194 protein-coding genes and 3 tRNA genes (1 of these 197 cut by a window edge) are annotated in these 195,207 nt (G+C 37.1%); 122 read left to right on the top strand and 75 right to left on the bottom strand.

What is annotated here, in order from left to right:
• Positions 1-571: 571 nt before the first annotated feature.
• The 10 genes from rpoB (at position 572) to U9K52_RS09405 (ending at position 14,719) form a co-directional block, all read left to right on the top strand.
• Complete coding sequence (gene rpoB / locus U9K52_RS09450) at positions 572-4,393, top strand: DNA-directed RNA polymerase subunit beta (protein ID WP_263602240.1); 3,822 nt, start codon at positions 572-574, stop codon at positions 4,391-4,393.
• A gap of 84 nt (positions 4,394-4,477) precedes the next feature.
• Positions 4,478-8,743, top strand: coding sequence for a DNA-directed RNA polymerase subunit beta' (gene rpoC, locus U9K52_RS09445; RefSeq protein ID WP_248388421.1), 4,266 nt, complete (start codon positions 4,478-4,480; stop codon positions 8,741-8,743).
• 89 nt (positions 8,744-8,832) lie between these two features.
• Positions 8,833-9,138, top strand: a complete 306-nt coding sequence (locus U9K52_RS09440; RefSeq protein ID WP_029295596.1) for a DUF3467 domain-containing protein — start codon at positions 8,833-8,835, stop codon at positions 9,136-9,138.
• Between the two features lie 227 nt (positions 9,139-9,365).
• Positions 9,366-10,016, top strand: a complete 651-nt coding sequence (locus U9K52_RS09435; RefSeq protein WP_263602241.1) for a Crp/Fnr family transcriptional regulator — start codon at positions 9,366-9,368, stop codon at positions 10,014-10,016.
• A 123-nt stretch (positions 10,017-10,139) separates the two neighbouring features.
• Positions 10,140-10,985, top strand: coding sequence for a DUF5777 family beta-barrel protein (locus U9K52_RS09430; RefSeq protein ID WP_248388417.1), 846 nt, complete (start codon positions 10,140-10,142; stop codon positions 10,983-10,985).
• A 1-nt stretch (position 10,986) separates the two neighbouring features.
• The gene (locus U9K52_RS09425) at positions 10,987-11,325 is read left to right on the top strand and encodes a hypothetical protein (RefSeq protein WP_263602242.1); all 339 of its coding nucleotides are present in this window, start codon (positions 10,987-10,989) and stop codon (positions 11,323-11,325) included.
• Positions 11,326-11,334: 9 nt separating this feature from the next.
• On the top strand, positions 11,335-11,880 hold the full coding sequence (locus tag U9K52_RS09420) for a YceI family protein (protein WP_263602243.1): 546 nt from the start codon (positions 11,335-11,337) through the stop codon (positions 11,878-11,880).
• Entirely contained in the window at positions 11,877-12,404 is a 528-nt protein-coding gene (locus tag U9K52_RS09415; RefSeq protein ID WP_322926118.1) for an ankyrin repeat domain-containing protein, read from the top strand. The genes U9K52_RS09420 and U9K52_RS09415 overlap by 4 nt, the downstream gene beginning before the upstream one ends.
• Positions 12,405-12,407: 3 nt before the next feature.
• On the top strand, positions 12,408-13,157 hold the full coding sequence (locus tag U9K52_RS09410; protein WP_322926117.1) for a T9SS type A sorting domain-containing protein: 750 nt from the start codon (positions 12,408-12,410) through the stop codon (positions 13,155-13,157).
• Positions 13,158-13,426: 269 nt separating this feature from the next.
• Complete coding sequence (locus tag U9K52_RS09405) at positions 13,427-14,719, top strand: MFS transporter (RefSeq protein ID WP_322926116.1); 1,293 nt, start codon at positions 13,427-13,429, stop codon at positions 14,717-14,719.
• Positions 14,720-14,772: 53 nt separating this feature from the next.
• On the opposite strand, the gene U9K52_RS09400 is transcribed toward U9K52_RS09405, so the two are convergent.
• The 3 genes from U9K52_RS09400 to truA all read right to left on the bottom strand — a co-directional run bounded on the left by U9K52_RS09400 (position 14,773) and on the right by truA (position 17,973).
• The gene (locus U9K52_RS09400; protein ID WP_072883545.1) at positions 14,773-14,985 is read right to left on the bottom strand and encodes a hypothetical protein; all 213 of its coding nucleotides are present in this window, start codon (positions 14,983-14,985) and stop codon (positions 14,773-14,775) included.
• A 362-nt stretch (positions 14,986-15,347) separates the two neighbouring features.
• A complete protein-coding gene (locus tag U9K52_RS09395) occupies positions 15,348-17,108 on the bottom strand; it encodes an ABC transporter ATP-binding protein (RefSeq protein ID WP_322926115.1) in 1,761 nt (586 codons plus the stop codon).
• A 130-nt stretch (positions 17,109-17,238) separates the two neighbouring features.
• Entirely contained in the window at positions 17,239-17,973 is a 735-nt protein-coding gene (truA, locus tag U9K52_RS09390; RefSeq protein WP_416232851.1) for a tRNA pseudouridine(38-40) synthase TruA, read from the bottom strand.
• A gap of 339 nt (positions 17,974-18,312) precedes the next feature.
• On the opposite strand from truA, the gene lpxK reads away from it, so the two are divergent.
• The 5 genes from lpxK (at position 18,313) to U9K52_RS09365 (ending at position 23,606) form a co-directional block, all read left to right on the top strand.
• On the top strand, positions 18,313-19,338 hold the full coding sequence (gene lpxK, locus U9K52_RS09385) for a tetraacyldisaccharide 4'-kinase (RefSeq protein WP_322926112.1): 1,026 nt from the start codon (positions 18,313-18,315) through the stop codon (positions 19,336-19,338).
• Positions 19,322-20,146 carry a purine-nucleoside phosphorylase gene (locus U9K52_RS09380; RefSeq protein ID WP_322926111.1) on the top strand — a complete coding sequence of 275 codons (825 nt, stop codon included), beginning with the start codon at positions 19,322-19,324 and terminating at the stop codon, positions 20,144-20,146. The genes lpxK and U9K52_RS09380 overlap by 17 nt, the downstream gene beginning before the upstream one ends.
• A gap of 80 nt (positions 20,147-20,226) precedes the next feature.
• Positions 20,227-20,742 carry a TlpA family protein disulfide reductase gene (locus tag U9K52_RS09375; protein ID WP_322926110.1) on the top strand — a complete coding sequence of 172 codons (516 nt, stop codon included), beginning with the start codon at positions 20,227-20,229 and terminating at the stop codon, positions 20,740-20,742.
• A gap of 247 nt (positions 20,743-20,989) precedes the next feature.
• Positions 20,990-22,087 carry a DNA polymerase IV gene (dinB, locus tag U9K52_RS09370; RefSeq protein WP_263603851.1) on the top strand — a complete coding sequence of 366 codons (1,098 nt, stop codon included), beginning with the start codon at positions 20,990-20,992 and terminating at the stop codon, positions 22,085-22,087.
• 46 nt (positions 22,088-22,133) lie between these two features.
• Positions 22,134-23,606 (top strand): alpha-amylase, encoded by a 1,473-nt coding sequence (locus U9K52_RS09365; RefSeq protein WP_322926108.1) that lies wholly within the window; start codon positions 22,134-22,136, stop codon positions 23,604-23,606.
• A gap of 121 nt (positions 23,607-23,727) precedes the next feature.
• Here the strand turns inward: U9K52_RS09365 and U9K52_RS09360 are convergent, their stop codons facing one another.
• Both U9K52_RS09360 and U9K52_RS09355 read right to left on the bottom strand, forming a co-directional pair.
• Positions 23,728-25,062, bottom strand: a complete 1,335-nt coding sequence (locus U9K52_RS09360; RefSeq protein WP_322926107.1) for a carboxylesterase family protein — start codon at positions 25,060-25,062, stop codon at positions 23,728-23,730.
• An 85-nt stretch (positions 25,063-25,147) separates the two neighbouring features.
• A complete protein-coding gene (locus U9K52_RS09355) occupies positions 25,148-26,047 on the bottom strand; it encodes a helix-turn-helix domain-containing protein (protein WP_263602249.1) in 900 nt (299 codons plus the stop codon).
• 162 nt (positions 26,048-26,209) lie between these two features.
• On the opposite strand from U9K52_RS09355, the gene U9K52_RS09350 reads away from it, so the two are divergent.
• The 7 genes from U9K52_RS09350 to U9K52_RS09320 all read left to right on the top strand — a co-directional run bounded on the left by U9K52_RS09350 (position 26,210) and on the right by U9K52_RS09320 (position 33,493).
• Complete coding sequence (locus U9K52_RS09350; RefSeq protein WP_263602250.1) at positions 26,210-27,265, top strand: NAD(P)-dependent alcohol dehydrogenase; 1,056 nt, start codon at positions 26,210-26,212, stop codon at positions 27,263-27,265.
• Between the two features lie 218 nt (positions 27,266-27,483).
• Entirely contained in the window at positions 27,484-28,047 is a 564-nt protein-coding gene (locus U9K52_RS09345; RefSeq protein ID WP_322926105.1) for a hypothetical protein, read from the top strand.
• 52 nt (positions 28,048-28,099) lie between these two features.
• Positions 28,100-29,605 carry a hypothetical protein gene (locus U9K52_RS09340; protein WP_248388380.1) on the top strand — a complete coding sequence of 502 codons (1,506 nt, stop codon included), beginning with the start codon at positions 28,100-28,102 and terminating at the stop codon, positions 29,603-29,605.
• A gap of 118 nt (positions 29,606-29,723) precedes the next feature.
• Complete coding sequence (locus U9K52_RS09335) at positions 29,724-30,683, top strand: hypothetical protein (protein WP_248394950.1); 960 nt, start codon at positions 29,724-29,726, stop codon at positions 30,681-30,683.
• Between the two features lie 220 nt (positions 30,684-30,903).
• Positions 30,904-31,737: a T9SS type A sorting domain-containing protein gene (locus U9K52_RS09330; RefSeq protein ID WP_322926103.1), complete on the top strand. Its 834-nt coding sequence runs from the start codon at positions 30,904-30,906 to the stop codon at positions 31,735-31,737.
• A 97-nt stretch (positions 31,738-31,834) separates the two neighbouring features.
• Positions 31,835-32,641 carry a T9SS type A sorting domain-containing protein gene (locus tag U9K52_RS09325; protein WP_248394948.1) on the top strand — a complete coding sequence of 269 codons (807 nt, stop codon included), beginning with the start codon at positions 31,835-31,837 and terminating at the stop codon, positions 32,639-32,641.
• A gap of 120 nt (positions 32,642-32,761) precedes the next feature.
• Positions 32,762-33,493 carry a DNA-binding domain-containing protein gene (locus U9K52_RS09320; protein WP_322926102.1) on the top strand — a complete coding sequence of 244 codons (732 nt, stop codon included), beginning with the start codon at positions 32,762-32,764 and terminating at the stop codon, positions 33,491-33,493.
• A 957-nt stretch (positions 33,494-34,450) separates the two neighbouring features.
• Here U9K52_RS09320 and U9K52_RS09315 read toward each other — a convergent pair.
• From U9K52_RS09315 to U9K52_RS09280, 8 genes are all read right to left on the bottom strand, one after another.
• Positions 34,451-35,725, bottom strand: coding sequence for an ectonucleotide pyrophosphatase/phosphodiesterase (locus U9K52_RS09315; RefSeq protein WP_322926101.1), 1,275 nt, complete (start codon positions 35,723-35,725; stop codon positions 34,451-34,453).
• Between the two features lie 705 nt (positions 35,726-36,430).
• Positions 36,431-37,180, bottom strand: coding sequence for a DUF3575 domain-containing protein (locus U9K52_RS09310; protein WP_248394945.1), 750 nt, complete (start codon positions 37,178-37,180; stop codon positions 36,431-36,433).
• A gap of 210 nt (positions 37,181-37,390) precedes the next feature.
• Entirely contained in the window at positions 37,391-38,392 is a 1,002-nt protein-coding gene (locus U9K52_RS09305; RefSeq protein ID WP_248394944.1) for a T9SS type A sorting domain-containing protein, read from the bottom strand.
• 185 nt (positions 38,393-38,577) lie between these two features.
• Positions 38,578-39,129, bottom strand: coding sequence for a dihydrofolate reductase family protein (locus U9K52_RS09300; protein ID WP_322926100.1), 552 nt, complete (start codon positions 39,127-39,129; stop codon positions 38,578-38,580).
• A gap of 24 nt (positions 39,130-39,153) precedes the next feature.
• Positions 39,154-39,576, bottom strand: coding sequence for an NAD(+)--rifampin ADP-ribosyltransferase (arr, locus tag U9K52_RS09295; RefSeq protein ID WP_312172993.1), 423 nt, complete (start codon positions 39,574-39,576; stop codon positions 39,154-39,156).
• A gap of 156 nt (positions 39,577-39,732) precedes the next feature.
• Positions 39,733-40,392: a DUF2461 domain-containing protein gene (locus U9K52_RS09290; protein ID WP_248394940.1), complete on the bottom strand. Its 660-nt coding sequence runs from the start codon at positions 40,390-40,392 to the stop codon at positions 39,733-39,735.
• Between the two features lie 195 nt (positions 40,393-40,587).
• Positions 40,588-40,902, bottom strand: coding sequence for a nuclear transport factor 2 family protein (locus U9K52_RS09285; RefSeq protein WP_322926098.1), 315 nt, complete (start codon positions 40,900-40,902; stop codon positions 40,588-40,590).
• A 21-nt stretch (positions 40,903-40,923) separates the two neighbouring features.
• The gene (locus tag U9K52_RS09280) at positions 40,924-41,718 is read right to left on the bottom strand and encodes an SDR family oxidoreductase (RefSeq protein ID WP_248394938.1); all 795 of its coding nucleotides are present in this window, start codon (positions 41,716-41,718) and stop codon (positions 40,924-40,926) included.
• 127 nt (positions 41,719-41,845) lie between these two features.
• Here U9K52_RS09280 and U9K52_RS09275 point away from each other — a divergent pair, with 127 nt between their 5' ends.
• Positions 41,846-42,214 (top strand): helix-turn-helix domain-containing protein, encoded by a 369-nt coding sequence (locus U9K52_RS09275; protein WP_322926097.1) that lies wholly within the window; start codon positions 41,846-41,848, stop codon positions 42,212-42,214.
• Positions 42,215-42,290: 76 nt separating this feature from the next.
• Here the strand turns inward: U9K52_RS09275 and U9K52_RS09270 are convergent, their stop codons facing one another.
• The 3 genes from U9K52_RS09270 to U9K52_RS09260 all read right to left on the bottom strand — a co-directional run bounded on the left by U9K52_RS09270 (position 42,291) and on the right by U9K52_RS09260 (position 44,806).
• A complete protein-coding gene (locus U9K52_RS09270) occupies positions 42,291-42,800 on the bottom strand; it encodes a hypothetical protein (RefSeq protein WP_322926096.1) in 510 nt (169 codons plus the stop codon).
• A gap of 3 nt (positions 42,801-42,803) precedes the next feature.
• On the bottom strand, positions 42,804-43,592 hold the full coding sequence (locus tag U9K52_RS09265; RefSeq protein ID WP_322926095.1) for a hypothetical protein: 789 nt from the start codon (positions 43,590-43,592) through the stop codon (positions 42,804-42,806).
• Between the two features lie 257 nt (positions 43,593-43,849).
• Positions 43,850-44,806 carry a hypothetical protein gene (locus U9K52_RS09260; RefSeq protein WP_322926094.1) on the bottom strand — a complete coding sequence of 319 codons (957 nt, stop codon included), beginning with the start codon at positions 44,804-44,806 and terminating at the stop codon, positions 43,850-43,852.
• A 231-nt stretch (positions 44,807-45,037) separates the two neighbouring features.
• Between U9K52_RS09260 and U9K52_RS09255 the strand changes: the two genes are divergently transcribed.
• Positions 45,038-45,337, top strand: a complete 300-nt coding sequence (locus tag U9K52_RS09255) for a helix-turn-helix transcriptional regulator (protein ID WP_322926093.1) — start codon at positions 45,038-45,040, stop codon at positions 45,335-45,337.
• 89 nt (positions 45,338-45,426) lie between these two features.
• Here U9K52_RS09255 and U9K52_RS09250 read toward each other — a convergent pair whose 3' ends face one another.
• From U9K52_RS09250 to U9K52_RS09235, 5 genes are all read right to left on the bottom strand, one after another.
• Complete coding sequence (locus tag U9K52_RS09250) at positions 45,427-46,359, bottom strand: hypothetical protein (protein WP_248394930.1); 933 nt, start codon at positions 46,357-46,359, stop codon at positions 45,427-45,429.
• Between the two features lie 111 nt (positions 46,360-46,470).
• Positions 46,471-47,220: an HNH endonuclease gene (locus U9K52_RS09245; RefSeq protein WP_248394929.1), complete on the bottom strand. Its 750-nt coding sequence runs from the start codon at positions 47,218-47,220 to the stop codon at positions 46,471-46,473.
• 204 nt (positions 47,221-47,424) lie between these two features.
• Positions 47,425-49,050, bottom strand: coding sequence for a chaperonin GroEL (gene groL / locus U9K52_RS09240; RefSeq protein WP_248394928.1), 1,626 nt, complete (start codon positions 49,048-49,050; stop codon positions 47,425-47,427).
• Positions 49,051-49,125: 75 nt separating this feature from the next.
• Positions 49,126-49,335, bottom strand: a complete 210-nt coding sequence (locus tag U9K52_RS21280; RefSeq protein WP_248394968.1) for a four helix bundle protein — start codon at positions 49,333-49,335, stop codon at positions 49,126-49,128.
• Between the two features lie 198 nt (positions 49,336-49,533).
• Positions 49,534-49,812 carry a co-chaperone GroES gene (locus U9K52_RS09235; RefSeq protein WP_029295711.1) on the bottom strand — a complete coding sequence of 93 codons (279 nt, stop codon included), beginning with the start codon at positions 49,810-49,812 and terminating at the stop codon, positions 49,534-49,536.
• 165 nt (positions 49,813-49,977) lie between these two features.
• On the opposite strand from U9K52_RS09235, the gene U9K52_RS09230 reads away from it, so the two are divergent.
• A complete protein-coding gene (locus U9K52_RS09230; protein WP_322926092.1) occupies positions 49,978-50,892 on the top strand; it encodes a hypothetical protein in 915 nt (304 codons plus the stop codon).
• A 79-nt stretch (positions 50,893-50,971) separates the two neighbouring features.
• Here U9K52_RS09230 and U9K52_RS09225 read toward each other — a convergent pair whose 3' ends face one another.
• Positions 50,972-53,359 carry a M1 family metallopeptidase gene (locus tag U9K52_RS09225; protein ID WP_322926091.1) on the bottom strand — a complete coding sequence of 796 codons (2,388 nt, stop codon included), beginning with the start codon at positions 53,357-53,359 and terminating at the stop codon, positions 50,972-50,974.
• Positions 53,360-53,427: 68 nt separating this feature from the next.
• A complete protein-coding gene (locus tag U9K52_RS09220; protein WP_263602272.1) occupies positions 53,428-54,006 on the bottom strand; it encodes a HupE/UreJ family protein in 579 nt (192 codons plus the stop codon).
• A gap of 65 nt (positions 54,007-54,071) precedes the next feature.
• Between U9K52_RS09220 and U9K52_RS09215 the strand changes: the two genes are divergently transcribed.
• Genes U9K52_RS09215 through U9K52_RS09205 form a run of 3 tightly spaced genes read left to right on the top strand, consistent with a single transcriptional unit; the run spans position 54,072 to position 55,089 of the window.
• On the top strand, positions 54,072-54,314 hold the full coding sequence (locus tag U9K52_RS09215) for a hypothetical protein (RefSeq protein ID WP_322926090.1): 243 nt from the start codon (positions 54,072-54,074) through the stop codon (positions 54,312-54,314).
• Positions 54,290-54,592 (top strand): hypothetical protein, encoded by a 303-nt coding sequence (locus tag U9K52_RS09210; RefSeq protein WP_263602273.1) that lies wholly within the window; start codon positions 54,290-54,292, stop codon positions 54,590-54,592. Before U9K52_RS09215 ends, U9K52_RS09210 begins: the two co-directional genes overlap by 25 nt.
• Positions 54,589-55,089, top strand: a complete 501-nt coding sequence (locus U9K52_RS09205; RefSeq protein ID WP_322926089.1) for a DUF6702 family protein — start codon at positions 54,589-54,591, stop codon at positions 55,087-55,089. The genes U9K52_RS09210 and U9K52_RS09205 overlap by 4 nt, the downstream gene beginning before the upstream one ends.
• A 1-nt stretch (position 55,090) precedes the next feature.
• Here the strand turns inward: U9K52_RS09205 and U9K52_RS09200 are convergent, their stop codons facing one another.
• From U9K52_RS09200 to radA, 3 genes are read right to left on the bottom strand one after another with little or no spacing between them, the layout of a single operon-like run.
• Entirely contained in the window at positions 55,091-55,822 is a 732-nt protein-coding gene (locus U9K52_RS09200) for an ACP phosphodiesterase (protein WP_322926088.1), read from the bottom strand.
• Positions 55,752-56,306: a transposase gene (locus tag U9K52_RS09195; protein WP_322926087.1), complete on the bottom strand. Its 555-nt coding sequence runs from the start codon at positions 56,304-56,306 to the stop codon at positions 55,752-55,754. Before U9K52_RS09195 ends, U9K52_RS09200 begins: the two co-directional genes overlap by 71 nt.
• A gap of 59 nt (positions 56,307-56,365) precedes the next feature.
• On the bottom strand, positions 56,366-57,715 hold the full coding sequence (gene radA, locus U9K52_RS09190) for a DNA repair protein RadA (protein WP_263602275.1): 1,350 nt from the start codon (positions 57,713-57,715) through the stop codon (positions 56,366-56,368).
• A 538-nt stretch (positions 57,716-58,253) separates the two neighbouring features.
• Here radA and U9K52_RS09185 point away from each other — a divergent pair.
• Positions 58,254-58,823 carry a YceI family protein gene (locus U9K52_RS09185; RefSeq protein ID WP_263602276.1) on the top strand — a complete coding sequence of 190 codons (570 nt, stop codon included), beginning with the start codon at positions 58,254-58,256 and terminating at the stop codon, positions 58,821-58,823.
• 54 nt (positions 58,824-58,877) lie between these two features.
• On the opposite strand, the gene U9K52_RS09180 is transcribed toward U9K52_RS09185, so the two are convergent.
• Positions 58,878-59,306 carry a hypothetical protein gene (locus tag U9K52_RS09180; protein ID WP_322926086.1) on the bottom strand — a complete coding sequence of 143 codons (429 nt, stop codon included), beginning with the start codon at positions 59,304-59,306 and terminating at the stop codon, positions 58,878-58,880.
• 94 nt (positions 59,307-59,400) lie between these two features.
• Between U9K52_RS09180 and U9K52_RS09175 the strand changes: the two genes are divergently transcribed.
• Entirely contained in the window at positions 59,401-61,008 is a 1,608-nt protein-coding gene (locus tag U9K52_RS09175; RefSeq protein ID WP_263602277.1) for a CTP synthase, read from the top strand.
• A 246-nt stretch (positions 61,009-61,254) separates the two neighbouring features.
• The gene (gene yidC, locus U9K52_RS09170) at positions 61,255-63,054 is read left to right on the top strand and encodes a membrane protein insertase YidC (RefSeq protein WP_248394916.1); all 1,800 of its coding nucleotides are present in this window, start codon (positions 61,255-61,257) and stop codon (positions 63,052-63,054) included.
• Between the two features lie 43 nt (positions 63,055-63,097).
• Here yidC and U9K52_RS09165 read toward each other — a convergent pair whose 3' ends face one another.
• Entirely contained in the window at positions 63,098-63,712 is a 615-nt protein-coding gene (locus U9K52_RS09165) for a ribonuclease HII (protein WP_322926085.1), read from the bottom strand.
• A 120-nt stretch (positions 63,713-63,832) separates the two neighbouring features.
• On the opposite strand from U9K52_RS09165, the gene U9K52_RS09160 reads away from it, so the two are divergent.
• The 5 genes from U9K52_RS09160 (at position 63,833) to argS (ending at position 75,255) form a co-directional block, all read left to right on the top strand.
• Positions 63,833-66,820, top strand: a complete 2,988-nt coding sequence (locus U9K52_RS09160) for a SusC/RagA family TonB-linked outer membrane protein (RefSeq protein WP_322926084.1) — start codon at positions 63,833-63,835, stop codon at positions 66,818-66,820.
• Positions 66,821-66,829: 9 nt separating this feature from the next.
• Positions 66,830-68,479: a SusD/RagB family nutrient-binding outer membrane lipoprotein gene (locus U9K52_RS09155; RefSeq protein WP_322926083.1), complete on the top strand. Its 1,650-nt coding sequence runs from the start codon at positions 66,830-66,832 to the stop codon at positions 68,477-68,479.
• A gap of 414 nt (positions 68,480-68,893) precedes the next feature.
• The gene (locus U9K52_RS09150) at positions 68,894-71,926 is read left to right on the top strand and encodes a SusC/RagA family TonB-linked outer membrane protein (protein WP_322926082.1); all 3,033 of its coding nucleotides are present in this window, start codon (positions 68,894-68,896) and stop codon (positions 71,924-71,926) included.
• A 10-nt stretch (positions 71,927-71,936) separates the two neighbouring features.
• Positions 71,937-73,385, top strand: a complete 1,449-nt coding sequence (locus U9K52_RS09145; RefSeq protein ID WP_263602282.1) for a SusD/RagB family nutrient-binding outer membrane lipoprotein — start codon at positions 71,937-71,939, stop codon at positions 73,383-73,385.
• A gap of 109 nt (positions 73,386-73,494) precedes the next feature.
• Positions 73,495-75,255, top strand: a complete 1,761-nt coding sequence (argS, locus tag U9K52_RS09140) for an arginine--tRNA ligase (RefSeq protein WP_322926081.1) — start codon at positions 73,495-73,497, stop codon at positions 75,253-75,255.
• A 198-nt stretch (positions 75,256-75,453) separates the two neighbouring features.
• On the opposite strand, the gene U9K52_RS09135 is transcribed toward argS, so the two are convergent.
• Genes U9K52_RS09135 through U9K52_RS09120 form a run of 4 tightly spaced genes read right to left on the bottom strand, consistent with a single transcriptional unit; the run spans position 75,454 to position 77,954 of the window.
• Positions 75,454-75,993: a DUF6705 family protein gene (locus U9K52_RS09135; RefSeq protein WP_322926080.1), complete on the bottom strand. Its 540-nt coding sequence runs from the start codon at positions 75,991-75,993 to the stop codon at positions 75,454-75,456.
• 1 nt (position 75,994) lies between these two features.
• Positions 75,995-76,534 carry a DUF6705 family protein gene (locus U9K52_RS09130; RefSeq protein WP_322926079.1) on the bottom strand — a complete coding sequence of 180 codons (540 nt, stop codon included), beginning with the start codon at positions 76,532-76,534 and terminating at the stop codon, positions 75,995-75,997.
• Positions 76,535-76,551: 17 nt separating this feature from the next.
• The gene (locus U9K52_RS09125) at positions 76,552-77,238 is read right to left on the bottom strand and encodes a hypothetical protein (RefSeq protein WP_322926077.1); all 687 of its coding nucleotides are present in this window, start codon (positions 77,236-77,238) and stop codon (positions 76,552-76,554) included.
• 11 nt (positions 77,239-77,249) lie between these two features.
• Complete coding sequence (locus tag U9K52_RS09120) at positions 77,250-77,954, bottom strand: hypothetical protein (protein ID WP_322926076.1); 705 nt, start codon at positions 77,952-77,954, stop codon at positions 77,250-77,252.
• Positions 77,955-78,114: 160 nt separating this feature from the next.
• Here U9K52_RS09120 and U9K52_RS09115 point away from each other — a divergent pair, with 160 nt between their 5' ends.
• Together U9K52_RS09115 and U9K52_RS09110 are read left to right on the top strand one after the other, a co-directional pair.
• Positions 78,115-78,441 carry a helix-turn-helix domain-containing protein gene (locus tag U9K52_RS09115; protein ID WP_248394908.1) on the top strand — a complete coding sequence of 109 codons (327 nt, stop codon included), beginning with the start codon at positions 78,115-78,117 and terminating at the stop codon, positions 78,439-78,441.
• A gap of 521 nt (positions 78,442-78,962) precedes the next feature.
• Positions 78,963-79,346 (top strand): HU family DNA-binding protein, encoded by a 384-nt coding sequence (locus U9K52_RS09110; RefSeq protein ID WP_248394907.1) that lies wholly within the window; start codon positions 78,963-78,965, stop codon positions 79,344-79,346.
• A 37-nt stretch (positions 79,347-79,383) separates the two neighbouring features.
• Here the strand turns inward: U9K52_RS09110 and U9K52_RS09105 are convergent, their stop codons facing one another.
• The 5 genes from U9K52_RS09105 to ccoN form a co-directional block, all read right to left on the bottom strand.
• Complete coding sequence (locus tag U9K52_RS09105) at positions 79,384-80,304, bottom strand: YihY/virulence factor BrkB family protein (RefSeq protein ID WP_322926075.1); 921 nt, start codon at positions 80,302-80,304, stop codon at positions 79,384-79,386.
• Positions 80,305-80,314: 10 nt separating this feature from the next.
• Positions 80,315-82,639 (bottom strand): BamA/TamA family outer membrane protein, encoded by a 2,325-nt coding sequence (locus U9K52_RS09100; protein ID WP_322926074.1) that lies wholly within the window; start codon positions 82,637-82,639, stop codon positions 80,315-80,317.
• Positions 82,640-87,676: a translocation/assembly module TamB domain-containing protein gene (locus tag U9K52_RS09095; protein WP_323673785.1), complete on the bottom strand. Its 5,037-nt coding sequence runs from the start codon at positions 87,674-87,676 to the stop codon at positions 82,640-82,642.
• Between the two features lie 299 nt (positions 87,677-87,975).
• Entirely contained in the window at positions 87,976-88,863 is an 888-nt protein-coding gene (locus tag U9K52_RS09090) for a cbb3-type cytochrome c oxidase N-terminal domain-containing protein (protein ID WP_248394903.1), read from the bottom strand.
• A 12-nt stretch (positions 88,864-88,875) separates the two neighbouring features.
• Positions 88,876-91,158, bottom strand: coding sequence for a cytochrome-c oxidase, cbb3-type subunit I (gene ccoN / locus U9K52_RS09085; RefSeq protein ID WP_263602287.1), 2,283 nt, complete (start codon positions 91,156-91,158; stop codon positions 88,876-88,878).
• Positions 91,159-91,353: 195 nt separating this feature from the next.
• Between ccoN and U9K52_RS09080 the strand changes: the two genes are divergently transcribed.
• Positions 91,354-91,644, top strand: a complete 291-nt coding sequence (locus tag U9K52_RS09080; protein WP_322926071.1) for a helix-turn-helix transcriptional regulator — start codon at positions 91,354-91,356, stop codon at positions 91,642-91,644.
• Between the two features lie 25 nt (positions 91,645-91,669).
• Positions 91,670-91,876, top strand: coding sequence for a hypothetical protein (locus tag U9K52_RS09075; RefSeq protein WP_248394900.1), 207 nt, complete (start codon positions 91,670-91,672; stop codon positions 91,874-91,876).
• Positions 91,877-91,978: 102 nt separating this feature from the next.
• On the opposite strand, the gene U9K52_RS09070 is transcribed toward U9K52_RS09075, so the two are convergent.
• Positions 91,979-92,049, bottom strand: a tRNA-Gln gene (locus tag U9K52_RS09070).
• Positions 92,050-92,148: 99 nt separating this feature from the next.
• On the opposite strand from U9K52_RS09070, the gene U9K52_RS09065 reads away from it, so the two are divergent.
• The 4 genes from U9K52_RS09065 to U9K52_RS09050 all read left to right on the top strand — a co-directional run bounded on the left by U9K52_RS09065 (position 92,149) and on the right by U9K52_RS09050 (position 95,329).
• A complete protein-coding gene (locus U9K52_RS09065; RefSeq protein ID WP_322926070.1) occupies positions 92,149-93,168 on the top strand; it encodes an AMP-binding protein in 1,020 nt (339 codons plus the stop codon).
• A 23-nt stretch (positions 93,169-93,191) separates the two neighbouring features.
• Positions 93,192-93,584: an alternative ribosome rescue aminoacyl-tRNA hydrolase ArfB gene (gene arfB, locus U9K52_RS09060; protein ID WP_322926069.1), complete on the top strand. Its 393-nt coding sequence runs from the start codon at positions 93,192-93,194 to the stop codon at positions 93,582-93,584.
• A 102-nt stretch (positions 93,585-93,686) separates the two neighbouring features.
• Positions 93,687-94,328: a hypothetical protein gene (locus U9K52_RS09055; RefSeq protein ID WP_322926068.1), complete on the top strand. Its 642-nt coding sequence runs from the start codon at positions 93,687-93,689 to the stop codon at positions 94,326-94,328.
• Positions 94,329-94,354: 26 nt separating this feature from the next.
• On the top strand, positions 94,355-95,329 hold the full coding sequence (locus tag U9K52_RS09050) for a deoxyhypusine synthase family protein (RefSeq protein WP_169232222.1): 975 nt from the start codon (positions 94,355-94,357) through the stop codon (positions 95,327-95,329).
• Between the two features lie 225 nt (positions 95,330-95,554).
• Here U9K52_RS09050 and U9K52_RS09045 read toward each other — a convergent pair whose 3' ends face one another.
• Complete coding sequence (locus U9K52_RS09045) at positions 95,555-95,701, bottom strand: hypothetical protein (protein WP_263602291.1); 147 nt, start codon at positions 95,699-95,701, stop codon at positions 95,555-95,557.
• 250 nt (positions 95,702-95,951) lie between these two features.
• Between U9K52_RS09045 and U9K52_RS09040 the strand changes: the two genes are divergently transcribed.
• Positions 95,952-96,248 carry an MGMT family protein gene (locus tag U9K52_RS09040; RefSeq protein ID WP_248394895.1) on the top strand — a complete coding sequence of 99 codons (297 nt, stop codon included), beginning with the start codon at positions 95,952-95,954 and terminating at the stop codon, positions 96,246-96,248.
• A gap of 104 nt (positions 96,249-96,352) precedes the next feature.
• On the opposite strand, the gene htpG is transcribed toward U9K52_RS09040, so the two are convergent.
• The 3 genes from htpG to U9K52_RS09025 all read right to left on the bottom strand — a co-directional run bounded on the left by htpG (position 96,353) and on the right by U9K52_RS09025 (position 100,873).
• On the bottom strand, positions 96,353-98,245 hold the full coding sequence (gene htpG, locus U9K52_RS09035; RefSeq protein ID WP_322926067.1) for a molecular chaperone HtpG: 1,893 nt from the start codon (positions 98,243-98,245) through the stop codon (positions 96,353-96,355).
• 238 nt (positions 98,246-98,483) lie between these two features.
• Positions 98,484-99,485 (bottom strand): recombinase RecA, encoded by a 1,002-nt coding sequence (recA, locus tag U9K52_RS09030; RefSeq protein WP_248394893.1) that lies wholly within the window; start codon positions 99,483-99,485, stop codon positions 98,484-98,486.
• 191 nt (positions 99,486-99,676) lie between these two features.
• Positions 99,677-100,873 (bottom strand): oxygenase MpaB family protein, encoded by a 1,197-nt coding sequence (locus U9K52_RS09025; protein ID WP_322926066.1) that lies wholly within the window; start codon positions 100,871-100,873, stop codon positions 99,677-99,679.
• Positions 100,874-101,006: 133 nt separating this feature from the next.
• On the opposite strand from U9K52_RS09025, the gene U9K52_RS09020 reads away from it, so the two are divergent.
• Complete coding sequence (locus tag U9K52_RS09020) at positions 101,007-101,810, top strand: hypothetical protein (RefSeq protein WP_322926065.1); 804 nt, start codon at positions 101,007-101,009, stop codon at positions 101,808-101,810.
• Between the two features lie 59 nt (positions 101,811-101,869).
• Here the strand turns inward: U9K52_RS09020 and gap are convergent, their stop codons facing one another.
• The 6 genes from gap to U9K52_RS08990 all read right to left on the bottom strand — a co-directional run bounded on the left by gap (position 101,870) and on the right by U9K52_RS08990 (position 106,764).
• Positions 101,870-102,874: a type I glyceraldehyde-3-phosphate dehydrogenase gene (gene gap, locus U9K52_RS09015; protein ID WP_248394890.1), complete on the bottom strand. Its 1,005-nt coding sequence runs from the start codon at positions 102,872-102,874 to the stop codon at positions 101,870-101,872.
• A gap of 29 nt (positions 102,875-102,903) precedes the next feature.
• Positions 102,904-103,890 carry a 6-phosphofructokinase gene (gene pfkA, locus U9K52_RS09010; RefSeq protein ID WP_248394889.1) on the bottom strand — a complete coding sequence of 329 codons (987 nt, stop codon included), beginning with the start codon at positions 103,888-103,890 and terminating at the stop codon, positions 102,904-102,906.
• 161 nt (positions 103,891-104,051) lie between these two features.
• Positions 104,052-104,810 carry a TIGR03915 family putative DNA repair protein gene (locus tag U9K52_RS09005; protein ID WP_263602295.1) on the bottom strand — a complete coding sequence of 253 codons (759 nt, stop codon included), beginning with the start codon at positions 104,808-104,810 and terminating at the stop codon, positions 104,052-104,054.
• A gap of 71 nt (positions 104,811-104,881) precedes the next feature.
• A complete protein-coding gene (locus U9K52_RS09000; RefSeq protein ID WP_322926064.1) occupies positions 104,882-105,175 on the bottom strand; it encodes a type II toxin-antitoxin system RelE/ParE family toxin in 294 nt (97 codons plus the stop codon).
• Positions 105,175-105,396, bottom strand: coding sequence for a type II toxin-antitoxin system ParD family antitoxin (locus U9K52_RS08995; protein ID WP_263602297.1), 222 nt, complete (start codon positions 105,394-105,396; stop codon positions 105,175-105,177). Before U9K52_RS08995 ends, U9K52_RS09000 begins: the two co-directional genes overlap by 1 nt.
• Before the next feature lie 108 nt (positions 105,397-105,504).
• Complete coding sequence (locus tag U9K52_RS08990; protein WP_248394887.1) at positions 105,505-106,764, bottom strand: putative DNA modification/repair radical SAM protein; 1,260 nt, start codon at positions 106,762-106,764, stop codon at positions 105,505-105,507.
• Between the two features lie 146 nt (positions 106,765-106,910).
• Between U9K52_RS08990 and U9K52_RS08985 the strand changes: the two genes are divergently transcribed.
• The 4 genes from U9K52_RS08985 to U9K52_RS08970 all read left to right on the top strand — a co-directional run bounded on the left by U9K52_RS08985 (position 106,911) and on the right by U9K52_RS08970 (position 110,291).
• Positions 106,911-108,239 (top strand): hydroxymethylglutaryl-CoA reductase, degradative, encoded by a 1,329-nt coding sequence (locus U9K52_RS08985; protein ID WP_322926063.1) that lies wholly within the window; start codon positions 106,911-106,913, stop codon positions 108,237-108,239.
• Positions 108,239-108,394, top strand: coding sequence for a hypothetical protein (locus tag U9K52_RS08980; protein ID WP_263602299.1), 156 nt, complete (start codon positions 108,239-108,241; stop codon positions 108,392-108,394). Before U9K52_RS08985 ends, U9K52_RS08980 begins: the two co-directional genes overlap by 1 nt.
• Positions 108,391-108,777: a DUF423 domain-containing protein gene (locus U9K52_RS08975; RefSeq protein ID WP_248394885.1), complete on the top strand. Its 387-nt coding sequence runs from the start codon at positions 108,391-108,393 to the stop codon at positions 108,775-108,777. The genes U9K52_RS08980 and U9K52_RS08975 overlap by 4 nt, the downstream gene beginning before the upstream one ends.
• Before the next feature lie 236 nt (positions 108,778-109,013).
• Positions 109,014-110,291, top strand: a complete 1,278-nt coding sequence (locus U9K52_RS08970; RefSeq protein ID WP_322926062.1) for a chloride channel protein — start codon at positions 109,014-109,016, stop codon at positions 110,289-110,291.
• A gap of 18 nt (positions 110,292-110,309) precedes the next feature.
• On the opposite strand, the gene U9K52_RS08965 is transcribed toward U9K52_RS08970, so the two are convergent.
• From U9K52_RS08965 to U9K52_RS08950, 4 genes are read right to left on the bottom strand one after another with little or no spacing between them, the layout of a single operon-like run.
• A complete protein-coding gene (locus tag U9K52_RS08965) occupies positions 110,310-111,716 on the bottom strand; it encodes a TolC family protein (RefSeq protein ID WP_322926061.1) in 1,407 nt (468 codons plus the stop codon).
• On the bottom strand, positions 111,700-113,013 hold the full coding sequence (locus U9K52_RS08960; protein WP_263602303.1) for an HlyD family secretion protein: 1,314 nt from the start codon (positions 113,011-113,013) through the stop codon (positions 111,700-111,702). The genes U9K52_RS08965 and U9K52_RS08960 overlap by 17 nt, the downstream gene beginning before the upstream one ends.
• 10 nt (positions 113,014-113,023) lie before the next feature.
• A complete protein-coding gene (locus U9K52_RS08955) occupies positions 113,024-114,688 on the bottom strand; it encodes a peptidase domain-containing ABC transporter (RefSeq protein ID WP_322926060.1) in 1,665 nt (554 codons plus the stop codon).
• Between the two features lie 10 nt (positions 114,689-114,698).
• The gene (locus U9K52_RS08950; RefSeq protein WP_248394878.1) at positions 114,699-115,376 is read right to left on the bottom strand and encodes a TetR/AcrR family transcriptional regulator; all 678 of its coding nucleotides are present in this window, start codon (positions 115,374-115,376) and stop codon (positions 114,699-114,701) included.
• 174 nt (positions 115,377-115,550) lie between these two features.
• Between U9K52_RS08950 and U9K52_RS08945 the strand changes: the two genes are divergently transcribed.
• From U9K52_RS08945 to U9K52_RS08930, 4 genes are all read left to right on the top strand, one after another.
• Positions 115,551-116,474 (top strand): alpha/beta hydrolase, encoded by a 924-nt coding sequence (locus U9K52_RS08945; RefSeq protein WP_322926059.1) that lies wholly within the window; start codon positions 115,551-115,553, stop codon positions 116,472-116,474.
• 110 nt (positions 116,475-116,584) lie between these two features.
• Positions 116,585-117,775 carry an ADP-forming succinate--CoA ligase subunit beta gene (gene sucC / locus U9K52_RS08940; protein WP_248394875.1) on the top strand — a complete coding sequence of 397 codons (1,191 nt, stop codon included), beginning with the start codon at positions 116,585-116,587 and terminating at the stop codon, positions 117,773-117,775.
• A gap of 135 nt (positions 117,776-117,910) precedes the next feature.
• Entirely contained in the window at positions 117,911-118,357 is a 447-nt protein-coding gene (locus tag U9K52_RS08935) for a hypothetical protein (protein ID WP_322926058.1), read from the top strand.
• Between the two features lie 12 nt (positions 118,358-118,369).
• Entirely contained in the window at positions 118,370-120,568 is a 2,199-nt protein-coding gene (locus tag U9K52_RS08930; protein ID WP_322926057.1) for a reprolysin-like metallopeptidase, read from the top strand.
• Positions 120,569-120,618: 50 nt separating this feature from the next.
• Here the strand turns inward: U9K52_RS08930 and U9K52_RS08925 are convergent, their stop codons facing one another.
• Positions 120,619-121,494, bottom strand: a complete 876-nt coding sequence (locus U9K52_RS08925; RefSeq protein WP_322926056.1) for a mechanosensitive ion channel family protein — start codon at positions 121,492-121,494, stop codon at positions 120,619-120,621.
• A gap of 94 nt (positions 121,495-121,588) precedes the next feature.
• On the opposite strand from U9K52_RS08925, the gene U9K52_RS08920 reads away from it, so the two are divergent.
• Entirely contained in the window at positions 121,589-122,224 is a 636-nt protein-coding gene (locus U9K52_RS08920) for a peroxiredoxin (protein ID WP_248394871.1), read from the top strand.
• 109 nt (positions 122,225-122,333) lie between these two features.
• On the opposite strand, the gene U9K52_RS08915 is transcribed toward U9K52_RS08920, so the two are convergent.
• From U9K52_RS08915 to U9K52_RS08905, 3 genes are all read right to left on the bottom strand, one after another.
• Complete coding sequence (locus U9K52_RS08915) at positions 122,334-122,927, bottom strand: hypothetical protein (RefSeq protein WP_248394870.1); 594 nt, start codon at positions 122,925-122,927, stop codon at positions 122,334-122,336.
• Between the two features lie 143 nt (positions 122,928-123,070).
• Positions 123,071-123,586 carry a hypothetical protein gene (locus tag U9K52_RS08910; protein WP_248394869.1) on the bottom strand — a complete coding sequence of 172 codons (516 nt, stop codon included), beginning with the start codon at positions 123,584-123,586 and terminating at the stop codon, positions 123,071-123,073.
• Positions 123,587-123,671: 85 nt separating this feature from the next.
• Positions 123,672-125,945, bottom strand: a complete 2,274-nt coding sequence (locus U9K52_RS08905; protein WP_322926053.1) for a TonB-dependent receptor — start codon at positions 125,943-125,945, stop codon at positions 123,672-123,674.
• A 164-nt stretch (positions 125,946-126,109) separates the two neighbouring features.
• Between U9K52_RS08905 and U9K52_RS08900 the strand changes: the two genes are divergently transcribed.
• Positions 126,110-127,165 carry a Gfo/Idh/MocA family oxidoreductase gene (locus U9K52_RS08900; RefSeq protein ID WP_322926051.1) on the top strand — a complete coding sequence of 352 codons (1,056 nt, stop codon included), beginning with the start codon at positions 126,110-126,112 and terminating at the stop codon, positions 127,163-127,165.
• Positions 127,166-127,243: 78 nt separating this feature from the next.
• Here U9K52_RS08900 and U9K52_RS08895 read toward each other — a convergent pair whose 3' ends face one another.
• The gene (locus U9K52_RS08895) at positions 127,244-129,142 is read right to left on the bottom strand and encodes an ABC-F family ATP-binding cassette domain-containing protein (RefSeq protein WP_322926050.1); all 1,899 of its coding nucleotides are present in this window, start codon (positions 129,140-129,142) and stop codon (positions 127,244-127,246) included.
• Between the two features lie 266 nt (positions 129,143-129,408).
• Between U9K52_RS08895 and U9K52_RS08890 the strand changes: the two genes are divergently transcribed.
• Positions 129,409-129,924 (top strand): DUF1761 domain-containing protein, encoded by a 516-nt coding sequence (locus U9K52_RS08890; RefSeq protein WP_318173662.1) that lies wholly within the window; start codon positions 129,409-129,411, stop codon positions 129,922-129,924.
• A 45-nt stretch (positions 129,925-129,969) separates the two neighbouring features.
• Positions 129,970-131,100: a hypothetical protein gene (locus U9K52_RS08885; protein ID WP_322926049.1), complete on the top strand. Its 1,131-nt coding sequence runs from the start codon at positions 129,970-129,972 to the stop codon at positions 131,098-131,100.
• Positions 131,101-131,202: 102 nt separating this feature from the next.
• Here U9K52_RS08885 and U9K52_RS08880 read toward each other — a convergent pair whose 3' ends face one another.
• The gene (locus U9K52_RS08880) at positions 131,203-132,066 is read right to left on the bottom strand and encodes a glycoside hydrolase family 25 protein (protein WP_322926048.1); all 864 of its coding nucleotides are present in this window, start codon (positions 132,064-132,066) and stop codon (positions 131,203-131,205) included.
• 66 nt (positions 132,067-132,132) lie between these two features.
• Here U9K52_RS08880 and U9K52_RS08875 point away from each other — a divergent pair, with 66 nt between their 5' ends.
• From U9K52_RS08875 to deoC, 5 genes are all read left to right on the top strand, one after another.
• Entirely contained in the window at positions 132,133-133,395 is a 1,263-nt protein-coding gene (locus U9K52_RS08875; protein ID WP_263602314.1) for an NAD(P)/FAD-dependent oxidoreductase, read from the top strand.
• Complete coding sequence (gene trmD, locus U9K52_RS08870; protein ID WP_263602315.1) at positions 133,392-134,063, top strand: tRNA (guanosine(37)-N1)-methyltransferase TrmD; 672 nt, start codon at positions 133,392-133,394, stop codon at positions 134,061-134,063. Before U9K52_RS08875 ends, trmD begins: the two co-directional genes overlap by 4 nt.
• Positions 134,064-134,440: 377 nt before the next feature.
• A complete protein-coding gene (locus tag U9K52_RS08865; protein ID WP_322926047.1) occupies positions 134,441-135,373 on the top strand; it encodes an endonuclease/exonuclease/phosphatase family protein in 933 nt (310 codons plus the stop codon).
• Positions 135,374-135,405: 32 nt separating this feature from the next.
• The gene (locus tag U9K52_RS08860) at positions 135,406-135,876 is read left to right on the top strand and encodes an Lrp/AsnC ligand binding domain-containing protein (protein WP_029295841.1); all 471 of its coding nucleotides are present in this window, start codon (positions 135,406-135,408) and stop codon (positions 135,874-135,876) included.
• A gap of 2 nt (positions 135,877-135,878) precedes the next feature.
• Positions 135,879-136,625 (top strand): deoxyribose-phosphate aldolase, encoded by a 747-nt coding sequence (gene deoC / locus U9K52_RS08855; RefSeq protein WP_323673787.1) that lies wholly within the window; start codon positions 135,879-135,881, stop codon positions 136,623-136,625.
• Positions 136,626-136,681: 56 nt separating this feature from the next.
• Here the strand turns inward: deoC and dusB are convergent, their stop codons facing one another.
• Positions 136,682-137,680, bottom strand: a complete 999-nt coding sequence (dusB, locus tag U9K52_RS08850) for a tRNA dihydrouridine synthase DusB (protein ID WP_248394854.1) — start codon at positions 137,678-137,680, stop codon at positions 136,682-136,684.
• 108 nt (positions 137,681-137,788) lie between these two features.
• Positions 137,789-141,001, bottom strand: coding sequence for a hypothetical protein (locus U9K52_RS08845; RefSeq protein ID WP_322926043.1), 3,213 nt, complete (start codon positions 140,999-141,001; stop codon positions 137,789-137,791).
• Between the two features lie 186 nt (positions 141,002-141,187).
• Between U9K52_RS08845 and U9K52_RS08840 the strand changes: the two genes are divergently transcribed.
• Together U9K52_RS08840 and U9K52_RS08835 are read left to right on the top strand one after the other, a co-directional pair.
• Complete coding sequence (locus U9K52_RS08840; protein WP_322926041.1) at positions 141,188-142,021, top strand: lamin tail domain-containing protein; 834 nt, start codon at positions 141,188-141,190, stop codon at positions 142,019-142,021.
• 158 nt (positions 142,022-142,179) lie between these two features.
• A complete protein-coding gene (locus tag U9K52_RS08835; RefSeq protein ID WP_248394837.1) occupies positions 142,180-143,037 on the top strand; it encodes a lamin tail domain-containing protein in 858 nt (285 codons plus the stop codon).
• Positions 143,038-143,103: 66 nt separating this feature from the next.
• Here U9K52_RS08835 and U9K52_RS08830 read toward each other — a convergent pair whose 3' ends face one another.
• The 9 genes from U9K52_RS08830 to U9K52_RS08785 all read right to left on the bottom strand — a co-directional run bounded on the left by U9K52_RS08830 (position 143,104) and on the right by U9K52_RS08785 (position 153,173).
• Entirely contained in the window at positions 143,104-145,920 is a 2,817-nt protein-coding gene (locus tag U9K52_RS08830) for a hypothetical protein (protein WP_322926040.1), read from the bottom strand.
• A 58-nt stretch (positions 145,921-145,978) separates the two neighbouring features.
• Positions 145,979-147,358 (bottom strand): orotidine-5'-phosphate decarboxylase, encoded by a 1,380-nt coding sequence (pyrF, locus tag U9K52_RS08825; RefSeq protein WP_248394835.1) that lies wholly within the window; start codon positions 147,356-147,358, stop codon positions 145,979-145,981.
• A gap of 150 nt (positions 147,359-147,508) precedes the next feature.
• Positions 147,509-147,856, bottom strand: coding sequence for a YkvA family protein (locus U9K52_RS08820; RefSeq protein ID WP_248394834.1), 348 nt, complete (start codon positions 147,854-147,856; stop codon positions 147,509-147,511).
• 81 nt (positions 147,857-147,937) lie between these two features.
• A complete protein-coding gene (locus U9K52_RS08815) occupies positions 147,938-148,477 on the bottom strand; it encodes a TlpA family protein disulfide reductase (protein ID WP_248394832.1) in 540 nt (179 codons plus the stop codon).
• 18 nt (positions 148,478-148,495) lie between these two features.
• On the bottom strand, positions 148,496-149,248 hold the full coding sequence (locus tag U9K52_RS08810; protein ID WP_322926039.1) for a hypothetical protein: 753 nt from the start codon (positions 149,246-149,248) through the stop codon (positions 148,496-148,498).
• 1 nt (position 149,249) lies between these two features.
• On the bottom strand, positions 149,250-149,813 hold the full coding sequence (locus tag U9K52_RS08805) for a thioredoxin family protein (RefSeq protein ID WP_322926037.1): 564 nt from the start codon (positions 149,811-149,813) through the stop codon (positions 149,250-149,252).
• Positions 149,814-149,827: 14 nt separating this feature from the next.
• Positions 149,828-150,898 carry a chorismate synthase gene (aroC, locus tag U9K52_RS08800; RefSeq protein ID WP_263602320.1) on the bottom strand — a complete coding sequence of 357 codons (1,071 nt, stop codon included), beginning with the start codon at positions 150,896-150,898 and terminating at the stop codon, positions 149,828-149,830.
• A gap of 41 nt (positions 150,899-150,939) precedes the next feature.
• Positions 150,940-152,538, bottom strand: coding sequence for an LIC_10190 family membrane protein (locus tag U9K52_RS21390; protein WP_416232850.1), 1,599 nt, complete (start codon positions 152,536-152,538; stop codon positions 150,940-150,942).
• Positions 152,539-152,633: 95 nt separating this feature from the next.
• Positions 152,634-153,173, bottom strand: a complete 540-nt coding sequence (locus U9K52_RS08785; protein WP_248394826.1) for a YMGG-like glycine zipper-containing protein — start codon at positions 153,171-153,173, stop codon at positions 152,634-152,636.
• Positions 153,174-153,406: 233 nt separating this feature from the next.
• On the opposite strand from U9K52_RS08785, the gene U9K52_RS08780 reads away from it, so the two are divergent.
• From U9K52_RS08780 to U9K52_RS08770, 3 genes are all read left to right on the top strand, one after another.
• Positions 153,407-153,850 carry a hypothetical protein gene (locus U9K52_RS08780; RefSeq protein WP_322926035.1) on the top strand — a complete coding sequence of 148 codons (444 nt, stop codon included), beginning with the start codon at positions 153,407-153,409 and terminating at the stop codon, positions 153,848-153,850.
• Between the two features lie 135 nt (positions 153,851-153,985).
• The gene (locus U9K52_RS08775; protein WP_322926034.1) at positions 153,986-154,276 is read left to right on the top strand and encodes a hypothetical protein; all 291 of its coding nucleotides are present in this window, start codon (positions 153,986-153,988) and stop codon (positions 154,274-154,276) included.
• Between the two features lie 454 nt (positions 154,277-154,730).
• Positions 154,731-158,507 carry a fibronectin type III domain-containing protein gene (locus U9K52_RS08770; protein ID WP_322926033.1) on the top strand — a complete coding sequence of 1,259 codons (3,777 nt, stop codon included), beginning with the start codon at positions 154,731-154,733 and terminating at the stop codon, positions 158,505-158,507.
• A 338-nt stretch (positions 158,508-158,845) separates the two neighbouring features.
• On the opposite strand, the gene U9K52_RS08765 is transcribed toward U9K52_RS08770, so the two are convergent.
• Entirely contained in the window at positions 158,846-159,022 is a 177-nt protein-coding gene (locus tag U9K52_RS08765; protein ID WP_263602325.1) for a hypothetical protein, read from the bottom strand.
• A 511-nt stretch (positions 159,023-159,533) separates the two neighbouring features.
• Between U9K52_RS08765 and U9K52_RS08760 the strand changes: the two genes are divergently transcribed.
• The 5 genes from U9K52_RS08760 to U9K52_RS08740 all read left to right on the top strand — a co-directional run bounded on the left by U9K52_RS08760 (position 159,534) and on the right by U9K52_RS08740 (position 162,835).
• On the top strand, positions 159,534-159,812 hold the full coding sequence (locus U9K52_RS08760) for a hypothetical protein (RefSeq protein WP_312174788.1): 279 nt from the start codon (positions 159,534-159,536) through the stop codon (positions 159,810-159,812).
• 468 nt (positions 159,813-160,280) lie between these two features.
• Positions 160,281-161,573: a phage integrase SAM-like domain-containing protein gene (locus U9K52_RS08755; protein ID WP_322926032.1), complete on the top strand. Its 1,293-nt coding sequence runs from the start codon at positions 160,281-160,283 to the stop codon at positions 161,571-161,573.
• A gap of 318 nt (positions 161,574-161,891) precedes the next feature.
• Complete coding sequence (locus U9K52_RS08750) at positions 161,892-162,134, top strand: hypothetical protein (RefSeq protein ID WP_322926031.1); 243 nt, start codon at positions 161,892-161,894, stop codon at positions 162,132-162,134.
• Positions 162,094-162,603: a hypothetical protein gene (locus U9K52_RS08745; protein WP_322926030.1), complete on the top strand. Its 510-nt coding sequence runs from the start codon at positions 162,094-162,096 to the stop codon at positions 162,601-162,603. The genes U9K52_RS08750 and U9K52_RS08745 overlap by 41 nt, the downstream gene beginning before the upstream one ends.
• Complete coding sequence (locus U9K52_RS08740) at positions 162,587-162,835, top strand: hypothetical protein (RefSeq protein WP_322926029.1); 249 nt, start codon at positions 162,587-162,589, stop codon at positions 162,833-162,835. The genes U9K52_RS08745 and U9K52_RS08740 overlap by 17 nt, the downstream gene beginning before the upstream one ends.
• Positions 162,836-162,848: 13 nt before the next feature.
• Here the strand turns inward: U9K52_RS08740 and U9K52_RS08735 are convergent, their stop codons facing one another.
• Complete coding sequence (locus tag U9K52_RS08735; RefSeq protein ID WP_322926028.1) at positions 162,849-163,385, bottom strand: hypothetical protein; 537 nt, start codon at positions 163,383-163,385, stop codon at positions 162,849-162,851.
• A 158-nt stretch (positions 163,386-163,543) separates the two neighbouring features.
• Here U9K52_RS08735 and U9K52_RS08730 point away from each other — a divergent pair, with 158 nt between their 5' ends.
• From U9K52_RS08730 to U9K52_RS08560, 35 genes are all read left to right on the top strand, one after another.
• Entirely contained in the window at positions 163,544-163,789 is a 246-nt protein-coding gene (locus U9K52_RS08730; RefSeq protein WP_322926027.1) for a hypothetical protein, read from the top strand.
• A 1-nt stretch (position 163,790) separates the two neighbouring features.
• Entirely contained in the window at positions 163,791-164,063 is a 273-nt protein-coding gene (locus U9K52_RS08725; protein ID WP_322926026.1) for a helix-turn-helix domain-containing protein, read from the top strand.
• Positions 164,064-164,114: 51 nt separating this feature from the next.
• Positions 164,115-164,369, top strand: a complete 255-nt coding sequence (locus U9K52_RS08720; protein ID WP_322926025.1) for a hypothetical protein — start codon at positions 164,115-164,117, stop codon at positions 164,367-164,369.
• A gap of 100 nt (positions 164,370-164,469) precedes the next feature.
• Positions 164,470-164,712, top strand: a complete 243-nt coding sequence (locus U9K52_RS08715) for a hypothetical protein (RefSeq protein WP_322926024.1) — start codon at positions 164,470-164,472, stop codon at positions 164,710-164,712.
• A gap of 116 nt (positions 164,713-164,828) precedes the next feature.
• A complete protein-coding gene (locus U9K52_RS08710) occupies positions 164,829-164,996 on the top strand; it encodes a hypothetical protein (protein ID WP_322926022.1) in 168 nt (55 codons plus the stop codon).
• A 26-nt stretch (positions 164,997-165,022) separates the two neighbouring features.
• Positions 165,023-166,120 carry a hypothetical protein gene (locus tag U9K52_RS08705; protein ID WP_322926021.1) on the top strand — a complete coding sequence of 366 codons (1,098 nt, stop codon included), beginning with the start codon at positions 165,023-165,025 and terminating at the stop codon, positions 166,118-166,120.
• Between the two features lie 19 nt (positions 166,121-166,139).
• Positions 166,140-166,568, top strand: a complete 429-nt coding sequence (locus U9K52_RS08700; RefSeq protein ID WP_322926020.1) for a hypothetical protein — start codon at positions 166,140-166,142, stop codon at positions 166,566-166,568.
• Positions 166,568-167,263, top strand: a complete 696-nt coding sequence (locus tag U9K52_RS08695; RefSeq protein WP_322926019.1) for a YqaJ viral recombinase family protein — start codon at positions 166,568-166,570, stop codon at positions 167,261-167,263. Before U9K52_RS08700 ends, U9K52_RS08695 begins: the two co-directional genes overlap by 1 nt.
• A complete protein-coding gene (locus U9K52_RS08690; protein ID WP_322926018.1) occupies positions 167,263-167,784 on the top strand; it encodes a hypothetical protein in 522 nt (173 codons plus the stop codon). The genes U9K52_RS08695 and U9K52_RS08690 overlap by 1 nt, the downstream gene beginning before the upstream one ends.
• A gap of 19 nt (positions 167,785-167,803) precedes the next feature.
• The gene (locus U9K52_RS08685) at positions 167,804-168,244 is read left to right on the top strand and encodes a hypothetical protein (RefSeq protein WP_322926017.1); all 441 of its coding nucleotides are present in this window, start codon (positions 167,804-167,806) and stop codon (positions 168,242-168,244) included.
• Positions 168,241-168,426 (top strand): hypothetical protein, encoded by a 186-nt coding sequence (locus tag U9K52_RS08680; protein ID WP_322926015.1) that lies wholly within the window; start codon positions 168,241-168,243, stop codon positions 168,424-168,426. The genes U9K52_RS08685 and U9K52_RS08680 overlap by 4 nt, the downstream gene beginning before the upstream one ends.
• Before the next feature lie 3 nt (positions 168,427-168,429).
• The gene (locus U9K52_RS08675) at positions 168,430-168,606 is read left to right on the top strand and encodes a putative quorum-sensing-regulated virulence factor (protein ID WP_322926014.1); all 177 of its coding nucleotides are present in this window, start codon (positions 168,430-168,432) and stop codon (positions 168,604-168,606) included.
• Between the two features lie 9 nt (positions 168,607-168,615).
• Positions 168,616-169,194 (top strand): hypothetical protein, encoded by a 579-nt coding sequence (locus tag U9K52_RS08670; RefSeq protein ID WP_322926012.1) that lies wholly within the window; start codon positions 168,616-168,618, stop codon positions 169,192-169,194.
• Positions 169,166-169,486, top strand: a complete 321-nt coding sequence (locus U9K52_RS08665) for a hypothetical protein (RefSeq protein ID WP_322926011.1) — start codon at positions 169,166-169,168, stop codon at positions 169,484-169,486. Before U9K52_RS08670 ends, U9K52_RS08665 begins: the two co-directional genes overlap by 29 nt.
• Positions 169,458-169,730 carry an HNH endonuclease signature motif containing protein gene (locus U9K52_RS08660; protein WP_322926010.1) on the top strand — a complete coding sequence of 91 codons (273 nt, stop codon included), beginning with the start codon at positions 169,458-169,460 and terminating at the stop codon, positions 169,728-169,730. The genes U9K52_RS08665 and U9K52_RS08660 overlap by 29 nt, the downstream gene beginning before the upstream one ends.
• A gap of 3 nt (positions 169,731-169,733) precedes the next feature.
• Positions 169,734-170,816 (top strand): hypothetical protein, encoded by a 1,083-nt coding sequence (locus U9K52_RS08655; protein ID WP_322926009.1) that lies wholly within the window; start codon positions 169,734-169,736, stop codon positions 170,814-170,816.
• On the top strand, positions 170,800-171,564 hold the full coding sequence (locus U9K52_RS08650) for a hypothetical protein (RefSeq protein ID WP_322926008.1): 765 nt from the start codon (positions 170,800-170,802) through the stop codon (positions 171,562-171,564). The genes U9K52_RS08655 and U9K52_RS08650 overlap by 17 nt, the downstream gene beginning before the upstream one ends.
• 154 nt (positions 171,565-171,718) lie before the next feature.
• Positions 171,719-171,949: a hypothetical protein gene (locus U9K52_RS08645; protein ID WP_322926007.1), complete on the top strand. Its 231-nt coding sequence runs from the start codon at positions 171,719-171,721 to the stop codon at positions 171,947-171,949.
• A gap of 10 nt (positions 171,950-171,959) precedes the next feature.
• Positions 171,960-174,659 (top strand): DNA methyltransferase, encoded by a 2,700-nt coding sequence (locus U9K52_RS08640; protein ID WP_322926006.1) that lies wholly within the window; start codon positions 171,960-171,962, stop codon positions 174,657-174,659.
• The gene (locus tag U9K52_RS08635; protein ID WP_322926005.1) at positions 174,656-174,844 is read left to right on the top strand and encodes a hypothetical protein; all 189 of its coding nucleotides are present in this window, start codon (positions 174,656-174,658) and stop codon (positions 174,842-174,844) included. Before U9K52_RS08640 ends, U9K52_RS08635 begins: the two co-directional genes overlap by 4 nt.
• Positions 174,841-175,530: a hypothetical protein gene (locus tag U9K52_RS08630; RefSeq protein WP_322926004.1), complete on the top strand. Its 690-nt coding sequence runs from the start codon at positions 174,841-174,843 to the stop codon at positions 175,528-175,530. The genes U9K52_RS08635 and U9K52_RS08630 overlap by 4 nt, the downstream gene beginning before the upstream one ends.
• Positions 175,531-176,391 carry a hypothetical protein gene (locus tag U9K52_RS08625; RefSeq protein ID WP_322926003.1) on the top strand — a complete coding sequence of 287 codons (861 nt, stop codon included), beginning with the start codon at positions 175,531-175,533 and terminating at the stop codon, positions 176,389-176,391.
• Between the two features lie 21 nt (positions 176,392-176,412).
• A complete protein-coding gene (locus tag U9K52_RS08620; RefSeq protein WP_322926002.1) occupies positions 176,413-176,646 on the top strand; it encodes a hypothetical protein in 234 nt (77 codons plus the stop codon).
• Positions 176,647-176,711: 65 nt separating this feature from the next.
• The gene (locus tag U9K52_RS08615) at positions 176,712-176,963 is read left to right on the top strand and encodes a hypothetical protein (protein WP_322926001.1); all 252 of its coding nucleotides are present in this window, start codon (positions 176,712-176,714) and stop codon (positions 176,961-176,963) included.
• A 293-nt stretch (positions 176,964-177,256) separates the two neighbouring features.
• Positions 177,257-177,517: a hypothetical protein gene (locus U9K52_RS08610; protein ID WP_322926000.1), complete on the top strand. Its 261-nt coding sequence runs from the start codon at positions 177,257-177,259 to the stop codon at positions 177,515-177,517.
• A gap of 69 nt (positions 177,518-177,586) precedes the next feature.
• Positions 177,587-177,721 (top strand) — tRNA-OTHER (locus U9K52_RS08605).
• A gap of 106 nt (positions 177,722-177,827) precedes the next feature.
• A tRNA-Cys gene (locus U9K52_RS08600) sits at positions 177,828-177,902 on the top strand.
• Between the two features lie 297 nt (positions 177,903-178,199).
• Positions 178,200-178,457: a hypothetical protein gene (locus tag U9K52_RS08595; protein ID WP_322925999.1), complete on the top strand. Its 258-nt coding sequence runs from the start codon at positions 178,200-178,202 to the stop codon at positions 178,455-178,457.
• Positions 178,444-178,773 (top strand): hypothetical protein, encoded by a 330-nt coding sequence (locus tag U9K52_RS08590; protein ID WP_322925998.1) that lies wholly within the window; start codon positions 178,444-178,446, stop codon positions 178,771-178,773. Before U9K52_RS08595 ends, U9K52_RS08590 begins: the two co-directional genes overlap by 14 nt.
• A gap of 13 nt (positions 178,774-178,786) precedes the next feature.
• Positions 178,787-179,272 (top strand): NUMOD4 domain-containing protein, encoded by a 486-nt coding sequence (locus tag U9K52_RS08585; protein ID WP_322925997.1) that lies wholly within the window; start codon positions 178,787-178,789, stop codon positions 179,270-179,272.
• Positions 179,269-180,897 carry a hypothetical protein gene (locus U9K52_RS08580; protein ID WP_322925996.1) on the top strand — a complete coding sequence of 543 codons (1,629 nt, stop codon included), beginning with the start codon at positions 179,269-179,271 and terminating at the stop codon, positions 180,895-180,897. The genes U9K52_RS08585 and U9K52_RS08580 overlap by 4 nt, the downstream gene beginning before the upstream one ends.
• Positions 180,898-180,899: 2 nt before the next feature.
• Positions 180,900-181,100, top strand: a complete 201-nt coding sequence (locus U9K52_RS08575; protein WP_322925994.1) for a hypothetical protein — start codon at positions 180,900-180,902, stop codon at positions 181,098-181,100.
• Positions 181,097-181,588, top strand: a complete 492-nt coding sequence (locus tag U9K52_RS08570) for a hypothetical protein (RefSeq protein WP_322925993.1) — start codon at positions 181,097-181,099, stop codon at positions 181,586-181,588. Before U9K52_RS08575 ends, U9K52_RS08570 begins: the two co-directional genes overlap by 4 nt.
• Complete coding sequence (locus U9K52_RS08565; protein WP_322925991.1) at positions 181,581-181,877, top strand: hypothetical protein; 297 nt, start codon at positions 181,581-181,583, stop codon at positions 181,875-181,877. Before U9K52_RS08570 ends, U9K52_RS08565 begins: the two co-directional genes overlap by 8 nt.
• Positions 181,853-182,158, top strand: coding sequence for a hypothetical protein (locus tag U9K52_RS08560; protein WP_322925989.1), 306 nt, complete (start codon positions 181,853-181,855; stop codon positions 182,156-182,158). Before U9K52_RS08565 ends, U9K52_RS08560 begins: the two co-directional genes overlap by 25 nt.
• Positions 182,159-182,173: 15 nt before the next feature.
• Here U9K52_RS08560 and U9K52_RS08555 read toward each other — a convergent pair whose 3' ends face one another.
• From U9K52_RS08555 to U9K52_RS08540, 4 genes are all read right to left on the bottom strand, one after another.
• Complete coding sequence (locus U9K52_RS08555; protein ID WP_322925988.1) at positions 182,174-182,368, bottom strand: hypothetical protein; 195 nt, start codon at positions 182,366-182,368, stop codon at positions 182,174-182,176.
• A gap of 89 nt (positions 182,369-182,457) precedes the next feature.
• Complete coding sequence (locus U9K52_RS08550) at positions 182,458-182,781, bottom strand: SH3 beta-barrel fold-containing protein (RefSeq protein ID WP_322925987.1); 324 nt, start codon at positions 182,779-182,781, stop codon at positions 182,458-182,460.
• A 12-nt stretch (positions 182,782-182,793) separates the two neighbouring features.
• Entirely contained in the window at positions 182,794-183,012 is a 219-nt protein-coding gene (locus tag U9K52_RS08545) for a hypothetical protein (RefSeq protein ID WP_322925986.1), read from the bottom strand.
• A gap of 51 nt (positions 183,013-183,063) precedes the next feature.
• The gene (locus U9K52_RS08540; protein WP_322925985.1) at positions 183,064-183,294 is read right to left on the bottom strand and encodes a hypothetical protein; all 231 of its coding nucleotides are present in this window, start codon (positions 183,292-183,294) and stop codon (positions 183,064-183,066) included.
• A 170-nt stretch (positions 183,295-183,464) separates the two neighbouring features.
• Between U9K52_RS08540 and U9K52_RS08535 the strand changes: the two genes are divergently transcribed.
• From U9K52_RS08535 to U9K52_RS08470, 14 genes are all read left to right on the top strand, one after another.
• Positions 183,465-183,716, top strand: a complete 252-nt coding sequence (locus tag U9K52_RS08535) for a helix-turn-helix transcriptional regulator (RefSeq protein WP_322925984.1) — start codon at positions 183,465-183,467, stop codon at positions 183,714-183,716.
• A 63-nt stretch (positions 183,717-183,779) separates the two neighbouring features.
• A complete protein-coding gene (locus tag U9K52_RS08530) occupies positions 183,780-184,310 on the top strand; it encodes a hypothetical protein (protein ID WP_322925983.1) in 531 nt (176 codons plus the stop codon).
• Positions 184,311-184,425: 115 nt separating this feature from the next.
• Positions 184,426-185,817: a phage portal protein gene (locus tag U9K52_RS08525; protein WP_322925981.1), complete on the top strand. Its 1,392-nt coding sequence runs from the start codon at positions 184,426-184,428 to the stop codon at positions 185,815-185,817.
• A complete protein-coding gene (locus U9K52_RS08520) occupies positions 185,807-185,944 on the top strand; it encodes a hypothetical protein (protein WP_322925980.1) in 138 nt (45 codons plus the stop codon). Before U9K52_RS08525 ends, U9K52_RS08520 begins: the two co-directional genes overlap by 11 nt.
• On the top strand, positions 185,941-186,864 hold the full coding sequence (locus U9K52_RS08515; protein WP_322925979.1) for a hypothetical protein: 924 nt from the start codon (positions 185,941-185,943) through the stop codon (positions 186,862-186,864). Before U9K52_RS08520 ends, U9K52_RS08515 begins: the two co-directional genes overlap by 4 nt.
• Positions 186,865-186,867: 3 nt before the next feature.
• Positions 186,868-188,235, top strand: a complete 1,368-nt coding sequence (locus tag U9K52_RS08510; RefSeq protein WP_322925978.1) for a hypothetical protein — start codon at positions 186,868-186,870, stop codon at positions 188,233-188,235.
• Between the two features lie 10 nt (positions 188,236-188,245).
• Positions 188,246-188,578 (top strand): hypothetical protein, encoded by a 333-nt coding sequence (locus U9K52_RS08505; protein ID WP_322925977.1) that lies wholly within the window; start codon positions 188,246-188,248, stop codon positions 188,576-188,578.
• Positions 188,578-189,279 carry a hypothetical protein gene (locus U9K52_RS08500; protein WP_322925976.1) on the top strand — a complete coding sequence of 234 codons (702 nt, stop codon included), beginning with the start codon at positions 188,578-188,580 and terminating at the stop codon, positions 189,277-189,279. The genes U9K52_RS08505 and U9K52_RS08500 overlap by 1 nt, the downstream gene beginning before the upstream one ends.
• Before the next feature lies 1 nt (position 189,280).
• Positions 189,281-189,892, top strand: a complete 612-nt coding sequence (locus U9K52_RS08495) for a hypothetical protein (protein ID WP_322925975.1) — start codon at positions 189,281-189,283, stop codon at positions 189,890-189,892.
• A 1-nt stretch (position 189,893) separates the two neighbouring features.
• Complete coding sequence (locus tag U9K52_RS08490) at positions 189,894-190,796, top strand: hypothetical protein (protein ID WP_322925974.1); 903 nt, start codon at positions 189,894-189,896, stop codon at positions 190,794-190,796.
• Positions 190,797-190,895: 99 nt separating this feature from the next.
• The gene (locus U9K52_RS08485; RefSeq protein ID WP_322925973.1) at positions 190,896-191,423 is read left to right on the top strand and encodes a hypothetical protein; all 528 of its coding nucleotides are present in this window, start codon (positions 190,896-190,898) and stop codon (positions 191,421-191,423) included.
• Positions 191,416-191,646 (top strand): hypothetical protein, encoded by a 231-nt coding sequence (locus tag U9K52_RS08480; protein ID WP_322925972.1) that lies wholly within the window; start codon positions 191,416-191,418, stop codon positions 191,644-191,646. The genes U9K52_RS08485 and U9K52_RS08480 overlap by 8 nt, the downstream gene beginning before the upstream one ends.
• Positions 191,647-191,649: 3 nt before the next feature.
• A complete protein-coding gene (locus U9K52_RS08475; protein ID WP_322925971.1) occupies positions 191,650-192,273 on the top strand; it encodes a hypothetical protein in 624 nt (207 codons plus the stop codon).
• A 1-nt stretch (position 192,274) separates the two neighbouring features.
• Positions 192,275-195,207, top strand: the 5' portion of a protein-coding gene (locus tag U9K52_RS08470) for a tape measure protein (protein ID WP_322925969.1). 1,378 nt of this gene lie beyond the right edge of the window; 2,933 of the gene's 4,311 nt are visible here — the first part of the coding sequence; its start codon is at positions 192,275-192,277; its stop codon lies beyond the right edge, outside the window.

The following is a 195,207-nucleotide window of genomic DNA, read 5'->3' as shown; positions in this document are numbered from 1 at the left end:
CGAAACAAAGAAAAATGAGCTCAAAAAATTGCTTCTATCGGGGCTAGTGCTATTTGTGCAATGGTTGAGATTTTAGCCTTTACACAAATAAATCCTTATGATCACTAAAGAAACCCTGTTAGCTCCTCCGATAGGAATGTCAAAATTCAAAGAATTTTTTTTATGGAGTGTAAGAATTTCACATTAGCAAATACTCAACTCATTAAAACTAAATTATTTAATAAAAATTGTAAATGTGGATAAGTTTTTGTAAATTTGCATTCTCTTTTGGCGCGAAAATTTGTTTATAAATCAATAATATACTGTGAATCAACTCTTTCATATTATGAAAGGGCTTTGTTGTATATAGATATTATGGCTTTCCGCTTCAAAAGTAAAAAATATTTTGCATTACGCTGTGAAAAGATATACCAGTGTTGCAGTTAGGATCAGATCTTAAGAATGTAAAAGAGCAAAGACAATTTCTAATAGCGCCAACATTTGAAGTCTTTATCTTTTCATAATTCTCTTTTTCAGCTCCTGATATTTTTTAATAAATCAAAATATTTTTTAACCCTTTCTTAAAAGTTTTATGAGTAAAACAACAGCAACAACTAAGGGAACGCCGAGAATTAATTTCTCGTCAGCAAAAGGAAAAATCATCACTCCTGACTTCCTGGATATCCAGATCGAGTCTTTTAGAGAGTTTTTCCAGCTTGATACGCTTCCTGAAGACAGAACGAATGAAGGTCTTTACAAGACTTTTCAGGAAAACTTCCCGATTACGGATTCCAGAAACCAATTTGTGTTGGAATTCCTGGATTATCTGGTAGATTCTCCGCGTTATTCAATCGATGAGTGTGTGGAAAGAGGATTGACTTATTCAGTTCCTCTTAAAGCAAGGCTTAAATTGTATTGTACAGACCCAGAACACGAGGATTTCCAAACCGTAGTTCAGGATGTATACTTAGGTCCGGTTCCTTATATGACTCCTAGTGGATCTTTCATCATCAATGGTGCTGAGAGAGTTATCGTTACCCAGTTACACCGTTCGCCTGGTGTATTCTTCGGACAGACGTACCACGCAAACGGAACCAAATTATATTATTCAAGAATCATTCCTTTTAAAGGATCTTGGATGGAATTTACAACCGATATCAACAGCGTTATGTACGCGTATATCGACCGTAAGAAAAAGTTACCATTAACAACTTTATTAAGAGCAATCGGATACGAATCTGATAAGGACATCCTTCAGATCTTCGATCTTGCTGAGGAAGTGAAAGTTTCTAAAGCTGCCCTTAAAAAAGTAGAAGGAAGAACATTAGCTGCGAGAGTTTTGAACACTTGGTTTGAAGATTTCGTAGACGAAGATACAGGTGAAGTAGTTTCTATCGAAAGAAACGAGATCATCTTGGACAGAGAAACTATTCTTGAAAAAGAACATTTAGATCTTATTCTTGATGCTGGTGTGAAATCAATCCTGATTCACAAAGAAAACAGCAATGAATTCTCTATCATCCAGAATACATTACAGAAAGACCCTACCAACTCTGAAAAAGAAGCGGTAGAGTACATCTATCGTCAGTTAAGAAATGCAGATCCGCCAGATGAAGAAACAGCAAGAGGAATCATTGAAAAATTATTCTTCTCTGAGCAAAGATATTCATTAGGTGAAGTTGGACGTTACAGACTAAATAAAAAATTAGGTCTTAATATTCCTACGACAACTGAGGTTCTTACCAAAGAAGATATCATCGCGATCGTAAGACACTTGATCGAATTGGTAAATTCTAAAGCTGAAGTTGATGATATCGACCACTTATCAAACAGAAGAATTAAAACGGTTGGTGAGCAGTTGGCAGGACAGTTCGGTGTAGGTCTTTCAAGAATTGCAAGAACAATCAAGGAAAGAATGAATGTTAGAGATAACGAAATCTTTACGCCGCTTGATCTTGTTAATGCTAAAACGTTAACATCAGTAATCAACTCGTTCTTTGGTACCAACCAGCTTTCTCAGTTCATGGACCAGACCAACCCGCTTTCAGAAATCACGCACAAGCGTAGACTTTCTGCACTAGGGCCTGGAGGTTTATCAAGAGAAAGAGCAGGTTTCGAGGTTCGAGACGTTCACCATACGCACTACGGAAGAATTTGTCCGATCGAAACTCCGGAAGGACCAAACATCGGTTTGATTTCATCTTTAGGTATTTATGCTAAAATCAACAGACTTGGTTTCATCGAAACGCCGTATAGAAAAGTAGCAGACAGCAAGATTGATCTTAATGCTGATCCTATCTACTTAAATGCTGAAGATGAAGAAGATAAAGTAATTGCTCAGGCAAACGTTGAATTAAGTGATAATGGTGACTTCTTAACAGACAGAATTATTGCAAGATTGGATGGTGATTATCCGGTAGTTGAACCTTCTCAGGTTAATCTTATTGATGTAGCACCAAACCAGATTTCCGGTATTTCAGCTTCATTGATTCCATTCTTGGAGCATGATGATGCGAACCGTGCATTGATGGGATCCAATATGATGCGTCAGGCAGTTCCTCTATTGAAGCCACAGGCTCCGGTAGTTGGTACAGGGCTTGAGCAGCAGGTTGCAAGAGATTCAAGAATTTTGATTAACGCTGAAGGTACAGGAACTGTAGAGTATGTTGATGCTGACAGAATCGTAATTAAATATGAAAGAAGCGAAGATGAGGATTTAGTACAATTCGAGTCTGCTACTAAAACATATAACTTAACTAAGTTTAGAAAAACCAACCAAAGTACAACCATTACCCTAAGACCAAATGTAAGAGTAGGTGACGTAGTGGAAAAAGGACAGGTACTTTGCGACGGGTATGCTACTGAAAAAGGAGAATTGGCTCTTGGTAGAAACTTAGTGGTTGCGTTCATGCCTTGGAAAGGATACAACTTCGAGGATGCGATCGTAATCAACGAAAAAGTTGTACGTGAAGACTGGTTTACTTCAATCCACGTAGATGAATATTCTCTTGAAGTTCGTGATACCAAATTAGGTATGGAAGAGCTTACAGCAGATATTCCAAACGTTTCTGAAGAAGCTACTAAAGATCTTGACGAGAACGGTATGATCAGAATCGGTGCTGAAGTGAAGCCTGGAGATATCATGATTGGTAAAATCACTCCAAAAGGTGAATCTGACCCGACTCCTGAAGAAAAACTTCTTAGAGCGATTTTCGGTGACAAAGCTGGTGATGTAAAAGATGCTTCATTAAAAGCAGATTCTTCATTAAGAGGTGTTGTGATCGACAAGAAATTGTTCTCAAGAAACATTAAAGATAAAAAGAAAAGAACTGAAGAAAAACTTAAGCTTGAAGAAATTGAAAACACTTACAAAGCTAAGTTTGATGATTTGAGAAACACTTTAATTGAAAAATTAAATACACTCGTAAGCGGTAAAACTTCTCAAGGGGTTAAAAATGACCTTGATGAGGAAATCATCGGTAAAGGAGTGAAGTTTACTCACAAATTATTGACTTCAGTTGAAGATTATGTAAACGTTAGCGGTTCAGACTGGACGGTTGATAACGATAAAAATGAATTAATCAAACAATTAATTCACAACTACAAAATCAAGTACAACGATATTCAAGGGGTTAAAAACCGTGAGAAATTCGCAATTTCAATCGGAGATGAACTTCCTGCAGGTATCATGAAGTTGGCTAAAGTTTACATCGCTAAGAAACGTAAGCTGAACGTAGGAGATAAAATGGCAGGACGTCACGGTAACAAAGGTATCGTTTCAAGAATCGTTCGTGAAGAAGATATGCCATTCCTTGAAGACGGAACACCGGTAGATATCGTATTGAATCCACTTGGAGTACCTTCACGTATGAACATCGGTCAGATCTATGAAACCGTTCTTGGATGGGCTGGTCAGAAATTAGGATTGAAGTTCGCGACACCAATCTTCGACGGAGCAAGTCTTGATCAGATCACTGAATATACTGAGAAAGCAGGTCTTCCTAAATTTGGTCACACCTATCTTTATGATGGTGGTACCGGAGAAAGATTTACACAGGCAGCGACAGTGGGTGTGATCTACATGTTGAAATTAGGACACATGGTTGATGATAAGATGCACGCACGTTCGATCGGTCCATACTCATTGATTACTCAGCAGCCGTTAGGAGGTAAAGCTCAGTTCGGAGGTCAGAGATTCGGAGAGATGGAGGTTTGGGCTCTTGAAGCATTCGGAGCATCAAATATCCTGAGAGAGATCCTTACCGTGAAGTCGGATGACGTAATTGGTAGAGCGAAAACTTACGAAGCCATTGCTAAAGGTGAATCGATGCCTGAACCAGGTATTCCGGAATCATTCAATGTACTACTTCATGAGTTACAAGGTCTTGGATTAGACGTAAGACTAGAGGAATAATTTTAAATTTTAAATTATCAATGCTGAATGGAGACATTCTGAAATTAATCTAAAATCTAAAATCTAAAATTTAAAATCTAACAAATGTCAAATAAAAATAAATCAAGTAGATTTAATAAAATAACCATCGGTTTAGCTTCTCCGGAATCGATTCTTCAGGAATCGAGAGGGGAGGTTCTTAAGCCGGAAACCATTAACTACAGAACGCATAAGCCTGAAAGAGATGGTTTGTTCTGTGAAAAAATCTTCGGTCCCGTAAAAGATTACGAATGTGCTTGTGGTAAATACAAGAGAATTCGTTACAAAGGGATCGTTTGTGACCGTTGTGGAGTAGAGGTTACGGAGAAAAAAGTACGTAGAGAGAGAATCGGACATATCAATTTGGTAGTTCCAATTGCTCACATCTGGTATTTCCGTTCTTTACCGAACAAAATCGGTTACCTTTTAGGAATTCCTTCCAAGAAATTGGATATGATCATCTACTACGAAAGATATGTAGTGATTCAGCAGGGGATTGCTAAAAAATTAGACGGTTCCGATTTCGAGAATATGGAATTCTTGACAGAAGAAGAGTATCTTGATATCATGGAAACTCTTCCAATTGAGAATCAATATCTTGATGATTCCGATCCAAACAAATTCATCGCTAAAATGGGTGCTGAAGCTGTTGAGGAGTTATTAAAAAGAATCGATCTTGATGCATTGTCTTTCGATTTAAGACATAAAGCTCACAATGAAGGTTCAAAACAAAGAAGAACTGAGGCTTTAAAAAGATTGAACGTTGTAGAAGCATTAAGAGGTGCTAATACAAGAATGATCAACAAGCCTGAGTGGATGATTATGCGTGTGCTTCCAGTAATCCCGCCGGAATTAAGACCATTGGTTCCGTTGGATGGTGGACGTTTCGCAACTTCCGATTTGAATGACCTTTACAGAAGAGTTATTATTAGAAACAACCGTTTGAAGAGATTATTGGAGATCAAAGCTCCTGAAGTAATCTTGAGAAACGAGAAGCGTATGCTTCAGGAATCAGTAGATTCATTATTCGATAATACAAGAAAATCTTCAGCTGTAAAATCTGAATCTAACAGACCATTGAAATCACTTTCAGATTCATTGAAAGGTAAACAAGGTCGTTTCCGTCAGAACTTATTAGGGAAAAGGGTAGATTACTCTGCACGTTCGGTAATTGTCGTAGGTCCAAACTTACAGCTTCACGAATGTGGTATTCCTAAAGATATGGCTGCTGAACTTTACAAACCGTTCATTATCAGAAAACTGATTGAAAGGGGAATTGTAAAGACTGTAAAATCTGCAAAGAGAATCATCGACAGAAAAGAACCTGTTGTATATGATATCCTTGAAAACGTGATGAAAGGTCACCCGGTACTATTGAACAGGGCACCTACGCTTCACAGACTGGGTATTCAGGCATTCCAGCCTAAGATGATCGAAGGTAAGGCAATTCAGCTTCACCCATTGGTAACGACAGCATTCAACGCGGATTTCGACGGTGACCAGATGGCGGTACACTTACCGTTAGGCCCAGAAGCAATCCTTGAAGCTCAGTTATTGATGTTAGGTTCTCAGAACATCTTGAACCCAGCAAACGGTTCTCCAATTACGGTACCTTCTCAGGACATGGTTCTTGGTCTTTATTTCATGACCAAAGAATTGAGCTCTACAGAAGATATGAAAGTAAAAGGCGAAGGTCTTGCATTCTATTCTCCTGAAGAAGCGGAAATTGCTTATGCTGAAGGAAGAGTATCTTTAAATGCTAAAGTAAGATGTAGACTTCCGGTTAAAGAAGACGGTGAAATCGTTACAAGACTGATCGAAACTTCTGTAGGTAGAATTTTGTTTAACCAGATTGTACCGAAGCAGGTAGGATATATTAATGAGCTTTTAACGAAGAAATCATTAAGAAACGTTATCGGTAAGATCCTTGCTGATACGGATTTCCCTACCACTGTGAAGTTCCTTGATGCGATGAAAGACTTAGGTTACTCAAACGCATTCAAAGGAGGTCTTTCGTTCTCATTAGGAGACATCGTGGTTCCTGTTGAGAAAAAGCAGATGATTGCACAATCAATCGAAACTGTAGACGAAATTAGAGCCAACTATAACATGGGTCTAATTACCGATACAGAACGTTATAACCAGGTAATCGACGTTTGGACAAACACCAACGCAGGATTAACGGAGATGATCATGAGCAGAATGAAAGTTGATCAGGGTGGTTTCAACTCTGTATACATGATGCTTGACTCCGGGGCGAGGGGTTCTAAGGAACAGATCCGTCAGTTATCAGGGATGAGAGGTTTGATGGCAAAACCGCAGAAAGCCGGTTCTACCGGAGCGGAGATCATTGAAAACCCGATTCTTGCAAACTTTAAAGAAGGTCTTTCCATCCTAGAATACTTTATCTCTACCCACGGTGCCCGTAAAGGTCTTGCGGATACCGCTCTTAAGACGGCCGATGCCGGTTACTTAACGAGAAGATTGGTAGACGTTGCACAGGACGTTATCGTTACAGAAGAAGACTGTGGAACGTTAAGAGGAACAGAAGTTACTGCACTTAAGAAAAATGACGAGATCGTTGAAAAAATCTCCGAAAGAATCTTAGGTAGAGTTTCTTTACATAATATTTACGATCCTGAAAGTGATGAACTAATCGCTGAAGCTGACCAGGTAATCTCTGAAGCATTAGCTAAGAGAATCGAGGAAGCAGGATTAGAAGCTGTTGAAGTTCGTTCACCATTAACTTGTGAAGCTAAGAAAGGTATCTGTGCGAAATGTTACGGTAGAAACTTAGCAACAGGTAAAATGATTCACATGGGTGAAGCGGTAGGTGTAATTGCAGCACAATCCATCGGGGAACCGGGAACTCAGCTTACGTTGAGAACATTCCACCAAGGGGGTACTGCAGGAAACGTATCAGAAAACCCATCAATCGTTGCAAGAAGAGACGGTATCGTTGAAATGGATGAAGTAAGAACCATTACTTCTGAAGATGAAAACGGTAATACTGCTGAAGTGGTTGTTTCCCGTTCAACGGAATTCAGATTGGTTGCTGATAATGAGTCAAGAACACCATTAATGGTAGCCAACGTACCTTATGGTTCCATATTAGCAGTAAAACCTGGTGATAAAGTGAAAAAAGGAGATGTAATCTGTAGATGGGATCCGTATAACGCCGTTATTATTGCTGAAACAGCAGGTAAGGTAGAATACGAAGATATCATCCAGGGGGTTTCATTCCAATTGGAAATTGACGAACAGACAGGATTTGAAGAGAAAGTAATTTCTGAATCCAGAAATAAGAAAGCCGTACCAACATTAAAAGTGGTAGATTCTAAAGGAGTTGAGCAGAAAGCATACAACTTACCGGTAGGAGCCCACTTAATGGTAAACGATGGTGAAAAAATTAAGGCTGGTAAAGTCTTAATTAAAATCCCTAGAAAATCTGCAAAAGCAGGGGATATCACCGGAGGTCTTCCGAGAGTTACCGAATTATTCGAAGCAAGAAACCCTTCAAACCCAGCGGTGGTTACAGAAATCGACGGGGTAGTTTCTTACGGAAAAATCAAGAGAGGTAACCGTGAATTGATCGTTGAAGCTAAAACTGGGGAGAGAAAAATTTATTTGGTTAAACTATCCAACCAGATCCTTGTACAGGAGAATGACTTCGTAAGAGCTGGTTCGCCACTTTCTGACGGATCCATCACACCGGACGATATCTTGAGAATCAAAGGCCCAACAGCTGTTCAGGAATATTTGGTAAATGAAATTCAGGAAGTTTACCGTTTACAAGGGGTAAAAATTGACGACAAGCACTTCGAAATCATTGTAAGACAGATGATGACGAAAGTATCTATCGTTGACGGAGGTGATACTCAGTTCCTTGAAGGTGCTCTTGAACATAAATATGATTTCTTGGAAGAAAACAACAGAGTATTCGGTCTTAAAGTTGTAGTAGAGGCAGGAGATTCTAAAGTATTCAAGCCGGGTCAGATGATTACGGCAAGAGAATTAAGAGACGAAAACTCTAAATTGAAGCGTGAAGATCAGGCTTTAGTGGAAGTAAGAGAAGCTTTACCAGCTACGGCAACGCCAGTATTGCAGGGTATTACAAGAGCAGCTCTTCAGACTAAATCATTCATGTCTGCCGCATCGTTCCAGGAAACAACGAAAGTTCTTAATGAAGCAGCAGTTGCAGGTAAGGTTGATGATCTGCACGGTCTTAAAGAAAATGTAATTGTAGGACACAGAATTCCTGCAGGTACAGGTCTTAAAGAATACCAGAATGTAATCGTTGGTTCTAAGAAAGAATTCGAAGATCTTAACTAAAATTTATAATTTGAAATTTGAGGTTTGAAATTATTTTTATACTTTCACAATCTCAAATTTCGAATTTTTTAAAATATAATTTATAACAAATGGACAACAATCAAAACCCACAAGACGGAAACATCAACATCGAATTAAACGAAATGGTAGCGGCTGGTATCTATGCTAATTTAGCTTTGGTAAACCACTCTCCATCTGAGTTTGTAGTAGATTTCATCCAGTTAATGCCGGGTGTACAGCAAGCGAAAGTAAGATCAAGAGTTATCCTTGCTCCACTTCACGCAAAAAGAGTACTTTCTGCTCTTCAACAGAATATTGCTAACTATGAGCAACAATTCGGAGAAATCAAAGAAGTTGAACCTTTCGTATTAGGAGGAAACAACGTAAACGCTTAAGATTTACTCATAAACATACAGAAGTGCTCCATTTTTAATGGGGCATTTTTTTATGCTGATAGATTGCTGTTATATGATATAAATGCTTTATTTCATACGTTGCTACTAATTAGAATTGTATATTGTTTGTAATTTCCTATTATTTTATAATTCTTATTAATAGATTAAAAAAATATAAAATCCATGTCACAATTTTATATCTTTGCTTCAAGATATGGTATTAGGATATGGTAAATAATCAGTTTGTTCGTAATAAATTTGGTTTTTTAGGCGAACAATTTTTAGGTGAACTTAATAAAAATGCAGTCGTCACAGAAGTAAAGGCAAAGACTGAAATTATTCGTGAAGGTCAGAAAAACAAATTTGTACCCTTTCTCATTAAAGGGTCTGTAAGGGTTTTTACTTTAAATGACGGCCGTGAACTTATTTATTATTACATCAGAACTAATGATAGCTGTCTGATGACTTTTTCATCTATTTTTACAGACTATATCAGCAGGGTATATGCCGTAGCAGAAGAAGATTCTGAAATCATGCTTGTTCCGGTATCAATAATCCACGATTGGCTGATTGCATATCCGGAAATCAATCGTGTTTTTTACCATGAATATGACAAAAGATTTTCAGACGTCATGAGTATGGTAAACGATGCCGTTTTTCACAGACTTGATAAAAGAGTATTAAATTATATCCGGCAGCAGATTTCAATCACCGGCTGTAATCCTATAAAACTTACCCATCGCGAAATAGCAAGCAATCTGGGGACTTCCAGAGAAGTAGTAAGCCGTGTTTTGAAAAAAATTGAGAATGAAGGCGACATTTCACAAACCAAAGAAGGCATAAAATTACCTCTTAATGAAAATGTTATACAAGGCTAATAAATTATATTTAATTAATTTAACAATTTGATTGATAAAAACAATCCGGTCGGTGACTTTTATCACGCACTTTTGATAGCATAAGTATATAAGTTTGTCATACTAAACTTTAATAGAAATTGTATGACAAAAACCTTACTATTTTTGTCGGTATTGATCTCAGGTTTCACCTTTGCACAGGAGGATCTGCTGAAAGATATTGACACCATTCAAACAAAAAATACCGATACTTCCCAGCCTGCTTTTAAGGCATTGCAGATTGTAACCGGACAATCTACTAAATTACCCGCAAAAAAAGAGTGGTACATTGTTGTGGCACACCGTTTTGGTGATGTAAGCAAAGGCTTCAAAGATTTTTTCGGACTGGATGATGCCTCAACCAAACTTGGGGTTATTTATGGAGCTACAGACTGGCTATCATTAAATTTATCAAGAGAAACCAATCAGAAAACTTTTGAGGGCGGCGCAAAATACAGATTGGTGAAGCAAAATGATAATTTCCCGGTGGATATTGTAGGGTACAATGTATTGGCCGTAAATACAGATCTGAGCACGGATAATTATCCTCATTTAAAGTTCGCAGACAGACTTTCTTATCTTACTCAGGCTTTGATTTCCAGAAGATTTAATGATGATTTTTCACTGCAGCTAACTCCTTCTTATGTTCATAAAAATCTTTACGAACCGACAATTGAAGATAAAGATCAGTTTCTGGCAGGTATCGGGGGAAGATACAAGATTTCAAAAAGAATATCGATTAATGCAGAATATTTCGTGAATTTTGATAACCACAGTTTTTATAAAAATCCTCTGTCCGTAGGGATGGATATTGAAACGGGAGGCCACGTTTTTCAACTGTTGTTTACCAATTCGCAAATCAATTCAGATATTGGGTATCTCACCAATGCTACGGGAAAGTGGGAAAAAGGACAGATTTTCTTCGGATTTAATCTTTATAGAGTTTTTTAATATGAAAAAGTTTGTATATATCATTTCAACGGCAGCAGTATTTATTGCCTGTGAAAGCAGAACCTATGAAGAGATCTCGGATAATACGCCTATTGCTGAAAAAGTAACTTATAATAAAGATGTTAAAGCAATTATTGATGCCAACTGTGTGAGTTGCCATTCTCCCGGTGCTCAGGCTTTGACCAATTATAATCAGGTGAAAAATAATATCAATAATATTATAGACCGAATCAGCAGGCCCAATGGAGATCCTCTGAAAATGCCGCAGGGCGGAAGTTTGTCACCTGCACAAATCAATATCATCACCAAATGGAAAGCCGACGGCCTTTCCGAAAACTAAATATCTATTATGAAAAAGCTGATTATTTTCATCATGTTAATGATAACGGGCAACTTGTTTTTTGCCCAAAAATATATGTCTAAAACAGGAAAAGTGACCTTTGAAGCCTCAGTTCCTCTTTTTGAAGATGTATTTGCACAGGACGACAATAATATTGTTGTTCTCAACGCCGATAACGGAGATGTTGCCTCTGTTTCAGTGGTTAAAAACTTTCATTTTAAAACCAAACTCATGGAAGAGCATTTTAATGAAAGCTATGCAGAAACGGCTAAATTTCCAAAAACTACATTTACCGGTAAAATTGTGAATTTTGATAAGTCGAAACTTACGGCTTCACCTCAGAAATTTACGGTTCAGGGAACTCTTAATTTCCACGGAGTGGCAAAGGCTTACACCTCAACTGCAACAATATATGCCAAAGACGGAAAAATTTTTATGTCAGGAGGATTTACAGTAAAAGCTGCTGATCATAAAGTGACAATCCCTAAAATGGTAATGAAAAAAGTAGCGGAAACAGTGAATGTTGAATATAATTATATTTTGGTTAAACAATGAAAAAGATCATTATAATATTAAGTATATTCCTGGGACTTACTTTTACGTTTGCTCAGGACAACGCAAAATCAATTTTTGATGTCGCCCGTACCGGAACTGTTGAGGAAGTAAAAGAACTTATGAAAAAGGACCCGGATGTCATTAACCAAACCAATGAAAACGGATTCTCACCACTCATTCTTGCATGCTATAGAGGAAATGTTGAGGTGGCCAAATTTCTGATTGATCATGTAAAAGATGTAAATTATAAAAGCAGGGAAGGTACCGCTCTCGCCGGACTCGCCTTTAGATACAATAAAGAATTGGTAGAATATATTCTGAAGAAAAATGCGAATCCCAATATTGCTGACGCCACAGGAATAACTCCGTTATTTTGGGCAGTAAAGTCCGGTAATAAAGAATTAACTGAATTGTTACTAAAGTACAAGGCTGATAAAACCTTAAAAGATTCACAGGGAATGACTCCTTTCGAGTATGCCTTGCAGACCAATAATAAAGAAATCATTAATCTCTTAAAAAATTAACATATGAAAAAAGTTTTACTTACTTTATCAATGGCTCTGGCATCTTTGATCGGAGCACAGACTTTTTCGACAGGAACAGTAAGTCTGCCGACGACAGGTATGACAGTAAGAATCGTTACCAATCCTACTACAGTGACTCTGGTACTCACAGGAGACAGCAATTCCATGCTGGCCATAGGTTTTGGAACAAGTGGAATGGCCTCCGGAGCAGACGGATTTATTTATAATTCTTCTGCAAACAGGGATTACACATTTAGTGGAATAGGTGTAACTCCTTCTGCTGACTCTTCCCAGGATTGGACTGTAACATCGGACACGGTTTCCGGAAGCACAAGAACGGTTATAGCCACCAGAAGCCTAGCAGGAGGTGCAGGGGATTTCGCATTGTCCAATACGAATTCAAATATTGATATTTTCTATGCAAGAAGAGCTGGTGCGTTAGGCCTTGCTTATCATGGTTCTTTAAGAGACTATGCTACTCTTACCAGAGCTTCAGCGCTGGCAACCGGAGAAGTTATAGCGGAAAAACAGAAGATAATGCTGTATCCTAATCCTGCAAAAGAAACGGTAAGCTTCAAAAATGCTGATAAGATCAAATCGGCAGACATCTTTGATTCTGCAGGAAGAAAAATCAGAACCGTGAAAGTGGATGGGAAAGAAATCAATATTTCAGATCTGAAATCCGGAAATTATTATCTGGAAATCACTTTAAAAGACGGATCGACTACTTTTGAACAGCTTATTAAAGAATAATAACAAAACTCTTTACAAATAATTTCGGGGCGGCGGCTTTGCCGCCGCCCCGAAATTTATCCCATCATTACCCATACTTACTACAGTTTTTTTTTGATATTTTTATCAGTTTAATTTTTCAGACGTTATTTGTTTTTATGTAAATATAGCCGTCTTTAGCTTTGCAGCAATAGACGTTCAGGTAAATAATTATTATCGTCAAGGCACTTTCATTGCAAATTTTACTCAACCATCTTTTACATATATCGAAAAAGAAATATCTTTCCGGCATGAAAACTACTCAAATCACTACCGCCGGGAGAATAAAAGCTATTGTAGGCGGATCCATCGGAAATCTTGTTGAATGGTACGACTGGTATGCGTACGCCGCATTTGCCATTTACTTCTCAAACTCTTTCTTCCCCGATTCTGATATGACGGCACAACTGCTGAACACAGCGGGAATTTTTGCCGTTGGCTTTCTTATGCGCCCTGTTGGTGGTTGGCTTTTCGGAAGTATTGCAGATCGGATCGGACGGAAAAAAGCCATGACGTTTTCAGTATTGCTCATGTCTTTCGGATCGTTGCTGATTGCAGTAACACCAACGTATGATGCAATAGGAGTTTTGGCTCCGTTACTTTTATTAACAGCACGTCTTCTGCAAGGTCTCAGTGTGGGAGGAGAATATGGTGTATCTGCAACTTACCTCAGTGAAATGGCAACTTCCGACAGACGCGGATTTTATTCCAGTTTTCAGTATGTGACTTTGATTGGCGGACAGCTCATCGCACTCGGAATTCAACTGATTTTACAAAAAATATTACTTACGGAAAGCCAGCTTGAAAACTGGGGCTGGAGAATTCCTTTCGTCATCGGGGCACTGCTTTCCGTGATTGCGTTGTACCTGAGAGCAAATCTCCACGAAACGGAAGCTTTTGAAAGTAAAAAAAAGATAGAGGAAAATAAAAAAGGGACTATAAAAGAATTACTGAAACATCCTAAAGCACTACTGACAGTAGTAGGTCTCACTTTAGGCGGAACGCTTGCATTCTATACCTATACTACTTACATGCAGAAATTTCTGGTAAATACCGTTCATCTTACAAAAGAAGATTCTACATTGATCTCTTTTGTTTCGCTCTTTATTTTTGCCTGTCTGCAGCCTCTTTTCGGAGCCCTCTCGGATAGAATAGGAAGAAGGCCTTTGCTGCTGGGTTTCGGGATCTTGGGAACAGTATTCACTTATCCCCTGCTGGACGCTTTAAGTACTACCACTTCCATGTGGGGTGCTTTCTTCCTGATCATAGCTGCACTAATTATTGTAAGTGGTTATACATCTATCAATGCAGTCGTAAAGGCTGAGCTTTTCCCGTCTGAAGTAAGAGCTTTGGGAGTTGGGCTTCCATATGCATTGACGGTAGCGGTTTTCGGAGGAACGGCAGAATATCTGGCATTATGGTTTAAACAGCAGCATGTAGAGCATTATTTTTATTGGTATATTACCGGCTGTATTTTCTTTTCACTGATCGTTTACTCAAGAATGGGAGACACGAAGAAAACATCTTCTCTTGATAAAGATTAAAACAGAATATATAAAAGACCCGCGGCTCAGAGAATCTGAGCCGCGGGTTCTATTTAATGATAGGCTTGCTTAAATTTTTGGAGGATATTATCCAGATTATGTCTCTGAACATATACGCTCTTTACATCTTCATATCTCGGCGATTTGTAAAAAACTTCATGGAAATCCATACTGCCATTTCCAACTTTTACCACTTTCTGAACCTCAATATTCAACTTTCTCAATTCATCTTTAAAAACCTGAAATTCGTCTTGGATATTTTTCATCTATTTTTTGGATTTTAATTAAAACTATACTTTTATATCAAACACCCTACCAAAATTAAGGGGTGTAAATGAAAATCAGTATAAAGATAATGAATTTTTCTATATAAAAATAAGAAATGCTTATAATTTTAGCAATGAATTATTTGTTTTTAAATCATTTTAATAAATTTTTCATGAATTGAATAATGTTATTACCGAACAAAAAAATTAAACAAAAAATTTTATAATATGAAAAGTCCTTTAAAATAAGCTTTGTACCTGGCTAACCGATCAATTAATACACAAAATAAATATGAATTAAAACAAAAAAGGTTAAAATCACCTGAGATTCTAACCTTTTATTCTATATAGATTTCATTGTATTATTTTTTGCTATCCTCTTCTTCCAGTTCAATTTCATGTCTCAGCTGGGCCTTGTACAAGGTAGCATAATATCCGTTTTTATCCAGAAGTTCAAGATGCTTTCCTTCTTCCACAATTTTACCGTGCTCCATAACGATAATTTTGTCTGCCTTTTCAATAGTGGAAAGCCTGTGTGCAATGATAATGGACGTTCTGTTTTTTGTGATTTTTTCCGTGGCTCGCTGGATCAGCTTCTCACTTTCATGGTCAATAGATGAGGTCGCTTCATCGAGAATCAGGATTTTAGGATCTGAAAGATACGCTCTCAGGAATGATAAAAGCTGTCTCTGACCCAGGGAAATAGAAGAACCTCTTTCGCTCACTACATAATCATAACCTCCCGGAAGGCTTTCAATAAACTCGTCAACTTCAATTTCCTTTGCTCCGGCTTTGATCTGCTCAAGCGTAATGGAATTATCACCAAACGAAAGATTTTCAAAAATACTTCCGTGGAACAGGAAAACATCCTGTAGCACTACACCAATATGACTTCGGAGGCAATAGAGTTCATAATCTTTAAGATCCACATCGTCAATAATGATATTTCCTGAATTAATGTCATACAATCTGGTGATGAGGCTGATAATCGTGGATTTTCCCGCTCCGGTAGCGCCAACAATAGCGACAGTCTCGCCCGGATTTACTTTAAAATCAATTCCCTTTAATACTTCTTGTTTTTCATCATAAGCAAAATGTACATTTCTGAATTCAATTTTTCCTTCAAAATGATCTTTCTGTACGGCTCCTGTATTCGGCATCGAATTTTCCTCATCCATTAATCCCAATACTCTTTCAGCTCCTACGATACCCCGCTGGATATTGTTAAACCGGTCTGCAATCTGTCTTAAAGGACGGATCAGCATAGAAATATACTGGATAAATGCTATAACCACTCCGGCACTGATGGTGATATAGCCTCCATAAAAGAGGATAAATCCGATGAAAAGCGAAGAGATTAATTCAACCACCGGGAAGAATAAGGAGAAAATAAAGACCGTTCTCAGTAATGCGTCTTTCAGCGTGATATTGATTTCATCAAACTTTTTAAATTCAGATTCCTGCCTGTTGAACACCTGAATGATCGACATTCCGGCCAGTCTTTCCTGAACAAATGAGTTCTGGTTAGACGTCCAGTTTCTTTCATCCCCGAATGCTTTTTTAAGTCTTTTCTGAAAAAATCGAGTAATAACAACCATTAAAGGAAGAATAGCCAGCGTAATGTAGCTGAGATGAACATTGGTACTGAACATCATCACCAACACAAAAAGAATTCTCAGAACATCCCCGAAAACCATCAGGAAACCATCCGTATACACCGTGGCAATAGTTTCAACGTCTCCTACTGCTCTTGTCACCAGCTGCCCGATTGGTGTTTTATCGAAGAATGAAGTTTTAAAATAAATAAGTTTATTATAAAGTCTCTGTCTGATATCCCGGATCACATTCTGTGAAATATAATTGGAAAAATAAACCAGGAAAAAATTTAAAACAGTTTCTGTGAAAACCAGACCTACCAAAATGTAGATATGCTTCATCATTAAAGCCTTGTCTTTCAGCTTGGTGATGTCGTTATCTACCACTTCCATGGTGAGGTAAGGCCTGTAGGTAGAAACCATAGCCAGTATGATGGAGATGATCAGCGTAAGGATGAACCACGAACGGAATTTCATTCCGATAAAGAACAGCCTTTTGATAATTCCCCAGGTATCTTGTTTTTTCATTGTACGAATTGAAGAAAGAATTATATTGAAATTCTATGCAAAAATAAGATTTTAAAATTTGACAATCTTTACCAGCTATAGAAATAGTCATAGAAAATTTCAGATCGCTGTCATTTATGATATAGATTAATTATTCAAAATCATAGCCCACATCAACAAGATATAATCCGTGAGCCGGGGCAGAAGTACCCGCTGAGTTTCTGTTTTTGTTTTCAATGACTTTGCGGAGGTCTTCAGGCTGTAATTTTCCGGCACCTATGTCTACCATCGTTCCTACAATGGCTCTTACCATGTTTCTCAGAAAACGGTTCGCTGAAACAGTAAATTTTAGCTCACTCCCGTTTTGTTCCCATCTTGCCTTATAGATTTTACAGAGGTTGGTTTTATTATCGGTATGAAGTTTGGCAAAGCTGGTAAAGTCTTCATATTCAAATAAAATGCTACAGGCTTCATTCATTTTATTAATGTCAAGCGGTCTTCTCCAGTGCTGCCAGGCAGATTCTTCCGTGAACGGGTTTTTTTCCAGAGAGATATAATATTCGTAAGTTCTGTAGGTAGCATCAAATCTTGCATGAAAATCATCTTTCACCGGAAAAATTCTTTTCACCGAAATGTCCGCAGGAAGAAAACTGTTTAATTTTCTTGGCAGATCTTCGTCAAGAACTTTCTCGGTTTCAAAATGTGCGAAAATTTTCTTGGCATGCACGCCGGTGTCCGTCCTTCCTGCGCCGGTAGTTTTAATTTCTTCTCTTAATATTGTGGAAAGTGCCTTCTCCATTTCTTCCTGTACAGAAACAGCATTGGGCTGGATCTGATATCCGAAATAATTCTTGCCGTTGTAGGAAAATTCTATAAAATACCTCACTGTGATAAAATAAGTAAGCAAAATTACTTTAATTAATGATAATCATCAACACAATTTAGAAACCGCTTTCAACTTTTCCTGAAATTTTCAATAAAGAGGCAAGAAATTAAAATTAAAAAAGAAATGGTAAAGGTTGACAAGTAAAACAAGTGGTGCAGCGCCCTATAAAATATCAAAGATATTTCCTTAATTCTCTCAAAACCTTTTAAAATCTTAATGTTTAAATAATTGCAGTTTGAATTCAGATTGAATACTTTTAAATATTTATTTAAAATAAATCTCGAAAAGTAAGTACCATAGTAAGCTAAATCCATACGAAAATTCCTATTTTTGCAAGGTATGAAAAGATGGTACCTTTATCCCTTTTCCCTAGGTTATCGCATGGTAACGGGTATCCGAAACACAATGTATGATCTGGGAATTTTTAAGTCAACAAAATTCAGAACTCCGATCATTTGTGTCGGTAACCTTTCTGTAGGCGGAAGCGGAAAATCCCCTATGGTAATGTATCTTGCGCAGTTTTTGTCAAAACATTACAGAACGGGAGTCCTTTCCAGAGGCTATGGAAGGCTTACAAAAGGCTATGCTGTCACCAATTATGAAAGCAATTATAAAATGGTGGGTGATGAAGCCATGCAATTGTTCGAACGTTTTAAAAACCGCTTTGTTATTGCTGTTTCCGAAGAGAGAGTTCCCGGCGCCAAAAAGGTAATTGCCGATATGGACCTTGATGTTCTGGTATTGGATGATGCGATGCAGCATAGAGCCATAAAACCGGGATTCACCATTATGATGACCGATTTTAATGATCCTTATTTTAAAGATCATCTTCTTCCTGCAGGAGATTTGAGGGAGTCACGGGCGGGATCCGGAAGAGCAGACATTATCATGGTCAGCAAATGTCCGGATGAACTTACTGAAGAAACCAAGCAATATTATATTTCAAGAATAAGACCTTCCGGACGTCAGAAAATATTTTTTTCATCCATAGGTTACGATGAAAATGTCTACGGGAAAGAAAAAATGCTTCCGGATAACAACCTGAATTATTACGATATTCTTCTGATCACAGGAATTGCAAATCCGAAACCTTTACTGAACCATCTTGCTAAATTTTCGCAGAGAGTAAAACATTTGAAATTCAGAGATCATCACAACTTTACGGAAGCGGATATTAAAAATATCGTGGCAGAATATAAAAAGATGGGCGAATATAAGTTGATTTTAACCACTGAAAAAGATTATGTACGTCTTAAAACTTTTGATTACCTAAGAGATATCGTTTATTACTGGCCTATCAATGTAATAATAGATAAGAAGGAAGAATTTAACCAAATCATCCTGGATTATGTTAGAAAAAATTAAAAAAATAGCAGCCTTCATACAAGGCGTCATCAACGATACTCCTGATTTTGCCATCGTTCTGGGCTCTGGATTAGGAAAACTCCAGGATGAGGTAAAGACAATTCATACCCTGGAATATGCTGAAATCCCTGAGTTTCCTCAAACAACAGTTGCCGGCCACAGCGGAAAATTAATCTACGGAATGCTGGAAGGCAAAAAAGTATTAATGATGAGCGGCCGCCTTCATTATTATGAAGGCCATTCTATGGAAAATGTGGTGTTGCCGATCAGGGTTTTTCATCTGTTAGGCATAAAAAATCTGATCCTTTCCAATGCTTCCGGCGGCGTAAACTCTGAATATAAAATTGCAGATATTGCCATCATCAAAGATCATATCAACATGATGCCTGAACATCCGCTTCGTGGCAGGAATATTGATGCATTCGGTCCACGATTTGTGGATATGAGCGAAGCATACAGCAAAAAGATGATTTCAGTGGCAGAAAAGGTTGCCTCGGAAAATAATATCAACATTCACCAGGGAATCTATGTGGCACTGCAGGGACCTACTTTTGAAACCCCTGCGGAATACGGAATGATAAAAGCCATCGGTGGTGATATGGTAGGAATGAGTACTGTTCCGGAAGTTATTGTAGCCAGACACATGGGAATAAATGTTTTCGGAATCTCCGTAATTACTGATCTGGGTGGACCTGATATCGCGTTCTCCGTTTCTCATGAAGAAGTTCTGAATGCTGCCAATAAGGCAATGCCTAATGTAATTACGGTGGTAAAAGGTCTCGTTAAAAACTATCCGCAACCGTTATAGAATTTTTCAATAGTACAAATTTCCGGCTGAGGCTTTCTAATTATTTTTCATTGTTTAGATTTGCAGAAACGATTTTTAAAATGAAGAAACTGTTTTTATTATTAACGATAGGAATTTTCGGTTTGGGCTGTTCACAACAAGCTCCCGAAGTTCTTAAAACAAGTTTTTCCAAAGAAGCATTAATTCAGAAGGTTGAAAATGAAGAGGGTAAAACAGTCACCATACAGCAGATCCTGGATCAGCATAAAGGAAAAGTTTTAGTGCTTGATTTCTGGGCGGGCTGGTGCAGGGATTGTTTAAAAGCGCTTCCGAAAGCCAAAGAATTAGAAGACAGCAATAAAAATATCGATTTTGTGTTCCTTTCATTAGACCGTTCCAAAGAAGGTTTTGACAAAAGCCTGGAACGATTTGATATGAAAGACAAAGAAAATTACTGGTTCGCTTCCGGCTGGAAAAATGATTTCAACAACTATATCGATCTCAACTGGATCCCGAGATACATGGTGATTGATCAGAAGTCTGCCATTGCCAAATATTACGCCATCTCGCCGGAAGATCCGGATATTCAGGCAACCATTGATAAGCTTTTGAAATAAAATGACATAGGAAATGGAGACGTTAAGAAAATAAAAGCTCTGAACGTTAAAAAAATTCTACTGTTTGAGCGCGACAGATCAATTGAAACGAAGAACAGATTTTGATTCGCGCGAGTTTTAGAATTTTTAGAGAACAGAATTTATTTTTAGTCGGAGTTTCCAAGTCTTGAACTTTTGTTTCTTTTGTTTCAAGACAAAAGAAATTAGCTTGAAATGAAAACATAAAATGAATCCATATCTTTGCGGTATGGATTCTTCTTTTCTCCTTCGCAAAATTATTCATGTCGATATGGACGCATTCTATGCTTCTGTAGAACAGCATGATAATCCTGCATTAAAAGGGAAAGCTATTGCAGTGGGTGGAGAGCATCGGGGAGTTGTCGCAGCGGCAAGCTACGAAGCAAGAAAGTTCGGGGTACGGTCTGCGATGCCGAGTAAAACTGCGAAAGAAAAGTGTCCGCATCTTATTTTCGTCTCACCCAGATTTCAGCGGTACAAGGAGATTTCAAGGAAAATAAGGGAGATTTTTTATGAATACACCGATCTGGTAGAGCCTTTATCATTGGATGAAGCCTATCTTGATGTCACGGAAAACAAAAAGGGAATAGAGTCTGCTAATCAGATTGCCAGGGAGATTCGCCAGAAGATTTTCGAACAGACAGGATTAACGGCTTCTGCGGGAATTTCTATCAACAAATTTTTGGCTAAAGTAGCATCAGATATTAATAAACCGAATGGCCAAAAAACCATTCATCCGGATAAGGTAGAAAGCTTTCTTGAAGAATTACCGGTCGAAAAGTTTTACGGAGTGGGGAAGGTGACGGCGAATAAAATGTTTAGCTTAGGCATTTACAAGGGAAAAGATCTGAAAAAAAGATCTGTAGAAGACCTCACAAGGATGTTCGGAAAATCCGGAGCCTATTACTATAATGTCGTTCGGGGAATTCATCATTCTGAAGTAAAACCTCACCGGATCCAGAAAAGTGTAGCGGTAGAAAGAACCTTTTTTGAAGACCTTTTTGATGAACATCAGATCAACGAGAAATTACAAAGTCTCAGTGAAGAGCTCCAGAGCCGTCTTCAGAAAAATAATATTCTCGGACGTACGCTTACCCTGAAAATTAAATACAAAGATTTCTCCCTTTTTACAAGAAGCATCACCCGGGAAGAATATTTCTCTTCCGCAGAAGAATATTTTAATACCGGAAAACAGCTTTGGGAGCTACGCCCGTTCGACAAACCTGTTCGGTTACTCGGTTTATCCCTTTCCCAGCTCAATACTGAAGAAAAAAAACAGGTGTCGGTTCAACTAAAAATTCCGTTCAAAGAATTTGAAGACCAATAATCTCGAATATTTTCAGTAAATTGTAGTAACCAAATTTTACAATTTTATGAATGAAACGATGATTCAATACTTCCACTGGTACTCGGAAGGAGAAGGGAAACTATGGAAAGAAGCAGAAAATAACGCACCATATCTGGCTGAATTAGGAATTACATCAGTATGGTTTCCACCCGCTTACAAAGGAACGGGAGGTGGTTGTTCTACCGGATATGATGCCTATGATCTTTTTGATCTGGGAGAATTTGATCAGAAAGAAACTATTCCCACAAAATACGGAACAAAAGACGATTATATAAAAGCCATAAAGGCTTTAAAAGGACACAACATCAAGATTATTGTTGATATCGTTCTCGGCCACAAAGCCGGAGGGGACGAACTTGAAACATTCAAGGCCCTGAAAGTAGATGAAGAAAACCGGGATAAAATAATTTCCGGCGAAATCGAGATACAGTCATACACCAAATTTACTTTTCCCGGCCGCGGAAAAAAATATTCGGATTTTGAGTGGAATTATACGTGCTTCAGTGGCGTAGACTATGCAGAAGGCATGGATTCTCATATTTTTAAAATTAAAAATGAATATGGAACCGACTGGGAAGAGATGATTGATGATGAAAAAGGAAACTATGATTATCTCATGTTTAATGATGTGGAACACCGCAATCCTTTCGTAAGAGAAGAGCTCAACAACTGGGCAAAATGGTATTTTGATCAGACAGATTTTGACGGCGTAAGGCTGGATGCCCTGAAACATATTTCATTTGATTTTTATAAAGAGTGGCTTACGCTGCTGCGTTCCAACTCCGGCAAAAATATTTTTGCGGTAGGAGAATACTGGGCTCCGGGATATCTGGGTCTTCTTCAGAAATATATTGATGTAACGGAGGGTTGTATGAGCCTTTTCGATAGCTCATTACAGAATAATTTCCATACCGCTTCCAATGAAGGGGATTCTTATGATCTCCGCAGAATCTTTGATGAAACGCTTACCCAGTCCGATCCGCTGCATTCAGTGAGCCTGGTTGATAATCACGATACCCAGCCTTTACAGGATCTTGAAGCACCGGTAGAACAATGGTTTAAACCATTGGCGTATGCATTAATTTTACTTCGTCAGGACGGATATCCATGTGTATTTTATCCGGATTTGTACGGAGCGCATTACGTTGATAAAGACAGGGAAGGGAATGACCAGGAAATATTTCTGGATAAGGTAGACGGTATCGAGGAGTTGCTGAAAGCCAGAAAAGATCATGCGTACGGAGAGCAGCGGGATTATTTTGAAGACGCCAATTGCCTCGGATGGGTTCGTGAAGGAGATGATGAACATTCGGGATGTGCGGTTGTGCTCAGCAATAAAGAGGCCTATGAAAAGCCTATGGAAATGGGCGAAAGATACATCGGGAAAACCTTCTATGATGTATTGGGAAGATTTGAAGATAAAGTTACAATCGATGAAAATGGCTGGGGAAATTTCCCTGTTCCTGCAGGGAACGTAAGTGTCTGGATCGAAGAGTAGCCTTGTAACTGCAAGCCAACAATATTTATAATGATCATCCGTAAGTTTTGTCATGTACGGCAAGAGTATATAAGCTGTGTTGAATGACAAACCTTGCGGATATTTTTTAGGATGAATCCGTTTAATTCTTAACTTTTTTAAGCTTAAGGATTTCAGGCCTTTCTGAATCTTCTGAGATTGATCCGGATCTCGCAAATTCTGCCCAGAGCGCCCGAAGCTTTTTCCCGTTTTCCTGAATATATTCCCATGGAACATCTTTCAGCAGCTCTGCTGATTGCCAGGCTTCCTTGTTTTCAAATAACAGAGGCAGATCTACACAGTGCGATGCGCCGATGTTATTGCTCTTTAGGGTAGACCGAATAACAAACTGGTATACATTTCCGCCACCGGCTGCAAGATTTTCTGCAAACGCCTTGGCCGGTTTTTCATAGATTGACGCCGTAGTTTTTCTTACAATCTTATTCAGAATTCTTTGGGGCAGATAAGTATAAATGCCTGTTTGCGAGGTTTTCACGTAAAAAGCCGTTTCATCCTGATTGGAGCCTATTAAAACATCATACTTCTTTGCATTTTGTTTCCAGTTCGCCATGGTTTCTTCTTCCCGGCATAACGGAGGATGGCCATATTGCGTGCAGAATGGCATAGAGGTCTTCAATCCGTATTTTCTGAAAGAAGGTAAAAAAGTGCGATACCCTGCTACCATCTTAAGCGCATCCGGTTCATCTTTTAAAATATCCGTCTTGAGGAAAAACTCATGGGACATCTTTTGCCTGTTGACCCTGAATCCCAGCGGAGCACTATGGATAATCACACGGCGGAATAAATTTTCCGTTTCTTCCGAGATCATGAGATGTGCAATGGCATCACCTCCGGATGACTGTCCGAACAGGGTAATGTTTTCAGGATCTCCGCCAAAGTCGCGGATGTATTGTTTTATCCATTGGAGAGCGGCAATCATATCATACAATCCCAGGTTGGCCGGCCTCTCTTCACTACCTCCTAAAAATCCGAAAAGCCCGAGCCGGTACGATACCGAAACAACAATGATGTGCTGTTCTTTTACCCACACGGAAGGATCAGACGTGGGAAGATCACCGCATCCGATTTCGTAGGAGCCACCATGAATCCAGACGATAACGGGAAGCTTTTCGTTTTCATTAAAGTGTTCGGGGCATGTAATGGTAAGAAACTGCGGGGATTCATCCGGTTCAAACTGTTCCACATCTGTTTTCTGGATCAGCCTGTCCAGCAGAGGACTTACATTTTGTGGGCATACCGGGGTTTTATCAGGAATTTCATCATGCTCCGGATATGGTAAGGGTTCCGGCTTTTTAAATCTTTGAGAGCGGGCATAGCGAATACTTTTCGCCCTGATGACCCCATTTTCCTTTAATGCCGGAATGGTTCCGAAAGAAGTATGAAAGGTATGGAATTTCCTGTGTTGCTGTGTTGTCATCCAACAAAATTATGATTACCTTAAATGTAGTAATTAATCTTTTTTAAGCCAAAAAAATACTTAATATCTTATCCTACTGAGATAATTATTGCAACGCTTTGTATGCGGTAGGAGATACTCCTGTTTTACTTTTGAATAATCGGGTGAAATGCTGCGGATACCTGAAACCAAGGTCATAAGAAATTTCACTGATGGATCTTGAAGGATCGGTGATCTGCCGTTTTGCGGCATCAATAAGCTTATTATGAATAAATTCCTGTGCCGAAATGCCAAGCTCCTTTTTCATGACATCTCCGAAATAATTGGCTGAAAGGTTAAGCTGTTCGGCAAAATAATGAACCATAGGAAAACCGATGGTCCTGGGCTTTTCAGAGTTCAGATAGTCATCCAGCAGTGTTTCGAATTTTCCTATCACGCCGCGGTTGATATGGTCCCTCGTGATGAACTGGCGGTCATAAAAACGCATGCAGTAATTGAGGAAAAGTTCAATGTTATTAACGATCAGGGACTTGCTGTGCTTGTCAATAGCCTGTTCCAGCTCAAGCTGTATGTTTTTAAAGCAATCCAGGATGATTTCTCTTTCTTTTTCGGAAAGGTGGAGGGCTTCGTGAACTTCATATGAGAAGAAATTATAATCACCAATCGTAGTGCCCAGGCTGGTGCCTTTGATCAGGTCCGGATGGAACAGCAGTGCAAAACCTGCAGGCTGTATGGGATTTCCGTCATTTGTTATTCCGTACTCCTGTTCCGGGGCAATGAAGACCAGCGTTCCTTCCTGGTAATCGTAGTTATGTTTTCCGTAAAACAGATCTCCGCACAGGACATCCTTCAAAAAAACGGTATAAAAGCCGAAGGCTCTCCTGAACTGGCAGACAGGGCCGGATCTGGAAAAATCAATGATACTCACCAAAGGATGCAGCGTATCATGGTTTACCATTTTATTGTATTCGGAAATACTTTCGATAAAATTAACCTGATCTTTCATATATTTAATTCTTCAGAAACCAAAATTACCATATTTAAGGCGCAGATTTTGCGGTCACGGTAAAATTGGTATATCATTCTGTAATTTATATAAGCTTAATTCATCATAAACATACGATTTTTGCCATAACATTATTAATTTTAGTACAAACTTAAATACGATATGAATACATTCACAGTAAAAGCGTTCGGTGCAGAATCCAACACTGCGGACCTGGCCGAAATGAATATTGAAAGAAGAGAAGTAACCCCTAAAGATATTGAGATTGAAATCCTGTATTGCGGAGTATGCCATTCTGATCTTCATACGGCAAGAAACGACTGGGGAGGATCCATGTATCCCGTTGTTCCGGGGCATGAAATTGTAGGGAGAATTACCAATGTCGGTAGTGAAGTTTCCAAATTTAAAGTGGGGGATCTTGCGGCAGTAGGATGTATGGTGGATTCCTGCGGAGAATGCGAGAGCTGTAAACATGATCTGGAGCAATATTGCCAGAAGGGGTTTACAGGAACGTACAACGGAAAAGACAAACATCTGGGAGGCCAAACATTCGGAGGGTATTCCCAGAAAGTGGTGGTAGATGAAGGTTTCGTTCTCAGCGTTCCGGAAAACCTTGATCTTGCTGCAGTGGCACCGTTGCTTTGTGCAGGAATTACCACATGGTCTCCTCTACGACACTGGAACGTAGGTCCGGATTCTAAAGTCGCCGTAGTGGGATTAGGCGGGTTAGGACATATGGCCATTAAACTGGCTAAAGGATTGGGTGCTGAGGTTACCCTGTTTTCCCGTACACCCGGTAAATCCGAAGATGCCAGAACGTTGGGCGCGGATCATGTAGTGATTTCAACTGAACAGGAACAGATGGATGCGGTAAGGGGTAAGTTTGATGTAATTATTGATACCGTTCCCTATGAGCATGATATCAACCCTTATATGCAGACCGTGGCATTAAACGGTACTTTAGTTCTTGTAGGTTTTGTGGGAGAATTCCAGGAAACCGAACCCAGCACAAGACCGTTGATTTTCCAGCGCCGTTCCGTAGCAGGATCACTGATTGGCGGTATCGCTGAAACCCAGGAGTTGCTGGATTTCTGTGGCGAACACAATATCGTTTCAGACATTGAGCTTATCAAAATGAGCGAAATCAATGAGGCTTATGAAAGAATGCTGAAAAGCGATGTGAAATACCGTTTTGTAATTGATATGCAGTCTTTGTAATGATTGACAGGATATTTTAAAAGAACTCTCTCCGGAGAGTTTTTTTTATGCGGCATATCTGCGGAAGCTCTTTCTATCTGCCACAGGGTGAGTGTACGAAACTAAGGAGTTATAAAACAGATCATTGTAATTTCGTTGTTTCAATTATTTATCTATCTTTGTAAGAGAAAACAGTCAAATCCCGGGCTGTTTTTAAACACACAATGAAGACACCCGTGATGAATACAGTACAGTTTCCCTCGTTCCTGCGTTTCTGCGCAAGGATGATAGGGGTGCTGCTATTCTTTTCCGGGATTCCACAGTTCTTCCAGGCCTCTTCTCCGCCGGATTCCGTTATTTTTATTTCAGAAGGCAGCTTCCTGCATGGAGATTCAGCGGTATATGTGATGAAAGCGGAACGAAGAAACGTAGGCATAAGCCTTAGAAAGAAAGGCAAAACAGACCCATCTTTACAGGGCGTTTCTGCTTCCCTGGCCTCTCCTCAAAAATATCATGTGAATCAGCATGTTCCGGCAATGTACAGAAACAGCCCGGAAGGCAGATTGTTTTTTGGAAATGCAGATGGCTCTTCATCCATAGCTGTTCCGGTAGATCCTCCTTCTTTCAGGAAACATCATAAAACGGCAGTCTCTGTGGTTTGGAACGTTCTTCTGCCACTCTGCCTGAAAGACAATCTCATCCATATAGCAATATACCCTTTTCGGGTTTCAAAGACCATAGCCTGTCATCTCAGCAGACCTCCTCCTGTTCGGTATTCTTTTACCGGCTGTAATCATAAATAATTTGTAACCAATAAAAAAATAACAAACAAAAACATATTTTAAATAACACACGATGAAGAAACTTATCATACTCCCTGTTTTACTAGTAAGCTCAGCTTTTTTTGCGCAGGTTGGAATCAATACAATACGTCCTCAATCTACGTTGGATATCGTAGCCAAAACAACAGACGGAAGCAGACCGGAAGGTCTTATTGCTCCGAGGTTAACCGGTGATCAGCTGAAAGCCGGCGACGCACAATACGGATCTGCACAGAAAGGTGCCATTATTTATGTAACCACCGTACCCAGCGCTCCGGACGGCAAAACAGCAGATATTACCAAAGAAGGCTATTATTTTTTCAATGGAAGCAAATGGCAGGAAATAGGGAGTGGTGCAGGAGATACCACGAATGATGCCTGGATCAATGACACCGGCACCGGTATGGTAAAGCTGGGCAGCCAGGCGGATGGTACGGCAAGAGCCGCCGGAACAGAGGTCGTAATAAAGGATAATGGTGCTGTAGGTATCGGAACAGGTGCTCCTGATGCCAGCGCTGCGCTGGATATTGTCTCTGCCGGCAAAGGGGTACTCATCCCGAGAGTAGCATTATCAAGCGCCACGGATGTAGTGACGATACCATCTCCTGCAACAGGATTGCTGGCCTATAACACGGGTGCCGGTACGCTCACCTATAAAGGCTTTGTATTCTGGAATGGTAAGGAATGGAGGAAAATAGATAATACCACCACGGTAAATCCTGTTATTACAGGTTTAAACTGCAACACGGCATTTATTACTCCGGCCGCATTTGCTGCAGGTACCGCCTATTCCGGGACTTTAACGGTTTACTATTCCGGGGGAAACGGGGGAAGCTATTCCGGCGGGACAACCTTTACCCAGAACGGTCTTACGTTCACTTTAGATGAGGGTACGCTTAACAAAGGGAACGGGTATATTACCTATTCAGTGACGGGAACCCCCAACTTTAGCTCCCCAACAACCATAACGGTACCGGTAAACTTCCTGGGTTTCAGCTGTAATGCAACGATCGGACAAAATACCACGCCTTTCGTGATCGGTGAAATAAGATCCGCGATCATTACCGTACCGGTATCGAAATTTTTATCCAGGGGCGGTAGCAGGGGAGAAATGACCGGAAAAGCGGTGAACAATACCACCAGCATTAACCGAAGGTCTGCGTATGATGAAACAACGGCCGCTCAGAAGGCAGATTTTATCTTTATTAATGGATTAAGGATGGATTTTATCGAAAGCTGGTACAATACCGGAAATACAAGTCCGAAGTTGTACAATATTACTTCATCCCCTGTTAATTATAATGTATCTTCCCTCTCTAGCCATGATGCCTATACCGATGGGATTGATACTACCATTGCATCCGGGTATTACAGTTATGATATTGATGGCGATGATAATTTCAGTACCGCGATCGGGCAGGGGGAATATGTTAATGCAATGCTTACCTTTCCAAATAAAGAATGGTATAACTGTACCTGGCATGCCAGGAGGGATGGTACCAATTATTATTTCTATTTTACGGCACAGCGTTTAAAATAATCCGATGTCGAAGGATTATATACAGTAAGACAAAGCCTGCACAGGTGATGGAAACTGTAAAGTATTAATTAAATAAAAATTACGAGCCAAGCTCACGTAACAAACAAAACCAACAACAATGAAAAATATCATTACCCTGGCTGCATCTTTATTCAGCCTTACCATATTTGCACAAGTGGGGATCAATAATAATACCCCGAAGGCTACTTTAGACATTACGGCACAGACTACAAATGGCAGCAAGCCGGAGGGACTTCTTATCCCAAGATTAACCGGCGACCAGATCAAAGCCGGTGATGCGCAGTACGGTACCGCTCAGGCTGGTACAATTGTTTTTGCAACTTCTGCGGCTTCACCAACAACAACAAAAACTTCAAAAATTACGGAAGCAGGATTCTATTATTTCACGGGCTCTGTTTGGGAGAGGATAAGCAGTACGGCGAGCACCGTAAGTTATACGACCGTCGTTGATCCTAATATTTTAGGATATGTACCCAGCACTACTGCAACTGCTTCTGTAGATGCTCCGGCAACCTTAGCTGTTGGTGCTACCACTGCAACCAGAAGAAGTATCGGTACTTATGGTGGACATACGTATGCAGCATATTCAACCAGTGGTGCAGTTACATGGTACCAAGCATATAATGCTGCTAAAAACATGGGTGGCTATTTAGCGACTTTTGCATCAGATGCAGAGTGGCAATATGTTGAAACAAACTTACTTACTCCTTTTGCTATATTTAATACGAATGGTACCTGGATCGGGATGGCAAAATTTTCATGGTTTGCAGGTGCAGCAATGACACCTGATCCAGAGATTAAATGGATTACAGGAGAACAACCAGGACATGATTATTCTGCTGGTGGAACTACTGCTGTAAGAAAAAGCAACTGGTTCCCAGGTGTACAGCCAGATAATTTATCAAACACCGAAGGATTTGTTCAATGTGTGGCTAAGAATAATAATTACACTAAGACTTATAATAGCTATACTACTACCCATGGATGGAATGACAGCCCTGCCAATTATTTTGATGTTGCATTTACCGGAGGCTTCATCGTAGAATTTCAGCAATAAATGTTAGAAATAGATTAAGATTTATAGTACGATATCGCGGATTTTTAATCCGTGATCAACTACAAGCAAACTTTCAGGGTTTCAAAACCCTGAAGGTTTTATAAAAGCAATCAAAGAATTATTATCATACGATACAGTTCAATATTCAACAGCAGCGCATGCACGTGCGCTGCTTTCATCAACAATTTAATATTAACCCTTTAACAAATGAAAAACAAAGATGTTTAAAAAATTATTTCTTTTATTAACGTTTTCAGCAGCGTTTACCGCAAAAAGCCAGATCACAAATCCGGCACCCTATTGTGCATGCACCTATTTTTCCGGTTATAATATGTTCAAGGACATTACCATCGGCGGAGTAACCCTTTCGTTTGGGAGTTTAGGCACGTACGGAACAGCCAATACGTATAAATATTTTAATACAACCGTCTTCGGAGACCTTACCAAATCAGGGAACAATACCATTACCATTAATCCGTATACGACACCGGACTTTGAGCCTATTTATTTTGCACTGTGGATAGACTATGACCACAGCAATACTTTTGAAACCTCTGAGATTGTACTGCAGAACAGCAATACCATCAATGCTGCGCTTCCTGCATTTTCTGAGACCGCCGTTCCTCTTACAAGAACTTTTACCGTTCCCGGTACGGCACTTACAGGAACTACACGGGCAAGACTCGTAAGAACGCAGGCGAGCTATCCTTATAGCAGTTCCGTAGTTTTAAGCCCCTGTTCCAATGGAAGTTTTGGATCGTTCGGAAATCCATATGACTTTAATGTCAATATTGTAACGTCATTATCAACAGCGGAAGCTGCCGTAAAAAACAGCTTCAGAATTTATCCTAATCCTGCCCATGATTTTATCATGATCGATACCAGCAGAAAGATCAGCAAAGCCACGCTGTTCAGTGCCGAAGGAAAACTGGTAAAAAGCTATCCTGGTACAAACCGTCTTGATGTTTCTTCTCTACAGCCCGGCGAATATATACTGGAAGTCTATTATAAGGACGGTACTTCGGCTTCACAGAAAGTACTTGTTGCAAAATAAAAGGCAACAGAACTGTAAAGTTATCTGCCGGCACGGTATCACGCCCGGTCCGGTGGTTTACAACAATAAATATAGTAATCCCTAAAAATAACAATCGATGCTTAAAAAATTACTTCTTTTATTAACGCTTTCAGCAGCATTCACAGCAAAAAGCCAGATCACTCTGGTCAATCCACAGCCTGATTTTTCTTTTACGGCCGAGGCACCGCCTTTCTCAAACGCTTCACAAAATGATATCTTCCCGATTGATCTGAACAATGACGGCACCAATGAATACTCTTTCCGTTGGGATGCCTTTCACACGGTTGCATGGAATATCCATTTCTGCTCCAATCCGGGGAGTGATCCCACGAGGCAGTTTATTATGGAAAACAGTCAGGAGCTGAAAGCGCTGAGCTTCGGAGCGGCCATCAATTCTTCGGCCACGTTTTCGAATAGCTGGGATCCCTGGATTGATGATCCGGGGCAAACCAACTTCCGGAACCAGGGGAATAAATATATCGGCTTTAAAGCGACCATTTCCGGAACGGTGTATTACGGCTGGATCCTGGTAGAGCTGGTCAACAGAACGCTCACCATAAAGGAATACGCCTTTACCACAAACTCTGCCGGGCTTACCGCAGGGCAGGGAGGAACCTTATCGGTGACGGAAACGATGCAGCGTAATGAAGGATCCGCAACATTCGCTCCCAATCCTGCGGAGTCTTCCATAACCATAGACCACAGCAGACACACAGGGGCTGTCATAAAAATAACAGTGCATGATCTTTCCGGTAAGCTGATGATGAAACAGGAGGCACAATTTGGAAAGCCGGTGGATGTCAGCAGCCTGCAGAGTGGTACCTATATGCTCAGGATAGAGCATGAAGGGATTACTACCGTAAGAAAAATGATCAGGAAATAATGACCTGGAAAGCAGACCCATCCAAATGGATTTGCCATCCGTAAGTACATCAAGCTGTCTTAAAGACTTCACCCCGTGAGGGTTCAGATAAATCAGTAACTAACATTAAATTTTAAAACAATGCCTATTTTACACAAAATTAAAGCGTATCTCTACGACAATGTTTTAACCAAAGACAATCCCAATGATTATATCGCGAGAACCGTGAGCGAACGTCCTCTTACGGTACAGCAGATCTGCGAAGCCGCCGTCAACAGGGGCGGTGCCGATGTCTCCGCTTCCGCGATGGCCCATGCCACGGAGCTTTTCCTGAAAGAAATGGCCTATCAGCTTTGGGACGGGTATTCTGTCAATACGGGCTACTTTACCGCCAGCACTACCATCCGCGGGGTATTCGACAGCCCTTCGGAGACTTTTAATAAGGATAAGCACAGCATCATCTTCCAGTTCAACCAGGGAGAGAAGCTCAGGGCAGAGATCCCGAATATTGAAGTCAACATCCTGGGGATCGCTGATGCTTCTACGGTGATCCTCCAGGTGAAAGATGTGAAAAGCGGCTCGGTAAACGACCTCCTGACTCCAGGAAGGAACCTCAGGATTTCCGGAAGCAAGCTCAAGATCGCCGGAGACGATCCTGCAGTAGGAATATTCTTCACAGACACTGTTTCGCAGGCCAGCACTCAGGTAGAGGTCAGCGATATCGTCACCAATAATCCTTCCGAACTGATGGTGGTTATTCCGGCATTACCGGCAGGAACGTACCAGCTGAAGGTGGTAACGCAATTCTCGGGGAGCATGATGCTCAAAGAACCGCGTACCGCATTATTGGATAAGGTGCTGACGGTACAGTAGAGCAGAGGGTCTGCATCGGTGCATGCAGAGGGTCTGCACCGATGCATGCAGGAGGTCTGCATCGACCGATGCAGGGTGTCTGCACCGTACGATGCAGACCACCCAAAGTTCGGGAACCTATTCCTGAACGTAATTTTAAAATACTCATCATGTTTTTGATTGCTCCGGCATGGGGTAAAGCGTCCACTGATTTTAAGTGTTTTTTTTCAGTCCGCTTTGCAATCCCGGCCGGAGTTTTTTTGTGACAAAGAGTAGTGGTACTGGTGGTTTCTAGGGCTTCAGCCACCCGGGGACTGAGGCTCTCGAAGTCCCCGGCTGTTGTCGTCGTTGTCGTTGCGAGGTGATTATTATTTTCACATTTGTCATCCTGAAAGGATCTAAACACAGATTTACCTCACTGACTTTACGAATAATACCTAAAAATTCCCAAGGAATGACAAAGAGTAATGGGTACCGGGGACTGAGGCTCCCGAAGTCCACGGTTGTTGTGGTTGTTTTTGTGGACACCAGTTAATTATTATTTTCGCATTGTCATCCTGAAAGGATCTCAACGAAGATTTACCTCACTAGCTTTACAAATAATACCTAAAAATTCCCAAGGAACGACAAGGAGTGATGAGCACCGGGGACTGAGGCTCTCGAAGTCCCGTCAGTGCTGACTTGAATGAAGCCTGTTTTTTGTCTCCCGCGGATTACGCAGATTACGCAGATATCGCTGCAGCGTAGTATCATGTCACGATTCCCAGGGAATGACAAAGAGTGATGGGTACGGGGACTGAGGCTCTCGAAGTCACCGGTTGTCATTTCGATAGTCGCTTCGTCACTTCGAGTGTTTTTTCGCAACAAAGTGGAGAACAAATGTATCGAGAATGGAGCCTGTCTTCAAAATTATAAGCTTCTCGATACGCTTTTTCAAAGCTACTCGAAGTGACGAAAAGAATCAAATGCACAACGGGTTTATTTTATGATCTGTTTCAGTACTTTCAGCTTTCCGTCCACGGGCTGGCGGATCTTTAAGCCTAAAATATCTGCAACCACCGGATAAACGTTTACATTTTCAAATTCACCAACAGTCCTATGGCTTTTGAATTCCGGACCCCATGCCATAAAGGTAGCTTTCATTTCAGGAACCACTGCCGGATTATAGCCATGCTTTCCTGCGGAAGGCTTTTTGCCTTTTTCCAGGAATATCTTAGGAGCGTTGGGAACCAGGAGGATTTGTCCTATTCTGCCATAGTAATCATCTTTTGCGGAGAAATGCAGGTATCGGGGAAACTTTTTATCAAGATACACTTCATAATCTGAGGTTTTATGAACCTGTAATTCTTTGTAAACGCTTTTAACCTCAGCCGGATTTTTAACGTACACTCTTAATAAAGTCTGGGAATTGTAAATATCAAATCTGTTTTTATCCAGCAGCAGCTGCGGGATTTCCAGGGGATTGCTGCCGTCTACTTTGATCATTCCGTGGTCAGAGACAAAAATAAAATTGACATTCTTCAGACCCAGTTCGCCCACTTTCCGTACCAGTTCGCCTACGGCTGTATCCACCTGGTGAACGGCATCTTCGGTTTCTTTTGCGTCAGGCCCGAAATGATGTCCGCCTGCATCTACTTCGGGGAAATAAAGCGAAATAAAATGGGGTCTTTTGTCCATGGGAAGCTTCAGCCAGCTAATCACTTTGTCAACTTTCTCCTGCGGTGAAAATTTTTCGTGGTAGGGGTAATAATAGGTTGGCCGTGTTCCTCCGGCATCGCTTGCCGAGCCTACCCACATTAAAGATGCGGAAAGCATTCCCTGCTGCTCTGCCAGTCCCCAAAGGGGGAGGCCACCGTACCAGCTGCCGTCTTCGGCATTGGTTTTATCACTCATCGCATAGGGTGCCTTTCTTTTATAATCGTAGAAATAATTATCAATAAGCCCGTGGTGAGAGGGGTAAAGCCCGGTGATCAGGGTCCAGTGATTGGGGAAGGTAATGCTGGGATAACCGGGAATCATGGCTTCGGCCCGCACTCCTTCGCCGGATAAATTCAGAAGGTTCTCCGCATTGTATTTCTTTGCGTAGTCATAACGGAAGCCGTCTGCAGAGATCATAATGACATAGGGTTTTGCCCGGGCTTCAACAGTGTTGTACCGGTTGGGGATCACCACCTGTGTGGTGTCCGTGCTTCCATGCTGACTGAAAAGGGAGAGTGAAAAAAGCAGCGTTATTATTGCTAATCCTTGCTTCATTAGGTAAGTTTTGTACAAAGTTAGGGCCTCCGGTCATTACAGAAAAGTTTAGCAGGTTAAAAAAATATTAAACTCGGGGTAAGGAGGTGTTGTCATGTTTTTTTGTCTCCCGAGGATCTTTAGCCTACCAACTTATGAACACAAAGTGCACCGGGTTTTTATTATTAGAATATCTGTTTCACAAAGCCGTTACACTTAGAGAAGACCACAGAGGAATCTAGGATTGCTGCAGCGTAGTATCATGTCACGATTCCCACGTAATGACAAGGAGTGATGGGCACCGGGGACTGAGGCTCTCGAAGTCCACGGGTGTTGTCGTTGTTGTCGTTGCGAGGTGATTATTATTTTCGCATTTGTCATCCTGAAAGGATCTCCACGCAGATTTACCTCACTGACTTTACGAATAATACCTAAAAACTTCCACGGAATGACAAGGAGTGATGGGCACCGGGGACTGAGGCTCTCGAAGTCACCGGTTGTCGTTGGTGTGGACATTAGTTAATTATTATTTTCGCATTTGTCATCCTGAAAGGATCTCAACGAAGATTTACCTCACTGACTTTACGAATAATACCTAAAAACTTCCACGAAATGACAAGGAGTGATGGGCACCGGGGACTGAGGCTCTCGAAGTCCCGGCACTGGTAATAAAAAGAAAAAGCAGAAGTCTGACTTCTGCTGTAGGTTTCCATTCTGATATCATTTTTAAAACCGGTATCCGAGGGACAGTCCTGTTCTGAAACCGATCCAGGGGCCGTCTATAATCACGCGGGCTCCGTTGGTATTGGTTTCTACCGTATAATTGACGTAAGGAATATCAAGATCCTCGATCTGCCTTTTTAGTTCAGCCTGCATATCGGGAGTAAGAGGGATGTCACTGGTCATCGTAAAGTCTCCCTTTCCTGCTCCGTAGTGGGCCCCTGCAATCCAGAAATCAAGGACAAGGCTGCGGCTTGTGGTGAGGAAAAACTGGGCGCCTACCATTACACCGCCACTGTTTCCGTTGGCGTTTCCGAAACCTTTGAGAGGAATCTGAAAGGTCGTTCCGCTGAAGGTATAGTCGTAGTAGAAGTCAAAAGTATTGGAGGTAATTTTCGAATAGCGGTAATAGGGGGCCACATAGAATCCTTTTCCGTATCCTGCGCCAAGATAAAAACGCGGCTCTATGGTGAAGTTAAAAGATTTGGCTTCGAGGTTCTGAAATCTTTTTTCGTCTTCATCGTTTAAAAAGGAATTGATAAAAGGAACTTTTCCTTCCGGCATGGCGCCAAAACCCATATTCACTGAAAACCATCTGTTAATGACTCGTTCATAAGTAAGGTTTATATTTCGGAATGCGTATGCCGTAACATTTGTTTTAATGATGTTCATTTTTTCCGACGGCGGAGCGGGGATTTCCTGTGCGTTTGCTGTGGTCAGCATACAGCAGGGGATGATGAGTAAGAATTTTTTCATGATTTAATATGTTAAGATTTGAAGTATTGAGGTACAAGCAAAAAGCGGGCAAAATAATTTCGGTAATCCGTTTTGCTTCATGAATAAGATTCTGTTTACAAGCTGTTTACAGGCGTGTCCGCTGCATGCAAACTAAAAAGACGCATCTGCACCCTGCTTAAAAAGAAATCCGCTCAGAGTTTCTGGCGGATTTATATTGTTCGGGTTTATCTATTTTTTGATAAATTTTGAGGTTTCCGTCTTCTTGTCTTTTGTTGAAACTTCAATAAAATAAGAAGCAGAAGGCAGGTCTGAGACCTGTATTTTTCCGGAGGTAATACCGGAAGTTTTTACAAGCTTACCGTCCAGGGTATAGATGTTTGCCGTTGTATAGCTTTCTGCTGTTCCTTTCAATTCAATAAATTCCTGAGCAGGGTTGGGATATACTTTCAGCCTGTCTTTCTGAACATACAGGTCCTTTGTGGCCAGGTTTGCGGTATTCAGGGCCTGTGCCGAATTGGTGGTCTGGTTGTTGATTCCGGCCAACGGAACATTGACCACGGTCTGAATCGTGGTCAGCAAAGGAAATTTATAAGTGCTGTTATAATACGAATAGGAAGTATTTACAATAGAGCCAATCGGAAATAGAAAGAAAGTGTCTGATGCAGCATAGAGGTTGAAGCTTTGAACAGATTTTATCCTGAGAACATTTGTAAAATTAGAAGAACCTAAAATAAGGGTTCCTGAAGCATCTGCAGAAATGCTGACTGTTCCTTTACACAATCCGTTTGCAGCAGTTGAGCTGAATGTTCCCTGTGCCTGATCCGTCTCGGAATACCCAAACGCTGCAGGATAGGAAATAAAAGTTCCGTTGTTTGCGGCAAGATTCAGGGTAGCATCGGTGGTGACTAATCCTGTAATTTCCAGCTTGGAGGCAGATTGTTTGTAATATACCGTATTTCCGGGGCCTGCCATTTTTAAGGTAGAATTCGGGAAGGTGGTAATTTCTGTTGAGGTGGGTGTTGAATAGCTGGTAACAGCAGCCGGACCAAATCCCAGAGAAGCATTGTTGAAGGTTACATTAGAACCTGTTGCCGAGTTATCCGGTGTTCCCGTAACGGACAAATAATTTGCGGTTTCCCCGCTTACAGGATCGTTAAACGCTTTCGTAATCGTTGTCTGTGCTGAAATGACGCCTGAAGCCATCAGCAGAAGGAATAAATTTATTTTCATACTTAAATTTTTAACGAATATACTTAAAAAACAATTGCTCCGGAATTATTTTTTTAGGGATAACTTGTTTCCAATGAGAAATTTAAATCTTAAATAAACTCCTTTTTTCAGAATCGCTGCTGTATACAGTATAGCCGAATAATCAGCAGAGATAATGCTGCCCTCAATAGGTCATGTTGTTATGGTTATTGGTTGTGATGTAAAGGTTCATAGATCAGCTGTACGACTCCGGATCTGAAAATATTGGTTTTGATCAGCTTCAAATATAATCTTTCCTTCAATTCTTCAAATAAAGGTTTTCCGTCTCCTAAGGCAACCGGATGAACGGAGATTCTGTAAATGTCTATCAGGTTCAGATTAATACACGTTCTGATGAGTCCGGCACCGCCATACAGCCAGATGTCTTTTCCCGGCTGCTGTTTTATTTCCTGCACTGTTTTCTCAATATCATTGGTGAAAACGGCATTCTGATCTTCCCTTTGATGATGGGAGAATACTACTTTTTTCTTAGCATGTATTTTTTTCCAGAACTGTACTTCTTCTTCTCCGGCATCTTCTCCCGGATGATAATTTCCCCAGGAATCATAGCTTACTCTTCCGTAAAATATGGTATCGATGTTTTCAAGAAAGCCATCAAAATCCATATCATCATCCATGATACACCAGTCGATTTCTCCGTTTGGCCCTTCAATAAACCCGTCTAGTGTTACAGCAAGGTCTAAGATTATTTTTTTCATAGGACTAAAGAATTGTTGTGATGATTAATTGATAATTTCCGCACCTGGATTTTCCCTTAGTTTTGCGATTCTTTCCTTCCAGTTTTGGATTTCTTCATCGGTAAGCCTGATCCATTCGGTTACTTCGCCCACAATTTTAAGAGGAGCCGTGCTGCGATAGGAGCGGGTAGGGTTTCCGGGGAATTTTTTATCGGTTACGTTCGGGTCATTTTCAAATGCTCCGGTAGGTTCCACGATGTAGACACGTTCCTTTCCATCACCTTTTGCCAGTGCCGCTGCAAGTCCGGCCCCGTTTTGTAAAGCTGTGAAATAGATGTGGTTCATCATAATCTCCGGATAATAATTGGATTCAAATCCGGCGGTAAGCAGGTCCCCGATTTTCAGGTCAGCTTTTGTCCCGTGATAGAATGGACCATGATCAGAAATGTGTTGCTCTTTGTTTTCCATTGTGATTTGTTTTGAATTTTGAGTAACCTGTAAACTTAAGAATTTGTTTTTACATGGAAAAATAAGCTGAGATCAGAATCATATGAACATTGCTATCTTTTTTAAAGATTAAATTTTAAATGTTTTCTGAGCAGTTCCAGAAGGATCAGATAAAGTTTAAATTAAAGATTCCCCGTTCAGATCCGTAGTAAGCACTCCGCTCATGTAGTCAAAGAAAGGGCGCATGGCGAGGAAAGTGAGTAATGCTTCTTTCAGAAACCCTTCCGATGCAACTTCCTGATCGGTAAATTTTCTCATCACCACATATTGCTTTTTCCGGATCAGCTCAATCGAAGGGTGGTTTTTATCAAAACCCCTGGGTGCTGTTTTCACCGCATCACCCTGAATTTCTTTAAAATACCTGATGAACGTTTTGTCTGAAGTAATTTTTTCAATTTCAGAGGTGCTGATTTCAAATTCTTTCCGGATGCGGAGCAGATCTTTGGCATCCGGTCCCCAGAATCCGCCGCCTACAAAGCTGTTACCGGGCTCCAGGTGAATATAATATCCGCCTCTCAGCATTGGTTTAACACGGGAGTACCCGGCTCCGAAATTGGTTTTGTACGGTACCTGATCCTTTGAAAACCGGACATCTCTGTATATCCTGAAAATATGAATTCCTTTTATATTGTCGTATTTCTGAAGTTCAGCATGCACCTTATTGAAAAGCACTTTGTTTTCTCTGACTGCTGATTCATATTCTTCTTTGTGCGATGCAAACCATTCGCGATTATTGTTTTTCTCAAGTTGTTTCAGGAATTCAAAGGTTTTTTTCATGATGTCTATTTTAAACAAAATTACAATATTGTTCCTGTTAAAAGTATTATTAATAATGATTGCTGTATGAGGCACCAGCGCCGACGGTGAGTATGGTGATAAACATTAAGGGCTTAAGGTACAAAACTTTACCAGAAGCACAAAAGCTGAAGTACAAACTTCAGCCCTGCATTTAAAATAGTTATGCTTAATGGATTATACGATTTTCAAAGACCGGATCAATCCATCTTCAAATTCATAATAATAGGTAAGGATCGCCGGACTTCCCGGAAAATTGCCTGCAACTTCCGCTTTTAAGGTATGTTCCGCTTCCGAATAGTCTAACAGTTTCATCGTTGCCTGGTATTCTTTATTGGCTTTGTCGATCCAGTCTTTTATTTCGGTTCTTCCGTTGTGTGTCTTTCCTTCATCAAATACTACGGCTGTTTCGGTAAAACAGTTGGCGTATGCTGCGCTGTCGAAATTGTTCTGCGCTTTTACTAATTCGGTTACTACGTTTGGTAAATTCATTGTATTAAAATTTTAAGTTGATTAAATGGTTGGTATGGTTCCGCCGTCGATGACAAAATTGGTTCCTGTTAAATAAGCGGCTCTCGGCGAAACAAGAAAGCCCACTAATTCCGCTACTTCTTCCGGTTCGGCAGGTCTTCCGTAAGGGATTCCGCCTAATGCATCCATGACACCCTGCTGCGCTTCTTCTACAGTAGTATTTGCATTTCTTGCGATCTCGCCCAGCCATGCTACCGATGCCTGTGTATTGATCCATCCCGGAGAAACCGTCAGCACACGAACCCCTTTTGGCGTTACTTCATTGGATAAGCTTTTACTGTAATTGATTAATCCCGCTTTGGCAGCGGCATAAGGCAAAGTAGAATCATACAGCGGCAGTTTACCCTGAATAGAAGCAATGTGGATAATAACACCGCTTTTCTGACCGATCATTTGGGGTAAGAATCCTCTGTCCAGACGAACGGGAGCAAGCAGGTTGGCCTGAAGCGTTGATTCCCAGTTTTCATCCGTTAATACGGCAAAACCTCCCGCGGGTGTTTCGGAAGAACCGAGGTTGTTTACCAGGATATCGAGCCTTCCATAGGTTGTCAGCACTTCGCTGACTACTTTTTGTGAACCTTCTGATTTGCTTAAATCCGCTGCAATAAAATGCAGGTTTCCATTTTCCTCTTCGGGAGTGTTTCTTGCGGTAATGATGACTGTTGCACCGGCCTGTAAAAGCCTTTCTGCAATTGCTTTTCCGGCTCCTTTTGTGCCTCCGGTTACCAATGCGATTTTGCCTGACAGTTCATTGTTGAAATTAAATTGCTGTTCCATTTTGATTGTTTTGTTTATGGCAAAGTTGAGACTTATGTACGCGCCTCACAAGTACGGAATTACGATTCGGATAGGGAACAATTTTTCCCCTATTGCACAATTTGGAACATAGGTTTACATTTGCTTTATGTATGAACGGAAAATTTTACCCAACCTGAATTGCGGTTTGGATCTGATAGGCGAAGTGCTGTACGGCAAATGGAAAATCCGTTTGCTGTGGTTTATTCATCAGGGAAGTCTGCGACCGAGTGAGCTGCAGCGGAAAATCCCGGATGCCACCAGACGCGTATTGAATATTCAGCTGAAAGAACTGGAAGATCATGAATTGATTACCAAAAAAATCTATCCGGTAGTCCCGCCCAAAGTAGAGTACAGCCTAACGGATTTCGGAAAAACATTGATTCCCGTCATTGCGGCGTTGGGAAATTGGGGCGATACCCATGAAGAACATTTGCGGACGGTTATTCTGAAGCGCCTGAATGGTGAGAATGAATAGTTTTAGTTGTAGGCACGAGTGAGACATTCGCGCCAGCGGTTGGTAGGTACGATCGGGACGCTTATGTCTGCGGAAATCAGTTTTTCTTTATCAATTTTTTCAAAGTATTTAAAATTCCTTTAGGTTTTTGGTTTTCGTCATGCTTTTTTTTCCAATTAATATCAAACCTTCCATCAACTTCTATTTTTAAATTGTCCGGAGGTATTGCAACTTGTATGTGAAATGGTGGAACTCCCGGATGCATCAATTCGGTTTCATCTCTAAGCCGTCTGCTACAAAGTAAATCTATTACGGTTATATCTGGTCTTGCTTCATCTATTGTCATATTAATCCAGACAGGTACTTTATTATCATGGTAAAGAAGATCAATTATCTGCTCGGCTGTTAAAAGTTTACCTTCATATTGATTCCATGTTTTTAAGATAACAATTTCTTTTTCATTTAAGTGCTCATCAACTGTCCGTGAGTTTGGAGTTATTATGTATCTACAGTCGTCTTTAAGATTATTATAGCAAAGTGTCTTTGTTAATTCAAATAAAAGCTTTGTTGCTTCATTGAGATGATGTCTGAATTTTACTTTATTCATAACTCAAAATTCTGTTTTCTCAAATATCTGCGCTTCCAGTTTTGTGGGTACCCAGTTTCCTTTTTTCCCTTCTGTTTCCTTTAGCTTGTTAAAAATATTTTTTGAACCCGAAACCGTCATGGTGTACTGGTCTCTGTTTTTCATATTAAATTCTGTCAGGACATAGCCAATGCTAAATTTTTCATCTTTGGCTATTTTCTCTATTTTGGGTCTTAAATATTCATCAATAGCTTTTGGATGAAGAAATGTTTCATTTTTAGGGAATTGTATCTCGAAAGATCCCTCATAGACAAAGTCCGGTTTGTAAATAAATAATGTATTCTTATCCTTTATTTTATTTCTGTAAAACTTTTCGAACTCTGCTCTGTTTTTGAATTCCTGCTTATACCAGTTGTATTTGAATGGAAATTTTTCGGCAAGCCTGGCCAATGTTGAAATATCAAATTTGTGAGACTTTCCTTTTATATTAATATTTTCAAATTTGGGACTTACAGACCATCGATCAAGAATTTGATTATTCTTGGTTACAATAATTGAAAAATTGTTTTGTTCAGATATATTTTGCGTTAATTCATTATAGTAAGTATTATCAATGAGAGAATCGATGGTTTTTTTATCGGTTATGTAAAAATTATATTTCTCATATGTTTTGTTTTGATCCCAGTTATAATACATTCCGATTATTTTCAGTGAATCTGAATTTTCATTTTTGATACTTTCAAAAAGTTTTGTTTGCGAAAATATCTGAGAAAAAAACAATAGAAGAATGGCAAAAGTTAATCTGAATTTCATGGTTAGCGAATGTTATTTAAATTATGTGTGACACAGAAGTATGTGCAACGAGCCTTCAAAGAATTTGAATAAAAAAGAAGGAATGAAGCCATATTTCTATAGCACAAACTTAAACCAAAATTTTGAAGTGAAGAATAGAAAAAGCAAAACAGCTGCACGTTTTTAATCTTGCCTATGATACCCTATTTTGTAAAACAAAAAACCATTCTGAAAAATCAGAACGGTTAGCAGTATGAAGCTGTTTCAGTGATACGCCGTTATGCTTCTGTTTTCTTTGCCAGCATACTGATTGCATTTTTTTCTTCCGTATTCATTTTTTCGATGGCTGCATCGATTTGCTCAAAAGCTTCTTTCTTTTTTAAAAGCAGTTCATCTCTGATCGCAATAAGGTTGATATCTTCACCCTGATCACCCTTTATGGATTCAGGATTTAAGCCATTAGCTCTTAACTGAGCAATACTGTTTTCAATTTCTGAAACAGAGGTTGAAAATTCACTTTCCAGATTTGTTCTGGAAACAATCAAATCTGTTCGCTGACATTCAAAACTTTTATGGATGGCCTGTGCAAATTCTTCGTTTTGAGATTCCTGAAGCTTTTCACTTTCCACAGAAATACCTTTTGCACGGTCTTCTATTTTTTTTACTTCTGCTGATATCTTTTTTACCGTTACCGATGGCAAATTGAGAGACATGTCCTTTTTTACCATTTTTATTTCAGGGATGGCGGTTATAATGTCGGTAGTTTCTACTTTTACTTCGGGTATTTTTGTTTTAATTTCCTGTTCTTCCATGGTCACTACCGGCACTGAAGTTAATATATCTTTCCATTTTACAGTCCATCCTTTGAACACCGGATATTGTCCCGTTTTCTTTAGTACCATCTTGGTTACAGGTTTTTTAAATTTTATGGATTTCAGTTTCATGGTAACCTGTGGTGTGTCGAATGATAGTTTTTTGTCCTTCATCGTTATCTGCGGTATGCTGCATGAAAAGTCTTTACGGACCATTTTAAAATCAAAGTCCATATTTATTGCAGCTCCTACAGCATTGGGATTCGGCGCTTCGTCTGCAATGTCCTGCGATCTTTTTTCTAATGTAGTAAAGTCATTTTGATACTTTGCAGCAATACCGTCAAATGCGGTCTGGTCAAAATTGCATTGAGAATAGGCAATGCAGCTTGTGCATAATGTAATGGCGATCAATAAGTTTTTCATAGCTCTAATTTTTAGTTGTGGCTTACTCTGTTCCCGGTTTTTAGCATCCCCGTTTTTATTTGTAAAATTAGAGCCGGAACAAAAGTGAATCAATAACCCATTAGGGTACTATTTGCAGGAGATTACCAACAGATGTGTTTATGATGAAATGCAGCTGCAGGAAGTCTCCCACAGCTTGCAGGAAACCAAATGCAATTGCAGGAGGTTACCAACAAGTATGTTTATAACTAAATGCAGTTGCAGGAAGTCTCCCACAACTTGCAGGAAACCAAATGCAGTGTACGGAGGTTACAAACACTCTTGTTTTACACTTCCGGAGATGTACGGAAGTCTTGCGCAAGTTGTGGGAAACCTCCGGAGGACTACGGAAGTCTTACGCAAGTTGTGGGAAACCAACGGAGATGTACGAAAGTCTCGCGCAAGTTGATTGAAAAGCTTGAGAACGGAAAAGTAAATCCTACGCTTTATACTTTGCTGGAATTGGCGAATGCTTTGGAAATTTCTTTGGGGGAGCTGGTGGATTTGAAATGATTTTTGCTTTGAGAGTGAAATGACAAGTTTAGAAACTTTTGCCAAGAGGTATTTACATTAGTTTCACAATGCATTATGCCAATGTAATGCTAGCTACATTTTATTTTTCTGATTAAATATTTATCAATTTCTGCGTATATTTTTTTAAAATCTTTGTTCAATCCTTTCTTTTTAGAATTCCAAATGATTTGATTACTAGCTGAAAATGAATATAAATATTGTTTTCCATTAATTACCATATGTTTTCTATATATAAGATAACCTTCTCCGTTTTCATAATCACCTTTTTTGTAGTTTTCTATATCATCTTCAAATATTTGTAGTTTCTCTTTAATTTCTTCAAGTGTGTTTTTTATATTCTGTTTAAAAAAACCTTCATCCAATATAAATATATACGATTCATAAATTTTCAAGAATATTTTTAAACAACACAATATGATTAAATAAGAATTTTGAAATGCTTTATACTCAAATCCATATGTTCCCATAATATCAAATTTATGAATAGAATAAATATTTAAATTTAATTTGTGTGAATGAGTTGATCGATTTAATAGATTGTAAAATTTATCTATTTCTAATAAAGTACTTTTCATATCGGAATTGACCTGATTTTTTAATTTTCCAGTCATTTTGAATATTTTTTCTATACCTCTTTTCCCATATTTCCAGTTAGAAGTCTCTTCAATGTTATGAGTAAAATAAAGTTGCATTGTGCATAATTCCAATATATTTCGAACTACTTGTAAGGATTGTTTAAAATATGCTGTTTTTAGTAAATCAAGTGAACAAAAAAAATCTTCAAGAATTTCATTGAAAATAATTTTAACATTATAGTGATTAGAATCTGAAAGATTTATTTTTAAAATTCCATCTTCCATTATACCTTCAGATTTTGTCAGTGAGATTGAAGACATTTCTAAATCAAATTCAATTTTTGCGAAAGTCTCTAAGATTTTATAAATGAAATCAATTCTATCTTGATAAAAATAACTAATCTTTTCTATGACATTATTTCTCATAACTTACATTTCGTATCTAAATTTACATATTTATTAATCATTAAATTAATATACTATTTTCGTACTACCTTACGAATCTTTTTATGTGGTTACTTATAAATTAAACAATAGCTACAGTTTTTTCTTTATTCTTTCAATTCCTAATTTGATGTTATTTTTTATTCTTTGTATATATTCATCTTGATATGTATAATCTGAAAACATACCAACATCAATCAATGAATATAGTGAATAATCTAAATGTGGTTCAAGTCCTTTATGACATGTATGACATAATGTTATAAGATTCTTTTCTTCTGTTAAACCACAGTGAGAATGGGGAGTTATATGATGTAAATGTAATTCTACGTGCTCATTATTTTGAGGAGAAGCTCCACAAACTTTACATCTTAAGTTATCTCTCTTAAGAATTCTCATCCTTAATTTGGGGTTGGCTGCTCTGTTGAATTTAGTTTTTGGAATCGACTCTATGTTGTGATAACCTCCATAATAGGTCTTTACATTTTTTTTGGGTTTAATTAATTCTGATAGATATAATTCACATAGTTTTTTTGTAATTAGTCCATTACCGCCAAATAAATTCATAAAATATCCCAAATCAGTTTTGTTATTAATAACTAACAATGGTTCTTTAACATCTTTAAAAAGTTGAATTGCAATATCTGGCATAATTAGAGAGGGCTCTCTTATTTCAATCAATGGATTATTTTCATCATTTCCACACCAATTTGTCATAATGGTGTAATTGAATTTGTTATTTTCCTCAGAATATACTGAAAGTTGATAATAATCAGTGTTTTCTAAAGGTTTTTGAGAAATCAGTCTCTTTAATTCTATACCTAAATTTTTCTTTTTTTCCATAGTATTGTTGTGAAATTGCAACGAATATATAAATTTACATATTACTCTAATATATAATTGCTATAGTATTTTTTTTGTTTTAGCTATTTACTTGTAGATCTTTAGACATAAATATATTATTTCCTTTGCAAAATAATAATTTAAACAAAAAACCGCTCTGAAAATCAGAACGGTTAGTATATAAATTGTCTTGGCGACACGCCATTACATCATTCCTGGCATTCCTCCGCCCATTGGCATGGCCGGTTCGTCTTTTTTCACTTCAGTGATCACACATTCAGTGGTTAATAACATTCCGGATACGGAAGCTGCGTTTTCAAGAGCTACTCTTGTTACTTTCGTAGGGTCGATGATTCCTGCTTCAAGCATGTTTACATACTCGTCGGTTTTTGCGTTGTACCCGAAGTCACCTTGTCCTTCTGCTACTTTCGCAACGATTACAGAACCTTCACCCCCTGCGTTGGCAACGATTTGTCTCAATGGCTCTTCGATCGCTCTTTTTACGATTTTGATCCCTGTACTTTCGTCAGAATTGATTCCTGTAAGATTTTCCAAAGCAGCAATCGCTCTTACCAAAGCTACACCACCTCCTGCAACGATACCTTCTTCAACGGCCGCTCTTGTTGCGTGAAGCGCATCATCCACTCTGTCTTTTTTCTCTTTCATTTCTACTTCAGAAGCAGCACCTACGTAAAGAACAGCAACACCACCCGCTAACTTAGCCAATCTTTCCTGAAGTTTTTCTCTGTCGTAATCAGAAGTAGTCGTTTCCATCTGCGCTTTGATCTGGTTTACTCTACCTTTGATCTTGCTGTCTTCACCACCACCGTTTACAATGGTTGTGTTGTCTTTATCGATAGAAACTTTTTCAGCAGTTCCCAGCATATCTAAAGAGATGTTTTCCATAGTGAAACCTTGCTCTTCAGAAATTACCTGTCCGCCAGTTAAGATTGCGATATCTTCCAACATTGCTTTTCTTCTGTCCCCGAATCCAGGTGCTTTAACGGCAGCAATTTTAAGAGAACCTCTTAATTTGTTTACCACTAAAGTTGCTAAAGCTTCACCTTCTACTTCTTCAGAGATGATTAATAGAGATTTACCTCCCTGAGCAATCGGCTCAAGAACAGGAAGCAATTCTTTCATCGAAGAGATTTTTTTCTCAACTAAAAGGATATATGGATTCTCCAATTCAGCAAGCATTTTCTCAGGGTTGGTCACGAAATACGGTGACTGGTATCCTCTGTCGAACTGCATTCCTTCTACAACGTCTACCGTTGTATCGATTCCTTTTGCTTCTTCTACGGTGATTACCCCTTCTTTACCTACTTTTCCGAAAGCTTCAGCGATCAAAGCACCGATTGTTTCGTCGTTGTTAGCAGATACAGAAGCAACCTGTTTTACCATTTCCGTAGAATCACCCACAGTTTTAGACTGGGATTTAAGGTTTTCAACAACAGCGGTTACCGCTTTGTCGATTCCTCTTTTCAAATCCATTGGGTTAGCTCCTGCAGCTACGTTTTTAAGACCTTCTCTTACGATAGCCTGTGCCAAAACGGTAGCGGTAGTCGTACCGTCACCCGCGATGTCATTGGTTTTGGAAGCCACTTCCTTCACCATCTGAGCACCCATATTTTCAACTTTGTCTTCAAGTTCGATTTCTTTTGCAACAGAAACCCCGTCTTTGGTTACGTGAGGAGCACCGAAAGATTTTTCGATCACCACGTTTCTTCCTTTTGGACCTAACGTTACTTTTACTGCATTAGCCAATGCATCTACCCCTCTTTTTAAAGCGTCTCTTGATTCAATATCGAATTTTATTTCTTTTGCCATTGTTTTAAGCTTTTGGCGATTTGCTTTTAGCTTTTGGCTTCAGCAATTCGCGGTTTATTTTTATAATTTGATTTTTTAATTTCCGTTTAGCCTGTTCCAAAGTGTTGCAAGCTTCTTTTTTAAGGTTGTTAATCCGGATAAAAGATTTTGATAATCATTTTCCTCAATGTAATCCAAATCTTTAGCAAGAATTAACTGGTTTTCGGCTTCGTTGGACGATCCTAATGCAATATTGATGAAATTAGCAAATTCTTTATCAGAATTTCTTCCACTTCCTTCTGAAATATTAAATCCGATTGAAGCAAAATGATCTTCTGATCTGAGAGTTTAATCCAAAAATTTCTTCTTTAGAAAGTTTTTTTTGGTTGCAGTATAAATTTTTAAAGTTAATTGATAACTCAATTGCCAAACTTCAAACTTTTTAAAATCTCTTATTTTGCTAGTTTCAATGCTGGAAAGCCATTAGCCAAAAGCCATCAGCTATTAGCCGATTATTCCTAAAAGATCTCCTTCTTTTACAATTAAATAATCTTTTCCTTCCAGTTTTAATTCAGAACCTGAATATTTTCCATAAAGAACTTTGTCACCTACTTTAACAGTTGTAGGCTCATCTTTTTTTCCAGGGCCTACTGCCACCACAGTACCTTCCTGCGGCTTTTCTTTTGCGGTGTCCGGAATAATAATACCTGAAGCTGTTTTAGTTTCTGCAGCGATCGGCTCGATCAAAACTCTGTCTGCTAATGGTTTAAAGTTTACTGACATAATATATTTAATTTTTTAATTATTTCTGTCTTCTAATTCGCTAATTGTATGCCAACCATTTTTGAGTGGCTGAAATGGCAGATTTTTATTTTTAATGTGAAATTTTGACACTTTTTATTTTTAATTTAAACAAATTTGTACATTTGGGGTTCAAAAAAATATAAAATGATGAAAAACAAAGTCTTATTACTTTTGTTTTGCCCCCTGCTATTCAGTGCTCAGGTGGGTATAAACACTACAACACCTAAAGGTATTTTTCATATTGACGGAGGTAAGGATAATGCTGCCATTTCTACGGCTACCCAGGAACTCAATGATTTTATCGTAAAATCGGATGGAAAAGTTGGCATTGGTACTGCTGATCCTATAGATCTGTTGTCTATAGCCGGCCAGGGCGATGCTGATATCAATGTCGGGCTGTTTTCGGGTTCCAGTACTTCGCAGTCTATCGCGTATCACAATGTGATGACGGGTGGAACACCTGCTTCACCTACGGTTGTGGGAAATGGAAGATCTATTGCTGCATTTGAAGGATATGCTTATAATGTTGCTGCTGCTGCGCCCAATTTATTAGGCTCTTTGGTATTGAGAACAGGCCGTAACGGAGGTGGCGAAGTCTGGTTCGGAACATCGCCTACCAATTCAAGCAATTATGTCAACCACTATAACAGCTCTATAGATAAAGACGGTAATTTCGGCATCGGAGTAGACCCAACGGTAAGAACGGCCAATACCAAGCTGGAAGTAAATGGCGTGATCAGTTCCACACCGCAGACATTAACTGCAAACGGAAGCAACATCACAAGCACAGTGGTAAGCGTAAATCCTGCCGTTAATGACGATGATTTTTTCCTTCCGAATCCCGTTTCAGCACCCGGAGCAATTATTTTTGTGAGGAATATTTCAAATTCCAACACGGCTGAAATAAAGACTTCTACAGGAACTATTATTAATGCATCGAATGTAGGCGGGGCAAGCAATTTTTTCATGGTCGGACTGGATAATAATGCCGCTAAAACAAAAACGGTTATGTTTGTCAGTGATGGTGTAAACTGGACTGCTTTTAAACCAAGTAATTAATAACAAACAATCCCTCACAAAATTTGTGAGGGATTATTTTATCAGAATATATTTTTTATTTTGTATTAACTGAAGCTTATCACTGTTTTTTTCCTGAAGCCTGCATCGGATTTACTTTTCCGTTGGAAGCTCCTCTGGTATTTCCGCCTTCTTTTTGTTTGAATAATTCAAATTTGGAAACCTGGGCATTTCCGCCATCGCTGCTCCAGAAATTATTGGATGTATCAATATCGGCTGTTTCTCTCATCGGGTCAAGCTGAATTGATTTTAATTTTTTGTCGAAATAATACGTCCTGGAAACTTTCTGTTCATTCAGTCTCCAGATCTGTGCTGAAGATTTATCGGTAAGTTTTGTTCCGTCTTCGAAAGTAAATTCAAGAATAATCGGCATTACGAGGCCTCCTTTATTTACAAAATCAATCTGGTATGCGGTAAGATTTTTAAACTTATCTTTTTCCTTCTGCGTTAAAGGTTCGGTCCCTTCTATTTTGAAGGTGTATTCTTTATTGTTGTCAACTTTTTCCTGGCCTCTGTCGTAACGGTAATAGAAATCCTGAGCTTCCTTGTCTTTCTCCACATAGAACGTAATATTTTTATCTTCTCTGTTTCTGATTTTTGAAATATCTTCAAAATCATTTACAGCAGGCTTATCAACTTTATATTTTGTCTCTTTGGCTTGTCTGGCAGGCGTTTCAAGATCCGGAGTTGCAATGGTTACCTTATCGATGGCAATATCTACAGGATCTGTTCCGTAGAACCATCCTCTCCAGAACCAATCCAGGTCTTCACCGCTTGCATCTTCCATTGTTCTGAAGAAATCTGCAGGTTCAGGATGTCTGAAAGCCCATCTTTTAGCATAGGTTTTAAAAGCTTTATCAAAAAGCTCTCTTCCCATGATGGTTTCACGAAGGATGTTCAATCCTGTTGCCGGTTTTGAATAGGCATTCGGACCAAACTGAATGATGTTTTCAGAATTTGACATGATGGGTTCCAGCTGATCTTTAGGAAGTTTCATGTAATCCACAATAGTCCATGCCGGTCCTCTTTTTGACGGGAATTTATTGTCCCATCTTTCTTCGGTAAGATATTCCACAAAAGTATTCAGTCCTTCATCCATCCAGCTCCACTGTCTTTCGTCCGAGTTAATGATCATCGGGAAGAAGTTGTGGCCTACTTCGTGAATCACTACGCCCAGCATTCCGTTTTTAATTCCCTCAGAATACGTTCCGTCTTTTTCTGTTCTTCCGTAGTTGAAGCAGATCATAGGATATTCCATCCCGTTTGCCGCTTCCACAGATTGTGCTACAGGATAAGGATAAGGGATTGTAAACTCCGAATATGTTTTGATGGTATGCGCTATCGCTTTGGTTGAGTATTTTCTGTATAAATTATATGCCTCTTTGGGATAAAAGCTCATTGCCATTACCTTGTTGTTATTCTCGGGAATAAGGACGCCCATTCCATCCCAAACGAATTTTCTTGAAGAAGTCCATGCAAAATCTCTTACGTCATTGGCTTCAAACGTCCACGTTTTTCTCTGTTTTGAATGGTTTTTCTCTGCTTTTTTCGCTTCATCCAGGGTTACGATTTCAACAGGTTCTGCTGAAGTTTTGGACTTGTTATATCTTGCTAACTGTTCTGAAGTTAAGACCTGATCATAGTTTTTACATTCTCCCGTTCCGCCTACGACATGATCTGCAGGAACATTCATCGAAACTTTAAAATTTCCGAAAACGAGGGCGAATTCACCTCTTCCCGTAAACTGGTGATTCTGCCAACCGTGGAAATCGCTGTATACGCACATTCTGGGATACCATTGGGTCATGGTATAAAGATCGTTTCCATCTTCCGGGAAATTTTCGTAACCACCACGGCCACCCATTTTTATTCTGTTCGGGATGTTGTAATTCCAGTCTATTTTGAAAACAAGCTTTTCTCCTTTTTTTAATACTTTAGGTAAATCAATACGCATCATGGTTTTGTTTACCGTGTACTTTAAAGGATTTCCGGAAGCGTCCGTTACTTTTTCAAGGTTCACGCCGTATCCGTTATCCGAAACAGGAAGTTCTGTAGGACGCAACTGCTGATCGTTTGAAGCTTTCGGAAGGGTAGATGAATACGGGAAGTCTGCTTTTTTTACGCTTGACTGTTGATTTTCATCTAACTGAAGCCATATATAATCAAGGTCATCCGGAGAATTATTATAGTAGGTGATGGTCTCGGAACCTTTCAGATTTCTTTTATCTTCGTCAAGATAGGCGGTAATGTTATAATCGGCTTTGTTTTGCCAGTATCCGTGACCGGGCGCTCCGGAAGCGGTTCTGTAAATATTAGGAGTGGGAAGAATAGTCCCAAGCTGTTCGAATTTATTTCCGTGATTGCTTCCGGGATTATTCTGAATATTTTGTGCGGTGAAACCCGTATATGCAAATACAGAAAGGGAAAGTATGACAACTTTTAGTTTCATAACCGAAATTGTTTTAAAGATTTTCAAATATAATAATAAGTAGCTGAAAAATTGAAAATGTTTCAGGCTTAAAATGGAATTCTTTCTAAAGTCATTTTTAAGGATAAGGCAAAGACTCCTGAAGACACGAAAAGAACCCAATCTTTCTGATTGACTTTAAAAACTTTTAACAAAATGAACAGAATCATTAAAATTCCGAAGACAATTGCAATTTGCCCCAGCTCCAGCCCGATATTAAAACCCAACAGCGGAACAGCAATACTCTGGCTTTTGGCAATCATGACCCGCGCCGTATTGGCAAATCCCATCCCGTGGATAAGGCCGAAAATTAATGCTAAATAATAATTGGCGTTATTTTGAGATTTCTTTTTATTTCGGATGAAAATATTATTCAGAGAAGTTAAAACAATGGTAAGCGGAATGAGAAATTCTACCCAAGCAGAATTGATTCTTATAATATCAAAAGTACTTAATGCTAACGTTATTGAGTGACCGATAGTGAATGCCGTAACAAGAATTAAAATTTTCTTCAGATCATTAAACGAATATACCGCGATCAATGCCAATACAAAAAGCTGATGATCGAGAGCGTCCAAAGAAATAATGTGTTCCCAACCGAGATTCAGATAGAATAAAAAATCCTGCATTTCCAATATTATTTTTGAAATGCGATGATACAAAATTTATTTTAACTTTGTGTAAAATTGAATTGATGAACCTTACAATAGAAATAGATAACAAAGAAGATTATTTTTTCGTCAAACAACTTTTAGGAAGATTGAAAGGGGTAAGAATTGTTAAGAATGATTATGAAACGCTTGAAGGTCTGCCCTCTCATGTCTTTGAAGAGATCGAAAAGTATGGAGAATCGCTGAAGAATGATGATATGATTTCAAAAAAAGATTTCTTTAAATTTATTGATGAAGAAATATGCAGGTTGAATTCTCAGAAATAGCTAAAAAGACTTTAGCCGAAAATATAGAATTTCTCAAGAAAGTATGGACTAATCGTGAAATTGTAATTTTCTTAGAGGATGTAAAAAAAATAACAGATGATCTTGAAAATGGAAAATATTCTCAGTTCCAGAGTTCCTTTCAAAAAACAAGAAGTGTATTAATCGGCAAAAAGCATGTAAGAATGTTTTTCCGTAAAGAAAATGATTCTCAAATCAAAGTTCTTCTGTTTTTCGATATGCGGCAAGATCCTCAAAAAATACTTGGTTTATTACAATGAAAAATCTCTTTTTTTTCTTTTCCGTTCTCATTCTATTTTTCTCTTTCACGGAGTTGAAACATCCTTATCATGTTGGTTCTGTAGAAATTAATTACAATCAGAAATCAAAAACATTTGAAATGACCGGCCGTTTTTTTCTGGATGATCTGGAGAATGGATTAAATAACAAATATGGAAAATCACTGCATTTCAATGATCCGAAATTTAAACCACAGCTTAATGAAGCATTGAAAAATTATTCTGCAGAATATTTTAAGCTAAAAGCAAATAATAAATTACTGAACGTAAAGTTTATTGGTTACGAAGAAGACCAAGAATCCATAAATATTTACCTCGAATCTGAGAAAATAGAAAATCCTAAGAAGGTAGAAGCGGCAGTGAGTTTTTTATATAATTTATTTGATGATCAGATCAATATTGTACACATTATCGTCAACGGAAACAGGAAAAGCGAGAAAGTGACCTACCCGAATCGCTACTTATTTCAACAGTTTTAAATTAATTTTCCAGCTGTAAAAGAGCGTTAATACCTTTTGCATGTTCCATAAGATCGGGAAAAAAATCATCGTAACATTCCTGAAGGAAATTTTTATTCTTTAAAAAAGCTTCGTGAACAGCAATATCTGTGTCTAAATATTTTGCTTTGTTCAGAACATTTCTCATGCTGTAACCGATATTTTTTTCAAAACGGTAATTATACAGCCAGTCGCCTTCTTCCATTTTTACAAGCATGCTTTTGAAATTTTCCGGAAGGAAGTCATAATTTTCATTTAATACGCGATAAACCTTTTGGGAATGATTTTTCCAGCCTTCCAAAGAATTAAGGCTTAAATCATTCGCTACAAAATAATCCATTGCCACATCTACAAAGGCTCCGGCGTATAATCTTACCAAAGGTGCAAAAACTTTTTTTGCCTCATGAATGGCGGGATGTGCATCTGTAAAAGTATCAATTGCGCGGTGCAAAGTAATACCATCCTGAATATCTTTCGGGAAAGAAAAACGGTCTTTATTGCGGATAAAATCTTCCAGAAACTGCCCGACAATCTGTCCGTCGGTGAAAGTAAGGAAAGAATGGGCCAGGTAATTCATAGCGTGAAGATAAGAAATTTTCCGCTGAAAAAGCTGGGTGCAGGGAAGGCTGTTAGAGCTTAAAGCTCTAACAGCCTTTTGAACTTTCCAGCAAAGCTTTAATTGCGTCCAAAGATACCGATAGATCATTAATTCCATTTTTAATACTAAATAACGACGAATAGCGATAATTTTCTGCATTCATGTTTATTCCGTGTTTTACCGGATTGTTATGGATGTAAAGGATGGTATTGGTCAACTGCTCATGAGAGTCAATGAGCTTTCTCCTGAATGGCAGTTCAAACAATTTTCCTGTTCTTCCGTAATGCTTATTGATAGCCTGGGTATAGCTGTTAAACATATTGGAAAATTGCTGACTTATGATCTTGGAAACTTCAATTGTATCTTTGTGAGGGAATATTAATCGGATTTCCTTTTCTGATTTAATCTTAACAAGAATGTGAAAATGATTTTGTAGCAAGCAATATGCATAGATATTGACAACTGAAGATAGTTTAGATTCCATTAGTTTGATAAAATAATGATAATTTCTATCATTAAAAAATATCTTTTGACTATTAATTCCTCTGTTGAAAATATGATAGAAGCATTCTGCCTCTAAAGGGTAAATATTTTTTTTCATGCGTGTGTTTTTTAGTTTGGCAAAGGGCAAGACTGTTAGAGCTCTAAGCTCTAACAGTCTTAGAAAAGGCGTTCATGGAAATCTTCAATTTTACTCACTTCTTCGATCTTGATTCCGAATTTTCTTTTTGGAAGTTTATTGAGATTGGAAATAAAAATTTTCTCATAGCCTAATTTTTCAGCTTCTGTAATCCGCTGTTCCGCCTGTGCAATCGGACGAATTTCCCCGCTTAAGCCAATTTCTCCTGCAAAACAATAATGTTCGGAAATCGCAATATCTTCATTAGAGGAAAGAATAGAGGCGACAACGGCTAGATCCAGTGCCGGATCATCTGTTTTTATTCCTCCTGTGATATTTAAGAAAACATCTTTTGCACCCAGCTGGAAACCTGCTCTTTTTTCCAGAACAGCAAGAAGCATATTCAGTCTTTTGGCATCAAAACCCGTGGAACTTCTTTGTGGGGTTCCATAAACGGCCGTACTTACCAATGCCTGAATTTCCAACAGCATCGGGCGGTTTCCTTCCAATGTCACGGCTACAGAGTTTCCGGAAAGTTCTTCAAATTTTTTGGTAATCAGGATTTCGGAAGGATTTTTAATTTCTTTTAATCCCTGGGAAACCATTTCATAAATTCCAATTTCCGAAGTGGATCCGAAACGGTTTTTGTTGGCTCTTAATAATCGGAAGAGATGATTTCTGTCGCCGTCAAAATTTAAAACGACATCAACCATGTGTTCCAGCACCTTTGGGCCGGCAATCTGCCCGTCTTTGGTAATGTGACCCACTAAAAATACGGGAACATTGTTTTCTTTAGCATATTTAATAATTTCGTTTGAACATTCCCGGATTTGAGAAACCGTTCCGGGTGAGCTTTCAATCAATTGAGACTGCAGCGTCTGAATGGAATCGATAATAACGAAATCAGGGTCCAGTTTTTTGGCTTCATGAAGAATTTTTTCAAGACTGGTTTCTGTGAACAAAAAACAGTTGGGATTCTGAATATCCGTTAATCTGTCGGCTCTCATCTTGATCTGGGATGCACTTTCTTCCCCGGAAACATAGAAGATTTTTTTCTTCATTTTTAAAGCCAGCTGAAGAAGCAGGGTAGATTTGCCAATACCGGGCTCTCCGCCAATAAGGGTTACGGATCCTAAAACAATTCCGCCACCCAAAACGCGGTTGAGTTCTTCGGAAGGGGTTTTTATTCTTGGTTCTTCGCTGGTTTCAACCTCAATGATGTTGATCACGTGCTGTTTTGATTTTGAAAACGGAGGTGTTTTTGATGAGGTTTTTTCTACTACTTCTTCCACCAGGGTATTCCATTGCCCACAGTTTTTGCATTGCCCCATCCATTGGGAAAATTGTGTTCCGCAGTTCTGACAGAAATATGCTGTTTTAAGTTTTGCCATACTGCGAAGTTCAAAATTTTTTTTGAATTTTTCTTTCGAATTTTAGTTAATTTTCGGGCATGAAAAATATTTTTTTGAGTTTGATGGTTTTTGTGGTGATGTCACTTTTGCATGCGCAGTTAACAGATTGTATTGTGAAATACCTCAGTCTTCCCGGAGGAGATTATGGTATGTACTCAATATTTATTCTTATTTTTTGTTCTGTTATTACTGCAATTGGTTTGCTAACGGTGATTATTTTCCGAAAACATTATTATTCAATTCTTCGGATTGCAATGTTGTTTGAAATTATTTATTTGTTGTTTTTAGTAATTTCAGGAAATAATCCTTTTATTTATTTTTCAGACTCCACTAGTGAAAATCTCCTGAAAATTTTCATGTATGTAATTTCATTTATCGTTCTATTTATTATGTATTTGGTTCATCTAATTTATTCTAAAATAATTTTATCCAAATCAAAAAACTAACATAGATCAATGCTAAATTACAAGAACGGACTTACTTTTGTATCATAATTTTAATCTAAAAAATAAATCCAATGAAAAAGGTATTTTTAACTTTTGTATTTGCGCTTTTAAGCATGGTAGGCTTTGCGCAGACAGGGTGGCAGGTAGATCCGATGCATTCTTCTGTTAATTTTAATATTAAGCATATGGGAATCAGCTTTGTGCAGGGGAGGTTTGATAAGTTTGACGGTAAGGCAGTTACTAAAGGAAATACCCTTGATAATGCGGAATTGAGCTTCAATGTAAATGTAAGCTCAATCAACACCGGCGTGGAGATGAGAGATAACCACCTGAAAAGTGCGGATTTCTTTGATGCAGAAAAATTTCCTGCCATGACTTTTGTAACAAGTTCAGTTGTTAAAGAAAAAAACAATTCTTATGTGGTTAAAGGAAAATTAACGATAAAAGATGTTACCAAAGAAATAAGCGTTCCTGTTACTTTCGGTGGGGTTACCAAAAACCAGCAGGGTAAAGAAGTGATGGGTTTCCAGGCTTCATTTAAAGTAAACCGTCTGGATTACAACATCAAATATGATCCTACGGGAGCCGGTGTTGCAAAAGACGTTGACGTGAACTTATATTTTGAAATGGTGAAGCAATAATTTTCATATATAAATTTGATTTAGAAAAAGGTTTTCAGTTTCTGGAAACCTTTTTTATTTATTTCCTGCGAGCAGATCAAGATAAGTGCTCTCTAAATCGATGTATTCATTTTTCCAGTCCTGAGCAGTTTTCTCCATTTTTTCAAACTTAACATTTGAAACTTCAATTTCTTCGAGATGGTCTACCATATTTCTATCTTCAATATGGTCAAAATATTCAGCATACCAAACATTAAGAAGCTGATTTGAAATTTCGATGTACAGTTGTTCCCCAATCAGGCTTTTAAAAATCATATGATAGTTTAGGACATTTTCTTTAAAATGAATAGATATACATTCGTAATAATCATGATGACGCTCTGTAAAATAAATATTAAACCGATTATTTTTCCAAAATGGCAAATTGTCGAATTTTAGTAACAACCCATTTTCATTTACCAGTTCAATATATTTCAGATAAACTAATTGATTGATAATTTCCATTGTAAATTTTATCTTCTCTAAAATACACAATCAAATTTTAATACAAAATTGCTTTGTATTTCTTTTTCCCATAACTTTGCACAAACCTAATCTAATGAGTAAAAAGAATACAAAGTACATCTTTGTGACAGGAGGTGTAACTTCATCTTTGGGAAAGGGAATCGTTTCTGCTTCTCTGGGACTTCTGCTAAAATCACGTGGCTTCAACGTAACCATTCAAAAGCTTGATCCTTATATCAATATCGACCCGGGAACATTGAATCCTTATGAACATGGAGAATGTTATGTAACCGAAGATGGTGCGGAGACGGATCTGGATTTAGGTCATTACGAGCGTTATCTTGATGCTCCTACTTCTCAAAACAACAATGTTACTACCGGCAAAATTTATCAGACAGTCATTGAAAAGGAAAGAAAAGGAGATTTTCTTGGAAAAACAGTTCAGGTAATCCCTCATATCACCAACGAAATTAAGCGAAGAATTAAAATTTTATCCAAACAGAACTACGATATCATCATTACAGAAATCGGAGGAACTGTGGGAGATATAGAATCTTTACCTTATATTGAAACGGTTCGTCAGCTAAAATGGGAGCTTGGTGAGAATAATTCAATGGTAATTCATTTAACATTGTTACCATATCTTGCTTCCAGCGGAGAATTAAAAACAAAACCTTCGCAGCATTCTGTTCGTCAGTTAATGGAAAGCGGAATTATGGCAGATGTTCTGGTTTGCCGTACCGAACATAAAATCCCGAAAGACCAGAGAGCAAAACTGGCTCAGTTCTGTAATGTCCCTTTGGATAATGTAATTGAGTGTAAAGATCTGGAAACAATCTATGAAGTTCCGATGTATCTTCAGAAACAGAATTTTGACGATGTAGTTCTCAAAGAACTGGATCTTAAAAGTGATAAAGAAGCGGACCTGAAAGATTGGAAATCGTTCCTGAAAAAATTCCAGAACCCTAAAAAATCAGTGGAAATTGCTTTGGTTGGAAAATATGTATCTCTTCAGGATTCCTATATTTCCATTGCGGAAGCTTTTAAACACGCAGGGGCAGATCTTGAAACGGAAGTTAAAATAAGATGGGTATACAGCGGAGATTTAACAGCCGAAAATATTAAAGAAACGCTAGCCGGTGTTTCCGGGATTCTTATTGCGCCGGGCTTCGGTGACAGGGGAATCGAAGGAAAGGTTCTTACCGCTCAGTATGCACGAGAAAATAAAGTTCCGATGCTGGGGATATGTCTGGGAATGCAGATTATGACCGTTGAATTTGCCAGAAATGTTTTAGGTTATACAAAAGCCAACTCCATGGAGTTCGATACTTCTACCGAACATCCTGTGATTTCATTAATGGAGGAACAGAAAAATGTAGTAGATAAAGGTGGAACTATGCGTCTAGGGGCATGGAAATGTTCTTTAAAAAACGGTTCTAAGTTAAATGACATCTACGGAGCTAAAAACATTACGGAAAGACACCGTCACCGATATGAATTCAACAGTGACTATATCGGTGAATTTGAAAAGAACGGCTTCCTGGCTACAGGTACAAATCCTGAAACGGGATTGGTTGAGGCGCTTGAAATGCCGGGCCATCCTTTCTATGTAGGCGTACAGTATCACCCGGAATATAAGAGTACGGTTGCAACACCGCACCCATTATTCAGGGCTTTCATTAAAGCTTGTACATCGAAATAATTAAGATATGAGAAACCTTCAAGATTTTGAAAACCTTGAAGGTTTATAGTTTTATAAAGTAATTTATTACTGAAAACGTCTTTATAATAAACTCAGACTGATTATTCTCAGCCTGAGTTTATTATATAGTAACACAGTATTGTATAGAGGTTTGATAAAAAAACAGTATTTTTGTCGACTCGAAAAAATGTAAATCAGTTTGATATACATTTAAATTTAAACAGGTAAAAATTTAATTAAAATAAAATGCAACAGAACAACGGACTCGATAAAAGTCAGATTATCAGTTTTGCGGTTTTATGTTTGGTGCTTTTCGGATTTATGTTTTATTTTCAGAATAAACAATCCAAGGAAGAACAGATAAAGGCTGAACAACAAAAAACCGAGCAGGTAAAAAATGCCGTAAAACCATCTCAGGCAAACAATATCAATCCTAATGTAACTCCGAATGCTATTCAGACAGCCAATCTTTCCAACAAAGAACTGAAGGTAGAATTCAACAGTCTTGGAGGACAGGTTTCGAAAGTGGAGCTTGCAGAGTATAAAGCATACGATCATAAAACAGATAAGGCAGATCTTCCGCTTTATTTAATCACAAAAAATAATTCGAATTACGGTTTTCAGTTTAAAGATAAAACAGGAAAAGTAATCAATACAAAAGATCTTGTATTTTCTCCTACAGTTAATGGAAATGCGGTAACGATGACGGCAAATTATAATGGTGCTGTTATTCAGTTTATTTATACTTTACTTCCGAAATATACGCTTGATTTTAAAGTAAGAACACAGGGGCTTGCAAAAATTACTTCGGATAACAAAGCTGATTTTATCTGGGATTACAATGTAAGAAACCTTGAAAAGGGTAGAGCTCAGGAACAGTCTCACTCGGAATTCTCCTACGCCTTTAATAATTATAAAAATTATGATTATGACGGAAGGACGACGATGGAAGAAGATAAGGAAACCCTGAACTGGATCGGGGTAAAACAGCAGTTCTTTGCTTCTGTAATTGAATCTAAAACAGGATTTACCCAAAGTAAGGGAAACCAGGAAACGATTGAAGAAGGAGAATATCTGAAAAAACTGAATTATGAAGGTTTTGTACAGATGACGGGAAGTGAGCTGAACCAGGATTTCACATGGTATTTTATGCCGCTGGATTTACCTTTATTGAAATCTTACGATAAAAATTTTGACGAAATTCTTCCTCTAGGCTGGTCTTTCATCGGTGCAATGAACCGTTATTTCTTTATTCCGATGTACAATATCATTGCCGACTGGGGGATCACAGCCGGATGGGTAATCTTCCTGATGACGATTATTGTTAAACTGATCTTGTCTCCAATCATGTACAAACAGCACAAGCTGAGTGCCATGATGAGAGTAATTCGTCCTGAAATCGATGAGGTGAATGCAAAACTGAAAGATGCCGACCCAATGAAAAAACAGCAGGCCACAATGGAAGTTTACCGTAAAGCCGGAGTTAACCAGATGGCGGGATGTTTGCCGGCCTTGGTGCAGATTCCTATTTTCTACGCGTTATTCCGTTTCTTCCCGAATTTTATTGATTTGAGAGGACAGGGGTTCTGGTTCGCAAAAGATTTAACGGCGTATGATGATTTGATTAAATTGCCGTTTAAAGTTCCTTTCCTGGGAGATCACCTGAGTATTTTTGCGATTGCATGTACCATTGTGATTTTAATTTATACCATTATGACTTCAGGAAATATGCAGCAGCCTCAACAGGAAGGAATGCCGAATATGAAAGTATTAATGTATATTTTCCCGGTTACATTCTTATTCTTCCTGAACACTTCTGCATCCGGTCTTTCATGGTATTATTTTGTATCAAATGCCATTAATATCTTAATTATCCTTGTGATTAAATATGTCATCCTGGATGAGAAAAAAATTCATGCGCAGATTCAGGCTAATAAAGAAAAGCCAAAAACTGAAGGAAAGTTTCAGAAACGAATGAGAGAAATGATGGAAAAGGCTCAGGAACAGCAAAAATATCAGGAGCAGCAAAAAAATAAAAAGAAATAATTCAATAAAACTAAAAAGAGAAGCATTTGCTTCTCTTTTTTTATTAATAACTTAAATCAAGACACTCATCTTGAATGCTGTAATCCAAACGAAATGATCTTCTGTGATACTTTGTTGGTCCAAATTCTACTAATGCCTGCTGATGTTTTTTCGTTGCATAGCCGAAATTTGTATTCCATCCATATTCAGGATGCTCATCATGAAGTTCAATCATTAATTTATCTCTGTAATTTTTCGCTAAAATAGAAGCCGCGGCAATAGATAAAACCTTCGAATCGCCTTTTACAATACATTGATGGGGAATAAAATTGTATGGGTGGAACCGGTTTCCGTCTACCAGAATAAGTTCGGGGCGTATACTAAGCTTATCCAAAGCCTGATGCATCGCATGGATGCTTGCATTAAGAATGTTATGTTCATCTATAAATCCGGCAGGAAGTTCAGCAATCGCATAATCTTTCACATTGTCTTTTATATACTGATCGAGATCCATTCTTGTCTTAAAATTCAGTTTCTTGGAATCATTCACCATGTTTTGGTTAAAATTTTCATCCAAAATAACTGCTGCTGCTACCACCGGACCACTTAAACAGCCCCGGCCTACCTCATCGCATCCTGCTTCAACGTAAAAAACCGACCATTTTTTAAGTAAATCCATATTATTTATAGAACTAAAATCATAAAACTAAGCAAATTTAAATATTTTTAACAAAACACTTGGCTGCCTTTAGAAAGTTTTTCATATTTGCACGAACAAAAAAGAATAATCAAATTAAATATGAAGAAATTAACTACGAGTGTTTTAGCTGTAGTTCTTACATCGTCGTTTGCGATGCTGAGTGCTCAGGATTCTCTAAAAACTCAGGATATTCGTGAGGTTGTTGTTACAGGAGCTTTAGGTCTGAAAAAAAGACAAGATGCAATTACTTCTACCAATCAGGTGGTAAATAATGCTGAAATTACGCAGGCTAATAACCCTAACGCTGTTCAGTCTTTAGCAGGTAAGGTTTCCGGGTTACAAATTAACACCACGAATAATTCAGTAAATTCCTCTACGAGAGTAGTCTTGAGAGGTCCAAGATCCATTTCCGGAAACAATCAGGCGTTGGTTGTTATTGACGGAGTAATATCTACGCTTGACATTCTACAAAATATACCGCCTGAAATTATTGATAACATGAACATTATCAAAGGAATGCAGGGAGCTGCGTTATATGGTGAAAGAGGAAGTAACGGTGTTATTGTAGTAACAACGAAAAGAGGAACCAAATCTGAAAAATTACAATTTAATCTTACCAGTTCCATAGACTTTTCAAGTGTTTTTAAACTGCCGATCAGACAAAAAATTTATGGACAGGGATATCCTGGCGACACTTTTGATACCACGGATTATGGCGGCGCCAACTGGACGCCTTATGAAAATACAAACTGGGGGCCGTCTTATTCAACTGTTTTAGGCGGGCAGTCATTGCTTGTAGGTATGCCTCAGGCTGACAATTCATGGTTTAGAGAAACATTTGATTATAAAAAAGACGGAATATCCAATTTTTTTAAAACGGGAGTTTTAATACAAAACGGATTGTCTGTAACAGCAGGCGGATCAGACTCTTATGTTTTCTTGTCTGTAAACAGAGCTGAAAATGATTTCGTTGTAGATAGAGATAATCTGAAAAGAAATAACTTTATCTTTAAAGCAGGAAAGCAATTAGGTAAATTTAGAATTGACGGAAACGTGAATTATTTGGACAGAAGAATTTCTAATACTAATTCCAGCTTATACGGACAATTACTACAGACTCCTACAAATGTTGATATAAGACAATTCAGATATTCTCTTCCGGATGCCAGTTACAGTATTTATACTGTTAATCCTTATTGGACTATCGATAATGATAGAAGCGATATTAAAGACAGAACGTTTACCGGATTGATCAATCTGGAGTATAAGCTGAATGATCATATCTCATTTACATATTCCGGAACGGCTGTTTCAGGATCAAGTGTTGAGGAGAGTCATTTGAATGCTTTTGCTTTCGACAGAGTATATGATGGTACAAACACTCCTATTGACGGAACCTCACCTGTAGATTACGGGCTAGATCCAATTGTATCCAATTATTATAAAACCGTTGCTTCAAGCTTTAGATACTACGGTGACTTAATGGCGAATTTTGATTATCGTTTAACGGATGATCTAGGTTTGAAATTCAATGTAGGACACAATATTCAGGATGCTTCAAGTTCAACTGCTCAGGTTGGTGGTGAGAACTTAAAAATTCCGGGATGGTATCATATCAATAACGTATTGCAGCCGGATCAGTTTTATAATCTTAATAATAACGAGACCAGACAAAGATCATTTGCGTGGTTTGCCAATTTAGATTTGGATTATAAAGATTTCTTATTTTTCAACTCTACATTCAGATATGAAAAAAGTTCTTTGACGAGTGTAAACCCTGTAACTGTTGAGGGGGTTCAGCTGCCATTCAGTAATAAAGGGTATCCGTATTATTCTTTCGGAGCTTCATTTGTTCCTACCAAAGCATTTGCAAGTATTAAAGGCGATGTGCTTAATTATGCGAAAGTAAGTTTAAACTACAGTAGAGTAGGTAACAGTTCTACAATTAGTTTATATGGGTTAGACAGAGTGGGAGCATTTCCTGTAGGATATCCGTTTGGCTCGCTTTCATCTTATTTGCCGACAACTACAATTTTTGCACAGGATATTGAACCGGAATTCTATTATTCAAAAGAGGCATCTTTACAGTTAGGATTCTTCAGAGACAGAATTACCGTTGATGCTTCTGTATTCAGAAATGATAACAAGAACTTTATTACAACTATTACTACTTCTTCAGCTTCTGGTATTACCAATTTCCAGGATAATATCGGGAATAGCAGAAACCAGGGATATGAAATAGATCTTGGCTTTACTCCGTTTAAAACCAAAGATTTTGAATGGAAAGTAAGAGGTTCTTATTCAACATATGATACGGAAATCTTATCATTAGCAGATGGTGCGGATGAAGTAGCTTTGTATAATTCTACGACTACCAATGTTGGGATATTTGCTGTTAAAGGTGAAAACTTTCCTGTAATTAAGGGAACCAGATATCAGAGAGATCCTAATGGAAATATCATCGTAAATGCAAACGGAAATCCTTTGTCTACAACAAATTTTGAAGTTTTGGGTAAAGTAAATCCGGATTATATCTTAGGATTTAATACATCATTTAAATTCAAAGGAATTACTTTGAGCGCAACTGCGGATTACAGAACAGGAAACAGTTTTGTATCACTCGCAAAAACAAGTTTAGGTACTACGGGTTCATTGGAAAAAACTGCTGATTTTGACAGGTCTCAGGGGTATGTAATTCCAAATTCCGTACAGTTGGTAAACGGGCAATATGTTGCCAATACTACGCCGGTAGGAAATGATCCAAGCTACTTCGGAGTAATGAATTATTTTACAACTGCTGCTTATACATCTGTCGGTGAAGAATTTGTAGTAGATGGTACTGCTTTAAAAGTAAGAGAAATCGCTTTAAGCTATGATTTGCCGAAATCTATTTTACGAAACAGTTTTGTTAATTCATTAACGATAGGGGTGTATGCGAGAAACCCATTTTTCATCTATGCTAAGGATAACAGAAACTTTAACGATCCGGAAACGGCTAATACTACAGGTAATGCTGCAGGGATTGCTGTTACTGGCCAGTATCCTAGCATGAGAACTTTTGGTTTTAACTTTAATGTAACTTTTTAATTGACAAAAATGAAAAACAATAAATTCTTAATAACAATTTTAGCTGCAACTTTAAGCTTAAGTGCTGTATCTTGTAGTAATGAGTATTTGGATGTGAATGACAATCCAAATGCAATACAGGCAGAAGAAATCACTCCGGAGCTGATGCTTCCGGGGGCAATTACTACAGCTTACAGAACACAGGCCGGGACTATGATGCAGTTTGGTAATCTTATGATGAACAGCTGGGCTGGGAATTCATATACAATTGCAGGCCCTTATTCTAGAGAATTCAGTTTATCCAGTGTAGACAATACTTTTTACAGAGGAATTTGGGAAGGGTTATATCCCAGAATTGCCAACTTCGATCAGATGGAAAGGTTTAAGAATTCAAATCATGAGCAGGATTATTATATTGCCATTGCTAAAATTATGAAAGCATATTATATGCAGTATATTGTTGACCTGTATGGAGATGCTCCTTACAGTGAAGCTTTCTTGGGCCAGCAGAATACTACTCCTAAATATGATAATGACACAGATATCTATAAAAGCTTAATATCTAAATTGGAAGAAGCCAATACTTTAATTGATAACGCTCAAAGCTCAACGGATTTTCATCCTTTAGAACCATCTTCTGATGTTGTCTTTAGTGGTGATATGGATAAGTGGAAAGCACTTTCAAATACAATTAAGCTGAGACTGTTGATTAGAATGTCTAAAGTTACCGGTGATCTGGCAACGTATAGAAATACAAAACTGCAGAGTTTATCCAATGCTACATTCATAGATGAGGAAGTAACGGTTAATCCGGGATATTCTTCAGCAAGTGATGACAAAATGAATCCTTTTATCTTAAACTGGGCTAGAAACGCTTCAGGTCAGCAAGTATCAAATTATGCCGTGGTAGTTGTTTCTGAGCATATGGCTAATTCATTAGAAGGAAATGTAATATTAAACGACAGCAATTATAGTAAGTTTACAGGACTTAAGGATCCCAGAAGATCAAGATTGTTTACCAATGTGACTTCTGTTGATGCAGGTGGTAATCCATTCACAGGATTAAAAGGTGTAAGACAAGGAAACGTTCCTGGTCAGCCTGGAGTACCTGTTAACAATGTGAATACTTCAAAATTAGGCACAGGTAATTTTTCTGGTGCAACTGCCATTTCGACTTGGGGTGATGTAATTGCAGCTAACAATGCAAGAGGTGGCGTTCTTTTTTCCAGAGCTGAAAGTAATTTACTACAGGCAGAGGCGGCATTGAGATGGCCCGCAATTTTTAGTACAATTAATGCATCTGCCAAATTTGCTACAGCTATAACTGCAAATGGTGCCTGGTTGGGAGCTAATGCTACACAGATTTCCAGCTATGTTACTGCTGCTAATGCACGGCCAGGACTGGGATGGACAGGCTCAGACACACAAAAGGTTGAAGCTATCATGACACAGAAGTGGATTGCATTGACGAATATTAACCCAACAGAAATGTTTATTGAATACAATCGTACAGGTTATCCGTTTACGCCAATGGCTACAACAGCACAGTTTCCTAATAAACCTTACAGATTGGTTTATCCAAACTCTGAATATGCGGCAAATTCAGCGAATGTTCCAAATATTTCAAGTGCACAGGTTTTTGTGAAAAATCAGTTTACTCCTTTCTGGAATCAAAACTAAATCCGTTTATTTGTTAACCTTAAAAGCCGCTGTTCACAGCGGCTTTTTTTTGGCTCAAAATGTTAAAATTCAGAAAATTTATAAAATAATTTATATGCGATACATTGTATTTAATTATTCTTCCATTCTCTTAATGGTGATATATTTACTTGTAACCTGTTGTTTATCACTTGTTATGGATATTTTTTTTACAATAAATCGATATAGAAAATAACAATTACAAAAAATTGGTATTTATATAAATTTTACTTCAATGATTTAATTAGTTTTTGTTAAAAATGGATCAATTAACAAATATTTATGAATGATTAAACTATATTATTTTCTTTTTTTGAAAAAGTGTTAATTTTTGACTATTTTCTTTTGCCATTTTAAGAAAGTTTTTAAACTTTGTTTAGCAAAATTTAATTAGATATGAAGAAACTAACAATGGGTGTACTTGCATCCGTACTGTCATCGTCTTTCGCTATAGCACAGGTACAGCCAAAGAGTGATACAGTTAAAACGCAAGACATCGAAGGTGTGGTGGTAACCGCACTGGGAATCAAAAGAGAAAAAAAATCTTTGGGTTACGCTACCCAGGAAGTCAAAGGTGACGATGTCAACAAAAATCCAACCCCCAATTTTTTAAATAACTTATCTGGCCAGGTTGCTGGTATGGATATCAAACAAAGTACCAACTTTGGAGGTTCCATTAACGTAGTTTTAAGAGGTTTTAAATCTTTTTCAGGAACCAACCAGCCGCTTTTTGTTGTTGACGGTGTTCCGATCATCAATAACAATATCAATACATCAAGCCAGACTACCGGCCGATATGGTGTCGATTACGGAAATGCAGCGTCAGATATTAACCCGAATGATATAGAAACCATTAACGTGCTGAAAGGAGCAGCAGCAGCAGCTCTGTATGGCTCACGGGCAGCAAACGGAGCGATTATCATCACCACTAAAAAAGGTAAGAAAAATCAAAAAGGAATTGGCGTAGAATATTCAAGCTCTATTACCATTTCTTCTATTGATAAGAAAACTTTCCCGGAATATCAGACTGAATACGGACAAGGATATTTTGGAGAAGACGAATGGGGAAGCTATAATGGTGGCCTGCTTGCAGGGTTTGGTAGTGATGCATCTTACGGACCAAAATATGATCCCAATCTGTTAGTATATCAGTATGATTCATTCATCCCGGGTTCTCCTAACTATGGAAAAGCCACACCTTGGACGATGGCCAAAAATGGTCCGCTGTCTTTCTTTAAAAACGGTACGAACTTTACAAACAGTGTTTCCTTAAGCGGGGCAAACGATGTATCAACGTACAGAATCAACTATACCAATCTTGATGCTACGGACATACTGCCAAACAGTTCATTAATAAAAAATAGTTTCGGAGGTAATGCTTCTTACAAAATTTCAGATAAATTAACGGCTTCATTATACGCCAATTATATTACACAGAGAACAAAAGGTAGAAATGATACCGGGTACAATGGGAACGTAATGAGCGGTTTCAGACAATGGTGGCCTACTAATGTTGATATTAAACAGCAGCAGGATTTATACAATATTGCAGAGCAGAACTATACCTGGAATATTACGAGTCCTACCAATCTTGCACCTCAATACTGGGATAACCTTTACTTCCAGCGTTACAAAAATTATCAGACTGATAACAGGGATAGATTCAGCGGAAATGTTTCTTTAAGCTATGACGTCTCAGATGAGCTGAACTTCTTAGTAAGATTAAGCAATGATAGCTATAGTATGACTACGGAAGAAAGAAAATCTAATGGTTCCGTACCTAATATTTTCGGACTTAACATTAATACGGCACAGCCTTCCGGATATAACTTAGGAAACTACAGATTTTCAGAAAGAAACTACGATTTCATCGGAACATATAAAAAAGATCTTACGGATGATTTAAATCTAAATGGAGTTGTAGGTACAAACATCCGCTATAATGCGGCGTACTCTGACGTACATACCACCGTTGGAGGACTGAGTGTGCCGAATTACTTTGATATATCGAATTCAAAAGAAAGACCGCTCAATCAAACCAGTGATACAAGTAAGCAGGTGGTAGGAATATTTGCACAAGCGAGTTTAGGCTTTAAAAATACATATTATATTGAAGGAACCGTAAGAAGAGATCAGACAACAGCTTTGTCAAAAGGCAATAATGTATACTGGTATCCATCTGTTTCGGGAAGTGTGGTGCTTTCAAATTTAATTAAAGCGCCATGGCTTAGCTTTGCGAAAGCTCGTGCCAACTATGCCATCGTTGGAAATGATACAGATGCCAATCAGTTAATTGATACTTACCTGGCAGGATCACCTTTCGGAAGTCAGCCTATTTATCAGTTTAACGGCGTTTTGAAAAATCCGGATTTGGTAGCGGAAAAGTTAAAGAGTATGGAGTTCGGTCTTGAAACTTCCTTCCTGAAAAACAGGATCGGATTTGATGCCACCTGGTATAAAAATGACTCTGAAAATCTGATTTCCAATGTGCTTGTTTCTTATGCATCCGGAACGACATTGCAGAAACAGAATATCGGTAATTTAAGAACTGAAGCTTTCGAGCTTTCATTGCGTGTGACACCAATCAAATCTCAGGATTTCTCATGGAATTTGGTTGCAAACTGGTCTAATCCGAAAACTACTGTTACAGAATTGAAAAATGGTGTGGATAATCTGGCATTGCAGACCAATACTTCACAAGGGGGAGTTACCCTGAACGCACCTCTGGGAGGACTATATGGAACAATTTACGGCTCGGATTTTATCTATGCTCCGGATGGCCAGAAAATAATTGATCCTGATACCGGTGCTTACCTGAAAACAACTACTACCAATAATGATCTGGGAAGCTATCAGGCAAAATGGTTCGGAGGATTGAGAAATACACTTAATTACAAAAATCTTTCTTTAAGCTTCCTGATTGATGTAAAAGAAGGTGGAAATGTATTTTCACTTGACCAGTCTTACGGATATGGAACAGGTTTGTATCCTGATTCAGTAGGGATGAATGATTTGGGAAATCCTGTAAGAAATACATTGGCCAATGGTGGAGGTGTAATCCTGGCAGGAGTTATTCCGGATCCTAATAATCCCGGACAGTACATCGCGAATAATGTAAGATTAGATAAGTCTTTATCAAGCCAGGTTTTGAATACAGATCCTCCGGCTGCAGCATTTGTGTACGATGCAAGTTATGTGAAGCTGAGAGAAGCATCCATCACTTATAATTTATCAAAAGAAGCGTTAGGCTCTAAATTTATACAGGGAATGTCATTTAGTATTATAGGAAGTAATCTTTGGATTATCCATAAAAACTTACCGTATGCTGATCCGGAAGCGGGATTGTCTTCAGGTAATCTTCAGGGATATCAGTCCGGAGTTATGCCTACAACAAGAAACTTCTCATTCAATGTAAAAATCAATTTCTAAAAATGTAAAAATGAAAAAAATCATAATATCTTTATTATTAGGTACACTATTCATCAGTTGCGAGTCTGATGATATAAATTTAGATCCTCACTCGGCATATACTACTATTCCCTCGAGTTTAGTAACAAATGCCCAAAAAGAATTGAGTGACTACGTGAACACGCCAAGTGTTAATGAAAATAATTTTAGGCTTACCATGCAGTACTGGCAGGAAACAACCTATGTGGAAGAAAGCAATTATAACTTCACCAACAGAAATGTTTCGAATCAGATTTACATTGATAATTATGTGAATGTACAGAATAGTTTAGTACAGGCAAAAAAATTAATAAATGACTATCAACCGGTACCTGCTGAAGCCCTTACCTGGCCTACGACCAAAAAAAACCAGCTGGCGATTATAGATATTTTACAGGTATATAGTTACCAGTTATTAGCAGATACATTTGGTAATATTCCTTATTCACAGGCAAATCAGCTGGGTTCAAATGTAGCTCCGGTGTATGACGACGGAGCAGGAGTTTATGCTAATTTAATATCAAGACTTCAGCAGGATATAGCAAATCTTGATGTTACGGGAGGATTAGATTCGGAATCGGATAGTTTTTCTTCAGCAGATATTTATTATTCAGGAAATCTTGCAGCCTGGGAAAAGTTCGGTAATTCACTTCTGCTTAAATTAGGAATTGGCATTGCAGACGCAAATCCTACACTTGCTCAGCAAACAGCTACTACGGCTATTAACAACGGAGTTATGACCTCATCTGCAGACAATTGTTTACTGCAGTATTTAAGCGGATCACCAAATTATAGCCCGATTTACGAAAATGTAAAGGCAAATAACAGAAATGACTTCGTTGGCGGTAAAACATTGGTTGATTATATGAATTCCAATACCGATGCGAGAATAACAAAATATTTTAAACCTGTAGGGTCTACAGGTAATTATATCGGACAGGCAATTGGTCTTCCAGCATCATTTGCGAACTTCTCTGCTCCTGGAGATTTTGCTTATACTCCTACAACGCCGGGAATCCTTATGAGCTATACGGAAGTAGCATTCTACTTGGCAGAGGCCAGTGCACGCTGGGGTATCGGAGGAAGTGCCGCAACCAATTATGCCAATGCGATTACTTCATCCTTTACGGATTGGGGGGTAACATCAAGTGCAGCAGCTTACCTTGCAGCGCACCCGTATAATTCTTCAAACTGGAAGAAATCTATCGGAGAACAGGCTTGGGTAGCCATGTATAATCAGCCTTTAGTTTCCTGGAATACATGGAGAAGACTTGATTTTCCTGCTCTTCAGCCGGCTGCAGCAGCAACAATCAGCAGTGTCCCTTTACGTATGACCTATCCGGCTAGTGAATATCAGACAAACGGTGGCAATGTAAGCGCGGCAGCTTCAGCTATCGGTGGAGATTTATTAACCACTAAAGTTTTCTGGGACAAGTTTTAATTTTAAGCACATTAGTTAACATTCATATTTAATCCGCCTCCGGGCGGTTTTTTTATTTCCGTATATTTGCATTTGAGAATAAGAACGACAGGTTTTTAAATAACAGATAATGAATATTAAAAATATAATAGAAGAAAAACTTCTGGAAATAATCCTCAATGTCTATCAACTGAAAGGAATTATGCTGGAAGTTCAGGAAAATAAAACAGAGTTTGAGGGCGATTTTACCATCGTCACTTTTCCTTTGGTAAAACAACTGAAAAAAAATCCGGAAACCATCGGTACTGAACTGGGACAGGCTTTAACGGAACAAACCGAACTTCTGGAAAGTTTTAATGTTGTGAAAGGATTTCTGAATGTTAAAGTTAAAAATCAATTCTTTATTGATAATTTCAGCGCTTTAGCGGAAAACTTTGACACTGTAGAAAAAAAGGATTCAACAGTAATGGTGGAATATTCATCACCAAATACCAATAAACCGCTTCACCTGGGGCATATCAGAAATAATTTATTAGGCTTTTCTGTTTCTCAGATCCTTGAAGAGGCAGGATATGAAGTGATCAAAACACAGATCATCAATGACAGAGGAATTCATATCTGCAAATCAATGCTGGCATGGGAAAAATTCGGAAACGGTGAAACGCCGGATTCTACCGGCATAAAGGGTGATAAATTCGTAGGAAATTATTACGTTAAATTTGATCAGGAATATAAATTGCAAATTGCAGAGCTTCTGGCTCAGGGAATGTCTGAAGATCAGGCTAAAAAAGAGGCTCCTTTGATGAAAGAAGCTCAACAGATGCTTCTCGATTGGGAGAACGGCAATGAGCATGTAAGAAACCTTTGGAATGAAATGAATTCATGGGTATATAAAGGATTTGCCGATACCTATAAAAGACTGGGAGTAGATTTTGATCAGGTTCAGTACGAAAGCAATACCTATATTTTAGGAAAAGATCTTATTCAGGAAGGATTGGATAAAGGAGTGCTCTATCAGAAAGAGGATGGTTCCGTTTGGTGTGACCTTACGGATGAAGGTCTTGATCAGAAATTATTATTACGTTCAGACGGTACTTCCGTGTATATGACCCAGGATTTGGGTACTGCAGTAGAGCGTTTTAAGCAAAATGATATTCAGAAATTAATTTACACCGTTGGAAACGAGCAGGATTATCATTTCCAGGTATTGTTTAAAATCTTAGGAAAACTGGGATATTCATGGGCAGACCAGCTGTACCATTTGTCTTACGGAATGGTTGAGCTTCCGAACGGAAAAATGAAATCCCGTGAAGGAACCGTTGTAGATGCAGATGATCTGATGCAGGAAATGCACAATATCGCAAAAACCGCTGCGGAAGAACTTGGGAAGCTGGAAAACTTAACGGCAGAGGAAAAAGCTGAAAACTACGAAAATGTAGGAATGGGTGCCTTAAAATATTTCATGCTCAAAGTGGATCCGAAGAAAAAAATGCTCTTCAATCCGGAAGAAAGTATTGATTTTAATGGAAATACCGGACCTTTCATTCAGTATACGTACGCCCGTATTCAGTCTTTGCTGGCTAAAGCAAATTTTGAGTATAAAGAAGTTCGGAATGTTTCATTGAACGAATATGAAAAGGCATTGGTCATGCAGCTGGCCAATTATAAAGTTGTCGTTCAAAAAGCGGCAGAGGTATTAAGCCCTGCACTGATCGCCAATTATGTGTATGATCTGGTAAAGACCTACAACTCTTTTTATCAGAGCAATCCTATTATGATTCAGGAAGATGGAAATATAAAGCAGATCAGATTAAATCTGTCTGATCTTACCGCGAAAACAATAAGAAAATCCTTACGCTTGCTGGGAATAGAAACGGTAAACAGAATGTAAATTAATGTAATTTTCAACTAGTAATTTGGATTAAAATAGTTTAGCAGATTCTATTTTTGTACTTAGATAAGAATAAAATTAAAAATAGACCGTTTCACAACTGGTGAAACGGTCTATTTTGTTGTGTAGGACAATTTTTTAACTGTTAAAAATTTGTGAAAATATCTTGAGTCACCCAAATTATACAATAATTTCATGTTAAAGCTTGTTCATTACAAACTCTCCTCTGGGCATCTCATTGAAAGGAGCACATTGTGAATCGTCTGTTACAATTGTTTGGTTTGTAATATACTTCCAGTACAATTGTGTTTTTTCATCATTAGTAAAATGAATTAAGATATCTCCTTCTATGCATTTATCTGTAAATGAAAGCCAAAGCTTTGTTTTATAATCCATAAAGGCAATACTAGAAATTTTAGTTTTATTGCCTGCCAAATTATATGTAGAATATAATTCATTTCCACCCGAATCTAACATTTTGTATTTCCCTATTACTGTGTCCTTGTAATAATTACCTAGCGAATTAAATCTTTTAATCTTACTAAATGTAATAATAAATGTTTTTCCCTGAAAGATTCCTTGCCAAGTTCCTAAAAAAGGATCAAGTTCATGATGTAAATCTTTATAATATGCACCTTCAATTCTTTCTCCTTTAGTTTCTAATGGTAGAATTTGTTCTTGTGCCTTAGGATAGGAACAAGAAATGCACAGTATAAATAGTAATAGTAAGCTTTTCATATTAAAGTTTGTTCATTACAAACTCTCCTCTGGGCATCTCATTGAAAGGAGCACATTGCGAATCGTCTGTTACAATTGTTTGGTTGGTAATATATTTCCAATACAATTGTGTCTTTTCATAATTAGTAAAATGAATTAAGATATCTCCTTCTATACATTTATCTGTAAAAATCAAATATAGCTTTGTTTTATAATCAATAAAGCTTATACTTTTAACTTTCGATCTAGTAGGTGATAAATTGTAGGTAGAATATAATTCGTTACCATTACCGTCTAATAATTTATATCTTCCAACGATCATGTCTGAATAATAATTGCTTATTGTAAAATGATATTTAATTTTAGTAAAATTAATAACAAAGGTTTTTCCTTGAAAAGTTCCTTGCCAAGTACCTACAAATGGGTCAAGTTCATGATCTAAGTCTTTATAATACATGTTTTCTTCTGACCATCCTTTAGTTCCTAAAGGAACAATTTGTTCCTGTGCTTTAGGGTAGGAACAAGAAATACATAGTATAAATAATAATAGTAAGTTTTTCATAATATATTTTTTTGAATTTATGCACATGTTTCTTCTTTTGGGTCTCCATCTTCGTCCAGCGTTATCTTTTTTCTTATGCCATTTTTAATTTTAAAAAGAGCGCAATCTTTTAAATTTATTTTTTTTATAAAGTGAAAAAATAATTTTTGCAAATTATAATGGCTAATTGCAACATCATCTGTTACCATCTCTTGTGCCTTTCTTATATATTCTGTTCTAAATTCTTCCTTTTGTTCCTCTGTTAACTCTGGAGGCAAATCTGTCCCGTCACCATTGTATTGCAGCTGGTAGATAAAAAATTCTGTTCCGCTTCCATTATATTCTTCAGCCAGCAAGCCCCCAAAAATATTACCAAGAGAAGTATTATTTTGTTTGGCATTATGAAGATAAGCCAAGAAGGTATTAATATCTGCCGGAGAAAATATTTTTACAGCCAATTTTGGCTGTGCCTTTTCGATGTGGGTATGTACATAACCGAAGCTGGAAGGCTGCAGAAGTATTCTCATTCTATCCGGACTTACTGTATCCGGGTTTAGAGGTTCTGTTTGAGTGGTTGTGATACCGTTAGCAGAAATTACTTTAAAGCCATATCCGGTCTCTTGTGCATCCCTTGTATGGCTTTTCAATAATTCGTACCGAGATTTTACAGCGGTATTATTATAGATTGTCTTTGCCTTATCACAATCAGAGTCGTTTTGCAACATCGGAGGTAAGTTCATATCAAAACCGTCATTTCCGTTTTCTGCACTTCCGCCTCCGCCCCCGATTTCCCCGTTTGTGGGATGATCCGGGCCCCCACTGTACTGTCATCACACCAGATGGAAGTGGTATTCCAGTGCCAGCAATCTCCGCAGTCTCCGTCATTAGGATCGGTATGCCCTGCGTAGCAATGGAAGGCCGGGGTGGCAGAAAAACCGCAGATGTATGCCCTTGCTTGAGCGCCCGAAGGGTAAATTCGGGTAATATTCCCGTTAAAAGGGGCATTAGGCATTGCCTTTAGAGAAGAGAGCCATCCTTCGGAAACAGTATACTGGTAGATTTCTTTTTGCCAGGTACCGTCTTTCTTTACAAAAGCCATATTGTAGAAGGTTTCTTTCCCGTCTTCTGTTTCTACTATGCCTTCTTTTTTGGGATGCACGCGGAAGGAGAAGGCAGTAACATTCTGGTTCCTTATGGTTTGCCTTATCGCCGTAGTATCGATTTCAAAATCTTCTGAAGACGCCCTTCCATGTGCAGATGAGGTGTTGAAAACCTCTTTTTTGCTTACCCTCGTTATGGTAAGGAATTTCTGTAGGGAAACATAATATTGCGGATTGTGCTTTCCCGGGGAATCTTTGGTGGTTTCCATTTCATTCCTACAGGAAAAAAGCGTGAGGAATACTGTCAATAAAAACAGCCATGAAATTTTCTTTCTCATCATTTGCATTTGTTGTGTACTAAATTAATTCTTACCTATAGATGCATGTTTTATCCGTAAGGTTGGAAAGAGATAAAAACCAATCTATAGTTGTGCGGCAAATCTAAAGAAAAAAAAATTCTGAGATCATTAATATTTTAATATTTTTTATTAAAATATTAATATGATGAGTTTAGGAACTAAGGTGAGACAATACAGGGAAGCCAAAAGATTATCCCAGGACGATCTGGCACTGCGTTTAGACGTTACCCAAAGTACAATTTCTAATATAGAATCGGATAAAAGTATTCCTAATTCAATGTTATTAAAAAAAATTGCTGATGAGCTGGAAGTAGATATTAATGATCTTTTAAATGATTCAGTAAACAACATTATGAGTAATAATGACTTTAGTGATCATGCCGTTGCTGCTGTAAATCAATATAATCCTGTATTCAATATGCAGTCGCTGGAACTCATCGAAAGCATCCTGAAAACCAGGAACAGATAGCTTATCTTATCGAATCACAAAACAAGCTCATAGAGAAGCTTTTGAAGAAATAAAAGGGAGCTTTTATAGACACCCCAAAACAACTATATAAAAAGATACGGACGTTTTATTTAAAACGTCCGTATCTTTTGAGCAAAACGTGCGTATCTTTTTATTAAAACGTCCGGGCGTTTTTTATTATATCAAAAAGCAACTTCTTAACAATATACCTTTAGTCGCAAAAGCATTTAACACTTAAGCCACATTAGATTAAGTATAAAGTGCTGCGAATATTTTAGAGCATATAAGTTTTTAAACATCTTTGATTTTTTTCTGATGTGTTCTGAAATGTTTTCAAGGTTTATCAAAAATTCTTCTGTGACTAATGTGTTAATTTCTCTTTGAAGATCTGTAAGAAATCGGCTAAATCAGAACTTCAAGACTTGTGTTAAAATAAGCATAGTGATTAATAACAAATATTCAAAATTTTCTTAATTTAGTTTTGCTATTAAAATATTGTTTAACACAAATAATTAAAAAAAATGCCTATAACATTCAATGTTGTTCCTAAAAAGAACCCTCAGCAGCCCAACAATCCTCCAAAGTATTATGCCAATATCATTGGCGACGGGAAAACTACTCTTGCAGATCTTGCGAAGCACGCTGCCTCAGTTTCTACGGTATCAAAAGCCGATATTCTCGCCGTTCTCGAAAGCACGTTTTCTAAAATTGCAGACGATGTAGCCGATGGTAAGATTGTCTATGTTGGTGAATATTTTACGCTGCAGGCAGGTGGTTCCAGCGAAGGGAGAAATACAGCGGAAGAAGTAAATGCTTCCAGTATCAAAACGGTAAAAACCATTTTCCGACCGGGTAAAATGATTAAAGATGCCCTGAAGCTGGCTGAGTTCAAAAAGAAAGCGTAAGCCAATAAAAAATCCTCCTGAATTCGGAGGATTTTGTTTATGGATTATTTTGAATGCTTTCTTCATACAATTTAGCATCACTCCATTTTGCATGTTTGGAAGGAATGATCTTGAAGCCTCTTTTCAGGGCGTATATTTTGGTAAATTCTGCCCCGAAGAAAATCAGCATGCAGGAATAATTGATCCACATCATAATCAGGATTACCGTCCCCGCCGCACCGAATGCCGAGGTTGGTTTTGCCGTTCCGAAATAAAGGCTCAGCAGGAATTTTCCTAATGTAAATAAAACAGTGGTAAGAAAAGCGCCTCTCCATACAGGTTTCCAGCTGATTTCTACATCCGGAAGAACCTTAAACATTAAAGCAAAAAGGATCATTGTGACAACAAACCCGATAATGTAATTGATAAGTTCTACGAGTACATATGTTTCTACACCGAAATAATTGGTAATCCAGTTATTAAGAAGGCTGATCAAAGAAGAAAGAACCATTGTGATCATCAGCAAAAAGCCTAAAATAAGGATCATTCCCAATGAATTGGCCCTGTCCAGAAGAAATTTCACGAATGCTTTTTTGGGAGCGGGCTGCACATCCCAAAGGCTGTTCAGCGAGCGCTGAAGCTGGAAAAATAAGGTAGTGGAACCGAATACCAGAGAGCCGATTCCTATAATTTTCATAAAAATATTTTCCTTATCCACCAGAGCTCCCGCAATCATATCCTGAACACTTTTAGCAGCGTCCTGTCCCATAATACCGCTGATCTGACTTGTGATCTGCCCGCGTATCGCTTCTTCACCAAAGAAATTACCGGCGATCCAGATAATGATGATGAGCAGACCCGGAATAGAGAAAATAGCATAATACGCCAGGCTTGCAGAGTCATTGGATGCTGAAGATTCGTTCCATTTTTTAAATGTTTCGCGCAGTGCTTCCCAGAAAAATTTTATTCTTTTTATCATGTATAAAAATTTAGAAAGGATACCCGATTGCAATGTTCAGGATAAGATTATCTCTTCTCCAGTTGGAATCGCCGAAATTAATCTTATCAAAAGTCCAGCGGTCGCCCCTTTCATAATAAGGTACTCTCAATGGCATTGCGAGGTCGAGTCTCAGAATTAAAATAGAGAAATCAAGTCTCAGACCAACTCCGGCTCCTACGGCAATTTCACTTAAAAATTCCTTGGAAAACTTGGCACCCGGTCTTTGGGGATCATCATTGATTAGCCATATATTTCCCGCATCAGCAAAAACGGCAACATTCAGAAATTTGTATAGATTCGCACGGTATTCAGCATTTAATTCCAGTTTCACATCACCGGACTGATCAAAGTAGAATCCCTCAGGAATGGTTCTGGGATCAAAACTTCCCGGACCCAATGTTCTCGCCCGGAATGCTCTTACACTGTTGCTTCCTCCGGAAAAGAACTGCCTTGAAAAAGGAATGTATTCTGAATTTCCATAAGGATAGGCAACTCCTGCAATAGCACGGGTCGCAAGAGATGTTTTATCATTGAATTTATGGTAAAACCTGAAGTCATTCTCAATTTTGGCGTACTGACTGAATGGGACTCCAAAAATACTTTTCTCTTTATCTTTTTTAACATTCGCCCCTGTCAGAAGGCCTGTAATATTTCCTGCCAGATCAAGGGTTCCTTTATAATAAATCGTATTGGCCTTCGGCAACATGGTGTTGGTATAAGTGTAGGAATAAGTAGGCCCGAAAATCAGCTGTTTTTCAACAACTCTTTGCATTGCATCATTACCTGCTGAGCGCTCTCTATATAAAGGCGTAACATTGGCCGGAGAAACATAGGTAATGTCCAGGATTTTCAGGTCATGTTCCTTTCTTGCATTTTCTTTCCATACGTAGCCGAAGGAACCGCTGAAGGTATTGAGCGTGTAATATTCCGTACGGTTCTGGAATTCATAACCCAGCGTGATATTCGTTCTCGGGACAAATGCACTGGAAGAATTAAATCTGAATGGCGCCACAATTCTCGGGATGGAAAGCTGCACATTGGTTCCGGCCCTGAAAATATTTTTGGCATTTTCCGGTCCGCCAATCTGCACATCAAATGCACCATACACAGATGCCTTGAACTGTTCCGCACCTCTGAAAAAGTTCCTGTGGGTCCAGTTCAGATTGAGCTCACTTCCCGCATAGTTGGCGGAATTGGTTCTTCCTAATGCTTCCAGGCGGAGCGACTGCAGTTCGCGCGGAGTTAATAAATAATAGGCATCAAATTTATGCTGCAAAGAATCTGAAACAACAAATTCATTTTTTACAAATTTAAATACCCCTAAACTGATCAGTCTGTTCAACGTAAGATTATGATTGGTACGGTTGTAAAGGTCTCCTCTTTTAAAATACAGAGCCCTGTCAAAAATTTTGGGTTTGAATTTATGTTCAGGATCGATCACATAGATGTCTTCATGAGCGTACTTCTGAAGGGAATCCGGATTCATAGGGACGCTGTATTTCCCTTCTTTCACGTCCCGGATATTATAATTCGGGAAAACAACTACTTTGTCTATACTGAACTGTTGGGTGGAAAGATCCGGAGTGTTGTCTTTCAGTTTTACATTCAGTTCCACCTTGTGGTTTTTACTTACCGTACTGTCTGCCTGAACAATAATATTGTCGGGATGAAAATAATAAAAACCGCGTTCCTTCAGACCGTTGTCAATGCGTTCCCTTTCGGATTTGATAACGTCAAGATCAAAAGGCTGTCCTTTTTTCAGTAACGTTTTACCGGTAAGATTCTGAATTTCCTGATTAACCAGTGTTGAATCCTGCTGAAATTTCACATCGCTGATAAGATATCTTGCTCCCGGCCGTAAAGTGTAAATTACTTTTGCTTTCCTGTTATGGGACACCGTATCATAAGTAGCTTTAGCATTAAAATATCCTTGGTTTTCAGAATAATTTTCGATGATGTCTTTATTGAATTCACGGTCTACATCACCAAGCAGTACAGGTTTTTCACCCACTTTATATTTCAGCCAGTAATTGAATCCTTTTTCTTTTTTAGGCTCTTTGGCAATATTATAAAAGAAAAGTTTTGGCCTTAATCCTAAAAAACTGGAATTGGGTTTGGGAGTAAGATTGGCTTCCAGGGCAGATTTAAGATCTTTTTTCTCTTTTTTGGAAACCGTATCATTTTCAATGTTGATTTCTGCTCCCGTATAAAGCATTTCGCCATCCTTCAGGTATCTCGTATTGCAGGAAACCGCAACAGAAGCCATTCCGAATGTGATGATATATTTGAAATAGGTCTGATAATTTTTTTTCATTTATTTAAATTCTACAACTTGGTTTTGGTTATTTTTTCTCGTTACCTTCTGCTTTTTATCCTTTCCCGATCTTTTGAAAATATCCCGGAATTTGTCATAATCCAGCGTAATGATAAACCCTAATCCTGTTTCCACAATCTGTCCCTGAAGTGCTACCTGATATTCGTTCTTACGATATGCCCGAAGCATATATCTTCCGTCTTTGGATAAACTGTAATCTACCGTAACATCTCCTGCGATGTTGGTCATGTTTTCATTCTGGCGCGCTTCCCCTTCCAGCCCGAAATTACTGCCTACGGAAACCTTCAGGCGGTCATTCAGGAGTTTTTTACTGATGTCTACGTTCAGGTCGGTTCTGGTGTTCTGGGTTCCTGTGGAATAATCTTCTGAGGATTCCAGGTCGAAATTAAGATCAACTCCTTTGATAAGATCAGAAGCAAGATTATTCAGCTGCTGGGAAAGAATTTTACTCACACTTTGTCTTGCCATCATTTCTCCGGAAAGTCCGGCTCCGGATTCAAAAGGATTTTCACCAATAAACCTGTTCAATAACAATAAAGCAAAAACCTGCTTATTCATTTCAGATTCCTGGGTTCTCAGCTGTGCCAGCTTCTGGTCTACGATATCGGTGACATTGAAAGAAACAGCGTTGTTTTTCTCATCGGTAGTAATATCGAATGTAATAACAGGTTTCAGCAATTCACCCTGCATTTTCAATAAGGTATTGAAAGGGATTCTTTGCTTAAACTGATTCAGTGTTGATGCTTCTTCGCCGCTGATTTGCTGTTCTACAAGATCAATAGGGGCAGCTTCCGTTTTATAGACGGCTGTAATATCAAGAGTGGCAGTGGTCGGTTCCCCGGTCCAGGTAATGGTACTTCCTTTCTGGATATCGAATTTTCTCTTTAAGACACTTACAGACATTTCATAACTTCCGGATTCCACTTCATAAACGCCTACTAAAGTTGTTTTCCCTGAAGGATCAATTCCGCCCGTAAGCTCTGCTTCCCCCTGAAGTTTTACGAAATCTCCGTTTGCTTTATCAATCAGCAATGAAAGTTTCGCTTCTTTGCTCAGCTCAATATTGACGTTTACATCCATTCCTTTAATTCTGCTTTGGGAATCTAAAGAATCTGCCTTGATGGTTTTATTTAGAGCAACCTGATCCTGATCAATGAATTCAACAATGCCTTCTCTTTCCTGTAAAGTGGGAGATGACTGCGGAAGGACAAAAGTGAAATCAGTATTGTCTGCAACGGCTAATCTTCCGTCAACTTTCGGCAGATCCAGATTTCCGCGAACCTGCAATGCAGCGTCTATGGAAAGAACGCCGTACATTATCGCTTCATTGGATTTTTCTGAATTCACCACCTTGAAATCTTTGGCATTCAGATCAAGATTGAAGGCAAAATCTCTGTACGTCTGGGTAAGAACCTGTCCGTCAATATTCATAGAATTTCCGTCTCTGTCCTTAATTTTGAAATTGTTGAATTCAATTCCTCGGCTCGTAAAATCAATTTCATCATCAAGATTCCTGAAGTCACTTCCTGTTTTCGCAATTTCGAGTCCTGCATCGTTGAATTTTACTTTACCTAAAATATTCGGTTGAGCAGTTGTTCCGGTGATTTTCAGATTTCCTGAAATATAACCTTCCGTATTGGTGATGGCGTTCATCGAAAAGCCCTGTACAGATTTCATCTGAAGCTGGTTGATGGCCATATTAAGGTCAAACGTGCTTGAAGAAGTGTTATAATCTCCGACAATTTTTACGTCATTATTATTTCCGGAAAGGGCAATATCCGCATTAAGAATCTTTGGTGAGGTATTATTAACTTTTACGGCAAGATTTCCTACAGGGTTTTCGTAAACAATAAGATCTGAGATATTTAAATCTGAAGTGAACGTCATGTTTTTGGTAAGATTCCGTAATTGGGCAGTTCCGTTGATATTTCCTCTTGCCAGTAAGGTGTCTTTTTTAATAAGTTCGGTTATGGTTTCGATCTTAAAATCCTTCAGTGAAACATTCAGCGGTGCGTTCGGAGACTGCGTTTCGGATTGTAAGAGAATCTCACTGCCTCCATTAGAGAGCCTGAAATTATCCGCGAGAATACCGGCATTGCTGATCTGGATTTTATTGCCTTCGGCTACCGTCCAGTTGGTATAGTTGAGTTTTAATCCATCCGGATTGAGGGAAATTTCTGTGATATCGTTCATGGATTTTGCGTTACCGGCAATCTGGAACTGTGTTTCATCTTTCGCATCTTTGGTGGTGATATTGTAATTGATGATATTATCGGCAATATTTCCTCCGATGTTCACTTTGTTCAAAGCAAAGCTGGAACTTTTTAATGCGGCGACATTAAGATTATATTGTAAAGCCTGATTTTCATTCGTAACCTGCAATCTTGCATTTTCAATAGAATTTTCACCGTATAAAACCTGCGGAATCTGTCCGTCAATTTCTATTTTTTGGGAATCAGCATCGTAATTTCCTGTAATATTAATGGTTTCAAAACTTTTCAGCTCCGGTACAAATTTTCTGATGAGATCATCATTTTTAATTTTAGCATTAAAAGTAAAAAACTGTCCTGCTTCAATTTTTTCATTTTTCGCCGGTTTCTGAAACTGGTAATATTGGTTGATTGTCTGGCTTAGAGCTCCGAATATTTGGGTAAGCCGGTATTTTCCTCTCAGTTCTACATCCGCAATCTGTGAATTGAAAATGATGTTGGTAGAATCAGCAGTTGATGATGCTTTTAAGTTGATTTCCTGAACAGGATAAATTTCTTTGGTGTCCGAGAAAGCAAAATCTTTTAAATTCAGATATCCGTTTAGGTGGTCCGGATCTAAATTGGTGAAATCTCCGTCTATTTTCCCTGCGAGAATCATCTGGTCTTTATAGAATCCCAGTTTATTAAGATCGAGTTTCAATATATTTCCGTTTACCTTTACCGTAGGATTTTTTTCGTTATACACTCCGGATGCCGTAAGCTGCATGTTGGCATTAGGATCTTTGGAATTTAAAACAATATTGTAAGCGCCACGTCGTATTTTTCCGGTCAGATTCATATTCTGATAGCGGTAACCTTTGTACACTGCAGATGCAACATGTCCTCTCAGGTCTGCATTGGCATTTTTGAAATCGAAGCTTTCTCCTTTCGCATAAATCTGTGCAGAGACAGAACCGATGTCCTTGTTTTTAATAATTCTTCCGATCTGTAATCCCTGAAGATTGGCTTTTACATCATACAGTTCGCGGTTTTTCCTGCGCATATCCACTTTGGCTACAACGGATGCATTTCCTGAAGTAGAGTAGAGGTTAAAGTTGGCATCTACAATTTTAGTTGTGCCTTTTGCCGTTCCTTTAATACTCATATTGGAAGGCAGGGCAATATTGGAAGGTATCGTGTTTTTTGGAACCAGATTGTAAATCGTTCTCGCTGAAGAAGACAATTCTGCAATTCTCAGATCGTAATATAAATTGTCGGGATTGGTAGCGTTTTTAATTCTTCCTGATGCTGCTACTCTCAGCTGATCAATACCTGATACTTTAAGATTGTTGATCAGAAGGTCATTTACATTTCCTTTTACGTAGGCATTAACATTTAACACAGCATTTGGGTATCTGTTAAATGGTGCGGTATTTCTGAGGTTCGGCGCAAGGTTCAGGATATCTGCAAAACCTACTTTTGAATCTTTGATATTTGCTGAAATTTTAACAGCTCCAAGATTTGAAGAGAGCTGTTCGATAGAATTATAATTTAAAACCACCTCATCACGCAAAATTGTTCTTGACGTTTCCAGGTAAAGATCTTTTAAATAAGCTTCTTTTTCATTGTAGACAAAATCGGTATTGAATTCCCGGATATCTAATCCTCTTGCTTCCTGAATTTCGGCAGAATTTACCGATCCGGCAAACGTATTGTTCTGCATTTTGAATTTTCTCACCTCCACATTAAGCTTTGAAAAATTCAGGTGGTTAAAATCCATGCCCTGTCTTGTAGGAGCGATTGCAGTATTGTTATAAGCTACTTTTACGTCATTAACAACAAGTTTTCCCAACAAAAGACTAAGTGCTTTCTGCTGTTCGGACGTTTTAGGATCTTTAGATTCATCATTTTTGGGATTGGCATTATTAGCCGGAAGATAAAGATTGGCATTGATGTTGGCTCCGGAAAGAAATACATTGTCAACATCATAAGCGTTATTTTCAAGATCAAGTTTGTTTACTCTTGTGCTGAGCTCTTTAAATAAAACTTTAGCGAAAGTTCTGGTATTGTCGTCCCCGTAATCAATATCGAAATTGGTGAGTTTTATACCTTTCAATCCAAGCTGCATCGGTTTTTTATTGTTGAGAGAATCTACTTTTTTTTCAACTTTTTTGGAAACTTCTTCTACGAGATCTTGCTTGAGTTTAAGTTTCAGGCCGTCCAGATTAATATCATTAACGGCATAAGAATTATTCTGAAGATCAAAAGTTTTCACCCTCGTATCAAAAGATTTGAAATAAACTTTGATATCATTACGCGACTGCTGATCATTAAACGTAACACCGATATCTTTAAGTTTGATTTTATCTAATGAAATAATAAAAGGTTTTGAAGGACTTTCTTCTTTGTCTGTTGTAGCAAAGGCATCGAGGATATAATCGAAATTGAATGTTCCGTCCGGTTTTCTCACGACATTCGCGCGGGCTCCTTCGAGGTCAACGGATGTAATGTCTGCAGTAGAACTGATCAGTTTGATCATATTCAGCCCTACGTCAAGCTTTTTTACTGCCAGAAGAGTATCGATATTCTGACCTTTTAAATAAAGGTTTTCCATCACAAGACTGTTAGGAAATCCTATGTATACTCTTTCCAGGCTTACTTTGGTTTTGATTTTCTTTTCTAGGTAAACAACCAGTTTGTCTTTAACAAAGTTCTGAACGGCGGGAAGTCTTAAGCTAAGGATTAGTAACACAATGAATACCAAAATGGATATAATGGTAATAACAAAACGCCGAAAGAGTTTTCTTTTGTTGATTTTCAGTTTCAAGAGTGATTGGGTTTAAAACAAATATAGCAATACTTATCGTACTGCTCATCTGTTGTGGTACCCTTTGCGTATGCAAAAATCCTGCCTTGACTGCCAATCTAATGGAATTTAGTTTAGTTGAGTGTCAAGTGAATAGTTGATGCTGACAGTCAAAGCCTGGATTTTGTGTTTATAAAAAGCCCCTTTTTTTCATTTTCTTTACTGAAAAGGTTTAGCAAAAATGAATTTATAAATGTTAGTTTAGTTATTCAAAAAGGGGCTTGGCATGGTTTAAGATAATATGTTGAGATTAAAAGTTTTTAATCATTTCCGTTTTCCCATTGTACTTCCTGGCCCTGAGGAGCTGCACCTCCCTGCGCTGGTGTGATGGAAGCGGTCTCCTGGTTGATGTGATAAATGTACGCTGCTATTTTTTCGGCATCTCTTCCGGTGATGGTTCCTTCTTTGATTAAAGGCCGCATCGTAGGATTATTTGGTGATCCATTTTCAAGCATCCAGAACACATTTTTAAACAGGCTTTTTTCTTTCACGTTGATCCAGTATTTATCAGTAAGGTTCGGACCAATACCTCCTTTTGCCCCTTCTCCGTGGCAGGTTGCACAGTTGGTTTTAAAGAGTTCCTGGCCTTCGGTTACATTATCTGCACTGTATTTTGCGGACTCAAGGTTAATTTGCGGAGCTGTTTTTTCATATTCAGCAATGGACGCAAGCATGGTTTTAGTTTCATGATTTAATTCTGCTTCGGGGTGCGCATATTCGGTGAACGAAAACGCTGTAAGATACACGGCACAGAAAATACATCCGAACCAGAAAAGCCCGATCCACCATTTTGGGAGCGCGTTGTCAAGTTCTGTAATCCCATCAAATCCATGATCGATAAGAATATCTTTCTCCTCTGTAGCAGACTGTTTTTTGAAAGCCGAATTCCATAGTTTCTGAAAATAGGGTGTGCTTTTTTCTTTGATATATAAAGCCTTTTCTTCATCCGAAAGTCTGCTGAAATTCTGATTTTCGATGAGGTCGCCGATAGAATTCATAATCAGCAGCAGGATAATGGCAATCAGCATCAGCCCCCAGAAAAAAGGAGAAGAAAAATATCCTGAATCATGAGCGAACATTTCGAATGCCATGATTGTCAAACCTATGGTTACAATAATGTATACTGAAATTGGAGTTCTTGTTTTCATTGCTAATCAATTTTAATTATCTGCACTTGCGGTTTGGATCTGAGTGGTTTTAATATCTGTTCCGAGTCTCTGCAGATAGGCAATCATGGCTACGATTTCCCTTTCTTCAAGCGGAACGAAAGAAGATCCTTTTGCCATTCTGTCTTTTTCTACCTGCTGCTTCACATCAGCTGCCTCGGAATAAATTCTTTTAACGATACCTTTTGCCTGGTTATCTGCCCACTGATTGGCGGAATCTATTTCAGCTTTTGTATAAGGAACATCGAAATAATTTTTCATCAGCTTCATTTTATCTACCATCTGTTTTTTATCCAATTTGTTGGTAATCAGCCATGGGAAACGCGGCATAATAGAACCTGCTGAAGTAATTCTTGGGTTGTACATATGTTTAAAGTGCCATGAATCAGGGTTTCTTCCGCCTTCTCTGTGAAGATCCGGTCCGGTTCGTTTTGATCCCCAAAGGAATGGTCTGTCGTATACAAACTCTCCCGCTTTGGAATATTGTCCATTTTTACCTTCAAATCGTACGATTTCATCACGGAACGGTCTGATCATCTGGGAATGGCAGGCGTTACACCCTTCTCGAATATATAAATCTCTTCCTTCCAGTTCCAGCGGAGAATAAGGTTTTACGGCAGTAATGGTTGGTACACTTTGTTTTAATGTTAATGTAGGAATGATTTCCACCAGGCCACCGATTGCAACGGTAATAAATGCCAGTATGGCCATAATTCTCGGGGTTCTTTCTATCCAAAGGTGTAGTCCTTCGCCTTCTTTTCTTGCGCTTCCTATATTTGCTAAAGCTGGTGCTTCTGCAGGAACATCTTTCTGGAATGAACCGGCTTTGATCGTTTTGATTACGTTGACAACCATTAAGATGGCCCCTGAGATATAAAACAAACCTCCTAAAAACCTCATTTTATAATAAGGAATAATTGCCGTTACGGTATCCAGCCAGTTTTTCCATACCAAGGTTCCGTCCGGGTTGAACTGCTTCCACATTAATCCTTGAGTAAATCCGGAGATATACATTGGTACTGCATAGAAAATAATTCCTAAAGTTCCCAGCCAGAAGTGCAAGTTGGCCAGTTTTTTAGACCAAAGCGGAGTTCTCCACATCACCGGAATCAGGTAATAGACAATTCCGAATGCCATGAAACCGTTCCATCCCAAAGCCCCGATATGTACGTGACCGATTACCCAGTCGGTGTAGTGTCCTATTTTATTTAAAGATTTTGTAGCTAATAATGGTCCCTCAAACGTTGCCATACCGTAGCAGGTTACTGCAACAACGAAGAATTTAAGAATAGGATTTTCTCTTACTTTATCCCAGGCTCCTCTCAAAGTTAGTAATCCGTTCAGCATACCTCCCCAGGATGGTGCGATAAGCATAATAGAAAAACCTGTTCCCACCGCTTGTGCCCAAGCCGGTAAAGCGGTATATTGAAGGTGGTGAGGGCCTGCCCAAAGATAAACGAAGATCAATGACCAGAAGTGAATAATTGATAATTTATAGGAGAATACCGGTCTGTCCGCCGCTTTAGGTAAGAAATAATACATTAAACCTAAAACAGGCGTCGTTAGTACAAATGCAACCGCATTGTGACCATACCACCACTGTACCAAGGCATCTTTAGCTCCTGCATAAATAGAATATGATTTCCATGAAGTAAATGATAATGGTACTTCAAGATTATTGAAAATGTGCAGCATGGCTACGGCAATCCAAGTCCCCAGATAAAACCAGATGGCTACGTAAAGGTGTCTTACCCTTCTTTTGGCGATGGTTCCGAACATATTAATTCCGAAAATTACCCATGAGATGGTAATTAAAATATCAATAGGCCATTCGTGTTCTGCATATTCTTTGGAAGTATTGATCCCCATCAGGAAAGTAATAACTACTGAAACAATCATGATCTGCCATGTCCAGAAGTGCAGCCAGGACAGGGTGTCACTGTACATTCTTGTTTTCAGCAAACGCTGCATGCTGTAATATGCTCCACAGAAAAAAGAGTTACATACAAAAGCAAAAATAACAGCGCTTGTATGCAGCATTCTGATTCTTCCGAAGCCCAAGGCTCCCTGTGTATTTATTAATCCCTGAATATTTCCTGAAGCCAGACTTTTAATGGTGCTGTCATCTGTTCCAAATAAAAACTCCGGAAGCTCGGGGTAAAAAAGCATAAGTGCAGCGGTAAGACCAAGTAAAAAACCTACCAGACCGAATGCAATTGTAGCATAGAGAAATGCTCTGACAATATTATTGTCATAATTAAATTTTTGCGTCTCCATAATTCCTAAGGTGTTGTCCTGAAGTGATAATCTTTATTTTAAAACAAAAGTTTTACTGTAAATTTTTAACCTAAGTCTTAATAAATAAAAATATCATGTAGCGTAATAATGTTTTGCCAAAGGTATTCACTAACTTTGTCTAAGGCTAATAGATATCCTTCTAAAATATACCGAAAACTACTAAAACGGCATGGCATGAAAATATGTGGTCAAAACATAAGGAAAATCCGCAGGAGTAAGGATTTAACACAAGAATATATGGCTTTTGAGATGGGAATATCGCAGAAAGCGTATTCTGATATTGAAAATTCAAAAGTAAAAATCAATCTGGAAATTCTTACGAAAATATCCGACATTTTAGGCATAAAACCTTCCGAGATTTGCAGTATTTCCGATAAGTGCGGAACCAATGATTACGAAAAAAAATATAACGGACTTTTGGAATACATGAAGAAAAAGGGAATATCTATTCCGGAAGATCTTTGATAAACTATAACTAATTAATTTTAAAATGAATTTAAGAAGAGCGGGAGTTGTTCTGTTAGGTGCTTTGGCAATATCAATTGTAATATTTTTTATTGATATCAATTTTTATAATGATTATGATTTTACCAAAGATAATGTAAACGAAATTCTATTTTGGTCGTTTGTAAGAGGATTGGTAATCTCTGTTGCTGTTAATATTGGAAATTATTACCGGTCGGTTCAGAAAAAATAATATTTGATTTTTGTAAATATACAAATCAGTTTAATTCTTTAATTGAACCATTATAACGATAAAACAAAAACAGGAAAAATGATAAACATTTCTCCTGTTATGTAGACTCACAGGGATTCGAACCCCAGATGACTGAACCAAAATCAGTAGTGTTACCGCTACACCATGAGTCTTTCTCTGTTTGAGTGGTGCAAATTTACAGCTTTTTTCATTATTTGCAAGAACTTTTTCAAGTTTTTTTTAAATTTACACTTCCTTTATTTACGATCATTATGATGATAGACTTCAAAAATCTCAATCTGAGTCATTTACCTTCCGAAACCGAATTTGAAAAGAAAGTTAATGCTTTTTTAGAAGAATGGTTTTCTGATAAAAAAACCGTGTCGGTACAGACTTCCGGATCTACGGGGACTCCTAAGATTTTTGAAATTGAGAAAAGAAAAATGATGGCCTCCGCAGAAATGACCTGTAATTTTTTAGGATTAAAATTTGGAGATAAAGCTTTACTATGTCTACCGGTTGAATACATCTCCGGGAAAATGATGATTGTTCGGTCTGCCGTCAAAAATTTAATACTTAAGGTTACAGCACCTTCTGTACAACCTTTGCAGAATATCAATGAAAAAATAGATTTCTGTGCCATGACACCGCTGCAGGTTGAAAATTCATTGGAGCATCTGTATTGGATAAAGAATGTAATTATTGGTGGAGCGGCTGTGTCGGAAGGTTTAAAAGATAAAATTTTCAAAACACTCGGATCAAAAAGTACTCAACGGGTTTTTGAAACTTACGGAATGTCAGAAACACTTTCCCATATCGCTCTGAAACAGATTTATCCGGTTTCAGAATCTTTTTTCACTGCTTTTGAAAATGTTGATATTTCCACGGATGAAAGAGGATGTTTAAGAATTTTTGCACCACATCTTACTACAGAAGTATTGCAAACTAACGATTTAGTCGAAATTAAAAATAATAACCAGTTCAGGTTTTTAGGAAGAATTGACAATGTAATTAATTCAGGAGGCGCTAAAATTTTTCCGGAACAGCTGGAAGTTTTAGTAAAGAAAGAAATCCCGAATGAAGCAGTTTTTATAGGAAGGGAAGATGAGAGTTTAGGACAAAAATTGATACTCATTATCGAAGGACAAAAATCTAAGGAAATTATTGATAAAATTTCAAAAATACCTTTTGAAAAAAGTTATCACAGGCCAAAAGAAATTATTTTTACAGTAAAAATTCCGAGAACGCCAAATGGGAAGGTTAACAGGATAGAATTAAAAAACATACTGTAGCCGATTAACGCATACGATAAATTATGAAAGATTTTTCAAAAGAACTTGTTTTTAAAACTTCCCGCAGCAGCGGGGCAGGAGGGCAAAACGTTAATAAAGTGGAAACCTCTGTAACGGTTCTCTGGAAAGTTTCCGATTCGGGATTTTTTAATGACGAACAGAAAGATCGCATTCATCATAAACTGAACAACAGAATCAATGCCGAAGGTTTTCTGTTTTTAACGGTATCTGAAACCAGAACCCAGCTGATGAATAAAACCAGAGCCATCGAAAAAATTCTCGAGCTTGTAAACCAAGCGCTGATTATTCCAAAAAAACGGCTCGCTACAAAACCTTCAAAATCACAAAAACAAAAACGGCTGGACACCAAAAAGAAACTGTCTGATAAAAAAGAGAACCGGAAATCCAGGTATTAACTCAACTGCTGTTATAGTTTGACTGCGAAGGGTGTTAAATTTTTCTTTTCTATGGGATAATTCACCTTAATACTATATTTTTGCGCCCAAAATAGTAAACTAATGATCAGAAAACTTTTTGCAGCCGCATTCATTTCTATATCGGTGCTTTCATCTGCACAGAAATTTTCAATTATTCCATCGGTAGGATATGCCTGGAGAACAGCTAAAACGGTTTCGGGACTTTCCAGAGAGGAAGAAGAATACGTAAAAGGATTAAAAAGCGGAATGAATTTCGATATTTCTGCATACTATCAGGTAAATCCTATTGTATCTGTCGGGTTAAAATATTCCAACTTCAGCGCTTCGAGTGACGGATATATTTTAGGATATGTGAATAATATGCCTGTCTCGCTTCCCGTAACGACAAAAGATCAGATCAATTTTTTCGGTCCTGCTGTTATGATTTCCAATTTTACTGAGCAGACCAGGCATAAAATGTTCGTTGATGTAGGTTTGGGTGTAATTTCGTACAGCACTAAAACGGCAAATGTGAAAGGAAAAGGATCTAATTTAGGAGCCGAACTTAATTTTGCTTACCAGTACCAGATCACAAAAAATATTCTGATTGGGCCAAAACTCGGACTTACAGCAGGAACGCTTAATAAAATGAAAATTAACGGTGTTACCTATGATTTTGGCGAAGACCAAAAAGAAGGTTTACACAGAGTTTCTTTGAGTGCAGCTGCTACATTCCGTTTTTAAGTTTTATCTTTGCAAAAAATAATTAAATGAGCAAACCGATTACTGAATTCATAGAAAAGTATTATCTGCACTTTAATGCAGCGGCATTGGTGGATGCTTCAAAAGGATATGTGGCGCATCTTAAGGATGGCGGGAAAATGATGATTACACTGGCAGGAGCAATGTCTACGGCAGAATTAGGAAAAATTCTTGCAGAAATGATCCGTCAGGACAAGGTAGATTTTATCTCTTGTACAGGAGCAAATCTTGAAGAAGATCTGATGAATCTTGTAGCGCACTCTCACTACGAAAGAGTTCCTCATTACAGAGATCTTACGCCGCAGGAAGAATGGGGTCTGTTGGAAAGAGGGCTGAACAGGGTAACAGATACCTGTATTCCTGAAGAGGAAGCTTTCAGAAGACTGCAGAAACACATTTATGAAATCTGGAAAGATGCCGACAACAAAGGAGAAAGATATTTTCCTCACGAATATATGTACAAAATGATCCTTTCAGGAGTTCTGGAGCAGTATTACGAAATTCCTAGAGAAAACTCATGGATGATCGCTGCAGCAGAGAAAAACCTGCCGATTGTTGTTCCGGGATGGGAAGATTCTACCATGGGAAATATTTTTGCATCCTACTGTATTAAAGGAGAACTTAAATTTTCTACCATGAAATCAGGGATTGAGTATATGGCATATCTTGCAGACTGGTATACAAAGAACTCTTCAGGAAAAGGAGTAGGCTTCTTCCAGATTGGTGGAGGTATTGCCGGTGATTTCCCGATTTGTGTTGTGCCGATGCTGTATCAGGATATGGAAATGCATGATATTCCGTTCTGGTCATATTTCTGTCAGATCTCAGATTCTACCACTTCTTACGGTTCTTATTCCGGAGCGGTTCCGAATGAGAAAATTACTTGGGGTAAGCTTGATATTACCACACCGAAATTTATCGTTGAAAGTGATGCTACCATCTGTGCACCTTTAATGTTCTCTTACATTTTAGAAAATTCATAAGCTGGAACTCGAAGTTCAAGCTTAGACTTATACAAACGTTCCAATTTTTGGGACGTTTTTTTATTTAAAAATCTTAATCTGCAAATCAGTGAGAGTCATTCAAATAATGGCGTGCCCTTCTCCAGACCAATCCAAAGGCTCAGGTCGGGCTTCTCCGGGCTCCACTTCGTTCCGGTCTCAGGAGACTGCTCGCCTCGCTCGCACCCTTCATATCCCTCACGCAAATCAGTCCAGGGAATTCACCAGTACAAAATACCGGTAGGCTAAGATTCCTTTTTGGATCTTTGTCAGCTTATTGGGATCTTTGTTGCTCAATTTCGGAAGTACCGCTTTATTGACTTTATTCAGCCAACGGAAAAATGCTTTTTTCATAACCGATATTTTGATAGTAACATTCAAAAATTATGCAATGCTGATATAGATAAAGCAAATAAAAATTGCCGGCATTCCTGCAGGCAATCTTAACACTTCATCACACTATGTACGGGTTTCCGTATATTTTTTTAATTCACTTTGATTATGTACTAAATTTACAAATTACAAACAAATTGAATCTTGATCTATGGTAAGTAATTACCTGAAGTTGTACAATTTTCTTATTTTTGATTGATGATCCTTTATTATGAATGAAGTTTTTAAACAACAGGTCTGGGAAATTTCAAAACTAGTTCCCAAAGGAAGAGTAACAAGTTACGGAGCTATAGCGAAAGCTGTAGGTTTTCCCAATCATTCACGGCATGTGGGCAAAGCCATGGGAGGATGTCCACCGGATGTTCCTGCCCATCGTGTGATTTCAAGTTCAGGAACTTTGTCGGTCCCTGAATTTCAGCAAAGACTCGAAGCGGAAGGAATTGTTGTCGAAAATTTCAGGATTAAAGATTTTAAAAAATTGTTCTGGGACCCGATGAAGGAATTGTAAGATAGAAATTTCGTTAAAAAGTTTCGGCGGAGCCTTTGGCTCCGCCGAAACTTTTGTATTTCCGGGGCGACTTTGTCGCCCCGGAACCAGTATAAATCATTGTATTATTTTTCCAGCTGCTTATAGCTTCTTTGAATAAAATCTGTCAGTTCTTTTCCTTTTAATAAATTCTGAGAAAGTTTGGCCAGATCCAAAGCATGCTGAATCAGTCCGCTTTTTTCTTCTGTATTTTCTGCTTTCAGAATTTGATCCGCGAATTCACTATTGGAGTTCACTACCAGATTGTACATTTCCGGGAAGCCGCCCATGCCGAACATACCGCCGCCGCCCGTTGCCTGCATATCCTTCATCCTTCTCATGAATTCCGGCTGTGTTATCGTAAATGGCGCATCTGTGCTGTCCAAATCTTCAAGCTGAACAGTGAATTTTTTATCATTGATCGATTCTTCAACATATTTCTTTAATGATTCTTTTTCAGTTTCATTCAATTTAGAAATAACAGGCTCATCTTTTTTGATTAAATTATTAATATGATCTGCGTCAACCCTCGCAAATGAAATCTTCTCTTTTGACGTTTCAAGCTTCTGGATCACATGCGGAATGATCGGAGAGTCTAAAAGAAGGACTTCATATCCTTTATCTTTTGCTGCCTGAATATAGCTGTGCTGTTCATCTGCATTAGAAGCGTAAAGAACGATGAGATTACCGTCTTTATCGGTTTGATTAGGCTTGATTTTTTCTTCTAATTCACTCCAAAGGAAATATTTTCCGTCCGTTGTAGGGTAGAGCGTAAATTTATCAGACTTTTCTGCAAATTTTTCTTCTGTTACAATTCCATACTCGATAACAACTTTGATGTCATTCCATTTCTTTTCATAATCTTCACGGTTTTCATTGATGAGAGAAGACATTTTGTCGGCTACTTTCTTGGTGATGTATGAAGAAATTTTCTTTACCGCACCGTCTGCCTGCAGGTATGAACGAGAAACATTCAACGGAATATCCGGAGAATCAATTACTCCACGAAGAAGCATTAAGAAATCCGGAACAATTCCTTTTACCTCATCCGTTACAAAAACCTGGTTCTGGTACAGCTGGATTTTATCTTTTTCAATATTTAAATTGTTATTTAATTTAGGGAAGAATAAAATTCCGGTCAGGTTGAACGGATAATCGACATTTAAGTGGATATTAAACAATGGTTCTTCAAACTGCATCGGATACAATTCATGATAGAATTTCATGTAATCCTCATTAGTCAGTTCACTTGGAGCGATTGTCCATGCCGGAGTCGGATTGTTGATGATATTGTCAACTTCTTCTGTCTCTGCAACAGCATCTTCAGGAGCATTTTCCGGTAAAGGCAATGTGTGTGTTTTTGTTCCGAATTTAATAGGAACAGGCATGAATTTGTTATATTTTAATAATAATTCACGAATCTTACCTTCTTCTAAAAACTCTGTTGAGTCTTCAGCAATATGAAGAATGATTTCTGTACCTCTTTCAGTTTTGTCAGCTGTTTCTTCTAAAGTGAATTCCGGACTGCCGTCGCAGATCCATCGAACTGCAGGTTCATCTTTGTAGGATTTCGTTATAATTTCAACTTTTTCGGCAACCATAAACGCAGAATAAAATCCAAGCCCGAAATGCCCGATAATTCCGGCATCTTTTGCAGTGTCCTTGTATTTTTCTAAAAATTCCTCAGCTCCGGAAAAGGCTACCTGGTTGATGTATTTTTCAACTTCTTCGCCTGTCATCCCGATTCCCTGATCGATAATGTGAAGAATCTTGTTTTCTTTATCGATCTTTACTTCAATTTTCGGATTTCCGTATTCAACTTTTGCTTCTCCGATGCTTGTCAGGTGTTTTAGTTTTAAGGTGGCATCTGTTGCATTGGAAATTAACTCTCTTAAGAAGATTTCGTGGTCACTGTAAAGAAATTTTTTAATTAAGGGAAAAATATTTTCCACCGATACATTAATATTTCCTTTAGTCATAATATTTAGTTTTAATTTTTTGTATTCTTTCTCAAAAAAAATACCGTTCGACAGAAAGTGACATTTTGGCATTAAATTAAAGTAAAGTAAAGTAAAGTAAAGTAAAGTAAAGTGAAGTGAGATGTTAGAAGTAAGAAGTTAAAAGCATAATTTGATTTTGCGATTATAATTTTTTTTGATAACAATAAAAAAGACAGCCTTTTCAGACTGTCTTCGATATTTTTAAAAACTAAAAAATTTATTTGTTTTTCAATTCTTCCTTGATTTTATTTTCAAGTTCTTCAGCAAGTTCAGGATTGTCTTTCAACACATCTTTTACCGCATCACGGCCTTGTCCGAGCTTTGTATCTTCATAGCTGAACCATGATCCGCTTTTCTTAACAATTCCCTGTTCTACAGCCTGATCAAGAATTTCCCCTGTTTTAGAAACTCCTTCACCATACATAATGTCGAATTCTGCCTGTTTGAAAGGTGGTGCTACTTTGTTTTTCACAATTTTTACTTTTACACGGCTTCCGATAGCTTCGTCACCTTGTTTGATTGGTGCACTTGCTTTTCTGATATCCACTCTTACAGAAGCATAAAATTTCAAAGCGTTACCTCCGGTTGTCGTTTCAGGATTCCCAAACATCACCCCGATTTTTTCTCTCAGCTGGTTAATGAAAATTACCGTACATTTTGTTCTGGAAATCGTCGCTGTTAATTTTCTCAAAGCCTGAGACATTAATCTTGCGTGAAGACCCATTTTAGAATCTCCCATTTCTCCTTCAATTTCAGCCTTTGGGGTAAGAGCTGCTACAGAGTCAATAACCACAATGTCAATTGCTCCGGAACGGATCAGATTATCAGCAATTTCCAAAGCCTGCTCCCCGTTGTCCGGCTGTGAAATGATCAGGTTTTCAAGATCGATACCCAGTTTTCCGGCATATCCTCTGTCAAAAGCATGCTCTGCATCAATAAATGCGGCAATTCCTCCTGCTTTCTGAGCTTCTGCAATCGCATGAAGAGTTAATGTTGTTTTACCGGAAGATTCAGGACCATAGATCTCAATGATTCTTCCTCTCGGGTAGCCACCCACTCCTAAAGCAATGTCTAATCCCAAAGATCCGGAAGGAATTACTTCAATGGTACTGTCCACAGAGCTGTCGCCCAATGTCATTACCGTTCCTTTTCCGTATGTTTTATCTAGCTTGTCAAGCACCAGTGCCAGTGCTTTTTTCTTGTCGTCTATATTACTCATCTGTTGTTTAAATAATTTATCAAAAATACAAAAAATTATAGTCAAAAACTAATATTGCATACCATTAAAACCAGTTTTTATAGTTAAAAAAAATGATAAAATTTTAACACAGTAATTCATTTTTCAATTTCCGGATAAAGTTGGTTTTTTTATCTTTTCATGTATGAATCATCAAGACTATCAGGTGTTTACTAATGGAAAACTGAATTGTCGGTAATCCTGAGATAATCTTTCAATACTTTCATCTGGTCTTTATTTCCTTTTCGGATTCGTAGTTCCCGGCTCACTATTCTATTGTAAATTTTGTTGATCATTTTTTTTGCAAACGGAAATGCTTTTCTGCCGTTTACTTCCGGAATCTGGAGTCTTTTGCAAACCTCGTCGTCCAATAAAAACCAGGTGCAGCAAATATGTAAATAACGTAGATTTTTTCTTTGAAATTCGTACTTTAAGATAGGATTTTCAAGCGATTCATTTAATAAAGAATGAGCAAGCAGAACCGAATCTTTATCCGCCGGCGGCTGAATAGAAGTCCATATATAGAAAAATTCAGTAGCCTGTTTTTTATTGTCCGGTAATAGTTTTTCAGGGATTCCCAGAAGGTATCCTACATATTTCCAAAGATGAAAAAGGCCTTGTTCTTCCTGTGCAGAATAAGCATTGCCCAGCTTATGAAGACTATGAAGAAAAACCAGGCTGAATCCAATATACGTGGCCATCATATCCCAGGAGTTGATGGGTTCTCCCCAATTTTCCGTGTCCCAATCTTTATAATTTTTTCTGATGGAAAGTCTTGCGTAAGAGTGAATCATTCTTGTTTTAATCGCAAACTCATAGCCTTTATGATGGAGTTCCAGTGCATCGTACCGGGTAACATTTACCCAGAAATCCAATGTTTCGGAAAGTCTTTTAACAGCACCTTTCTTTAAAGCTTCGGTTATGATAAGCGGTTTGTTAAGATAAGCAAAATCATATCCTCCCATCAGGCAATAATCCCGAAGTGAAATCAGGGAATCCAGGTTAGCCCTCATGCAGAGCTCTGCGCCGCTTTTTAATAAACCATAATCCAGCCATTCCGGAATAGTTTGCGTTTGCAAAAACATTTGTTTGATGCTTTGTGGAGTGTTTTCGTCTTCCGAAATGCCATTTCGAATATACTGCTCCATTTCCTTTGAGGCTTCGCGAAAGTTTTTAGTGAAATAAATATCTTTTACAACTTGATCTCCTGTTTCGTCCACATGATAAAAATAAGATGAGAATTCTTCGAAATCTTTAAAACTTACTTCTGCACCGGAAAAATCAATCAGCTGCTTTCCGTTGCCTTTTGTCCAGAAGTCTTTAAAATGTGGATGATCTTTGAACCTGGGCTGTAAAATAGTGTTTTTCATTATAAATAAAAGTACAAGTTTTACGCCGAAAAAAGAAGCTGAAATTTGTCAGCTGCACTGGATTAAAAATACTACAAAAGGGTAATTTCTTGATGTTGATGGATTTTGAAAATTTGTATAAAAATTATTAGTCATGAAAACAAAAATTTTATTGCTGTTGCTTCTTGTTTTGGGAGCAGAAACATTTGGGCAAATTGCGGTTACTGATAACACGATAACCATTGATATGAATCAAAGAGTTGATTCAGTTGAAGTTTTAATAAAAAAAGGAAAATATTCCCTACAAACTGAAGGAAGTTATAAAAGTATTATCATTAATAAGGAAGCAGTTTTATATCCCGAACTCTCAACTGATTTAAAGAGTGATAAAGAATCAAATCATTTAATAAACAGTCTAAATGGAGTCAAGTTGAAATTTGGAAGTAATACAGAATATACAATTTTGACAACCCATGATAGTATTCCGAAAGTTAGAAAATATATTTTAAGAAGCCGGTCAGACTGGAGCTGGAGTATAACATTTGGTGCGAATACGATCTTTTATACCAATCGCAGTAAATTTATATCGCAAAAGGCAGATGATGGCAATAACAAAGTGAATAAGGTAAATGATCAAAAACATATTGAATTGATGCCTGCTATTATGTTTACTTTTATCAATAATCACGAAAATATATCTCCGGGTTTTACCGGAGGTTTAGGAGTTAACTTTGAAGAAATTTCAGTTTTTTTAGGACCTTCATTAGGCATCGGACAAAATATTATTTTGACGGGGGGTGTAGCCGTCCATAAACAGATGCGGCCCAGTTCGAATTATTTTATAGGACAAACCATTGATAGTTCTGTAACCAACGATAATTTAAATGAATCACAATACCGCATTAATCCATTTATTGGAATTTCTTTCAGATTAGATAAAAACCCATTTAAAAATTAACAAAAAAACCTTCCCGTCGGGAAGGTTTATATTACTCATTGCTGATTGCTCATTACTTATTACAAAGAAGCAGCATGTACCAGCATATCTACCAATTTGTTTGAGTAACCCATTTCGTTGTCATACCAAGAAACAAGTTTTACAAAGTTTGGAGAAAGCATGATACCGGCATCTTTATCGAAGATTGAAGTTCTCTTATCTCCTACGAAATCCTGAGAAACAACAGCATCTTCAGTGTATCCTAAAATACCTTTCAATTCACCTTCAGAAGCAGCTTTGATTGCAGCACAGATCTCATCGTAAGAAGTCGCTTTTTCTAATCTTACCGTTAAATCCACAACAGAAACATCAACAGTTGGTACTCTGAAAGACATCCCTGTTAATTTTCCGTTTAATGATGGAATTACTTTTCCTACCGCTTTTGCAGCACCAGTAGAAGAAGGAATAATGTTATTTAAAGCAGCTCTACCACCTCTCCAGTCTTTCATGGAAGGACCGTCAACTGTTTTTTGAGTTGCCGTTGTAGCGTGTACGGTAGTCATCAAACCTTCTACGATTCCAAAGTTATCGTGTATTACTTTAGCCAAAGGTGCTAAACAGTTTGTTGTACAAGAAGCGTTTGATAAAATTTTGATATCGTCAGTAAGCTCAGTGTGGTTTACGCCCATTACGAACATTGGCGTATCATCTTTAGAAGGAGCAGAAAGGATTACTTTTTTAGCTCCTGCGTTGATGTGCTTTGCAGCATTTTCTTTATCTAAGAATAAACCTGTAGATTCAACGATATAATCGGCACCGATTTCGTTCCATTTTAAGTTGTTCGGGTCTCTCTCGGCAGTTACTCTGATTCTTTTTCCGTTTACCACAAGGTCATTTCCCTCAACGGAAACTTCACCCGGGAAAATACCGTGTACAGAATCATATTTTAACATGTAAGCCATGTATTCTGCGTTGATCAGGTCGTTGATTCCTACCACTTCAATGTTATCTCTTTCTGTCATTGCTCTGAAAACAAGACGTCCGATTCTACCAAACCCGTTGATACCTACTTTAATTGTTGACATAATAGTTTGTTTTAAATTATATTAAAATATTAGATTGCTAAAATTTTCGAAATCAAAAGAAGATCTTTATTGATTTCATTGTGTTTTTTAATGGCTTCTTCAATCGGTGTGTATACCAGATCATTAGAACGCATTCCGGCCATGACGTTGGTTTTTCCTTCCATTAATCCCGTTACCGCGCCGTAGCCCAGTCTGCTTGCCAAAACCCTGTCTGCACAGCTTGGAGAACCTCCTCTCTGCATGTGTCCCAGAATAGCCACGCGAATATCGTAATCCGGAAAATCCTTCTTTGTTTTTTCTGCCAGTTCGTAAACATTTGCCAGTTTTTCACCTTCTGCTACTACCACAATACTAGAAGCTTTTCCCGTTTTTTCAGCATTTCTGAAATTGGTGAACAGTTCATCAATACTGTCTTTTCTTTCAGGGATTAAAATATCCAGAGCTCCTGTTGCCAGTCCGCTGTTCAGCGCAATAAATCCGGCATCACGGCCCATTACTTCCACAAAGAAAACTCTGTTGTGGGATGTCGCCGTATCACGGATTTTGTCAATAGCATCCATAGCTGTATTTAAGGCGGTATCATAGCCAATCGTATTATCGGTTCCGAAAATATCATTGTCAATAGTGCCCGGAATACCAATTACCCTGATCCCGAATTCTTCATTAAAGATTTTGGCCCCTGTAAAAGTTCCGTCTCCGCCGATACATACCAATCCGTCAATGCCAAGTCTCACACAGTGGTCATACGCTTTCTGGCGGCCTTCTTTGGTTTTAAACTCCATGGATCTGGCAGATTTCAGAATGGTTCCGCCCTGGTTGATTATATTTTTTACGGAACGGGGACCCATCTTGAGAAAATCTCCGTTTATAAGGCCGTTGTAGCCTTCTCTTACTCCGTAGCATTCGATATCATAATAATTTGCGGTTCGCACTACCGCCCTCAATGCTGCATTCATACCCGGAGCATCACCCCCTGAGGTAAGAACTGCAATTTTTTTTACAGCACTCTCTTTCATCTAGTAAAAAGTTTCGAACACAAATTTACAAAAACAAGTTCAGATAATAACAGTAACTTGAGAAGAGTTTTGAATATAAATTATTTAAATCGTCTAAAACGTGAATGTTTGAAAATACCTGCAAAAGTGTTAAGATGAAGCATTTCTGCAGAAAATGTGATTTACCATTTTTCCGTTAAATATTTCCAGTACCGTTTAGGAACATGCTGAAGATGCAGTTTTAAATTTTTTCTTTCAACAATATTGGTTTTTATAAAATACCGCTGCCACAACGTCTGGTAATTTTTTTCCTGATCATGAAATTTCTGTTCATATTTATTGAGGTCAATTTTTTCATCGGGATAAAAAAAGTCGCAGGTTTCCAGATCATAGAGGAGTCCGTAGTTTCTGCGTAAATCGTAGATCATCCATTTCTGATCCTGGTAACGGTCTTTAAAATGTTTCCTGATCAGCGGAAGTACATTGAAATCGGGGTCTATTTTAGCAAAAAACACATCATCCTGCATTTTTTCAAATCGTACAAAAGCAGTCATTCTGTGTCGTTCCCGACTTACGGATTTACAAATTTTAGATATTTTTAAGATGGCTTCATCAGCATAATTCTGAAGAATATTTTCATCCGGATGTTTGATAGACTGTTTTACGGCCGATAAAATAAGCTGTTCTGCTTCCGGATCTTCGGAAAGATATACTTTAAGTAATTCGTGAATACCCTGTTTGCCAATATTTTTTTCAAGTTTATTTAAAACTCTTTCAGATTTATCATTTTGTGTAATTACTTCGTGAATTTCAGCAAAAATATTTTCCTGATGAAACCTTTCCCTGCTGATTATTTCCACATCCTTATAGCGGTACTCAAAAACCTCAAATACTGCGGTAAAAAGTCCGTCGAAACTGCCATCGTAGAGTAGGGTAGTCATTTTTAATGTAACAATCTGGTAATTTAATAATGTAATAATTTGGAAATGTATATGTAATCTGAAAACAAGGTTTAAAAATAATTAGGAACATCCCTGCTTCCATGCAATATTCTTACAATACGTATATATTTATCCAAAACTCTATAGAAAATAATATGATTATCTTTCGGGAAACTATATAAACCTTCTTTTATTTCATTTCGTGCTTTGCCTGATTCTGGATGTAAGACTAAAATTTGAAAAACTTCTTCGATCTCCAAAAGATATTTTTCAGCCTGATCAAAACCAAAATTATTTAATGTATAATCAAAAATATCTTCCAAATCTTTATCCGCTGCTTCGGATAAGATGTAATTTTCAGGCATTATTTTTTCTTCTTAGATTCAATAATATCCTTTACAGATCGGGAACTGTTGTTATGCCAGCCCTTTTCAATTTCGGCTTTCAGCTCTTCAATGATTCGATGACGATAGACCTCATGAAGCCGTAATGCATCCCGCACTACTTCACTTGCATTTTGAAAATCTCCTGATTTTATCTGCTCTGCAATATAGTCTTCCTGTTTTTTTGTAAAACTGACATTCATTATTATTTCTTTTCAATAAAATTACAGATTATATCTATATTTAGCAAATATGGACTATGTTAATATCGATTAATTGTTAATAAATTGAAAGTTGAGTTATTGAAAGCTTTAAAACAAAGTCAATTGCTGCGAAAACTGATTATGAAACTTAGAAGAACTTCCGCCAATTAATAATTTTCTAAAATTTTTATCTGTTAAATATTTCAGATAAGCATTTCCTGCATTGAAATCAATAAAATACCGGGCGCGGTTAACCGCTGCACCCAGTTTGCTGAGATGATCCATCGTAAGAACCTGGAAACGTCTTGCACTAACAATTTTTTTTGCTGTTTTTACACCAATCCCCGGAATTCTTAAAATCATCTGGTAATCAGCAGTCTGGAGATTTACCGGAAACTGATCAAGATGTCTAAGCGCCCAGCTCATTTTCGGATCCATTTCAAGATCGAGGAAAGGCATGTTCGGATCAAGGATCTCTTCTGCTTTGAAGCCATAGAACCGCATCAGCCAATCCGATTGATAAAGCCTGTTTTCACGAAGCATAGGAACTTCTGTCGTTAAAGAAGGGAGCCGTTTATCTTCCAAAACCGGAACATATCCCGAATAATACACTCTTTTCAGATTAAAATTTTTATAGAAATGATCCGCTACTTTAATAATCTGAAGATCGTTTTCATTGGTTGCCCCCACAATCATTTGGGTAGACTGTCCCGCAGGAGCAAATTTCGGAACTTTTCTGAAAATCTTCTTTTCATCTTTATACTGGGCAATTCCGTTTTGGATATATTTCATCGGATTCAGCATATCCTGACGGTTTTTTTCAGGAGCGAGAAGTTTTAGTCCGCTTTCCGTGGGGATTTCAAGATTAATGGATAATCGGTCTGCATACAATGCGGCTTCCTGCATCAGCTCATCACTTGCCCCGGGAATAGATTTTAAATGAATATAACCGTTGAAATTTTCTTCAAGACGAAGCTTTTTAGCTACTCTCACCAGACGTTCCATCGTGGTGTCTGCATTTTTGAAAATCCCTGAGCTAAGAAACAACCCTTCGATATAATTTCTTCTGTAAAAATTAATGGTAAGATCAACTACTTCTTCTACCGTAAAAGCTGCTCTTTTAATATCATTGGAACTTCTGGAAACACAATAGGCACAATCATAAATACAATGATTGGTAAGCAGAATTTTTAAAAGTGAAACACAACGACCGTCTTCGGTATAAGTATGGCAGATCCCACTTACGGAACTGTCTCCTAAAGCACCTTTTTTATTTTTTCTCGTACCTCCGCTTGAGGAGCAGGATACATCGTATTTCGCTGCGTCAGCAAGGATTTCAAGCTTTTCTTTCAGGCGGTCAAAATTCATATTGTTAATTGATTATCTTAAAGTTGAATAAGATGAATGGTTCAAATTTAGCTCCAAAATTGATAAATATCAATCTTTTTCGATTGAAGTTATCAACAACGGAAAGTTACAAAATCACTATATTTACATTTCTTTAAAGATATACTATGAATCATCAACCGGTTGAAGGTTTTTCCAAACTTTCTAAACAGCGAAAAATCGATTGGCTTATCTCAGAATACCTTAGTGACGATCGCAGTTACGAACAGATTTTACAGCAATACTGGAACAATAATGCCGAAATTCAGAAACTCCATGAAGAATTTTCTGAAAATACCATTTCCAACTTTTATATGCCATACGGAATAGCCCCGAATTTTCTGATTGACGGAAAATTGCTGGCTTTGCCTATGGCTGTTGAAGAAAGTTCTGTGGTAGCGGCAGCATCTAAAGCAGCAAAATTCTGGATTGATAAAGGTGGCTTTAAAACAACCATTATCAACACCGAAAAACTTGGCCATACGCACTTTATATTTAACGTAGAATCCCATAAATTATTACATTTTTTCAACTTTAGGTTAAAGAAAAAACTTTTTGAAACTACGGAAGATATTACCGCGAATATGCGGAAACGCGGCGGCGGAATTTTAGATATCAAATTAATTGATAAAACCTCCGAAATGCCAAATTATTACCAGTTAAAGGCCAGCTTTGATACGGTAGACTCCATGGGCGCGAATTTTATCAATTCCTGCCTGGAGCAATTCGGAAAGACCTTGAAGCAGGAGGTTGCAGAAAATGAAGATTTTACCCGGGAAGAAAAAGATTCATTACAGATTGTGATGAATATTCTTTCCAATTTTACACCCGACTGTATCGTAAGAGCTGAGGTGTCATGCAGGATTGATGAACTGAAAGATGACAGTGGAATTTCCAACGAAGAATTTGCATGGAAGTTCAAACAGGCGGTTACGATTGCTGAAATTGAACCTTTCCGCGCTACCACCCACAATAAAGGAATCATGAACGGGGTAGATGCAGTAGTTATTGCGACAGGAAATGACTTTAGAGCAACGGAAGCCTGTGCACACGCTTATGCTGCGAGAAACGGGAAATATTCTTCTTTAACGCATTGTACAACAGATAACGGAATCTTCCGGTTCTGGATTGATCTTCCTATTTCGGTGGGAGTTGTAGGCGGCCTTACGAATCTTCATCCTTTGGTAAAATTTTCTTTTGCTTTGTTAGGAAAACCTTCTGCGCAGGAATTAATGAGTATTTTGGCGGTATCCGGACTGGCACAGAACTTCGGAGCATTACGTTCTCTGATCACCACGGGAATTCAGAAAGGACATATGAAAATGCACTTGCTGAATATTCTTAATCAAATGGGAGCTACAGAACAAGAAAAGCAGTATTTTGTTACCTATTTCAAAGATAAAACGGTAAGCCATCACGAGGTGATCTCTGAATTTAACAGGTTGAGAGCACAATAATGTTTGGAATTATTGTCTCTGCATTGATGCTGGCTTTCGGAATATTTCTGAAAGTAACCAAAAATCCAGGTTTTGCCCAAAATAAAAAGTTTGCCTGGATTTTTATAGGAATCGGACTCGTGTCATTAATATTCAAAATTTTAAATTATAAATGAAAACAATAACATTAATTTTTGGAGCGGTATACGGTATGCTGTCCGTAATTTTAGGAGCCTTTGGAGCACACGCTCTAAAGAAAATCCTTTCTGTGGAAAGACTGGAAAGTTTTGAAACAGGGGTACGTTATCAAATGTACGCTGCCTTTTTCCTGTTAATTGCCGGTTACATTTTAAAATTTGAAACGAAAACCGAAAACTGGATTTCCTGGCTGATGATTTTCGGTACTATGCTTTTCTCATTTAGTATTTACGGTTTGAGCATGCAGGATTATTTCGGGATGAATCTTAAATTTCTTGGACCCATCACCCCGCTTGGAGGTCTTTTGATGATCCTGAGCTGGACGCTTCTTATTTTTTATTTTGCTAAAAACAGAATATAATTATAAATTATTAAGGTTTTCGACAGGCTCATATGCGGATAATTTGAATTATGGCGCGAGCGAAGCGAGCGTCGAAACGTGTAGTATTAGCAGTGTCATGCTGAGCCTGTCGAAGCATCTCAATACAATCTTAAGAAACGATGCTTTTTGTTTTTGAAGATTCATTCAATGAAAGTTTTCAAATAGTCATTCTTATAACAACAAATGATGATCGTAATTTTAAAAAATAAATTAAAATGAAAATCAACAGAAGACGGCGTATTATAAGAACATTCAACCTTTTGGATCAGCCGATCCGGTTTAACCCGTTTGTGTTCAGCCGTACTTTTTTCATGTGGGCAATTACAGGATTGGTCGGCGGTGTAATTGCCGGGTTGTATTGGATTATTCTTGAACATTTCACGGAATTCTTAGCTGAATTTCAAGGATGGATGGTAATTCCTACGATGGCAATAAGTGGTCTGCTGGCTGGTCTGGTTATTCATTTCATCGGTGATCCGGGTGAGATTCATCTTATTGTTAATAATATCCGTTTCAATAAAGGAAAACTTGATCCTAAAAACAATCCTTCCATGATCTTATCTTCCCTGTTTTGTGTGGCATCGGGAGGGAGTTTAGGACCTGAAGCTCCTTTGGTACAGGTTACCGGTTCTACAGGAACATGGCTCGGAAAAATTTTCAGACTGAAAGGGGAAGAGCTGCGTTCTCTCAGTATTGCAGGAATGGCCTCCGGTTTTACGGCACTTTTCGGGGCTCCGCTTGGCGGAAGTCTTTTCTCCCTTGAAATCCTTCATCATAAGCACGCTGTCGAATATTACAAAGCAATTATTCCGGCTTTGGTAGCAAGCTGTTTCAGTTATCTTATGTTTGCACTGATTATCCACTTGGGAATAGGAGCCACCTGGAACCTGAAAGCCTATCATTATACAGGAGTTTATGATTTTGCCTATGCAACGGCTTTCGGGATTATCGGAACTGTTTTCGGATGGATTTTTATTTTTGTGGTGAAATTTTTCAAACGCATTTTTGAATACAGGAAATTCCCGATTTATGTTAAAACCTTAACTGGGGGAATCATTCTGGGTGTTATTGCTTTTTATCTTCCCATTACAAGATATTTCGGGCATAATGAAATTAATCAGCTGATCAATGGTGATTTTGCGCTAAATTTTTTAATTGTTGTTTTGGTTTTTAAAATTTTAGCTATTGCTATTACGGTAACTTCCGGATGGAGAGGTGGCTTTATTATTCCGCTTTTTTTTGTGGGGACTACTTTAGGGTTAATCATCCACCAGCTGTTTCCATCTGTTGATACTACGCTTGCCATTGTGAGCTGCATGGCTGCCATTAATGCTTGTGTTACCAGAACGCCGATGAGTACAACGATTATTTTGGGAACATTAACCGGTTTTACCTATTTCGTTCCAATACTTTTTGCAAGTCTCACCGGGTATTTCCTGGCTCCGAAAATTCCGTTTATTGGCTCCCAGTCGGAGAAATTATCCGAGGAATAAGATTTCCTCTAAATAATTTTAATTAAACTGAAAATTTTCTTTCATCCACTTTAGTTTGTTGTAGCTTTTAAGAAATTTATTGTTGAGAAGAATAAATTTTTCCTGAGCGTCAATCATCTTATTTTCCCTTGAGTTGATAAGGAACAGTGAGCTTTCCCCATTGTTATAGCGGATCTCTTCAGCCTGAAGAAGCCGCTGGTAATTTGTAAGATTATCCCGAGCAATATCAATCTGCGAATGATAGTTAGTCACTTCATTTTTATAAATAAGGATTTTTGTTTCAAGTTCTCTTCTTTTCACCTGGGTATCCAATGTGTTTTGTTCAATTTTAAGTTTTGCAATCTGGTAATTGGCTCTCGCCTCTCTTTGGAAAATAGGGATTTCCAGCTTCAGTCCGTATTGGAAATTATTGTCAAAAAGCGGGAGGTAATCTGCTCTGTAATTTTCTTTGTTAAAAAAATTATAGGTAAAATCAAGCTTAGGAAGAAAGCTTTGCCATTTTAATCTTCTTTCGCTTTCAAGAATATTTTGTTTTTGAAAATAATATTGCAACGAAAAATGATCGCTCAGATTTTGATTTTCCACCTGCTGTATCAGCATTTCAAAATTATTGAAAGCTTCACTGCTGTTCATTGTATCTGAAGGATAAATCATAACAGCCAGGTCATAAAGCTCTCTGTTATCTTTCCATAAAAAAAGCTGTAAATCCTGTGTGCTTTTCACGAAATTCAGGAAAGCATCCCGCTCCTGAAGCCGGAAGCTCTGTAGCTGTGAGGCTGCTTCTACGGTATCAATGGCAGGCCTTTCACCAAAATTAAATGTCTTTTTTGTAAGCTCAAGACGTTCTTCATTAATTAAAACAGCTCTGCGCTGAAGCTGGTAAATTTCAAAGTTCTTGACCCATTCCCAATAGGTGTTTTCGGCTTCCAGAAGGAGATCGTTGGTAAGAACTGCCTGTTCTGCTTCGGTCATTTTCAGGGCGTATTTAGCCTGTTCCAGCATGGCTCTTCTTTTATCATACAAAAGGTTTTTAGCCAATGGAACAGTAACCCCAAACTGATAGAGTCCGCCTTTAGTATCGCTGTTATTGAGTTTTTCCCCATCTATGTAGTTGTAGCTAGCCGTAAGATCAATCCCGTACCATGTGGGGATGCCAAGCTCCAGATTCCTTTGTCGATAGTATTGTATTCCGTCAATGTTTTTTTCTCCAAGCTTTCCGCCAAGAACCGGATCGAAATTTCCTCTTGCGCTGGTAATTTCTGCTGTTGCAATTTTATTCTGAAGCTGATATTTTAGGGCTAAGGGATGGTAATTTTTTACAATGGAAATAAATTCCTTTGCGGATATTTTCAGTGAATCCTGTGCTGAAAGTATTCCACAAAGCAGTATGGCAAAGAGAAATATGATTTTATTTCTGTTTTTCATTCTGACCGTTTTTTGCAGTTTTAACTTCATAATAATCTGGCGGGAAACCATTGATATTCCGCCACAGTTCGTACCAGACCGGAACATCATTCAGAATGGCAATTCCCTGAACTCCGGTGCCCATTCTGATTTTGGGAGGCCATCTTTTCTGGGTTTTATCTTCCACGATCAAGGCTTTGAAAAGACCGTTCGCACTAATGTTATTTTCAATGGCAATTACTTTTCCGGCAAATGTTCCGTAGCTTGAATCCGGCCATCCCGAGAATACGATAGCCGGGAACCCGTCAAAAATACACATTACGCGCTGTCCTTCTTTAATAAGCGGAAGATCAACCGGTTTAATGTAAATTTCAACAGCATAGTCTACCGTTTTCGGCACAATAACCCCGATGCTTTCCGTTTCTTTAAGAATTTCCCCGATTCCTGCTTTATTAAGCTGAACAACCTGGCCATCCTGGGAAGCAACAATAAAGTAAAGTCCCTGGCGGAATTTATAATTGGCTACCTGGTTTTCCAGCTTGGCAATATCTCCTTCGCTGCCTTCAATCTGTCCCATGCTCTGAAATCTCTCTCCTTCGGTTTTACTTAGCTTTTCGGTATAATCCTGAATTACTGCGTTCTGCTCGATCGCCATATTCGAGATTTCCTGACGGGTTTGAGCTACCTTATTTTCGGAAGCCGTTTTTTTAGCGATAGCATTCTGATAAGATATGCTTCGTTGCTGGAACTGAGTTAAAGAAACCAGCCCTTCATCATACATTTTTTTCTGTCTGGTATATTGGTCTTCAGAAAGCTTAAGCTCATTGGTTGCAGCGGCAAGTTCTGCTTCTTCACCTGCGAGCTTGTTTTTAAGCTGGCTGATTTTTATATCAATTTGATTCAATTTAAGATCTTTGGCTGTGGCAAGCGCCTGAAGCTGATTATTGGTGGTTCCTACTTTAGCTTCGTAATAATCCCTTACTCCTCTTTTTGCTTCTACCTGCTGCTCAGTTCTTTTTACAAGCAACGGATCAAAATAATCATCCTTTACTTCAGAAAGCTGTAGAATAGTGTCTCCTTTTTTAATATAGTCCCCGTTTTTTACATACCATTTGATTATTTTTCCGGGAATGGGGGAGTTTAGCTGTTGCGGGCGTTGTTCCTGATAAAGGGTCGTTACATTCCCCACTACCTTGATATTTTGGGTCCATGGAAGAAACAGTACAATAATCGCCAAAATGAAGAATGACAAAAACCATCTTTTTACGTATGATTTTTTGTGGATATTATATATATTATCAAAAGACTGAATTTTCATACCTGTATTTTTAAGATAAAGTTTTTAAAGTTCCGTTTTTAAGGTGCAGATGATGATCTGCGTAATCAATAATTTCGGAATTTTGAGAAACAATCACGATGGTCGTTTTATAGCTGATCTCCTTAAGATACTGCAGCATTTTGTTCTTGAAAATTTCGTTCATTCCGTCAACCGGATCTTCAAGCAACAGCAGCTTTTTCTCTCCGATTAATGCGCGGAGGAGCAGGATTTTTTTCTTGGAACTGAATGAGATTTCGGGATCTGTTTCACTTATTTCGGTAAAGAAACCGCTTGTGAACTGACTTGAAATATTTTCCGTGCCAATTCTTTCCGATAATTCCATTACATCTTCCATATTAATATTTTCATTCCCCATTAAAATATTATCCTGAACGGTTCCCTGGATCATTCTCATATCTTCGAGATACACGCCCATCTCCGTCCGGAGTTTTTCTTTATCAATATTTTTTAATGGAATTTTATTAAGTAAGATACTTCCCGCAGGCGGTTCGTAAAATCCGGCCATCATATTCAGCAGGAGTGATTTTCCGGATCCCAGCTCACCGGAAATTACCGTTATGGCATTCTCCCTGATAATACAATTGATATCCTGAAGTATATGGACATTGCTGTTGAAATAAAAGTCGACGTTTTTAAATTCAATTTCAATACCTTCATTTTGGTTGGCGAAAATAATTTCTCCGTTTTTCTCTTCAGCAAGTTCTGTCACTTTGTTAAGTTTGGCGAGGGAAGCAATTACATCATAATAGCTTTCTAAGCTTATAATAAGTTTTTCTACTGCTGCCATAATACTTAATACAACAATTTCCGTAGCGATAAACGCCCCGATATTAAGCTTTTGGTTGACGAGAAGATAAGTTCCTATAACCAGCATTGCCAGTGTGATAATAACTTTAAAAGCAATAATTGTCTTATACTGGATTTCAAGAACTTTAAAATGGGAAGTTCTGTGTTCAAGATATCCTGTTACGCGTTCATCAATTCCTTTAAGATGAATCTCTGTTTCTGAGTTTATTTTAAAAGATTTTACCGATGCGGCCAGGTCTTCTATCCATGCTGCCGTTTCATACTTTTTGTCGCTTTCCTCAATACTGGATTTTATCCCGCTTTCCATGGTGAAATTAAAAATAAGCACGACACTCAGTACTACAAGTGCTCCGAAGATCAGAAACCAGGGATGATAAAAAGATAATAGAAGAAGACCGAAAATGATCTGTATCAGTGCGGTAGGAATTTCCAGTAAAATTTTTGAAATTCCCTTCTGCAGATTCTGGGTGTCAAAAAAACGGTTCACAAGTTCCGGAAGATAGTATTTCCTGGTACTTGAAAGATTTACTTTAGGAATCTTTTCGGTAAAGGCAACGGAAAATTCCACAAAGATTTTCTGCTGGATTTTTTCAATAATCTGCATCACCTTAAGTCTGAAATACCCTACGAGCCAGGTTCCGATCACAACAAAAATAATAAGGATATAAATGGATGTTGCCATGGTTGCTCCCATAACAAAGCTGATAATAGACTGTATTCCCAGAGGAACACTAAGCTGAACCAGACCGTTTAAAATTGCGTAAAAATAAATATTGGTAACGTCTTTCTTTTCTTTTGTAATATATTTAAAAAGATTATAACCGTATTGTTTAGGAGAGTTTTCCATTGATTTGCTGTTATTTTATAAGATTATAGGTAATAAAACGCAGATAATCCAGTACGTACTTTTTATGTTCTGTTCTTTTAATATGATTATCGGTAAGCTTAGGCAAATGTTCACTGAAAAACTGCTGATCGTGCGCTGTTTCCAGCAAAGTACTGGCAAATGACTTAGGATAGGGAAAATCCGGTTTTGCCTGGGTGATTACTTCTCCAAAAAAATTGCACAGACTTTTAAGTGGACTAAAAACCATTTCCTGATTGATTTCGTCTACTTCTTTTACCAGATAAGATTTGCTGCTTTCTGCAATAACAATACTGTGAAGTTTGCTGAGATCATAGTCTTCAATGCTGTCTTGGGTAGTATCATTATGGGTGATAATTTCCAGAATTTTCTCCATTTTTTGCTGAGGTTCCTTAATTTCCTGCAGCCTTAGCTTAGAAATAAATTCAATATAAGACCAATACCAGTTTAAGATATAAGTGAGTAATTTATGTTTAGACGGAAAATATCTGTAAACCGTGGCTTCCGTAGAGCTGATTTTCTGTGCTAATTTTTTAAATGTAAAGCTTTCAAAGCCTGTTTCGTATATCAGTTCAATAGAATTCTTCACGATGGCCTTTCCGATCTCACTGTTTTCGGGGTTTTTTAAGTATAATGTTTCGTTGACTTTAAATTTTACCTGGAATTCCATCTTTTTATATAAGTAGTTTTATTTATTGTTTTAGCAAAACTTATACCAAAAGCTATTTGAATATTATTTATGATAGTAATACTATTAAAGTATTTAATCTGTTTAAAATTATCAACTAATCTCACAAATATTAAATATATTAGGTTGACATATATTTGCAAAAATTATAGAATAATGCAAAAAATTTTATTATCTCTTTGCTTGTCTTTTCTTTTTCTAAAATACAATGCGCAGATTCCGAATGTTGTTAGTGGCAGAATCGAAAGAACAGCAGATTTTAAATCTCAATATGTAACACCGAGAAATGTAGATGTCTGGCTTCCGGAAGGCTATTCTGCGTCCCGAAAATATGCGGTGTTGTATATGCAGGACGGCCAAATGCTGTATGATCCGGAGACAACATGGAATAAGCAGTCGTGGAATGTGGATGATATTATTTCAGATCTTATTAGAAACAAGAAAATTCAGAATACAATTGTGGTGGGAATCTGGAATGATTCGAAATTAAGGCATTTGGATTATTTTCCGCAAAAACCTTTTGAAAGTCTTACAGCAACACAAAAAGATACGGTTCGGGCCCAATTGACAAAATCGGGAAGGTCTGATGAGATTTTCTCCCCCAATTCAGATAATTACCTCAAATTTCTGGTAAAAGAACTTAAACCATTTATCGATAAAAAATATTCAACGTATAAAGACAAGGCACACACCTTCATAGCCGGAAGCAGCATGGGAGGGCTTATTTCCATGTATGCCATCTGTGAATATCCTGATGTTTTCGGCGGAGCTGCCTGTCTTTCAACACACTGGCCGGGTACTTTCACTCTAGGTAATAACCCTTTTCCCGATTCGGTTTTAAAATACTTGAGTAAAAATCTTCCGGATCCTAAGAGTCATAAAATCTATTTTGATTGTGGAGATAAAACTTTGGATGCGCTTTATCCGGATATTCAGAAAAAAGCCGACCGGATAATGGCAAAAGCAGGCTTCTCGGATGCCAGCTGGAAAACGATGTATTTTCCGGGAGAAAATCACAGTGAAGAGGCCTGGAATAAAAGGCTTCATCTTCCTCTTGAGTTTCTTCTGAAGAAAAAATAACAGATTTTACAATAAAGTGACTTTAAACATCGATAAAATACTTTCCTGCCTTGTTCATTTTTATTAAATTTGTCAACCTTTAAATTTTAAAATAAAATAATAAAAATAATATGAATCTTCACGAGTATCAATCAAAAGAGATTTTATCAAAGTATGGAGTAGCTATCCAACGTGGTTTCGTTGCAAACAACGTAGATGAAGCTGTAGCTGCTGCTGAAAAGCTAACTGCAGAAACCGGAGCTCAGGGATGGGTGGTGAAAGCACAGATTCACGCTGGTGGTCGTGGTAAAGGAGGCGGTGTAAAGTTTTCACCGAATATGGATAAGCTTAAAGAAAACGCTCAGAACATCATCGGGATGCAGCTGATCACTCCACAAACTTCTGCTGAAGGTAAAAAAGTAAACTCTGTATTGGTTGCAGAAGATGTATATTATCCGGGAGAAACTGAAACAAAAGAATTTTATGTTTCTATCCTTTTAGATAGAGCTGAAGGTAAAAATACCGTTGTATATTCTACAGAAGGAGGGATGGATATCGAGCATGTGGCTGAAGTTACCCCTCACCTTATTCATAAAGAAATCATTGATCCGGCTTTAGGGCTGCAGGGATTCCAGGCAAGAAAAATTGCTTTCAACCTTGGTCTTGAAGGGAATGCTTTCAAAGAATTTGTAAAATTCATCACAGCTTTATACAATGCTTATACAGGAATTGATGCTTCTCTTTTTGAAATCAACCCTGTTTTAAAGACTTCTGACAATAAAATCATTGCAGTAGACGCGAAGGTAACGCTTGATGACAATTCATTATTCCGTCATAAAGACCTAGCTGAACTTAGAGATACGAGAGAAGAAGATCCAATGGATGTTGAAGCGGGTGAAGCAGGTCTTAACTTCGTAAAACTGGATGGTAACGTTGCTTGTATGGTAAACGGAGCAGGTCTTGCAATGGCAACAATGGATATCATCAAATTATCTGGTGGTAATCCTGCAAACTTCCTGGATGTTGGTGGTACTGCCGATGCACAGAGAGTACAGACCGCTTTCGGAATTATCTTGAGAGATCCGAATGTAAAAGCAATCCTGATCAATATCTTCGGAGGTATCGTAAGATGTGACAGAGTTGCCCAGGGAGTTGTAGATGCTTACAAAGCGATGGGAAGCCTTCCTGTTCCGTTGATCGTAAGATTACAGGGAACAAATGCTGTTGAAGCTAAACAATTAATTGATGATTCCGGACTTCCGGTTCACTCTGCAATCACTCTTGAAGAAGCAGCAAATAAAGTAAAAGAAGTTTTAGCATAGTCTGAATTTCTTATCAATATAAAAACCGTTTCAATTCCGAAACGGTTTTTTTGTGCAGATGATTTAGAATAATTTCAATTAAAACTATAAAATATTCATCTTAAAATTGTTATATTTACAATAAAGGATGTTAAAATGAGACCGTTTCTATACTTTTTTCTCTTTTTATTTCTTAGCTGTCGGTCTCAGATTGGCGTAGATAATGCGATGCAGCAAAAACCAATTTCTTTCGAAGATAAAAATCATTACTCATTTACCATAACTTCCGGGAACTATTTTATCATCAACACCCAGCAGAAAATGGATGAGGTTTTCAGGATCATTCATCAGAAAAACAGCGGTAACAGATTTTCACCAATTCCTGCTGTGGTTGAAAATGAAACGTATATTATTCTTAAACCTGCGTTAAAAAATTCCAACGATGTTTCAATTGATTCAGTATCATTTTATAAAAATGTATTGTACGTAAAAGTGAAAGAGTTTGAAAATCCGGATTTGAGCAAAACAAGTAGAATTTCACCTGATATTTTATTAAAGTTAAATGAAAAATTAGACATAAAAGAAGTCATTATTCAATACTAATATACAACTAATATGAAAAGTAAAACATTTATCTTCTCGTGCTTATTGATTGTAGCACAGGCTTTTGGCCAGCAAAACTACTGGTCGAAGCTTAAAGATCCCAAGATCAGCAGGGAAAATCTCAATCCGAGATGGACAAATCCAAACACTTTTACTTTGTACCAGGCTGATTTGGAAAAAATTAAAGCAGATCTTAAAAAAGCCCCGCAGCGTTTTTCCGGAAATGAAAGTGTAGTTATTAAATTTCCGGATTCAGACGGTAACATCCGGGACTACATCATTCAGGAAGCTTCCGTAATGGAACCTGAACTGCAGGCAAAATTTCCCGAGATAAGATCATATACAGGATGGCAGAAAAATCATCCTGAAAATACGATTCGTTTCAGTGTAACTCCTTCAGCAGGAATCAGTGTAATGTACTTTGATCATTGGGACATCAGCTATTTAGATAGTTATACGAAAGACAATTCTGCCTTTATCTTATATAAAAGAAAAGATTTACCTCCCAATAACCGACTGTTCGAATGTCATGTTGAAGATAAACTGGATGAACTAAAAAATAACGGCTCTGCAAACAAAGCGCCGTTAGTTTCAGACGGGCAGTTCAGGACCTACAGGCTTGCGCTTTCCGCAACGGGAGAATATACAACCTTTCACGGAGGGACCGTTGCGCTGGCAATGGCCGCAATGGCAACAACAATGACGCGGGTAAACGGTGTGTATGAAAAAACGATTTCTACCACAATGGTCATGGTAGCCAATAACAATCAGCTGATCTATACAAATGCTGCTACTGATCCTTTCACCAATGGAGATCCCGGAACAATGATCAATGAAAACCAGACTAATACAAACAATATTATTGGTTCTGGCAACTATGATATAGGTCATGTTTTCGGAACTAACAGCGGAGGTCTGGCAGGTTTGGGAGTTGTTTGCGTTTCAGGGAATAAGGCAAGGGGTGTCACCGGTTCCGGAGCACCAATCGGAGATCCGTTTGATATTGATTATGTGGCGCATGAAATGGGACATCAGTTTGGGGCCAATCATACTTTCAGGGCAGCAAGTGGTTCGTGCAACGGGAATTTTAACAATGCCACAGCGTATGAGCCGGGAAGTGGCAGCACCATTATGGCGTATGCAGGAATCTGCGGAGCCAGCAATAATGTTCAGAATAACAGTGATGCGTATTTCCATGCAGCAAGTATTTTGGAAATGTATGCTGTTCTGCAAAGAGCCAGTGACTGTGCAAATAAGGTATCCAATGGTAATGGTGTGCCTACTGCAGATGCAGGGGCAGATTATATCATTCCGAAAGGGACTGCTTTCGTTTTAACAGGTACGGGAACAGATCCTAATGGAGATCCTTTAACCTATTTGTGGGAGCAATACGATAATACCAATAATACGCAGCCTCCTGTATCTACTGCAACAGCGGGTCCTGTTTACCGGTCTTTAACCCCGACAGCTTCTCCTTCGAGATATTTACCTGCATTAAGTTCTGTGTTGGCTAATAATCTGGTTCCGAAATGGGAAGTTACTCCAAGTGTCGCCAGAACGTTGAATTTTTCACTTGTAGTGAATGATAATAAAGCAACCGGAAATCAGGCTGCAAGAGATGTAATGACGGTTACCGTTACCAATGATGGCCCTTTCACCGTAACTTCGCAGACAAGTGGCGGAAGCTTTACGGGAAACACAAGCATTCCTGTAACCTGGAATGTAGCAGGAACGAATACAGGAACTATTAATACGCAAAATGTGAGCATTCTTTTATCCAAAGATGGCGGATTGACATTTAATACAGTTCTTGCAGCAAGTGTCCCGAACACCGGTTCTGCTAATGTAACTCTACCAAACGAAAATGTTGCTTTCGCAAGAATTATGGTGAAAGCGGTAAATAATATTTATTATGCGCTTAATGCTTCTTCTTTTGCTATTGTACAGGTTCTTTCAACTGTAGAAGCACAGGTGAAAAGTTTCTCAATCTATCCGAATCCTTCCCATGATGTGGTAAATATCAGGCTGAAAAATACTTCTGAAAAAGCAGACTTTAAGTTATTTGATGCTTCCGGAAGGCTGCTGCAGACAGGAAGTTTCAAAGGAACAACTCAGGTAAATGTAAACAGTCTAATGAATGGAAACTATGTGATCTCGCTAATTCTTGAAAATGGCGAGAAAATTTCAGAAAAATTAATTATCAAAAAATAGTTTATTATCATCAGTATAATAACAAAGCAACCCGAGAAGGGTTGCTTTTTTTAGTCTTTTTTCTCACTGGTCGTACTTTCGGTAATACTAATGCTCGTTGGAGTTACGAGCTGAATACCTTCTGAATCCAGTCTTTTCTTTATTTCGAAATAAGCTATGCTTTTCAGCAGCATCATGTCTGCTCCTACAACCATTGGAAATTTTACCTGAAGATTAAAAATACCCTGCTTCAGGTCGGTAAGAATTGCTGTTGCGGTTTCCGGACGGTCTACATTTTCGAGGCTTTTTACCACTTCAAGAACACATTGCTGTGCTATTGCAACATTTTGATCAGCCGGAATTTCAAAATTCAGGTATATTTTTCTTTGCGGAGAGGCGGTGAAATTATAAAATGGAGAATTAAAAATAACCTGATTTGGAATATAAACTTTCTTCCCGTCATCAGCAATAACTTTTGTTGTGAGAAAACCAATTTCGGTAACCGTTCCCGAGTTATTTCCTATTGTGACATAATCGCCTACTTTAAAAGCTTTATCAATACCGATCAGCATCCCAGAGAATATACTGGAAACCAGATCTTTCAAGGCAACCCCGGCAATAACCCCGGCAACTCCGAGACTTCCGATAAACTTCCATAAAAAGCCGCTGAAACCCATGATTTCCAAGGCAATGAATGTTCCCATCAACACAATGAGAAACCGGAATACGCCTATAAGAGTTATTAAAGAGCTTTCTTTCTTACTTTTAGGAAAAAGCTTGTGAAATATTTTAACCGAAACTAAACTTAAATATTTACTGGTCAAAAGAAACAATGAAAATATAATAATCCCGACAATAAGTTTTGGAGTAATCTCTGCAAACTTCAGATACCAGTTTTCAAGTACATTGTATACAACATCTACATAGCTTAAGCCACTTTTCTGCATAATATCTTTTTAAAATAATTACAATTTTTTAAACAAAAATTTTGCCAGTTTCAAAAACTCTACTAAATTTGTAGACTGATAAGAGCAAAATATTATGTCAATTAAATTAGGAGATACAGCACCGGATTTTCAGGCGGAAACGTCATTGGGAAATCTTAGTTTTTATGAATATTTAGGAGATTCCTGGGGGATCTTGTTTTCTCATCCGGCGGATTATACACCGGTTTGCACAACCGAATTGGGATATACTTCAAAACTTAAATCGGAATTTGATAAACGGGGAACTAAGGTAATCGCTTTAAGCGTAGATGGAGTGGAAGATCATCAGAACTGGATTAAAGATATTAATGAAACCCAGCAAACTGATGTACAGTTCCCGATTATAGCCGACAAAGACCGTAAAATTTCCGAACTGTACGATTTTATCCACCCTAATGCTTCAGCTACCGCTACGGTACGATCACTTCTGATTATTGACCCTGAAAAAAAAGTAAGGCTCATTATTACTTATCCGGCGTCAACTGGAAGGAATTTTAATGAGATTCTGAGAGTGCTTGACTCTCTTCAGCTTGTAGATTCCCACAAAGTGGCAACCCCGGTGAACTGGCAGGATGGCGACGATGTCATTGTTCCGCCTAGCGTTTCAACAGAAGAGGCGAAAAAGATATTTCCGAAAGGCGTAAAAGAAATTAAGCCATATCTGAGATATACGCCTCAGCCAAATATATGATTTATTTGATTTTTTATAGTTTAGTTTTAATTTGTACGAAAATCGCCGCGGAAAATTCTTTCCGCGGCGATTTCAATTTTACGTGTATATAATGTGTGTGAAGTGATTCTTATTGTGCAACATCATTAGCTACCTGTCTGGCCTTTGATGTCGGGATATAGATACTGAAACCTACATTAAAGGTAATGTTGGAATTCAATCCTTCATTTCCAAAACCTGCTCTTCCTCTGTATTTTACTAATCCTTCCAGACCGATATTCGGAGTGATAAAGTAAGAATAACCTGGCCCTACTGCGAAATCTAATCCTGTAGTAGAATCTCCGTTTTCAACAGATCTTCCTCCGATCCCTACATTTCCTTCAAAAAACCAACGTCCGTGATTTAGAAGATTATCAACACCTTTTTCTCCTGGTGAAAGGAAATAGCGTCCTAAAGCACCAACTCCATAAGTGAATTCTGTTGGGCTTCCATTGGTAACCTTATTGAATCCAAGATCTACATAACCTCCTAATGCTACGTTATCTTCAATGAAATATGCTCCTTTTGGCTGAATAGCAATGTTATAACCTCCACCAGTGTTTAATCCGAAGTTACTTGATATTAAACTACTTCCAACCATCCAGTTTCCTTTTTGAATTTGTGCATTCATGGTTGTAGCCAGACCTGCTACCGCTAGTATCCCTGATAAAATTAGCTTTTTCATAATTTATTATTTTAATATTTATATTTATCATTTGTGCTTTCTGAAAAACAATAAATGTGCCAACTAATCAATGTTTGGTGAATTTGAAGGCTTTGATTAAAATTTTAAAAAAAATAAAAGTATGGTATGTAATTTTTACTAAATTATAATAGCAATAATAATATTGATACCACAAGTCCTGCTGCCGTAAAAATCATTCCGCGTTTGAAAGCTTTTGTTTTTGGATTAAACATCCAGAAACTCGAAATCACAAAAAAGAATAACGAAATTCCAAAGAAAGTATTTAATGGAGACAGCGTATCTTTCGACTGAGCTTTGTGAAGTTTTGTCATTTTATCAAGAACAAATGGAAGTTCCTTTTTTGAGTATTTTGCCTGCCCCGTTGCCGCATCATAAGTACCCTGTTTAAATGTCAGAACAGTTCCTTCCTTTTTTTCAACTTCGAAATTTTTTATTTTCAGCTCTTTGCCGAGCGCTTTTTCATCAAGATTTTTTTCAATTACCTTATCGTACTTTTTTTCTTTTTTAAGAAGATCGGTATCTCTGTACACCAGCAAAACACCACTTACCGCATATACTGCCATGATACCGGCAAGGAAATAGCCCAGGTAACGGTGGGTAATTCTCATGAAACTTCTTGTGTCCTTAATCTTATCCATATTATAGTTTTTGTTTTAAATTTCAAAGTGGAAACTGCAATTAAAGGCAATTCCCACTTTCTATGAAAAAATTAATATTAGTCTTTTAAAGCTTATAGGTTAATGTAAAGTAGTAATTTCTTGGTGTAATCGGATTGACCGAGTAATTTTCATGAACATTATAATTCACTACATCAAACAGGTTGCCGACTCTTCCCTGGATCATGAACTTCTTCCATTCGTAGCCTACGGATAATGAAACCGTTATATAGTCTTTTAGATCAAACATTCTGCTTACATTATTCCTGCTTGTATTTGTAGATTTTGTATCATTCCATCCTGCGATTCTGTCACCAATATAATAAACGCCGGCTCCGACTTTCAATCCTTTTGCATACTTGGTGAATTTATAAAAGACAGAAGCATTCGCTGTTGTAGCAGGTGTTCTTACCAATCTCTGATTTTCAACATATCCTTTTTCCGGAGTATCAATATAAACAGAATTATTATAAGAGAATCCTCCGATTATTGATATATTTTCTGTAGGATTTCCGGTGATGTCCAATTCCACACCGCGGCTTCTCATTTTTCCGGCGAACTCTTTCAGGTTAGTGTCTGTAGCGTTTACAGGTGCTCCGTTTGATCCGGCAAACCAGTAGGTCTGGTAATAATTATTGTACATAATTTGATAAGCAGTCAGATTAACCCCTAAAGCATTATTCCAGAAATTCTTTTTTACCCCTACTTCGTACTGATCAACAGTGGTGGGTTTTATGCTTTGTCTTGATAAACTGTTCAGTTGGTTCTGAACTTGTGTAACGGGCTGATTGGTATTAACGGTACCAAACTGATCTGAAGTATATCCTGAATTTGAAACAAATGAATTAGTATACGTCGCAAAAACGGAAAGATTTTCATTAGGTGCATAAACCAAACCTACTTTTGGAGAAAATGCATTGTCTGATGTTGATGAATTTGCCACTTCAAATTTTTCATCAGTTGTAAAGCGTGTTGTAATCGTTGGCATATTTTCAACATAAGACCATCTTAATCCAGCAATAACTTTAAATTGTTTGGTCAGGCTGATGAAATCCTGTGCATATAAACCAATTCTTCTTGTATTGATTCTGTTTTTTGTATTAAGAGCTGAGGCAGGCATGTCAATACTTCCCCATGTAGACGGATCGTCTAAAAATAAAATATTTACAGGAGCGGTTACATTATAAGTATAAGCGTCAGCCTGGCTGTAATCTGCATCTGAACCGATTAATACTTTATGGTTGATTTTTCCGGTATTGAATTCTCCGTTGATATTCACCTGTGCAGAAGTATAATTCTGCTCATTGTATGTTTTACCGAAAGGCCTTTTCCATGATAGTCTGTCAGGATCTACCGTTTTATCGTATATCCACTGTACTCTTTCTGATGAAAAATAATCTTTTGTATAATTCTGATAAGCTGCAGTAGCATTCAAAGACCATCTTTCATTGAATTGATGGTTGAAAGTGACGTTAGTTGATACCTGTTCCACATTTTGATATTGCCAGTCTGTTCCGAAAAAGACATTTCTGGAAACAGCGTCGTTTAATCTGTAGCTTTGGTCTTTATTGGTAATAGACCCGATTCCGAAGTCCGGGGTAAAATCATTTTTAAGGTAGTCGGCTTCAACTATTAATTGTGATCTGTCACTTAAATTGAATAAAAATGACGGATTGAAATAATATTTTTCGGACTGAACAACGTCTCTGAAACTTTCTGCATATTCATAAGTCCCGTTTACCCTGAAGGCTATATTTTTAGAAAGTGGTCCATAAATATCAACTAAAGGTTTGTAAGAGTTCCAGCTTCCTGCATTCATCCCCACACTTCCTCCGAAATTGAATTTGGGTTTTTTTGTAATCATGTTAATCACGCCGCCTGCAGCTGTATTTCCGTATAGCATAGCGTTGGCTCCTTTAAGAACTTCAACTCTTTCCAGGCCGCTCACTTCAGGAAAAACACCGCTGTTTATTCTGGAACCGTTTTTGAAAATATTATCATTTCCTAATATAAAACCACGTCCACCGAAACTATCCTGGGAATTTCCTCTTGATGATGTAATGTAAATACCATTAACGTTTTGAAGTACATCGCTGAGCTGTTTTGCCTGCTGTTGCTCAATAATTTCATGGGTTACAATGGCAATGGGTTGCGGGGTTTCCATTATCGTCAGATTAGATTTCGTGGATAATGGTCTTGCCTTGTTGGGATTTCCTGTTTTATGAAGATTGACATCCTCAATATTCTGGATCCTAACAGTATCAGCTTCAGTGTTTTTCATTTGTGCATTTAAGGATACGGCTGTGAATAATATCCCTAAAGTTACTAGCTGCTTTTTCATTATAGTTTATGCTATTTAGATTGAATTTAAATAATTGCAAAAGTATATTATTATTTAGAATTGATAAAAATTAAGAGGTGATTTTTATCATTTTTTTAAGAAATGTGTTTGATTATTTATTAAATAAATTGAATGTTTATGAATAACTTTGGTAAAAAATAATTATGCAATTGGTAAAAACGGGACTCTGCGCCTTCGGAATGAGCGGAAAAATATTTCATGCACCTTTTTTAAAAGAACATCCGGGATTTTTCTTGTCGGCTATTGTAGAAAGGAGCAAAGAAGAATCTAATGAAAAATACCCTGAAGCAACCATTTATCGTTCCGTAGAGGAAATGCTGCAGCATGCGGATATTGAATTGGTTGTGGTAAACACACCGGTTCAGACTCATTTTGAATATGTAAAAATGGCTTTGGAAGCCGGTAAAAATGTAATTGTTGAAAAGCCTTTTACGGTGAATGTTGCTGAAGCCGAGGAGCTGGTAAAACTTGCCGAAGAGAAAAGTCTGTTCCTGAGCGTTTATCAGAACAGAAGATTTGACCGGGATTATCTCCAGGTTCAGAAAATCATGAATGAAGGGAAATTAGGAGATATTAAAGAAGCGGAAATACGTTTCGACAGGTTTCGCACAGAGCCCAGCGGAAAAGCGCATAAAGAAAACCCTGAGGCTACAGGTTCCGGATCGCTGCATGACCTCGGGTCACATTTGATAGATCAGGCAACTCAGTATTTTGGTCTCCCTGAAAAATTGTTCGCTGATGTATTTTCAATGAAAGGAAAAGATTTTGCCAATGATTATTTTGAAATTGTTCTGTATTATCAGAATAATCTGAGAGTAAGACTGAAATCTTCGGTATTTACAAAAGAGGCGCATTATGCATATGCCATTCACGGAGAAAAAGGAAGCTTTCTTCAGGAAAGAACTGATAATCAGGAAAATGAGCTGGCAGCCGGAGCTATTCCTGAATACGGTAAAGAGTGGACAAAACATCTCAAAGAAGCAGACGGAATTCTGAATTTTTTAAATGAAAATAAGGACACTGAAAGAATGCTTACTTCCAGCGAGCCGGGAAATTATATGAATTATTACCAGCAGATTTATGAGTTCATCGTTTTCGGATATGCATTGCCTTCTCCGGCAGAAGAAATCATTAAAAATATGAAAATTATCGATGCTGCACTGGAGAGCTCAGATGCTCAAAAAGTAGTTTACATGTAATTACAGATTGTAGTGTTTTAGAGTGATAGTGTTATCTGCAAAAACTTTTACTCTAAAACGCTCTCACTCTCAAACTTATTATCCTTCTCCCAGAATCTCCTGAAGTTCAAGCCACCTCATTTCATGGTTTTCCAGTTTTTCAGAGATATTCTCGAGATCTGCGGAAAGCTTTGATATTTTCTCATAATCAGATTCATTATTAAGCTGATCGAGAATTTTTTTCCGTTGATCTTCCAGTTCGGGCATTTCTTTTTCAATAGTCTCAAGTTCGCGCTGCTCTTTGAAGGAAAGCTTTTTCTTTTTGGTTGTATTTAAAGAATCTGTTGGTGTGTTTGCTTTGGAAGATTCCGGCTGTTTTTGTGCTGCCGTTTTTTCCGTAGATTCATCCTTGCTCATTGCCTCTCTGTATTCAGAAAAGTTCCCTACAAAATCTTTAATTTTTCCTTCTCCTTCAAATGCCAGAATATGGTCTACAATCCGGTCCATAAAATACCTGTCGTGAGAAACAATAATGAGTGAACCCTGAAACTGCTGCAGGAAGTTTTCCAGAACTGTTAAGGTTGGGAGGTCAAGATCGTTTGTAGGTTCATCAAAAATCAGGAAATTAGGGTTTTGATATAAAATATACATCAGGTGAAGTCTTCTTTTTTCACCGCCTGAAAGCTTTGATATCGGAGAATACTGCGTTTGATCATCAAATAAAAACAATCTTAAAAACTGCGATGCCGAAAGGCTTTTTCCATTAGCAAGAGGATAATATTCAGCAACTTCTTTGATGAAATCAATCACTCTTTCATCTTCTTTATAAACGAGTCCTTTCTGTGAAAAATATCCGAAATGAATCGTTTCTCCGGTCTCAATTTCGCCATGATCTGCTTTTTCAAATCCCTGGATAATATTTAAAAGAGTAGATTTTCCGGCTCCGTTCTTTCCTACAATGCCTACTTTTTCGCCTCTCTGAAACTGATAGCTGAAATCTTTTAACAAAACTTTACTTCCGAAGCTTTTGTCAATATGTTTAAGTTCGAGAATTTTATTACCAAGCCTTTTCATTTCAAAATCAAGTTCGAGACCCTGTTTTCTGGTATCTGTTTTGGCTACTTTTTCTGTTTCGTAAAAGGAGTCAATTCTGGATTTGGATTTTGTGGTCCTGGCTTTCGGCTGGCGGCGCATCCACTCCAGTTCCTTTCGGTAAAGATTATTGGCTTTGTCGATGGTCGCATTCAGGTTGTCTTCCCGGATCATTTTATTTTCCAGATAAGTAGCATAAGAACCGTTGTGGAAATACAGGTTTTTATCTTCCATTTCCCAGATGATATCGCAGACGCTATCCAGAAAATACCTGTCGTGGGTTACAAGGAGTAGGGTGATTTTAGCTTTATTAAGGTAGTTTTCCAGCCATTCTACCATTTCCACATCAAGGTGGTTGGTAGGTTCATCCATAATTAGTAAAGTATGGCGATGTTCTGCTCTTGTTTCCGTTAGAAGTTTTGCGAGAGCGACACGTTTGATCTGTCCTCCGGAAAGTGTTCCCATTTTTGCTTCAAGATCGGTGATTTTAAGCTGCGAAAGAATCTGCTTCATCTCGTTTTCCAGATCCCATGCTTTATGAGTTTCCATCCCGGCCAGTGCTTTTTCAATGAAATCATGATCAGTGGAATGAAGCGATTTATGATAATTTTTTAATGCTAAAATAGGCTCGAAATCCAGTGTCATCATGAATTCATCTATTGTAAGATCCGGATTAAAATCAATTTCCTGATCAAATAATACCACCTGAATATCTTTATTGATCATCACTGTTCCGCTGTCTGCAATCTCTTTTCCCATTAAAATTTTCAACAGGGTAGATTTTCCGCTTCCGTTTTTGGCAACAATGGCAATTTTATCGCCTTCATTGATGTGAAAGGAAATATTTTCAAACAAAACTTTGATACCGTAAGATTTTGTGAGGTTTTCTGCAGAAACGTAATTCATGATGGTTTAATAATGCTAAAAATTGAGCTGCAAAAGTACAAAAATTAAAGGCATAAAACTTTTGCTTGTTCCTGATATAATTTTTTACCAACGGTAAAGCCTTATGAAATTTAAATTAATAAATGAATTTATGTTTTTATGTTATTTTCCATTAAATAAGATTTTATTTATAATATATTTATATTATTGAAGTTTTTTTTATTCTAAATGTATTTTGAATTGATTTTTATTGTAAATTCATAATTCTAACTATAAAAATATAAACAATGGTGCAAATCAACTTTTGGGCAGTATTAGCAGCCTCAATTATTCCTCTTCTTACAGGTTTTATATGGTATCATCCTAAAGTCTTCGGAACTGTTTGGATGAAAGAAGCCGGTTTATCTCAGGAAAAAATGAAAGGACAAATGGTAGGTGTATTTGTCTTTACGATTATTTTATCATTATTTATAGCCTATTTTCTTCATTTTATAACCATTCATCAGTTTGGTGCTTTAGGAATGATTGGTGGTGATGAGATGAATGCCAACGAATCGTATCACGCATTTATGAAAGATTACGGGATGGCATACAGGTCTTTTGGTCACGGAGCGTTGCACTCTTTTATGACAGGTTTTCTCTTCGTTTTCCCTGTTATTGCCATTAATGCGATGTTTGAAAGGAAATCATGGAAGTATACGATGATCAATACGGGATACTGGACGCTTACGATTACCATTATGGGCGGTATTATCTGCGGATGGTATGCTGTTGATGGCTTTCATTGGGTAACACAAAAATAATTACAAAAGATTAAATTATAAGGCTACTTTTGCGTAGCCTTTTTTATGTCATATCATTTAAAAATATACCATTCAGATAAGGATTTTCCGGAATGTTGGTCTTCAACGATCGGAAATCATAATGTCATGCTTTCGCAGGAATATTTTTGTGCGCTTCATGCTTCTTTGCCTTCTAATATGGAGTGCTTTATGGTGGGTTTTTTTAATCAAAACGAACTGGTGGGAGGTGCTTTGTTTCAATACATCGATTTTATTGGATTTAGAAAGTCTTTAAAGAATGATTCCGGATGGAATATTAAAAGTCTGTTCACAGGCTTTTTTATAAAAGATGTAATGATTCTCGGAAATAATATGCTGACCGGCCAGAACGGATTTTATTTTGATTTTTCAAAAATCCCGGTAAGAGATATTTTGATAGTTTTACATAAAGCGATTGGTGTCATGCAGTCTGAGATCAGGAAAACGTCTTTAATTATTTTTAAAGATTATCAGAACTCTCTTGCAGAACGGTTTAAAGGAAAAGAGTATGATCCGTATTTTCGGTTTTCCGTACAGCCTAATATGAAACTGAAAATAAAGGAACACTGGGAAACATTTGATGATTATCTCAATGACTTTTCAAAAAAATACAGGTCACGAGTAAGAGCAGCAAAAAAGAAACTGCAGGGTATAGAAAAGCGTGAGCTGGATTTGGATTCAATAAATAAATACCGGAACGAAATGAACAAGCTGTATCATAATGTAGTTGATAATGCTGCATTCAATACATTCTTCCTGGCTGAAAACCATTTCGGGAAAATGAAGGAAAATCTTGACGAAAAATTTAGAATCTTCGGCTATTTTTCAGAAAGCGAACTTGTTGGGTTTTATACTTTGCTGATCAATAATAATGATGTTGATACTTACTTTTTAGGCTATCACAAAGAACTTCAGAAAGAAAAGCAGGTCTACCTCAATATGCTTTTAGATATGGTGGAATTCGGAATTACTTATCAGTTTGAAAGAATTATTTTTGGCAGAACAGCTTTAGAAATAAAATCAACCATCGGAGCTGAACCCTCTGAAATTTTTGGTCTGATTAAACATAATAACTTCATGATTAATCCTTTCATGAAAATTCTTTTTCCTGCTATTTCTCCAAAAACGGAATGGGTTCAAAGGAGACCGTTTAAATAATTTAAACAAAGCACTGGCTATTTTAAGATACCCGTAATGTTTTTATAAGTGAGAAAATTTCAGACTGTATAAGTGAGATTATCTTAGAAAATTTGAATAAAATTAATCCAGGGTAAGTCTTTTCAAAGACCACGAACTTCCGTTGTATATATCAAGATCTACTTTGGTGTTGATTCCGTGAACGATCCCGTTTTCTGTAAACTGCCAGAAATCCCATTCAGAATCAGGTGATGGGGCAGGAACGTCATTGTAATTGGCAAGCCACAACGGATAATCGTCAAATTCGCCTTTCAAAAAATCTTTGTAATAATGATAATAGGTGTAAATAATAGGCTTTTTTCCGTAGGCTTCCTCTACAATCCTGCACCATACTTTAAGATCTTCAATCAGTTTTTCATTGGTTTTACGCTTCGGAATCTTTTCTATATCAAGAATGGGAGGCAGGTCGCCGCTTTCCAGTTTTACATTTTCAAGAAAATTGTTGGCTTGTCTTACAGGATCTTCATCTGCTCTGTAAAAATGATATGCACCCCGGATAAATTCCTGCTTTTTTGCCATTTCCCAGAAATCATCAAAATGTTTATCCGCATTGCGGTTTCCCATGGTGGCGCGCATCACGACAAATTCCAGTGGAATGGTTCTGTTCCCGATGCTCAGACTATCCCAGTTAATATCTTCTTTATTTTGGTAGTGGGATATGTCAAAACCGTACGTTTTATCAAGGTTATCTGAAATGATTTTCTGTATTCTTACTGTTTCAGATTCTGTATTATGAAGCTTCCGGTGCACGAATTTATTAAAGTACATAGCATAATAATAGCTTACGGTCTTTTTTAAATAAAATCCTGTTCCTACAAGTGCAATCAGAAGAATTGCCAATAGTACTTTGCGTCGGAAAAAATAGTTCTTCCTACGGGTTGCATGAACCTTTTTGGCGGTTTTTTTGCTGTACTTTTTCTGTGGCATAAAGTTTTGCAAAACTAACTTTTTTCGCTGCGAAATGCTAAAATAAAATCAGTAAATTTGTGTACTATGGAAACACGCGAAAAGATCATCATTATAGGAGGAGGTTTTGCGGGGCTGCAACTTGCGAAAACATTAAATAACAAAAACAAAAAAGTACTTGTTGTAGACCGGGTAAACCATCATATGTTTCAGCCTCTTTTCTATCAGGTAGCGTGCGGAAGAATTGAGCCATCCAATATTTCTTTTCCGTTCAGGAAAATTTTTCAGCGTTCCAGGAATACACAGTTCCGGCTTACGGAGGTTAAAGCAATTGATACTGCCAACAATAAAGTAATCACAGAGGAAGCGGAATTCAGCTATGATAAACTCATAATTGCCACAGGTTGTAAAACCAATTTTTTCGGGAATAAAGATTTGGAAAGTAAAGCTTTCGGAATGAAAAATACACAGGAGGCCATCAGTATCAGAAATCATGTTTTGATGACATTTGAAAAACTGATCCTGGAAAAAAGCCGCAGTGATGATGGAAACTGGAATATTGTCATTGTAGGAAGCGGTCCCACCGGTGTGGAACTGGCAGGTGCTTTTGCCGAAATGAAAAAAGAAATTCTTCCTAGAGATTATCCGTATATGAACTTTGCCCATCTTGAGATTATTCTCGTAAGTTCTACGGAAAAACCACTTGCAGTGATGAGTGCTGAAGCACAGAATAAGTCTGAAGAATATTTAAAAGATCTCGGCGTAACATTTCTAAGTCAGGAATATGTTACCGATTATGATGGTGATAAAGTGTACATGAAAAGTGGAAAAACAATCCCTTCCAATAATGTAATCTGGGCAGCCGGCGTTACAGGGAATGTTGTTGATGGCTTTCCTCAGGAAAAGCTCATCAGAAACCGATATATTACAGACCGATACAATAAAATAAAAGGCTACGACAACATCTTTGCCATTGGAGATATTGCGTATATGGAAACTCCGAAATATCCTCAGGGGCATCCTCAGGTGGCAAATGTGGCAATTACCCAGGCGAAAAATTTAGGTAAAAATCTTCTCAGGAAAAATACTGCCGACTGGAAAGAATACGAATATGAAGATAAGGGTTCTCTGGCTACCATCGGGAAACACAGAGCAGTTGTAGATTTGCCCTTTGTCAAATTTCAGGGATTTCTGGCGTGGTTTTTCTGGATGTTCTTACATTTAATGTTAATTTTGAGCGTCAGAAATAAGCTTGCCGTATTCTTCAACTGGATGTGGAGTTATTTTAACAAAGATTCTTCCTTACGATTAATAATTTCGCCGAATAAGAAAAACGAAACTTTACAATGAGAATTGATATCATAAGTGTGCTTCCGGAGCTGATGGAAAGCCCTTTTAAAACATCTATTTTAAAAAGAGCCATGGATAAAGGACTGGTGGAAGTGCATTTTCATCACCTGAGAGACTGGGCGATTAATAAACACCGACAGATTGATGATGAGCCTTACGGGGGTGGAGCGGGAATGGTAATGATGGTAGAACCGCTGGATAAATGTATTTCCGCATTAAAAGAACAGAGGGAATATGATGAAGTTATTTATCTTACACCGGATGGGATCACCTTAAACCAGAAAATAGCCAATACACTTTCTATTAAACAGAATCTTATCTTCTTATGTGGTCATTATAAAGGGATTGATCAGCGTGTAAGAGATCTTCATATTACAAAAGAAATTTCCATCGGAGATTATGTACTCACCGGTGGCGAGCTGGCAGCCTGTGTTCTTGCAGATTCTGTAATCCGTCTGCTTCCCGGCGTTTTAAATGATGAGCAAAGTGCTTTAACAGACAGTTTTCAGGATGATCTGCTTTCTCCTCCTATTTATACAAGACCTGAAGTTTATAAAGGTTTGGAAGTGCCAAAAATTCTCCTGAGCGGCAATTTTGCAAAAATCGAAGAATGGCGTCATGATGAAGCGGTAAGAATTACTCAGGAAAAACGCCCCGATTTACTTTAAAAAAGATAAATTATAGAATTTATTACTGTTTAACGATTTTATATTAATAATAAAATGTAATATCGGAATATTTTTTGTTGTTATTTTTGTTGTAGTTTAAAAAAATAATCATATTTTAATTTTTAGTTTATTTTATTCTAATTTAATTTAATTTTGGTTGTTAAATTATTAAAAATAATATTCTAAAATAAACGACAATATTTAAATTTTTAACTTTTGATGGTTTTATGTCTTAAGATTTTTTATTGAATTTTAATTATTTAAATATAAAATTCATGTAAAAAAATTGCGAAATAATTAATGATTTATTAAATAAAATAATAAATTTACATCCTGAAAGTTAAAATGAAAATTTTAATTATTAGAAAAGCGTGTTGATGGAACTTTTTAGTTTTTATAATGTTGAAAATTTATTCCTGCCAGATCCGGAACCAAGGCATAAGCTTGATCCTACAATTTCAGGGTTACGGAACTGGAACGAAAGAAAATATAAAAACAAGCTCTATAAAATCGCACACGTTTTTCAGCTGATAAAGGATGAAAATGGTACGCTTCCCTTTATTATAGGTCTTTCAGAAGTTTCCGGAAAGCAGGTACTGGAAGATCTCATACAGATGCAGCCGTTCAATTCAGAATATGGTATTGTACATTACAATTCCAGGGATGAAAGAAAAGTTGATGTAGCCATGCTGTATGATAAAAATAAAGTTGAAATAATAGACTCTGAAGCTATTATCTTCTTCTTTGAAAACGAAACCCAAAACATAGAAAACTACGATACAACAAGAGACGTGCTCTATTCAGTATTGAAGTATAAAGAAGAGATTATCAATGTCTTTATCGCCCATCTTCCCTCTAAACGCGAAAAAGATATTAACAGGCCCAAAAGGATTTTTATACTTAATGAAATCCAAAGAAGGATTCTGGATCTCATAAATGCTGATGAAAATGTAATTCTGTGCGGAGATTTCAACGAAAACCCAGATGATGAAAATTTAGTAAAAATTCTCTATGACAATTCCTACGAAAAGGTTTTGGAAAATCCTTTTCAGCAGTTGTTTTCTACAGGAAATTACTCTACTTTTCATTACAAATCCGGGCTGTTATTTGATCAGATCATATTGTCTGAATCTTTTTTTAAAGAAGATCGTATGCTTTCTTTTCAAAATGCCGGAATTTTTAAACCCGTAAAAATCAGCTGCCGGGACAAAAATTTTGAGGGAAGGCCGTTCCGCACTTATGCCGGAACAAGGTATCTCGGCGGTTACAGCGACCATTTTCCGGTCTATGTAACGCTAGGTAAAGTATAAACAAATGTGAAAAACATAAATTTAAGTAGAGAATGAAAAATTCAGACAACACAAGCTATCAATTGGATTCAATTGACAAGGAAATTATTTACATGCTGATGGATAATTCCAAAACATCACTTGCTCATATTTCCAAAGGAGTGGGGATTTCCACAACTGCGGTTCACCAGAGAATTAAAAAACTCGAGCAGGCAGGAGTAATTGAAAATTCAATTTCTTTTCTTAATCCTAAAAAAATAGGATATAAAGTTATTTCGTACATAGGTGTATTCCTCGATAAACCCAGTCATTATCCTGACATGGTTAAGGCTTTAAAGGAAATCAATGAAGTAGTGGAAGCTCACTATACCACAGGGAATTACACCATATTCCTGAAAGTCCTCTGTAAAGATAATGACCACCTGATGCAGATTTTAAGTAAACTTCAGAAACTGAAAGGGGTTACAAGAACGGAAACTTTCATATCTTTGGAGCAGGGTATTTACAGACAACTGAAAGTATAAACATCATGAACATTGCACAATATTTGGATTCAACCTACCTGAAAACTCCTGCGCAGTCAGGGCTTTCGGAAGAAGAAACATTACAGAAAGATAAAGATCTGGCACAGGAGGCTATTGATAACGGAATTTTCGCCGTAATGATCCGTCCGGATTATGTTTCGGAAATCAAAAAGTATATTCTTGAAAGGAATTCAGATGTTGTGGTGGGAACAGTTATCGGTTTTCATGAAGGAACATATTCTGTAGACGAAAAACTTGCAGAAGCTGAAAAAGCGATTGCCGATGGAGCAGATGAGCTGGATTTTGTGATCAATTACAATGCTTATTTAAAAGGAGATTTGGATCTTGTAAAAGATGAGTTCGTAAAATGCACGCAACTTTGTCTGGAACACCATAAAGCAGCAAAATGGATAATCGAAATTGCAGCTTTAACCGATGAACAGATCGCAGATCTTACCAGAAATATTTCCATTTGGGCAGAAGAGCGTTTTTCTGAAAATGATTGGTCTAAAATTTTCGTAAAGTCTTCAACAGGTTTTTATGAAACCCAAGACGGAAAACCAAATGGTGCAACATTTGAAGGGATAAAAATAATGCTGGAAAATGCCGGAAAGCTTCCTGTAAAAGCAGCCGGCGGCGTAAGAACTCCGCAAGATGCCGAAAAAATGATCAGCATGGGAGTAAAAAGAATCGGAACTTCCTCTGCATTGGCTTTAATTAAAAACCATTCTGCTTCGGAAGGATATTAATTTAAAAATATGACTTAAAATAAAAACCATCAGCTTAGAGTGATGGTTTTTTTATTTTATGCCTGTTGGGCTAAATATTCAGTATAAAATTCCTGGGTTTCCTTGATTAACGCATCCATTTCCTCCAAAGTGAATACTTCTAAAAATTTCTTCCTGAAATCTTTAAAATGAGGAACGCCTCGGAAATAATTGCTGTAGTGCTGTCTCATTTCCACCAGCCCAAGTCTTTCGCCCTTCCATTCTGCGCTCCATTCCGCATGCTGGCGAACTGCCAGTAAACGGTCTTCAATAGTTGGGGCCGGAAGATGTTCTCCTGTCTTAAAGAAATGTTTAATTTCGTTAAAAATCCAAGGATAACCGATAGCAGCTCTTCCGATCATAATACCGTCGCATGCATATTTTTGTTTGTATTCCAAGGCTTTTTCAGGTGAGTCGATATCACCGTTTCCAAAGATCGGAATCTCAATATTAGGATTTTGTTTGATTCTGGAAATGTGTTCCCAGTCGGCTTCCCCTTTATACATCTGTGCACGTGTTCTTGCGTGGATTGTTAATGCTTTAATGCCTGTTTCCTGAAGACGTTCCGCTACTTCATCGATGTTGATGGAAGTGCTGTCCCAGCCTAAACGGGTTTTAACGGTTACCGGTAAACTGGTGGAACTTACCACAGCTTTTGTAAGACGAACCATTAAATCAATATCTTTTAAAACTCCAGCGCCCGCACCCTTGCAGACAACTTTTTTTACAGGACATCCGAAATTAATGTCAACAAGATCAGGATTTACCGTTTCTACAATTCTTGCTGACATGGCCATTGCTTCTTCATCACCGCCAAAAATCTGGATTCCCACAGGTCGCTCATAGTCGAAAATATCCAGTTTTTTTCGACTTTTAATTGCATCGCGAATTAACCCTTCTGAAGAAATGAATTCAGAGTACATCAAATCTGCACCATGCATTTTGCATAACCTCCTGAAAGGCGGGTCGCTCACATCCTCCATTGGTGCCAGTAAAAGCGGAAATTCCGGCAGTTCTATGTTGCCAATTTTAATCATGCTGCAAATTTACAAAATTCCGGGCACTTGAAAATAGGATATTATCTATAAGCGTAAATGATGATAATTATAACCAATATTCCTCTTAAGCCCTCAAACAGTTTGAAATCAGAAACTCGCCTTAACCTGCATGCTTCCGATATGAATGGTTCTGTCCCCTGAATTTCTTCCTTCATAATTTAAATTAAGCTGAAGAAAAGAATTGATGGCCTGCTGAATAAATACGCTCCAGACCTGGTTTTTTCCGGGTTTTAAACCGTCAAGCATCTGATTTCCTACAATGCTGAAATTGTTTCCCGTAAAATCATTGTTAATAAATGAAAAGTTTCCCCGGATGGACGTTTTTCGACGTTCCCACTGTATGGTTCCGGTGATGTCAAATGCTTTCAGAAGCTCCTCTCCATCCACTCTGTCTTTCTGTCGGAAAGCGGAGGAAAGCTCAGCCTGAATAGCATCTGTAAATTTATAAGTCGCTTTCGGTTTGGTTTCAAAATTATTCAGACGGTAATCTCTTGTGGCAAATAATTGTGAAGAATTTCGAATATCATGTACGGAATTTTCCCAGTCGATCCTGAATTCTTTATTAAACCAGTATCCAATATTTAAGAAATGTGAAACTTGCTCACGTTCTTCATTGCTGAAATTGGCATTGATAAGGTTGTCATTTGAGATAAAACGATAGTTTCCGTTCCAGCCGGATTTTTCTGTCGGACTAAACTGTGCAGAAGCAAGTATATTCTGGTTTTTCAGGATCTGGTCTTCATTTTTTTCGAAAGGATTAATTACCAAAACTTTATCACGTTTGTAAAATGAATTTTGGGAATTCAGTGAAATATTAAAATTCCATCGCTTCAGGAATTTGTTTTCAGAATTAAAAACAACAGAAGGATTCACAAATAGGGCCAGCTGAATTTTATTTTTATTGGAAGGAATATATCGTACAGAATTCGTGTAAATCCTGATGTATTGCGCAAGGTCAGAATATTCTGCAATTTCAAATTCATCAAGCTGCTGAATGCCGTCACCGTTATAATCTGTCCATTTATAAATACCCTGTCCGTCGGTTACTTTTATATATTGGAATTCTCTTTGTGCTTCCTGCCCGTTTCCAAGCTCATAGAAAGCCTGCAGTCTCATCCCGTTTCTGAAGAGCTGTTGGTTGTAAAGAATATTTCCTACCACAAAATCATTGTTTCTGGAAGCATCCGCGTCCTGATTCTGATAGAAAAACTTACGGTAGTGAAGAAGCGCGTTCAATGTTGTTTTCTCCGTTTTAATGATTTGGCTTTCAGCCATGAATCCTAAAATATTATTCATGTTCTGAAGCCTGTTGTCGCGCACCGAGTCATTATCTCTCATGTACACTTTAGTGAGCAGTTTTGTGCGGGCACTGTCACCGATTTTTTTCTGTATGAAAATTTCCCTCCAGCTGAAACTTGTGACATCCATAAGCTGAGTGTCATTGTATTTCTTTTCATTATGTTCCATACTTCCTCCAACAGCCCAGCTTCCTTTTTTGCCTGTATATTCTGTTGATGCACCACCTCTTATGAATTTTGTATCCTGAAGTACGGCATTGGTGTTTAGATAAGATAAATTTCCTTTGGTGAAGAACTTTCCGCTGATCCAGCCAAAATCGAGATCATTTTTTATCCCTTTATAAGAATCCTGCTCATCAAGGTAATTAATTCTATAATTGAGCGTAGATTTATTATTCCATTTATTTAAAAAGCTAAAGATGAACCTGTTTTGTGTTCTCCCGCTGAATTCCTGTGCAAGGTTGAAATCTCTTGAGAATTCTACATCATTAATCCTGTCTAAAATATGAAACTGTTTATCAATATATTGATATTCAAAATTCGGAGTTCCTTTCCAGTTGTTTTTGGTAAAAGTTTTATTTCCGAAAATCCGCCATGCATAGCCAATATTCTGGTCAGAGTCTTTAGAAGAAAAAAGATTGATGTCATAGTTGCTTAATGAAATATCTGCTCCAATTTTTCCGTCCTTTAATGCATATTCGGAATTAAAGGAATAGACCTGTGATTTTTCGGGAGAAGGCAGTTTTCTTACGGCACGGTAATCACCCATGTTAGGGCCTACATACTCAAAAACCCTTCCGTTATTGGTGGTTTGTGTTATTTTATAATCACCCAGATTTGCCCCGAAATAAGTAAATGAAACCGTATAAAGAGTCTGTGTGGCATCTGTTGAAAACTGATAATAATTTCCGGAAGAATTCTGAACCAGGCGGTAAAGGATTTTGTTGACATCATATTCGGTAACTACGCCGGAAGGAGCGTACATCAGATTTGGATCGTTTCCTGCATTGGCAAGAATCTGCTGATCTTCCTGAGAAAGATTCAGCGCCAGCGGAGCGTTTTTATTATCATTTTCCATGAACCAGTTAAGCCCGAGCTTTAATTTTTCTCTTTTATGCTCAACTTTCCCGGTGAATAAATATCTTGAATAATTCCTGTTGGTATAATTGTAGGAAATCGTAATAAAATTCTGCTGGAAAATAGGACGGAAACTGGTAAAAGTAACTTCGCCTGTATTATAATTGATAATGTAATCCTGGTTTTCACCACGCTTCATAAGAATACCATCAATAAAAACCTGTTCCGATCCGGAGATCAGGGTGATAAACTGTTCACCGTTTTTTCCCGTCAGTCGGTAAGGTCCCTGGTTTCCTTCAACACCCTGAAAACGTATTCTGTGGAATTCACTTCGTGCCACTCCCATGGAAACATCAACAAATGTTTTATTATCTTTCCCGAATTCCGTCTGGAACTCAATTCCCATACTCCGCCGCTGATATTTTGCAAAATAGTTTTTGGCTTCAACAAGATCAAGATGTCCGGCTCTGAGGATGGATTTATCCTTAATATTAAGCTGCATGTAGATCTTATCGAATTCTTCAAGAGTCTGGGTATATCCGTCTGCCTGAATTGGCAAATTATGATCAGAAATGCTCGCAAGAATGGTTACATCTTTAGAAAGTCTCCCGGAAATCTGCAGGTCCATTGAACTTTGTACAGACTGTCCCTGGTTGTTCCCGAAAGTAATCCCTCTTATAATAGAACCTTTTGAATTCAGTTCGCCTAAAAATCTTTTTTTGTCATTTCTTGCAAGAACAGCTTCATCCACAATAATTCTGTTGCTGGTTTTCACAAAATCCATGGTGTCTTTGGCAAAAATATCCTGCTCAAATCTTGCAGCCAGAATACTGTCTTGTTTAATGCTGTCTTGATTAAGGCTATCCTGCGGAAGATTAGGGTTTTTCCATGTGAATATCTGTGCATTTCCAGAGAATATGCCCATAAAAAACAACACGAATATCAGAATATAATTCCGCAAGCCTTTAGAAATAATCGGTAAAAATACTTAAAAATAGTTTATGGAAATGCTTTTAGTATTATTAACAAAAAATTAACCCAATTATTGTCTTATGAAGAAAAATTGGCGTAATTTTGGCGTGTAAATTATTAATAATTAAATCTTAACGTCATGAAAAAAATCTTTACAATTTTGAGTATAGTTTCTGTATCTGCTTTTGCAAATGCACAAATTGTAATTAATGAAATTTATGGAGCAGGTGGTGGAAGCAATTCTGCTATTTTGTACAAGTATGATTTTGTAGAATTAAAAAATATCGGATCTACCTCTGTAACTTTAACGGGTGCGTATTTGCAGTATGCTTCTGCGGCCGGTACTTTCAACGGTGGGAATAGTAATCATGCATTGCCTACTATAACATTAGCTCCGGGCCAAACGTATCTTCTTCAGGAAGGAAGCGCAGGGACGGCGGGAACTGATTTGCCGACACCGGATGCAGTAGGAACTATTAATTTATCAGGAACAGCAGGTAAACTTGCTTTAACGACTGATAGCACAGCACCTACATCTGCAACAAGCTCTAATGTAATTGATTTTTTAGGTTACGGTTCTACCGCTAGTTATTATGAAGGATCTGCTGCTGCGCCAGCACCGTCTAATACAACTTCTATTGCAAGAACTTCAGGGGATACCAATAATAATGGTACTGATTTTACTGCGGGTACGCCTACTCCTCAAAATTCAAACTCAGGTAGTTTAGCTGTTGCTGATTTATCTAAAACCAAAGGAAACTTCATTAAAAATACTTTTGTGAAAAATGAAGAAATTACATTTGGTGCTCAGGCAAATGATGTAAAAGTTTATAATATGTATGGACAGGTTGTAAAAACAGCATCTGTAAAAGCAAACGAGTCTTTAAGCGTTGCTGAATTACAAAAAGGAAATTATATTGTAACAGGTACGGTAAATAATCAGCCGGTTTCTCAAAAGATTCTGAAAGACTAAAATTAACTTCGTATACCAGATAAAAACCACTTTGTAAAAAGTGGTTTTTTTATTTATATAATTAAAATAAAATGAATTTTTTGTAATAAATGTGGTATATGCTTGATTATTTGGCATTTATTTTGTTGAACTTTAAATGTAACATAAATCACTTAATTATGAAAAAAGCATTTACTTTTATCGGGCTTGTCTCGATGACGGCATTTTCTAATGCACAGATTGTAATTAATGAAGTTTATACTGGAGGAGGCCTTTTAGGGGCAACTTTAACAAATGACTTCATAGAGTTGAAAAACATCGGGAATTCAACAGCAACCTTAACGGGTGCAACCATTCAGTATGGTTCCGCTACAGGAGCATTTACACAATATCACACATTACCTACCATCACCTTACCACCGGGACAAACCTATCTCATCCAGGAAGGCGGTGACGGCGGAGGATTGATTAATCTTATCAACCCGAATCTTGTGGTTAATGTTGTATTGAACTTCGACGGATCTGGTCCGATTGTAGGTGCAGGGCTAGGGATAGGGCTCACTTCCGGAAAAGTAGCGCTGGCAAGTAACGCCACACAGGTAACAGGCCCTACAGCTTCCAATGTTTTAGATTTTGTAGGATATGGAACAGCTAATCAGTATGAAGGAGCAGGAGCAGCGCCATCACCAACCATTCTGAATTCCATTACCAGAGTTTCAGGTGATACCAACAACAATAATGTGGATTTCACCATAGGATTGCCTACTCCACAGGGGGGAACTTTAGCGGTTAATGATATTTCTGCTAACGCTGTACGTCCTAATTTCATCAAAAATACTTTTGTAAAAAACAATGAAATTATTTTCGGTACGGATGTGAAAGATGTAAAAGTGTACAATATGATGGGACAAGTCGTAAAAACAGCTTCTGTTAAAGAAAATGGATCATTAAATGTTGATGAGCTGCAAAAAGGAAGTTATATTGTAACAGGTATTGTTAACAATGAACCGGTTTCGCAAAAAATCCTGAAAGATTAATTATAGAATCTAAAATTCTAATGCCTCAGATTAACTTCTGAGGCAATTTTTTATTACAGGAGTTGATTAATACCAACCTCGTCTGGCTGCATTGATAATAGAACTCAGATTAAGAATTAAAGTATATCGTATGCGCTTCCCATAATCCTTGAATCCCGGTTCAAAGCCTAATGACGACTGTATCGGAAAATAGATTTCAAGAAAATCCGGAATGACACGCACCTTTACACCGCTGTCCCAAATGAACTTTGCAGATTGGTTTTTATTGTCATATACACCTGCATCCGCATAAATGTGGAAAATTTTCCAGACACTGGTATCTACATTTACAGAGGTAATCCATTTGTTGACGGTTCCCGGAATGAAAGACTTGAAACCTCCATCAGCCAGAATATATTGTTGTGAAAGGATACCTCCGGTTGCGCTTTGCCCCAACAGATTATAGGAGAAAGAGTAATCGGAAACTCTGGAAATTCCGTAGTTGAAAGTATTATTTCTTGTATTGTTTTTAATAAAATATCCTGCAAAAAGTCGGACACTTAGTTTTTGCCTTGGAGCAAATTCCCAGCGGTAAAAGCCTTCTGCGGTTACTTTGTGGAAATCTTCCATCCATTGGGTGTTGATTCCGAGGCTTTTCTCATGAATGCTCTGGCTGTCATTGTATCCGTAACCCACACTCCAAAGATTGTATTTATCATAATCATTATTGGCAATCATCAGAGGGCTGAGATCTCTCTCAAAATAGTTGTAAGAAATTCCCACGCTTCTGCTTACGGTACTTCTTGGATTTTTTCTGAAGTTAAAATTTGAATAAACGGAACCTTTGCTGTAAGCCAGATCGTAATCATAATGGAAATAAGATCCTGAAACTCCGAAAGTAATGCTTCTGAAAATACTTTCTGCCGGCAGAAAAGAATAGTTAACAGCTCCGGATCCGGTAAGTTTACCTGTTCCCGTACTGTAGGTCGGAGTAAAAGAATATAAAAATTTCTGATCAAAAAAAGACTGATTCTTAAAGTTGAACCCGATCAGGAATTTATCATACGTATTGCTGAAACGAACCCTCGGGCTGATATAGATTTCATTGAATTCAGGATTCGGGATATCTTTGATAAATTTCAGTTTGATTTTTCTCATGTTGGAAAAAAATCCTTTCGCATACAGAAAATTATCCCTGTAATTGGCTTCCGGGAAAATGTAATCATCATTCAGGGTAATTTTGTTGACGTTTTCGGCAGGAATAGAAAATGTTTTTGTTTTTTCATTTTCTTCCGTTTCTACCCAATATTCTTTTGTATCGCCATCTTTAGATTCTGTCTGCAGTTTTACCGGAATATTGGCGGGGGTATTTTTATTAATTTTTATATGAAGAGAATCTCCTTCTTTCCGAAACCTTTTAAGCTTAAAATTTACCCTGTTTTTGTGTTGTAAAAAGTCGGCCAGATAAGCTGTTCTCTTATCCTGCTCCGCTAATTCTTTTATAAAATCATCTGGATTAACCTGTTTGTCCGTATTCTTTGAAATAAATTTCTGAACAAGACTGTCAAAATTCTCATAGCCCATTTTATCCGCCGAATAATTGAATAAGGTCCCGGTTTCAAAACTGCTGATGGCCATATCATTAAAGTTGCTCAGGACCGTGTATTTCTCATCAATTTTCTGATCAAGATTCTGGGACATGATGTATTGGTAGGTTAGTCCGTACCGTTCAATAAGCTTTACATCCGAAGCATAAAACAGCTTTAATGGTTTGATCCCGAAAATTTTGGTTTCCGGTAAGCTGCCGAGGAGTTTGGTGTCACCATAGAATTTCTTGAGGTATTGAATTTCAAGGTAAGATTTCAATCCGTTTTTAAACCAGTGATCATCCTGTTTATCGGTAATAATGCTTTCCTCCAATACTTTTTTAGCCACAATCCCGAAATAATCTAGATCGGTCTTCTGAGCATCATTAAAAAGCTGAAATCTGAACTTCCAGAATGTAATATCATTATTTCCGAAAAAATCTTCTTTAGCCCTGAATTTATCTGAGATAAAAATTCTTTGAGGAACAGTTCCCGTTCTGTCTTTGATAAATTTCAGGTGAAGCGGCAGATAAAATTCCAGATTTTGTTTTTCTTCCGGTGTTAAATTATATCCGAATTTTATTTCAGTTCTGATATCATCATTGTTGATGATGATTGATGGATATTCATTCTGTGAAATGAGAAATTCTGGATCGGAGTCAAGATACCCCTTGAAAGAATTCATCTGAAACTGCTGAAGATTACTTTCGATAAAATAATTAACAGGCAGATCAAAATTAATCTTCCAGTACGTATTGAAACTTACGGATTCTTCGATATCATGATAATCCCTTTTAGAAATATTGTCCGGATCAAAACGATCCGGGACAATAAAGAAGTATTTTAATGCTACATTTTTATCTGAAGTTCCGTATCCCGTAAATTTTTTGTCGGGAAGCTGAATTTCATATTGCAGTTTTAATTTTACCTGTTCTCCGGGCTGCAGCACTTTTTTCAGGGGTAAAAAAATATTTTCCTCCGAAATAGAAGTGATTGGAATTTCCTGGTCGGAATCCTGAATTTTCAAATTGAGTAATTTTCCGAGCTCTTTTTTTTCAGCAAAGTGAAGATCAGTATTGCGGTCTTCCAGCTTACGGTAAACCAGTGAGGTTCCTCTTTTATTGTACGCGGCTACCCAGTTCAAAAGTTTCACTGTACTCAGAGCTGCTTTAGAATTGTTATAATAAACCAGCTCCTGATTTACATGCAGCAGTTTTTTGTCTGAAGACAGTTTTGCTTCAATATAAATACTGTCTTTCTGTGCAGATACCTCTACAACACCCAAAAACAAAAAAAGGCCAATGCAAATATTTCTCAATTAACTGTGATATGGTTCAAATATAACTTATTTTACAGAAAGTCCTCTAATATTTAAATTAACTTTGAGTTAGTTTTTTTTCAAGGGAATTCAGATAGGCTTTCCATCCTTCATTTTTATACAGCATGGCAGCTTCGGCAGGATTTTCAGCTTTGTAAATTCCTCTTCCTACAATGATGAAATCGGTGTGAAGTGTTTTGAATACATGTTCAGGGGTATTGTACTGCTGTCCTTTCCCGTCTCCGGAATCTGCAAGATTTACACCCGGCGTGAAGAGCAGCATTTCCTCCGGAAGCGGGTTTTGGGAAACTCCGCCGATTACATTAGGATGGGATGCTGCAATCTTTAGTGCTTCTTCACGATATGCACTGGTGGTTAAAGCACCTTTTGAAGACATTCCGATGATGGCAACGACACCTACATTTTTAAAACAGTCTAAAGATTCAAACCCTCCGATAACCTGAGATGTTACAAAGTCTGCCCAGTCCGTAATTTTAAATACACCGCTTGTAAACTGCAATTCCTGAGTATTTCCGATGTCTGCAAATTTTCTGTCTTCCATAAGAAGGAAATTATGTTTTGCAGCCAATGCTTTAAGCGGAGTAATCGTTTTTTCATATTCGAAATCAGATATAATGTCGATATGTGTTTTTAAAGCAATCACATGAGGACCTACTTTTTCTGCAAGATCCAATAATCCCTGAGTTGTGGTAACATCAGCAGAAGCGATAAGATTGGATTGTTTGGCAAGTGCAGTTTCCAATAGTTTTTTAGAAACAGAATGCTGTGCGGTGCTGAGTTTCTGTTCGTATGAAGCTCTTGTTATTTCTTCAAACTGAATGTGATTTCCCTGCAGGAAATCCTGAATTCTTTTCACTTCATCATCTGATAATTCTCCGTTTTCCCAAAGAATAGAGCATACTTCCGAAATATTGAAAAGTGTGTGAACTCTGTATCCTCTGCTTTCAAGAAGTTCTTTTCCACCCTGTTCCCTGTCGAGAACAACTACGATATCAGCAACTTTGATGTCTTCCTGCTCAACTTCTGCAATGGTTTCAATCAAAGATTTTCCTGAAGTAATCACATCTTCTACCAAAAGGCAGTTTTGTCCTTTCTGGTAAATTCCTTCAATCAGTTTTTTGGTGCCATAGTTTTTGGCTTCTTTTCTTTTTATAATTAATGGAATATAACTTTCCAGAGACATTGCTGTAGCCATCGGAAGGGCAGCATAAGGAACTCCGCAGATCAGATCAAAATTATCCAGAGGAAGCATGTCCAGTAAATAATTGGCTAAGTTTTTTAGGATTTTCGGATCTGAAGCCAGTGGTCTTAAGTCTACATAAAAAGGACTTTCAATACCGCTTTTTAATGTAAATCTTCCGAATTTGATGATGCCAAGTTTATAGCACTCTAAAAAGAATTCTTTTTTACTTTCCATTATTTTTTATTAGATGTTGCAAATTTAAGGAAATGATGTTGAAAGTCAATTGTGAATTTTAATTCGCAGTTGAATTGTGAGTTTTTATCGTTCCATTATGATAAAGCGACTGGATTTTTATTCACAAAAAAACACCCAAAAGGATGTTTTTTATTTTACGATTTCGGCATTGATTACTTTCGTACTGTCTTTGCTGTATTGTCGTTCGGCTTCCCAAAGAAGGAATTTATCTACTTCTTTAATCAGTTTCGGAATGGTAAGCGATAAAACGGCCAGATCATCCAGCACTCCGATTACGGGAACGGCAACTTCCGGAAGCAGATCAATCGGTGAGATAATGTACAATACCCCTAAAAGCGGAAGAATAATATCAATGGATCTCATCGGGTATTCTCCTTTTCTCCACATTCTCACCATTCTGAAAATGTCGGGGATTTTTTTCACAAAACCTTTGTGATTGATGGCTTCTTTTGCCAGACTTAATTTTGAATATTTCATTTTGTGTTTAATTTTAATAATTCTACAACGGTACTTAATTCACAAATTCTGTACCAATGAAGTCTTATGGAACGTTAAAAATTATTTGATAATATTATCTATAAACTGATGTACAGATTCTGTATTCCAGTCTCTTGACGCATCTTCTTTAATAATGATTCTTCCGTCTTTATCAAGAAGGTAAGTGGTTGGGAACACTTTCGGAAGTATTTTTTCTGAAATGGGACTTTGTGCAATGTAAACGGGAACGGTATAATTATTTTCCTTCAGAAATTTTCTTACGGCATCTTCCTGATCATTCATTGCAATAAGCACGAAATCCACATGTTCTTTTCGGGTGTCGTAGAGCTTTTGTATCGAAGGCCATTCTTTTCTGCACGGTGGACACCAGGTTCCCCAGAAATTCAGAAATACAGCTTTGTTTTTAAAAGTTTTGAGATTGGTACTCGGAACATTGATTCCCTGCAGGTCGATATCATAATCTTCTTCCGTTACATGTACTGCATTTTCAATTGTGGCAATAGGAAAAAAAGCATCCTGCAGTTTTTCCTTCACGCCGGGAACGAAAGCGATCACCGCAATGACAGCGATTAATACGATGTAGATTAGATTTTTTTTCATAAATAATTCTCCTGGTATTTATTGTATTCCAATATATTGAAAGTAATTATTATTCAATTGATATATCAAAAACTTATCAGAAACTTTTCCTTCCTTATCAACTAGAGGAATATACAATTTATTTTGTTCAAATTTAATCAATTTTAATGGACGCTCCGGTCTGTTAACCACACTAAAAAAATCAAAATCAATCTGAATTTTATTAAGGGCTGTGGTTTTGGTCCTGAAAATTTTGTTGGAATCAATTAACCTGTTATTGCTGATAGTAAATGCCTGAACTCTTTGAGCATTATCTTTTGAAGAAAAAATACCATTGGAAATAACAAGATAGTAAATCTGCTTATTGAGGGTGACTTTTATAATTTCAGAAGTAAAATATGCAGTATCTGCCTGGTCTTTATTAAAAATGGTTTTTGTTTTTCCATTGGAAGAATACTGAATAATCTGATCAAAACTTTTCATCGTTCCTCCCAATTCTGTGTCCCAACCATAGAATCTTAACTTTTTATCTGCTGACGTAGCGATGAACAATTTTTTCTTCAGGAGTTTAAAGTCATAGGTGAGGGTTTCAGGATTTTCAGCAATGAATTTTTTAAATTCACCGGAAAATTTCAAAGACTCATCTGCTTTGGTATCGTAATCTTCATTTTCGGAATACTTTTTATACTGAGTTAAAAAATATTGCTCTTTATTTTCCAGTTTTGTGTTTTGTGCCCGGAAAGCATTGGGGAAAATAAAAAATGCGATGAGAAAACAGGTGTATTTGAACATTCTACAACAATTCCAAAATTTCCTGAACAGCATCTTTACCCCTGTTTTTGGCATAATAAATCTGAAGGTCATTGTAAAAAAGATCTTTAGGATAAGCTACAGGATCAGCTTTGTATTTCATCAATAATTCTGTTCCGAACTTCGGACGAGGACCCCATGAATTTTTAACCTGAAAATCTTTATCCAGAATAATTACCTTCGGAATAGATTCCGTACCATTGGTTAAAAATTGATTGATTAAACTTTTATCACGGTCTCTCAGAAAAATACGTACTTCATTTCGGTCTTCGAAAAATTTAACCAAAGCCGGAACCGTGGCACTGGCATCACCACACCATACTTCGGAGATGATAAGTATTTTACCTTCAAAATTTTTGGCTTCAAGCTCTTTAAGCTGATTTTCATCCGGAACATATTTCTTTAAGGTTCTGTCGATTCTCTGAAGTCCCAGTTCGTAATATTGTTTATAATCTGCTTCCTGCTGACTGGCAGGGTTTTCTAATCTCTGTCTTCCTGTTTTTACATACTCTTCAAAAGAGATGCCTTGTTCCCAGTAATTTTTCATTACTAATGTATGTATTAAAAATGGTTGATATTTCTTGTTTTATTAATCAGGAACAGATCTGCCAGAACAAAAGCAGCAAGGCTTTCTACCACCGGAACTGCTCTTGGAACCACACATGGATCATGGCGTCCTTTTCCTTCCACGATTACCGGATTTCCGTTTTTATCTATACTTTCCTGAGGTCTCAGAATCGTTGCGACCGGCTTAAAGGCTACACGGAAATAGATGTCCATTCCGTTTGAAATTCCTCCCTGAATTCCTCCTGAAAGATTTGATCTGGTAGTAAAATTTTCATTAAAAAGATCATTATGATCCTTTCCTGTCATTTTAGCACCGCAGAAACCGCTTCCGTATTCAAATCCCTTGGCAGCATTAATGTTCATCATCGCTTTGGCCAGTTCAGCCTGGAGTTTTGAAAAAACAGGTTCGCCAATTCCTACCGGAACATTTTTGATGACACAGGTAATGGTGCCGCCAATCGTATTTCCTTCTTTTTTGATCTCTTTAATTTTTTCGATCATTTTTTCTGCCGTTTCCGGATCGGGACACCGTACCTCATTGCTTTCTGTTTTTGAAAAATCGAGTGCCTGATAAGGTTTTTCACAGAAAATTTCACCTACGGAAGAAACGTAAGCATTGATTTCTATGTCGGATAGCAATTGTTTTGCTAAAGCTCCTGCAACTACCCAGTTCATGGTTTCTCTTGCAGAAGATTTTCCGCCTCCGCGATAATCTCTCAGTCCATACTTTTGATCATACGTAAAATCGGCATGGCTCGGCCGGTAAGATTGTGCAATATGATCATAATCTTTTGATTTCTGATTTTCATTTTCAATAATAAAACCAATGGGAGTTCCTGTTGTTTTTCCGTCAAAAATCCCGGAAAGAAACTGTACGGTATCGCTTTCTTTTCTTTGAGTTACGATAGAAGACTGTCCCGGTTTTCTGCGGCCCAATTCATATTGTATTTTATCAAAATCAACCTGAAGGCCTGCGGGAAAATTATTGATAATTCCGCCATAAGCGGGACCATGACTTTCTCCGAATGTTGTAAGGCTGAGAAGATTACCTAAAGTATTTAACATACTACAAATTTACGGCTTTTTATCCATATTTAAAATGAAGGTTATCTGTTCTGCTGATAGGTTTTTTTTATAGAATAAATTACTTTTTCAGCTTCTGCTTTTTGTTCTGTTGTCAATTTTTTCCAGATAAACCCTTGATGTACATTTTTTTCATCTGCCAATTGGGGGAAGATTCCGGCTTTAATATTACTATAGATATAACTTTCGGAAATAGCAGGAAGTGGCGTATCAAAATTATAGGGATAATTTTTTGAAACATTAAACTTTAAATTACCGATTTTATATGAATTAAAATTATGGTAATGATAGGTGGAAGGTTTGTACAGTTGTTTCAATTCATATTTGCTCATAAAACTTCCGGGTCTGAAACTCGGAAGATAGGTTTTGAGAATATCGGGTATCATTAAAAAACTAATGATAATAGTGCTTAAAGCAAAAAATACAATAAGAGATTTTTGTCTGTTAAAAAAACTTGCCAAAAGCACAAAGAAAGTGACAAAAAAAACATCGACAAAGAACCTGTACTGTGCTGAAAAAAGAAGCACTGCGATGCTTTTAATGATAAGAGATATACAAATTAAGGTAATAGTCCTGTTTTTTTTAATAATGGTAAAGACAATAAATATAAGAATACTCACTATAAAGAGTATATTGATTTTTGACTTGATTCCATCTAAAAGAAACCAGTTTTTAATATAGTCTGTGAAAGAAAAATTCCTGATTTCTTCATAAGAATATTGCATATCATAGGTTTTCTGAATGGCAAATCGGGAAGATATTTTGAGAATTTCAGGATTTGGCTGCCAATGTACTTCCAAATTCGGGAAAGCAACAGGGAAAATGGGATATCCGAAGGTATATATATTTTTAATGAAAAAGAGCAGAATGACAGCAAATCCGGGTAGTACACTGATGAACCTTGATTTAATAATGCAAAATGAATATAAAAATCCCAGAATAGGAAGCCATACCATGGTTGGTTTTATAATGAAAACAAAGGATGAAAAAATAAATAAAGAACTTGCTGAAGTATTTCCCTTCATAATTTCATTTAAAATAATTAAAGAAAATACGATTACCGGTAAATCAGGACTTGGTGATTGGGAAAAAAGTAGCAGGACCGGTATAAAACATAATTGGATCCAGCTCTTTTCTTCAATGATATATAAGATATAAATAATAAGTACTATAGAATTGATTCTTAAAAAAGGATCTGAAAAATGAGAGATCCCTGCCTGAAATATATGCCAGACCGACATTTGTCCTAAAGTAATATCAAGATTTGAAATACCTTTTACCATTCCATATTCAGTAAGCCATCTGATGCTGGGAACATAGTAACCGTAATGGTCCAGAACAAAGGGATAGAAAGATGAGCAAAAGACAATGATTATTGAAGCGGTAACAATTATTATACAATCTTTTTTAGAAAATGCGTGGAACTTTTTATATAAATGGTCCCTGAAAAAAAATAAAAGGCCCATACATATTGCAGAAATTTCCACATAAAAATTTAATGGTGTGAAGAATGAAAGTATTGTGAAAATAATACTCAATCCTAAGATTCCTGAGAAAGCATGACCCGCAACTCCTCTTGTGCAAGGTATTAATACAGAATGTATTATCTTTCCCCAGCCCATGAGGGTGGGAATTAGAATGACTGTAGAAAGGAACATTAACAGCATAAAAAAGATTGCTTAAAAATAAGCAATCTTTCTATTTATTGTGAAAATAATTAACGAGGCTGTACTCTTCCGCTTTTTCTGTCCTGTGCTCTACCTAAAGTATATCCTGTGGCACCACCAATTACACCACCAATAGCGGCACCGGCACCCGGACTTTTCTTGTTAACAATCGCTCCCAACGCGGCCCCGCCGACAGCACCAATAATGGTACCTTTAGCAGCTTCACTCATCCCTTTTTTCTGAGTTGTACCCTGGGACGCACTTGTTCCGCTATTGGCGTAAGATCCACTGCTTGAACTTGAGCTAGGTCTGTCTCTGTAAACCGTATGCGTTTCTCTGATTACCTGAGGCTTCGCGTTTGCAGCAGCTGTTTTTGCTTTTTCAACTTCAGCCACGCTGTCTGCTTTTTTTTGCGTTTCGTAAGCTATCTTTTCTTTTTCAATAGCTAATTTTTGTTTTTCTATTTCCAATTGTCTCATCTGGAACTCCATTTTTTGCTGTTCCAAAGATTTTTCGGCTATCTGATCATCTTTTTTACAGGCTGTCAGTGCAAATACTGATAATAATCCTGTTAACACTATAGTTTTCATAATTCAAATTTTAATAGGTCTCAAAGACCAGCTTTGACAAGGTAGTATTTCCAATTATGACGCCAATATTTAGTTAAGTGATGTTAAAATTTTAAAAAAAATATTAAATATATTCTAATATATATGCTAAATATGCATTAATAGGGGATTAATAGACATAACTTTTATTTAATTTTCTCTTGGTGTTGAATTAATATAAAAAGGGTAATTTTATAATTCCAAATTATATTAATATGAAAAATACAACTTTTAAATTGATGCTGTTGCCAATATTGCTGGCAATGCTTAACGGATGTTCATCCAATGATGATTTTATGGTTCAGGATAAAAAGGTTCCTGTAAGTAAAAAAGAAATTTCTAAAACTCAGACTTACACGATCCGTTATGGATTGATGTCACAGAATGGTACCAAAACTCTTTCCGGAAGTTATGACGTGGGAAGTTTTGTAGCTACCAATACTGCTACCGGTGAGTCTTTCGAAACATATGCAAGTGGAGGTTTTCAGGCATTACCTAAATATTATGAAGGAATTCCTGCGGGCACTTATACCTTTACAGCCATGCAGGGGCAGGGTGGCTGGGTAGGATATGGCTCTGTTACTGGGATTGTGTCATCTGATCAGGTAGATGCTGATGGCTATGTTACGATATATATTCCTATTATCTGGGAAGAATAATTTTTTTGTCATCTATAGTGTTACTGAGAAATTTTTATAAAATTCGTATTAATTCACAATATTATGATCTCACTCATATTATTATTTAGGTTTTGTGTATAATTTTGACCAAAATCAGACACCAAAAAATTTTATATGAAAAAAATAATGCTATTAATGCTAGGAATAAGTCTTTTTGCTGTAAGCTGCAAAAAGCAGGAAACGCAGAATGAAAACAACTCTATGAGTGATTCTGCCGGAACAGGAACAATGACTCCTGATAATACAACAACCGGAACGGCAATGGATACCACGGCAAGCGTTAGAGACAGTGCAATGAACCAGGGAAGCGGAACAGGAAACCAGACTACAAGCCCTAATCAGAACAACGGATCTAACAGAGGAACTCAGAGTTCTTCAGGCACCCGCACTGATTCCGCGAGATAAAAGACACTTTTTTAGACCCCATATACCCTTTTTAAACTCCTCACGACCCTTGAGGAGTTTTTGCTTTTGTAATTAATTTCAGAATTCATTTAAATAAATAGAATTTAATGCACTGTGATTCGAATCATAAACATTATTTTTTTTCATATTTAACTTTGACTTCAGAATTAAATTAATTGATTCTATAAAAATTTTTTTTCATCATTTGTGTTTTTAGGGTCTCCTGTATGGGGATCCTATTTTTGAACATATTTATACTTTTCGTAATGATATAATTCTGCTTTATTAATAATAAAAGTATGAATAGATCGTTAAGTGTAAAGTAATATAATATTATTTTTGATAAATTTTAGATGGTCATGTTCGGTATTTTTTATAAAAAACATGCTGTTATATGCTTTATATTATCAAAAAACGAATTAGATTTGCAAGGATTAATATTAAATGATAACTTATGAAGAAAATTTCTACTTTTATAGTACTTCTTCTGTGTTTGTTAAATTTAGGCGCCATACCGGATGCCTATGGACAGGCACCTGCAACATTACCGTATTCACAGGATTTTAACACTGCTAATGATTTCACGCTCCTTAACGGGACTGCGACCAACAAGTGGTTTTACGGTGCTGTGACCGGAAATACAGGCAGTTCTATTTATATCTCTGATAATAATGGGACCGCCAATAACTACAATACCAGCTCATCGAGTGTTGTGCATGCTTACAGGGATATTACGATACCTGCGGGATCCTCAATCGCCAATTTTTCATTTGATTGGAAAGGAGAAGGAGAATCCGGTTGGGATTACCTGAGGGTATGGCTGGTTCCGGCTACATTTACACCTACTGTAGGTACCCAGATTACCACCGGAACAGGAAGAGTTCAGGTAGGAGAGTTTAATCAGCAATCTACGTGGCAAACATACAGTAATCCCAGTCTGAATATCACAACTTACGCTGGATCAACCATGAGGCTTGTGTTTGAATGGAGGAATGACGGTATTTTCGGAACTCAGCCGCCAATTGCGGTTGATAATATTAATATCAGCATTCCGACTTGTATTATGCCTTCCGGTATGGCTGTTCCGACCATTGGAACTACCACTGCTACTTTAACATGGAATGCTCCTTCACCTGTGCCCGGATCAGGATATGAATATTACCTGAGCACTACTAACACACCACCTACTGCCGCTACACCGGGAGTTGCCAATGCAGGAACGTCAGTGAGTCCAGCAGGATTGACTACTTCCACTACCTATTACTGGTGGGTACGTTCAATTTGTGGTGCCAACGATAAAAGTGTTTGGGTAGCAGGTCCTTCATTCTCTACTACTCAGGTGCCGGCTACGATTCCTTACACACAGAATTTCTCTACAGCAAATGACCTGCAGCTTTCTAACGGAACTCAGGTTAATAAATGGGTATATGGTTCCGCAACAGGAAATCCTGCCAACTCATTATATATTTCCAATACCAATGGAACTACCAATGCTTACAACACAGGATCATCAAGTGTTGTTCATGCATACAGAGATATTATTGTTCCTGCGGGAACAACGGATGCTACGTTAATGTTTGACTGGAAAGGAGATGGAGAATCAAGCTGGGATTATCTGAGAGTTTGGATGGTACCGGTAAGTTTTGTACCTACTGTCGGAACCCAAATTACCACTGGTGGTGGAAGAATCCAGGTAGGAGGGAATATGAACCAGCAGACAACATGGCAAAATTATTTCAATACGGGACTTAACCTAAGTTCTTTTGCAGGAGGCGTTATGCGTCTTGTGTTTGAATGGAGAAATGACTCTTCAGGCGGAACACAGCCTCCTATTGCTATTGATAATATTAATTTGAGTATTCCTACATGTAAAGTTCCGATAAATGTTCAGGTAACAAGTGTAGGGTCTAATACGGCATCTATAAGCTGGACTGCTCCGTCACCTGCACCTGTAGGAGGATATCAGATTTATCTTACAACAACGAATGTACCTCCGATAGCGTCTACTGCGCCAACTTCAACTTCAGCAACGACTTCGGAAACGCTGACTCCTCTAACGCCAAATACAACTTATTATTTCTGGGTTCGTTCGGTATGTGCAGGGTCAGACAGAAGCTTCTGGGTTGCGGGACCAAGCTTTACCACAACGCAGATTCCTGCTACACTTCCTTATATACAGCAATTTACTTCAGGAAGTGATTTAGGATATACCAACGGAACCCAGGTTAACAAGTGGGTTTACGGTTCTGCAACGGGAAATCCGGCGAACTCATTATATATTTCCAATACCAACGGAACAACTAATGCTTACAACACGGGATCATCAAGTGTGGTTCATGCATACAGGGATATTGCAATTCCTGCAAATACTACGACTGCTACATTCTCATTTGACTGGAAAGCTGAAGGAGAATCAAGCTGGGATTATCTGAGAGTTTGGCTTGTACCTGCTACGTTCATGCCTACGTCAGGAACGCAGATCACTGCCGGAACAGGAAGAATACAGATTGGAGCGAATTACAATCAGCAGTCGACTTGGCAGACTGTTCTTAACCCTGCTTTAAATATTTCAAGTTTTGCAGGGACTACAATGCGTCTTGTTTTTGAATGGAGAAATGACTCATCAGGCGGTACGCAGCCTCCTGTTGCAATCGACAATATTAATGTACGTGTTTGCAGCACAGCAACTCCGGTTGTAACGCTTGGAACCCCTACTCATAATTCGATAGTATTAACATGGCCTCAGGATACCGGTGGAGCAAGTTATATCATTAATTACAGACCGCAGGGAACAGGTGCGCCTTGGCAAACCACAAGTGTTGCGGCAGCTCCTTATCCGCAGCCTACTAATACAACGACATTAAACAACCTTTTATCTGCAACATTATATGAAGTACAGGTAATTGCAGTATGTAACGGTAATCAGGGTACACCTTCCAACAGTACATTTACTACGAGATGCGATCCTACACCTCCGAATGTTACCATCAGTAATATTACAACCAATTCGGCTTTAGTTACATGGTCGCCTTTGGCAGTAAGCTCACATTATTTTATACGATACAGAATCGTAGGAAGCGGAAACGGTGGTTGGAGTGCAAATATTCCTTTGCCTGCGGCACCTGCCAATACATTCCCTCTTACAGGATTGAATGTGTATACTTCTTATGAAGTACAGATTGCCAATATGTGTGATAATGAAAATACACTGAATCCATGGTCTAATCCTAAAGTATTTACTACGGAAAGAACATGTGAAATTGCTCCTCCGGGATTGACGATTACGAATCTTACCACAACTACGGCGCAGGTTACCTGGCAAGCTTTCCCTGGTGCAACGTATGTACTCAGATATAGAAAAGTAGGTATTCCTAGCTGGACAACCGTAACTTCCAATACCAATACAGTTACATTAACAGGTCTTTTGGAGCTTACCCAGTATGAAATGCAGGTAGCAAATGTTTGTAGCGGAACTGCAGGAAATTATACACTGCTGTATCTCTTCACAACGCCTACAATAGTATATTGTCAGATGACAGCTACAACTTCATCTTCTGAATATATTTCAAAAGTGACAGTAACACCAAACGGAAAACCGGAAATGGTAAACCAGTCTGTAGCTTCCAACTACAGTGATTATACAGGTGTAACTGCAAAATTCATTGAATTGATTCAAGGATCTTCTGATAATAAAATTACCATTGAGAAAAAGATATCAGGAAATACTAATGCAGGAGTTGCTGTGTGGATTGACTTCAACAGAAACGGATACTTTGATATTGATGAAAGAGTTTTCGTTTCAGGACCTAATAACGAGCAGACGATCACCGGAACATTCTCTGTGCCTATTGATGCATTCATCAGCCTTACGGATTTTAAATATGTTGTAATGCGTGTCGCTCTTCAAAAAGACGGAATTCCGGTGAATTGTACAACTGTCCCGAATGGTGAAGTGGAAGATTATACCGTAAGAATTACTAAGCCGATTGTACCGAATCCTGTAAACCAGGAAGACATCCTGATTTATCCAAACCCGGTAAAAACGGTATTGAACGTAAAAAATATCAGCGCTAAAGCCAATTATAAAATTTATAATGCTACAGGTCAAATCGTATCAACAGGAATTATCCTGAACAATAAGATTGATGTACATACTTTGATTAATGGAGTTTATGTAATTGATATTGATGACGTAAAGGGTACTGCCCAAAAGAAATTTATTAAGGAATAAAAACATCCTTAAATGATATAGTAAAGCTCTCAGAAATGAGAGCTTTTTTATTATATTTTAACATTTTTTAAATGGTTGTTTAATTTTTGAAAATATTATATTGCTTCTAAAATTACATCGTAGCCCTTTTAAATAGGGGACTAACGGAGATTTTGAATTTTAAAGGTATTTTAAATGACTGATAAAATTTGTTAATTGATAAAAATAAATTGTCTAAAAGACTTTTTAAAAAAAATACATTTCTTAAATTTGCAGTCACTCATGTTTAATTTGAGTTTTCATGGTTATTAGTTTTTATCCTCGTAGCAATACGGGGATTTTTTATATCCAGATTGTTTCTATGTCATCCTGTGCGGAAAATCATGTTCGGCTTTTACAATATAAGAATATTTTAAACCTGGAATTGCTGCTGTAGTGTTTACAGCTTTCATCAGTAAACGATGATGGGGATTTTCTGAAGTCATCAAGAAATTTTTTACTCTCTTCTGCAATTGCAGGTATAATAAGATAATCATAAAGAGTTTTGGTAAAAGCACTTGAATTTTTAAGAATCAGTTTTTTGTGTTTTAAAGCTTTAGTAAATGTCATCATATAGGTTTTGCTACAAATGTAATAAAACAAAACCGACGGATTATAAAAACAATAGATTATAATCATCATTTTTAATGAAAATAATGTATACATTTGCATTGATTCTCATGTTTAATTGAGTTTTCATGGTTATTAGTTTTTTAGCCCCTGTTTATTCAGGGGCTTTTTTATTTTTATAGATAAAATCATTTTAACCATAAAAATTTATTTTCATTAAAACTTTAACACTTTGTTTGTATTGCTGGCATAGTAGTTGAATACTTAACCGCAACTATTAAAAAATCCTTAAAGGAACTTACAATATTCTCGGAGAAATCTGAGAATATTTTTAAAGAAACACCATCACTTAAATATTAATTTTTTCATTTTAATCCTCTGCCGTGGCTGGGGATTTTTTTTACTTTTTAATGCATATCTTTGCATAAAATTATTTAATTGTCTTATATAATCAAAACAACATCAGAAGGCTTAATATACATTAAGGCATCCAGCATCATTAATGTAAAAAAGCCCAATTCTATTGAAGGAGCAAAAATTCTGGGAAAACCGTTGGTGATTAATGTGAATCATATTGGGTTTCTTAGTTTTAATATGGATGGAAATGTTACCTTTTTTATGGCAAGCGGCTTTGAAATATCGGTCAATATATTGTACGAAGAAGCAGAAGAAGCTTTTAACAGTGCCAAAGCCAATGTAGAAAAAATCATACGCTAACGATTAAGTGATCATTAAAAAATAGCTCCTGAAAAGGAGCTATTTCTGTTTATTATAATTTTTATTAAGCCAAAAACCGACTTCATTAATTTATCGTATATAAGTTTGTAAATAAACGAACAGCTTAAAAAATATTCAGATTAAAATATAGCTCATCAATTTGAGTTTTTCATGGTTATTAGTTTTTAGTCCCCGGATCATTCCGGGGTTTTTTATGAAATTTTTTATCAATTGGTTTTGAAATAGCGAAAAGTATAAGAAGCAAAAAACCTCTCTGTAATTAGAGAGGTTTGAGGTACCTAGCGTACCAGTTTTATTTAAAAGCATATTTCTAAATGATCATATATTTTATCTTAAAAAACTTTAATTTAATGATTTGTAATTAAATGCTATAATATAAAATAAAATAATATAAAGCAATTGTCGGGAAAATGTCGGGAAAAATATATTTTTGAAAAAAAATAACAAATGGCGTCAATAAAATTTTTTACCCGATCAAAAACCTCGGTCTCACAAATATATGTAAGATTTATTGTAAAAAGAGGAAAGGAATTTCAATCAAAGACAGGTCTCAAAATTAATCTTTCAGATTGGAGCAAAGAAAAATCATTACCCAAACAAAATACCGCGGAAAATAAACAGTTAACAATTCAGTTGAAGAAACTTGAAGCATTTATATTGGATTCTTATAATGCGGATTATGCTGCGGGTGTTGACTTTTCAAAGATATGGATAGAGAAAAAAATTAATGTATTTTTTAACCGAAATCAAGTATCTGAAGATTTACCGGAAGACAACACAGCGATAACATATTTGGATGAATATATTGAATTCAAAAAAAGTATTTCTTCCACCAGAATAGATAAAATCCGAAAGCTAAATAATTTAAAACAAAGATTTTTCCAATACGAAATTAAGAAAAACAAAAAGTTTGATTTGCATGAAATTTCAGGTAAAGTTCTTATTGATTTCAAGGATTTTTTAATTGCCGATTGTAATATGATGGAAAGCACGGCTTCCAGGTTTATCAAAGATTTTAAAACAGTACTTTTTGATGCGCAGAATAATGGCAAATTAATACACTACCAAATTAAGGGGTTTTCAACCGGTTCTACAAACAGTGACTATAAAGTATTTCTATCTTTTGCCGAACTTGAAAAGATAAAATCTAAGAAAATTACAGATCCAGAATTATTATTGACCAGAGATTGGCTCATACTTGGTTGCTACCTGGGGCAGCGGGGAAGTGATCTTTTGCGTATGAATAAAAAAATGATCTATACAAAAACAGATGCCGACGGAAATTCATTTCGATTTCTTGAAATTATTCAGCAGAAAACAGGTGAAAATGTTGTTATTCCTCTACATGATGAGGTTGAATATATTATAAAAAAATACGATGGTGATTTTCCAGGAAGTTTTTCTGGAAATCCGGATTCAAATATTGGTTTGTTTAACCGTCACTTGAAAAAGTTATGCGAGCTATGCGGTATTCATGATCTGGTAAAAGGAAAAGTTTTCAATGACGAAAAGCAAAGAAACGAAATTGTTGAAACTGAAAAATGCTATCTAATTTCTTCGCATGTTTGCCGTAGATCTTTTGCTACAAATTTTTATGGAAATAAATTGTTTACAACCCCTCAACTCATGGCAATTACCGGTCATAAATCAGAATCTCAATTTTTAAATTATATAGGCAGAACTGCTGATGAGTGGGCTATGCAAACAGCTAAAACCTTTAGAGAAATGAATAAAAAATGACACTTGATTTATTTTGTTAATAAATTCATTTCGATGTGAATTAAAATTTGCTTGGATTAATTTTTTTTCTAAATTTGTCTAAAGATTGTGAATAAATAATTTATTGATCTAACCCAAAAAAACAAATTATGATGAAAAATATTAGCACTTATACCTTTACAGTACAGTAATATCAGTACTATACCTTGCACATATATTATCATTTTCTTTTTTGTAATAAATTGATTATAAGTTTTTTATAATTATTTTTTTAAATTTAAATAGAATAGTGAAAATTCTATTTACTATTTTTATGATGAATTTAAAAACATATTTATTATGAAAAAAATTGTATTAGCTGTAATCACGTTATTGTCTTTAACAGCTTGTGTAACTGATCGAGAAGAAAACATTAGCAATCCTAATGTTCAGAATGTGAAGTCATTTAATAAAAATGGCTTCAGTCAAAAAAATGATTTCGATAAGAGAGACACTATTACAGTAAAAGGTGTTTCAGAGCAATCAAATTTTATTATCAACGATGGCGGGGACCCAACAACAATTACACCTCCAAGAAGGTAAAACAAAACTAACATTTTGGAAAATCTTCAGCTCGATATTAGTAATAATATCGGGTTTTTTACCCTTTTTGGATAACATATTAGTATTCCTTTTCCCGGATCTTGCCCTTTTCAAAGATCGAATTGGAGGTTTTGTAAGAAATGATATTTGGCTGCTATCTCTTTACATAAGTACAATAATAGTTATTATTGGAAGATTCGGGAAGGCTTACAATCTAACATATTACTTCCCTCTTTTTGCAACTACTTATTCAGTTGTGATGTATATACTAATGATGTTCTTTGGTTACAATATTGATATTGAGTGGGCCCAGAGACTAGGATTGGTAATTATGATTACTCCAGGGATGTATGTTATTTATAGGCTTATTAATTATATAAAAAAGCTCCAGCTGAAGGATGAAATACAATTTAAGGCAATAGAAAGAATTGTAGAAAAAGCACAAAATGAGAATGAAAAAGAAAAATAAAGTTTGTACAGAATATATAAAGAATCTTCATATTAGGAATGAGATTTTCTATGATAGGGGTGAAATTGATTTTAATGAATACATCTCTAACAATTTTTTGTGCATTAAAAAAATGAAAAATGCAATCTTAACTGATGAGCAGCAAATAATAATTATCGATGCTATACACGGAGAACTCGATTTGAAAAAATTTAGATTGGGTATAAACGTGGTTAAGTTGGGATTCAGTTAATGCCAAGATTCTGCTATTTTTCTGACTTTGTAATTTGTTCTTTTACCTCTTTCATGTCAATTCTATTTAATCCCATAGATCTATAAATTGGAGACATATACATGTCAAACAATAAGGTTAGATTATCAAATTTGCTGTCCAAATTTTCGTAAGCATCTTTCAGTTCTTCTCTTTCTGCTGAAAGTTTTTTATTTTCTTCCAATAAATTCTGATTCATTACCAGAATCTCTGATGTTCTTTCTAATAGAATGTTTATTTTATTTTCAGATGATAAATTAGCTATTTCAGCATTGGTGTGTGGATTCGCAATTGTTTCTGCAGGCTTAATTTCAGTTTTTTCCAACATATTGCCTTTTCCAGTAATGAGCCATTTAACACTAATGTTTGTATTTTCGAAAATTTTTTCGAAAAATGAGTGTTTCGGTTCTGTCCCCTTTAAATAGTTTCGAATATTTGCTTCATCTACACCGATAGAATTAGCAAAATTAGTATTTCTACCACCATATAAATCGTCTACAATTTTCTTGATTCTAAAATTAATACTATTCATAATCAGTAATTTATGTTTTTAAATCGAAAAAAGTTTCGAATTAATTTGTTAAATCGAAAAAAGTTTCGATATTTGTATCAAACAACGGTGCAATTTACTAAATAAAGTGAAAACTTTTGATTTTGTAATAAGCTATTGTTCTAATGATGAATAGATGTATGAGAAAGAAACCAGATAAAACGCAGCAAATTAAAAATGTTTTTATGAGCCTAAATCAAGATCATAAAACCGAAGCTCGAGAGAGAATAGCTAAAAAATTTGATGTAGCTATTGAATCTGTTAACAACAGATGGATGTATGAAGGAAAAATACCTGAAAAATATGTCGAAGGTGTTTCTAAAATTATGAAAGCAGTTGCAAAAAAGCAACTCAATCAATTAACTAAAATGTATGAATTAATTTGAAATGAACACATTAGTATTAACTCCAGAAGATTTCATTCAGCAGCTCAAAAACGCTTTGATTCCTGAATTAAAACAGCAGTTGAAAAATGAATTTCAGCCCAAAGAACCAGAGGAGTATTTAACTGTAAAAGAGGTTTGCTCTCTTTTGAAAGTGACTACGCCAACAGTTTCAAGATGGAGAAAAGAAAATAAGATTCCAAGCTACGGAATAGGAGATCGTGTTTATTTCAAAAGAAGTGAGATTGAAGCAGTTATTAACAGGAATAAAATATAAAGCCACCTGTTGGAGCAGATGGCAGAGTTTAACTTGATAAACAAATCAAACATGATGAGAACAGCAAAATTACAAAAAGTAGCAAGAAAACAAGTAGCAAGGCGCGAAAGTTTTTTGCGAAGCTTTTACCAACCCGGGAAAAAGTTTTGGGAACTCGGAAAAGAGAGGTATCTGAAAAACGAAAAGGCCTTAGAGCTTTTGGTTGAGTTGCAAAACCGTTACCCTGATGAAAAGGATTTTCCTAAAGTGAAAATAGAACTGACAAAAGACAATATTACAGCCTTCGGCAAATACTCACTTGATTAACTAAAAAACAACAAATATGAAAAATACCAACCTAGAAACCGGCGGCACTCTATACGAAATATGCGCCAACCTAAAAGGAGATTCCGCCTCAATAAGTGAAATGAAGATCTTATGCATTGGAGAAAAGAATGTATTCGTTTCCGGCAATTGCGCAATGATGGGTTATCACATAGAAGTTTCTTATTCTATCAACTCAATCAATAGCATTGACCCTTCAAAAGTTTTCGACGGCCTATATTACAAAGTACTTACAGATTCTAAAGAGAAGGCAGAAGAGTTACAAAAAGAGTTCCAGAGGATTTTAGACTTCAAAAGTAATTTCAAAAAACAGCTTGCATCGTAATGAAAAGAATTATCGCAATGATCTTCGGGCGCAAAGTTACATTTCTCGATTTGCAGTCCCGGAAGTACAAAGCCATGTATTGGTATAAAGATAAATTTTACTAAAAATTAATCATTATGAGTAAGAATAAGATTAGGGTAAAATTCCCAAACAAAAAGCCCAAAAAACAACGTAAAAACAGAAGCCAAAACCCAAAGCAGGGATACAATTATAATAAGCCTTTTTGGGCGCAGGAATTACCGGACGAATGGGATGATTATGCATGGAGTGCCGATGACTTTTAAAATACAATAACTAAATAACATCACAAATGACTACTACAGAAAATCAAGTCTTTGAAATTGGAAAGATTCAGATAGATAAGCTTCCAGAATTGCAAGGACTTAAAGAAAAGCAACATCAAGCGGTAAACGATAATCCATTTGTTGTAATTATAGATAATAAATCCTATGAAGATGCTAAGAAAGCGAGGACAGCATTAGTAACCGCCAGAACCGGGATTCAGGAACAAGATAAACTTCTCGCTGCAGTTATCAAAAGATTCCGGGAAAAAGTGACCGCCAAAACTTATGAGCTTATCGCAATCACCAAACCTCATGAAGAAAAGCAACAAGCAGAGGTGAAGCGTTGGGAAGCATTAAAAGAAGCTGAAAGACAGGAAAAAGCCAGAATGGAAGAAGAAAGGAAGCAAGGTTTAAGAGATGCAATCAGCTCTGAAATTGATAAAGCATTAGAAAAAATTAACCAGCTTTCATTTGATAAAATAGAAGATTTGCAGAAAGATCTTGAAGAGAATCTTTACAAGATCGATGCTGCACAGTTTGAAGAGTTTGAACTTGACTTCAATGAAAGATTAATCCAGGTAAAAAATTCCTTCTCTACAAAATCTCAAAATTTAAAGGTTGCAGAAGAGCAGAGATTGGAAAGCTTAAGATTGAAAGAGGAGGAAGATCGTCTCGCAAAACTCAAAGAAAAACAAGATGCAGAACTCGAAGGCGAAAGAAAGAGACTTGCTGATGAAAAAGCCAAACAGGATGCTGAATTAAAGGCTAAGCAGGATAAAATTGATGAAGAAAATAAAAGGCTTCAAGAAGAAAAAGATCGAATTGCAAAGCAAGAGGCTGAAAAGTTGGCAGCTGAAGAAGCTGAGAAAAAGGCAAAAGAAGCAGCAGAACGTAAAGCAAAGGAAGCTGCCGAAGCAGAAGCGAGAGCAAAAGCCGAAGCTGAAAGACTGGAATCGTTAAAACCGGATAAACAGAAAGCAGTTGAGTTTTTGGAAAGTTTGCAATATTCAATAGCTGATCCCGAAATAAAAGACGAAAAATTAAACACTGAATTTACCAGATCAAAAGAAAGAATTCAGGATGCAATTTCTGATTCAATTTCTTTAATAAAAAATTTCAAATAACAACCTCTAAAAATTAATTATGTCACAATTAGAAAAAACAAACGAAAATCAACTTCAGGCATTTGATTTAATGGGTACGCTTCCAAATCTTGCAGATGCAAAAGTTATACCCGCAGATCTTACAAGTGAATATTGGACACCTACTCAATCTGGAGAGTTTAAACTATGCTTTTTCCAAGAGATTAAAAATTCAACATATACAGATGAACAGACAGGGGAAACAATTGAACTTCCGTGTGTAGTTATGCTTGAACAAACTAGTACAGGAGATTTAAAAACAATCAGAAACGGCTCTAAAAGATTGGTTGCTTCTTTAGAGGATGCTTTAACTACATCGAAAATAAGACAGGGAACACCTTTGAAAGTCGAGTATTTAGGTAAGCAAAAGAACGCTACAAATGCGTACCAGTCTGACAGATGGAGTGTTAAACCTTTATTAGTTGAATAATGGATTTTCCAGTAAAAAACAATCTGCCTGATCTATTTCAGGCGGTTGTTTCAAATGATGAACTTGATAAAAGAGAATTATGGTTCCAAAAAAGACTTGGAAAGTTTACATCTTCAGAATTAAGTAGGTTGATGACCTATGAAGATAACATCAGTGAGCTTCCAAAAGGCGCAATCACCTATATCGAAGAAAAAGCCCTCGAAATCCTTACGGGCGGAAAAAGCGTAAAAAACTTCACCAACGATTCCATGGAGCGAGGAAACGAAAAAGAATTGGAAGCAATTGCAGTATTTGAGGAAATGTTCGGGGTGAAGTGTTATGCAACCGGGGAGGATCAAGAGTTTATTGAATTATGCTCTTATTTTGGAGGAACACCGGACGGGCTTATTGCTGAAGAAGACATGATTGAAGTAAAATGCCCGGATTGCAAAACTCATCTTTTTAGAATCAGGAATATTAAAAGCCAAGAAGATTTCAAAAAGCATGAAAAAGATTATTACTGGCAGATTCAAGGGAACTTTCTCTCTTCCGGAAGAAAACGCTGTTTTTTTATTGATTATGATGATCGGTTTACGAAGAAAGAGCAACAGCTTTTTGTGATAGAGATTCACAGAAACGAAAATGATATTCAAAAAGCTAAAACCCGCCTTAACATGGCAGAAAAGTACAAACAAAATTTATTAAACATTTGGTAATGAATATAACACCAGAAATAACACAAATTATGTCTGATATGAAAAGATATTTCAATGCGAAAATTATAGGTTCATATATACTAGTTGAAAAAGAATTGTTGGAACCAGAAGACATAAATGATATTGATATTATGGTTTCTGCAAATTTTGAAAAACAACTCTATAATTATCTTTTAGACAAAGGATTTAAACAAACTTTTACGAGAGGTAAACAAATTGGGTATGAAAAAGGAAGTGCAATTTTTGAACAAATACCTAATGGAGATTTTACAAATAAGGACTTTAGAATTGATGTAGTTGTAGGGGGTGAAAATATTTACAACGTGAATGTTCTTTTAGGAAAAAAAATGGAACGGGGACTAGACCAAGACTACAAACAAATCTTAAAAATAGTAAGCAATAAACTTGGGATCGATATTAAAAATCTGCAGCATTTTAAAGATAGTTCGGTTGGACTTTATTGTACAGATAAAAATCCCGATTCTGCATCCAAAGAAGATTTTTTTCAATTAACAAATTAAAAATTTAGACACTTATTTAATGATTTTCGATACCTCCATACCTACGATGCGAAAAAAGGCAATCATCAGAATAAAACACCTACTTGAAAAGAATGCAAAAATTGAAGTTTTGGAGAAGAAAAGTAATAGGACTTACAGCCAAAACAATTACCTACATCTTATTCTCGGCTACTATGCTATTCAATACGGAGAGACAATGGAATATGTAAAGCAGATCATATTCAAGCAGTGGGTTAATGAGCATATTTTCAAGACCGAATTTATCAATTACAAGACCGGAGAAGTTCGGGAAGCCTGGAGAAGTACTGCAGCTTTAAATACAAAAGAATTATCAGAAGCAATTGAAAGGTTCAGGAACTATTCTGTAAAGTCTTTAGGGATCTATTTACCGGAACCAAAGGATATTGTTCACCTGGAAGAAATCGAAAATTTTATGGAAGAAAACAGAATTTATTTATGAAAGAAGTTATTCTTAATACAATTGATGATTTATGTTCTGATTTCCTGTATTACGACAGAAAAGAAGATGAAGAATTAAATATGGAGCAGTTAAACGAAGCTGTAAAAAAAGGCGAAATCACCATTGATGAAATGGTTGAGAAGTTTAGAAGAAATTTAGAGGACACCTTTAATGAAAAATAGTTTATGGAAGATACAGATTTAATGCCGTACGGAGTTCACAAAGGAAAAAAAATGCAGGATGTTCCTGCTGATTATCTCCTTTGGCTGTATGAAGAAGGCAAATTAACAAAACCAGTCAGAGAATATATAGAAGACAATCTCGAAGTGTTAAAAGTCCAAATAGAACGTAACAAAAAATAATTAAAATTTATGCAATTAGTAGAACAAGAACCATTCATACACAATTTTAGTGTAAATGGTAATGATGAGAACCTTCCTGAGAATTTAGGACAATTTCAAACAATCGACGAATTCCAACAGTATTTTGCGCTCAATACAGTTTCGGAGCACCGCAAAGTAAATGCAACAAGATTTTACACAGATGAAGAGATCTTGAATTTCCGTGAAATCATTTTAGGAGTTGTAGAAGAAGAACTTCCTGAAGCCCGTCAAAATCTTTTGGAAAAAGAAGCAAACTTATCTGTGGCTAAAAAAGAAAAAGAAATTGCTGCAGAAAGTGTAGGAGCTTTGCAGACAAAAATCAGTGATTTAGCCACTGAGATTAAAGGTGGAAAAACTACCATCGATGTTGCATCAAACAGGTGCTATAGGATTCCTTACAAAGGAAAATATTATTTCTATGCTTGGCAGGATAACGGAGATTGTGTACTGGTAAAAGTACAGGAAATTCCAGAACATGAAAAGGCAGAGATCTTCAGTTCCACACCAAAAAATGATGAATTTTTTGAAAACTTGAAAAATGGCAAGAATAAAAGGAAGGCCAAGTAATTACAGGAAATCTTTACAAAATGATGAACATTGGCAGGAGGTAAAACGCAAAGTTAAGATCCGTGATAATCATAAATGTAGAATATGTGGGTGCAAGATAGGATTAGAAGTTCACCATATCACTTACTGGTTGAATGGAAAGTCAATAAGAGGAATGGAGCTGGAAAATTTAGAATGGCTTATTACTTTATGTGAAGGGCATCATGAATGGGTTCATGCTAATCCTAATCACCCGCTAAACCCGCAAAATAAATCGAAGCAAAATGCAAAAACATACAAAGGTTTACCTTGAATATTTTGGCTTCCATAATCCTGATTTCATCGATTGTGAAATTTGCCATAATAAGGCTATTGATATCCATCACATAAAGAGGCGTTCTGAATTCGGAATCAAAACAAAAGATGAACAGGATAAAATAGAAAATCTTATCGCCTTATGCCGCAAATGTCACGATATGGCACATGCCAACATTTTCAAGAAAGAATATTTAACTGAAATACACCTCAAGACAATGAAGATGTATAAAACAGATTAGGAAATGAACTACATCAAAGAAATAAATTCATTTTATGATTGGCTCGAAACAAATTCCGTTTCAGATTCTGTAATTACTTTATGGCATGGATTAATGCATATAAATAATAAAACGGGATGGAAAGTAGAATTTACTGTAGCCATATCAACCTTACAGGTTAAAACGGGTTTAAGTTCAGCATCAATTAAGAGGTCAAGAAATGTTTTAGCACAGTTGGGAAGGATTAAATGGAAATCAAGAAACGGAAATTTATCTTCTGTTTATGAGATGATTCCATTTGCGGCTCACAGTGAGCCACAATACGAACCGCAAAGTGAGCCACAAAGTGAACCACAGTTTGAGCCGCAATTTGAGCCACAAAGTGTACCACAAACCGTACCACAAAGTGAGCCACAAAGCGTACCCATTAATAAACTAAACTATACTAAACAAAACAATAATATTCTTTTTAAAAAAGAATCAAAAGATGAAAATGTAATAAGTGAAAACGATTTTGACCAACATAGGATTGTTGATGATTTTTCTATACAAGAAGAAATTATTGAGCAGGAGGACCCAGTTCTTTTTCCTGAAGAAAATAGCAAAAGTTCTGGACAAACTATATCCCTTGAAAACAAACCTTCCAAAAAAGTTGCGCTAAAAAAGGTTTCCTCCAAAAAATATTTCAGTGCTGCAGATTTCAAAAATAAGCTTCTTGAATTAAAAGTCGATGAAAAAGATGCCGATGATTGGATTAATGTTCGCCGGCAAAAGAGAGCTGTTTTTACCGAAAATGTAATAAAACTTATTCAGGATGAATGTGAAAGATACAGTTTGGAGTTTTCAGAAGCTATCAAATATTCAGCAAAATATAGCTGGCAGGGCTTTGAATATGAATGGTATTTAAATAAGAAAAACAAAGAAAATGGAAAATCAGCTTATAACAACTCAAACAACGGATTTGTCAATTCGGCAGGAAATACCAGCGGAGGTACTGTTACACCCGGGAAAACATCCGCTACTACAGCTATTGCCCGACAGCTTAAAAAGCTCTCTTCCGGAAATAGTGAAAGCGGAGATATCACAATCGATGCTGAAATACTGTGATGATTTAATAATTGAGGTTTTTGCTCTTGAAGTGTTAAACTTTATCAACCCAAACTTTGAAAATCCAGATTTTGAAGATCCCGACAGTGATGCAAGTCTTAATAAACAGAAAGTGAAGGTTTTTGCAAAAAAGTGCAGGCTAACACCCAAAGAGTTTATGAATGCTTTAGATCTGGTTCCCCGCGGTGAATTGACAATAACGGAACAAAGAGCTGACGGCGAAGATTTTGAAAAACCATTGAAATTATATTCCAGGATAGATTCAAAAAATCTGATCGAGATTGAAACCGCGTACATCCGATATCGTGGTAAAAATAAACTTTACGAAAAGGGCAAAGCTGAAATCGCTGCTTTTCTGAATCCTCCTGTAGTGCAATCCACTGAAGAGGAAAAACAGAAAATCAGATTGAAATTTCTCAAAGACGAATTTCAAAGATTGCAATCGAAAGGTGAAATATTAGGATCCGTTCAGTATTACGATTGGTTAAGAATCTCTCATGAAAATGTAAAGATCGGATTCGTAGAAAAGTTCATGTTGAATTTTGTTCCGGAAGAACATCTGTCTGACGAAAGAAGCAAATCAGTACACTTGGCGAGCTCAAAAAAAATAATCAAGAAAGATCTTTTCCTGTCATTCAAAGAAACCTTTGTTTCGGCATATATCACAAAAATGAAACTGAAAGATGGAACAGAAAAAGAATGGATTGAACACTGGGAAACCCTCAGAAAATCAGCTAAAAAAAGCTGAGGCAATGGCAGCCTTCAAATTTATTTATCAGAAAAACAGAAATGAAAAGAAATGCAATTAGATGAAAAATACTTCATCGGCCGAGATTCTAAAGGCACATTTAAATGGAATGAAAAAGAGTTAATCTATATCAGAAAAGAAAAAATACAAAAAGATGAAGAATCCCCAAAAACCAAAAACACTAAAAGAAGTTCAGGCAGAAATTCTAAAAGTTAAGGAAGAAATTCTACCAGGTGCATCAATCCCAAACAGTCTACTTTACAAGCGTGCAAATCTTGCAGAAGCTGAGGCTGTTCTCATGGTTGCAAAATCACAAAACCGGAAAGTAATCAGGTTATCAAAAACTGAGTCTGGAGATTTCAGAAAGTTATTAAAATCAACGTAGAAAATAGCACATGATGAATTATCAAGAATTTCTCCAAAATAAAATTAAACTTGCTCCGAAATCCGGGTTTCCGCTTGAGGTAGGAAATATTAATCCAAGACTGAAGCCACACAACCAATTAATGGTTAAGTGGCTGGTTGAAGGAGGTAGGCGTGCCTGTTTTGCATCTTTTGGACTTCATAAAACTGTCACCCAGTTGGAAGCGGTAAGATGTACTTTGGAAGCTTCTGGAACTTCAAACGGCTTAATCGTTTGTCCACTGAATGTAAAGCAGGAATTTATGGAAGATGCCTGCAATATTCTGGGCTGGAATGATCCTCCAAAATTTATAAGGAGGAATAATGAAATGTCAGGAGAAGGGATTTACCTTACAAATTATGAAAGTATCAGAGATGGAAGACTGAATCCTGCTGCATTTCAGACAGCATCCCTTGACGAAGCTTCAATTCTAAGAGGTCTGGGAGGCTCAAAAACATTCCGGGAATTTATGAGATTATTTACAGGCGATGCCGGTCCGATGGGTTCAAGACGAGGAGAGGATCTTATTAAATATCGTTTTGTAGCTACTGCAACACCATCTCCAAACGAATACATCGAATTGTTAGCCTATGCTGATTTTCTAGGAGTAATGGATGTTTCTCAGGCTAAGACCAGATTTTTTAAAAGAGATTCTACAAAAGCGGATAAGCTTACCCTTCATGCGCATAAGGAAGAAGAATTCTGGCTATGGGTTTCTTCCTGGGCTATCTTTATTACAAAGCCGTCCGATATTACTGGAAATCCCGAAGATGATAAAGGTTACATTTTACCAGAACTGGATATCAGATGGCACGAAATCCCTACCAATCACGAAAATGCTGGTGTAGAGAAAAACGGCCAAATCAAAATGTTTAAGGATGCTGCAATGGGATTGCCGGAGGCAGCCAAAGAAAAAAGAGAAAGTCTGGATGCACGCATTGAAAAAATGCAGGAAATAAGAAAAGAAGATCCTGAAGCTCACAGAATCATTTGGCATGATCTGGAAAGTGAAAGACTTTCTATTGAAAAAGCTATCCCGGACGTTGTGTCAATTTTTGGAAAGCAGGACTATGAAAGAAGGGAAGAAGCTATTCTGGGATTCTCTTATGGTGAAATTCGTGAATTAGCAGCGAAACCTGTGATCGCAGGTTCCGGATGTAATTTTCAGAGATATTGTAATTGGGCTATTTATTTGGGAATAGGTCACAAATTCAATGACTTTATACAGTCTGTTCACAGGATCCAGAGATTTCTGCAGCAAAACAAAGTCAGAATTGACCTGATTTATACTGAAGCCGAACGCGGTATTAGGAAATCGCTGGAAAACAAATGGAAAAATCATAACAAACTTATTCAGAAAATGACAGATATTATAAAAAAATATGGCCTTTCTCACGTTGAAATGGCACAACACCTCACACGAAAAATTGGAGTTGAAAGAGTTGAGGTTACTGGAAAGTATTTTACTTTGGTTAATAACGATAATGTTCCGGAATCAAAAAATTTAAAAGATAATTCTGTAGGATTAATTTTAACGTCTATTCCGTTTTCCACACAATACGAATATTCCCCGAATTACTCTGATTTTGGGCATTCGGAAAGCAACGAGGAATTCTTCCGGCAAATGGATTACTTAACTCCAACGCTGTACGAAAAGCTAATACCTGGAAGATTGGCCGTAATCCATGTAAAAGACAGGATTGTTCCAATGGGGCTTTCCGGTATGGGATGTCAAACAGTTTATCCATTTCATTTGGACTGCATCCAGCATTATATGAAGCACGGCTTTGCCTATATGGGTATGAAAACTATTGTTACAGATGTTGTTCGTGAAAATAATCAGACTTACCGTTTAGGGTGGACAGAACAGTGTAAAGACGGCTCAAAAATGGGTGTGGGGATGCCAGAATATCTTTTAATCTTCAGAAAGCCGGCGACAGATAGAACAAATGCATATGCAGATATTCCGGTAGTAAAATCAAAAGTTGATTATGTAGCGTGTCCAGAATGTAATATCAGGCTCGAAGAAAACAACCAGATACCAGATAAATTTGGCACATACGTTTGTCACAATTGTAAAAAGAAAGTTGAGCCAAAACAAATTAACAGATATTCAAGAGCAAGATGGCAGATGGATGCCCACGGATTTACCCGGAGTTCTGGAAACAGATGCATAAAGCCGGAAGAACTTGCAAAACTTGATCATAAAACTATTTTTCAAGAATATAAAAGGTTTTCACTTGAAACAGTTTACAATTTTGAGCATACTGTAAAAATCGCAGAAACTCTTGATCTTAAAGGAAAACTTCCAACTTCCTTTATGCTTCTGCAGCCGCAAAGTTGGTCTGAGGACGTTTGGACTGATGTCACCAGAATGCTTACACTAAACGGTTCTCAATGGTCAAAAGGTAAAGAAATGCACCTTTGCCCACTACAATTTGATATTGTTGATAGGGTAATTGATCAGATGAGCAATGAGGGTGATATTGTTTTTGACCCATTTTCCGGACTGGGTACGGTTCCTTATCGTGCCATTCTTAAAAAACGCTACGGTTATGGAATAGAGCTGAATTCCGGATATTTCTTTGATGGTGTTGGATATTGTCGAGCTGCTGAGGATAAAATTAACATGCCAACACTTTTTGATTTTTTAGAAGATGCTGAAGAATTTGAAAATAATGAAGCGATATGAAAAACAGATTTAAAAACTACTATGTAATTCAAAAGGATAGTGGAGAAATTCTTCCAAATACGGTTCAACCTCAAAGAAAAATGTGCATAGATGAATTTTTAAGAGGAGGGGATATGACATGGAAAGAAGTAAAAAAGTACGGTTGGAATTGTATAAAAGTTAATATAATATTTCAACGTTTATGAAAAATTTAGAATTAGAATTACAGAAAAGGATTCTTATAGTTGAACGAAATTTTAATCCGTTAAAAATAGAAGTAATAAATAATGTTGCGGGTGATCAATCAATAACATTACATCTTTACAAAGACGAAGATACATTTGTGAGCTATTCAATTGTAGGACTTGGTACATTAAAGTTTATCTGTAACGGTGATGAGTTGACGGAGGAAATAGCGAAAGAATTAGTAAATATTTCTTGTTTTCTTTGCGGAGGAGACGGTAAGGAAACATGTACTAATCCTGACCACGGTTTTATTGGCTTTGGCAGTCCTATTAGTTTTTTGGGAGCTAATGAGTCAAGATGTCCTTGTTGTGGCTTCGATCCAAATCATAAAATGCCTAATGGTTTAGAATGTGATTGTTGTGAAGGAAAAGGATATATTTCATATAATGAAATTGAAAATAAAATGGATGAACACGGATTTAATGATGCATGTCCTTCTGCCTTAGAATCTTTCATTTCATCGGTAGAAGCTAAAGGCTATTATTGGGCAGAGAATCCTTTTGGAAAAGAGGAGCCAGAAATTATAGAAGGTTTGGGAGTAGGAACAATAGATTTATTAGTTGAAAATGAGAACTGGAAGCAAGCAGAATCCCGCACCTTCAATCCTGGAAAAACTTTAATATTTGAAATTAGAAAAGCTGCTTAAATGAAAACAGTGAATTCCTTATCCGGAGGTCAAACGAGTAGTTATTTAGCATTTCATTATCCTGCAGACTTGGAAATTTTCAGTCTTGTTTGCATAGATTCACATAATGCCGGTAGAAAGTTAGATAAAAAGCTTGTACAGATGGCTAATGATCGGCTTCAGAAGTACTGTAAACACCAAAATGAGTTTGTTGCTACTTCTGAAGATCCCATGATTCTTAAAACAATGTTTGACCTTGAACAATTAATTGGCAGAGAAATAATTTGGCTTCGTGGTATGGGATGGGAGCAAATGTTAGCAATAAAACAAGCCATTCCCAATATTGCAAAGAGATTTTGTACTACAATAATGAAGATGGAACCTATATTTAATTTTCTTCTTATGTATCATTCATTACCTGTTAAAATGAGGGTTGGGTATAGATATGATGAAATGGAAAGAATGGAAAAGTTTACAGATATATGGAGATATGCAACTCACTGCCAGTTTCGTCCCAAATCAATTACCTGGATTCATAGATGGAAAGAAATCATTTGGAGAATTGGAGAGTTTGTGTTAATAGAAAACAAGATATTTCACAAACAAATTAAAGATTTCTGGGAGCCATTTATCAAAAAAGATCTTATCCAATTTGCCCCAGATTCAAATTGTCAAAACTGCTTCTGGAAAGATTCTCAACAATTAAGAAAAAATTTTGATGCCAATCCTGAAATAATGTACTGGTCAGCAATACAAGAAGATTTATATGGTCATACTTTTAAAGAAGATAGCAGCATGTTATCAATTTCAAAATTAGGAATTCAATTAGACTTTAACTTCGGAACAGGATCAGGCTGCCAAGCAGGTTTCTGTACAGATTAAAACGAATATTAAATTATAAAAATGATAGAATTTAAATGGATCTATATAGAAAAAGAAAAGCCTATATGTACTCAAACAGGTTCTTGGGATGGAAAGAAATCAAATGAACTTATTGTAAGAGATTTTAAGGGTAATCATCATATAGCTGTATGTTATCAAGGTTTTATCGACGGAGCCTACTTCTGTGACTTCTATACATTTAAAAATGAACATATCATTGAAGGAGTTATGTTTTGGGCAATAATTCCTGATTAAAATCTTACTGGCTGGTTAGCAATTTTCCCCGTCTTACGATCTGGGAGTTAAAAAGAGAAAAATCTATGAAACAACTTATACCGAAAGATAAAGCAAAAGATTTATTTGTTAAGCATTTGGAATCAATACCAGATTCATTAATTCAGAACAATGAAGATGCCAGCATGTTAGCTAAATGTAACGCTCTGGTTACTGTGAATGAGGTAATCCAAGATATTCCGATGTATTTAGGAAACTTAAATCCCAAATATGTATACTGGAACGAAGTAAAACAAGAACTTTTAATCCTAAACAATGAAGATTATAATATTCAGTAAGCTTTTAAGAAAAGAACTTAAAAAAGTTCTAGAAATTCGTTGTCCAGGCTACAAGAATATAATATAAAATTTTACAAATTTTAAAAGTTAGCTTATTCTAAAAAAAAATGTTTTATTAATCTAAAATATTTGTTTGAATAAAATATATTTTTCCGTAACTTTACTGTAATGCAGATGGATAAGATGTAAGTAGGTGTATGGAGTTGATAATTCCCAAGCACAGGTGATGAAGCAGTCGGGGTTGTGAGTTGATTGATGAAGGTGGGTGCTTGGTTTTTTGTAAATATTTTAAAATGGAAATAACAAAAGAATTTTTAGAAAGCAGAGGCTTTGTTTTAGACAATCAAGAAAATGTAGTTATTAATTACGTGAAGAAAATTAATGAAAGGAATGATTTGGTTGTCGCTGTTTCTCCTTTACCGGGATTTTTTGTCTGGGTAAAAGAAGAAGACTTTGAAGATCCTAATATGGACGGAGTAAGGGTACATCTTGATACAGATGATTTTGATTTAGCTGAAAGAATTGCTTCCGCAATTGCTGGAGTAGAGATGTAGATTTCATTTGTATTTTTTTATAAAATCCTTATGCAACTGAGGTTGACCACCGGGAAAAGGCCGGTAGCTGGGAAAATGGCGGAATTGGTAGACGCTTCGCGGGTAAAAGACACATAATATTAGCCGGAACATTTGAAGTAGTACTTTTATTTAAAGGAAAAGTAAAATGATTGTCTTATGCAGGTTCGACTCCTGTTTTTCCCACAAGGTTATGTTTAGGTGTTTTTAACGAGCCTTTCAATTCGTAGTTAAACACAAGGAAAAGATAATTCCTTCATAAGAATCTGGCAGCTCGGAAAGAAGGGCACACGGGAAAGTAGCTCAGGGGTTAGAGAGCATGACGGTGCAAACGTCAAGGTCGGTGGTTCGAATCCATCCTTTTCCACACAGAGAGTAATCTTGTGTTTCAATATTGTTTTAAAATTAGGTATCCACTCCAAATTAAAAACAAAAGAAGTTTTCTAAATGCTGAGGTGCTTCATTCATGCTCAGGGAAGATGCTTGCGAATGATGCTGATAGGAAAGCTATCGCTTTAAGATGTATAAATAGGGATTGGAACTTTGCATTACATGCTTATTTCTGGCCCTATTAAAATGCAGAGGGATTTTTTTTCATATTTATTATTTTAAGTGTTTCTTCCCGCTGCTCAAATAAGTAGCGGGTTTTTTAATTTAAGGAGTAATGGAAAATACAATTTATAGGCTCAAAGGTTCTGAAGATACCACAATGGAAATAAGTATTGTGAAAACGAACTATATAGAACCTTTCAGAGAAAAACGAGAGGTTGGTATTGATTTGGAAAAATCGGGAGAGAAGTACTTTTTCTCGTTTGATGATGTAGACGATATACAAGAGCTGATTAATTACTTAGAAAAAGCAAAACAATATTGCGAAAAATTTAATTCTAATACAAATCCTATTGGTGATGGCAATAGTTAGAAATATGAAGGAAAAATACTTAATAACAACAGACAATTGGTTTTTTGCTCCAGATGGGAAGGAATATAAAGCAGCTTGGGGTAATGTGGAAATTATAGACGATGATTTACTTGGAATTAAAACAAACAGAAACTCTTCAAACTGGTTTGCGAAAGTAGGCAGTGAAGAAAAGTACATTATCATTGCCGGGTGTCAAATTCATTATGCTGTAAAGTGCGAAAAAAAACCAAATACTGAAGATGCTGAATCGTGGCTTACACATGATGGGAAATGTAATAGACTTAAAACACCAACAAAAATTTATATAGCCGAATAAAATAGACTAATTGATGATGGAAAATGAAGTTGGATTAAATCAAAGTTTGCAAGATCTACCGGGTGAAGAATGGAAGATTATACCTGGATTTGAAAACAGATATTACATTTCCAATTATTCCAGAATTCTTGACACACATAAGGGAGATAGAATTCTTCATAAATACGATTACGGAAATAGACTTGTTGTAAGATTAAATGACCGAAGAGGTAGAAGTCATTATTTTACAGATTATATCCTTACTGCAAATATTTTCCTTCAAAATGATGAAGAAAATAAGAAGGTATACTTGAAAGACTGTAACTATAAAAACGGGCATGTTTCAAATTTATATTTCGGTAAGAGAATCGTTAATAATCCAAAGGCTAAACTTGACCTTGAAAAAATATTAAAGATTAGAGAATACAGAGATCAAGGATTAAAACTTGAAGAGATAGCTTTAGCTTTTAATGTTTCAAAAAGTTGCGTTCATTACAATGTAAAATGCAGGGCAATATGATGATTGATGAAAAAGCATTGACGAAGGAAGAACATAAGAGGAGTTTTTTTAAGTTCTTCAAATACTTTCTTCATGTAATTGAACCTGGTTACGCTCAATTTATTTACAATTGGCATATAAAATATATCTGTGATAAACTGCAGCAGAAAGTTTTTTCGCTTTTGAAACTTCAGGCATTTGAAGAGCTTTTATACTCTAACATTCCGGATCTGGAAAGAATAAAAAAATACTTACGTGAAGAAACCATTAACGAAGTTCTTTCGCAAAAAGAAAATACACCATTTAATGAGCTTTTAGAAACTGAGGGATTTATTAAGTCCAAATACACAGAATTATTATATGAGTGCCGGCATGTTAACCTGAATATTTCTCCCGGAACTACAAAATCTACCATAATATCAAGAATGTTCACCGCATGGGCTATTGGTGTGGTAGATCCTACACTGTTCATTTTGGTCGCTACCAGAGCCTCGAAGAACGCTGAAGCTTTTGCTGATAAAACCAATGATATTCTACGCTCACAATCATTCATTGATATTCATGGAAACATTTTGGCAAAAGATAGCACCAGAACGGTGATAAAAACCTCTAAAGGAGGCCAAAGGCACACTTATACAACTTTGTCAAAGGAAAATACTGGGAAACACTTTAACATTATAATTTTTGACGATATCCAAGCATTTACGGACCTGGTAAATCCCGGAGAACTCAAGGCTACAAATTCCGGAATAGATGCATATCTAACCAGAGTAAAATCAAAGACTTCATACATTCTTATCAACTGTATGCAGCGGTTAGGGATGGCGGATGCTACAGATTATCTTTTCCACGGTAAATATTACGAAGAGCCAAAGTTTTCGGAAAATCAATACGAGGATATTATACTTCCGGCGATGCTTACAGATGATGTAAGACCGAAGGAACTTGCAGAATTTTATCTTAATGGACTTTTCGACCCCATCAGGATGAATAATGCCGTATTGGTTAACGAGAAAAGAAAAGCGGGAAATAAGTTTGATCCGCAATTTCTCCAAAAGGCAATTCCTACAAGCGAAGATCTCATGTATTTCGGTGGATGTACCAGAACCAGCACTAAAATAGTTGAGAATAACAACTATGAAGCTACTTTCTCATTTACCGATCTTAAAGACACAGGAGAGGATTCTTATTCATTTTTATGCTTAGGTATAAAGCAGGGTATTCCTTATGTTGTGGATGTCATTTACAATAAAAACAGCTTACACGACAATGATCCCATTTTGGTTCAAAAAACTAAAGATTACAAAACCTCACAAAACTTTGTTGAAAGCAATAATAACCAATCTTACATCGACAACGATTTAACACACCGAGTTTTCAACTTAAAGGCAAGGTATCAATCTCACAACAAATTGGAAAGAATAAAATCCGTTCGACACATATTTAAATTTCTGCACTGGTTTGAGGATCATACTAATCCGGAATATCATGAAGCTATGAAGCATTTAGAGCAGTTCCCTTTTAACCCTCATAAAAATATGGATGATGGTATTGAGGACGTGGTAACGTATGCATTAGACTTTCTACAGGCTCAATACCCGTTCTTGGTAACGGAAGTGAGTTTTAATGTTCAACATAAAAATTAAACATGGCAGCAACAACACAAATAAAATGCAAATCAATCACATGCAAAATTTCAGATTTTGAGACAGAATTTAACCTTTGGGCTGATAGAACAGCAATCGAAACCATAATTGAAATGATACCACAAAAGTTGTATGGGCAGGAGATTAACTCTTGCGTGTTTTTAATCATTTACAAAGAAATTCAAGAAACAGATATATCATGAAGAAAGAAAAGAATTCGGGAGGCGCACCATCAAAGTATAAAGAAGAATATAATGAGCAAGTGTATAAACTTTGCTTACTTGGTTCAACCGATAAAGATATTGCTGATTTTTTTGAAGTTACTGAAACAACAATCAACAATTGGAAGATCGAATTTCCTTTGTTTTTTGAGTCCATAAAAAAAGGAAAGCAGGTTGCGGATGCAAATGTGGCTGATAGGCTTTATCAAAGGGCATTGGGCTTTGAGCATGATTCTGAAGAAATAAAAATTGTAGGAGGTGATATTGAAAGGGTACCAGTAAAAAAGATATATCCTCCAGATCCTACAAGTGCAATTTTTTGGCTAAAGAACCGTCAGCCTACAAGATGGAGAGATAAGCAGGAGATAGAACAGACAGGCAAAACAGCTGAATTCGACTATTCCAAACTTTCAGATGAAGAGCTGCAAACATTGAGAGAATTAACCGAAAAAGCCAAAAAAAATGAATAAAGTGTACAGTAAGTTTTTAAATTTCGCCAAGAAGTACGACGAATTAAAATACAATGTTAAAGTTGATGAGTTCCTTAATGATCTTATCAAAAACCATGAATTTGAACGGCGGCCGGACGGATTGTATTTGTCAATTTTCAAAGTCAAGAAAAATGGCTTTTTGATTTATCCGGAAGTCTGTGAGCAATTAAAAAACGGTATGGGTAAGCCGTTGACGATGTTAAAGATGTATTTAAAATATAAAAAAATGAATAATTTTGCGTTATGGAAAGTATTCAGGCTAAAGTAATTCATAACATTTTAAAAAAAGAAAGCAGGTTAAAAGCTGTCGAATTACACGGATTTATTAAAATGCTCCATGTTGAAGGAAAGTGCAATGATGAAATGCTATCGGATGTTGAAAAGTACATTGAAATGTTAGCTATTTTATATAAAAAATATGACGGATTATCTGTTTATAAAATTCAAAAAAAGCCGAACCCATTTGAACCTGCAGACTTTGCATTATTTACAAAATATCATGTTGAGTTAAATGCTTTTTTAGATCTGGCAAAACAAAAGATGAAATAAAAAATCCTCTGCAGGTTAATGCAGAGGATTATTTTGTCTTAAAACTTTTTGAATGTCATCCCGGAGTTTTTCCAGTTCCCGAATATATTCTGCCTGTTCGTCAATGTGTCTGATATGTTTTTCGAGAAGCTTTTTGGACTTAATATTATCGTAGATGTTCCAGGTAATAAGAACGGCAATCATTGCCAATAGGAAAATGTCTAAAATCATTTGTTGTTTTTTTTAAAATTATTTATTTGTATGATTTGAAAATTACGGGAATCCGTAAAGCCTTTTTACAACATGCTTAGGTTTAATAATTATGCAACTTTTACAAAGTTTAATTTTTTAAAAGACCTGAAGGATTGCGCTTCAGTATCGTAATAAACTTGCACTGTTTCATTTTGTTTGCGGTTGTTTTCGGTTGGCTCGGTTGCGGGGATCACGTCCGGTGACAAAGTTCCCCAAGCTTCACGAATGCTGCCGTCAACTTTCTGAAAGTAAAACTTCACAATTCCGGATTTCATGCGCTCTACAAGACGGTAGAGGTTCCAAGCCTTCTTTAAGCATTCCGCAAAGGATTCTCCGGTTGTTCTAAAGAATTTCCAAGCGTTTTTCATAATGGTAGATAAAATTGTTTTCATATTTGTAAGGTTTTAGATTAAGTTAAAGAATTTTGCTTCAGTTGGTTTCAATAGTGGTCTTATGGCTTCAATATCATCGTTAGAGAGTTCGGATAATTTTCTTTTTATAACTTTCTCCAGGTTGTTCCAGAACTTCCATGATCTTCTATCATCTGATCTGTGATAGTTCGTATCCATTGCGTTAATGTTTCTTGCTATTTTTTCTGCTCTTTCTTTTGATATTCTTTTCATATTTGTGTGTTTTAGAAAGCCTTTTTATAACTTGCTTAGGTTTATTATTTATTAGAGTTTAAAAGCGTTTTGTATTTCAGTACCTGCGGGAACAAAACCATCGCCATCAATAATAATTTGTCTACCATCTTTCATTATTTTAGTATCTAAAATTGAAACGGTTTCGGATCCATAGAAATTATATGAAAATTTCACCAGCTGGAAGGCAATTACACCCATTGATAAGAATTCCAAATCTTCATTTTCTACTCTTTCTAATTTTGTGACAGTAACATTTTTCATATCGTTTATGTTTTATTATTTCGTTTTGTTGATACAAATATAAAACAAATAGTTTTATAAAACAAATAGTTTTATTCCTATTTGTTAATTTGGAATTGTTATAAATAAAACAAATTGTTTTAATATATAAAGCTTTAGTGTGTAATATGTTTTATATGTATATTTGTAATATGAAATTAAGACTAATTGAAATTCAGACTAAAAAAGACTTTAAAAATGTTAAACTCGCAGAATTGACTGGTTTGAGTCCACAGCAGATAAATTATTATAGATCGGGATTTAGAAAACCTCCTTTAGAAACATTGGAAAGGTTAGCAATCGCACTTGAATGTGATCCTCTTGAAATGTTAGAACCAGGTCCCGACTATGCTCATTTTTATGATCCGCAGACTGGTGAATGGCTTGGAATTAGAAAAAAATAAATTTCTATTATCAAGTTTTGTATTGTATTATGATTTTTTATTTTCTTTGAGAAAATTACAACCATGAAAAGACTCTTATTCTTAGTTCTATTTTTAGAATCAGTTGCATTTTTTTCTCAAAAGAAAAAAATATCTGAACAGGCATTTTTGAAAGACTATTCAGAATCTTATACAGAAAATAATAGTTTATCATATCCTTTGCGTAATTATATTGATAAGTTTGTGATTGGAGAAAAATTTTCACGTGATATAATTACGGAAGAAGAACCTGTTGTGAATTATAATGATAAATTAGGGTATTACTCCTATTTATATATACTTGATGATTGTTCAATATCTGTATGGATAAAAAATAATATTATAATTTTAAAATCTTATACAGTTTATGATATAAATGATTACATGAGTATGATTAAAAAGCTTAGTGTTTTAGATTTGAATTATGTAGGCGAAAAAGGATTTGATGTTGGAAATGACACATATCTTCAAATAAATAAAAACAGATATGAGAAATATGATGCTTACCATTTTTACTTTCTAAGCTTAGAATATTTTATTCTAAATGATATGTATAAATCAATACAATCAAAGTAGATCTTTTATTGTGAAACATAACCATAGTTTCCCCGGCAAATTGTCGGGGATTTTTTATTTTTCCTAACGAAAGTTTAAAAACTTGTAAAATATTTTTGTTCTGTAGTAAATGCAGATGGCAAATAGATTCACGGAGTTTTTAAATGGTAAGTGGTTTAAGCGAATCATAGGAGTAGAAAACAATACTACTGTGATCAACGAACGTTTTTCCAAAAAAGACTATTTGTACGGCCTATATGATAGATTTAACCAACATAGCTGCGTTAATAAGTTGAAGGAAGATAATGCCGTTGAACTTTCTTATAAAATTACTGCTATCAATATTTCTGTTGAAAGAATAGGGCAGGCTCTTAATTCAGGAATTATTTATGTTGAAGATTCCAATGGAAAAATACTTGAAAATGATCCTTTAGCCAGAGTACTCAACAATCCAAATGAATTCCAGACCCGGGAAGAGTTTTATAAGCAATTTGCAAGATTTTATTACGCTGGAGGCTATTGCTTCATTCTTCCGCAGGAAATCGCCAAACAAACTGTTTCTGATATCTATGGTATGGAAAGCGGCGAAAAAATCTTCCGAACCATAGCAGCAAAATATTTAAACGACAAAACAGAGTTTTGGCTACTCAATCCGGATGATGTTGCCACAGAATTTTCTGATCAGGTTCTAAAAGGCAATAAGCCGGCTAAGGTTTCGTACAGCAATTCCCTTTTCAACGGAACTACCGAATTTAAATTCCTAATTCCTTTCTATGATAATTCAGATCCTGAAAACCCAATTAAAGGTAAAAGTAGGCTCTGGGCGGTTGCACAGGATATCGAACATATCCAAAGAGCAGATGATATTATAAGATGGTTCCAGTCCCTTTTCGGTAACATTATTGTAAGTCCGAAAAGGCCTGAAAATAACGCTAACGGTTTCACTGGTAAAAATCTCACAGACCCAATAAATTCTATAAATGGTCACGTTACACATAAGGATGTTATTGAAAGCAAACTCAATTCAAATGTCAGAAACATTCTGGTCTCTGAAGTCGGTTTGGATGCAGTAAATCTCATGCAGTCTATAAATGAGCAGGATTTAAGTAAGGATAAAAAGGAAAGCGAAGAAAAGATATTTGATTTATTCCAGCTTCCTAATGCTTATAGAACACAGGCAAAATATGACAATTATTCCAACGAAATAAAAGAATGGTACGATTCGTTAATTGTGCCATTGTCTTCAAATTTAGCACGTTCATTTGAGCAATTTTACGGGTATGATAAACAGGGCAAAAAAGTAAAATTTGACTTTTCAAAAATGAGTTTCTACAAAAAACAGAAACATGAAGATGAAAAGATGAATGTAGAGAAAAGACAGATCGAATTACAGTATCAATCTGCAAAACTGGCAGAATTGAGGACGATGCTCTCCAACGGTGAGATTTCACAAAGCCAGTTTAATAACTTCAAGGACAATATTGTAAAAAATTGGGAATACGAAAATTCAGAAGACCATGAACATTAAAGTAGATCAAAATGCAATGAAGGGAATGAGTGAGAAAGAAAAATCTACTTATCTGGAACACATTGCAAAAACAGCGAAAGACAAAAAAGATCGGGAGCTTAAGGATAAAAAAGTTGTGAGAAAATGAAAAAGCAAATCGTTTTAAAAGAAGGGTTATTACGGGATAAAAAAGATCTTCAGGAGTTTATTCTGAAAACCGGTAACCGTGAAACTGTTGAGGTTGAAATATTGAAGGCCAGGACCGCTGAAATGCCAGTTAAGTTTACCAATACCATTGAGAATAGATATAAAGATTTTTCATTGCTACAAATCGAAGAGCGTTTCAAAAAATTTTCAACCGAAGAATTTTCAACTGAAAAAGCATTGATAACAAGAAATGTTGATGATCTGGAAAGCGGAATTGTCAAAAGAGGGGTGATCGGAAATACTTACTATTGGTATGACAGTCATCAGGATGTTCATGTGGGAAATACCTTTAAAAAATCAATTTCCGATACAAACGGAGATTTCTCAAAAACATTTTTTATCGCAGATCATGACAAAACTTTCAATGCAATTGCCGGATATCTCGAATTAGTAAAAGAGAAAGACGTTTACTGGTATGATCTGGGTGTAAACAAGGAAGGGAAAACGAGAGTTTTGTGGGCTAATGCAGTCTACCGTCAAAAAGACCATCCTAAGCTTTACGATTTGGTTTTGGAGAACAAAGTTGACCAATATAGTGTTGGAATGATTTATCAAAAATACCAGATCGCTATGAAATCTGACAGTCCTGATTTTGCAGATTATAACGCAACTTGGGATAAGTACATACGTAAACTTGGTAATCAGGATGAAGCGGAAGAAGATGGATTATTCTTCGCTATTTCAGAAGCCAAATTAGATCACTTGAGTCCAGTACTAAAAGCAAGCAACAGAATCACCATGACGGTGCCAAACGAAAAAAGTGAGCCGGGGGAACCCACTCATAAACATAAAAATGAAGATGAGCCGCGTGAAAGCACTCCTCAAACAGAAAAGAAGTTTAATGTATTCGTAAAAATTTAGAAAATGTTTAAAAAATTTTTAGAAAAGAAAGGGATAACTGAGGAAGCGTTTAAGGCTTTAGAAGCTGAAAAACAAGCCGAGTTACAGAATGAATATTTGGGTACCATAGAATCCCAAATCGAAAAGCAGGAGCAGGATTTAATAAGCCTTAAAGAAACTTTAGGAAAAGCTGAAGAAAAAGATGCTGCGACAATCAAAGAATTGGTTGATAAAGCTGAGGAAAACTTAAAAGCTTTAGTACAACAGTCACTTTCCAACACTCCAGCTAAAGGCGCATTAAAAGGATTCATAGGTAAAGTAGCTGAGGTTTTCAAGAATCACGGTTATAAAGGGTTGAGTCTGGGAGATGAAGAAGAAAAAGGCTACAAGGAAGTAGAATTTAAAACTTTAAAGGGTGGAAAACCGGGAGTAGTCATCAAAGCTTTTGATAGTTTAGATACGATTTCCGTTAATGATGTTGACGGAACAACTTATCCTGCAAGCGGTACTACTTCATTAGGTGAAGGATTTAAATCATTGTTTGCTTACTTCGTAGGTTATTTCGAGAAGCCAAGACCTGTATCAATGATTATGGATCATGTTACACTTGAAGATTTAAGAGGTGTACAGGTTAAAATGTGGAATGATGATGTGGTTGCAGACTTCAGAGTTTTAGAGGAATGTGAATTGAAGCCGTACGCTAGATACAGCGGATCTGTTCAAACTGAAGATATCAGCCATGTTGCAATACTGTGGAGAACAACCACTTTCCTAAGAAAATGGTTTCCGGCAATTGCAAATAGAATCAGACAGAAAATTGCGAGATTGCTTGATGAGAATCTTCCAAAAAGAGTTCTTGAAAAAATCACAGAGGTTGCAGTTCCATATACACCTGTACCGAACATCACACCTCTTGCCAATCCAAACAAATATGATTGCATCGCTGCAGCTATTGCATCTTACAAGAGATTGAACGGAGTAATGCCTCGTTTAATCAGGTTTAATGAGGTTACCTGGTTTGATCTTGTTACCAATAAAGACACTACCGGTAACTACAACCATCAAAACGGGAATTCTGTGGCCATGGTAACAACTGAAAACGGAGCATCTTATTTAAATTTCGCAGGTTTTAAAATTCAATACGAATTAGATGAATCGCTTTCTTATGATAAATTCCAATTAGGAGATTTCTCTGAATTAAGAGTAGGAATTAACGGAGAACTTGATTACTACGATGCAATGGGTAATACTCCGGAAGCAAATGCCGGTATCGACAGAAATATCTGGACTTCGGAACTTGTGATGTACTACATCGCATATCTGCCTGAAAATAGAGCCTTAACAATTGTAGAAGATTTATTCACTAACGTAAAAGCATCATTAACTCTTTAATCAATAAAAAATGGCAAATACAAGTAAAGAAACAGAAGTAGATCAACCAGTTGCACCGGAGATAAAGGACAAGGTAGCAAAAGAACCAAAAAACACCGACAAAACAGCCGTACAGGATTTTACAGAAAAGGCTGCAAAAGAAGAAAAATCTTTTAATGCAACAAAAAGACTTTCTGTAACAGTAACGGAAAATATCGGTGATTATGTTGTAGGTAGAGCTTACACAATGGGCGAATTTTTATTTGAATCATTGTCCGCTAAATATCCGGGAAAATTCGTGAAAGGATCAGAAGATGATCCTTATTCCGAAATGAGAAAAAAAGCAACCGAAATTAAGAAATAATGATGGCCAACTTACTCGTAGCATCAGACTTTAATTTGTACAGTCGCCAGGTACCGGATATTGCTGCATTATGTCAGCATGATGATTTCTACCAGCTTTTGATAGAAAAAGAATCCGAATGTTTATCAAACATTTTAGGCGAATGTCTATATGATGATCTTAAAGCAAATTTAGAGTTTGATGCGAATGAGGAAAGGTTTATAGTGAAAGATAATGCAGAAGACAGGTGGAAATGGCTTGTTTATGGGCATAAATACCAACATGATAATAATTTGCCCAATACAATAGGTTTAAATTTCGGTGGTTGTAATTGTGGATGTAACGAAGGAAATTGTGATAAACATTGGGAAGGTCTTTTGTGTGAAAATGTTTATCGGGATTATAAATTCCCAAACGGTAGGGGATTTTACACTTCTTTGATTATTGACTATGTTTTTTATTTCTTTCTTATAGAATTACGAAGCAGTACCACTATTACCGGAGAAACCATTGTAAAAGCAAAAAACACGGTACCAAGCAGTAGCATTGTGAAGGAACAAACTTCATGGAATAGTTTCGTTACGAAGACAAAACATTGCTCAAAAGGAAGCAAAGTTTCATTATTTACTTTCCTTCGAGATCATTCTGATTTGTTTCCAAATTGGTACCCGAACAAAGATTTTACCTGTAAAGATGTAACAAAAAACTATTGGAGTATCTGATATGCTGAGTCAATTTTTACCATACAATCTCTACACTCTTGCTGTAATTAAAGATTTCGACCCTTCCGGTGTTTTTCCGGGAACAACTCTTAATTACGGCTATGGAGGTGATGAGAAAGAGTTTAACCAACATATTATCCGAAAAAGAAAAGAGGAAAATGCTTTTAAAACCGGTTGGGAATATGATGCAACTGGAAATAAGGTGAAAAATACCACCGGAAGAGTTTATCCCATCTTGTGGTTTCATTATCCAAAAGGAATTGAAATGTTACCCAATGGTAGAATATGCGGAAAGGTTGAAATGTTTTTTGGAGTTGATACAATTAACTCAGTGTCAAATCTTACCAGAGCTAAAACAACTGAAGTGAAGTTAGCTGAAATTGCTAACAATTTCTTGGAATATCTGAGAAAAGACTCTGCAGTATCCCTAAATGAAGTAAGTTCTTATTTGTTCAATCAGAATGTGTCTGATAATGCAAGGGTTGATAATGAAGCAGGCACCAATAGCAAATACGTTTATCTACTCGATGTATTATACTTTCAAATGAAAATTGAGATCACTACAAAGTGTATTGATCCTGAAAAAATTAACGAATTAATAAATTGTAATTAATATGTCATTTATAGAAAATTCATGTGATGTAACACTAAAAAAAATACCATTAGGAGGGCTATATTGTGGCAATAAAAAAGTTGTGAACTTCTTTATTGGTACTATGGATGTTGAATTTTCAAAGTCAACCACTTTAGCTCAAATCTCCGATTATATAAAAGCTGGAAAATTGATGTTTTTCCCGATTCACGATGATATTCAAGATGCTGACAAGGACACCCAATATGCTGCAAATACTTTTCAGGAAGATATTTTCGTTGGCGGAGGTATCAAAGGGTGGAATCTAATGTGGAATCAGGGAGTATGTTTTCAAAATGTAATCTCAAAACTATATAATCTCAAAGGTTATGGTGTAGGACTTGTAATGGAGGATGGTACCATTATCGTAAAAAGAAAGAAAAACGGAGCTTATGGTCTTTATCAGGCTACCTTTCTTGAAAAACTCTACAGAGTTCAAACAGGTGGGGATATGGCTGGTTCCGGGTTGGGTATTCAATTGAAGTACATTGCAACCAACTCATGGCAGCGTGAATCCGCAAACATAGAATCCACGGAAATTGATTTCAGAGAGGTAACTCTTACAACAGGGCTGAAAATTGAATTTGCACAAGTTGTTGCCGGCACCAATGATCAGGTTGTAGTTTCTATAAAACAAGCTTGCCATAACTCAAATGTAGAAATTACAGGTGCAAATAAATTTGGTGCTTATATGAGTGGGGTTTTATCTCCGGTAACGTCATATACTTATGATCCTGTTACCAAATTATACACATTGACCCTCGTTACAGATTATGCAAGTGGTGATTCTTTGCAGATTATTACTATGGATGCATTAGGGAATACTACAATCCAGGTAGGAACAGCGTACTATTATGGAGAAAGTGAAATCATTACAGTAGATTAAGTATGGAAGTTCTAATTAATCAAATTCGCTTTTATGGTAACCCAAAAAACTACAAAAGTTTAGAGGATGCTGTGGAGAAAATTTCTTCAAAGCATTTCAATGGGAACCATAAAAAAGAAATCGAATCTCAAATTGCGGGACATTATGGATCTGATAGACCCTTACGAAATGCTAAAAAGGCTGAAAAAAGCGAAAAGAGAAGCGAAAACGATGCTCCACAAGGAAGTGGAGAAATTTGATTTTGAAGCCATAAACAGAGATAACTTACTACATGGTAAAGACAGCTATGGGGGTAATATGCCCCCATATTCTGTTTTATTTAATGATGGCAGAAGATTGTATAGAGATTACAAATTGAGCGCAAACCCAAAGAACAGAGGTTTTTGGGATTTAAAGCACTGGTGGAACAAGGAGTATGATGGTTTGTTTTACGGCTCAATAAAATCTTTTGTCCGTGGTAGTAGATTAGAGTTTGTTTCAAATTACAATCCGACCGTAATGAATAGAATCTACAAGATCAAACCGAAAGAACAGATCCTCGGTATTACCGATGAACAATACCGAAAAGCTTTGAAGGAAATTGCAGAAAGAAATTTTGAAAAACTTAAAGCATCAATAAATGTGTAATTGCAGCAAACCTGTCACAGCCACAGAGTGCGAAAGGATAAAGCAAAGGGTTAAAGATGGCCGGTTCTTTATTTATATCATCAAAGATACCGGATTAGAAACCGCTTTGGTCCCGGAAGGAGAAAATCCTTCATCGATTGCAGCACAAAGAAATTTTTATAACAGCGACGGGGAGTTAGAGTATTATCATGTACGAGAGCATCCCTGCGTAAATGAAGAATGAAAAATGGTGAAATATTATAAAGATAGTATGGAATTGCCTTTAATCAACTACATCAGGATAGTTGAGAAAGGCGATTTTTTTTTGATGATAAAAGGTATCGAAGATCAACCGGAAGATTTCAATGAAGAAGAAGCAAAGTCCCGATTCGATATAATAGTCCAGGACTATATTTTATCGATCAATCACAAAAATTCGGAGGTCCGGGAATACTCTAACCTAAAATATTTTGAAATGGAAATCAACCGGTTTACTACGCTGGTCGGATTTCTGAAAAATATAAAACTCATCGAAGAAATAAAACCGGAGAAAGGTAAAAATCTTCTCAATCTTTTACTATCTGGAATAAAATGCCCGCAGGATAAGGATGTAGATTTTTACATTCAGTTTTTCGGTGAGAAAATCACAACACTAAAAAATGATATAGAGAAAAGTTCAGCTATACTGGAAAATTCAAAAGAGAACAATCAGGAAGAAAGCAGGCAAACAATGTATGAGGTTGTCGCTAATGTTGAAATGGGTCTGGAACGAGCGATAGATATGGAAAAAACTTCTTTATATCTGTTTGGAGTGTATCAGGATCAGGTGATCAGAAAAATCGAAGAATTAAGAAAAATTAGCAGTAAGTAAGATGCCGGGGAAATTTAATTTAATTGATGTCGATGGAAATGAAGCGGCCATTGATAAACTCATCCGTAAAGTTGAGGAATCTATCCCTACTTTCAATAAAATGCAGCAAAGTATTAATGAGGTAAACACTGCTTTGAGAAACGGAACGCCAAGAGATTATGTAAATTCTCTTCAGCAAATTGCGAGATTAAACCGTGAACTTGGCCAAACCAATGCTGCGCTTGCAAGAAACGAAAGGGAACTTGCCCGTGCTCAAAGAGATTTGGCACAGGCAAGACTTGCCGATGCAAGAGCTGCCGATGTAAATGCAAGAGCTACCGAAAGAAATGAAAGGGCTGCGAGAAATAACGCTGGTGCATACAATAGGCTGAAAAATGAATACCGCAGTTCTTTAAATAATATGCGCGATATTCAGGCCCGATTAATTGGTCTTGAAAATGGTTTCCGGAACGGAAGTATTTCGCAAGAAAGATACACACGCAGGACAAGAGAATTGTCCCGACAATTAATTGAGGCAGCAGCAAATACAAGAAGACTTGAAAGGGAACTTGATTCTATTAACAATAGAGGAAATAGATCCGGAGGTTTTAGCAATTTGTTTAAAAATTTAGTTGGAGCAAACATTGCAACAGATCTTATCCGTAAGGTTGGGCAGGAGATATTAGAACTTGGAAATAAATATTACGAAACCGCTAAAAAAATCCAGAGTTTAAATCTTGCACAAAAAACAGTATTTCAAGATAGTGATAAAATTGCGGCCGCAAACGAATTTCTCCGGGAAAGTGCACAAAGATATGGTGTGGATCTTCTTTCCCTCACTGAACAATATACAAAGTTTCAGGCATCAGCACAGGGAACAATTCTCGAAGGTGAAAAGGCAAAACAGGTTTTTGACGCTGTTACCAAATCTTCATCATTGCTTGGCGTTTCAACAGACGAAACACAAGGGATTTTGAAAGCTCTTGGACAAATGATGTCTAAAGGCAAGGTTCAGGCCGAAGAATTGAGAGGACAGCTCGGGGATCGTATGGCTGGAGCGTTTAAATTGTTCGCCGATGGAATGGGTGTTTCCACCGCGACCTTGGATAAAATGCTAAAAGATGGAGAGGTTCTGGCAGAAGATGTATTACCAAAATTTGCGGATCAGCTCAATAAGAAATATAAACTTGGAATTGGTGATGAGGTTGAAACCATGAATTCATCAATTAATAGAGCATCAAATGCATGGACAATTTTTGTAAATGGTATTGAGAGCAGATACGGTGTTGCTAATGGTATTGTTGGAACTTTAAGCAGAAGTTTTGTAAGCCTTATGGAATCAATTACACCGAGTGAAGCCATTTCAGCAATCAAGAACGAACAAACCCAGCTAAACATTTTAGGTGTACAGTTAAGACAAAATTGGAATGATGAGCAAAAGAGAAAGGAAATTATAGATGAAATGATTTCCATAAATCCTTTTTTCTTAAACGGACTTGATAAAGAAAAGGTTTCTTTAGAGGAAATTTCAAAAAGGATTCAGGATGTTAATATGCAGTATGCACAGAAAATCATTATCCAGGAAAATGCTGAGAAAATAGCCGAGTTGGTAAAAGATCAGGTTATAGCCTACAGGAATTTATCAAGCGTAATTACTGAAAACTCACAACTTTACAATTCATTAAATACTGATTCAAAAAATGCAATAGATCAGTACATGAGTGGAGCGATTACCATTGAGCAAGCTACGAAGAGAATTGAAAATGCCAATAGAGGTAATAACCAATCTTTGGCATCCGCTTCATGGTTACTGCAAAAGGTAAGTGATGAATATGAGCATAGCCACATTACTTCAGATGGATTTGTAAGAAGTATAAGAGCCAGTAAAAATGCTATTCAGGAAGCGAGTGCTGAAACTAACAATCAAATAAATTTCCTGAATAATCTCATTAAAACAAACGGGCAGGTTATCTATACAAACGGGCAAATGGCTATGAGTTATAATAAACTCGGTCAAGCCATGTCTGATTCTCGAAAAAAATTTACAGAAGAAGCTTATAAGGCGCAAGTAGAAGGAAAAAAGTTTGTTCTGCACAATAACGTCTGGAGAGAAAATGTCAATGGAGTTTGGAAAACTACAAATAAGAGATTTGATACATCTGATCAGAGTAAAACCAAAGGTAGAGACTCCGGTCAACAATGGGATGTAAGAAATATTAATGGTAAAGATCAGCTTGTAGATATAAACAGTCTTAAAAGTGATATGTCAAAACAGCTTGAAGCTGAAAGAGCCGCAAAAGAAGCTAAGAAAGCCGATGCTGCAGCAAAAAAAGCTGAAGCGGAAAGGTTAAAAGCTGAAAAAGACACCGTTGCAAGTCTCATTGCTTTAAGAGACAATGAATTGGCAGATTTGAAATATAAAAGAGTAATCGGTAAGATAACTGAAGAGGAATATCTTAAAGAAAAACTCTCTATAACAGAAAAATATGCAAAACAAATAATAGCCGTTGCTGCCGATGAAAACGGGCAGATGAAAAAGATTGCAGCCTCCCAAAGAAAAAAAGTTGTTGATGAATATGAAAAAACTTTAAAGGAATTAAATGATCTCAATGTAAAAAAGATTGAAAGAGAATCTGATATTTCTCTAAAGCCCCTTGAACGGCAAAAAAATAATCTTTCAGATAATCAATTTCTTTCTGAAACTGATAAGTTAAAAGCTGAAATTGACTTATCAAATAAAATTATTGCCGAAACCGAAAGAAGAAACAATCTTATTCTTGAAGAAAACAAAAAGAATTTTCAGGATACTAGGGATCTGGAAATTTCCCAAACGGAGAAAATGCTCGATCTTCAAGAAGAAAGAAATAAGCTTTTACTGAAGTTTTCAGAAACGGCCATAGCAGATCTTGAAACCAAATACAAATTACTTGAAACGGATAAAGATATTTCCTATGA

It is taken from the genome of Chryseobacterium sp. MHB01 (assembly GCF_034651565.1).
In the GTDB taxonomy this organism is placed as follows: domain Bacteria; phylum Bacteroidota; class Bacteroidia; order Flavobacteriales; family Weeksellaceae; genus Chryseobacterium; species Chryseobacterium nepalense.
Note: the sequence above shows the minus strand (reverse complement) of the source record. Positions and strands in the feature narration are given on the sequence as shown.

What these genes read in the sequence shown, in the direction of transcription:
- rpoB (WP_263602240.1), top strand. Translation starts at nt 572, where the DNA reads ATGAGTAAAACAACAGCAACAACTAAGGGAACGCCGAGAATTAATTTC.
- rpoC (WP_248388421.1), top strand. Translation starts at nt 4,478, where the DNA reads ATGTCAAATAAAAATAAATCAAGTAGATTTAATAAAATAACCATCGGT.
- U9K52_RS09440 (WP_029295596.1), top strand. Translation starts at nt 8,833, where the DNA reads ATGGACAACAATCAAAACCCACAAGACGGAAACATCAACATCGAATTA.
- U9K52_RS09435 (WP_263602241.1), top strand. Translation starts at nt 9,366, where the DNA reads ATGGTAAATAATCAGTTTGTTCGTAATAAATTTGGTTTTTTAGGCGAA.
- U9K52_RS09430 (WP_248388417.1), top strand. Translation starts at nt 10,140, where the DNA reads ATGACAAAAACCTTACTATTTTTGTCGGTATTGATCTCAGGTTTCACC.
- U9K52_RS09425 (WP_263602242.1), top strand. Translation starts at nt 10,987, where the DNA reads ATGAAAAAGTTTGTATATATCATTTCAACGGCAGCAGTATTTATTGCC.
- U9K52_RS09420 (WP_263602243.1), top strand. Translation starts at nt 11,335, where the DNA reads ATGAAAAAGCTGATTATTTTCATCATGTTAATGATAACGGGCAACTTG.
- U9K52_RS09415 (WP_322926118.1), top strand. Translation starts at nt 11,877, where the DNA reads ATGAAAAAGATCATTATAATATTAAGTATATTCCTGGGACTTACTTTT.
- U9K52_RS09410 (WP_322926117.1), top strand. Translation starts at nt 12,408, where the DNA reads ATGAAAAAAGTTTTACTTACTTTATCAATGGCTCTGGCATCTTTGATC.
- U9K52_RS09405 (WP_322926116.1), top strand. Translation starts at nt 13,427, where the DNA reads ATGAAAACTACTCAAATCACTACCGCCGGGAGAATAAAAGCTATTGTA.
- U9K52_RS09400 (WP_072883545.1), bottom strand. Translation starts at nt 14,985, where the DNA reads ATGAAAAATATCCAAGACGAATTTCAGGTTTTTAAAGATGAATTGAGA.
- U9K52_RS09395 (WP_322926115.1), bottom strand. Translation starts at nt 17,108, where the DNA reads ATGAAAAAACAAGATACCTGGGGAATTATCAAAAGGCTGTTCTTTATC.
- lpxK (WP_322926112.1), top strand. Translation starts at nt 18,313, where the DNA reads ATGAAAAGATGGTACCTTTATCCCTTTTCCCTAGGTTATCGCATGGTA.
- U9K52_RS09380 (WP_322926111.1), top strand. Translation starts at nt 19,322, where the DNA reads ATGTTAGAAAAAATTAAAAAAATAGCAGCCTTCATACAAGGCGTCATC.
- U9K52_RS09375 (WP_322926110.1), top strand. Translation starts at nt 20,227, where the DNA reads ATGAAGAAACTGTTTTTATTATTAACGATAGGAATTTTCGGTTTGGGC.
- dinB (WP_263603851.1), top strand. Translation starts at nt 20,990, where the DNA reads ATGGATTCTTCTTTTCTCCTTCGCAAAATTATTCATGTCGATATGGAC.
- U9K52_RS09365 (WP_322926108.1), top strand. Translation starts at nt 22,134, where the DNA reads ATGAATGAAACGATGATTCAATACTTCCACTGGTACTCGGAAGGAGAA.
- U9K52_RS09360 (WP_322926107.1), bottom strand. Translation starts at nt 25,062, where the DNA reads ATGACAACACAGCAACACAGGAAATTCCATACCTTTCATACTTCTTTC.
- U9K52_RS09355 (WP_263602249.1), bottom strand. Translation starts at nt 26,047, where the DNA reads ATGAAAGATCAGGTTAATTTTATCGAAAGTATTTCCGAATACAATAAA.
- U9K52_RS09350 (WP_263602250.1), top strand. Translation starts at nt 26,210, where the DNA reads ATGAATACATTCACAGTAAAAGCGTTCGGTGCAGAATCCAACACTGCG.
- U9K52_RS09345 (WP_322926105.1), top strand. Translation starts at nt 27,484, where the DNA reads ATGAATACAGTACAGTTTCCCTCGTTCCTGCGTTTCTGCGCAAGGATG.
- U9K52_RS09340 (WP_248388380.1), top strand. Translation starts at nt 28,100, where the DNA reads ATGAAGAAACTTATCATACTCCCTGTTTTACTAGTAAGCTCAGCTTTT.
- U9K52_RS09335 (WP_248394950.1), top strand. Translation starts at nt 29,724, where the DNA reads ATGAAAAATATCATTACCCTGGCTGCATCTTTATTCAGCCTTACCATA.
- U9K52_RS09330 (WP_322926103.1), top strand. Translation starts at nt 30,904, where the DNA reads ATGTTTAAAAAATTATTTCTTTTATTAACGTTTTCAGCAGCGTTTACC.
- U9K52_RS09325 (WP_248394948.1), top strand. Translation starts at nt 31,835, where the DNA reads ATGCTTAAAAAATTACTTCTTTTATTAACGCTTTCAGCAGCATTCACA.
- U9K52_RS09320 (WP_322926102.1), top strand. Translation starts at nt 32,762, where the DNA reads ATGCCTATTTTACACAAAATTAAAGCGTATCTCTACGACAATGTTTTA.
- U9K52_RS09315 (WP_322926101.1), bottom strand. Translation starts at nt 35,725, where the DNA reads ATGAAGCAAGGATTAGCAATAATAACGCTGCTTTTTTCACTCTCCCTT.
- U9K52_RS09310 (WP_248394945.1), bottom strand. Translation starts at nt 37,180, where the DNA reads ATGAAAAAATTCTTACTCATCATCCCCTGCTGTATGCTGACCACAGCA.
- U9K52_RS09305 (WP_248394944.1), bottom strand. Translation starts at nt 38,392, where the DNA reads ATGAAAATAAATTTATTCCTTCTGCTGATGGCTTCAGGCGTCATTTCA.
- U9K52_RS09300 (WP_322926100.1), bottom strand. Translation starts at nt 39,129, where the DNA reads ATGAAAAAAATAATCTTAGACCTTGCTGTAACACTAGACGGGTTTATT.
- arr (WP_312172993.1), bottom strand. Translation starts at nt 39,576, where the DNA reads ATGGAAAACAAAGAGCAACACATTTCTGATCATGGTCCATTCTATCAC.
- U9K52_RS09290 (WP_248394940.1), bottom strand. Translation starts at nt 40,392, where the DNA reads ATGAAAAAAACCTTTGAATTCCTGAAACAACTTGAGAAAAACAATAAT.
- U9K52_RS09285 (WP_322926098.1), bottom strand. Translation starts at nt 40,902, where the DNA reads ATGAATTTACCAAACGTAGTAACCGAATTAGTAAAAGCGCAGAACAAT.
- U9K52_RS09280 (WP_248394938.1), bottom strand. Translation starts at nt 41,718, where the DNA reads ATGGAACAGCAATTTAATTTCAACAATGAACTGTCAGGCAAAATCGCA.
- U9K52_RS09275 (WP_322926097.1), top strand. Translation starts at nt 41,846, where the DNA reads ATGTATGAACGGAAAATTTTACCCAACCTGAATTGCGGTTTGGATCTG.
- U9K52_RS09270 (WP_322926096.1), bottom strand. Translation starts at nt 42,800, where the DNA reads ATGAATAAAGTAAAATTCAGACATCATCTCAATGAAGCAACAAAGCTT.
- U9K52_RS09265 (WP_322926095.1), bottom strand. Translation starts at nt 43,592, where the DNA reads ATGAAATTCAGATTAACTTTTGCCATTCTTCTATTGTTTTTTTCTCAG.
- U9K52_RS09260 (WP_322926094.1), bottom strand. Translation starts at nt 44,806, where the DNA reads ATGAAAAACTTATTGATCGCCATTACATTATGCACAAGCTGCATTGCC.
- U9K52_RS09255 (WP_322926093.1), top strand. Translation starts at nt 45,038, where the DNA reads ATGCAGTTGCAGGAAGTCTCCCACAACTTGCAGGAAACCAAATGCAGT.
- U9K52_RS09250 (WP_248394930.1), bottom strand. Translation starts at nt 46,359, where the DNA reads ATGAGAAATAATGTCATAGAAAAGATTAGTTATTTTTATCAAGATAGA.
- U9K52_RS09245 (WP_248394929.1), bottom strand. Translation starts at nt 47,220, where the DNA reads ATGGAAAAAAAGAAAAATTTAGGTATAGAATTAAAGAGACTGATTTCT.
- groL (WP_248394928.1), bottom strand. Translation starts at nt 49,050, where the DNA reads ATGGCAAAAGAAATAAAATTCGATATTGAATCAAGAGACGCTTTAAAA.
- U9K52_RS09235 (WP_029295711.1), bottom strand. Translation starts at nt 49,812, where the DNA reads ATGTCAGTAAACTTTAAACCATTAGCAGACAGAGTTTTGATCGAGCCG.
- U9K52_RS09230 (WP_322926092.1), top strand. Translation starts at nt 49,978, where the DNA reads ATGATGAAAAACAAAGTCTTATTACTTTTGTTTTGCCCCCTGCTATTC.
- U9K52_RS09225 (WP_322926091.1), bottom strand. Translation starts at nt 53,359, where the DNA reads ATGAAACTAAAAGTTGTCATACTTTCCCTTTCTGTATTTGCATATACG.
- U9K52_RS09220 (WP_263602272.1), bottom strand. Translation starts at nt 54,006, where the DNA reads ATGCAGGATTTTTTATTCTATCTGAATCTCGGTTGGGAACACATTATT.
- U9K52_RS09215 (WP_322926090.1), top strand. Translation starts at nt 54,072, where the DNA reads ATGAACCTTACAATAGAAATAGATAACAAAGAAGATTATTTTTTCGTC.
- U9K52_RS09210 (WP_263602273.1), top strand. Translation starts at nt 54,290, where the DNA reads ATGCAGGTTGAATTCTCAGAAATAGCTAAAAAGACTTTAGCCGAAAAT.
- U9K52_RS09205 (WP_322926089.1), top strand. Translation starts at nt 54,589, where the DNA reads ATGAAAAATCTCTTTTTTTTCTTTTCCGTTCTCATTCTATTTTTCTCT.
- U9K52_RS09200 (WP_322926088.1), bottom strand. Translation starts at nt 55,822, where the DNA reads ATGGAATTAATGATCTATCGGTATCTTTGGACGCAATTAAAGCTTTGC.
- U9K52_RS09195 (WP_322926087.1), bottom strand. Translation starts at nt 56,306, where the DNA reads ATGAAAAAAAATATTTACCCTTTAGAGGCAGAATGCTTCTATCATATT.
- radA (WP_263602275.1), bottom strand. Translation starts at nt 57,715, where the DNA reads ATGGCAAAACTTAAAACAGCATATTTCTGTCAGAACTGCGGAACACAA.
- U9K52_RS09185 (WP_263602276.1), top strand. Translation starts at nt 58,254, where the DNA reads ATGAAAAAGGTATTTTTAACTTTTGTATTTGCGCTTTTAAGCATGGTA.
- U9K52_RS09180 (WP_322926086.1), bottom strand. Translation starts at nt 59,306, where the DNA reads ATGGAAATTATCAATCAATTAGTTTATCTGAAATATATTGAACTGGTA.
- U9K52_RS09175 (WP_263602277.1), top strand. Translation starts at nt 59,401, where the DNA reads ATGAGTAAAAAGAATACAAAGTACATCTTTGTGACAGGAGGTGTAACT.
- yidC (WP_248394916.1), top strand. Translation starts at nt 61,255, where the DNA reads ATGCAACAGAACAACGGACTCGATAAAAGTCAGATTATCAGTTTTGCG.
- U9K52_RS09165 (WP_322926085.1), bottom strand. Translation starts at nt 63,712, where the DNA reads ATGGATTTACTTAAAAAATGGTCGGTTTTTTACGTTGAAGCAGGATGC.
- U9K52_RS09160 (WP_322926084.1), top strand. Translation starts at nt 63,833, where the DNA reads ATGAAGAAATTAACTACGAGTGTTTTAGCTGTAGTTCTTACATCGTCG.
- U9K52_RS09155 (WP_322926083.1), top strand. Translation starts at nt 66,830, where the DNA reads ATGAAAAACAATAAATTCTTAATAACAATTTTAGCTGCAACTTTAAGC.
- U9K52_RS09150 (WP_322926082.1), top strand. Translation starts at nt 68,894, where the DNA reads ATGAAGAAACTAACAATGGGTGTACTTGCATCCGTACTGTCATCGTCT.
- U9K52_RS09145 (WP_263602282.1), top strand. Translation starts at nt 71,937, where the DNA reads ATGAAAAAAATCATAATATCTTTATTATTAGGTACACTATTCATCAGT.
- argS (WP_322926081.1), top strand. Translation starts at nt 73,495, where the DNA reads ATGAATATTAAAAATATAATAGAAGAAAAACTTCTGGAAATAATCCTC.
- U9K52_RS09135 (WP_322926080.1), bottom strand. Translation starts at nt 75,993, where the DNA reads ATGAAAAGCTTACTATTACTATTTATACTGTGCATTTCTTGTTCCTAT.
- U9K52_RS09130 (WP_322926079.1), bottom strand. Translation starts at nt 76,534, where the DNA reads ATGAAAAACTTACTATTATTATTTATACTATGTATTTCTTGTTCCTAC.
- U9K52_RS09125 (WP_322926077.1), bottom strand. Translation starts at nt 77,238, where the DNA reads ATGTTGCAAAACGACTCTGATTGTGATAAGGCAAAGACAATCTATAAT.
- U9K52_RS09120 (WP_322926076.1), bottom strand. Translation starts at nt 77,954, where the DNA reads ATGATGAGAAAGAAAATTTCATGGCTGTTTTTATTGACAGTATTCCTC.
- U9K52_RS09115 (WP_248394908.1), top strand. Translation starts at nt 78,115, where the DNA reads ATGATGAGTTTAGGAACTAAGGTGAGACAATACAGGGAAGCCAAAAGA.
- U9K52_RS09110 (WP_248394907.1), top strand. Translation starts at nt 78,963, where the DNA reads ATGCCTATAACATTCAATGTTGTTCCTAAAAAGAACCCTCAGCAGCCC.
- U9K52_RS09105 (WP_322926075.1), bottom strand. Translation starts at nt 80,304, where the DNA reads ATGATAAAAAGAATAAAATTTTTCTGGGAAGCACTGCGCGAAACATTT.
- U9K52_RS09100 (WP_322926074.1), bottom strand. Translation starts at nt 82,639, where the DNA reads ATGAAAAAAAATTATCAGACCTATTTCAAATATATCATCACATTCGGA.
- U9K52_RS09090 (WP_248394903.1), bottom strand. Translation starts at nt 88,863, where the DNA reads ATGAAAACAAGAACTCCAATTTCAGTATACATTATTGTAACCATAGGT.
- ccoN (WP_263602287.1), bottom strand. Translation starts at nt 91,158, where the DNA reads ATGGAGACGCAAAAATTTAATTATGACAATAATATTGTCAGAGCATTT.
- U9K52_RS09080 (WP_322926071.1), top strand. Translation starts at nt 91,354, where the DNA reads ATGAAAATATGTGGTCAAAACATAAGGAAAATCCGCAGGAGTAAGGAT.
- U9K52_RS09075 (WP_248394900.1), top strand. Translation starts at nt 91,670, where the DNA reads ATGAATTTAAGAAGAGCGGGAGTTGTTCTGTTAGGTGCTTTGGCAATA.
- U9K52_RS09065 (WP_322926070.1), top strand. Translation starts at nt 92,149, where the DNA reads ATGATGATAGACTTCAAAAATCTCAATCTGAGTCATTTACCTTCCGAA.
- arfB (WP_322926069.1), top strand. Translation starts at nt 93,192, where the DNA reads ATGAAAGATTTTTCAAAAGAACTTGTTTTTAAAACTTCCCGCAGCAGC.
- U9K52_RS09055 (WP_322926068.1), top strand. Translation starts at nt 93,687, where the DNA reads ATGATCAGAAAACTTTTTGCAGCCGCATTCATTTCTATATCGGTGCTT.
- U9K52_RS09050 (WP_169232222.1), top strand. Translation starts at nt 94,355, where the DNA reads ATGAGCAAACCGATTACTGAATTCATAGAAAAGTATTATCTGCACTTT.
- U9K52_RS09045 (WP_263602291.1), bottom strand. Translation starts at nt 95,701, where the DNA reads ATGAAAAAAGCATTTTTCCGTTGGCTGAATAAAGTCAATAAAGCGGTA.
- U9K52_RS09040 (WP_248394895.1), top strand. Translation starts at nt 95,952, where the DNA reads ATGAATGAAGTTTTTAAACAACAGGTCTGGGAAATTTCAAAACTAGTT.
- htpG (WP_322926067.1), bottom strand. Translation starts at nt 98,245, where the DNA reads ATGACTAAAGGAAATATTAATGTATCGGTGGAAAATATTTTTCCCTTA.
- recA (WP_248394893.1), bottom strand. Translation starts at nt 99,485, where the DNA reads ATGAGTAATATAGACGACAAGAAAAAAGCACTGGCACTGGTGCTTGAC.
- U9K52_RS09025 (WP_322926066.1), bottom strand. Translation starts at nt 100,873, where the DNA reads ATGAAAAACACTATTTTACAGCCCAGGTTCAAAGATCATCCACATTTT.
- U9K52_RS09020 (WP_322926065.1), top strand. Translation starts at nt 101,007, where the DNA reads ATGAAAACAAAAATTTTATTGCTGTTGCTTCTTGTTTTGGGAGCAGAA.
- gap (WP_248394890.1), bottom strand. Translation starts at nt 102,874, where the DNA reads ATGTCAACAATTAAAGTAGGTATCAACGGGTTTGGTAGAATCGGACGT.
- pfkA (WP_248394889.1), bottom strand. Translation starts at nt 103,890, where the DNA reads ATGAAAGAGAGTGCTGTAAAAAAAATTGCAGTTCTTACCTCAGGGGGT.
- U9K52_RS09005 (WP_263602295.1), bottom strand. Translation starts at nt 104,810, where the DNA reads ATGACTACCCTACTCTACGATGGCAGTTTCGACGGACTTTTTACCGCA.
- U9K52_RS09000 (WP_322926064.1), bottom strand. Translation starts at nt 105,175, where the DNA reads ATGCCTGAAAATTACATCTTATCCGAAGCAGCGGATAAAGATTTGGAA.
- U9K52_RS08995 (WP_263602297.1), bottom strand. Translation starts at nt 105,396, where the DNA reads ATGAATGTCAGTTTTACAAAAAAACAGGAAGACTATATTGCAGAGCAG.
- U9K52_RS08990 (WP_248394887.1), bottom strand. Translation starts at nt 106,764, where the DNA reads ATGAATTTTGACCGCCTGAAAGAAAAGCTTGAAATCCTTGCTGACGCA.
- U9K52_RS08985 (WP_322926063.1), top strand. Translation starts at nt 106,911, where the DNA reads ATGAATCATCAACCGGTTGAAGGTTTTTCCAAACTTTCTAAACAGCGA.
- U9K52_RS08980 (WP_263602299.1), top strand. Translation starts at nt 108,239, where the DNA reads ATGTTTGGAATTATTGTCTCTGCATTGATGCTGGCTTTCGGAATATTT.
- U9K52_RS08975 (WP_248394885.1), top strand. Translation starts at nt 108,391, where the DNA reads ATGAAAACAATAACATTAATTTTTGGAGCGGTATACGGTATGCTGTCC.
- U9K52_RS08970 (WP_322926062.1), top strand. Translation starts at nt 109,014, where the DNA reads ATGAAAATCAACAGAAGACGGCGTATTATAAGAACATTCAACCTTTTG.
- U9K52_RS08965 (WP_322926061.1), bottom strand. Translation starts at nt 111,716, where the DNA reads ATGAAAAACAGAAATAAAATCATATTTCTCTTTGCCATACTGCTTTGT.
- U9K52_RS08960 (WP_263602303.1), bottom strand. Translation starts at nt 113,013, where the DNA reads ATGAAAATTCAGTCTTTTGATAATATATATAATATCCACAAAAAATCA.
- U9K52_RS08955 (WP_322926060.1), bottom strand. Translation starts at nt 114,688, where the DNA reads ATGGAAAACTCTCCTAAACAATACGGTTATAATCTTTTTAAATATATT.
- U9K52_RS08950 (WP_248394878.1), bottom strand. Translation starts at nt 115,376, where the DNA reads ATGGAATTCCAGGTAAAATTTAAAGTCAACGAAACATTATACTTAAAA.
- U9K52_RS08945 (WP_322926059.1), top strand. Translation starts at nt 115,551, where the DNA reads ATGCAAAAAATTTTATTATCTCTTTGCTTGTCTTTTCTTTTTCTAAAA.
- sucC (WP_248394875.1), top strand. Translation starts at nt 116,585, where the DNA reads ATGAATCTTCACGAGTATCAATCAAAAGAGATTTTATCAAAGTATGGA.
- U9K52_RS08935 (WP_322926058.1), top strand. Translation starts at nt 117,911, where the DNA reads ATGAGACCGTTTCTATACTTTTTTCTCTTTTTATTTCTTAGCTGTCGG.
- U9K52_RS08930 (WP_322926057.1), top strand. Translation starts at nt 118,370, where the DNA reads ATGAAAAGTAAAACATTTATCTTCTCGTGCTTATTGATTGTAGCACAG.
- U9K52_RS08925 (WP_322926056.1), bottom strand. Translation starts at nt 121,494, where the DNA reads ATGCAGAAAAGTGGCTTAAGCTATGTAGATGTTGTATACAATGTACTT.
- U9K52_RS08920 (WP_248394871.1), top strand. Translation starts at nt 121,589, where the DNA reads ATGTCAATTAAATTAGGAGATACAGCACCGGATTTTCAGGCGGAAACG.
- U9K52_RS08915 (WP_248394870.1), bottom strand. Translation starts at nt 122,927, where the DNA reads ATGAAAAAGCTAATTTTATCAGGGATACTAGCGGTAGCAGGTCTGGCT.
- U9K52_RS08910 (WP_248394869.1), bottom strand. Translation starts at nt 123,586, where the DNA reads ATGGATAAGATTAAGGACACAAGAAGTTTCATGAGAATTACCCACCGT.
- U9K52_RS08905 (WP_322926053.1), bottom strand. Translation starts at nt 125,945, where the DNA reads ATGAAAAAGCAGCTAGTAACTTTAGGGATATTATTCACAGCCGTATCC.
- U9K52_RS08900 (WP_322926051.1), top strand. Translation starts at nt 126,110, where the DNA reads ATGCAATTGGTAAAAACGGGACTCTGCGCCTTCGGAATGAGCGGAAAA.
- U9K52_RS08895 (WP_322926050.1), bottom strand. Translation starts at nt 129,142, where the DNA reads ATGAATTACGTTTCTGCAGAAAACCTCACAAAATCTTACGGTATCAAA.
- U9K52_RS08890 (WP_318173662.1), top strand. Translation starts at nt 129,409, where the DNA reads ATGGTGCAAATCAACTTTTGGGCAGTATTAGCAGCCTCAATTATTCCT.
- U9K52_RS08885 (WP_322926049.1), top strand. Translation starts at nt 129,970, where the DNA reads ATGTCATATCATTTAAAAATATACCATTCAGATAAGGATTTTCCGGAA.
- U9K52_RS08880 (WP_322926048.1), bottom strand. Translation starts at nt 132,066, where the DNA reads ATGCCACAGAAAAAGTACAGCAAAAAAACCGCCAAAAAGGTTCATGCA.
- U9K52_RS08875 (WP_263602314.1), top strand. Translation starts at nt 132,133, where the DNA reads ATGGAAACACGCGAAAAGATCATCATTATAGGAGGAGGTTTTGCGGGG.
- trmD (WP_263602315.1), top strand. Translation starts at nt 133,392, where the DNA reads ATGAGAATTGATATCATAAGTGTGCTTCCGGAGCTGATGGAAAGCCCT.
- U9K52_RS08865 (WP_322926047.1), top strand. Translation starts at nt 134,441, where the DNA reads ATGGAACTTTTTAGTTTTTATAATGTTGAAAATTTATTCCTGCCAGAT.
- U9K52_RS08860 (WP_029295841.1), top strand. Translation starts at nt 135,406, where the DNA reads ATGAAAAATTCAGACAACACAAGCTATCAATTGGATTCAATTGACAAG.
- dusB (WP_248394854.1), bottom strand. Translation starts at nt 137,680, where the DNA reads ATGATTAAAATTGGCAACATAGAACTGCCGGAATTTCCGCTTTTACTG.
- U9K52_RS08845 (WP_322926043.1), bottom strand. Translation starts at nt 141,001, where the DNA reads ATGGGCATATTCTCTGGAAATGCACAGATATTCACATGGAAAAACCCT.
- U9K52_RS08840 (WP_322926041.1), top strand. Translation starts at nt 141,188, where the DNA reads ATGAAAAAAATCTTTACAATTTTGAGTATAGTTTCTGTATCTGCTTTT.
- U9K52_RS08835 (WP_248394837.1), top strand. Translation starts at nt 142,180, where the DNA reads ATGAAAAAAGCATTTACTTTTATCGGGCTTGTCTCGATGACGGCATTT.
- pyrF (WP_248394835.1), bottom strand. Translation starts at nt 147,358, where the DNA reads ATGGAAAGTAAAAAAGAATTCTTTTTAGAGTGCTATAAACTTGGCATC.
- U9K52_RS08820 (WP_248394834.1), bottom strand. Translation starts at nt 147,856, where the DNA reads ATGAAATATTCAAAATTAAGTCTGGCAAAAGAAGCCATCAATCACAAA.
- U9K52_RS08815 (WP_248394832.1), bottom strand. Translation starts at nt 148,477, where the DNA reads ATGAAAAAAAATCTAATCTACATCGTATTAATCGCTGTCATTGCGGTG.
- U9K52_RS08810 (WP_322926039.1), bottom strand. Translation starts at nt 149,248, where the DNA reads ATGTTCAAATACACCTGTTTTCTCATCGCATTTTTTATTTTCCCCAAT.
- U9K52_RS08805 (WP_322926037.1), bottom strand. Translation starts at nt 149,813, where the DNA reads ATGAAAAATTACTGGGAACAAGGCATCTCTTTTGAAGAGTATGTAAAA.
- aroC (WP_263602320.1), bottom strand. Translation starts at nt 150,898, where the DNA reads ATGTTAAATACTTTAGGTAATCTTCTCAGCCTTACAACATTCGGAGAA.
- U9K52_RS21390 (WP_416232850.1), bottom strand. Translation starts at nt 152,538, where the DNA reads ATGGGCTGGGGAAAGATAATACATTCTGTATTAATACCTTGCACAAGA.
- U9K52_RS08785 (WP_248394826.1), bottom strand. Translation starts at nt 153,173, where the DNA reads ATGAAAACTATAGTGTTAACAGGATTATTATCAGTATTTGCACTGACA.
- U9K52_RS08780 (WP_322926035.1), top strand. Translation starts at nt 153,407, where the DNA reads ATGAAAAATACAACTTTTAAATTGATGCTGTTGCCAATATTGCTGGCA.
- U9K52_RS08775 (WP_322926034.1), top strand. Translation starts at nt 153,986, where the DNA reads ATGAAAAAAATAATGCTATTAATGCTAGGAATAAGTCTTTTTGCTGTA.
- U9K52_RS08770 (WP_322926033.1), top strand. Translation starts at nt 154,731, where the DNA reads ATGAAGAAAATTTCTACTTTTATAGTACTTCTTCTGTGTTTGTTAAAT.
- U9K52_RS08765 (WP_263602325.1), bottom strand. Translation starts at nt 159,022, where the DNA reads ATGATTATCTTATTATACCTGCAATTGCAGAAGAGAGTAAAAAATTTC.
- U9K52_RS08755 (WP_322926032.1), top strand. Translation starts at nt 160,281, where the DNA reads ATGGCGTCAATAAAATTTTTTACCCGATCAAAAACCTCGGTCTCACAA.
- U9K52_RS08750 (WP_322926031.1), top strand. Translation starts at nt 161,892, where the DNA reads ATGAAAAAAATTGTATTAGCTGTAATCACGTTATTGTCTTTAACAGCT.
- U9K52_RS08745 (WP_322926030.1), top strand. Translation starts at nt 162,094, where the DNA reads ATGGCGGGGACCCAACAACAATTACACCTCCAAGAAGGTAAAACAAAA.
- U9K52_RS08740 (WP_322926029.1), top strand. Translation starts at nt 162,587, where the DNA reads ATGAAAAAGAAAAATAAAGTTTGTACAGAATATATAAAGAATCTTCAT.
- U9K52_RS08735 (WP_322926028.1), bottom strand. Translation starts at nt 163,385, where the DNA reads ATGAATAGTATTAATTTTAGAATCAAGAAAATTGTAGACGATTTATAT.
- U9K52_RS08730 (WP_322926027.1), top strand. Translation starts at nt 163,544, where the DNA reads ATGAGAAAGAAACCAGATAAAACGCAGCAAATTAAAAATGTTTTTATG.
- U9K52_RS08725 (WP_322926026.1), top strand. Translation starts at nt 163,791, where the DNA reads ATGAACACATTAGTATTAACTCCAGAAGATTTCATTCAGCAGCTCAAA.
- U9K52_RS08720 (WP_322926025.1), top strand. Translation starts at nt 164,115, where the DNA reads ATGATGAGAACAGCAAAATTACAAAAAGTAGCAAGAAAACAAGTAGCA.
- U9K52_RS08715 (WP_322926024.1), top strand. Translation starts at nt 164,470, where the DNA reads ATGAAGATCTTATGCATTGGAGAAAAGAATGTATTCGTTTCCGGCAAT.
- U9K52_RS08710 (WP_322926022.1), top strand. Translation starts at nt 164,829, where the DNA reads ATGAGTAAGAATAAGATTAGGGTAAAATTCCCAAACAAAAAGCCCAAA.
- U9K52_RS08705 (WP_322926021.1), top strand. Translation starts at nt 165,023, where the DNA reads ATGACTACTACAGAAAATCAAGTCTTTGAAATTGGAAAGATTCAGATA.
- U9K52_RS08700 (WP_322926020.1), top strand. Translation starts at nt 166,140, where the DNA reads ATGTCACAATTAGAAAAAACAAACGAAAATCAACTTCAGGCATTTGAT.
- U9K52_RS08695 (WP_322926019.1), top strand. Translation starts at nt 166,568, where the DNA reads ATGGATTTTCCAGTAAAAAACAATCTGCCTGATCTATTTCAGGCGGTT.
- U9K52_RS08690 (WP_322926018.1), top strand. Translation starts at nt 167,263, where the DNA reads ATGAATATAACACCAGAAATAACACAAATTATGTCTGATATGAAAAGA.
- U9K52_RS08685 (WP_322926017.1), top strand. Translation starts at nt 167,804, where the DNA reads ATGATTTTCGATACCTCCATACCTACGATGCGAAAAAAGGCAATCATC.
- U9K52_RS08680 (WP_322926015.1), top strand. Translation starts at nt 168,241, where the DNA reads ATGAAAGAAGTTATTCTTAATACAATTGATGATTTATGTTCTGATTTC.
- U9K52_RS08675 (WP_322926014.1), top strand. Translation starts at nt 168,430, where the DNA reads ATGGAAGATACAGATTTAATGCCGTACGGAGTTCACAAAGGAAAAAAA.
- U9K52_RS08670 (WP_322926012.1), top strand. Translation starts at nt 168,616, where the DNA reads ATGCAATTAGTAGAACAAGAACCATTCATACACAATTTTAGTGTAAAT.
- U9K52_RS08665 (WP_322926011.1), top strand. Translation starts at nt 169,166, where the DNA reads ATGGCAAGAATAAAAGGAAGGCCAAGTAATTACAGGAAATCTTTACAA.
- U9K52_RS08660 (WP_322926010.1), top strand. Translation starts at nt 169,458, where the DNA reads ATGCAAAAACATACAAAGGTTTACCTTGAATATTTTGGCTTCCATAAT.
- U9K52_RS08655 (WP_322926009.1), top strand. Translation starts at nt 169,734, where the DNA reads ATGAACTACATCAAAGAAATAAATTCATTTTATGATTGGCTCGAAACA.
- U9K52_RS08650 (WP_322926008.1), top strand. Translation starts at nt 170,800, where the DNA reads ATGCTGAAATACTGTGATGATTTAATAATTGAGGTTTTTGCTCTTGAA.
- U9K52_RS08645 (WP_322926007.1), top strand. Translation starts at nt 171,719, where the DNA reads ATGAAGAATCCCCAAAAACCAAAAACACTAAAAGAAGTTCAGGCAGAA.
- U9K52_RS08640 (WP_322926006.1), top strand. Translation starts at nt 171,960, where the DNA reads ATGATGAATTATCAAGAATTTCTCCAAAATAAAATTAAACTTGCTCCG.
- U9K52_RS08635 (WP_322926005.1), top strand. Translation starts at nt 174,656, where the DNA reads ATGAAAAACAGATTTAAAAACTACTATGTAATTCAAAAGGATAGTGGA.
- U9K52_RS08630 (WP_322926004.1), top strand. Translation starts at nt 174,841, where the DNA reads ATGAAAAATTTAGAATTAGAATTACAGAAAAGGATTCTTATAGTTGAA.
- U9K52_RS08625 (WP_322926003.1), top strand. Translation starts at nt 175,531, where the DNA reads ATGAAAACAGTGAATTCCTTATCCGGAGGTCAAACGAGTAGTTATTTA.
- U9K52_RS08620 (WP_322926002.1), top strand. Translation starts at nt 176,413, where the DNA reads ATGATAGAATTTAAATGGATCTATATAGAAAAAGAAAAGCCTATATGT.
- U9K52_RS08615 (WP_322926001.1), top strand. Translation starts at nt 176,712, where the DNA reads ATGAAACAACTTATACCGAAAGATAAAGCAAAAGATTTATTTGTTAAG.
- U9K52_RS08610 (WP_322926000.1), top strand. Translation starts at nt 177,257, where the DNA reads ATGGAAATAACAAAAGAATTTTTAGAAAGCAGAGGCTTTGTTTTAGAC.
- U9K52_RS08595 (WP_322925999.1), top strand. Translation starts at nt 178,200, where the DNA reads ATGGAAAATACAATTTATAGGCTCAAAGGTTCTGAAGATACCACAATG.
- U9K52_RS08590 (WP_322925998.1), top strand. Translation starts at nt 178,444, where the DNA reads ATGGCAATAGTTAGAAATATGAAGGAAAAATACTTAATAACAACAGAC.
- U9K52_RS08585 (WP_322925997.1), top strand. Translation starts at nt 178,787, where the DNA reads ATGATGGAAAATGAAGTTGGATTAAATCAAAGTTTGCAAGATCTACCG.
- U9K52_RS08580 (WP_322925996.1), top strand. Translation starts at nt 179,269, where the DNA reads ATGATGATTGATGAAAAAGCATTGACGAAGGAAGAACATAAGAGGAGT.
- U9K52_RS08575 (WP_322925994.1), top strand. Translation starts at nt 180,900, where the DNA reads ATGGCAGCAACAACACAAATAAAATGCAAATCAATCACATGCAAAATT.
- U9K52_RS08570 (WP_322925993.1), top strand. Translation starts at nt 181,097, where the DNA reads ATGAAGAAAGAAAAGAATTCGGGAGGCGCACCATCAAAGTATAAAGAA.
- U9K52_RS08565 (WP_322925991.1), top strand. Translation starts at nt 181,581, where the DNA reads ATGAATAAAGTGTACAGTAAGTTTTTAAATTTCGCCAAGAAGTACGAC.
- U9K52_RS08560 (WP_322925989.1), top strand. Translation starts at nt 181,853, where the DNA reads ATGGAAAGTATTCAGGCTAAAGTAATTCATAACATTTTAAAAAAAGAA.
- U9K52_RS08555 (WP_322925988.1), bottom strand. Translation starts at nt 182,368, where the DNA reads ATGATTTTAGACATTTTCCTATTGGCAATGATTGCCGTTCTTATTACC.
- U9K52_RS08550 (WP_322925987.1), bottom strand. Translation starts at nt 182,781, where the DNA reads ATGAAAACAATTTTATCTACCATTATGAAAAACGCTTGGAAATTCTTT.
- U9K52_RS08545 (WP_322925986.1), bottom strand. Translation starts at nt 183,012, where the DNA reads ATGAAAAGAATATCAAAAGAAAGAGCAGAAAAAATAGCAAGAAACATT.
- U9K52_RS08540 (WP_322925985.1), bottom strand. Translation starts at nt 183,294, where the DNA reads ATGAAAAATGTTACTGTCACAAAATTAGAAAGAGTAGAAAATGAAGAT.
- U9K52_RS08535 (WP_322925984.1), top strand. Translation starts at nt 183,465, where the DNA reads ATGAAATTAAGACTAATTGAAATTCAGACTAAAAAAGACTTTAAAAAT.
- U9K52_RS08530 (WP_322925983.1), top strand. Translation starts at nt 183,780, where the DNA reads ATGAAAAGACTCTTATTCTTAGTTCTATTTTTAGAATCAGTTGCATTT.
- U9K52_RS08525 (WP_322925981.1), top strand. Translation starts at nt 184,426, where the DNA reads ATGGCAAATAGATTCACGGAGTTTTTAAATGGTAAGTGGTTTAAGCGA.
- U9K52_RS08520 (WP_322925980.1), top strand. Translation starts at nt 185,807, where the DNA reads ATGAACATTAAAGTAGATCAAAATGCAATGAAGGGAATGAGTGAGAAA.
- U9K52_RS08515 (WP_322925979.1), top strand. Translation starts at nt 185,941, where the DNA reads ATGAAAAAGCAAATCGTTTTAAAAGAAGGGTTATTACGGGATAAAAAA.
- U9K52_RS08510 (WP_322925978.1), top strand. Translation starts at nt 186,868, where the DNA reads ATGTTTAAAAAATTTTTAGAAAAGAAAGGGATAACTGAGGAAGCGTTT.
- U9K52_RS08505 (WP_322925977.1), top strand. Translation starts at nt 188,246, where the DNA reads ATGGCAAATACAAGTAAAGAAACAGAAGTAGATCAACCAGTTGCACCG.
- U9K52_RS08500 (WP_322925976.1), top strand. Translation starts at nt 188,578, where the DNA reads ATGATGGCCAACTTACTCGTAGCATCAGACTTTAATTTGTACAGTCGC.
- U9K52_RS08495 (WP_322925975.1), top strand. Translation starts at nt 189,281, where the DNA reads ATGCTGAGTCAATTTTTACCATACAATCTCTACACTCTTGCTGTAATT.
- U9K52_RS08490 (WP_322925974.1), top strand. Translation starts at nt 189,894, where the DNA reads ATGTCATTTATAGAAAATTCATGTGATGTAACACTAAAAAAAATACCA.
- U9K52_RS08485 (WP_322925973.1), top strand. Translation starts at nt 190,896, where the DNA reads ATGGGAACCATAAAAAAGAAATCGAATCTCAAATTGCGGGACATTATG.
- U9K52_RS08480 (WP_322925972.1), top strand. Translation starts at nt 191,416, where the DNA reads ATGTGTAATTGCAGCAAACCTGTCACAGCCACAGAGTGCGAAAGGATA.
- U9K52_RS08475 (WP_322925971.1), top strand. Translation starts at nt 191,650, where the DNA reads ATGGTGAAATATTATAAAGATAGTATGGAATTGCCTTTAATCAACTAC.